The 230,686-nt window shown below is 52.1% G+C and carries 210 protein-coding genes, 2 tRNA genes, 1 other RNA gene and 4 pseudogenes (2 of these 217 running past the window's edge); 96 read left to right on the top strand and 121 right to left on the bottom strand.

The annotated features are described in order from the left end of the window. Window positions 1-2,825, top strand: the 3' portion of a protein-coding gene (gcvP, locus tag SIB74_RS10830; RefSeq protein ID WP_063396628.1) for an aminomethyl-transferring glycine dehydrogenase. Its footprint begins 124 nt before the window's first position; 2,825 of the gene's 2,949 nt are visible here — the last part of the coding sequence; its start codon lies off the left edge, out of view; it ends in the stop codon at window positions 2,823-2,825. Between the two features lie 116 nt (window positions 2,826-2,941). Continuing rightward, window positions 2,942-3,202, top strand: coding sequence for a hypothetical protein (locus tag SIB74_RS10825; protein WP_063396954.1), 261 nt, complete (start codon window positions 2,942-2,944; stop codon window positions 3,200-3,202). Between the two features lie 4 nt (window positions 3,203-3,206). On the opposite strand, the gene SIB74_RS10820 is transcribed toward SIB74_RS10825, so the two are convergent. The 12 genes from SIB74_RS10820 to SIB74_RS10765 all read right to left on the bottom strand — a co-directional run bounded on the left by SIB74_RS10820 (window position 3,207) and on the right by SIB74_RS10765 (window position 17,639). Next, complete coding sequence (locus SIB74_RS10820) at window positions 3,207-3,413, bottom strand: hypothetical protein (protein ID WP_063396955.1); 207 nt, start codon at window positions 3,411-3,413, stop codon at window positions 3,207-3,209. A gap of 331 nt (window positions 3,414-3,744) precedes the next feature. Further along, complete coding sequence (locus SIB74_RS10815) at window positions 3,745-4,272, bottom strand: NADPH-dependent FMN reductase (protein ID WP_063396629.1); 528 nt, start codon at window positions 4,270-4,272, stop codon at window positions 3,745-3,747. A gap of 75 nt (window positions 4,273-4,347) precedes the next feature. Continuing rightward, window positions 4,348-5,055 (bottom strand): rubrerythrin family protein, encoded by a 708-nt coding sequence (locus SIB74_RS10810; protein WP_063396956.1) that lies wholly within the window; start codon window positions 5,053-5,055, stop codon window positions 4,348-4,350. A gap of 96 nt (window positions 5,056-5,151) precedes the next feature. After that, window positions 5,152-6,999, bottom strand: coding sequence for a diflavin flavoprotein (locus SIB74_RS10805; protein WP_063396630.1), 1,848 nt, complete (start codon window positions 6,997-6,999; stop codon window positions 5,152-5,154). Continuing rightward, a complete protein-coding gene (locus tag SIB74_RS10800; RefSeq protein ID WP_063396631.1) occupies window positions 6,999-8,774 on the bottom strand; it encodes a diflavin flavoprotein in 1,776 nt (591 codons plus the stop codon). The genes SIB74_RS10805 and SIB74_RS10800 overlap by 1 nt, the downstream gene beginning before the upstream one ends. A 59-nt stretch (window positions 8,775-8,833) precedes the next feature. Next, window positions 8,834-10,204, bottom strand: coding sequence for a TRAP transporter large permease (locus tag SIB74_RS10795; protein WP_082818514.1), 1,371 nt, complete (start codon window positions 10,202-10,204; stop codon window positions 8,834-8,836). Further along, entirely contained in the window at window positions 10,197-10,766 is a 570-nt protein-coding gene (locus SIB74_RS10790; RefSeq protein WP_063396632.1) for a TRAP transporter small permease subunit, read from the bottom strand. The genes SIB74_RS10795 and SIB74_RS10790 overlap by 8 nt, the downstream gene beginning before the upstream one ends. Continuing rightward, a complete protein-coding gene (locus SIB74_RS10785; protein WP_063396633.1) occupies window positions 10,766-11,890 on the bottom strand; it encodes a TRAP transporter substrate-binding protein in 1,125 nt (374 codons plus the stop codon). The genes SIB74_RS10790 and SIB74_RS10785 overlap by 1 nt, the downstream gene beginning before the upstream one ends. An 811-nt stretch (window positions 11,891-12,701) precedes the next feature. Next, window positions 12,702-13,178 carry an MEKHLA domain-containing protein gene (locus SIB74_RS10780; protein WP_063396635.1) on the bottom strand — a complete coding sequence of 159 codons (477 nt, stop codon included), beginning with the start codon at window positions 13,176-13,178 and terminating at the stop codon, window positions 12,702-12,704. Further along, the gene (locus tag SIB74_RS10775; RefSeq protein WP_063396636.1) at window positions 13,171-14,067 is read right to left on the bottom strand and encodes an SWIM zinc finger family protein; all 897 of its coding nucleotides are present in this window, start codon (window positions 14,065-14,067) and stop codon (window positions 13,171-13,173) included. Before SIB74_RS10775 ends, SIB74_RS10780 begins: the two co-directional genes overlap by 8 nt. 15 nt (window positions 14,068-14,082) lie before the next feature. Further along, window positions 14,083-17,286 (bottom strand): DEAD/DEAH box helicase, encoded by a 3,204-nt coding sequence (locus tag SIB74_RS10770; RefSeq protein WP_063396637.1) that lies wholly within the window; start codon window positions 17,284-17,286, stop codon window positions 14,083-14,085. 191 nt (window positions 17,287-17,477) lie between these two features. Continuing rightward, complete coding sequence (locus tag SIB74_RS10765) at window positions 17,478-17,639, bottom strand: hypothetical protein (protein ID WP_156486159.1); 162 nt, start codon at window positions 17,637-17,639, stop codon at window positions 17,478-17,480. Window positions 17,640-17,674: 35 nt separating this feature from the next. Here SIB74_RS10765 and alaS point away from each other — a divergent pair, with 35 nt between their 5' ends. Beyond that, window positions 17,675-20,353, top strand: a complete 2,679-nt coding sequence (alaS, locus tag SIB74_RS10760; protein ID WP_063396638.1) for an alanine--tRNA ligase — start codon at window positions 17,675-17,677, stop codon at window positions 20,351-20,353. Between the two features lie 316 nt (window positions 20,354-20,669). Here the strand turns inward: alaS and SIB74_RS10755 are convergent, their stop codons facing one another. The 4 genes from SIB74_RS10755 to SIB74_RS10740 form a co-directional block, all read right to left on the bottom strand. Further along, window positions 20,670-20,978: a phosphatase PAP2 family protein gene (locus tag SIB74_RS10755; protein WP_197463318.1), complete on the bottom strand. Its 309-nt coding sequence runs from the start codon at window positions 20,976-20,978 to the stop codon at window positions 20,670-20,672. Between the two features lie 783 nt (window positions 20,979-21,761). Continuing rightward, complete coding sequence (locus tag SIB74_RS10750; RefSeq protein WP_063396639.1) at window positions 21,762-22,328, bottom strand: cyclic nucleotide-binding domain-containing protein; 567 nt, start codon at window positions 22,326-22,328, stop codon at window positions 21,762-21,764. A 334-nt stretch (window positions 22,329-22,662) separates the two neighbouring features. Beyond that, window positions 22,663-24,660, bottom strand: coding sequence for a hypothetical protein (locus SIB74_RS10745; protein ID WP_063396640.1), 1,998 nt, complete (start codon window positions 24,658-24,660; stop codon window positions 22,663-22,665). Between the two features lie 36 nt (window positions 24,661-24,696). Then, on the bottom strand, window positions 24,697-26,595 hold the full coding sequence (locus SIB74_RS10740) for a CHASE2 domain-containing protein (protein WP_063396641.1): 1,899 nt from the start codon (window positions 26,593-26,595) through the stop codon (window positions 24,697-24,699). A 223-nt stretch (window positions 26,596-26,818) separates the two neighbouring features. Between SIB74_RS10740 and SIB74_RS10735 the strand changes: the two genes are divergently transcribed. After that, window positions 26,819-27,514, top strand: a complete 696-nt coding sequence (locus SIB74_RS10735; RefSeq protein ID WP_063396642.1) for a Crp/Fnr family transcriptional regulator — start codon at window positions 26,819-26,821, stop codon at window positions 27,512-27,514. A 177-nt stretch (window positions 27,515-27,691) separates the two neighbouring features. Here the strand turns inward: SIB74_RS10735 and speA are convergent, their stop codons facing one another. After that, entirely contained in the window at window positions 27,692-29,638 is a 1,947-nt protein-coding gene (gene speA, locus SIB74_RS10730) for a biosynthetic arginine decarboxylase (protein WP_063396643.1), read from the bottom strand. A 485-nt stretch (window positions 29,639-30,123) separates the two neighbouring features. Between speA and ndk the strand changes: the two genes are divergently transcribed. Beyond that, complete coding sequence (gene ndk / locus SIB74_RS10725) at window positions 30,124-30,582, top strand: nucleoside-diphosphate kinase (RefSeq protein ID WP_063396644.1); 459 nt, start codon at window positions 30,124-30,126, stop codon at window positions 30,580-30,582. A 66-nt stretch (window positions 30,583-30,648) separates the two neighbouring features. Here ndk and SIB74_RS10720 read toward each other — a convergent pair whose 3' ends face one another. Then, complete coding sequence (locus tag SIB74_RS10720; RefSeq protein WP_063396645.1) at window positions 30,649-31,764, bottom strand: FAD-dependent oxidoreductase; 1,116 nt, start codon at window positions 31,762-31,764, stop codon at window positions 30,649-30,651. Window positions 31,765-31,884: 120 nt separating this feature from the next. On the opposite strand from SIB74_RS10720, the gene gatB reads away from it, so the two are divergent. Continuing rightward, window positions 31,885-33,375, top strand: a complete 1,491-nt coding sequence (gene gatB, locus SIB74_RS10715) for an Asp-tRNA(Asn)/Glu-tRNA(Gln) amidotransferase subunit GatB (protein WP_063396646.1) — start codon at window positions 31,885-31,887, stop codon at window positions 33,373-33,375. A 225-nt stretch (window positions 33,376-33,600) separates the two neighbouring features. Here gatB and SIB74_RS10710 read toward each other — a convergent pair whose 3' ends face one another. Further along, a complete protein-coding gene (locus SIB74_RS10710) occupies window positions 33,601-34,542 on the bottom strand; it encodes a glycosyltransferase family 2 protein (RefSeq protein WP_074159155.1) in 942 nt (313 codons plus the stop codon). A gap of 265 nt (window positions 34,543-34,807) precedes the next feature. Here SIB74_RS10710 and SIB74_RS10705 point away from each other — a divergent pair, with 265 nt between their 5' ends. After that, complete coding sequence (locus tag SIB74_RS10705) at window positions 34,808-36,943, top strand: hypothetical protein (RefSeq protein WP_063396648.1); 2,136 nt, start codon at window positions 34,808-34,810, stop codon at window positions 36,941-36,943. Window positions 36,944-37,737: 794 nt separating this feature from the next. Here SIB74_RS10705 and coaE read toward each other — a convergent pair. Beyond that, complete coding sequence (gene coaE, locus SIB74_RS10700; RefSeq protein WP_197463319.1) at window positions 37,738-38,400, bottom strand: dephospho-CoA kinase; 663 nt, start codon at window positions 38,398-38,400, stop codon at window positions 37,738-37,740. Here coaE and argJ point away from each other — a divergent pair. Continuing rightward, window positions 38,399-39,682: a bifunctional glutamate N-acetyltransferase/amino-acid acetyltransferase ArgJ gene (gene argJ, locus SIB74_RS10695; protein WP_082818515.1), complete on the top strand. Its 1,284-nt coding sequence runs from the start codon at window positions 38,399-38,401 to the stop codon at window positions 39,680-39,682. The genes coaE and argJ overlap by 2 nt on opposite strands. 156 nt (window positions 39,683-39,838) lie before the next feature. On the opposite strand, the gene SIB74_RS10690 is transcribed toward argJ, so the two are convergent. Both SIB74_RS10690 and SIB74_RS10685 read right to left on the bottom strand, forming a co-directional pair. Then, window positions 39,839-40,156 (bottom strand): hypothetical protein, encoded by a 318-nt coding sequence (locus SIB74_RS10690; protein ID WP_011827386.1) that lies wholly within the window; start codon window positions 40,154-40,156, stop codon window positions 39,839-39,841. Between the two features lie 76 nt (window positions 40,157-40,232). Continuing rightward, on the bottom strand, window positions 40,233-40,562 hold the full coding sequence (locus SIB74_RS10685) for a hypothetical protein (protein WP_156486163.1): 330 nt from the start codon (window positions 40,560-40,562) through the stop codon (window positions 40,233-40,235). Window positions 40,563-40,775: 213 nt separating this feature from the next. On the opposite strand from SIB74_RS10685, the gene SIB74_RS10680 reads away from it, so the two are divergent. Together SIB74_RS10680 and SIB74_RS10675 are read left to right on the top strand one after the other, a co-directional pair. After that, the gene (locus SIB74_RS10680) at window positions 40,776-40,955 is read left to right on the top strand and encodes a hypothetical protein (RefSeq protein ID WP_063396650.1); all 180 of its coding nucleotides are present in this window, start codon (window positions 40,776-40,778) and stop codon (window positions 40,953-40,955) included. Window positions 40,956-41,070: 115 nt separating this feature from the next. Then, window positions 41,071-41,214 carry a hypothetical protein gene (locus SIB74_RS10675; RefSeq protein WP_156486164.1) on the top strand — a complete coding sequence of 48 codons (144 nt, stop codon included), beginning with the start codon at window positions 41,071-41,073 and terminating at the stop codon, window positions 41,212-41,214. Between the two features lie 8 nt (window positions 41,215-41,222). Here the strand turns inward: SIB74_RS10675 and SIB74_RS10670 are convergent, their stop codons facing one another. The 3 genes from SIB74_RS10670 to SIB74_RS10660 all read right to left on the bottom strand — a co-directional run bounded on the left by SIB74_RS10670 (window position 41,223) and on the right by SIB74_RS10660 (window position 46,043). Further along, window positions 41,223-42,704, bottom strand: coding sequence for a protein adenylyltransferase SelO (locus SIB74_RS10670; protein WP_063396651.1), 1,482 nt, complete (start codon window positions 42,702-42,704; stop codon window positions 41,223-41,225). 790 nt (window positions 42,705-43,494) lie between these two features. After that, window positions 43,495-43,668 carry a hypothetical protein gene (locus tag SIB74_RS10665; RefSeq protein ID WP_156486165.1) on the bottom strand — a complete coding sequence of 58 codons (174 nt, stop codon included), beginning with the start codon at window positions 43,666-43,668 and terminating at the stop codon, window positions 43,495-43,497. A gap of 44 nt (window positions 43,669-43,712) precedes the next feature. Further along, window positions 43,713-46,043: a RelA/SpoT family protein gene (locus SIB74_RS10660; RefSeq protein WP_063396652.1), complete on the bottom strand. Its 2,331-nt coding sequence runs from the start codon at window positions 46,041-46,043 to the stop codon at window positions 43,713-43,715. Between the two features lie 55 nt (window positions 46,044-46,098). Here SIB74_RS10660 and SIB74_RS10655 point away from each other — a divergent pair, with 55 nt between their 5' ends. Together SIB74_RS10655 and SIB74_RS10650 are read left to right on the top strand one after the other, a co-directional pair. Continuing rightward, a complete protein-coding gene (locus SIB74_RS10655; RefSeq protein WP_063396653.1) occupies window positions 46,099-47,715 on the top strand; it encodes an ABC transporter ATP-binding protein in 1,617 nt (538 codons plus the stop codon). An 800-nt stretch (window positions 47,716-48,515) separates the two neighbouring features. Continuing rightward, window positions 48,516-50,105, top strand: coding sequence for a cellulose binding domain-containing protein (locus SIB74_RS10650; RefSeq protein WP_413681704.1), 1,590 nt, complete (start codon window positions 48,516-48,518; stop codon window positions 50,103-50,105). Window positions 50,106-50,832: 727 nt separating this feature from the next. On the opposite strand, the gene SIB74_RS10645 is transcribed toward SIB74_RS10650, so the two are convergent. Genes SIB74_RS10645 through SIB74_RS10635 form a run of 3 tightly spaced genes read right to left on the bottom strand, consistent with a single transcriptional unit; the run spans window position 50,833 to window position 53,053 of the window. Then, a complete protein-coding gene (locus SIB74_RS10645) occupies window positions 50,833-51,807 on the bottom strand; it encodes an RluA family pseudouridine synthase (RefSeq protein WP_063396655.1) in 975 nt (324 codons plus the stop codon). Next, window positions 51,804-52,673, bottom strand: coding sequence for a ribosome biogenesis GTPase YlqF (ylqF, locus tag SIB74_RS10640; RefSeq protein WP_063396960.1), 870 nt, complete (start codon window positions 52,671-52,673; stop codon window positions 51,804-51,806). Before ylqF ends, SIB74_RS10645 begins: the two co-directional genes overlap by 4 nt. Continuing rightward, a complete protein-coding gene (locus SIB74_RS10635) occupies window positions 52,670-53,053 on the bottom strand; it encodes a universal stress protein (RefSeq protein WP_011827370.1) in 384 nt (127 codons plus the stop codon). The genes ylqF and SIB74_RS10635 overlap by 4 nt, the downstream gene beginning before the upstream one ends. A gap of 134 nt (window positions 53,054-53,187) precedes the next feature. On the opposite strand from SIB74_RS10635, the gene SIB74_RS10630 reads away from it, so the two are divergent. The 4 genes from SIB74_RS10630 (at window position 53,188) to SIB74_RS10615 (ending at window position 57,599) form a co-directional block, all read left to right on the top strand. Continuing rightward, window positions 53,188-54,393, top strand: coding sequence for a phosphoglycerate kinase (locus SIB74_RS10630; protein WP_063396961.1), 1,206 nt, complete (start codon window positions 53,188-53,190; stop codon window positions 54,391-54,393). A gap of 343 nt (window positions 54,394-54,736) precedes the next feature. Beyond that, a complete protein-coding gene (locus SIB74_RS10625) occupies window positions 54,737-55,627 on the top strand; it encodes an NAD(P)-dependent oxidoreductase (RefSeq protein ID WP_063396656.1) in 891 nt (296 codons plus the stop codon). Window positions 55,628-55,956: 329 nt separating this feature from the next. Further along, window positions 55,957-56,958: a DUF952 domain-containing protein gene (locus SIB74_RS10620; protein WP_063396962.1), complete on the top strand. Its 1,002-nt coding sequence runs from the start codon at window positions 55,957-55,959 to the stop codon at window positions 56,956-56,958. Continuing rightward, entirely contained in the window at window positions 56,955-57,599 is a 645-nt protein-coding gene (locus tag SIB74_RS10615) for a DUF938 domain-containing protein (RefSeq protein ID WP_063396657.1), read from the top strand. Before SIB74_RS10620 ends, SIB74_RS10615 begins: the two co-directional genes overlap by 4 nt. Before the next feature lie 72 nt (window positions 57,600-57,671). Here SIB74_RS10615 and SIB74_RS10610 read toward each other — a convergent pair whose 3' ends face one another. Then, on the bottom strand, window positions 57,672-58,355 hold the full coding sequence (locus tag SIB74_RS10610) for a hypothetical protein (RefSeq protein ID WP_063396963.1): 684 nt from the start codon (window positions 58,353-58,355) through the stop codon (window positions 57,672-57,674). 119 nt (window positions 58,356-58,474) lie between these two features. Between SIB74_RS10610 and murG the strand changes: the two genes are divergently transcribed. Next, on the top strand, window positions 58,475-59,560 hold the full coding sequence (gene murG, locus SIB74_RS10605; RefSeq protein ID WP_063396658.1) for an undecaprenyldiphospho-muramoylpentapeptide beta-N-acetylglucosaminyltransferase: 1,086 nt from the start codon (window positions 58,475-58,477) through the stop codon (window positions 59,558-59,560). Here the strand turns inward: murG and SIB74_RS10600 are convergent. Next, entirely contained in the window at window positions 59,541-60,623 is a 1,083-nt protein-coding gene (locus tag SIB74_RS10600) for a pyridoxal phosphate-dependent aminotransferase (RefSeq protein WP_063396964.1), read from the bottom strand. The two genes, murG and SIB74_RS10600, sit on opposite strands and share 20 nt — an antisense overlap. Before the next feature lie 110 nt (window positions 60,624-60,733). Here SIB74_RS10600 and SIB74_RS10595 point away from each other — a divergent pair, with 110 nt between their 5' ends. After that, window positions 60,734-61,543, top strand: coding sequence for a pentapeptide repeat-containing protein (locus tag SIB74_RS10595; RefSeq protein ID WP_063396659.1), 810 nt, complete (start codon window positions 60,734-60,736; stop codon window positions 61,541-61,543). Between the two features lie 34 nt (window positions 61,544-61,577). Here the strand turns inward: SIB74_RS10595 and SIB74_RS10590 are convergent, their stop codons facing one another. The 6 genes from SIB74_RS10590 to rnhA all read right to left on the bottom strand — a co-directional run bounded on the left by SIB74_RS10590 (window position 61,578) and on the right by rnhA (window position 68,428). Continuing rightward, window positions 61,578-63,902 carry a type II secretion system protein GspD gene (locus SIB74_RS10590; RefSeq protein ID WP_063396660.1) on the bottom strand — a complete coding sequence of 775 codons (2,325 nt, stop codon included), beginning with the start codon at window positions 63,900-63,902 and terminating at the stop codon, window positions 61,578-61,580. A 75-nt stretch (window positions 63,903-63,977) separates the two neighbouring features. Beyond that, window positions 63,978-64,733 (bottom strand): hypothetical protein, encoded by a 756-nt coding sequence (locus SIB74_RS10585; protein ID WP_063396661.1) that lies wholly within the window; start codon window positions 64,731-64,733, stop codon window positions 63,978-63,980. Then, on the bottom strand, window positions 64,730-65,428 hold the full coding sequence (locus SIB74_RS10580; RefSeq protein ID WP_063396965.1) for a PilN domain-containing protein: 699 nt from the start codon (window positions 65,426-65,428) through the stop codon (window positions 64,730-64,732). The genes SIB74_RS10585 and SIB74_RS10580 overlap by 4 nt, the downstream gene beginning before the upstream one ends. After that, a complete protein-coding gene (locus SIB74_RS10575; RefSeq protein ID WP_063396966.1) occupies window positions 65,428-66,426 on the bottom strand; it encodes a hypothetical protein in 999 nt (332 codons plus the stop codon). The genes SIB74_RS10580 and SIB74_RS10575 overlap by 1 nt, the downstream gene beginning before the upstream one ends. Window positions 66,427-66,464: 38 nt before the next feature. Further along, entirely contained in the window at window positions 66,465-67,643 is a 1,179-nt protein-coding gene (locus SIB74_RS10570) for a quinone-dependent dihydroorotate dehydrogenase (RefSeq protein ID WP_011827356.1), read from the bottom strand. 11 nt (window positions 67,644-67,654) lie between these two features. Further along, window positions 67,655-68,428 carry a ribonuclease HI gene (gene rnhA / locus SIB74_RS10565; protein ID WP_063396662.1) on the bottom strand — a complete coding sequence of 258 codons (774 nt, stop codon included), beginning with the start codon at window positions 68,426-68,428 and terminating at the stop codon, window positions 67,655-67,657. 61 nt (window positions 68,429-68,489) lie between these two features. On the opposite strand from rnhA, the gene SIB74_RS10560 reads away from it, so the two are divergent. After that, window positions 68,490-69,227 (top strand): DUF3747 domain-containing protein, encoded by a 738-nt coding sequence (locus tag SIB74_RS10560; RefSeq protein ID WP_063396663.1) that lies wholly within the window; start codon window positions 68,490-68,492, stop codon window positions 69,225-69,227. A 278-nt stretch (window positions 69,228-69,505) separates the two neighbouring features. Here the strand turns inward: SIB74_RS10560 and rplL are convergent, their stop codons facing one another. The 8 genes from rplL to gloA form a co-directional block, all read right to left on the bottom strand. After that, window positions 69,506-69,901: a 50S ribosomal protein L7/L12 gene (gene rplL / locus SIB74_RS10555; RefSeq protein ID WP_063396967.1), complete on the bottom strand. Its 396-nt coding sequence runs from the start codon at window positions 69,899-69,901 to the stop codon at window positions 69,506-69,508. Between the two features lie 49 nt (window positions 69,902-69,950). Beyond that, on the bottom strand, window positions 69,951-70,478 hold the full coding sequence (gene rplJ / locus SIB74_RS10550) for a 50S ribosomal protein L10 (protein WP_011131454.1): 528 nt from the start codon (window positions 70,476-70,478) through the stop codon (window positions 69,951-69,953). Between the two features lie 236 nt (window positions 70,479-70,714). Next, a complete protein-coding gene (gene rplA / locus SIB74_RS10545) occupies window positions 70,715-71,422 on the bottom strand; it encodes a 50S ribosomal protein L1 (protein WP_041374969.1) in 708 nt (235 codons plus the stop codon). A gap of 85 nt (window positions 71,423-71,507) precedes the next feature. After that, window positions 71,508-71,933, bottom strand: a complete 426-nt coding sequence (gene rplK / locus SIB74_RS10540) for a 50S ribosomal protein L11 (protein ID WP_011131452.1) — start codon at window positions 71,931-71,933, stop codon at window positions 71,508-71,510. A 109-nt stretch (window positions 71,934-72,042) separates the two neighbouring features. Beyond that, complete coding sequence (nusG, locus tag SIB74_RS10535) at window positions 72,043-72,714, bottom strand: transcription termination/antitermination protein NusG (RefSeq protein WP_011131451.1); 672 nt, start codon at window positions 72,712-72,714, stop codon at window positions 72,043-72,045. Window positions 72,715-72,783: 69 nt separating this feature from the next. After that, window positions 72,784-73,056 (bottom strand): preprotein translocase subunit SecE, encoded by a 273-nt coding sequence (secE, locus tag SIB74_RS10530; protein WP_011131450.1) that lies wholly within the window; start codon window positions 73,054-73,056, stop codon window positions 72,784-72,786. 73 nt (window positions 73,057-73,129) lie between these two features. After that, window positions 73,130-75,910 (bottom strand): ATP-dependent Clp protease ATP-binding subunit, encoded by a 2,781-nt coding sequence (locus SIB74_RS10525; RefSeq protein ID WP_063396664.1) that lies wholly within the window; start codon window positions 75,908-75,910, stop codon window positions 73,130-73,132. Window positions 75,911-75,915: 5 nt separating this feature from the next. Beyond that, window positions 75,916-76,317 (bottom strand): lactoylglutathione lyase, encoded by a 402-nt coding sequence (gene gloA / locus SIB74_RS10520; RefSeq protein WP_063396665.1) that lies wholly within the window; start codon window positions 76,315-76,317, stop codon window positions 75,916-75,918. A gap of 145 nt (window positions 76,318-76,462) precedes the next feature. Here gloA and eno point away from each other — a divergent pair, with 145 nt between their 5' ends. Next, window positions 76,463-77,758 carry a phosphopyruvate hydratase gene (gene eno / locus SIB74_RS10515; RefSeq protein ID WP_063396666.1) on the top strand — a complete coding sequence of 432 codons (1,296 nt, stop codon included), beginning with the start codon at window positions 76,463-76,465 and terminating at the stop codon, window positions 77,756-77,758. Between the two features lie 44 nt (window positions 77,759-77,802). On the opposite strand, the gene SIB74_RS10510 is transcribed toward eno, so the two are convergent. The 4 genes from SIB74_RS10510 to SIB74_RS10495 form a co-directional block, all read right to left on the bottom strand. Next, a complete protein-coding gene (locus SIB74_RS10510; protein ID WP_063396667.1) occupies window positions 77,803-79,482 on the bottom strand; it encodes an ABC1 kinase family protein in 1,680 nt (559 codons plus the stop codon). Further along, the gene (locus SIB74_RS10505) at window positions 79,482-79,796 is read right to left on the bottom strand and encodes a hypothetical protein (protein ID WP_063396668.1); all 315 of its coding nucleotides are present in this window, start codon (window positions 79,794-79,796) and stop codon (window positions 79,482-79,484) included. The genes SIB74_RS10510 and SIB74_RS10505 overlap by 1 nt, the downstream gene beginning before the upstream one ends. Window positions 79,797-79,925: 129 nt before the next feature. Continuing rightward, complete coding sequence (locus SIB74_RS10500) at window positions 79,926-80,603, bottom strand: hypothetical protein (protein ID WP_231906123.1); 678 nt, start codon at window positions 80,601-80,603, stop codon at window positions 79,926-79,928. A gap of 1,076 nt (window positions 80,604-81,679) precedes the next feature. Continuing rightward, on the bottom strand, window positions 81,680-82,027 hold the full coding sequence (locus SIB74_RS10495; RefSeq protein ID WP_231906124.1) for a hypothetical protein: 348 nt from the start codon (window positions 82,025-82,027) through the stop codon (window positions 81,680-81,682). Window positions 82,028-84,107: 2,080 nt separating this feature from the next. Between SIB74_RS10495 and SIB74_RS10490 the strand changes: the two genes are divergently transcribed. Beyond that, a complete protein-coding gene (locus SIB74_RS10490) occupies window positions 84,108-84,269 on the top strand; it encodes a rubredoxin (protein ID WP_011827338.1) in 162 nt (53 codons plus the stop codon). A gap of 1,245 nt (window positions 84,270-85,514) precedes the next feature. On the opposite strand, the gene SIB74_RS10485 is transcribed toward SIB74_RS10490, so the two are convergent. The 3 genes from SIB74_RS10485 to SIB74_RS10475 all read right to left on the bottom strand — a co-directional run bounded on the left by SIB74_RS10485 (window position 85,515) and on the right by SIB74_RS10475 (window position 88,401). After that, window positions 85,515-86,636 (bottom strand): mechanosensitive ion channel family protein, encoded by a 1,122-nt coding sequence (locus SIB74_RS10485; RefSeq protein WP_063396968.1) that lies wholly within the window; start codon window positions 86,634-86,636, stop codon window positions 85,515-85,517. Window positions 86,637-87,911: 1,275 nt separating this feature from the next. Beyond that, complete coding sequence (locus SIB74_RS10480; protein ID WP_155728142.1) at window positions 87,912-88,067, bottom strand: hypothetical protein; 156 nt, start codon at window positions 88,065-88,067, stop codon at window positions 87,912-87,914. Between the two features lie 145 nt (window positions 88,068-88,212). Then, window positions 88,213-88,401, bottom strand: coding sequence for a hypothetical protein (locus tag SIB74_RS10475; protein ID WP_063396673.1), 189 nt, complete (start codon window positions 88,399-88,401; stop codon window positions 88,213-88,215). A gap of 884 nt (window positions 88,402-89,285) precedes the next feature. On the opposite strand from SIB74_RS10475, the gene SIB74_RS10470 reads away from it, so the two are divergent. Continuing rightward, on the top strand, window positions 89,286-89,690 hold the full coding sequence (locus SIB74_RS10470; RefSeq protein WP_231906125.1) for a Paralytic/GBP/PSP peptide: 405 nt from the start codon (window positions 89,286-89,288) through the stop codon (window positions 89,688-89,690). A gap of 404 nt (window positions 89,691-90,094) precedes the next feature. Here the strand turns inward: SIB74_RS10470 and SIB74_RS10465 are convergent, their stop codons facing one another. Together SIB74_RS10465 and SIB74_RS10460 are read right to left on the bottom strand one after the other, a co-directional pair. Further along, on the bottom strand, window positions 90,095-90,286 hold the full coding sequence (locus tag SIB74_RS10465; RefSeq protein ID WP_063396675.1) for a hypothetical protein: 192 nt from the start codon (window positions 90,284-90,286) through the stop codon (window positions 90,095-90,097). Between the two features lie 269 nt (window positions 90,287-90,555). Beyond that, entirely contained in the window at window positions 90,556-91,059 is a 504-nt protein-coding gene (locus SIB74_RS10460; protein ID WP_063396677.1) for a DUF2062 domain-containing protein, read from the bottom strand. 65 nt (window positions 91,060-91,124) lie between these two features. Between SIB74_RS10460 and mnmE the strand changes: the two genes are divergently transcribed. The 3 genes and pseudogenes from mnmE to SIB74_RS10445 all read left to right on the top strand — a co-directional run. Further along, window positions 91,125-92,537, top strand: a complete 1,413-nt coding sequence (mnmE, locus tag SIB74_RS10455; RefSeq protein ID WP_156486167.1) for a tRNA uridine-5-carboxymethylaminomethyl(34) synthesis GTPase MnmE — start codon at window positions 91,125-91,127, stop codon at window positions 92,535-92,537. 97 nt (window positions 92,538-92,634) lie between these two features. Then, window positions 92,635-93,528 (top strand): carboxylating nicotinate-nucleotide diphosphorylase, encoded by an 894-nt coding sequence (nadC, locus tag SIB74_RS10450; protein ID WP_063396679.1) that lies wholly within the window; start codon window positions 92,635-92,637, stop codon window positions 93,526-93,528. Window positions 93,529-93,646: 118 nt separating this feature from the next. Further along, window positions 93,647-94,593, top strand: a pseudogene (locus SIB74_RS10445) (carbamoyl-phosphate synthase); the annotation flags it as partial. 317 nt (window positions 94,594-94,910) lie between these two features. Here the strand turns inward: SIB74_RS10445 and SIB74_RS10440 are convergent. Continuing rightward, complete coding sequence (locus SIB74_RS10440; RefSeq protein WP_063396970.1) at window positions 94,911-95,693, bottom strand: transposase; 783 nt, start codon at window positions 95,691-95,693, stop codon at window positions 94,911-94,913. A gap of 313 nt (window positions 95,694-96,006) precedes the next feature. Between SIB74_RS10440 and argS the strand changes: the two genes are divergently transcribed. Together argS and SIB74_RS10430 are read left to right on the top strand one after the other, a co-directional pair. Then, complete coding sequence (gene argS, locus SIB74_RS10435) at window positions 96,007-97,818, top strand: arginine--tRNA ligase (protein ID WP_063396971.1); 1,812 nt, start codon at window positions 96,007-96,009, stop codon at window positions 97,816-97,818. Next, window positions 97,818-98,957, top strand: a complete 1,140-nt coding sequence (locus SIB74_RS10430) for a pyridoxal phosphate-dependent aminotransferase (protein WP_063396680.1) — start codon at window positions 97,818-97,820, stop codon at window positions 98,955-98,957. The genes argS and SIB74_RS10430 overlap by 1 nt, the downstream gene beginning before the upstream one ends. Before the next feature lie 49 nt (window positions 98,958-99,006). Here SIB74_RS10430 and SIB74_RS10425 read toward each other — a convergent pair whose 3' ends face one another. From SIB74_RS10425 to prfB, 6 genes are all read right to left on the bottom strand, one after another. Beyond that, on the bottom strand, window positions 99,007-99,744 hold the full coding sequence (locus tag SIB74_RS10425; protein WP_063396681.1) for an MBL fold metallo-hydrolase: 738 nt from the start codon (window positions 99,742-99,744) through the stop codon (window positions 99,007-99,009). 26 nt (window positions 99,745-99,770) lie between these two features. After that, window positions 99,771-100,379, bottom strand: coding sequence for an anthranilate synthase component II (locus tag SIB74_RS10420; RefSeq protein ID WP_063396682.1), 609 nt, complete (start codon window positions 100,377-100,379; stop codon window positions 99,771-99,773). A gap of 14 nt (window positions 100,380-100,393) precedes the next feature. Next, window positions 100,394-100,852 (bottom strand): diacylglycerol kinase family protein, encoded by a 459-nt coding sequence (locus SIB74_RS10415; RefSeq protein WP_063396683.1) that lies wholly within the window; start codon window positions 100,850-100,852, stop codon window positions 100,394-100,396. Between the two features lie 24 nt (window positions 100,853-100,876). Then, complete coding sequence (gene ybeY, locus SIB74_RS10410; RefSeq protein ID WP_063396684.1) at window positions 100,877-101,440, bottom strand: rRNA maturation RNase YbeY; 564 nt, start codon at window positions 101,438-101,440, stop codon at window positions 100,877-100,879. A 7-nt stretch (window positions 101,441-101,447) separates the two neighbouring features. After that, window positions 101,448-101,639, bottom strand: a complete 192-nt coding sequence (locus SIB74_RS10405; protein ID WP_063396685.1) for a DUF3285 domain-containing protein — start codon at window positions 101,637-101,639, stop codon at window positions 101,448-101,450. A 12-nt stretch (window positions 101,640-101,651) separates the two neighbouring features. After that, window positions 101,652-102,780, bottom strand: a protein-coding gene (gene prfB, locus SIB74_RS10400; protein ID WP_156486168.1) for a peptide chain release factor 2 whose coding sequence is annotated in 2 segments (ribosomal slippage) — window positions 101,652-102,704 and window positions 102,706-102,780 — 1,128 coding nt in all. Because the reading frame shifts where the segments join, the coding sequence is not laid out codon by codon here. 80 nt (window positions 102,781-102,860) lie between these two features. On the opposite strand from prfB, the gene grxC reads away from it, so the two are divergent. Both grxC and gshB read left to right on the top strand, forming a co-directional pair. Further along, the gene (gene grxC, locus SIB74_RS10395) at window positions 102,861-103,124 is read left to right on the top strand and encodes a glutaredoxin 3 (RefSeq protein WP_063396687.1); all 264 of its coding nucleotides are present in this window, start codon (window positions 102,861-102,863) and stop codon (window positions 103,122-103,124) included. Between the two features lie 4 nt (window positions 103,125-103,128). Further along, window positions 103,129-104,055 (top strand): glutathione synthase, encoded by a 927-nt coding sequence (gshB, locus tag SIB74_RS10390; RefSeq protein WP_197463332.1) that lies wholly within the window; start codon window positions 103,129-103,131, stop codon window positions 104,053-104,055. Here gshB and SIB74_RS10385 read toward each other — a convergent pair. After that, window positions 104,019-105,440 carry an isochorismate synthase MenF gene (locus SIB74_RS10385; RefSeq protein WP_063396689.1) on the bottom strand — a complete coding sequence of 474 codons (1,422 nt, stop codon included), beginning with the start codon at window positions 105,438-105,440 and terminating at the stop codon, window positions 104,019-104,021. The genes gshB and SIB74_RS10385 overlap by 37 nt on opposite strands. 71 nt (window positions 105,441-105,511) lie before the next feature. Between SIB74_RS10385 and menA the strand changes: the two genes are divergently transcribed. Genes menA through SIB74_RS10365 form a run of 4 tightly spaced genes read left to right on the top strand, consistent with a single transcriptional unit; the run spans window position 105,512 to window position 108,972 of the window. Beyond that, a complete protein-coding gene (gene menA, locus SIB74_RS10380; RefSeq protein WP_063396690.1) occupies window positions 105,512-106,486 on the top strand; it encodes a 2-carboxy-1,4-naphthoquinone phytyltransferase in 975 nt (324 codons plus the stop codon). Window positions 106,487-106,490: 4 nt separating this feature from the next. Then, the gene (locus SIB74_RS10375) at window positions 106,491-107,459 is read left to right on the top strand and encodes an o-succinylbenzoate synthase (protein WP_063396972.1); all 969 of its coding nucleotides are present in this window, start codon (window positions 106,491-106,493) and stop codon (window positions 107,457-107,459) included. Then, window positions 107,456-108,691 carry an AMP-binding protein gene (locus SIB74_RS10370; protein ID WP_063396691.1) on the top strand — a complete coding sequence of 412 codons (1,236 nt, stop codon included), beginning with the start codon at window positions 107,456-107,458 and terminating at the stop codon, window positions 108,689-108,691. Before SIB74_RS10375 ends, SIB74_RS10370 begins: the two co-directional genes overlap by 4 nt. 2 nt (window positions 108,692-108,693) lie before the next feature. After that, on the top strand, window positions 108,694-108,972 hold the full coding sequence (locus tag SIB74_RS10365; RefSeq protein WP_063396692.1) for a TM2 domain-containing protein: 279 nt from the start codon (window positions 108,694-108,696) through the stop codon (window positions 108,970-108,972). A 156-nt stretch (window positions 108,973-109,128) separates the two neighbouring features. On the opposite strand, the gene SIB74_RS10360 is transcribed toward SIB74_RS10365, so the two are convergent. Next, entirely contained in the window at window positions 109,129-109,584 is a 456-nt protein-coding gene (locus tag SIB74_RS10360) for an acyl-CoA thioesterase (protein ID WP_063396693.1), read from the bottom strand. Here SIB74_RS10360 and SIB74_RS10355 point away from each other — a divergent pair. Both SIB74_RS10355 and SIB74_RS10350 read left to right on the top strand, forming a co-directional pair. Beyond that, the gene (locus SIB74_RS10355) at window positions 109,583-109,711 is read left to right on the top strand and encodes a hypothetical protein (RefSeq protein WP_413681698.1); all 129 of its coding nucleotides are present in this window, start codon (window positions 109,583-109,585) and stop codon (window positions 109,709-109,711) included. The genes SIB74_RS10360 and SIB74_RS10355 overlap by 2 nt on opposite strands. Before the next feature lie 190 nt (window positions 109,712-109,901). Next, window positions 109,902-111,920: a M10 family metallopeptidase C-terminal domain-containing protein gene (locus SIB74_RS10350; RefSeq protein ID WP_197463320.1), complete on the top strand. Its 2,019-nt coding sequence runs from the start codon at window positions 109,902-109,904 to the stop codon at window positions 111,918-111,920. 339 nt (window positions 111,921-112,259) lie between these two features. On the opposite strand, the gene SIB74_RS10345 is transcribed toward SIB74_RS10350, so the two are convergent. The 3 genes and pseudogenes from SIB74_RS10345 to SIB74_RS10335 all read right to left on the bottom strand — a co-directional run bounded on the left by SIB74_RS10345 (window position 112,260) and on the right by SIB74_RS10335 (window position 113,928). Beyond that, complete coding sequence (locus tag SIB74_RS10345) at window positions 112,260-112,526, bottom strand: hypothetical protein (protein WP_063396695.1); 267 nt, start codon at window positions 112,524-112,526, stop codon at window positions 112,260-112,262. Window positions 112,527-112,546: 20 nt separating this feature from the next. Further along, window positions 112,547-112,600, bottom strand: a pseudogene (locus SIB74_RS10340) (DUF2752 domain-containing protein); the annotation flags it as partial. 143 nt (window positions 112,601-112,743) lie between these two features. After that, window positions 112,744-113,928 (bottom strand): NAD(P)H-quinone oxidoreductase subunit H, encoded by a 1,185-nt coding sequence (locus SIB74_RS10335; protein ID WP_063396696.1) that lies wholly within the window; start codon window positions 113,926-113,928, stop codon window positions 112,744-112,746. Window positions 113,929-113,974: 46 nt separating this feature from the next. Here SIB74_RS10335 and rsmH point away from each other — a divergent pair, with 46 nt between their 5' ends. Further along, on the top strand, window positions 113,975-114,907 hold the full coding sequence (rsmH, locus tag SIB74_RS10330) for a 16S rRNA (cytosine(1402)-N(4))-methyltransferase RsmH (RefSeq protein WP_063396697.1): 933 nt from the start codon (window positions 113,975-113,977) through the stop codon (window positions 114,905-114,907). Continuing rightward, the gene (locus SIB74_RS10325) at window positions 114,897-115,433 is read left to right on the top strand and encodes a DUF456 domain-containing protein (RefSeq protein ID WP_063396698.1); all 537 of its coding nucleotides are present in this window, start codon (window positions 114,897-114,899) and stop codon (window positions 115,431-115,433) included. Before rsmH ends, SIB74_RS10325 begins: the two co-directional genes overlap by 11 nt. Here the strand turns inward: SIB74_RS10325 and SIB74_RS10320 are convergent. Together SIB74_RS10320 and SIB74_RS10315 are read right to left on the bottom strand one after the other, a co-directional pair. After that, a complete protein-coding gene (locus SIB74_RS10320) occupies window positions 115,420-116,205 on the bottom strand; it encodes a hypothetical protein (protein ID WP_063396699.1) in 786 nt (261 codons plus the stop codon). The two genes, SIB74_RS10325 and SIB74_RS10320, sit on opposite strands and share 14 nt — an antisense overlap. Before the next feature lie 94 nt (window positions 116,206-116,299). Beyond that, window positions 116,300-117,508 (bottom strand): cysteine desulfurase family protein, encoded by a 1,209-nt coding sequence (locus tag SIB74_RS10315; RefSeq protein WP_231906126.1) that lies wholly within the window; start codon window positions 117,506-117,508, stop codon window positions 116,300-116,302. Here SIB74_RS10315 and SIB74_RS10310 point away from each other — a divergent pair. The 4 genes from SIB74_RS10310 to SIB74_RS10295 all read left to right on the top strand — a co-directional run bounded on the left by SIB74_RS10310 (window position 117,507) and on the right by SIB74_RS10295 (window position 120,480). Next, window positions 117,507-118,025 (top strand): hypothetical protein, encoded by a 519-nt coding sequence (locus tag SIB74_RS10310; protein ID WP_231906127.1) that lies wholly within the window; start codon window positions 117,507-117,509, stop codon window positions 118,023-118,025. The two genes, SIB74_RS10315 and SIB74_RS10310, sit on opposite strands and share 2 nt — an antisense overlap. Window positions 118,026-118,095: 70 nt before the next feature. After that, the gene (locus tag SIB74_RS10305; RefSeq protein ID WP_063396973.1) at window positions 118,096-118,821 is read left to right on the top strand and encodes a response regulator transcription factor; all 726 of its coding nucleotides are present in this window, start codon (window positions 118,096-118,098) and stop codon (window positions 118,819-118,821) included. Window positions 118,822-118,842: 21 nt separating this feature from the next. Further along, window positions 118,843-119,841, top strand: a complete 999-nt coding sequence (locus SIB74_RS10300) for a pseudouridine synthase (RefSeq protein ID WP_231906128.1) — start codon at window positions 118,843-118,845, stop codon at window positions 119,839-119,841. Window positions 119,842-119,865: 24 nt separating this feature from the next. Then, on the top strand, window positions 119,866-120,480 hold the full coding sequence (locus SIB74_RS10295; protein ID WP_231906129.1) for a dockerin: 615 nt from the start codon (window positions 119,866-119,868) through the stop codon (window positions 120,478-120,480). A gap of 55 nt (window positions 120,481-120,535) precedes the next feature. Here SIB74_RS10295 and bchM read toward each other — a convergent pair whose 3' ends face one another. Together bchM and SIB74_RS10285 are read right to left on the bottom strand one after the other, a co-directional pair. Then, on the bottom strand, window positions 120,536-121,249 hold the full coding sequence (gene bchM, locus SIB74_RS10290) for a magnesium protoporphyrin IX methyltransferase (protein ID WP_063396703.1): 714 nt from the start codon (window positions 121,247-121,249) through the stop codon (window positions 120,536-120,538). A 26-nt stretch (window positions 121,250-121,275) separates the two neighbouring features. After that, a complete protein-coding gene (locus tag SIB74_RS10285; RefSeq protein ID WP_063396975.1) occupies window positions 121,276-122,430 on the bottom strand; it encodes an N-acetylglucosamine-6-phosphate deacetylase in 1,155 nt (384 codons plus the stop codon). Between the two features lie 32 nt (window positions 122,431-122,462). Here SIB74_RS10285 and purE point away from each other — a divergent pair, with 32 nt between their 5' ends. The 3 genes from purE to SIB74_RS10270 all read left to right on the top strand — a co-directional run bounded on the left by purE (window position 122,463) and on the right by SIB74_RS10270 (window position 124,839). Next, complete coding sequence (gene purE, locus SIB74_RS10280; protein ID WP_080502871.1) at window positions 122,463-123,044, top strand: 5-(carboxyamino)imidazole ribonucleotide mutase; 582 nt, start codon at window positions 122,463-122,465, stop codon at window positions 123,042-123,044. 76 nt (window positions 123,045-123,120) lie between these two features. After that, a complete protein-coding gene (locus SIB74_RS10275) occupies window positions 123,121-123,738 on the top strand; it encodes a hypothetical protein (RefSeq protein WP_063396704.1) in 618 nt (205 codons plus the stop codon). A 30-nt stretch (window positions 123,739-123,768) separates the two neighbouring features. Beyond that, window positions 123,769-124,839 (top strand): AI-2E family transporter, encoded by a 1,071-nt coding sequence (locus SIB74_RS10270; protein WP_063396705.1) that lies wholly within the window; start codon window positions 123,769-123,771, stop codon window positions 124,837-124,839. Here the strand turns inward: SIB74_RS10270 and cysC are convergent. After that, a complete protein-coding gene (gene cysC / locus SIB74_RS10265; RefSeq protein ID WP_197463321.1) occupies window positions 124,784-125,434 on the bottom strand; it encodes an adenylyl-sulfate kinase in 651 nt (216 codons plus the stop codon). The two genes, SIB74_RS10270 and cysC, sit on opposite strands and share 56 nt — an antisense overlap. Before the next feature lie 60 nt (window positions 125,435-125,494). Next, window positions 125,495-125,836, bottom strand: a complete 342-nt coding sequence (locus SIB74_RS10260; RefSeq protein WP_063396707.1) for a translation initiation factor — start codon at window positions 125,834-125,836, stop codon at window positions 125,495-125,497. A 68-nt stretch (window positions 125,837-125,904) separates the two neighbouring features. Here SIB74_RS10260 and SIB74_RS10255 point away from each other — a divergent pair, with 68 nt between their 5' ends. From SIB74_RS10255 to SIB74_RS10240, 4 genes and pseudogenes are all read left to right on the top strand, one after another. After that, entirely contained in the window at window positions 125,905-126,036 is a 132-nt protein-coding gene (locus SIB74_RS10255) for a hypothetical protein (protein WP_255359823.1), read from the top strand. A gap of 35 nt (window positions 126,037-126,071) precedes the next feature. Beyond that, window positions 126,072-126,470, top strand: coding sequence for a hypothetical protein (locus SIB74_RS10250; RefSeq protein WP_074159158.1), 399 nt, complete (start codon window positions 126,072-126,074; stop codon window positions 126,468-126,470). Between the two features lie 103 nt (window positions 126,471-126,573). Then, the gene (trpB, locus tag SIB74_RS10245) at window positions 126,574-127,824 is read left to right on the top strand and encodes a tryptophan synthase subunit beta (RefSeq protein ID WP_063396976.1); all 1,251 of its coding nucleotides are present in this window, start codon (window positions 126,574-126,576) and stop codon (window positions 127,822-127,824) included. Between the two features lie 148 nt (window positions 127,825-127,972). Then, window positions 127,973-129,026: pseudogene (locus SIB74_RS10240) on the top strand (carbamoyl-phosphate synthase). A 279-nt stretch (window positions 129,027-129,305) separates the two neighbouring features. On the opposite strand, the pseudogene SIB74_RS10235 reads toward SIB74_RS10240, so the two are convergent. From SIB74_RS10235 to SIB74_RS10225, 3 genes and pseudogenes are all read right to left on the bottom strand, one after another. Continuing rightward, window positions 129,306-129,920: pseudogene (locus SIB74_RS10235) on the bottom strand (transposase); the annotation flags it as partial. Between the two features lie 512 nt (window positions 129,921-130,432). Continuing rightward, entirely contained in the window at window positions 130,433-132,208 is a 1,776-nt protein-coding gene (locus tag SIB74_RS10230; RefSeq protein ID WP_063396711.1) for a carbamoyltransferase, read from the bottom strand. Between the two features lie 154 nt (window positions 132,209-132,362). Continuing rightward, window positions 132,363-133,208 carry an SGNH/GDSL hydrolase family protein gene (locus tag SIB74_RS10225; protein ID WP_156486169.1) on the bottom strand — a complete coding sequence of 282 codons (846 nt, stop codon included), beginning with the start codon at window positions 133,206-133,208 and terminating at the stop codon, window positions 132,363-132,365. 110 nt (window positions 133,209-133,318) lie between these two features. On the opposite strand from SIB74_RS10225, the gene SIB74_RS10220 reads away from it, so the two are divergent. Next, window positions 133,319-134,974 (top strand): tetratricopeptide repeat protein, encoded by a 1,656-nt coding sequence (locus SIB74_RS10220; protein WP_063396713.1) that lies wholly within the window; start codon window positions 133,319-133,321, stop codon window positions 134,972-134,974. Window positions 134,975-135,295: 321 nt separating this feature from the next. Here SIB74_RS10220 and SIB74_RS10215 read toward each other — a convergent pair whose 3' ends face one another. Then, window positions 135,296-135,478 (bottom strand): hypothetical protein, encoded by a 183-nt coding sequence (locus tag SIB74_RS10215; RefSeq protein ID WP_063396714.1) that lies wholly within the window; start codon window positions 135,476-135,478, stop codon window positions 135,296-135,298. A 340-nt stretch (window positions 135,479-135,818) separates the two neighbouring features. Further along, window positions 135,819-137,396 (bottom strand): hypothetical protein, encoded by a 1,578-nt coding sequence (locus tag SIB74_RS10210; RefSeq protein WP_063396715.1) that lies wholly within the window; start codon window positions 137,394-137,396, stop codon window positions 135,819-135,821. A gap of 968 nt (window positions 137,397-138,364) precedes the next feature. Between SIB74_RS10210 and SIB74_RS10205 the strand changes: the two genes are divergently transcribed. Continuing rightward, window positions 138,365-139,252, top strand: a complete 888-nt coding sequence (locus SIB74_RS10205) for a hypothetical protein (protein ID WP_156486170.1) — start codon at window positions 138,365-138,367, stop codon at window positions 139,250-139,252. Between the two features lie 561 nt (window positions 139,253-139,813). Here SIB74_RS10205 and hrcA read toward each other — a convergent pair. Next, entirely contained in the window at window positions 139,814-140,812 is a 999-nt protein-coding gene (gene hrcA / locus SIB74_RS10200) for a heat-inducible transcriptional repressor HrcA (RefSeq protein ID WP_063396717.1), read from the bottom strand. Between the two features lie 342 nt (window positions 140,813-141,154). Here hrcA and SIB74_RS10195 point away from each other — a divergent pair, with 342 nt between their 5' ends. The 9 genes from SIB74_RS10195 to SIB74_RS10155 all read left to right on the top strand — a co-directional run bounded on the left by SIB74_RS10195 (window position 141,155) and on the right by SIB74_RS10155 (window position 148,860). After that, entirely contained in the window at window positions 141,155-142,768 is a 1,614-nt protein-coding gene (locus tag SIB74_RS10195; RefSeq protein ID WP_063396719.1) for a DUF3352 domain-containing protein, read from the top strand. After that, complete coding sequence (locus tag SIB74_RS10190; protein WP_369818050.1) at window positions 142,746-143,246, top strand: SixA phosphatase family protein; 501 nt, start codon at window positions 142,746-142,748, stop codon at window positions 143,244-143,246. The genes SIB74_RS10195 and SIB74_RS10190 overlap by 23 nt, the downstream gene beginning before the upstream one ends. A gap of 25 nt (window positions 143,247-143,271) precedes the next feature. Then, window positions 143,272-144,462, top strand: a complete 1,191-nt coding sequence (locus tag SIB74_RS10185; protein ID WP_063396977.1) for a citrate synthase — start codon at window positions 143,272-143,274, stop codon at window positions 144,460-144,462. A 60-nt stretch (window positions 144,463-144,522) separates the two neighbouring features. Continuing rightward, window positions 144,523-145,641, top strand: a complete 1,119-nt coding sequence (gene nuoH, locus SIB74_RS10180) for an NADH-quinone oxidoreductase subunit NuoH (RefSeq protein ID WP_196757156.1) — start codon at window positions 144,523-144,525, stop codon at window positions 145,639-145,641. A 127-nt stretch (window positions 145,642-145,768) separates the two neighbouring features. Further along, window positions 145,769-146,425 carry an NAD(P)H-quinone oxidoreductase subunit I gene (gene ndhI / locus SIB74_RS10175; protein ID WP_063396721.1) on the top strand — a complete coding sequence of 219 codons (657 nt, stop codon included), beginning with the start codon at window positions 145,769-145,771 and terminating at the stop codon, window positions 146,423-146,425. Then, window positions 146,422-147,024: an NADH-quinone oxidoreductase subunit J gene (locus SIB74_RS10170; protein ID WP_011827261.1), complete on the top strand. Its 603-nt coding sequence runs from the start codon at window positions 146,422-146,424 to the stop codon at window positions 147,022-147,024. Before ndhI ends, SIB74_RS10170 begins: the two co-directional genes overlap by 4 nt. A 40-nt stretch (window positions 147,025-147,064) precedes the next feature. Then, window positions 147,065-147,394, top strand: coding sequence for an NADH-quinone oxidoreductase subunit NuoK (nuoK, locus tag SIB74_RS10165; RefSeq protein WP_011827260.1), 330 nt, complete (start codon window positions 147,065-147,067; stop codon window positions 147,392-147,394). 12 nt (window positions 147,395-147,406) lie between these two features. After that, entirely contained in the window at window positions 147,407-148,354 is a 948-nt protein-coding gene (locus SIB74_RS10160) for an NAD(+) kinase (RefSeq protein WP_063396722.1), read from the top strand. A gap of 5 nt (window positions 148,355-148,359) precedes the next feature. Next, entirely contained in the window at window positions 148,360-148,860 is a 501-nt protein-coding gene (locus SIB74_RS10155; protein WP_011827258.1) for a CYTH domain-containing protein, read from the top strand. Between the two features lie 233 nt (window positions 148,861-149,093). Here SIB74_RS10155 and SIB74_RS10150 read toward each other — a convergent pair whose 3' ends face one another. Further along, the gene (locus SIB74_RS10150; protein ID WP_063396978.1) at window positions 149,094-149,372 is read right to left on the bottom strand and encodes a helix-turn-helix domain-containing protein; all 279 of its coding nucleotides are present in this window, start codon (window positions 149,370-149,372) and stop codon (window positions 149,094-149,096) included. Between the two features lie 90 nt (window positions 149,373-149,462). Here SIB74_RS10150 and SIB74_RS10145 point away from each other — a divergent pair, with 90 nt between their 5' ends. Next, on the top strand, window positions 149,463-150,356 hold the full coding sequence (locus tag SIB74_RS10145) for a methylenetetrahydrofolate reductase (RefSeq protein WP_063396979.1): 894 nt from the start codon (window positions 149,463-149,465) through the stop codon (window positions 150,354-150,356). On the opposite strand, the gene SIB74_RS10140 is transcribed toward SIB74_RS10145, so the two are convergent. The 5 genes from SIB74_RS10140 to SIB74_RS10120 form a co-directional block, all read right to left on the bottom strand. Beyond that, window positions 150,337-151,515 (bottom strand): nucleotidyltransferase family protein, encoded by a 1,179-nt coding sequence (locus SIB74_RS10140; protein WP_011827246.1) that lies wholly within the window; start codon window positions 151,513-151,515, stop codon window positions 150,337-150,339. The genes SIB74_RS10145 and SIB74_RS10140 overlap by 20 nt on opposite strands. Before the next feature lie 45 nt (window positions 151,516-151,560). Further along, the gene (locus SIB74_RS10135) at window positions 151,561-152,463 is read right to left on the bottom strand and encodes a segregation/condensation protein A (protein WP_063396980.1); all 903 of its coding nucleotides are present in this window, start codon (window positions 152,461-152,463) and stop codon (window positions 151,561-151,563) included. Between the two features lie 442 nt (window positions 152,464-152,905). After that, on the bottom strand, window positions 152,906-154,597 hold the full coding sequence (locus SIB74_RS10130) for an NAD(P)H-quinone oxidoreductase subunit 4 (protein ID WP_011827244.1): 1,692 nt from the start codon (window positions 154,595-154,597) through the stop codon (window positions 152,906-152,908). 88 nt (window positions 154,598-154,685) lie between these two features. Then, complete coding sequence (locus SIB74_RS10125; RefSeq protein WP_063396723.1) at window positions 154,686-156,698, bottom strand: NAD(P)H-quinone oxidoreductase subunit 5; 2,013 nt, start codon at window positions 156,696-156,698, stop codon at window positions 154,686-154,688. A 34-nt stretch (window positions 156,699-156,732) separates the two neighbouring features. Next, window positions 156,733-157,434, bottom strand: a complete 702-nt coding sequence (locus tag SIB74_RS10120) for an NnrU family protein (RefSeq protein WP_231906143.1) — start codon at window positions 157,432-157,434, stop codon at window positions 156,733-156,735. 133 nt (window positions 157,435-157,567) lie between these two features. Here SIB74_RS10120 and SIB74_RS10115 point away from each other — a divergent pair, with 133 nt between their 5' ends. Next, complete coding sequence (locus SIB74_RS10115; RefSeq protein ID WP_063396724.1) at window positions 157,568-158,539, top strand: LysR family transcriptional regulator; 972 nt, start codon at window positions 157,568-157,570, stop codon at window positions 158,537-158,539. 8 nt (window positions 158,540-158,547) lie between these two features. Here the strand turns inward: SIB74_RS10115 and SIB74_RS10110 are convergent, their stop codons facing one another. Further along, window positions 158,548-159,201 carry a DUF3172 domain-containing protein gene (locus SIB74_RS10110; protein ID WP_063396725.1) on the bottom strand — a complete coding sequence of 218 codons (654 nt, stop codon included), beginning with the start codon at window positions 159,199-159,201 and terminating at the stop codon, window positions 158,548-158,550. After that, window positions 159,198-159,545: an NAD(P)H-quinone oxidoreductase subunit M gene (locus SIB74_RS10105; protein ID WP_063396726.1), complete on the bottom strand. Its 348-nt coding sequence runs from the start codon at window positions 159,543-159,545 to the stop codon at window positions 159,198-159,200. Before SIB74_RS10105 ends, SIB74_RS10110 begins: the two co-directional genes overlap by 4 nt. 108 nt (window positions 159,546-159,653) lie before the next feature. Between SIB74_RS10105 and pds the strand changes: the two genes are divergently transcribed. Together pds and SIB74_RS10095 are read left to right on the top strand one after the other, a co-directional pair. Then, complete coding sequence (gene pds, locus SIB74_RS10100) at window positions 159,654-161,072, top strand: 15-cis-phytoene desaturase (RefSeq protein WP_063396727.1); 1,419 nt, start codon at window positions 159,654-159,656, stop codon at window positions 161,070-161,072. A gap of 3 nt (window positions 161,073-161,075) precedes the next feature. After that, window positions 161,076-162,017 carry a phytoene synthase gene (locus tag SIB74_RS10095; protein ID WP_063396728.1) on the top strand — a complete coding sequence of 314 codons (942 nt, stop codon included), beginning with the start codon at window positions 161,076-161,078 and terminating at the stop codon, window positions 162,015-162,017. A 41-nt stretch (window positions 162,018-162,058) separates the two neighbouring features. Here SIB74_RS10095 and SIB74_RS10090 read toward each other — a convergent pair whose 3' ends face one another. After that, on the bottom strand, window positions 162,059-162,502 hold the full coding sequence (locus SIB74_RS10090) for an RNA recognition motif domain-containing protein (protein WP_011131367.1): 444 nt from the start codon (window positions 162,500-162,502) through the stop codon (window positions 162,059-162,061). Window positions 162,503-162,572: 70 nt separating this feature from the next. Next, window positions 162,573-163,811, bottom strand: a complete 1,239-nt coding sequence (locus tag SIB74_RS10085; protein WP_063396729.1) for a tRNA nucleotidyltransferase — start codon at window positions 163,809-163,811, stop codon at window positions 162,573-162,575. Between SIB74_RS10085 and SIB74_RS10080 the strand changes: the two genes are divergently transcribed. Genes SIB74_RS10080 through SIB74_RS10070 form a run of 3 tightly spaced genes read left to right on the top strand, consistent with a single transcriptional unit; the run spans window position 163,810 to window position 165,373 of the window. After that, on the top strand, window positions 163,810-164,061 hold the full coding sequence (locus SIB74_RS10080) for a Ycf34 family protein (protein WP_063396730.1): 252 nt from the start codon (window positions 163,810-163,812) through the stop codon (window positions 164,059-164,061). The genes SIB74_RS10085 and SIB74_RS10080 overlap by 2 nt on opposite strands. Then, the gene (tsaB, locus tag SIB74_RS10075; protein ID WP_063396731.1) at window positions 164,058-164,735 is read left to right on the top strand and encodes a tRNA (adenosine(37)-N6)-threonylcarbamoyltransferase complex dimerization subunit type 1 TsaB; all 678 of its coding nucleotides are present in this window, start codon (window positions 164,058-164,060) and stop codon (window positions 164,733-164,735) included. The genes SIB74_RS10080 and tsaB overlap by 4 nt, the downstream gene beginning before the upstream one ends. Then, a complete protein-coding gene (locus tag SIB74_RS10070; RefSeq protein ID WP_063396732.1) occupies window positions 164,732-165,373 on the top strand; it encodes a YdcF family protein in 642 nt (213 codons plus the stop codon). The genes tsaB and SIB74_RS10070 overlap by 4 nt, the downstream gene beginning before the upstream one ends. Here the strand turns inward: SIB74_RS10070 and SIB74_RS10065 are convergent. The 5 genes from SIB74_RS10065 to rpaB are packed head-to-tail and all read right to left on the bottom strand — an operon-like array spanning window position 165,309 to window position 170,090. Further along, a complete protein-coding gene (locus tag SIB74_RS10065) occupies window positions 165,309-165,968 on the bottom strand; it encodes a lysophospholipid acyltransferase family protein (RefSeq protein ID WP_413681693.1) in 660 nt (219 codons plus the stop codon). The two genes, SIB74_RS10070 and SIB74_RS10065, sit on opposite strands and share 65 nt — an antisense overlap. Before the next feature lie 48 nt (window positions 165,969-166,016). Then, window positions 166,017-166,913: an ACP S-malonyltransferase gene (fabD, locus tag SIB74_RS10060; RefSeq protein WP_063396734.1), complete on the bottom strand. Its 897-nt coding sequence runs from the start codon at window positions 166,911-166,913 to the stop codon at window positions 166,017-166,019. Window positions 166,914-166,941: 28 nt separating this feature from the next. Then, window positions 166,942-167,961 carry a beta-ketoacyl-ACP synthase III gene (locus tag SIB74_RS10055; protein WP_063396735.1) on the bottom strand — a complete coding sequence of 340 codons (1,020 nt, stop codon included), beginning with the start codon at window positions 167,959-167,961 and terminating at the stop codon, window positions 166,942-166,944. A gap of 55 nt (window positions 167,962-168,016) precedes the next feature. After that, entirely contained in the window at window positions 168,017-169,363 is a 1,347-nt protein-coding gene (gene plsX, locus SIB74_RS10050; protein ID WP_063396736.1) for a phosphate acyltransferase PlsX, read from the bottom strand. Beyond that, window positions 169,344-170,090: a response regulator transcription factor RpaB gene (gene rpaB, locus SIB74_RS10045; RefSeq protein ID WP_063396737.1), complete on the bottom strand. Its 747-nt coding sequence runs from the start codon at window positions 170,088-170,090 to the stop codon at window positions 169,344-169,346. The genes plsX and rpaB overlap by 20 nt, the downstream gene beginning before the upstream one ends. Before the next feature lie 105 nt (window positions 170,091-170,195). Here rpaB and radA point away from each other — a divergent pair, with 105 nt between their 5' ends. Continuing rightward, the gene (radA, locus tag SIB74_RS10040; protein ID WP_063396738.1) at window positions 170,196-171,590 is read left to right on the top strand and encodes a DNA repair protein RadA; all 1,395 of its coding nucleotides are present in this window, start codon (window positions 170,196-170,198) and stop codon (window positions 171,588-171,590) included. A gap of 14 nt (window positions 171,591-171,604) precedes the next feature. Here the strand turns inward: radA and SIB74_RS10035 are convergent, their stop codons facing one another. Continuing rightward, window positions 171,605-172,126 (bottom strand): photosystem I assembly protein Ycf3, encoded by a 522-nt coding sequence (locus SIB74_RS10035; RefSeq protein ID WP_063396739.1) that lies wholly within the window; start codon window positions 172,124-172,126, stop codon window positions 171,605-171,607. Window positions 172,127-172,270: 144 nt separating this feature from the next. On the opposite strand from SIB74_RS10035, the gene SIB74_RS10030 reads away from it, so the two are divergent. The 3 genes from SIB74_RS10030 to SIB74_RS10020 are packed head-to-tail and all read left to right on the top strand — an operon-like array spanning window position 172,271 to window position 176,219. Further along, on the top strand, window positions 172,271-174,595 hold the full coding sequence (locus tag SIB74_RS10030) for a heavy metal translocating P-type ATPase (protein WP_063396740.1): 2,325 nt from the start codon (window positions 172,271-172,273) through the stop codon (window positions 174,593-174,595). Beyond that, window positions 174,592-175,242 (top strand): dTMP kinase, encoded by a 651-nt coding sequence (tmk, locus tag SIB74_RS10025; protein WP_063396741.1) that lies wholly within the window; start codon window positions 174,592-174,594, stop codon window positions 175,240-175,242. The genes SIB74_RS10030 and tmk overlap by 4 nt, the downstream gene beginning before the upstream one ends. Then, window positions 175,239-176,219, top strand: a complete 981-nt coding sequence (locus SIB74_RS10020) for a DNA polymerase III subunit delta' (protein ID WP_063396742.1) — start codon at window positions 175,239-175,241, stop codon at window positions 176,217-176,219. Before tmk ends, SIB74_RS10020 begins: the two co-directional genes overlap by 4 nt. On the opposite strand, the gene SIB74_RS10015 is transcribed toward SIB74_RS10020, so the two are convergent. The 4 genes from SIB74_RS10015 to SIB74_RS10000 form a co-directional block, all read right to left on the bottom strand. Next, window positions 176,216-177,022, bottom strand: a complete 807-nt coding sequence (locus SIB74_RS10015) for a response regulator transcription factor (RefSeq protein WP_063396743.1) — start codon at window positions 177,020-177,022, stop codon at window positions 176,216-176,218. The genes SIB74_RS10020 and SIB74_RS10015 overlap by 4 nt on opposite strands. Window positions 177,023-177,302: 280 nt before the next feature. Next, a tRNA-Asn gene (locus SIB74_RS10010) sits at window positions 177,303-177,374 on the bottom strand. A gap of 23 nt (window positions 177,375-177,397) precedes the next feature. Then, complete coding sequence (locus SIB74_RS10005) at window positions 177,398-178,075, bottom strand: ABC transporter ATP-binding protein (protein ID WP_063396744.1); 678 nt, start codon at window positions 178,073-178,075, stop codon at window positions 177,398-177,400. Window positions 178,076-178,116: 41 nt separating this feature from the next. After that, window positions 178,117-178,380, bottom strand: a complete 264-nt coding sequence (locus SIB74_RS10000) for a hypothetical protein (RefSeq protein ID WP_011827218.1) — start codon at window positions 178,378-178,380, stop codon at window positions 178,117-178,119. 640 nt (window positions 178,381-179,020) lie between these two features. On the opposite strand from SIB74_RS10000, the gene SIB74_RS09995 reads away from it, so the two are divergent. From SIB74_RS09995 to SIB74_RS09985, 3 genes are all read left to right on the top strand, one after another. Continuing rightward, window positions 179,021-180,016, top strand: coding sequence for a hypothetical protein (locus SIB74_RS09995; protein ID WP_063396745.1), 996 nt, complete (start codon window positions 179,021-179,023; stop codon window positions 180,014-180,016). 231 nt (window positions 180,017-180,247) lie between these two features. Next, complete coding sequence (locus SIB74_RS09990; protein WP_231906130.1) at window positions 180,248-181,876, top strand: DUF2079 domain-containing protein; 1,629 nt, start codon at window positions 180,248-180,250, stop codon at window positions 181,874-181,876. A gap of 17 nt (window positions 181,877-181,893) precedes the next feature. Beyond that, window positions 181,894-182,070 carry a hypothetical protein gene (locus tag SIB74_RS09985; protein ID WP_155724705.1) on the top strand — a complete coding sequence of 59 codons (177 nt, stop codon included), beginning with the start codon at window positions 181,894-181,896 and terminating at the stop codon, window positions 182,068-182,070. A gap of 118 nt (window positions 182,071-182,188) precedes the next feature. On the opposite strand, the gene SIB74_RS09980 is transcribed toward SIB74_RS09985, so the two are convergent. From SIB74_RS09980 to SIB74_RS09965, 4 genes are all read right to left on the bottom strand, one after another. After that, window positions 182,189-183,601, bottom strand: coding sequence for a DUF2079 domain-containing protein (locus SIB74_RS09980; RefSeq protein WP_063396747.1), 1,413 nt, complete (start codon window positions 183,599-183,601; stop codon window positions 182,189-182,191). 79 nt (window positions 183,602-183,680) lie between these two features. Continuing rightward, on the bottom strand, window positions 183,681-185,228 hold the full coding sequence (locus tag SIB74_RS09975; protein ID WP_063396748.1) for an ArnT family glycosyltransferase: 1,548 nt from the start codon (window positions 185,226-185,228) through the stop codon (window positions 183,681-183,683). A 94-nt stretch (window positions 185,229-185,322) separates the two neighbouring features. After that, window positions 185,323-185,538: a hypothetical protein gene (locus SIB74_RS09970; RefSeq protein ID WP_156486171.1), complete on the bottom strand. Its 216-nt coding sequence runs from the start codon at window positions 185,536-185,538 to the stop codon at window positions 185,323-185,325. 157 nt (window positions 185,539-185,695) lie between these two features. Then, window positions 185,696-187,285 carry an ArnT family glycosyltransferase gene (locus SIB74_RS09965; RefSeq protein ID WP_231906131.1) on the bottom strand — a complete coding sequence of 530 codons (1,590 nt, stop codon included), beginning with the start codon at window positions 187,283-187,285 and terminating at the stop codon, window positions 185,696-185,698. A 300-nt stretch (window positions 187,286-187,585) separates the two neighbouring features. On the opposite strand from SIB74_RS09965, the gene SIB74_RS09960 reads away from it, so the two are divergent. The 5 genes from SIB74_RS09960 (at window position 187,586) to SIB74_RS09940 (ending at window position 195,450) form a co-directional block, all read left to right on the top strand. Next, the gene (locus SIB74_RS09960) at window positions 187,586-189,478 is read left to right on the top strand and encodes an iron uptake porin (RefSeq protein ID WP_063396751.1); all 1,893 of its coding nucleotides are present in this window, start codon (window positions 187,586-187,588) and stop codon (window positions 189,476-189,478) included. Window positions 189,479-189,896: 418 nt separating this feature from the next. Then, window positions 189,897-191,528 carry an iron uptake porin gene (locus SIB74_RS09955; RefSeq protein WP_063396752.1) on the top strand — a complete coding sequence of 544 codons (1,632 nt, stop codon included), beginning with the start codon at window positions 189,897-189,899 and terminating at the stop codon, window positions 191,526-191,528. A 141-nt stretch (window positions 191,529-191,669) separates the two neighbouring features. After that, window positions 191,670-192,638, top strand: coding sequence for a cysteine synthase A (cysK, locus tag SIB74_RS09950; RefSeq protein ID WP_063396753.1), 969 nt, complete (start codon window positions 191,670-191,672; stop codon window positions 192,636-192,638). 23 nt (window positions 192,639-192,661) lie between these two features. Continuing rightward, on the top strand, window positions 192,662-193,360 hold the full coding sequence (locus SIB74_RS09945; RefSeq protein ID WP_063396754.1) for a J domain-containing protein: 699 nt from the start codon (window positions 192,662-192,664) through the stop codon (window positions 193,358-193,360). Next, a complete protein-coding gene (locus tag SIB74_RS09940) occupies window positions 193,357-195,450 on the top strand; it encodes a phospholipid carrier-dependent glycosyltransferase (RefSeq protein WP_063396755.1) in 2,094 nt (697 codons plus the stop codon). The genes SIB74_RS09945 and SIB74_RS09940 overlap by 4 nt, the downstream gene beginning before the upstream one ends. On the opposite strand, the gene SIB74_RS09935 is transcribed toward SIB74_RS09940, so the two are convergent. Further along, entirely contained in the window at window positions 195,429-195,674 is a 246-nt protein-coding gene (locus tag SIB74_RS09935; protein WP_011131340.1) for an NAD(P)H-quinone oxidoreductase subunit O, read from the bottom strand. The genes SIB74_RS09940 and SIB74_RS09935 overlap by 22 nt on opposite strands. On the opposite strand from SIB74_RS09935, the gene SIB74_RS09930 reads away from it, so the two are divergent. Next, a complete protein-coding gene (locus SIB74_RS09930) occupies window positions 195,673-196,992 on the top strand; it encodes a cation:proton antiporter (RefSeq protein ID WP_082818519.1) in 1,320 nt (439 codons plus the stop codon). The genes SIB74_RS09935 and SIB74_RS09930 overlap by 2 nt on opposite strands. A gap of 28 nt (window positions 196,993-197,020) precedes the next feature. After that, window positions 197,021-197,962, top strand: a complete 942-nt coding sequence (locus SIB74_RS09925) for a TIGR01777 family oxidoreductase (protein WP_063396756.1) — start codon at window positions 197,021-197,023, stop codon at window positions 197,960-197,962. Here the strand turns inward: SIB74_RS09925 and SIB74_RS09920 are convergent. Genes SIB74_RS09920 through SIB74_RS09905 form a run of 4 tightly spaced genes read right to left on the bottom strand, consistent with a single transcriptional unit; the run spans window position 197,904 to window position 200,254 of the window. Then, window positions 197,904-198,173: a hypothetical protein gene (locus tag SIB74_RS09920; protein ID WP_063407390.1), complete on the bottom strand. Its 270-nt coding sequence runs from the start codon at window positions 198,171-198,173 to the stop codon at window positions 197,904-197,906. The genes SIB74_RS09925 and SIB74_RS09920 overlap by 59 nt on opposite strands. Further along, window positions 198,170-199,381, bottom strand: a complete 1,212-nt coding sequence (locus SIB74_RS09915; RefSeq protein WP_063396757.1) for a lipid-A-disaccharide synthase-related protein — start codon at window positions 199,379-199,381, stop codon at window positions 198,170-198,172. Before SIB74_RS09915 ends, SIB74_RS09920 begins: the two co-directional genes overlap by 4 nt. Window position 199,382: 1 nt before the next feature. Then, window positions 199,383-199,802 (bottom strand): hypothetical protein, encoded by a 420-nt coding sequence (locus SIB74_RS09910; protein WP_063396758.1) that lies wholly within the window; start codon window positions 199,800-199,802, stop codon window positions 199,383-199,385. 59 nt (window positions 199,803-199,861) lie between these two features. Then, window positions 199,862-200,254, bottom strand: coding sequence for a HesB/IscA family protein (locus tag SIB74_RS09905; protein ID WP_011827196.1), 393 nt, complete (start codon window positions 200,252-200,254; stop codon window positions 199,862-199,864). A 117-nt stretch (window positions 200,255-200,371) separates the two neighbouring features. On the opposite strand from SIB74_RS09905, the gene zds reads away from it, so the two are divergent. Genes zds through SIB74_RS09885 form a run of 4 tightly spaced genes read left to right on the top strand, consistent with a single transcriptional unit; the run spans window position 200,372 to window position 202,792 of the window. Further along, on the top strand, window positions 200,372-201,844 hold the full coding sequence (gene zds / locus SIB74_RS09900) for a 9,9'-di-cis-zeta-carotene desaturase (protein ID WP_063396759.1): 1,473 nt from the start codon (window positions 200,372-200,374) through the stop codon (window positions 201,842-201,844). Between the two features lie 2 nt (window positions 201,845-201,846). Next, on the top strand, window positions 201,847-202,296 hold the full coding sequence (locus tag SIB74_RS09895) for an SRPBCC family protein (protein ID WP_011827194.1): 450 nt from the start codon (window positions 201,847-201,849) through the stop codon (window positions 202,294-202,296). After that, window positions 202,297-202,425, top strand: a complete 129-nt coding sequence (locus tag SIB74_RS09890; protein ID WP_413681689.1) for a hypothetical protein — start codon at window positions 202,297-202,299, stop codon at window positions 202,423-202,425. Between the two features lie 16 nt (window positions 202,426-202,441). Next, window positions 202,442-202,792 carry a hypothetical protein gene (locus SIB74_RS09885; RefSeq protein ID WP_063396760.1) on the top strand — a complete coding sequence of 117 codons (351 nt, stop codon included), beginning with the start codon at window positions 202,442-202,444 and terminating at the stop codon, window positions 202,790-202,792. Here the strand turns inward: SIB74_RS09885 and SIB74_RS09880 are convergent. The 5 genes from SIB74_RS09880 to SIB74_RS09860 are packed head-to-tail and all read right to left on the bottom strand — an operon-like array spanning window position 202,743 to window position 207,102. Continuing rightward, entirely contained in the window at window positions 202,743-203,576 is an 834-nt protein-coding gene (locus SIB74_RS09880) for a uroporphyrinogen-III synthase (protein WP_063396761.1), read from the bottom strand. The genes SIB74_RS09885 and SIB74_RS09880 overlap by 50 nt on opposite strands. Then, a complete protein-coding gene (locus SIB74_RS09875) occupies window positions 203,573-204,781 on the bottom strand; it encodes a glycosyltransferase (RefSeq protein WP_197463333.1) in 1,209 nt (402 codons plus the stop codon). Before SIB74_RS09875 ends, SIB74_RS09880 begins: the two co-directional genes overlap by 4 nt. A 37-nt stretch (window positions 204,782-204,818) precedes the next feature. Beyond that, the gene (locus tag SIB74_RS09870) at window positions 204,819-206,468 is read right to left on the bottom strand and encodes a glycoside hydrolase family 3 N-terminal domain-containing protein (RefSeq protein WP_063396763.1); all 1,650 of its coding nucleotides are present in this window, start codon (window positions 206,466-206,468) and stop codon (window positions 204,819-204,821) included. Next, on the bottom strand, window positions 206,465-206,893 hold the full coding sequence (gene rbfA, locus SIB74_RS09865) for a 30S ribosome-binding factor RbfA (protein WP_011827189.1): 429 nt from the start codon (window positions 206,891-206,893) through the stop codon (window positions 206,465-206,467). Before rbfA ends, SIB74_RS09870 begins: the two co-directional genes overlap by 4 nt. 2 nt (window positions 206,894-206,895) lie before the next feature. Then, complete coding sequence (locus tag SIB74_RS09860; protein WP_011827188.1) at window positions 206,896-207,102, bottom strand: DUF751 family protein; 207 nt, start codon at window positions 207,100-207,102, stop codon at window positions 206,896-206,898. A 633-nt stretch (window positions 207,103-207,735) separates the two neighbouring features. Here SIB74_RS09860 and SIB74_RS09855 point away from each other — a divergent pair. Then, entirely contained in the window at window positions 207,736-208,461 is a 726-nt protein-coding gene (locus tag SIB74_RS09855; protein WP_063396983.1) for a glutathione S-transferase family protein, read from the top strand. Window positions 208,462-208,497: 36 nt separating this feature from the next. Further along, window positions 208,498-208,770, top strand: coding sequence for a chlororespiratory reduction protein 7 (locus tag SIB74_RS09850; RefSeq protein ID WP_011827185.1), 273 nt, complete (start codon window positions 208,498-208,500; stop codon window positions 208,768-208,770). A gap of 395 nt (window positions 208,771-209,165) precedes the next feature. Here SIB74_RS09850 and SIB74_RS09845 read toward each other — a convergent pair whose 3' ends face one another. From SIB74_RS09845 to acpP, 5 genes are all read right to left on the bottom strand, one after another. After that, window positions 209,166-210,269, bottom strand: coding sequence for a glycosyltransferase family 2 protein (locus SIB74_RS09845; protein WP_063396764.1), 1,104 nt, complete (start codon window positions 210,267-210,269; stop codon window positions 209,166-209,168). 205 nt (window positions 210,270-210,474) lie between these two features. After that, a complete protein-coding gene (locus SIB74_RS09840) occupies window positions 210,475-211,416 on the bottom strand; it encodes a UDP-glucuronic acid decarboxylase family protein (protein ID WP_063396765.1) in 942 nt (313 codons plus the stop codon). 134 nt (window positions 211,417-211,550) lie between these two features. After that, window positions 211,551-213,560 (bottom strand): transketolase, encoded by a 2,010-nt coding sequence (gene tkt, locus SIB74_RS09835; RefSeq protein ID WP_063396766.1) that lies wholly within the window; start codon window positions 213,558-213,560, stop codon window positions 211,551-211,553. Between the two features lie 52 nt (window positions 213,561-213,612). Continuing rightward, window positions 213,613-214,860 carry a beta-ketoacyl-ACP synthase II gene (gene fabF, locus SIB74_RS09830; protein WP_063396767.1) on the bottom strand — a complete coding sequence of 416 codons (1,248 nt, stop codon included), beginning with the start codon at window positions 214,858-214,860 and terminating at the stop codon, window positions 213,613-213,615. A gap of 8 nt (window positions 214,861-214,868) precedes the next feature. Next, the gene (acpP, locus tag SIB74_RS09825) at window positions 214,869-215,111 is read right to left on the bottom strand and encodes an acyl carrier protein (protein WP_011131320.1); all 243 of its coding nucleotides are present in this window, start codon (window positions 215,109-215,111) and stop codon (window positions 214,869-214,871) included. Window positions 215,112-215,249: 138 nt separating this feature from the next. On the opposite strand from acpP, the gene psaC reads away from it, so the two are divergent. Next, window positions 215,250-215,495, top strand: a complete 246-nt coding sequence (gene psaC, locus SIB74_RS09820; protein WP_011827179.1) for a photosystem I iron-sulfur center protein PsaC — start codon at window positions 215,250-215,252, stop codon at window positions 215,493-215,495. An 85-nt stretch (window positions 215,496-215,580) separates the two neighbouring features. Then, window positions 215,581-217,485: a glutamine--fructose-6-phosphate transaminase (isomerizing) gene (gene glmS, locus SIB74_RS09815; RefSeq protein ID WP_063396768.1), complete on the top strand. Its 1,905-nt coding sequence runs from the start codon at window positions 215,581-215,583 to the stop codon at window positions 217,483-217,485. Between the two features lie 7 nt (window positions 217,486-217,492). Here glmS and SIB74_RS09810 read toward each other — a convergent pair whose 3' ends face one another. Both SIB74_RS09810 and rimM read right to left on the bottom strand, forming a co-directional pair. After that, entirely contained in the window at window positions 217,493-218,947 is a 1,455-nt protein-coding gene (locus SIB74_RS09810; RefSeq protein WP_063396769.1) for a mannose-1-phosphate guanylyltransferase/mannose-6-phosphate isomerase, read from the bottom strand. A gap of 56 nt (window positions 218,948-219,003) precedes the next feature. Then, window positions 219,004-219,549 (bottom strand): ribosome maturation factor RimM, encoded by a 546-nt coding sequence (gene rimM, locus SIB74_RS09805; protein ID WP_063396770.1) that lies wholly within the window; start codon window positions 219,547-219,549, stop codon window positions 219,004-219,006. A 41-nt stretch (window positions 219,550-219,590) separates the two neighbouring features. Here rimM and SIB74_RS09800 point away from each other — a divergent pair, with 41 nt between their 5' ends. Beyond that, window positions 219,591-219,776, top strand: a complete 186-nt coding sequence (locus tag SIB74_RS09800) for an NAD(P)H dehydrogenase subunit NdhS (RefSeq protein WP_063396984.1) — start codon at window positions 219,591-219,593, stop codon at window positions 219,774-219,776. Window positions 219,777-219,876: 100 nt separating this feature from the next. Here the strand turns inward: SIB74_RS09800 and rnc are convergent, their stop codons facing one another. Both rnc and rnpB read right to left on the bottom strand, forming a co-directional pair. Beyond that, window positions 219,877-220,665, bottom strand: coding sequence for a ribonuclease III (gene rnc / locus SIB74_RS09795; protein ID WP_063396985.1), 789 nt, complete (start codon window positions 220,663-220,665; stop codon window positions 219,877-219,879). 59 nt (window positions 220,666-220,724) lie between these two features. After that, an RNA gene (gene rnpB, locus SIB74_RS09790) (RNase P RNA component class A) lies at window positions 220,725-221,126 on the bottom strand. Window positions 221,127-221,164: 38 nt separating this feature from the next. Between rnpB and SIB74_RS09785 the strand changes: the two genes are divergently transcribed. From SIB74_RS09785 to SIB74_RS09775, 3 genes are all read left to right on the top strand, one after another. After that, window positions 221,165-221,238: transfer RNA gene (locus tag SIB74_RS09785), tRNA-Arg, on the top strand. 94 nt (window positions 221,239-221,332) lie between these two features. Then, window positions 221,333-221,662: a hypothetical protein gene (locus SIB74_RS09780; protein ID WP_063396771.1), complete on the top strand. Its 330-nt coding sequence runs from the start codon at window positions 221,333-221,335 to the stop codon at window positions 221,660-221,662. A gap of 37 nt (window positions 221,663-221,699) precedes the next feature. After that, window positions 221,700-222,158, top strand: coding sequence for a hypothetical protein (locus SIB74_RS09775; protein ID WP_011827171.1), 459 nt, complete (start codon window positions 221,700-221,702; stop codon window positions 222,156-222,158). 27 nt (window positions 222,159-222,185) lie between these two features. On the opposite strand, the gene SIB74_RS09770 is transcribed toward SIB74_RS09775, so the two are convergent. Continuing rightward, the gene (locus tag SIB74_RS09770) at window positions 222,186-224,711 is read right to left on the bottom strand and encodes a glycogen/starch/alpha-glucan phosphorylase (RefSeq protein ID WP_063396772.1); all 2,526 of its coding nucleotides are present in this window, start codon (window positions 224,709-224,711) and stop codon (window positions 222,186-222,188) included. A gap of 359 nt (window positions 224,712-225,070) precedes the next feature. On the opposite strand from SIB74_RS09770, the gene SIB74_RS09765 reads away from it, so the two are divergent. The 4 genes from SIB74_RS09765 to SIB74_RS09750 all read left to right on the top strand — a co-directional run. Next, complete coding sequence (locus SIB74_RS09765) at window positions 225,071-226,444, top strand: cation:proton antiporter (RefSeq protein WP_011827168.1); 1,374 nt, start codon at window positions 225,071-225,073, stop codon at window positions 226,442-226,444. A gap of 74 nt (window positions 226,445-226,518) precedes the next feature. Next, window positions 226,519-227,478 carry an alpha/beta fold hydrolase gene (locus tag SIB74_RS09760; protein WP_063396773.1) on the top strand — a complete coding sequence of 320 codons (960 nt, stop codon included), beginning with the start codon at window positions 226,519-226,521 and terminating at the stop codon, window positions 227,476-227,478. A gap of 7 nt (window positions 227,479-227,485) precedes the next feature. After that, window positions 227,486-228,382, top strand: a complete 897-nt coding sequence (locus SIB74_RS09755; RefSeq protein WP_063396986.1) for a galactose mutarotase — start codon at window positions 227,486-227,488, stop codon at window positions 228,380-228,382. A 493-nt stretch (window positions 228,383-228,875) separates the two neighbouring features. Then, window positions 228,876-230,686: the 5' portion of a hypothetical protein gene (locus SIB74_RS09750; protein ID WP_074159164.1), read on the top strand. The gene runs 1,510 nt beyond the window's last position; 1,811 of the gene's 3,321 nt are visible here — the first part of the coding sequence; its start codon is at window positions 228,876-228,878; the stop codon falls past the right edge of the window.

The following is a 230,686-nucleotide window of genomic DNA, read 5'->3' as shown; positions in this document are numbered from 1 at the left end:
ATCTTCAGAGCTTTGTTGCTGCTGTAGTTCCTCCAGACATTCTCGAGACAACGGCACCCACTAGTTCCCTTCCAGAGGGCTGTGGTGAAGTTCAGGCTATGGAGGAACTGCGTCTCATCGCGGCGGCGAATCGGGTGAGGCGTTCTTTAATTGGGCTTGGCTATTACGGCACAGCAACGCCTGCGTTGATTCAGCGACAGGTGCTTGAAAATCCTGCTTGGTATACCGCTTACACCCCTTATCAGGCTGAGATCTCTCAAGGACGGCTTGAGGCTCTGTTCAACTTTCAGACGCTGATCAGTGAGCTCACGGGGTTGCCGATCGCCAATGCTTCTTTGCTTGATGAGGGAACGGCAGCTGCTGAGGCGATGAGCCTCAGCTTTGCGATTTGCAAGCGCCCTCAGGCTCATCGTTTTCTCGTGGATGCGGAGGTTCTTCCCCAGACTCTTGCTGTGTTGAGAACTCGGGCTGAACCTCTGGGCATTCATCTCGAGGTGGCCGAGCCGATGACCTTTCAGTTTGATGCTGAGGTCTTTGGTGTTTTGCTTCAGTTGCCTGGACGTAGCGGCAGGCTCTGGGATCCGACGACCTCCATTCAGGCTGCTCATGAGGTAGGGGCCCTGGCAACTGTTGCCATTGATCCTCTTGCTCAGGTTTTGATTGCTCCAGTGGCTGAATTTGGAGCTGATATTGCTGTTGGCAGTGTTCAACGGTTTGGGGTGCCAATGGCCTTTGGGGGACCTCACGCCGCCTTTTTTGCCACCCTTGAGATCTTCAAGCGTCAGGTCCCCGGACGTCTAGTCGGCCAGTCTGTGGATGCTGAGGGGCAACCGGCTTTGCGATTGGCGTTGCAGACCCGGGAGCAACACATCCGCCGAGACAAGGCCACCAGCAATATCTGCACGGCGCAGGTCTTATTGGCTGTGATGGCGTCGTTCTATGCAGTGCACCATGGACCGGATGGGCTCGCTGCAATCGCTAGACGAGTCCTGCTTTTAAGGGCTCAACTGGAGAGGGGCTTGCACCAGTTGGGCTATCCAGTCCAGTCGATAGCTCGCTTTGACACGATTGAGGTGATCTGTCGCGAAGCTCCTGCTGTTCATCAGGCAGCCGCTTTGGCGGGATTCAACCTGCGGGTGTTGCCTTTGGGTGTTGCTCCAGAGGCAGCCCATGGATTTGGAATTAGTTTTGATGAGCTCAGCACCGATCAGGAGCTGAAGTCGATCCTCCAGATTTTGGCTGAGGCTGCAGGTCAACCTGTGCCAGTTCTCGAAGACCTTGGAAACCCTCACCTTGAGGAGCTTGTTGGCTTGCCGTTGCGCCAGCGACCTTGGTTGCAGCAGCAGGTGTTCCATCGCTATCACAGTGAAACCGAGTTGCTTCGTTACCTCCAGCGATTGGTGGGCCGCGATCTTTCATTGGTGCACGGGATGATCCCCCTGGGCAGTTGCACGATGAAGCTCAATGCTGCAGCTGAGCTGATCCCCATTAGTTGGAGGGAGTTTGCGGCGCTGCATCCTTTTGCTCCTCAGGATCAGTGTCATGGGTATCAGAGATTGGTTCAGGACCTGGAACATTGGTTTGCAGAAATTACTGGCTTTGCCGGGGTGTCTTTGCAGCCGAATGCCGGCTCTCAGGGGGAATTAGCTGGCTTGTTGGTGATTCGCGCTTGGCATCATTCCCGCGGAGAGCAGCAGAGAGATGTTTGCCTGATTCCCACCAGTGCCCATGGCACCAATCCAGCCACGTGCGTGATGGCCGGTTTGCGTGTGGTGCCTGTGGCTTGTGATGCAGAGGGGAATGTGGATCTCAACGATTTGGCTAGCAAGGCCGAGGCCCATGCTCCTCAGCTGGCAGCCCTGATGGTCACCTATCCCTCAACCCATGGTGTCTTTGAACCACAGATTCGTGAAATCTGTGAGCTCGTTCATGGTCACGGTGGCCAGGTGTATCTCGATGGCGCCAATCTCAATGCTCAGATCGGTTTTTGTCGTCCTGGGACTTATGGCGCTGATGTTTGTCATATCAATCTGCACAAGACCTTTTGTATCCCCCATGGCGGTGGCGGACCAGGGGTGGGTCCGATCGCAGTGGCTGCTCATTTGATGCCCTTCCTTCCAGGTCATCCCCTAGCTGTCTGCGGCGGCGAGCAGGGAATCGGCGCAATTTCGGCTGCGCCATGGGGAAGTGCAGGCATCCTGCCGATCAGCTGGATGTACCTGCGCATGATGGGTGCGGAGGGATTGCGGCAGGCCAGTGCTGTTGCACTGTTATCTGCTAATTACCTAGCCCATCGGTTGCATCCTCATTACCCGGTGCTGTTTCGGGGTCAAGCAGGGTTGGTTGCCCATGAATGCATCCTCGACCTGCGCCCCCTTAAGCGAAGTGCAGGCTTGGAGGTGGATGACATTGCAAAGCGGTTGATGGACTACGGCTTTCATGCCCCAACCGTGAGCTGGCCGGTGGCAGGGACTGTGATGGTGGAACCCACTGAGAGCGAGAGCTTGGAGGAGCTCAACCGCTTCTGCGACGCCATGATTGCCATACGGGAAGAAACGGCAGCGATTGAGTCAGGCCAGATTGATCCTCAGAACAACCCGCTGCGACGGGCGCCTCACACCTTGGCGGCCGTAACAGCAGAGGTTTGGGATCGTCCATATTCCCGCGCCGAAGCTGCTTTCCCATTGGCTGAGCAGCGCCAAAGCAAGTTTTGGCCTGCGGTTTCGCGAATTGATAATGCCTATGGCGATCGCAATTTGCTGTGTAGCTGCCCATCGGTTGAGGAGCTTGCTGATAACTCTGTTCTTAAACCTCCCCTGGTGTGAACAGATTAAAGGCAGTAACTTTTCACTGAAAACCGAATTTTTGGTTTTTAATTCAGCACATGTGGCAGTGTTTTGACCATACTGTCCCGCATCTGCACCATCGCTGGGGGGACAGCATGGATAGCGACACTTCATTGAACCAAGGAGATCAGTCCTCTAGGGGGGCTGGGTTAACTCTTCCTACCCTTCCAGATGGATTGGAATCAGCTCTGCTGCATGGACATACCTTGGCCGTTGATGGTACCAATGTGGTGCGTGTTCCTTTTGGTGTCCGTCAGCCACGCCGTCAACGACCTGATCGTCCAGAGCGATGGGCAACATTGGTGCTGCCATTTCAATCTCAAGGACACCCCACACCTCCTCCTCATGCTGCCTAATTGATCAGGCAGCATCAAACAACTTTGTTTGTTGAGAGAGACGCCAATCCAGCATCGACTTGACATCTGTCAAGGAACAGATTGGGGTGCGGAACGGCAACAAAAGCATTGGACTGCGTTCAGGTCTAACCAACCATGTTTGGTTGCTCTGTGGCAGGAGCAGAAAACCGCGGTATCGAACAGCAGCGTTTTGGCCAGGCTGAGATCCCATCGCGCCGAGGGCTGAATGCAATGACTTGTGCATTTCAAGCCACAATATCTAGCGTGCCAATCTTTTTTTAGATTATCTTTATGATTATGATTGCATCTGGCTTTTGTTGCTTCTAGACAGGGCAAGGCTTCTGGCAGGTCAGGCTTTTGCTCTCATTCTTAAGTTAGCAAAACCAGATTTTTTGCGTTTAAAGCTGTAGAGAGTTTCTTTTGTCAGAATCCATATCTAGTGTTCACTAGATTTAGTTCCTTTCGCAGTTCTAGGCCTTCGAACGGTCGTCGAGAAGATCCTTATCGAGGCTGTTGCAACAAAGGTGATTGGTTCGGATGGATCAAAGTTTGAGAGGTTGCATCTGCATCAGCAGGTGCACTAAGTCTCGAATGGATTCGTCTTTGGGGGGTTTGGCGTGGTTACTCATCAGCTGCCGTCCAAGCACTTGAGCGCCGAGGTGGCTGAGTTGATTGCGCAGGCTCATCGACATGCCCATGCCGCCCCCGCCGGAAAAGCTTGCCATTGCGATTGGCCTGCCGTTGAACAAACTGCGGAAGTCATCTCCTTGCACGGAGAGCCAGGCGACGGCACTTGTGAACGCAGGTGGAATCGAGCCGTTGTATTCAGGCGCGCAGATCACCCAGTGCGTGGCCGCGATCAGCTGTTGATGGAGTGGTGCTACACCGTCTGGCATTCCAGCTTCCTTTGCTACAGGGGTAAACAGTGGCAGGCCCAAGCTTGTGAGATCGAGAACCTTAGCTGTGTGGCACTGATGTTCAGCTTGAGCGGCGATGCGACGGGCTAGTTTTAAATTTTCGCCATTGCTAGCGGCGATGACAAGCAGATCGGGGGGGGGTGATAAGGCCATAAACCTGGTCTAACTCAAGAGATGCTGCTCTCACGCAACAAATTTGTACACGGTTTTGCAGCACCTCAGTCAATCTCAGGCCGCTTCTTTGAGTTCGGCTTCTCGGTAAGGCACGAAGTTGGCTTTTCGGGTGCCGCAGATGGGGCAGACCCAATCTTCAGGGATTGCTTCAAATGCGGTTCCTGCGGAGATTCCTGACTCGGGATCACCGATGGCCGGGTCATAGATCATCGAGCACACTTTGCAGATCCATTTACCAGGGACGGGTTGATCCGCTTCGCTTACGACGCCCTTGCCTTCCAGTGCTTTGAGGGCAAGGCCGTAACGCTCAGCATGATGTTGCTCGATTGGCACTAAAAAGCCGAAGTTGCTGGCTGCACGACGAAAAAGGTTCGCGTGTTGCTGAGACTCTTCGATCTGTTCGTTGAATTCTGCTTCTGCAGGGCTGTCTCTGTCCTGGCGGGCCTGAGTAGCGAACTCTGGGTACATGGTGGTGTACTCATAGGTTTCACCTTCAATGGCCAGCTCGAGGCAGCGGGTGAGCATCTTCTGCTTGTCAGCATTGTTGAGTGCGGCAGGATCTTCGATTAATAGCTCAGGATGGAGCAAGCGGAAGTGAGCGAAGGCGTGTTCTGTTTCCTGGGACGCAGTGTCGCGGAAAAGCTTTGCTAATTCATTGTTGCCAAGTTTTTTGGCAACGTCGGCAAAGAAGAGATATTTACGGTTGGCCATGCTCTCGCCGCCAAAGGCCGCTTCAAGATTGGCGTTGGTGGTGAGATTCATGAATGGAGGGATGCGCAATAATTGGCAGCGCAACTCATAATGAGCATGAGTTACATATGGGTCCTTTCTGCGCGAGTTTCTCGCAAGGCTGCTTCTTCAGTAGTTCGCCCCGCTGCGGCGCTGATGCACAGCCGTCGTGCCTTCTCGCTCAAGTAGGGCACCATGGCTGATCTCGGCATATAGCAGCCAGTGGTCTCCACATTCCATGCGTTGCTGTACGCATCCTTCAAGCCATGCCAGAGCATTTTTAAGCAGCGGTTGACCTGCGGGACTGGCGTCAAGGTCTAGCCCTGCGAACCGGTCTGAACCAGCTGGGAATGGTTGCAGGAAATGTTTCATTAGTTCGTGTTGCCTTCCTGCTGCCAACACATTGAGAGCGAAGTGGTCGCCCCGATGCAGCAACGCTTCAACGGCTCGGTCTTTGGCGACGGCCACGCTCAGCCCTGGCGGTGAAAAGCTGGCTTGGCTAACCCAGCTTGCGACCATTGCGCCGCTAAGCGCTGTATTCCCTTCCCCTTTACGAGCCGTCAAGATGCATAGTGAGCCCACTACCCGACCAAGGGCAAGCACGGCTGGATCGCTACGGCTTGCACTCATGCCACTGCTTGCTCGTGGTTGCTGACGCCGCTGTTCTTTGAGCAGGTTTCGCCCAAACAGTGTTCCTGTCTCTTCCAGGGTTTTCACCATGGCAGCATCGGGACTGAACTTCACTTTGATTGGCTCGAATCCAAAGGAGAAACCACCATCACGTAGCTTCTTTTCGAGAAGTTCCAATGCCTCTCCACTCCAGCCATAGCTGCCGAATATGCCTACCTTTTTGTTGCGGTCACCTTCGGCCAGCAAGGTTCCTAGGGCCGATACGATTGGTGTTGGTGCATGCCCTCCAAGGGTTGGCGATCCAATCAAGTAGGCATCGGCTTGTTGGATTGCTTTCACCAATTCATTCGCAGGTGTGAATTCGCAGTTGAGGCTTTCTACTTGAATACCAGTACTGGAGACTCCTTTTGCGAGTGCGTCAGCAATCGCCGCTGTGTTGCCGTAGGCGCTGGCGAAAAGAAGAACGACCTTTAAAGGGGCTTGTTGTTGGCTTTCACCCCAGCGGCGGTAGTCATTCAACAGGCTCCGCCAGCTCGTTTCTATGGCTGGCCCATGGCATGGGGCGATCGTGCGGATGTCTAGCTCTTCAAGCCGCTCTACTAAGGTATCTATCTGGCTGGCCATGGGAGCCATCAGGCAGTCGTAGAAATGCCTACGCTCCTCTTCGGTGCTGATGCGATTGGCTTCTGCCCATTCGCTTGTGCAGAGGTGGGCGGCGAATAGTTTGTCGCTCATCAACAAGCCAAGGCTTTCCTCGAAGGCCAGTAGGCCGCCTGGCCAGCGAGCTGTTGGCGCTGGTAGCAGCCACAATGCGTGTTCGTTGCTGAGGGAGAGCTTCTGTTCTTGTCGAACAATCTCAATGGATGGAAGAGACGGAAGGGATGACTCTTCCTGTTCATTGTTGTTGGGTGTTGCTGGTTTGCGTTGCTCCCAAAGCTCTCTGAGCAATTTGGCGCCGGGATTGGAACTGATTAATTCCAGCTTGGGGTAGGTGCTGGCTAGCTTTTTGAGTAGCGCAACTCGGTTGGGGTTGATGTGCCCAACGACCACCTTCAACGTCGTGGTATCTGAAGGTAGAGCCTTGGCGAGTGCCGGCATGAAAACCTCGGCATAGGCGTCGCCAGGGGGGTGTACCAGGACAGCCGCTTGAGGTTGCCCATATGAGTCGTCACCGGCAGAGAAAAGAAAGCTATTGGCGGTACTGCCTCGCTCCAGGGCATATTCCAGCTCAAAGCGCAGACGTTGTGGACTAAGGCCGCGCAAGCTGATCAGGCCCTTTTCGATTGGGAGTGTGATCACCGTTCGCTGCGCTGCAGCAGCAGGCTCGTGGATGGAGGACATCGACATCAGTAGTGGTTCCCTACTTTGCGGTGATGTACTGCTGTTTTAGCTTCAGCATCCGCCACATTGCCTTGTTCCACCAGGGCGTAGATGATCCAGTGATCGGGGGTTTCTAGTCGCTGTTTGACGAGGCAATCCAAGAAGGCCAGCGCATCCACGAGGACGGGGCCTCCTTTAGCAACTTTGTTGAGTACATTCACTCCTTCGAAACGATCGGCTCCGGGTGGGAAGCGTTTGAGGAATTGCCTTAGTAAGGGTTGATAGTTGTCTTCTCTTAATACGTTGATCACGAAACGATCCCCTACTTGCATCAGGGTTTCTATGGCTCTGTCTTTGGCTACTGCGACGGTTAGTCCTGGCGGTGTGAAACTTGCTTGACTTACCCAACTTGCGATCATGGCGCCACGTCGTTGGCTGGACTCTTCATCTTGGCTGGCGGTGACGACATAAAGGCCGCCACTAAGGGTACCCATGGCCTTGTCAAGTTCAGTATCTAGGCTTTTCATCGCCGCAATATTTTGCTTTTGGTTGAGCAGTTGTCCAAGGTCGGTACCAGCTTCTTCGAAGCGTTGGTAGACATTCCCGTCAGGAGCTTGCCGCACCCTTAAAGGTTCGAAAGCTTCTTTTTGCCCAAGGCTACGCAGCTGCGCTGCTACTGCATCAATTGGCTCATCATTGCCGCCATAGGCATCGTAAACGGCAACCCATTGCTTTTGATTCAAAGCTGCCAATAGGGTGCCAATTGAACTCTGCAGTTCTGCATCTGGTTGGGATGGCCAGGTTGGTACTACTACAGCCTTTGCTTCACCAATTAATGCGCTCAGTTCTTGGGCATCAGTGGCGCGAAGATCGACTAGTTGTACCTCGCCTTTGGCTTTGCCGATGCCGTGGGCAATGGCTTGGCTGAGCCGGTCGCAAAAGCCGTAATAACTGAGATAACAGATGGCTGCATAGCTTTCTCCTTGGCTTCGTTGGCTGCTCCAGTCGCGATAGTCTTCGACCCAAAGCTTGAGATGGTGGCGGAGTAGCGGGCCGTGACCAACGGCAATTGTGGTGATCTCTGGCAGCTGATCCATGCGCTTCAAAGCCTGGACAACACTGCGCGCATTGGGCCCCATCAAGCAGTCGTAATAGAAGCGGAAGTCTGGGGCCAGTGCGGAGGGGTCCTGGTCGAAGAGTTCTTCTGAGCAATAGTGCAGACCAAATGCATCACAGGTGTAAAGAATCCCTGTGGCGTGGTCGAAAGAGAAGATTGTGTCTGGCCAGTGCAGGTTGGGCGCACTCAGAAATTCGAAGCGGTGAGCGATACCGCTTGTTGAGTTAGTGCCTAGATCCAGTTCTTCGCCGCTTTTGACTTCTCGCGAGCGGAAGGGGCGATGCACCTGATCTTCTAGGAACTTGATGGCGACCTTCGAAGCAACGATTTCGATCTCGGGATTGAGATCGATGATCTGGCCCACTAGCCCGGAATGGTCGGGTTCGGTGTGGCTGATGATCAGATAGTCGATCGCTTTTGGATCGATTTGCTGCTTAAGCATCGGTAGCCAGGTGTCCTCAAACTTGAGGTGGTTGGTATCGATCAGTGCTGTCTTGGCACCTCTCACCAGGAAGCTGTTGTAGGTGGTGCCGTTACGGAGGCCGAACTCGATATCAAAGCGGCTGCGGTCCCAATCGAGGGCACGGATTGTGGTGGTGTCGCTAGCGATAGCTGCGCATTGCAGTGACAACCTTGGAGCAGTGCTGGCCGTTGTCACCGTGGTGTCTTTGCTCGCAACGTTCATGGACCCTTTACACCAATGCCAAAACTCTACGGAGGGTGTTCGGAGAACTGTGCTTTCTTTCAGGAGGCGGCAAGGTTGGGCAGCCAATCCACTAGGGGTGGGGCTGCAATGATCAGCACCAAGACAGCGATTTGCAGGCCCACGAAGGGCAGTGCACCCTTATAGATTTCTTGTGTGGTAATGGTTTTAGGGGCTACTCCGCGTAGATAAAAGAGTGCGAAGCCGAAAGGTGGAGTTAGGAAGGAGGTTTGCAAATTGGCGCCGATGACCACACCTAGCCAGATCAAGGCCTCGGGTCCAAGGATTTGGCGAGCTGCGGGCAGTAAGAGCGGAACGGCAATAAAGGCGATTTCAAAGAAGTCGATGAAAAAGCCGAGGCCGAAGATCGTGAGCATGCTCACGGCCATAAAACCAACCTTGCCGCCGGGCAGGTTCAGCAAAAGATCGGCAATGAGTTGATCGCCGCCTACTCCGCGAAAGACAAGGCTAAAAGCTGTTGAGCCCAGTAAAATCGCCATCACCATGGCGGTGGTTCGTAGGGTTTCATCGCATACTTTTGAGAGGCTGCTGCGGCTGAACCCTCCATTGAGCGCTGCTAGGGCCATGGCGCCAGTGGCACCAAGAACGCCAGCTTCGGTGGGTGTTGCGATTCCAAAGAAGATGCTGCCTAGCACCAAGAGGATCAGGCCTAGGGGCGGGATGATCACACGCAGCAGTTGGCCAGGTTGCATGGGGATCAGGTCTGCTGGATTCAGTTGGGGGGCGAGATGAGGTTTGAGGTGGCTGATCACGAGCACATAAGTGGCAAATGCACCAGCCATGAGCACCCCTGGAATCAGTGAGCCGAGGAACAGATCTCCTACTGAGACACCCAACTGGTCGCCGAGAACCACCAAGACAATGCTGGGTGGGATGATCTGGCCAAGGGTGCCTGAGGCAGCAATGACCCCCGTGGCAAGTGAGCGGTCGTAGCCCGCTCTCAGCATGGCCGGTAGAGAGATCAGCCCCATAGTGGTGACTGTCGCTGCTACGACTCCGGTGGTGGCAGCGAGCAGTGAGCCGACTAGCACGACCGCCAGGGCTAGGCCACCGCGCAGTTTGCCGAGTAGACGTCCCATGCTCTCGAGCAGTCGCTCTGCAATACCTGATGTCTCGAGCATGGCGCCCATGAACACAAACGCCGGAATGGCCAACAAGGTGAAGTTGGCCATGATCCCCAGGATTCGCTGCGGCAGAGCGGTAACGAACAGTGGATCGATCACACCAAGAGCCATGCCCAGCAACGCGAAGATCGCGGCAATGCCACCGAGGCAGAAGGCCACTGGATAGCCGCTCAATAGGGCGAAGACCAGGGCTATAAACATCCCAGGCCCAAGTGTGGTGGCGGGATCGAAACTGATCACATGGTCGAGTAGTTCAATCTCAATCAAGGCGATCTCCGCCCTGTTCCGCTTCAGGGTTGAATGGCCTAAATGTTTGGGCTTTTAGCTTTGCCCAGGCTCGAATGGCTTCGGCGACGCCTTGTAGGGCCAAGAGTAGGAAGCCCAATGGGATGAGGGATTTAACCCAGTAGCGCGGCAGGCCGTTGGGGTCGGGTGAGGCTTCGCCGATCCTCCAAGACTGCAGGGCGGGTTCGAGCGAGATCAGCATCACTCCAAGGGCAAATGGCAACAGGAAGACCAGGGTGCCAAGCAGCTCCATACGTGTTTGGTGCTTTTCTCCCCAGCGGCTTTGCAGCACATCAACCCGCACATGCCCATGGCGTTGGAGGGTCCAGCCCAGTCCCAGTAGGAACACCAGATCAAAGAGGTACCACTGCCCTTCGATGAGACCGTTGGAGCTGAGATTGTGGCCGATGGACACACCCAGATAGCGCCCCACAACGTTCCAGAGCCCTAATCCCAACATCATCAACACCGACCAGCGAGCAATGACTGCAAAGGCCTTGTTTAAGGCGTCAATGCGTTCTGCTAGGTCTAGCCAGCGTCTCATCAAGTTCCTTGCAGCTGGTCGTAACTGAAGCGAGCGAATGAGAACTCATTGACGTTGTTCCAGGCGTAAACCTCTTTGCGGAAGCCTTGCCATTGCTGAAGCAGGCTGCGGAAGCTGGCATCTTTCGCGGCGGTATCGCTATAGAGCTGGAAGGCTGCTTCCTGGGCAGCTTTAAGGATGCTTTGGTCATAGGGAACCAGCTCGGTGTTGCCCTTTAAAAGCCTTTGCAGAGCAGCCCCGTTGAGGTTGTCGTATCGGCTGAGCATGGTGAGGTTGGCTTCGTAACAGGCGGTGTTGAACATCGCTTGATATTCGCTCGGCAGCTTGCTCCAGGCTTGTTGGTTGACCAGAGCGGCAAGGGTGGGGCCGGGTTCCCACCAACCTGGGTAGTAGTAGAAGCGTGCGGCTTTGGCTAGGCCAAGCTTTTCGTCATCGTATGGGCCGGTCCATTCAGCGGCGTCGATCGCGCCACGCTCTAGAGCCAGGTAGATCTCTCCACCAGGCAAAACCTGGACGTTCACACCCAGCTGGGCAAGCACCTTGCCGCCCAGGCCAGGGATACGCATTTTGAGTCCCTGTAGAGAACTGAGGCCCTCGAGTTTGCGCTTGAACCATCCGCCCATTTGTGCACCGGTGTTGCCAGCGGGGAAGCTGATCACTCCGAAATCGGCATAGAGGTTGTTGATGGCGTCGTTACCGCCTGCTTCGTAGAGCCAAGCGTTCTGTTGTTGTGCGGTAAGGCCAAACGGTACGGAAGTGCCGAAGGCAAAGCCGGGATTTTTGCCAATGTAGTAGTAACTGGCGGTATGACCGCACTCGACGGAGCCCGCCTGAACCGCATCAAGGACTTCTAGGCCTGGTACGAGCTCGCCGGCCGCATAGGGCTTGATTTGGAAGTTGCCTCCGCTTAGTTCATTCACCCTTCTGCTGATTGTTTCGGCCCCGCCGTAAATCGTGTCTAGTGAGGGGGGCCAGCTGGTGGCCATTCGCCAGCGGATCTTGGGATGGCTGCTGTTACTGCCGCTTTCTTCCTCTCTACGGATTGTGCAGGCACTGAGAATGCCTGCGCCGACGGCTGCTGAGACAGCCGTAGCACCAGACCCGAGTAGTTTTCGACGTTGCATACAGTTCTCTGGGTCGCTGCGATTTTACGGCGCCTCTACAAGTTCAGAGCAACGATGTCAGTTGAAGAATGAAGCTTGGAGTTGCTTTTCGGGCTAGGGCTGGTCTCAAAGAGTACGCCTCCACAACATTGAGCCATGCTTAAAGGGTCTTGTTGGTATCTCACGTCGTTCTTCAGCTGAACCGTGTTGGCGATGTGATGCTTGGTTTTTGGCGACGCTGATCTCGAGAATCGCACTGCGCTAGGCCACTTTTGTCTGTTCGCGCTCTCGCCCTTAGGGCCAGTGGCAGTGATGATGCAAGACCCCATAGCAGAATGTTTTGAGCCGTTCATGGCTCAAAATTTTGACAGCAGGATCAGAGACTCTTTGTTGTTATTGGTCAGCGAAGTGTTTTTATCTTTGTTGCGCCCTTAAGCATTGAATATCAGGGTCAGTTTGGTAGTTTTTTAAACTCATGGCGGCTTGGCCTAAATCCGACCGGTTAACTGAAATTGCGTAACTTTCATTTCTGTTTGCACAATTTCAGTTGTGGTAATGGGCTGGGATGTGTCGAGTGGTTGTTTCAGGCGTTTGAATAACGCAAAGGAAGATTGGTTTTTGATCAGAATTCTTGGATTCTCAAAATAGAAAATATTCAAGGCTTAGTGATTAAGGCAAAGTTGACATGCGTATTTTGCCTAAATTTCATGCATCAAAATTCATGTATCAAAAAAATGGACTATGCCTATCGGCTGATGATCCCCTTAATTTTTTGCATGAACTTGGTTGCAAGGTAGCGTCAATTTTTGATTGTTAATGGGCTGGTGTGCACTCACAACCAATACCAGCTGCCGATCGCAGCAGCTTGGCCGATGCGTAGACCTTCTTGATTCCATAGGGTCCATATACGTGCGTTCTTGATTAGAAACCTTCGCCCTTCATGGTTAATACGGATCCCTTGATAGCCCTTGATTGCATCCTGTTGGAGCGCTTTGTCTAAGGCATTGGCGCGTGCATCTTGTTCGCTGGTTGGTGCTGTCAAGCGGGAAGGCATGCCGACCATCTCTGCCCAGCGCCGTCCCCACAGCTGAAGTGCTGCAGCATTGGCATAGCTGAGATTGGGATCGTGCCCGTCACTATGGGCCAGTACGGGCTGTCTTGAGGCAAACAGTTCCTGGCTGGCAAGACGTTGTGAAGGCTGCCGCCGCTCACATGCCAGAAGTGGGTGATTGAAAGCTTGTTGGTGAGAGATTAAAAGCAGGTTGACTAGCTCCTGCTTCTCCGAAGATAGCCAGGGGGCTTCAGCCACCCGTCGCCATTGCCTGAAGCATGGCTTGCTGGGATAGGGCTTGTCCCTGCTCCCTGAGATGATTCAGAAAAGTCTGACGGGCTTTTGGGAAGCGGGGTTCTTCGGCCAGGGGTAGATCACCTGCTGCATCGAGCCCTGTGTCGCCTTCCATGGCTGGAGTAATCACCACCAGATCGGCATCGAGGCTGGAGTCGTAGCGCCACCATAAGCTCGGGTCCACAACGGCGGGATGGGGTGGTACAGGCAGGTCGTCGCTGCTGGATGGCTCAGCAGGAACCTCATTCTTTGCGGCAGCTGTTTCTGCCAGTTTTGCGAGTGCATCGCGCCGTTGTTCGGCTAGATCCGCAAGCAATTTGTTGCGGGTGCGACCGCGTAGCTGAAACAGTACAAAGGGATCTTCGCTGAAGCGATCCCCCATCAGGAAATAGATGGCGCTGATGTGTTTGCAGGGATTGGCTTTATCTGGGCAGCTGCATTCACTGCGGACTTCCTGCAGCTTGAAGGGAAAAAGACGTCGACCACTGGCTGCAAATGCCCGCTCGATGTCTGCCGGCATGATCCCTGCCAGTAACTGGGCAGACCAGCGCGCTTTCTGTGTAAGGGCTTCCAGTACATAACCCCAGTCTTCGTCGTTGAGGACATCAAGCCAGAGTTTCACCTTGTAGGGGTCTTCACCGGTGCCCTGGACGCGGGCGTGTACTCGGCGACCCTCGAAGCGTATTGAGGTGACATTGCCTTCTCTGGCGTAGGTCCAGGCACGCTCAAGTCGCTTTTTGAAGCGGTAGGAATTAATCAATTCCATCCATTGCTCCACCCACCAAGGCTGTTGCCCTAGCCCCTCTTCCCCTAGGGCGGTTGTGATGCTGGTGTTGTTGGTGCTGCTTGTCATGAGGTCATCTTTGAATCAGCTGTCTTCTAGGGCCACTAGTTCGCGCAATTGACTGACGCCTAAGCCACCTAACCAGTCTTCTCCAGAGCCAATGATGTCTTCGGCAAGTCTAGATTTTTCGCGAATCATGCGATCAATTTTCTCTTCAACTGAGCCGCTGGTGATGAATTTGTGCACCATCACCCGATTGGTTTGCCCGATCCTGTAAGCGCGATCAGTGGCCTGGTTTTCTACGGCAGGATTCCACCAGCGATCAACATGAAACACATGGCTAGCCCGCGTCAGGTTGAGGCCTACACCACCGGCTTTGAGTGACAGCAGGAACAGTTGGGGTCCACGTGGATCCTCCTGGAAGCGATCAACCATGGCCTGACGTTCAGTTTTGCTTGTGCTGCCGTGCAGGAAGGGAACTTCAAAGCGCCAGCGTTGTTGCAGGTAGGCCTTAAGGAGATGACCCCATTCTGCGAATTGGGTGAATAACAGAGCGCGATCTCCTGCCTCGATTACTTCTTCGAGAATTTCTTCTAAACGCAGCAGCTTGGCGGAGCGGTCCATGAAGCCTTTGGCAACGGTTTGTTCTTTGAGGGCTAGGGCGGGATGGTTGCAGATTTGCTTCAGTCGGGTAAGCAATCCGAGCACCTTGCCATGACGTTGACCCCTGGGTGCGCGGGCAATGGCCTCCAGTGTTTCATCCACTGTGTTGCGATAGAGGGCTGCCTGTTCTTTGCTCAGCCCCACCCATTCGCTCAGCTCTACTTTTTCTGGTAGGTCGGAGATGATTGCCTTGTCGGTTTTTAGTCGTCTCAGGATGAAGGGACCAACACGGCCCTTGAGGTCTCGCAGGGAAGACATGTCGCCATAGCGCTCAATTGGCAGCCGGTAGCGCTGGCGGAAGAAGTCTTCTTCACCGAGAACCCTTGGGTTGAGGAAGTCCATCAGTGCCCAAAGTTCACTGACTCGGTTTTCGACGGGTGTGCCGGTAAGAGCAATCCTGAAGCGATTGTTTTTGTCTGGGCGACCCATATCGCGTGCTGCTTGGCTCTGTTTGGCGTTGGGGTTCTTAATGGCTTGGGCTTCATCGATGACCACTCCTTGCCAGTCGACCGTTTCAAGGAGCTCACTATCTCGTTGCAGGAGCCCATAACTGGTGAGAACGAGGTCTAAGCCTTTGAGTGCTTTCTTTAAGGCGGCGGGGGTAGAGGGCCGACGCGGCCCATAGTGTTCGCGGACGTTTAACTCTGGTGTGAAGGCCAATGCCTCTCTCTTCCAGTTGGTGAGTACGGACGTGGGAGCGATAAGCAATACCGGCCGTTTGAGTTCCTGTTCCGCCTTGAGGTGTTGCAGGAATGCCAGTAGCTGGATCGTTTTGCCCAGGCCCATGTCGTCGGCCAGGCATGCCCCTTGATCGAAGCGATGCAGGAAGGCCAGCCAACCCAGACCCCTTTCCTGATAAGGCCTTAGCTGACCGCAGAAGCCTTCGGGAGCAGGGAGGGGGTCTGGTGCTTTTTGCTGGTGGTACTGCTCCAACACCGCCTGGAGTCGTGGACCGGCCTCAAAGCGGTGAACGGGCAGTCTCATCAGCGTGTCGCCATCGGTTGCGGTAAGGCGCAGGGCATCGTCGAGGCTGATGCCTGGATTGACGCTGCAGAAGTGTTCCGCATGTTTGAGATCGTTGGGGCGTAATTCGATCCAGGCGCCCTTGTGGTTGACAAGCGGGCTGCGCTTGCTTGCTAGTCGCTCCAGTTCGCGAAGCGTCAGGGTGACGCCACCGATCATGAGCTCCCAACTCCAGTCGAGGGTTTCGCCCAAAGTGAAACCTCTAGATCTCTCCGATAGCTCCGCCTTGATTGCTAGGCCTAGGCGACTGGCCAGCCCTCCCGAGAGGCTGGCAGGCAATTCCACGCCAACGCCAACATCACGCAGTTGGGATGCTGCAGTGCGCACCAATACAAAGGCTTCAGCAGGGGTGAGCTGCATTGCTTCTGGTGTGGCGCTGTCGAGGCCTCGTTCGATCGGTGCAAACACCGTGAGGGCTCGCCCCATGCCTTCCAGTAGAACCTCGCCCGGATGTTCCACACGGATTTCGCCTAGTTGCAGGACCTTGGGACCAGCTGCCCAGGCTGCTGCGGCCGGTACTTTGATCGTGGGATCAGCCTCAGCCTGTAAGGAGAAGCGCAGCTCCCAGAGGTCTTCCCCTTCGCCGGGAGTGAAGAGTTCTAAGCAGGCTCTGGCTGGTGCGACGTTGCCAGCGACGCCTTCACGCCAATGGTTGCTTGCTGTAGCTAGACGTTCGGCTTCCTCATCGGGGAGGTTGATCACGCCGCTGTCGGACCCCAGTGCTTCCTGCCAGGCTGTGAGCAATGGGTCTAGGCCTTGCTCACTCGCTTCAAATCCGGTGCGCAGTTGGGCATCCAAGAGTTCTTCCAGCAAGCTGGCTACGCGAAGGCGACCGCTGCGGGGTCGGCATGAAGCCACAGGGTTAGCGGCTCGCATCGCCTCTGGTCTTAGGCGGGTCATGCGGTTGCTACGCCTTCCGGTGGGCTCCCGCCAGGGGAGGGCGCAGGTGGCCACTAAGGGAAGCTGAGCGGCAAGGTCTTCGAGGCGCCGGCGATCATCTTCACGGTTGAGTAGCGGTGTCCAGCGTGCTCGGTGGGGATAGCCCTCTCCCTTGCTGAGTTCCACCTGGGGTAGCCAACGTCCGCGAGCAATCATGCTCAGGGCCCAGCGCTGTAGATGGCTCCACCAGCGCAATTCATCGGCCAGATCAGGATGATTTCCTGAAAGAGGCAGTTTCGAAAGCCAGGCCGTTGCGGCAGCAGGTTCCACTGCCAGGCCTTGCACCTGCCAGGGCCACCATTCCGTTTGTTTGGGAATGGGTTCGCCTGCTTGTAAGGGCAGTCCTGTCCAACTTGTTTTGTTGTCTTTGCCTTCGTCGGATTCAGTGGATACGTTCTTGGTTTTGTTGCGCGGTTTAACTGTTCGGCTAGGCAGGGTCAGACATGCTGTGGCGTCGATAATTTCATCAGGCAGTAGATCGCGCTCAATGAGCCAGGCACGTAGATCGTCTGGGCTGAGGGTGAAGGGGTGGAGTGCGGGAGTTGCTGCTGGTCCTGCTGGGGTAGCGACTCGCCAGGTATCTGCCCACACAAGGAGCGCAGGGCGACCGGAGCTGGTCGGAGTACGGATGGCTGGAAGCCAGGTGGCGTGCAGCAGGCTCATGGCCGCGACGCAAAAAGTATGTGTTGGGTTTCTTGGAGCAGGAGTGCACTGCCGATCAACGGCAACCATCCACGCAGGAGTTCCACAACCAATCATGCCAGGGCGCCGGTCCCCTAGCTATGGCCAGCTGCTTTGAGGGGGTGCGGCTGTGGATTGCGCAAGCTACAGCTGCCATAGAGCAAGCCCAAGCCTTAGGAGCGCAAGTCCATTGCCAGTTTGAAGGGCAGGTTTAACAGGGCTGAACGCATGCCTGAAGTTGGCATTGCCCAAGCGAATGCAAATACATCTGGGCCCGAACCATTGGGTTGGTTGCGGTGGCGGGCAACGTCATAGGGAGGTCCAAAGGCGATCATGGCTGGTGGATCCTTGTTCCACGTCCGAATTCTTCATGCCCGTTGCAAGATCATTGCGTTCTGGTGATTCGCGACCTCGCACTGGGTCAGAGATCCGCACTGCTTTTCTGACATTTTTTGCTGAGCGTGCGCATCAGGTGATTCCTAGTGCTTCGTTGGTTCCTGAAGACCCCACGGTGCTACTAACCATTGCTGGCATGCTGCCGTTTAAGCCCGTTTTCATGGGTCAGGCTGAACGCCCTGCGCCGCGGGCCACCAGCAGCCAGAAATGTATTCGCACGAATGACATCGAGAACGTGGGTCGCACAGCGCGGCATCACACGTTTTTTGAGATGCTTGGCAACTTCTCTTTTGGCGATTACTTCAAGCAACAAGCGATTGAGTGGGCCTGGGAGCTCACGACAGAGGTGTTTGGACTTGATCCGAAGAATTTGGTGGTGAGCGTCTTTCGTGAGGACGATGAGGCTGAGACCATCTGGCGAGATGTGGTGGGGGTGAATCCCAAGCGCATCATTCGTATGGATGAGGCTGATAATTTTTGGGCTTCAGGGCCGACTGGCCCCTGTGGACCTTGTTCGGAGATCTATTACGACTTCAAGCCGGATCTGGGCAACGACGACATTGATCTGGAAGACGACGGTCGTTTTGTTGAGTTCTACAACCTGGTTTTTATGCAATACAACCGAGATGGGGAGGGCAATCTCACCCCACTCGCGAACCGCAATATTGATACCGGCATGGGCTTGGAGCGGATGGCTCAGATTTTGCAGGGCGTCCCTAATAACTATGAAACTGACATTATTTACCCATTGATCGAGACGGCTGCTGGGCTGGCGGGTCTCGATTATCAAAAGCTTGATGAGAAGGGGAAGACCAGCTTCAAGGTGATCGGCGATCACTGCCGCGCGATTACGCATTTGATCTGTGATGGGGTTACTGCTAGCAACCTTGGTCGCGGCTACATCATGCGGCGTTTGCTTCGCAGGGTGGTGCGTCATGGGCGACTGGTCGGGATCGAGAAGCCTTTCTTGCAGGCCATGGGGGAAGCGGCGATTGCCTTAATGGTGGAGGCTTACCCCCAGCTTGAGGAGCGCCGAAAGCTGATTCTGGCGGAACTCAATCGCGAGGAGGCCCGCTTCTTGGAAACGTTGGAGCGTGGTGAGAAGGTGCTGGCTGATGTGTTGGTTGCTAATCCCCAGATGATTTCAGGGGGCCAGGCCTTTGAGTTGTACGACACCTATGGCTTTCCTTTGGAACTCACCCAGGAGATTGCTGAAGAGCATGGTTTGACTGTGGATCTCCAAGGATTTGAGCAAGCGATGGATCAGCAACGTCAGCGTGCCAAGGCCGCTGCAGTGAGCATTGATCTCACGCTGCAAGGGGCTATCGAGCAAATGGCAGCTGAGTTGGAGGCCACTCGCTTCAAGGGTTATGAGGTCTTGGAGCAGCCTGGCTGTGTCTTGGCCCTAGTCGTGAATGGGGAGTCGGCCGAACGAGCCAGCGCTGGTGACAGTGTGCAGATCGTGCTCGATACCACGCCCTTCTACGGTGAAAGTGGCGGCCAGGTGGGTGATCACGGTGTGCTTTCGGGTGAAGGCTCCGGCGGCAATGGTGTGATCGTGACTGTTGACGATGTGAGTCGTCATCGCAACGTATTTGTGCATTTTGGTCGTATTGAGCGCGGCACGTTGGCTCTGGGCGACCTGGTTAACGCTCAGGTGGATCGGGCCTGTCGTCGCCGTGCCCAGGCCAATCACACTGCAACTCACCTCTTGCAGGCGGCGCTCAAGCAGGTCGTTGATTCGGGGATCGGTCAGGCAGGTTCTCTGGTGGACTTCGATCGCTTGCGCTTCGACTTCCACTGTTCGCGAGCTGTTACGGCCAAGGAACTCGAGCAGATTGAGGCTTTGATTAACGGTTGGATCATGGAATCTCATGATCTGATTGTTGAGGAGATGTCGATCCAAGAGGCCAAGGCTGCCGGCGCTGTAGCGATGTTCGGAGAGAAGTACGCCGATGTGGTGCGCGTGGTGGATGTGCCAGGTGTGTCGATGGAACTTTGCGGCGGAACCCATGTGGCCAATACAGCTGAGATCGGCTTGTTCAAGATCGTTGCTGAGAGCAGTGTTGCTGCAGGAATTCGGCGGATTGAGGCGGTAGCTGGCCCGGCGGTGCTGGCGTATCTCAATGAGCGCGATGTTGTCGTTAAGGAGTTGGGCGATCGCTTCAAGGCGCAGCCCAGCGAAATCGTCGAACGGGTGACATCGCTGCAGGAGGAGCTGAAGAACACTGGCAAGGCCCTGGTCGCAGCTCGCGCCGAACTGGCGGTGGCAAAATCAGTTGCTTTAGTCTCCAAAGCTGTGGCTGTGGGACCCTTCCAACTGCTGGTGCAACGACTCGATTGCGTTGACGGTACGGGTCTTCAGGGAGCAGCTCAGAGTCTTGTCGACGAGCTTGGCGAGGGTTCGGCAGTAGTGCTTGGCGGACTGCCGAACCCTGCCGACCTGGGCAAGGTGATTCTGGTAGCGGCCTTTGGCAAGCAGGTGATCGCGGGTGGCCAGCAGGCCGGCAAGTTCATCGGTGGCATTGCCAAGCATTGTGGCGGTGGTGGCGGTGGTCGCCCCAATCTGGCCCAGGCTGGGGGGCGCGATGGAGCGGCTCTTGATGGAGCATTGGCAGCGGCAAAGGTTGAGCTGAAGCAAGCCTTGGGCTGAGCTTTTAATTGCAGGGAGACGTCTTGACTAAGAGCTTGATTATTGAGATGGAAAGTAATTATATGACCTTGCATTAGTTTTCTTATTGAGTTCATTCAACGATATTTTCTACGACTTTAGGGCGGGAGTTTTGAAGGACATGTTTCTAGGCGCTGAGTTATTCTCAATGATTTCAGCTAAGATCTATAGTATGTGTAGAAAGATCAGATGATATTTATTGGGGCAATATATTCTAATAGCTTAGGTTGAATCAAAAAAAGAAATTTCACAAGGCCCTGGATTGAAATTGCCGCCTAAGCTTGTTGATACAATCGGCTTAGTAGTTAATTAATGGTAGGCCTGCAGGTGGCGGATTTAGCGCTCTTTTGACCTCCTGCTGCACTGATGATTTAAATTTTGCCCACTGGGGACTGCGGATAATCTGTTGAGCAGCGGCCTTGCCGAGCCGGTGGCCTGCTTCTACGTCGCTGGGGTAGTGCAAGCCGCAAAACGGACGGGCATAGACACCCTGGCGTCCTGTTAGCAAGAGGGGTTCACGCCGTTGCGGGAATAGATCGGCTAGCAGATAACTCGCTGTGGTGTACCAGCTAGCATGGCCACTGGGAAAACTCTTGTTATGTTCCAATGGTAGGCAGGGTGTGATGCTGGACTAGGCGACGAATGGGCGATCACGACTGATTTCTTTCTTGAAAGTGTCTTTCACGTTGTTGACTAGCTTGATGAATTGAGGAAGCTTTTTTTGATCTTCGGAGCCGTTTTGGAGAAATCAGAACCCAAGGCAGGTTCGAAAACTGTCATAACTTTGTCCAGATAGGTCCAAGCATTCCTAACTTCGCTAGGGTTTCTGCTTTTTTGAAGCCAGAAGAGAATATCGAGATCACGCTGTAATGACTTGCTACCTATTTCTGGAGGATCACCGATCACTTTTCGCAGGGCAGGGATATCCAGAACTAATCCCTTTGCTGGATTACTTGATTCGGCATAGACAGATGGTGACAGCAAGCCTGTGAAAGCAAAACTTAGAAGAAGACTGCGGAGCGAAATGTTTTTCATAGAAATTGCTTATAGCTGATTTATGATTGCAAGTAGCAATAAGTCAAGGAATATTGCTTGGATAGGTTTCTTGAGGGCTAGACTGTGATCGATCGGTTAACAGGTAAATATTGACCGATCCGTCTGATGGCGATAGCTTTGCAGGATAGGATTAATGTATTGATAATGGTTCTCTAGTTCGTTGATGAGGATTGTTCTAGTCTAATCTAGAATATCGTTTTCCTGGGTAGTCAAGTTGCTATTTATCAAGATGGGTTCTCTTTGGCTGATTTTGAGTGGACCTGGCTAGGTGCTCTATTAATACTTGAAATCCACGATGAACAAGATATCATTTGCTAATGACTGATTCCTTTGGTTATTCATTCTCCCTATAGCGGTGTTTAAGTTGTTCGGCCGTTTGTGAAATGAACTGGTTCAGACTTTTTAGGTCTTGGAGTGCTTTGTCCAATAAAATATCATCCCCTTTACAGGCTCCGTTAATGCCATCAAGTAGCAATGTGATCACCTTGTTGGTATTGCGGACACGCTCACTCATCAGAGCAAGCAGTTCGATCAGCAGTTCGGAGTCATAGATCAGTGCTTGGAGTAGCTCGTTACCGTTGATTTGGAGGAGTTCCGCAGGTCCATCAACCACCCGGACATCAGCAGAGTGGGTGCCATCGCCGAATAGGCCCATCTCCCCCAATAATGCTTCGGCTTCAATCACTGTCAGCGTGTGAGGAGATTGACCTTGTTGTTGGATCTCAATCGCTACCTTTCCTTGAGTCAGCAGAAGCAGGTGCTTGGCCGCTGCGTCTTGCTTGAGGAGTAGCTCTCCTGGCTTGGCATGCACGGTTGTGGGATGGAGTGCATTGGCGTGGGTCGCCAGCAGTAACTTCAGTCGCTCGCGGACTCGCTGAAGTTGAGGCTCTTGTCCCCACATGGCTGCTGTGGATGGCTTTCATTATCTTGGTATGACTGGCAACATCGTGCAGAACCAAGGCAAGCAGTTGCTTGATGGGTAAAAACTGTTTTAGATAAATGAGTAATGTTGGTGAGTGGGCATCTCTTTTTAAGATAATTGGCCTTTGATCACTCCGTTAGATCAAGGGTTCATTTTTCTTCTCATTAATCTCGTGCATTTTGTAGAATGTTTTTCGTTAAAGCGATGGGAGATTTCAAGTTCGAGTTCATATTTTAGCGAAACGATTAACGTATCAGCCCATTGAAGAGGGCTGATACGTTAATGATTCATTGATGCTTATTGATGGCATAGCTCACCAAGTGCGTGTATTGGTATTGGTATTGGTATTGGTATTGGTATTGGTATTGGTATCCGTGGATGTGCGTGTATTTGTGGCTTGATTGTCTTTATCATCACTCGATGCATTGCTGGAGCTATTGTCTGAGTCATACGTGGAGCTGTTATCTGAGTCATTCGTGGAGCTGTTGCTTGAGTCATTCGTGGAGCTATTGTCTGAGTTATTCGTGGAGCTGTTGCTTGAGTCATTCGTAGAGCTATCTGTTGAAGTCGTGTCTGAATCAGCACTAGAAGTATTTGTAGATGCTTGATCTGAATCTTCGTTTTCGTTATTTTTGCTAGACTGATCCTGATTGGTGCTCTTGTTCTTATTTTTGCTTTCTTTGGACTGATTTAACTCAGTTTGTATTGTGTCGCTGGTTTCAATGAGTTGATTTATGTCACCAAATGGTTGTTCGCCTTTAGAGCTTAAAATACTATTGATAATTGGCATGCCGTTTTTGTTGGTTCCTAAGGTTAAGTAGATGTCTCTATCATATGTTTGCTTTTCAGGGGGAGGGTCAATAGGAGCTGGTGTATTGCTCAGAAGTTCATTAAATGTTTTTGCTATGACAGTGCTTTCTGGAGGGGGGGTTTGCCCTTTGACATGTTTAATGACGAGCTGGCTGTAATACTTAGGAGTCATTTTCATGCAACTTAGGATAGTTCCGTCTGGATCTATTCTCACTTGCTCGCCAGCTTTGATGACATAGGCATCATTAATCAGCGACTTGACTGGCCCTGAGTCGCAAGGAGTTGCGATTTGTCCGATAGATGCAAATCGCAATTTTGTATTTTTAGATTGCTTGCTCTGGGCAACTTCAGTTCTTAAGGCTTCATCATCTTTAGAAATGGCTGGGGCTTCGACAAAGCTTCCGCCAGTGGGGAATCGATAGGATATCTTGCCTCCTATGGTTGTCTCCGAAATGCCATCGTAGGAACCATAGGTAAATAAATTAAGTCTTTGACCGATTGGTATATTCAATCCTACGCGCCCACCAGCATAGTTTTTGCCGATCCCTGCAAGTAGATATGGCGATAAGGATAGGGTGATGGGCTCTTGATAAATTTCAGCAATAGGCATTCCTACCGTCGCACTGGCAAAGGAGAATTGGCTCTCGCAGTTGTCTACGGGAACACCACCAGCAGCTGCAAACTTCCAACGATTTCGTTCTGTCTCTACTCCTAATGAAAGCTGTGAGCGAGAACAACTATCTTTAATTTGACCCTGCCAATGGGTGTATCCCGCCATCACTCCATTGCTTCTTTGGTTATTGGGATCAAACCAGCGATATCCGAATTCTTGGCTGACTCCCCATGCATCGTCGAAGTTAGAGGATGACGATGTAAGGCTATAGAGAACTGAACTCCCGCTGTTTTGACTGAGAGGTTGAAAGTATGCCAAGTCACCTAAAATAAGCCCCTCAATATCACTGTTATTGGCATTATTTCCCCAGATGGTTCCACCAATTCCAATCACTGGATTGAGTCGTGGATAGAGGGTGAGAATGTCCGCGTCTTGCTCGTTGAGCAAGGCTGCTTCAGATTTGCCGCTGATTTGAGCTTCTCCAGTGAGTACAGCGAGGTCATAACTACCTTCTTGGTTGATGCTTAAGACATAGGTCGTACCACGAATTCCAAGAACCTTGCTACCGATGCAGCTACGCTGGGTGCCGTTGATCAGGACAGAACCATTACTTAAACTGAAGCAGTCTTCACCGAGGTTGATCAAGCTGTTTTTGCCGAGATATCCAAGAGCGCGACGATCAAACAGCAATTCAGTTCTGCTGCTGCCTGTGCTTATTTGTTGCCCCTCTTCTGCCGATTGCTTGACGCGTGCTTGGCTTTTATCGATATAAACTTCGTTGCCATCAACAATGCGTTGAATGGTTGCTTGTTTAAGGGATGAGGCGAAAGCAGGGCTAATGAAACATTGTAATAGGATCAGCCAAAAGAAACGCTCCCCTAACTTCATCGGCCAACCCTTTTAGAATTCTCTTTCTATACTTGATTAATTCAGGAATTGAGATTTGTTATGGACGCTTTTAATCGCGTACACGTGCTGTGCTTTTTGGCCTCGTATCTCGTATATTCCTAGATCTTCTAGGGTCCATTGGTCGCCGAGGAGTTGGGCCACTTCCTCGCTCATGACCACTGTTTGATTGCTTTGTTTGGCTATTTTTTCGAGCCGGCTAGCAGTGTTGACAGCATCGCCGATTACCGTGTAATCCATGCGGCTGCGGGAGCCAATGTTGCCGCTGATCACAGTGCCATAACTAAGCACAACCACCTGTTCCCATGGTTCTTCACCTTTATTGCTCCAGTGTTGATTGAGCTTTGCGAGCCGTTTTTCGATATCTAAAGCTGCTTCGATTGCTGCTTCTGCATCCACCTGCCTGTTGCGCTTGATTGGCGCTCCAAAAACAGCCAAGGCGGCATCACCAATGAATTTATCGACCGTGCCTCCCCGTTGATGGATGGCTTCGACAACTTCGGAGAAATAGAGGTTTAGCCTTTCCACCAGGCGGGGTACTTGACCACTTGCTGACATGGATTGGGTGAAGCTGGTGAAGTTGCGAATATCGGTCATCAACACCACGACTTCCGTGAGTCGTCCACCCAGGATGTCATCTGCTTCCTCAGGTTGATTGGCGATCTCCGCGGCTACGGCTGGTGATAAGTAGCGCCCTAGGCTTTGACGTAGGCGTTGTTTTTGCCATTGGAGTTTCAATGTGGCACCAGCACTACTGATGACTCCTGCCGCAAGTGCTCCAGCAGATAGGCTCACTAAACCAACCTCAAGACCAAGTTGGGTGATTAATAGGAGGCTCAGTAGCAGTAGCCCTGAAGCAATCGCCGTCAGTATTCCCAGGCGAGTGAGAGGTCGTTCCCAGCGCTGAGAGGCCAAAGCCATCAGCACCACCATCACTCCTAGCAACAGCGACCATCCAGGCGATTTGTGGGGAAATAACAGGGCGCGGCCTTCTATTCGATTGGCGATTTCCGTCGCGTGGATTTCCACGCCAGGCATGCCTGCACCTCTTGCAAATGCTGTCTGGTGTAAGTCTTGTAGTGATGTAGCCGTTGGACCGATTAGCACGAGTTGATTGCGCAGTTGCCCCGACTCTTTCAATGCCGCATAGCTGTTTGGCTCTAGCAGCTGCCAGATTGAAAGTGTTGGAATCGTGCGCGGTGGGCCGTAGGGGTCCAGGAGTGGCAACCAACCATCCCAGCTCACTTGATGATCAACTGGTAGCGCTCCAGCTTGTAAGAGTGCAACCCCAAGGCTAAGAGGAGTGTTTTTACCTAGACTCTTGCTGACCGTGGTGGCGTAGGTATTCGGGCGTTGGCGGATCACACCATCCTGATCCTGGAATCCGTTGAGTAGTCCGTGTTGGTTTGTTCCCAATGCAGCGCTAAGTGCAGGGGTGGCACGCAGAAGGCTTAGGCCTCCTACAGCGCCACGGCTTTCGAGCACTTGTGCAGCCAATACGACTTTGGGTTGGAAGCGCTTTAAGCTGACGGCTAAGACCTGATCGTCGTTTGGGCCATAGATACTTGGGCTATCGAAGAGCAGGTCAACACCAACAGCCTTCACTCCACAGGCAAAGAGACGATCCAAAACCGTTGCATAGATTTTTCGCGGCCATGGCCAGTGCTGCAAACTACGTAAATCTCTTCTCTCACTAAGATCTGTATTGGATGCTTGTTGCAGGCTGAAGTCGTCAATGGCCACGATCGTGATGCCATCAGGAACCCGACGTGGGCCACGAAGCTCTTGGGCAGCATCGACAAATGCCAGTTCAAGAAGCTCTATTTGGCTGGGATAGAGCAAGCCAATGCCGCCAATCACCACTCCAAGGCTTAAGACAGCAGCTTGGCGCTTGATCCACTTACCTCTTGTCGCCATCCATGCTCAAGACTGTTAATAACCATCGTGATGCCAGTCGTTCTGAACAGCCAGCTCTTGTTGCATTAGGCAGGAACAGCTTTGTCTTGAGATCGACAGTTTTTATCAGGGATAGTGCATGCTTAGTGTGTGAGTGAAGATTGACTAATGTGCTAATAATTGATTCATATTGAAGAGTGATTTGGGGTCTGCATTACTGTTCAATAACTAAAAATAATGAAACATGGCTGTTTTCAGCGTTGAGCAGTTGCAGGCTGTGCAATTTTTTTCGGCTTTAACAACGGATGATTGTGAGCAATTATTGGATCGCCATCTTGAGTCCAGTTATGGTGCTGAACAGGTGTTCGTGATGGAGCAAGACTGGGGTGAGTCGGTTTTTCTGTTGTGCTCAGGCATGGCCAAAGTACGCAGTTATACGGCTGATGGCGATGAAGTTGTGATGTCAGTGTTGGGGGAGGGGGATCTGTTTGGTGAGATGGCTGCTCTTGATGCAGCACCCAGGTCCGCTGATGTTGTGTCCTTAACGCCAGTGAAACTTTTGAAGATGAGAGCATCGCCTTTTGTAGCTTTGCTGCGCAAGGAAGTGGGCTTTGCGATTGCCCTTGCTCAGCTTGAGGCATCTCGCTTGCGAGATCTCAATCAGCGTTTTGCAATCCAGACCAGTGATGCCACGACACGCTTACTCAATGCATTGGCTTACTTGGCTCGCAAGAGTTCTTCTGCTGATGATCCCAAAGCGGCGATTCCGCCCTTAGCTCAAAGGGAGTTGGGTCTCATGGCAGGTTTGTCCAGGGAGACTGCCTCCCGGACATTGAGCAAGCTGCGCAGTCGTGGAACACTGGAGGAGATCGAAGGCTGTCTGCGTTTGGTGGATCTGCAGCCGCTGGTCAAACGAGGTCTGTTGCCGCTTTGCTCTTAGAGCTTTTGAGCACGGTACGGGTTGAATTGACCCGCCAGAATCGTCTTGGATTTAGGAGCCTTTGGAAAGTTTTCAGAAAAACAAGTTGCTGATCTCCAGGGATGCGACTCTTCAGTACTAAATGAGTTGCTGTGATCACAGTTGCTCATGTCTTCGATATGGGAATGATGTCAAGTCCTAGCCTTGAAGGTACGTGGTCTGACGCAGGCTCGCTTCTAGATGGTCCATCAGCCGGCGCACATCCTTGATCTTGAGCTCACCTCGTTGAATCGCAAGTTCACTCGCCAAGCGCAGCCTCTCTAGCAGGATCTCAGGGTTGTGCTCCATTGCTTCGAGCACCTCGGAATTGGTGTTGCCTCGCACAACGTGGTCTATTTGGTAGCCACCACCAGTTGTCAGCCGGATGTGCACGGCATTGGTACTGCCGAACAGGTTGTGCAGATTGCCCATCACTTCCTGGTAAGCACCGGCGAGAAACATGCCAATCATGTAAGCCTCGTTTTGGCGCAGGTTGTGAAGCTCCAGCAGAGTTTTGGTTTGCCCATTCCCGATGAAGCGGTCCAGTTTGCCGTCGGAGTCGCAGGTGAGGTCAGCAAAGTGACCTAGCTGAGTTGGCTCTTCCTTCAATCGATGAATCGGCATGAGCGGGAAGAGTTGTTCGATGGCCCAGGTGTCTGGGGCTGAACGAAATATTGAAAGGTTGGCGTAGTAGGTGTCAGCGAGAACAGCTCTTAAACCTTGTAGGTCGTCGGGAATTGTTTCGTGGCAAGGCAATTGGCCCATAATTGCTTCGGCGCAAGCCCATGTGAGTTGTTCCGCCAGAGCCCGTTCTGGCAGACTGATGTAACCCAGGCGGAAGGCAGCGAGGGCATCGTCTTTGAATTTGATTGCGTCGTTCCATGCTTCCTGTAGGCGCGATATCTCAGAGGCATCATCCTTTTGAGTTGCCATTACTCCTGCGAGTGTCTCCCTAAGGTTGTGAATGGTGAGGGGTTCCTCTCCTGTTTGATTGGGTACAGCTCCTGGGACAGTTCCGGTACCTAGTACATCGAAAACGAGTATTGAGAAATGACTAGCGATCGCGCGTCCGCTTTCGCTCACAAGGATAGGCAAAGTGATGCCATGAGGTTTACAGCATTCGCGCACCGTTGCGACCACATCATTGGCATAGTTCTGTAGGGAGTAGTTGGTCGATGCTGCGCTAGCGCAGCGGCTACCGTCGTAGTCGACACCCAGACCACCCCCAACATCTAAATACCCCATGGGTGCTCCCAGCTTGGTCAGCTCTACGTAAATTTGCCCTGCTTCTTGAATCGCGTCTTTGAGTACGGCGATGTCGTTGATTTGGCTGCCGATGTGGAAGTGCAGTAGGCGCAGATCGCTGAGGAGATCAGCTTGCCTTAAGGCTTCCACTGTGCTTAGCAGGTCCGGCACTGAGAGACCGAACTTGGCTTTCTCGCCTACTGAGCTACTCCAGTGGCCCGTACTGCGTGTCGTTAACTTTGCTCGTACACCGATGAAAGGTGCTGCGCCAAGCTCTTGGCTGGAGCTGATAATCCTTTCCACCTCATCGGGTTGTTCAATCACTACTACAGGTTGGCGACCAAGCCTGCGGGCCAAGATCGCGGTTTCGATGTAGCGCTGATCTTTGTAGCCGTTGCAGATCAGTAGTGCCTCTGGGTCGTTGACGAGTGAAAGAGCAATCAGCAGCTCAGCCTTGCTGCCAGCCTCTAGGCCAAAGTGCCAGTGGCGACCACTTTCCACCAGTTGTTCTACGACGTGGCGTTGTTGGTTGCACTTCACCGGGAATACGCCTTGATAGCGACCGGCGTATCCGTATTTGCTAATGGCTTGTTCGAATGCGCTGTGCAGCTTTTCTAGTCTGTCTTCGAGGATGTCATCAAAGCGGATCAGCAGAGGCAAGTTGAGGTTGCGGCTTTTGAGCTCCGCTACCAGTTCCACCAGATCGAGGCAGCTGCCTTGATCGCCGCGTGGCTTGACCTGTACGTGGCCGTTGGCGTTGGCTGTGAAGTAGGGCTCACCCCAGCGATCGAGGCCATAGAGGGCTGCACTGTCTGCAACGGTCCATGACTTGTTGCCCTGGCTTGGGTCGGCTGCCGACATGACGGACGCAGAAGGATTACTGCAGGGGATGCCAAGGAAATCTAGGTGTGCTTTGACCTTGGCTTCTTCTTGGCATCAGAACATCTTCGGACAAAGGTGCTAGCAGTCTGTGGAGGCTTTCTTTTGGTTGCATGGCAATTCAGCTTTGATGTGATCGCTCATTGCAGCCTCAGTTTTCATAAGTGTGTAGTTGCTTGGATCGTTTTCATGACCCTGTAGCGCGTGCTTCTTCTAGGTTTCGGGCGGTCTTGACTGCATGGGATTGCAAGGGGGTTTGGTGGCATGCCACGAGCCAAAAGTGTTGTTGTAATCAGTTGGCATGTGACGGTTTTAGGTTGAATGTTGATGTCGTTAGGTCTCAAAGAAAGGAGTTTGACTAAGGGCTATTCATTTATGGGGTTGTGATCATTTGCTCCAGCAGGATGGATTGGCTTGCCAAGGGGCAACTCCAACACGGACGATGGCCGGACTAACGACTGATCAACATGGCCGTAGAGCGCACCTTTGTTGCCATCAAGCCCGATGGTGTTCAGCGGGGTCTAGTGGGAGAAATTCTCGGTCGCTTTGAGCGCAAGGGTTTCAAGCTCGTGGGGCTCAAACAGCTCGCCCCTAGCCGCGAGTTGGCTGGTGAGCATTACGGAGTGCACCGTGAGCGTCCTTTCTTTGCTGGGCTTGTTGATTTCATTACTTCCGGTCCAGTGGTTGCCATGGTTTGGGAAGGTGATGGAGTGATTGCTAGCGCTCGTAAGTTGATTGGCGCCACTAAGCCTCTGGAGGCTGAGCCTGGCACTATCCGTGGCGATTTAGCTGTGAACATCGGCCGCAATGTGATTCACGGTTCGGATGGTCCAGACACGGCTCAACTTGAGATCAATCTGTGGTTCTCGCCAGAAGAGCTCAACGCATGGACTCCTTCAGATCAGAGTTGGCGTGTTGAAAGCTAAGGCTGCAAGGTTTGATACGCCTGATTGGGGCAATACGAATCCAGGCCAATAGGTCAGATTTATATCTCAGTCTTGCTCGTGAAACCTGTCCCAGCGGAAGGCGTTCAGTAGCTGCTGTTCTGTTTTGTTGAGTGGCTGATTGCCTAGACACTTGTCAAGGAGTTTGGCTGTGATTGCTGCTAGCAGCACGCCATTGCGGTGATGTCCAGTTGCCAGCCAGAGGCCATCAACTGATGAGCGGCCAAGTAGTGGCCCTCCGTCAGGTGTGCAAGGTCGGAACCCCCACCAACGTTCCATCGGCGGCCATTGGCTTGCTTCTGGCAGGAGAGTGTCAATGCGGGCTTGTAGTTGTTGTTGGCCAAAAGGGGTGAGACCTTCCATGAAACCGGCCTCTGGCTCGTTGGTGGCTCCCACTACGAGTAGGCCATCTTCACGAGGTACGAGGTAAGTGCCCGGACCAAACACAATTCGCTTCAAGCTGTCCCTTGGCCCTTGGAGCGACAGCATCTGACCCTTCACGGGCACGATGGCTAGGGCTGGGAGCAGTTGGGCACTCCAGGCACCGCAACAAAGCACAGCCTTTTGACTGGTCAGCGTGTGCATCTCCCCTTCAGCGTTGCGCATTCTCACCCCTCTGAACGTATGGCCGTCTCGCAGGATCTCCTGTACTTCTACGCCTTCTTGGAAGCGAACGCCCAGGCTCACACAGGCTGTCTCCAGTGCCCTCATCAATCGTCGGCGATTGTCGATTTGTCCGTCTTGGCTGAAGAGCAAGCCGGCCTGCCAGTTAGGTCCAATGCCTGGTACTTCTCGCTCCAGGCCCGAACGATCGAGGGTCTCACCTAAGTAGGCGGTGGGATAGAGATCTCGCTGCGACGCTGTGGCGAAGGGCACGACAATCCCGCATTGGCGCAGACCGCAACAGAGGCCGCTGTCGGTTTCGATTTGGTTCACCCAGGTTGGGATGAGATCCAGGCTTACTTGGCCTAGCCGTAGTTGCTCTCCGCTGAGGCCTTCAGCATGGGGTGCAAGCATGCCGGCCGCAACGAAGCCAGCGGCCTCATTGCGGCGCCTGCTGAGGACTTCTACTGCGCTGCCGCGCCGCGCCAATTTGTGGGCTAAAGCTAGGCCCATCAAGCCGCCTCCCAGGATCAGCACTGATTCAGTACGCATTGCTGCCATGGTCAACTGAATGAACAGTCCAGATCAGTTCAGTGTTTCAGCCTGTTGACCCAACTTCGGCCATGTGAGGGAACCTTTCCATAGGATCAAGGACATATACCCAGTAATTGGAGATCGGCAATGACAGCGGCCACCAGCTCGGCTAACGGCGCATGGGAAGCCGTGATCGGTCTGGAGACACACGTGCAGCTAGGCACCAATAGCAAGATCTTCACATGCGCTTCAACGACCTTTGGCGACGACCCCAACACCCACATCGACCCTGTTGTGTGTGGCCTGCCCGGCACGTTACCGGTGCTCAATCAGATGGTGTTGGAATACGCGGTCAAGGCGGCAATGGCACTCAACCTCAATATTGCCGAGCACAGCAAGTTTGATCGCAAACAGTATTTCTATCCCGATCTACCGAAGAACTATCAGATCTCTCAATTTGATGAGCCGATTGCAGAAGAAGGCTGGATTGAGGTGGAAGTTGCGGAGAAAGGGAAGGACACTTACCTCAAGCGTATTGGCATCGAGCGTCTCCATATGGAGGAGGACGCTGGCAAGCTCGTTCATGCTGGCAGCGATCGACTTGCTGGCTCTACCCACTCCCTGGTGGACTACAACCGGGCCGGCGTGGCGTTAGCTGAGATTGTCAGTAAGCCTGATCTGCGCACTGGGCGTGAGGCGGCGGAATATGCCTCGGAGATTCGCAGAATCATGCGTTATTTAGGGGTGTCTGATGGAAACATGCAGGAAGGCTCTTTGCGTTGTGACGTCAATATCTCCGTGCGCCAGGGGCCTGATGCTCCCTTTGGCACCAAGGTTGAGATCAAAAATATGAACTCGTTTTCGGCCATCCAGAAAGCTTGTGAGTACGAGATTCAGCGCCAGATCAAGGCCTATGAGGCCGGTGAAGCAGTGGTGCAGGAAACCCGCCTTTGGGATGAGGGCAAGCAACTCACCAAGAGCATGCGCTCGAAGGAAGGCAGCAGCGATTACCGCTATTTCCCGGATCCTGATCTGGGTCCGATTGAGGTGATTGCATCTGTACGTGAGGGTTGGCGTACGGAGTTGCCAGAGTTGCCGTCGGCGAAGCGTCATCGCTATGCCGAAGAGTTTGGTTTGTCGGTGTATGACGCCAGGGTGCTTACTGATGAGTATGCGATGGCGGAATACTTCGAGGCGGCCGTGGCGGCAGGTGCCGAGGCCAAGGGAGTGGCGAATTGGATCCAGGGCGATATTGCTGCTTACGTGAATGCCAATCGTCTTTCTTATTCCACGCTGCCATTTCGACCGGAGCAGTTGGCAGAGATGGTGCAACTGATCGACGGCGGCAAGATCAGCGGCAAGATCGCCAAGGAAATCTTGCCTGAGTTGCTGGAGAAGGGCGGCTCAGCGAAGGCGATTGTTGATCAGCGCGGTCTGGGGATGATCAGTGATCCGGCTGCTATCACAACGATTGTGGAGGAACTGTTGGCGGCTCATCCTCAGGAAGTAGAGGCCTTCCGTGGCGGTAAGACCAAGCTGCAGGGTTTCTTTGTTGGGCAGCTCATGAAGAAGACTGGCGGCAAAGCCGATCCCAAGCTCGCCAATCAGATCCTCAGCAAGATGTTGAAGGGTGGATAGTTTTGACTAGCTTTGGCGCCCAGTACCTGTTGAGTGCGGTGATGTAAAAACCTGAGATTTCGATGATTAGTTTTATGATTGCTAGCAGTGCACAAATTAGTTGTTAACTTGCCTATGAAAAGCATTGTTGAAGCCCATTCTAGCCATTGCTGGACAAGCTCTCAATTATTTTGCTGAGATGCGAAATAGAAAGTCTCAAGTCAATCATGAACTGAACTTCTCTCCCTACTCGTAGATCATTGATTGATGAACATGTATCGAAGCAGGTTCCAGGCGGGAAAGCATTTGATTTTGTCGATCCATGATCAACGCAAGAAAACCCAGAATCACTGAACTATTGAGCAGCATTAAAACAATCAGCGTGGCGATCCCGGGCGCCATACTGCTCCAGGCGAGAATTTTGATTGTGATGGCTAGAGGAACGCTAATAAATGAAAATAAGGCTAAAAACAAAGATAGTTTGCCCGCGTATGTAGGGAAGCGGTTGCTATTGCGTACGATCGTTTTTAAGGCTTCACGAATATAGTCATACAAGCTATAAGATGTTGTGCCATGCAGTCTCGCCTGATGTTCATAGGGAATTGCCTTAATCTTTGATGTGCAGATTGGTAATAAAACTCTCAGACTCGGTTCCGTGATATGAACTGTGCGGAATACTTCTAAAAGCTTGCGAGAATACAAGCCAAAGCCGCTATAGCGGATGGGAAGCTTGACAAGGCCAATCTTTTTTAAGAGCCAGTAATAGCCCCCACGCAAGTACCACATGAATTTACTTTCTTGAGTGTTTTCTTTGCAGCCGATTGCAGCCTCGTACCCCAACTCTAATGCATGGATAAAGGGAATGAGCAGATTGGCTGGTTCTTGCAGATCGGCAGCGATCAGGAGAACGGCATCGCCTTTGGCATTGAGCAGGCCGCAAAAAGGTGACCAGATCGGGCCATAATTCTGATCATTCACAAAGATTCGTATATTTGGATCAGACTCTCTTAGGCTTAGGGCCACATCTACGGTGGAGTCATTGCTGCAATTATCAATTACCAAATATTCATATTCATTGTATTGAGAGTATCGTTTGTTCAGCCCTTCAAGTTCATGCATGCATGCTAAATAATGAGCTCGGAGATTGCTTTCTTCACAAAATGTAGGTACTACGATGCTAATTTTCATCAGCTAAACCCCTAAGTTTTCCTGGTTCCATCGAGCTGCTGTCGGACACCTCATCGTAAATGACTTAAGCGGACCAGGCAATACACGCTTGAAAATCAATGCCTGGTTTTGGATCAAGATGGGCGAGGCAAAAATGAAGATTGATATTGTGGCTGTTGATATTGGACTCGTTGATTGGTCAAGTCATACGAGATTTTTGCATTGTATGTCCTCGATTGCCAGCGCAATCTGAAGTGGTTAAATTAATAGTGTAATACAGAGAAAAATGGCAATCGTTTACCAACTCACTTTGTTGCTATCAGTTATCACTGTTGCCTATATCATCGGCTGGTCTCTGACTGGCTATGTCTTTAAGGCCTCGCGGGATTTAAGTAGTAAGCCTTTTCTGGTTATTGCTACAGGCTTGGCTTGGCTTGTGATTGCATCAGCTTGGGCGCTTCTGTTAAGCAGGCTGCTTCCATTTTATATTTATCTGCAGTACACGATTGTCTTCATACCTGTCTTTGTTGCCATTCTATTGAGAAAAAGAATCCAGCTATATTCTACGATTAAACAGCATGTAGCCAGGCTTTTGAAGGTCTCTTGGCTCTTCTTTGTTCCAACTTTGATTCTTGTAGCGTTAGGAATCATTTCTTCTATGCATCATAAAGTGCATTTTGGTGTTGACTCTGCACTTTATATCCAAACAGTTCACCACCTGCTTCGTTCATCAAATGATCCTACAGAGATCTTGGATCTTTACGAGACAGGTAACTTGGCTTGGGCAGCATTTGTTCAAAGTCATCGATGGGGATTGCCACTGCTTGTTCAATTTTTTACCTCAGGTATTTTTAGTGATATTGCAAAGAATTCCTACGCACTGTGCTCAGTATTCATCGTTTTACCGGCTGGATTGATTGTAGAGAATCTTCCCACTGTTGAGGATACCAATAACCGTTTTTTGACATTAAGACGATATGTGCTTTTGCCATGTGTGGGATTGAATTGGTTTCTTTTCTCTCTACTACTGGAAGGGCAATGGCCCAATCTAGTGGCGTTAACATTCTACTTTTTGGCGACCATTTTCATCGTAGACTCTTTATATGACACACTCAGCATAAATTCTAAGAAGTTGATTAGTCTTTGGAAGATCTTACTATCTGCATTGTTCTTTTCGGCAGCCTGCACGATATATGGAGAGTTTTTCTTGCTGCATTGTATGTCAGCCTCCATCTTAATTGCAGTGTGTCTTGGATTAAGCATTCGCTCTGTTTATTCAATCGGATACAAGGGAGGTGTTGACTTACTGCGTTTCCTTTTGGTAATACTTGGCTCTTCCATTTTTCTCTGTCTGCCTTATTTACAGAGTGCATTTTTTCACACGTCGACGATAAAATTGACTACTGTTGGTTACCCTCAGCCACGCCCATTACTGCTCCCAGATCTTCTTGGCATTGATTCTCCTTGGCTTTTGGATGAATGGCGCTCCCAAATGAATTCTTTTACCGAAGCGGGGAAGTCCGTAAATAGCTTAGTTGATTCTAGTGATATCAAATATTATGTACTCCTTGCTTTTGTTGGCCTTTGCGCATTGGCAGCTTTATGCATTAGGTGTGCATTCTCTGAGTTGGATCTCTCGTCTCGTCAAGGTAAGTTATTTTATACTTTCGCGTTGTTCGTGCCGATCTATTCTTTGGTAGCTACTCTTTATACCTTTAAGTCGGCCTCTGGTGCAGGCGTAAATCAAGACTACATATGGTTGAAGCTAAGCAGCTATTTATTTTTATTTGTTCAATATATTGTTCTTTCAGCACTCTCGATTTCTCTTGCTTATAAACAGGATGTGGCTCGTGTGCCGATAGTTCAGGCCTTTTCTGGTCGCTCATTGTCCTATCTATTTGTATCCCTTTATTCTGCAATGGTTGCATTTACTGGCTTCTTTTATCTGAATTCATTCTCGGAGTACTCAGCCCCGGCCCGTATCCTCTCTGAAGAGACGAAGAATGTGTTGGCGAGTGAGTACTCAGATTGCATCATTTTACTACCTCCAAGAGGAGTTTCTAGGAGGGAGAGGCGTTGGTCAGATCGAACAAAGGAATTCATTACAACCTCTACCTCGCCTAATGCCACTTCTTCCTCCCGAGCTTTAAGATTTTTAGGTAGTTGGTCTTTGCAGGTTGCGCACCTTGGTATTGCGCCTCATCCATTATCCATGAAAGGCAATATTTGTCTAATGGTTGATACAAGCCGAGATTCATATGATAGGCGGTTTATTAAAGAGAGTCATCGCTTATCTGATTTGCAACGTACACTCCCAGACGATTGGACTTTGTACGTAACAGATTATACTTTTGGTGACCTTAAAGCGATAGGTAGCGTCAATCTCTACAGTAAATTTTATCGTGGGATGGATAATTGGTAGAGCTTATCATTGGCGCTCTTGCATTTACTTAATCCTGCATATGATGAAATTTTGGCTTGTTACTCTTTCCCCTGTCGCAAAGTCAACTTGTAATCTAGAGCCTATGGACATTACTCTGGTTCAATTGTTAATCTTAAATTATCAGGCTGAGCTTATACCAACCAATTAATGCCCTTTCGTTTCTTCCCTTTTGCTCATGGTTATATTTTTGCGATCTTCGCATCGTTATCTGATATCTGGAGTTGTCTTTACGATATTTGGGCCAACATTATTTTGGCTTCTCTATCCCTTTGGAGCCATGTTGGGCTTGGCTGCATCTATTACTGTTGCCCATACGGCGCGCTACTTTGTCTTTAGGGTATTTGTCTTTACTCGCAATCAAGGCTTTCGAGTTAGTCCGCTTCGCTATTTGATCAGCATCTGCCCTGCCGTGTTGGCAGAATTTCTCGTGACATCACTGGCCTATCGATATTTTTCGCGAACTGTTGTGGTTGCGTTGGCCACAGGGGTTTCGATATGCATTGGTTACTTGTCTAGTAAATATATATTCTCCCGCCCTGACTCTCAATTCATTGTTAAAGGTTTGGGCCTTAGAAAGTGATCAATTCGATATCCATTCAAATCTCTTGCGCCTGCACTTTCCATTGATAGGCAAATGCAATAGCTTGGATGTTTAAACGGTATTCCGAAAACATCGAACTGTGCCAATGAAACTTTGACGTGAGCGGCTGTAGATTCTTTATGACGAGGTGAACCTTTCAAGCCACTTATGGTCTTCTGTAGACGGCATGTTGTTATAAAGCACGCTTTTGTGTGCTGTTGATGTTCTGTTCGACTTGCTGACGACATGATTCAACTGTTCCACTGTTATCGATTACTAAATCCGCGAGAGGCCGTTTCTGCTCCAGGGGCCATTGCGCAGCGATGCGTTGCTCTGCTTCTTGGAGTGTGAGGCCATCACGAGCGATCAGCCTTTGGCATTGTTGGGCTGGGCTGCAGTCCACCAACCACACATCACTGCAAAGACCGGTGAGTTTGGCTTCAAACAACAGTGGAATCATCAGCACCACCATCGGCTCTGCTGACAGATCAGCCAAGGCCACATCAAAGCGCTTTGCAACGATGGGATGAATGAGCTGTTCTAACCAGCGGCGCTCTTCGACGTCGCTAAAAATAATGCTGGCCAGGGCTATGCGATCAATGCTTACCGGATTGCGTTGACCTGCTTCAGCTACAGCGTTTCCATATCGTTGCAGTACGGCCACGGTGGCAGCGCTGCCAGCGACTAGAGCGTCTCGGGCGTAGATATCGGCATCCAGCACAGGCAGGGCATGTTGCTCTGAAAGGTAGAGCCCAACACTGCTTTTACCACTAGCGATGCCGCCGGTAACACCGATGCGTCGTTGCGGCCCATGCCAGCGTGCCTTTGGCACCGTAGTTGGGGGCTCGGTGGTCATGGCGTTGGTGGAGGATGTGTTTAGTTTGTCTCCTAAGGCCGTGAGCTCTGCGCTTGCTTCCCTTTGGCGCCCCATCCAAGGTGGTGTATCGGCCCCATTGGGTTTTCAGGCTGCAGGGATAACGGCTGGATTGAAGGACTCTGTTAAGCCGGACCTGGCTTTGCTGCTAGCTCCAGAAGGTGCTGTTTGTGCAGGGACGTTCACCACGTCATTGGTGCGTGCAGCTTGTGTTGATCTTTGTGAGGATCATTTGCAGGCTTGTGGTGGTAAGGCACGGGCTGTGTTGATTAATTCTGGCCAGGCGAATGCTTGCACCGGGGAACGCGGTTGGCTCGATAGTCTTCGAGCAAGCCAGGCATTAGCCGACCGGCTTGGCTTGCCAGTTGAGCAGGTCTTGCTCTGCTCGACTGGTGTGATCGGCATACCCATCCCGATAGACACTCTGCTTGCAGGCTTGAATCCCCTTGTGGAAGCACTTAACGATGAGGGCGGTGCGGAGGCGGCTAGTGCAATCCTTACGACTGATTTAGTTGAGAAACAAGTCGCTCTCGAGGCTGAGCTTGGTGGGCGCTTAGTTCGTATCGGCGGGATGGCTAAGGGATCAGGAATGATCCATCCTGATATGGCAACGATGCTGGGCTATTTAAGTTGTGATGTCGGTGTTCCAGTAGACGTTTGGCAAGCGATGCTGAAGCGGGTTGTGGATCGCTCCTTTAATGCGATTACTGTGGATGGTGATACGAGCACCAATGACTCTTGTCTGGCTTTTGCTGCTGGTGAACCTCTAGAGCGAGAACATCTGCAGGCTTTAGAGGTTGGCCTTTTAGTGGCTGCCCAGCAGCTCGCCAAGGCCATCGCTCGTGATGGTGAAGGTGCAACCTGTTTGTTGGAGGTTCATGTGGAGGGTGTTGCGAGCGATGTTGAGGCCTGCTGCATCGCACGCACGATTTGTGGCTCTTCTTTGGTAAAAACGGCCGTGCATGGGTGTGATCCCAATTGGGGACGAATCGTTGCAGCTGCCGGTCGTGCTGGTGTGTCTTTTGATCCAGCAGCCGTAGCCCTTTGGTTGGGCCCTCATCAGTTAATGGAATTCGGCGAACCCTTGCCTTTTGATCGGCTAGCTGCATCTCGCTATATGCAAAAGCGGGTTGATGGGAGTTATTTAAGTGATGACACAGTTCAGATTCGTTTGGTTGTGGGTAATGGATCTGGCGATGGCATGGCTTGGGGCTGCGACCTTTCGGATCAATATGTGCGCATCAACGCCGATTACACCACCTAGGCTGAGATTGATTGTGCTGGAAGCTATTTGAGCTGATTGGGTATCGCTGGTAACGCAGTGGTGAAGAAGCATGAAAAAGGGCGCCAATGTCGATCAGCGCCCATGGCAAAAAAACTGCTTTAGGAGTATCGAGCTTCTGGCTTAATCGCTGACTAATTAATCTTCTGCGTTTTCAAATTGTTTTGCCAATTTGAATGCCTTTCTGATGATTAGATAGGCTCCGTATAATCCAGCGATTAAGGGAAGAACAACTAATGGATTAGGACTGTAGTTGGAATAATCCTTGACGCCATCGACGTATTCAATTCCAGAACACTGTAGATAGAAGAAACTTGTAAAAATGATCCCCCATCCAATGATTGAAAGAATTCCTCCTTTTTTATCGCCCTCATAAAACCTATCTAAACCCCATCCCCAGCCAATACCAAGTAAGGCACCTCTTGTGATGGCATTTTTTTCTTGCTTGCGAAGCATTGTTCAATTAATGGTTAATGTTCACACCAAACATAACTGATTCTTTCTGATACTGTGTAAATATGTGAAAATACCCTCAAGGTGTAGGGCGCAAAAGGTCCGTTTGGGTGGTATGGAAATGCTTGAGATTATGCCGAATTTGCTTGCATGAAGAGACGGGCAGTCCTTGCTTAACAGGCACCATTGCACTGCCGGACTCTTTGGAGCGTTGGAGATCAGAGCAGTCACTACCAATCGCTTGACCTAAGCAGCCTGTCTGAGCTAGTACAGGCGTACTGGACGCGAAGGGCCCGATGGCACGGTTCTCAGGCAGGCAACTATCACCCAATCCTTCTTCTGGCCCAGAGGAGTGGCAGTGCATGGATGAGGGCACGCTCAAATCCTCGCGATCAGGAGCAGTGTGCATGACCTGTAATCACTTCCGTTATGCGGTCGGGAAGCAGTGCCAGACCTTATTGACCTGTCCGATCCACCAACGCTTGATTCCTCAAGGAGAGCACCTCAACAGCAAATGCCATCAATGGATCATCAGGAGGGAACTGGAGGTCGGATGGGCACCTGAGGTTGCATAGCCGGAGGGGTTGGTAGAAGATCAGATGCATTCAAGAAAGAAGCAACGATGTCTCTGGTACCTCGCTGGGAAGTCATGACCGATGAGGCAAAGGCAATCACCAAGCGGATTGCTGTTTCTGCCTTGGTGCTCCTTTTTGCCCTTTGGATTGTCAGAGCATTGATTCCGTGGGTGATCGTCGCGATCTGCGGTTACTGGGCATATCGCTGGTTGGCGAAGAGCACTTAAGAAGGTGGGGATGAGATGAGTTGGTTAGTTGTCGTCGATATAGGGATCACGGCATCCAGTCATTACCCAAGGCAGCTTTAAGTCGCTTTCTGCCTGTTGAGGGTGCTTTTGTTGAATGCTTGGCGTCGTAATGGACGTCATGCTCTTGGATGTATTGGCTGAGGTGTCGCAGTTGTTGGGGGCCGTGGCAATGGCGACACCTCGCTCTCAGGCAAGCATGAAACAAGGAGCCACTTTTACAAGAAATTATCCCCTGTGAAATTAGTGTTAATCCACACAGATTGCTTTCAACCAAGCCTGCAAGGGCTGCCAATCATCATGTTGATCGACCGCTTGCCAAAATTCCTCAATTACAGATCGAATTGGTGTTTTGACAAGATTCCAGCGCTGTAATCGCGCATTGATGGCTTGTGCTTCAGCCGGATTAGCAGATACAGCTTCCCGTTGCTGTGTCCACCAACGATCTCTCCAATCCAGCCAGACTTTCCTTGCAGGTTCAGCACCATCTAAGACCACTGGGAACAAGGCTTCTGGCTCTTCTGGCAACCCCTTGGTTGATATTTGAGCAGCAAGGCCTGCAAAGAAGGCGCCATATCCAATAGGCCAAGCGTCGAGGAGTGCAAGAGTTTTACGTACTGCATCATCACCGCCTTCAATATTGCCATTGTGATCAAAACTGCTCGGAAGGCCGAGACGACGCTGCATGCAAGCTCTATAATGAGATTGGTATATTGGAGCAAACGTCTCTAATGACTGCTCCATTGGTTGCCGTGGCAGCAGCATTGCCAATGGCTCTTGAAGCAGGCGCAAGTTGTTATGGCAAGTCCCAGGTTGACGGCCATAGGCATAGAGGCCTGTTTGATCAAAATAAGCAGCAGTAAATCCAGGCTCCCATTGATCCAAAAAGGCGAATGGACCGTAATCGAAACTTTCTCCCAGCAGAGACATGTTGTCGGTATTGAGAACGCCATGGGTAAAACCTGCTGCCATCCACTCCGCCGTTAACCTGGCCACCCGTTCAACGAGTTCTGCGTAGAAAGCCAGCAACTGAGCTTGGATCGCGCTAGCAGCATTGCCTTCTTGAACAGGATAGGCAGCGGCAATCAGCGGATAATAGACATCAACCACATGACGCAACAAACGCTCTAGGTTCTGAGCATCCCGCAAATGCAGCAGTCGCTCACAAGTGCCAAAGCGTAGATGCGTGCGTGCCATACGCATCATCACTGAACTGCGAGTAGGAGAAGGCTCATCACTACGCCAAAGCTTCTCACCGGTTTCCACTAGGCAAAGAGTTCGGCTCGTGGTGACGCCTAAACGGTGCAGCGCCTCACTGGCGATGATCTCCCGCACACCCCCTTTGAGGGTCAGCCGACCATCCCCTCCACGGCTCCAGGGAGTTGTACCAGATCCCTTAGTGCCAAGATCCTGAAGCTGTCCAAATCGATCACGCAGTTGACCATAAAGGAAGCCTCGACCATCCCCAAGCAATGGATTGTATGTACCGAATTGATAGCCGTGATATCGCAGAGCTAATAACGGAGTACGAGCCTCAAAACAACCATAAGCCTGCTCCAGATGATGATCCTCTACGGCGTCAGGCTCAATCCCAAGCTGCCTAAGCAAGGCATCATTACGGAAACGCAATTCAGTGCGCGGAAATCTTGCGGCATCGACCACATCCCAATACTCAGAGCCCAGACTTTCAATCTGCGGCTCAAAGTTCAATGCGAGTAGCAAGTTAGTCAATCCAACATAAAGCTGTCGTTACAGCTTGTTCTCAAATTCATAGACAGCCCTCTTGCATTCATGGCCAACACTTTATTCCCCTGTTTAGCCACATAGCAGCGGTTGAAGGAGCCCCCATCGTTGTATCGCCCAAAATACCTGCCAGAGCAAGGCAGTGTACCCTTGGTAATCTTGATGCTAACTCAAGATTTTTACCTGATAGATTGTAGCGTATGATTCCAAAATATAATTCAAGAGCTCTGCTGATATCGAGGGCACTAGGAAAGTCTTTATTGACGGGGCCAGCGGAAAACTTTGTGTCAATCAATTGATCTTTAATATGATTCCAGCGCTAAAGAATTAGCCAGGAACCCATCAGCTAAAACCTCGCAATTCCCCCGCTCCCAGGGCTTGGTGTTGCTCTAATCGTTGGGCGATGTGGTAATCTTGTGATTATCTTTAATATAGTCAGTGACTAAAATAGTGAACAGCGCAAGGTCGCTTAGTGATCGTAGAGATCTATTCGTTAAGCGTACATATACTCGGTAAGATAATCTTGACATTAGCTATCAGAGTCTGACCCCCTAGCAAGCGCAGGATCAGCGTGAGCGATTGCAAGAAGATCTAAGACTAAGTTGACTGATCAAAAGCATCGCTTATGATTCCATTGCTTTGATCTCATTTAGATATCAGAGGAATCGCCGTAGAGATAACAATCCCCAGGCTTCTCCATGCGCGCTGTATTGACTGCAGTCATGCTTTGGGAAACAGCACGTAGAGACCACCTCTAAGCCATTAGGCAAGGAATAGATCAGCCAAGACGCTTGAGGGCCTGAAACAGCAACGCAGGGGAATGGCTATGTAGAAAGGGCATGGAGCTAGACCCATAAAGGAATGGCACGATACGAAACAGTTGCTCATACAGCAGAGATGCCTCACGGCAGTAGACGTAGAGACCAATTTCAACCAAGAAAGGAACGGCCACTAAGAGACATCCCAGTTGCTTGTGCCTGTTTACATCGCGCTGTCCTAGCTCAAGCCAGTGCGGGCTATATCGAGAACATCGGCCATCGAGCGAATCTGATCCATCATTGAGACCAGCTGAGCAGCACTGTTTAGCTCAACCCGCAAATCAATGCAGGCGGGTTTGCCATACGATGTTTTAACCCTGGCATCGCTCACATTGATGTGATTATCTGAAAGACGCATCAGGATGTCTTTCAGAATTCCCACTCGGTCAATCACTTCAATACGCAACTGCACTGGGAATCTCTCGCCTTCGATGAAGGCACCTTGATTCCAGCGCACCGGCAATCGTCTTTCACTGGGGATCGAGCCAACATTGACGCAATCCTGCCGGTGAATCGTGATGCCGTGATTACCAAGAGCAACCGTGCCAAGGATCGCTTCTCCTGGCAGCGGACTACAACAGCCGCCCAGGCGGTAATCAAGGCCCTCCACGCCAAGGATCGGTACGCCATCAGACGCAGGCAGCCTGGCGGGGCTTGACTCCACTTGAGCCACAAGCCGTTTCGCAACATTGACATTGCTGAGTGGTTGCTCAGGCTCGACAGTCTGAAGACGGATTTCTTCTCGCAAACGATTCAGCACTTGCTGCAAGGTCAAAGCTCCAAAACCAAGCGCCGCAAGCAAATCCTCTGTAACCGGTAAATTGCAGCGTTCTGCCACGCGAGTCATCGCTTCGCTACTGAGTAGCGCATCAAAACCATTGCGACCGAGTTCACGCTCCAACAGGTCTTTCCCCCGTTGGATCGTTTCATCACGATGGCTTCGCTTATACCACTGACGGATGCGATTACGGGCTGTGGGAGTAGCGACAAAGTTCAGCCAATCGAGGCTTGGATGCGCTGTTTTACTGGTGAGAACTTGCACGAAATCACCGTTTTGTAATGAGGTCGATAATGGACAAAGCCGATCATTAATGCGCACACCATGGCAATGGTTGCCAACCTCTGAATGAATCCGATAGGCGAAATCAACAACTGTTGAGTCTTTGCGCAAGCCCACTACATCGCCTTTAGGAGTGAATACAAACACCTCCTCATCAAACAAGTCTTCTTTGATCGAAGCAAGGTAGTCATTGTGGTCATCATTGCCTCCTTCCTGTTGCCACTCGACAAGCTGACGCAGCCAATTAAACCTCTCCTTATTGGCGGCGGCTGGGGAACCACCTTCTTTGTACTCCCAATGAGCCGCAATGCCGAATTCAGACACACGATGCATCCCTGGAGTACGAATCTGCACCTCAATGGGCCGATGCTTGCCGATGACCGCCGTATGTAGCGATTGATAGCCATTGGGCTTGGCTAAACCGATGTAATCCTTGAAGCGTCCGGGAATAGGCCGGAAGGTGTCATGCACGACAGCCAAGGCGCGGTAGCAAGTCTCCACACTGGGAGCGATAATCCGCAAAGCGGCCACATCGAAGATCTCATGGAATGCCTTTTGCTGGCGTTGCATCTTGCTCCAGATGCCATAGAGATGCTTCGGTCGCCCACTGACTTCACAAGCATCAAGACCCGCAGACGACAGTCGTTCCGTTAACAGTTCAACCGTGGTCGCCAGACGGTTTTCCCGTTCACTGCGCTTGGTAGCCACCTCTTGCTGAATCTCTCGGAAAGCCTCAGGTTCAAGAAGCTTGAAGGCCAAATCCTCGAGTTCCCATTTGAAGCGACCAATGCCGAGGCGATTGGCTAGAGGTGCATAAATCTCGCGAGTTTCACGAGCAATGCGCTGCTGCTTATCAACCTGCAATGAGCCAAGCGTGCGCATGTTGTGAAGCCTATCGGCCAATTTCACCAGCACCACGCGGATGTCGCTGGCCATTGCCAGAAACATTTTGCGCAAGTTCTCAGCTTGGGCCTCAGTGTGGTTCGTGAAATTAATCCCCCCCAGTTTGGTGACGCCTTCCACCAGTTGCCGTACCTCAGCGCCGAAATAATCTTCCAGTTGCTCCGGGGTTAAATCGGTGTCTTCCACCACATCGTGAAGGAAACCTGCAGCAATCACGCTGGCGCTAGCGCCGATATCCCGCAACAGATCAGCCACTGCCACGGGGTGAACGATATATGGGTCACCACTGGCTCGAAATTGCCCCTCATGCAGCTGAAAGGCCAAATCAAAAGCTGCTGCAAGCAGGGCTTCTGAATCGATTGGGCAACTCTGCCCAAGCCCAGGAGGAATGTGCTTAATACAGTCTTTCAACCATTCCGGCAAGGCAATGCCGTAGTCATCAACACTGCTGAACGGATGTGTCCTGAGCTCAGGCAAACCACACACCTCTGAACCACAGCCAGCATTGGCCTGTGTTGATTTCGGGGCAGTGGTGACGTTGAGCATCCGACCCAGCGGATCAATCCATGGTATTCAGTCTCAAGACTCCGTGCTACTAACGATGCCCAGCTCTTCAGAGCAGGTACTCGAGCTCAGCCAACTGCGCATGCGCTATCCCCGCAGCGCTGATTGGACACTGGATGGACTCAACCTAAGCATCAAGTCAGGAGAGAGGCTCGCCCTGGTGGGGCCTTCAGGCTGCGGCAAGAGCACCGTGGCCAAGGCCGTATTGCATCTACTTCCCCCTGGCAGCATTTGCCAGGGGGGGTTGCTACTGACCGGCCAAGATCCAAGACCATTGCAACAGAAGCGATTGCGGCAACTGCGTGGTGAAGCGGTAGGTCTGGTTTTTCAGGATCCAATGACCCGCCTCAATCCGTTGATGACGGTGGGAAACCATTTGCTGGACACTCTCAACGCCCACCAACCAGAAGCTACCCCCAGCTGGCGAGAGCAGCGGGCAGAGGAACTCCTGGAGCGAGTGGGAATCGGGGCGAATCGGTTCCGCGCTTATCCCCATGAATTCAGTGGTGGCATGCGTCAGCGGCTGTCCATTGCTCTAGCAATCGCCCTCAATCCCCCTCTGGTCATCGCCGATGAGCCCACCACCAGCCTTGATGTCGCCGTGGCTGGTCAGGTTATGGCCGAACTCAGCAACCTCTGCGAGGAGCTCGGCAGTGCGCTCATGCTGATCAGCCATGACTTGGCGATGGCAGCTCGCTGGTGCGAGCGCATGGCCATTCTCGATGGGGGACGCATGGTGGAAGAGGGACTGAGCGAAGAGCTGCTTTCCCATCCCCGCTCAGCCATCGGCACTCGGCTCGTGGGTGCCGCCAGGGCGCGTGAAGGCGGAAGCACTCCAACTCGCTCGCAAACCGCTGCCGTCGTTCTAGAAGTCAATGCTTTGCGCTGTTGGCATGCTCTGGGAGGCTGGCCCTGGGCACCGACCTGGCTCAAAGCTGTTGATGGAGTGAGCTTCAACATCCGTGCTGGCGAGAGCCTTGGTGTGGTTGGAGCATCTGGCTGCGGCAAAAGCACCCTCTGCCGGGCCCTCATGGGTCTTACGCCGATCCGGGGTGGTCAGGTGCATCTCCAAGGCCACAACCTGCTCAGCTTGCAAGGACAGCCATTAAGGCAAGTTCGTCAGGCCTTGCAGATGGTTTTTCAAGACCCCCTCGCCTGCCTCAATCCAAAAATGACGATCGCAGAAGCCATCGCCGATCCACTGCTCATCCATGGAATGGCAAGCCGAGCTGAAGCAAGGCAAAACGGGCGAAAGTTACTTGAGCAGGTGGGCCTCAGCCCAGCGGAGGACTATCAAAACCGACTGCCTCGCCAGCTCTCTGGTGGCCAGCAACAACGCGTCGCCATTGCCCGAGCCCTGGCCTTAAAACCGAAGGTGCTGATTTGCGATGAGAGCGTCAGCATGCTGGACGCGGAAATCCAAGCTGAGGTGTTGGCTCTATTGCGTCAGCTTCAGAAAGAATTGGGGCTCGCGATGCTGTTCATTACCCACGACCTCTCCGTTGCCAGTGGTTTCTGCCACAGAGTGATCGTGCTCGACCATGGGCAAATCGTTGAGGAAGGACCCGGCGATCAGCTCCTTCAGAAACCCCAAGCAGCGATTACCCGCACACTCGTAGAAGCCTGTCCGAGACTCCCAACACCAATGTCTTAAAGGTAAGCCAAGATAATGACAAGTTCTTAAATAAAGCCTTTTCGAGCTGGAGTATCATCTCCAAAATTAAATACTTAGCATGCAATTAATACGTTCTGGCATGTATTTATTCTCAATTAGTTTCCGTCAAAAGTACAGGAAGTGATAGTAGGAAAACCGATTTTTTTGAGTCAACACTTGAGGTAAGCAGGCAGCGACTATCTGAGCATAAAGATCAATTTATAGTGATCAGAATAGAATAGCTTAAAGATGGGTTTGGTGCTGGTCTGATGAAAGCAGGAAAAGCCTAAATCAAGCTAATAGCCGCTTGTTGCCCTTGACACGAAATCATCAAATAAATTTAAAAAGCTCTTGAGTTTGGAGTAGATGTAATCATTCTAGATGAAAGCCTTGAGCATAGAACTGGTGCCTTAATTTCTGCCCTTGAAGCACTCGCTAAAGACTACTCTTGGCTTGATCTAGTCCTACAGTCTCCCTGCTAGGAACTTGCTGAGATGAACTCAGCAAAGCTTTCGCCTTGTCAAATTGAAGCTTTATATTGAATGGCTGAGGTAGATAGCAGCCTAGGCATTGCTAAACAACGGCAGATTGCCAAAACTACAGACCGTGAGCATGTTCAATCCATTTTGTAACGCCTTTACTTGAAAAGTCGAGTTGCTGCTGAGGCAGAATTAAGACCTGGAATCCTCAGAGAATTCTCAGATAAAAAAGTCTGCTTTATGGAGCAAAAATCCTTCATTTGAAGGGTTGAGTTGTAGTACACATCACGCCTAGACCTGTATAAGCAAATGAATCAGGTCATGACATCACAGTTGAATGTCTCAGTTGGAGGGAGCGTGTGGTGGAAAGGGTTGACAGCCGAACTCAACATCATCAATACGTCAAGCGAAACTCTTTCAGAATGGAGTTACAGCTTCATAACACCCCACAAAATCTCAGGGATGCCATGGGGTGTCAGCACATCGGCCGAGCAGCTCGCCAACGGACAAACGAAATACACACTGACAGGAATCGGTTGGGCGCAAAGCATTCCCGCTGCAGGGTCCGTCACAGTCGGCTTCAATGCGCAACAGGGCAAGGCACTAGGTACAGAAGGAGTGCTGACCGCTGCATTGTTGATGACTAACGCGTCAGAAACTGCAATCACGGCTGCATCATCTCTTGCGGTAAGTGATGCACCAGCAGTTGAAGTGCCAGGGCATCAACAGAGCGAGAAAGACTCTGCAATGGAAGGAATGCATGCACACACAACCTCCGACTCTTCTTTTACCCTGATCACCGAATGGGGTGCATCAAGCGGCAGTGAACACACCACCCACGATGAATTGATGGGAGGACGCACTCCCATTACCACAGAAGCACATGTTGCGTATAACAATCTCCGCACCTTTCTCGGACTGGATCCTGCATCCCTAGAAGACATCGGCACCTGGGCCTTCGCTAATAACCTCACCAACAACTCCCAGGCCTGGGGCAATGAACTCCAAGGTGTTGGTCTCTGGTACTCCATGCAGGGGGCCAAAGTTGGCTGGATCGCCGATGAAAACTATGATCCCCAATGGCTTGCCGATCTACAACGCAGCGCACGTCTTGGTAGCCCCAATGACGTGATGAGCATGGCGAGACAGATCGCTAAACCTGGCTTCATCGATTACCTCGAGGACATCGATGGCGTCGATAACTTCATTAACACTTTGAAGATGGAGCCCCATTTTGGTGGCTGGATGCACGATAGGGCTCATGGATGGCTATCAATCGAAGACGTTGCTATTGCTCATGACATCAACCACCTCACAGTGCTCAGTCATGACCAAACACAACCGTTCATGAATGACACCTTTGATTGGCCGCAATGGCCTGCCTTAGAGGTCTCCGATCAGGTCGTCATCGACTACTTCCAAAGCATGGTGAGCCTGGGGGGTCCACTGGGATCAAACTTGGAGGCTATAGGTACACCGAGAAATGAGGAGGATGAGAAACCTCAACAGGAACCAGTTGTTCTCGTTGAGCAAAGCCAGGTTTCACAGATTGATCCAATCACCGGTAGCGCGGTGGATGTTGAGGTGTCTGGTGATCTTTGGTGGGGTGGCTTCACCGCGGAGATCACCATCACCAATAGCAGTGATCAGCGTCTGGAGAATTGGGCGGTAGGCTTCAACAGTACCCATCACTTTTACGGCGAGTCCTGGGGTGTTGATGTCGTTACCGAAGAGGTCGCTGATGATCTCTACAGTTATAAAATCTATGGAGCTGACTGGGGTCAGTCGATCGGCGCTGGTCAATCGATGACTGTGGGCTTCAACGCGTTAACGGGTATGGAGCTGGAGCGTAGCGGTTCTCTCACCGCCGAGAGCCTATGTGCCGAGGGCAGCGAGCCTGTACTGCTCTAACGGTTGCATAGCCTCAGCCCACGAAACAGCATCACCATTAGCGCAGCGATGGGGGGCTAACGCCAGTGGCCTGCTTTCGAGGCTAGGAGCTGCATTGTCATGAAAAAATCAATGCTTATGTTCCATCCATCCATACTCTCTTATCTAGCCACTGCAAGATGAGCCTCTCAAGCTCACGATTTTGCTTATGGAGAGATGAGGCCTGAGCACGTCTCAAATCAAGTTTGCGCCGACGGCAAAATAGATTTTCTGCTAACTTGATCTTAAGCTATTAGAAAATTTGACTGGTTCAATTGAAATAATCACGCCAAAATGCAAGAGTTTTTACCGGTAAATTTTGCTGCATTGAATTGCATATATAACCCATTACCGATGACTAGAATTCAACCCTAAACCAATAGCCAATGATTCAAGTCCCTGCCTTTTAAGCTAAGCCATTAAATGGTGGAAGCTATGACTTGAATCTAGCTCGTATCATCAAAGTATTGATTTCATGTGGCAGCAAGCAATGACGACTTCAAAAAGTGATCTAGGCGATAGCTGGCCTAACATCATAAAAATCAAGCAATTATTTGAGTGTTATAGGTAGAAAGAAAAGGCTGAATCTCAACCAGAGCTAGTCTCGCTAGGCATGAGAAGTTTCATCTAGAGATTATTTTCATGAAGCATCTTTTTCCTAAATCATGGATGTCCATTTCAGATGCAATCATCTCGCACCATTCAAGACTTAGGTTGTGCCTGTTCGTCGACGCAACACAGCCAAAAGCTTCTCAAATAGATCTGGCAACGGTGCCTCAAAGACCATCCGCTCACCCGTGAGCGGATGGTCTAAACCAAGCTGCACTGCGTGAAGGATCTGGCCAGGTAAATCGATCGGCAACTTGCGGCAGCGGCTGTAAATGGGATCACCAACAATTGGATGACCAATGTGAGCGCAATGAACACGAATCTGATGGGTGCGCCCGGTATCAAGCTGGAAACGCAGCAAAGAATAGTCACCTAATCGTTCAACCAACGTCCAATGGGTGCAAGCATGACGACCTCCGTCTTCAGTTACCACGGCATATTTTTTGCGATCCACCGGATGGCGACCAATCGCTGCCACGATCGTGCCTTGGTCGCCTGTCGGAGCACCATGCACGACAGCCAAATAGTTTCGCGATGCAATGCGTTTCTGAATCTGTTGCTGCAGTTTCACCAATGCCTCCTGACTCTTGGCAATCACGATGCAGCCAGTGGTGTCTTTATCGAGACGATGCACGATGCCTGGTCGCAACTTTCCACTGATGCCAGGCAGATCAGAGCAATGATGCAAAAGACCATTCACTAACGTGCCGTTTCGATTGCCTGGAGCCGGATGCACTGTGAGGCCTGCAGGCTTGTTGATCACGATCAGATGTCTATCCTCAAAGAGCACGTCTAAGTGCATTGCTTCCGGCTGGAGATAGGGCAGGGGTTCCGGTGGTGGCATCCACAACTGCACCTCATCGCCTTGGCGCAAAGGAGTCTTGGCTCTCCCGGTGATGCCGTTTACACGTACAAGACCAGCCTCAATAAACTTTTGAATGTGTGAACGGCTCTGCTCCGACCGTTGGCTCACAAGCCAACGGTCCAGACGCATTGGCAAGGGTTTGGGGTAGTGCAGCTTCAGCAATTCACCCTCACCTTCTCCGAACGCCAATGTCCGTTCGTCCAACGTCATGGCAACGGCAACTCCAGCGCGATTGGCCCCAACAGTGCTCGACGAAAGTCATCCAAAAGCCGTTGGGCCATACGCCCTGTATCACCAGAGGTGTGGCGTTCGGCAACAGTCATCAACCAAGCATGGGCATCAGCTTGCTCACCGGCCAAGTTGATGCCGTAACGCTGCTCAAGGACCCCTGTAACTACCCCAGCCGCCGCCTGCTTCTCCAACACACTCAGCGTCTCCAGCAACGCGAGGGCCACCAACTCAACGTCATAGGCGGCCTGGCCGATGTCATCGCAAAGGGCGAGATGCAAAGCAGCCTGTTGGTCATCGAGGCGGGGTGGCAAAACGCCGGGGGCATCAAGTAAGTCAAGGTCTTGACCCAATCGCACCCAGCGCAGGGTGCGGGTCACGCCAGCGCGACGAGCACTCTCCACCACCTTCTGACGGACCAAACGATTGATCAGGGCGGACTTGCCCACATTGGGAAACCCCAAAGTGAGGGCCCTTACAGGGCGTGGTCGCATACCACGGGAGAGGCGGCGCTGATTGAGCTGATCCCCAGCTCGTATGGCTGCTTGTTGAACCTGCTTAACACCTGTGCCAGCCTTGGCATCACACCACCATGGGGTTTGGGCCTGGTCACGGAACCAACGATCCCAAGATCGTCGAGCCGCAGAGGAAATCATGTCGCGGCGGTTGATCACGAGCAAATGCTGCTTCCCCTTAATCCAGCGCTGCAGCTGCGGATGAGCAGTGGCTATCGGGATGCGAGCATCCCGCACCTCAATGACAAGGTCAATTTTGTCGAGATTCTTGCTGAGTTGTTGTTCCGCCTTAGCGATGTGGCCTGGATACCACTGAATTGTTGGAGTGCTCACGGCACCACCAGCACCGGACAAGGGGCCAACTGGATCACCCGGGCTGCTGTGCTCTCGCTATCGCCATCCAAATTCACACCGCGTGTGCCCATCACGATCACATCCACATTTAATTCATCAGCCACATCGCAAATCACGAAGGCAGGCTTACCTTCTCTCTCCAACACTTCACAAGCAATCCCAGCCTGCTCGACTTGCTCTCGAGCCCGTTTCAATAAAACTGCCACAGCCTCAGGGTCGTGCATTTCAGGCCGCTCAGCCTGGACCACAGACAGGATGATCAAACGGCTGCTATGGCTTCTGGCCAGTTCCAAAGCCTTGCTGGCCGTTTCCATCGCTTCCCGGCTCTGATCAATCGGGAAGAGAACGGTTTCAAACATGCGTTTGAACAAAATGCTTGCTTCAATCTTGTCCTAGCGCCAACCAGATCAGTTCGCCGGCCCATCAACCCAACCAGGCAAGCAAAACACGGGTTAATCTCAGCGGGTTTTTCTTACCGCACGGCACAACCCCCATGGCGAAGCGTTCACTGTCCAGCCTCAGCGCAGCGGACCTACGTAGTAAGCGTGTGCTGGTTCGGGTTGACTTCAACGTGCCTCTCAACGAGAACGGCGCCATTACCGATGACACCCGCATCCGCGCCGCCCTGCCCACCATCAATGACCTCATCGACAAAGGTGCTCGGGTGATCCTCTCGGCCCACTTTGGCCGACCAAAGGGTCAAATCAACGAAGGAATGCGGCTCACACCAGTAGCAAAACGCCTCAGCGAACTGCTGGGTAAAACCGTGACAAAAACCGAAAGCTGCGTCGGTAGCGACGCCGAAGCCAAGGTCAATGCCATGGCCGATGGAGACGTCGTACTGCTCGAGAATGTGCGCTTTTTCTCAGAAGAAGAAAAAAACGACGCCAACTTCGCTCAAAAGCTCGCAGCACTTGCTGACGCCTATGTGAATGATGCTTTCGGTGCCGCACACCGTGCCCACGCCTCTACAGAAGGGGTCACCAAATTCCTCAACCCCAGTGTGGCAGGCCACCTGATGGAGAAGGAACTTCAATACCTGCAAGGTGCCATCGACGACCCCAAGCGACCTCTTGCAGCGATCGTGGGTGGGTCCAAGGTCAGCAGCAAGATCGGCGTGTTGGAAGCCTTGATCGACAAGTGCGACAAGGTGCTGATCGGCGGCGGCATGATCTTCACGTTCTACAAAGCGCGTGGCCTTTCAGTAGGCAAGAGCCTGGTGGAAGAGGACAAGCTGGAACTCGCCAAGGAGCTAGAGGCCAAGGCCAAGGCCAAGGGGGTTCAACTGCTTCTGCCCACTGATGTTGTTCTAGCCGATGACTTCTCCCCTGATGCCAATAGTCAGACCGTATCCATCGACGCCATTCCCGATGGTTGGATGGGACTGGACATTGGCCCAGACTCAATCAATCTCTTCCAAGACGCACTGGCTGACTGCCAAACTGTGATCTGGAACGGCCCCATGGGCGTGTTTGAGTTCGACAAGTTTGCCGCCGGCACCAACGCCATCGCCACGACCTTGGCGGACCTCAGTGGCAAGGGTTGCTGCACAATCATCGGCGGTGGTGACTCCGTGGCCGCTGTCGAGAAGGCCGGCCTCGCCGAGAAGATGTCCCACATCTCTACTGGTGGTGGCGCCAGCCTTGAGCTGTTGGAAGGCAAGGTGTTGCCAGGTGTCGCCGCTCTCGACGACGCCTAAGTAAAGACCTCGCTTGTCTTATCGGGCCATTGCCTTGCATCACTGCAATGGCCCACTATCGATTTGTTTGCAAAGAGTTCGACAGCAAGTCTCTATAGATACGACTGATCTGAAAGCCAACTTTCACTCTTGCAATCGCAGCACGTATGAATAGCGAAGAGTGCTGTAACTGGCTAGACGATTGAGCGCCTTGCAAGCTTTGAGCTATCTGAGTGCACTACTGCAAATTCTTTTAGGTCAAGCTCGTCGATCATCACCAGGCAAGATCCTCAGTTTGCAGGTTTGAAGCAACTGCCAATGTTGAGCTGAAGCAGTAAAAATCGAAGCAGCTCTACTGACAAACATGAGCAAAGCTCAGTTCATCCCAAGGCCTAGCCTTGCCTTTGTTGGCCTCGGCGCATTGGGTTTGCCAATGGCTGCCAATCTGCTGGCTGCGGGTTATGAGCTGAAGGTTCACAGCCGCAGTCGTGCGGCTGAACTGAATTTGGCTTTAAAAGGTAGCCGTCCCTGCAGCTCACCAGCAGAAGCTGCAGCAGACAGCCAGGCTCTACTGATCTGCGTTAGCGATGATGAAGCAGTAGAAGCGGTTCTTTTTGGTTCTCAGGGAGCAGCTTCTATGCTCAGCTCCGGCTCCGTTGTGGTGGATTTTTCGACGATCGCCCCAGCAACGTCGATCACCATGGCTGAGCGACTTGCTCAGCAAGGGGTGGCCTATCTGGATGCACCGGTAACCGGAGGCACTGAAGGGGCCAGAGCAGGAACTCTTACCGTTCTAGTGGGTGGCAACACACAAGTTCTGGCAAGGGTGCAGCCACTGCTGGAAGTGATCGGTGAGAGCATTCATCACTTCGGTTCGGTGGGACGGGGCCAGCAGGTGAAGGCGCTCAACCAAGTGCTGGTGGCCGGTAGCTATGCCGCATTAGCAGAAGCAATTGCGCTAGGGCAGCAGCTGGGTCTACCGATGCAGGAGGTGATCACAGCCTTACAGCATGGTGCCGCAGGCTCATGGGCTCTTCAGCACCGATCAACAGCGATGCTGGAAGATCACTATCCGCTCGGCTTCAAGTTGGCTTTACATCACAAGGATCTCGGCATTGCCCTGGAAACGGCAGAACGCGTGGGACTACAACTGCCAATCACAAGCGAAGTGCAATCGATGGAGGCAAACCTGATTGAACTCGGCCATAGCGATGAAGATGTATCAGTGCTGAGACGGTGGTTTGATCACCAATAGGCAGAATCTCAGCAATCCTGATCGAGCCTTCGATAGGCTGGAAAAATTGCGAAGTCCGCTTCAATTGAAAGGGAGTATTTCATTCAAATAATAGCCAACAGATTCAGCCTGAATGTCCATTTGTGATCTACTACTCCACGAACTCAAGCTGATACTTTTAGAAGTGATTAGCCATGGAATCGGCAAAATTTGATTGATCAGCTAGGCTACACAAATCAATTCAATCCAACGACTCAAGGCACACAAGACGCAGCTGAAAACTCACTGATCACCATGGTCAAAAATGACAGCCTACATCACCAATCAAGTTATCCAGTGCCTTGAGCTTGATGTCGACTCCGTTGTTGTATAGCTTCCGTCGCTGCCCTTATGCAATGAGAGCCCGATGGGCTCTTTTGGTTTCTGGCCTTTTGGTGAACTTACGAGAAGTGGCCCTGAAAAATAAGCCGCAAGAGCTGCTGCAGGCTTCTCAAAAAGGAACCGTGCCAGTGCTGATTACTGCAGATGGGACAGTGATGGATGAAAGCATTGATATCATGCACTGGGCGCTTCAGCAAACTGATCCCTTCGATGGGCTACGCAGCGGAAAAGCCGGAGAACAAAAAGCAATTCAGCAGCTTATCGAACAGAATGATGGCCCATTTAAATATCATTTAGATCGTTTTAAATATGCCTGCAGGTTCAAAGGAGAGGATGCCGAAGAACATCGCAAAATAGCTAGAGATATTCTTGTGGAATGGAATGCGCGGCTGGTACAACAAGAATCAAGGGATCGGCATGGTTGGCTGGTCGGAAAATCTCAAAGCCTTGCAGACTGGGCGCTATGGCCTTTTGTACGTCAATATCGCCTCGCTGATCCATCAAGCTTTGACCATGATCAAGACCTTCAAGCCATCAAAAGATGGTTGCAAGCTTTTCTGCAACATCCACTGTTTACAAGGTTGATGACACCAGTTAAGCCTTGGTTGCCAGAACATCATCCGCAGACTTTCCCTGCTGATTCAAGTTTAGTTAAAACAGATCAACCATTGTTTCATCTGGCTTTGCTTGAAGACTGGCAAGACGCATGCACTCAAGGGGTTTATCAATTCTCTACTCGTGGATTAAAGCTCAAAGAGATTGGATTCATTCATTTGAGCTATCAGCATCAACTTGAGTCTACTTATCATCAATTTTATCGTGATCGAGGCCAAGTGCTTAGCTTGAAATTAAACCCAGAGCAACTGTCAATGCCGCTACGAGCCGAACCCTCATCAGCAGGAGAACTTTTTCCTCATCTTTTTGGAGCCCTGCCTTTGAGGGCTGTAGAACTTGTGGAAACTTATCCATGAATGAACGCGTTGATGTTGATCAAGATCGTCTTCACTTTGCCGCAACAGAGAGGAACCGTGATGCCATTGCTGCTGTTCTGAGCAAGGCGCTGCCGAGCGATGGGAGAGTGTTGGAACTTGCAAGTGGGAGTGGCGAACATGCCGTTGCTTTTCAGAAACTGTTCCCAAAGCTGATTTGGCATACCAGCGACATTGATTCTATGCATCTTCGCAGCATCACGGCTTGGATTCATTCTGAACAGCTTGAACAGATCATGCCGCCCCCCCTCAAGATCGATGTCAACGCGCGCCCCTGGCAACTGCCTGATGGATTAACTGATCATCTTTGCGGGGTTATTTGTATCAATATGATTCATATCTCTCCTTGGAATTGTTGTGAATCTTTGATCCAAGAAGCTGCTCAATTACTGGGCAACTCTGCACCACTAATTCTCTATGGGCCATACAAGCGCAATGGTCTTCATACGAGTGAAAGTAATGCCAGATTTGATGAGTATTTGCGCCAGCAAAATCCAAGTTGGGGAGTGCGTGAGCTGGAAGATGTAGAGCGTCTTGGTGTTAACTCAGGCCTCTTGTTGAATGATGTGATTGAAATGCCTGCCAACAACCTCTCCTTGATCTTCACGCCTAGGCAATCATGACTTGATCACGCGAATCAAGACATCCCATCTCTACTGCTGACGGCAATGAAGAAGATTTACACCAACCAAAACTCAAGGGATCAGTTCGTCTTCATTGCTTACCACCCGCACACGCTTGGTCACTGTGATCACGCCATCAGGATGCACCAACATCGCTGCCCAGGTCTGGCTGCCGGGCGTGAACGGGGCCTGCACTGATTTAAAGATGCCACCACCATGCATCGGTGCCAGCTGGATATCAGGCGTGCTTTGAAGACTGACCTGTGCAGGTGTAAGAGCAATCAAGCCACCGGCAACCATCGCATGGCCCAAGGGCTGATCAAAGATCACATCAACGTCGTAACGACTACCTGTGAGCACAGCATCAGGAATCAATAGGCTGATCGGCAAAGGTTTGCTGGCGCTACGCAGGATCGATTGCTCGCTGATCACTTCTTCACCAGTGATCAGTTTGCCTTCAGTGAGCAATGCCAAGCGTTGGTTGGCCTCAAGGTCATAGCTCAGGCTTTCCGCTTCACGATGACCACGCACTTCAACTTCAAAGGTCGGCTGTCCATCCTTTAAAGGTTTGGCAGGACGAACAGACCAACGGGCATCAGGAAACTTGGCAGAGAAAATGCGAAAACGACTTTCCAGATCAGATGCATATTCGTCTGCGAGCAGACCTCTGAGGGCTTCACTTCCAGGTGTATTGAGAGCCTGTTGTAATCGGGTACTGAGAGGCACAGCATCTGCAGCCCTGCCAATCAATGGCATCAACGCTGAACACAATGCCAGCAGACTGGAGGCCAAAGCGACTGGCTTGAGATGACGCACTGGAGGCTTGAGGGCACTGCCGATAAGTTAGGCGGCACCTTCATGCTCTGCCCATTGCCATGCCCAGGCTTCTGATTGCTGCAAGCGGCACCGGTGGCCATCTTTTCCCAGCACTGGCTGTTGCCGAAGCCTTGCCCGGCGCCTGGAGCGTGTGCTGGCTGGGAGTGCCAGATCGGCTAGAAACCCAACTGGTGCCAGAACGCTATGAGCTGACCACTGTGCGCGCCGGCGGTCTACAAGGTCGCGGCCTGCGCAAGCTGGTGCAGTTGTTGCAATTACTCGCTGCTACGGGCCGGGTCAGAAAGCTACTGCGAAAGCAAGGCATCCAGGCTGTTTTCACCACTGGGGGCTATATCGCTGCGCCAGCAATCTTGGCGGCGCGCTGGTGCGGCATCCCTGTGGTGCTGCACGAATCCAATGCCATCCCCGGACGAGTGACGCGCTTATTGGGCCGCTTCTGCCAGGTCGTGGCTGTAGGTCTCTCTGTTGCTGCCAAGCGCATCCCAGGCAGCAAAGCTGTGGTCACAGGAACACCGGTGCGCTCGGCATTCCTGTCGCCACAGCCCTTGCCGCATTGGGTTCCTGGCGGTGATGGCCCATTGCTGGTGGTGATTGGTGGTAGTCAAGGGGCCGTCGGACTCAACCGCATGGTGCGAGGCGCACTGCCATCGCTGCTGGAGGCCGGTTGTCGCGTGGTGCATCTCACCGGCAACAACGATCCAGATGTAGGAGAACTCGATCACCCCAACCTGGTGGAACAGCCTTTCAGTCATGAGATGCCTGGTTTGCTGCAACATGCCGATCTCGCCATCAGCCGTGCGGGCGCCGGCAGCCTGAGTGAATTGGCCGTCTGTGGCACCCCAACCATCTTGGTGCCCTTCCCTCAAGCGGCAGACCAGCATCAAGAGGCCAACGCAGCCTGTGCCGCTGCGTTTGGGGCTGCCGTGATCGTGCATCAACATGCAGCCGAACATCGGGCTCTTGGTCATGCTCTGGAACAACTCATGGGACCTCGCCTACGTGGCGACGCTGCTGTCAGCAACCCTTTGATTCCCATGAAGCAAGGCATGATGAAGATGGCAATGCGTGAGGCAGACCAGTTGCTGGTGACATTGCTGAAGCAACTCATCGGAGCAGGGCTTTGAACGCCGCAAGGATGCGGCGATTGCCTGACCTCTGCTGCAAACCAATCCGCAACCAGCGCTCCCCAAGTTCTGCAAAGGAGCGGCAGTCACGTAACAGCACGCGCCGATGAGCCATTCTCTCTCGTAATGGCACAAGGGAGACATCGCCACGAATCAACAAGAAGTTGGCGGCAGATGGATAAGACCGGATCCCTGGTAGGCAACGCAGCTGAGTTTGCATCCAAAGACCTTCCTGAGCAACCCATCCCTGGACCCGCGCTATCCACCGCTCGAAGGCAGGACGATCCGCCATCAATGCAATCCCTGCAGCAATCGCCAACCCATTAAGAGGCCATGGATCTCGCCATTGTTGCCAACGTTGTAAACGCTCAGGCGTACCAATGGCATAACCCAAACGCAATCCGGCCACAGCAAACAACTTTGTCAAACTGCGAATCACCACAAGATTGGGGTGGTTGACCACCAGCGAAACAAGAGACTGGCGCTCCCCATCGGGCACCAATGGCAAAAACGCTTCATCACAGATGACCAGCTGATAACGCGCTAGCAACGGTTCAAGCGATGCTCTGCTCCACAACTGACCAGTAGGGTTATGGGGATTGGTAATCCAAAGAACATCGGTATCCGATAGCAGCGTAAAAGGCTGAGGCATTTCACCAGACCAGGAGAGGGGCATTGGCAAAGCTTGCTGGCAGGCTTGCCAGCACCTCAGAGCCCTGCCGTAATCAGCAAAGCCTGGACTAGGCAGGCCACTCACGCCCTCAAACGCCGCATCACGAGCGGCCCAGGTGAACAGTTCCGCCGCGCCATTTCCCGGCAATACCATCAGGGGATCAACCCCATGCCAGTTGCTGATCACGTCTCGCAAGCGCTGATGGCTGCGATCCGGATAATCCCTCAGCGTGTTGTCAGTTAGAGCCCTTCTTAAACACCCTTGTAAAGCTCGCGATGGAGGGAAAGGCACCAAAGAGGCACTGGCATCCAAAAGCTGCTCCGGTCGACAACCCAGCCGTTGCGCCTCATCAATGCGATTGCCACCGTGAAGGGAGGGAGTGGAGCTCAAGTCAATGGCGACCCATAACAACAATCCATCCTGCCGAGTGGGAGGGAGTCGACGTGCTCAAAAAAGCCGATAGAAAGCAATGGCACAGCAAATTTCTAATCGCTCAAACGATGCGCCGTCGTCTGACCGCCTTCATGGTGACCCTGATTGGCAGCACTGCAATCCTTGGCATTGCTCAACGCAGTGGAGCTGAAAACAACTTCAAGCATCTCGTGCAACTGCTGGAGACAGGCACCTGCATGAGTTGCAGTCTTGAGGATGCCGATCTGATGCATGCCGATCTGCGTGCTGCCAACCTTGAAAAGGCCAAGTTGCAGAGAGCCGACCTCGGTCGCGCTCAGCTTGATGGAGCCAACCTAAACGGGGCTGACCTGAGCTTTGCCACCCTTCGCCATGCCTCATTACGTGGGGCCGATCTCAGAGGTGCCACGCTCACAGGAACTGATCTGATCGGAGCCGATCTCAGTGGCGCAAAACTGGACGAAAACGGATTGTCTATTAGTCACTGGAAGGATGCCAAGGGAGTCCAAGCAGTGGCTAGCGACTATGCCTCCCTCCATAACGCTGGTGTGGAGGAAGTTTTGCAAGGTCGCTATCCAGAAGCAGAGGACTACTTCAATAAAGCCCTAATGCGTCGACCTGATGCAGCAATCACATGGGTTGCCCGCGGCATCACTCGAGCCGAACAAGCGAAACGAGAATTGGCCTCAAGAGATTTTGCCTTCGCCGCTGAGCTCTACGACCAACAAGAACAACCTGAGATTGCCAAGCAACTACGAGATGGTGCAGAACAAGTGAAACAAGATCCAGCCCAACGAGGAGGCAATGGAGTTGGTAGCTCGATACTTAACAGTGCAACTGGTTTGTTTCAACAGTTGTTACCAATAGCAGTAAAGTTTTTATCGCCCCTCGCCTTTTAAAAGTCCAAAATGAAAGACTATTGATTGTGTTGAACTACTGGGAATAAATTAAACTGCGTGTTGCTTTAGTAGAAGGTTGATAACCATAGCCGTAAGTCCCCCCTCGCTCGTCATTAATAATACGAGGCGTAACCATGATCACAAGCTCATTCTTCCGCCTCGATCCACGCGAAGACCTGAAGAACTGACCAATTAAAGGTATATCTCCCAAAATCGGCCATTTTGTGACTATCTCCGTATCCGAATCGCTGATCACACCAGTAAGAATTAACGTTTGACCATCACGAACGCGAACGGCACCCGTTTCTAAGCGCCTTGAGTTAACAGTTCGAACGTCCCCACATTGACCTCCAGTGCTGATTGGCTGGCCCACAACAGCTGAAAGATCAGGTTCAATCGTAAATGTAACGAAGCCATTGTCATCAATCTTGCTAACCATGGCACCCAAAGTTAAACCGGCATTATCAAAACCAGCCTCACAATAAGCATTGCCATTGTCGTCTTGGACTATTTTGTATGATGTAATAATTTTATCGCCAATTGTCACCTGGGCCTCATTCGCTTTTGAGCGTCCAATCTCTCCAGAAATAGATTCGGGGCTCTCCGAGAGTATCAATGTTGGCGAGGCCATAACCTTCGTATTCGACGAAATAATTTGAGCCCTTAGGAAGTCATAAAAAGCTTGATCCTGGTAATTAGAAGCTGGATTTGGAGTCTTTGTTCTTGCGGCAGGAGTTGTTGAAGATACCGCTGTACCTACATCATAAATAATTGGCCCTCTGCCTCCATTAGTAGCGATTGAACCATCAGGATTGAACTGCATTCCCTCTGCCTTTACAGCCTTTCCTTCATCATCAGTCTCAATGATTCCTGTAGAAAAACCTTGAGAATCAACAAGATACATTAAGCCATAGTCAATAGCCTGAGTTTTAGTAGTACTAATTCCACTTTCAGTCTCCAATGGTGCAGAGCTAAAGGTCTCTTTATTGGCAGGTATATTACTCCCAAATGCTGCCAATAATTCGCCATTATCGTTGACAATTAAATTATCGCCAAACCGCATCGAAAAGCTATTATCCATTTCGCTATTATTGTCTAAATTAACATCTAAAATCTTCACTGATAACGCCACTTGCCTAGAGCGCAGATCGATCTGCTTGAGATAGCTCTCCGCCACAGCAACCAATTGAGAATCCCCTACCAATGTGATTGTTTGCAGGCGTGAATCAGTTGTACCTGTAAGACCCCTGAGAGGGCCAGCTGATGCTCCGTAGGTTTCAATACTCGTCGTCTTAGAAGAAGTTTGTGAAACCTGATTGCTGAGCTGAGATGTGCCTGCGGATGATGCCTTGCCAGCTGTAATGCTGACGATATTCACCTTACTGATCGCAGCTCCGAGGCTGGCCAAGTAGTCAGCTGCAGAAGCAGCACTTGCTTGATTCAACCGATACACCTTCGAAACCTTAGGCCCAAATGTTTTGCTCGCAACGGCACTGCCAACAAGCAACGTGCGGCCATCAAGCTTGCCCTGTAACCCTGATGCCAACAGCACCCCATTGAGGGCACGGGCATAGCTCTCATTTTGAAACGCCATCGACACCTTCTTATTAACACCATTGACTGGCGCATCTGCTGATGTGCCCACTCCAGTCGTGTTTTCACTTTCTGAATCATCCCCTACAAAAATGAATCCATAGCCTCCCAATCGAGCAAGAGACATCAAGGCATCTTTCGCAGGAGCATTGTTCAAGGTCAGAGTCACTGAAGGACCACTCACCTGCACAAAACTGCGGTTACTCAGCACCATGGTGCCCACGGCCATATCTCCTAGTGGAGGCGCTACAGCACGTTGTCGCAAAGGCGGTACATAAGACGCCTGAGGCACCCGCCCTGGCGTGCGCAGATCCAATCGTCCACTTTGCGTAGCCTGAGCCGTCAATCCAGGAAAGCTAAGGATCAAATTGCGGCCGTCGGCACTAACCAATGGTTCCAGTAACGGCCTGCCGGCCACACCTTCAACATTTAATTGATAGCTCTCGCCTGATCCTGCAAGGCTCACAGATTGCAGCCCCAGTTGCGGCATCGACACTTGCTGTGGACCGCGGCGCAGTCCAGGCTTGCCCTGGGTGGTCAATCGACCTTCCCAGTTCTGACCAGTCTGTCGCTGCTGCACAACGGGCTGCGGGCCCACACCTTCAATGATGATTTCAACGCTGTCCTGAGAGCGTCGCAACTTCAGCTCCATCGTCCCCTGCTTCTGTGCCTTCACCGGAGCTGGCAGCATCAAGCCACCGCTGATAGACGCGCCATACAAACCAAGAGCTGCAAGCAAAGGAACCAGTCGCTGGGAACGAGACATACGGCGACCCAGGGTGGATCTGGCACACAATCTTCACGGATGGTATCGATCGATTTCCTTGCCAGCCAGGGCGCTTCAGGCTTCAGGAGGGAATCCTTCCTCAGAATCAAGAATCCTTCGCTTGCCTTGCTTGGCAGGAACGGATGTTTTGTCATAGAAGGTTAGTTTCAGCTTGAGCTGCGTGAGTGCTGGTCCTGTTACGACGTCATCTTCTGGCCCCTGCTTAGGGTCGAGTGCTGTGAGCTCAAGATCACTGGGTTGGACCACGAGCTGCAAAGCTTCTATTCCTCTAAGAAAGCCCTGCAGGGCGATAAAAGGTCCACGGGCCTGAAGGAGCACGGCTGTTTTCTCGTAACCACGTCCTGCCAGTGGGTTTTCAGGGCTGATCTCCTCGCCATCTGGGTTCGACTTCGTTCCCGGAGGCTCTTGGCTGTTAGCTGCCGATGGTGACGGGGCGACTAACACAGGTTCATAGAGCTCCAGAACCACCCCTGCCGCCATGGCTTCGCGGCTCAACTGAGCCAAAAAGGTTTGAATTTTGTTCTTACCTGCCACCAGATTCAGCAACACATCCTGCTGTTGTTGAACCTTTGCTAACTGTTCAGTGGCTGTCTTCAACTGGCCAGGCAGCAAGGGTAATGAGGCCTCTTGGTTGAGCAGTTGTTCCAGACGTTGCTGCTGGTCTTTCAGGCGAACCAAGCTAGGCGATACAACCGTGAAGACCAACGAGCAAGCCACCATGCCGCCTACCACGAGCGGCACTCCCACCAAGACACGCTCACGTGTGAGTTTGCGTTGCCAGCTCGGCCGCTCTTGGCTGAGATTGGTCATGGTGCGACCCCCTGCTCCTCAAGCAGCCGATAGCGCTCTACCAAGCCGCTTGCACCCAACTCACTCAACTCCTTTAGAGAAGGCTTCGCCTTGGGATCCAAAGTCACATCGATGCTGAATTGCACGAATTCCTCGTCCTCACCAGCCCCCTCCCTCACCACTTTCAAAACCTTCACCCCATCAGGTTTCACCATCGGCAGTGCTGCAAGTTGCAGAACCAATGCATTGATGCGTTCAAAGGGCCCCGGAGAACCACCGCCCAAGGATTGACCGACAATTTTGATCTGCTGAGTTCTTACCGCAACCTCCTTTAGCTGTATGCCTTGAGGCGTCAGCCGACGCAATTGTTCCATCAGTGCAGAGCTGGCTCGAACCGCGACCAACTGTTCAGCGATCTGGGTGTTTTCCTTACGTATGACAGCTGTACGTGCCTTTAGCTGCTGCAGTTGCCTCTGATCCAGCCGCAATTGTTGCTCTAGTGGCTGCAAGCGATCAAGCTCAACCTGTTGCTGACTTTCTTGCCAGGCCAACCAAGCGGCCACTGCCACTACAGCGAGCACCAGCAGACCACCGAGCCCCAGGCCTTTGCCAAGCAAGGATCGCACCTGAGGCACAAGAGCAGGCTGAGCGTTCAGACCCAACTCCTGGCGACGTTCCTGCAGCAGATTCAACTCAGCCCTAGTCAATTGAGCCATCAGCATTGCTCCCAGGCGCCAGCTAGGGCTAAACAAGCCAAAGCTGCGCAGTCACCCTGCCAGAAATCAGGCTCTGGCCCTTCAAGGGCGGGTTGCTCTTCACCAACCACCCAAAGCTTTTGCTTGCTTAGGCACTCACCTTGACCTTGAGACTCCAACGCTAAACAAAGTTGCTGTTGATCAACAGCAGCGGCTGTAACCCACCATGCCAAAGGGGGCGACGCCCCTTCGCTGCGTAAACGCCAAGCCTGCAACACTTCATCAAGTTCCTGCAAAAGATCCTGCTTCAGATCGCCACCATCAAAAGAAGCCGAAAGAGCATGGTCGAGCTCAGGCAAACCGCTGCGTAAGAGCACTAAACGCCAGTGCCCATGATGCTTCAACAACCAAGCCAGATCACCTTCAAAGTGTTGGCTGGCCACACGTACAGCTCGCCAGGCAGCTGTCAGCATCCACTCAAGGCTCACTAGCTGTAGATCCGCCGCCTCGACGACATCAATCCAGGCATGCACCATCAACCGATCAGTCGCAACGGCTAAAGACAGCGGCGTTGGCGGCGACAAAGATCTAGCAAGCTGCACTGATGAAACAGCTAAATAAGACTCCGATAAGGACAATGGCCAATTCAGCTCAGGGTTTAGTTCTCGCAGGGCCTTTATCTGATCCACCTCTGGTTCTCCATCGGGCCAGCAGAGCAAGCGCCATTGACAGGCCTGCATCGGCAACAACATCTCCAGCTGGCCTCCGAGAAGACCGATATCCAGAAGTAGGTCCCCTAACAACTCACCCAAAGCTTGACGCAGGGTCGGCATGCCTGCACGACAAAGGCCCTGAGGCAGGGGTACATGTCGAAGAGTCAATCTCTCCCCCTGTTTCCAGAGCATCACGAGAGCAGACTCATCAACAACAAGCAGCACCCGTTGTTTCAAAAGCCACCGCTCCGCCATGGCCTGCAACTGTTCCAGCTGCGGAAAACGTTCGCGTAGACCAGCCAACACCAAGGAAAGGCAACCCCGCTCTGGACGAAGGGTATCGGCTACTGCCAGGGCACGCCGCTCCCTACAGCCTCAGACACATGCCGGAAGCCATGGCGGTCAAGCTGGCCGATCAGCCCATCCAAAATATTCGGCACCAAATCTGGACCCTTAAAGATCCAACCGGTGTAAAGCTGCACAAGTGAAGCTCCGGCACTGATTCGCTCCCATGCAGCCTCTGGCGAGTCGATGCCTCCCACGCCGATCAATGGCAACGCCGGACCTGCAGTGGCCCGCAGCCGACGCAGCACCTCCAAGGCCCGTTGACGCAGAGGCGCTCCACTGAGCCCACCAGCTTCCTCCGCCAGGCTGCGACCCGTTTTGGGAAGGACCCGCCCGTCGAGGCCGAACCGGTCGAGGCTGGTATTGACAGCAATGACACCTGCTAAACCCTCCTCATAAGCCAAGCGAGCCAGGCCATCAATGGCATCATCCTCGAGATCCGGAGCTATCTTCACCAGTAGTGGCGGGCATCCTTGCAATCGTCGCAATCGCTCCACCAGACGCCTTAACTGGCTGGCATCCTGGAGATCACGCAAGCCGGGTGTATTAGGCGAGCTGACATTGATCACGGCGTAATCCGCCAATGGTGCCAGTAACTCAAGCGATAAGGCGTAGTCGTCTGGGGCCTGCTCCAATGGCGTGATCCTGGATTTGCCCAAGTTGAGACCCAGCACAGCTGGACGCTGGCCAGGTGAAGGCAAAGCCTGTTTCTCCAAAGTGCGACGCATCACCTCAGCACCGTTGTTGTTGAAACCCATCCGGTTCAAAGCGGCCTGCTCAGCAGCAAGGCGAAAGAGTCGGGGCCGAGGGTTACCGGTCTGCCCATGCCAAGTCACAGTGCCGAGTTCGGCGAATCCAAATCCAAAGCGATCCCAGATACTGGCCGCCACTCCGTTTTTGTCAAAGCCAGCTGCCAGTCCAACAGGATTACGAAACCGGCAGCCGAACAACACTTGCTCAAGCCGCAAATCATGGCGTTGCAAATCCAACGCTATAGCTGCCAAGACAGCTGATACGCCTGGCCAATCTCTACGTAGGGACGTCTGGCTAAGGGCACTCAATGCTGCTTGAGTCAACTGTTCCGGATCTAAGCCCTGATCATTCGCGAGTATTGGTCCCAGCCAACGGCGATACAACCCACCGGTGGAGTACACCTTTGCAGGTGATGGCTCAGCCATCCTGGGCCTCCTCAGATCTGATCCGATCCTGCCGCGCAGCGGCGCAACCGCCAGTGGTTTTCCCCCATAGGCTCCAATAGCCAATCGCGCCAACGCCAGGGGGCAGTCTTACTCGCAAGCTGCTCGATTGGTTGCTCCACCAACTGGGCCAACTCAACCAGGCTGAGGCCATAGCCACGCACAGCGAAACGATCAGCCAGCTCCAGTCTTGTGAGCAGCCGCTGCAAATCAGAAGGGGCACAATCTTCGCCATCTCCAGCTTCTTTGATTGGCTCAACAAGACCGAGTGCAATAGAGGCTGACCCCTGTCCAGACATCAACGCTGCAGCACCACCTCCTTTGGAAAAGCTCACTGCGATTTGGTCAACCCTTTCATTGTCTGGGTCACCGCTGTGACCTTTCACATAAGCCAGGGGCACATCATCCAAGCGCGCACGGTCTAGAGCTCGCCAGAGATCCTGATTCAGCACAGGCTTGCCAGCCGCCGTACGCCAACCCTTACGTTTCCATCCCGCCATCCATTTGCTTAAACCATCAATTAAATATTTGCTGTCGGTACGGATCTTTAAATCGGGGTGACAAGGAAGCTCTTTGAGCTGCTCCAGCACATGAAGGGCCGCCTGAAGTTCCATGCGGTTGTTGGTCGTGGCCGGCGCATGGCCTCCGAACTCCTCCACGCTCCCATCCTCAAAGCGCAGCAGTGCCCCCCAGCCCCCAGGGCCAGGATTTCCACTACAAGCCCCATCAGTGGCAGCAGCCACAACCCGTCCACGACCATCAGCCATTTGAGAAGTCTGTTGTTGTTTGGTACAACACGGTTCGCTTGGTCCTTAGTAATTAGACCCTATGTCGCGAACCTCCCCCGAGCTCCTCATGGCATTGAGAAAGCCAGGCAACAGGCTGTTGGTTTTAGGTCTTGGTTTATTCACTTTGCTGACGACCTTGCCAGCAATCTCCAAAACGATTTTCAATAGTCAGCCTCTCAACCAAGAACGCTTGGTCGTGTTGGCTCAGGCAGTGGGAGGAAATCGCTGGAAACTGCTCGTACTCGAACAAATCAAGCCTCTGCCACTTTGCTGGCAAAACCGTCCAGACGGATTGGTCAACCCAACCCTTAATAACTTCAACTTTGCAGGAATCTGCAATCGTTACTTAGACAGCAATGGCTATTCCTTGCGAAGTAGCGGCGAAGACGTGGCTCACAGCTTTCGGCTGCGAATCAAACAAAGCCGAGACTATCTGGAACTAAAAGCCCTCGATCCTGCGCGGTCGGTTCCAATTACCGTTGCCAGCGCAATACTTCCTCAACGCAATCGTGATGCGTTTGTGAAATTAAACTTGGAACCAGGTTGGAAGCTGGAGCGTCGCATATACCAAGGACGCAAACTCAGCCACGTCTACTTTGCTCATCCAGATCCTGTGAACCTCTTAATTGCCAAAGCATCAGCTCATCAAGGACCTTCCGTCTTCAATCAACTAGGAGCTCCAAAGGCCCCACTCCCTCCCCCAATTTCAATAGCTAACAACAGCGTCATGCATGGCAAGGGTCCCATTCGACTCCTTGTGATTCCTTATCGTCCGTGACGCAGGCCACTGCAGAGAGGACAGTTGAATTAGCGCCCCTTAATACTAGTAACTCTATAGATTGCCTTATATCATTAATATTGTGAGGGGTGCGAATCAACAGTTCAGGGTCGAAACAAGGAAAGACTCCTGAATCTGTCCCACCTAAAAATCCCTGCCTTTGGCGGGGATTTTTTTGCATATTGGCTACGCAAAAAAACACCGGCCCCGAAGGACCGGTTAAGAGTTAAAAAAACGGATGCATAGCAACCAAACTGAAGGCCGCTATCCGCTGGCAATCACTTGAGGCTGACCTTACCGCCAACCTCTTCGATGGCCTTTTTGAGAGCCTCAGCATCATTCTTAGCAATGCCTTCCTTGATGGTCTTAGGAGCTGCTTCGACCATGGCTTTAGCGTCGCCCAAGCCGAGGCCGGTGGCTTCACGAACAGCCTTAAGGACCTTGATCTTGGCTGAAGCGTCGAAACTCTCAAGCACAACATCAAATTCGGTTTGCTCTTCGGCAGCTTCAGCAGCGCCACCAGCAGCAGCGCCACCAGCAGCAGCCATCACAACGCCTGCAGAAGGAGCGGCAGAGACGCCAAAAGCATCCTCAATCTGCTTAACCAGCTCAGAAGCCTCAAGCAAAGAAAGGGTTTTTAGTGAGTCAAGAATGTCGTCGGTTTTTTTAGACATGGTTTGGATTAAGCAACAGATCAGGGAGAAACAGTCGAATCGAAGACGTTCAGCTCTCGCCACTCTCGGCGTGTTGATGAAGCGCCCGGGCAAGGCCGGAAGGAACCTCGTTGATACCCACAGCAACCTTGGTAGCCAAGGCATTGAGGGAACCTGCGATCTGCGCCATCAGAACCTCCTTGGTCGGAAGATCACCAATAGCCTTGATCTCACCCTGTGAGAGGAGCTTGCCTTCGAAAAGACCACCCTTCGTCTCGGATTTTTTAGTGTCCTTCTGAAAAGCCTGTACGGCCTTAACAGCACCACCAACATCGCCCTTGATCAGAACGAAGGCGTTGGTACCAGTCAGTAAGGATTCGAGATTCGACCAGGCACCATTCCCATTAATGGCGTGGCGCATCAAGGTGTTTTTGGTCACCTTGCACACCCCGTTGCTGGCCTGCAAACGCGTGCGCAGATCAGACATTTCCTTAATGGAGAGGCCCTGATAATCCAGGACCAGTGCCATTTCGGCCTCGCCGAGAAGCCCCTTGAGCTCTTCGACAATCTGTTGCTTGCTCTCCAGAGTGCGGCCCATAGGAATTGGATCGGATCGGGTGAACAAGCTGGACACGCACTCGCCAAGTGCTCAAAAAAGAGCAGAGGCCGCGTGTCGATCCAATCCCTACAGGGAAAAACCTTCGCATCTACCTCGACAGGACTTAAACAACCTCAAATGATGCATGAAGCATCAGTGCAAGATGGCAACCTGTTGTCTTGGGTCGGGCGCGTGCCCGTTGGCTTTCGCCAAGGTGCAACCCTACAGCAACAAGGTCAAGCGTCCTCTTCGATGTCCTGAAGAGCAGTTACGTCCACTTCCACTGAAGGACCCATGGTGGAGGTGATGTACAGACTCTTCCAATAGCGACCCTTGGCACCACTTGGCTTATTGCGATCGATGGTCTCCTGCAAGGTCTTCAGATTCTCGAGCAGGGCATCTGCGGAAAAACTTGCCTTGCCGAAACGCACATGCACGATGCCAGCACGATCAGCCCTGAATTCCAGCTTGCCGGCCTTGAACTCCTTGATCGCCGCCGCTAAATCCGTGGTTACTGTTCCAGCCTTAGGGTTTGGCATCAGGCCACGGGGACCGAGCACTCTGCCCAGTTTGGCCACCTTGGGCATCATGTCAGGGGTAGCGATCAAAAGATCGAAATCCATCTGGCCTTTGCCGATGCTTTCCACCAAATCATCATCCCCAGCCAACTCAGCCCCAGCTGTCTTTGCCTCAGCTAATTTCTCACCCCTGGTGATCACAGCGATGCGCACGCTCTGACCCGTACCTTGAGGCAGAGCAACAGTGGTTCGCAACTGTTGATCGGTGTATTTGGGATCAATCCCAAGGCGCACGTGGGCTTCGATGGTTTCGTCGAACTTTGCTGTGGCGTTCTCTTTGACGAGCTGAATGGCCTCAATAGGCTGATAAACACGGTCTTCAACTTTGGCGAGAAGACCAGTAATACGTTTAGACAGTTTTGGCATGGTAGATGTGGGGTGCAGGCGACACAACGTGTCTCCCCCGAAAATGGTGAATAGATGAATCTTGAAGATGGACGCTACATCAGTGTCAGTCGCTGATGGAAACGCCCATGTTTCGAGCAGTACCTTCAATGATGCGCATGGCCGACTCAATACTGGTGCAATTGAGATCAGGCAGCTTGGTCTTGGCGATCTCTTCAAGCTGAGAACGGCTTAGGGAGCCGACCTTGCCATGGGCGGACTCACCAGAACCTTTTTCGATCCCGGCAGCCTTCGTGATCAGCACTGATGCTGGGGGAGTCTTGGTAATGAATGTGAAACTACGGTCTTCAAAAACCGAGATCTCTACCGGAATCACTAATCCGGCCTTGTCCTGCGTGCGAGCGTTGTACTCCTTGCAAAACGCCATGATGTTGACTCCATGCTGGCCAAGGGCAGGACCCACAGGCGGAGCAGGATTAGCTTTGCCAGCCTGAAGGGCCAGCTTGATCACAGATACAACTTTCTTGGCCATGGACGAGCGGGATTGAACGATTGCGGATGACCTGGCCCTTGGGACAAGTGCGGCAAGATGGTGACCCACCTCTTTGGCCGCCCTCCGCAGGGAGACGGCCGCCGTTAGCTCAATTCTGTTTATTGATTTGAGAAAACTCGAGTTCCACAGGTGTTTCTCTGCCAAAGATTGAGAGAAGAGCTTTCAGCTTGCTGCGCTCTCCAGAGACTTCGATCACCTCCCCCTGGAAGTCCTTGAAAGGACCCGAGGTCACAAGGATCTGGTCGCCCTCCGCGAGATCGACCTTGACGAGTGTCTTTTTCTCAGCAGCACGTTTGAAGATGCGATCCACCTCCTGACGACTGAGCGGTCGGGGTTTGATGTGACCACGAGCTTTCCCTGTGGCGCGGCGGTCCTCAGCCCCCACGAAGTTGATCACGTTGGGGGTGCTGCGCACCGCCATCATTGTGTCTTCATCAAGAACCATTCGTACCAACACGTACCCCGGAAAGACTTTCTCCTCAGTGGACTGACGACTGCCATCCTTTTTCAATTTCACCGCTGGGGTCTGGGGAATTTCAATCTCCAGAATCCTGTTGCTCACACCAAGGGTGACGGCCCGCTGCTCAAGAGTTGCCTTCACCTTCTTCTCACAGCTCGAGGCCACCTGAATGGCATACCAGCGGGCTACGGTTGTTCTGGCTGCAGGAGTTGGGGCCTTGGTACCCTCCTCTCCATCATTAGGAGCCGGCAGTTCCAGAACCTCAGATGGTTCTTGTGGTGTGAGCTCGAGTTCTGACACTTGCGCTGATAAGAAGCTAATGGTTTGGGAAAGACGGTTGAGGCAAGACAGCAAAACCGCCCTACACAATCAAACGAAAATCTGGGACGACGCCCAGCTATAAAACCGACTCACGGCAGCGATGAATGCAGCCGAGAGACTGACCATCAGGATCACGGCGATGGATTCGCTGAACAGCTGCTGGCGACTGGGCCATACCACCAGGCTCAACTCCTCATATGTTGCTGCAAGAAACCCACTCTGACGGGTCGGTTCTGCCTCAGGAGAATCGCTGGAGTCTGTGGTGTCCTCGGCAGGAGATTCGCTGGAGTCTGTGGTGTCCTCGGAAATAGGGCTGGTCACGGAGCTTAGGCCGGTGGCTATCGCCGGTGCTGAAGCACACGCCGGCAAACAAACACTTTACCGGATACCTGTTTCAATCCTCAGGAAGGAACTGAAATGGTTCGGAGGCCTGAGCACCGGGTATCACGCGCACGGCGCGGGCACCGCTGAAACGCTCTTCCAGCAATTCCGTGGCCAACGGGTTCTCAACCCGACGACGTAGTACACGCCGTAAAGGGCGAGCGCCATATTCCGGCTCATAACCTTGCAAAGCCAAAGCCTCAACAGCGTCTGCCTCCACACGCAATTCAAGACCTTGCTCAGCAAGCAGGCTGGAGAGATCGGCCAATTGCAGCTGCACAATTCGCTGAAGGTCATCAGCCTTGAGCGGCCGAAAACGTATTACCTCATCGATGCGATTCAAAAATTCAGGCCGAAATTGCTTATTGAGGGCCTGATCAACCTTTTGAGCCAGGCTCTGATCAAGACAATCCCCATCTGTCCCCTCCTGCTGCGCCAAGCGAGACGCATCAAGGATGGCGCGACTAGCCAAGTTGCTAGTCATCACAACCACGGTGTGACGGAAGTCCACGGTGCGGCCCTGCGAGTCAGTGAGACGGCCATCGTCCAGAACCTGCAGGAGCACATTGAACACATCAGGATGAGCCTTCTCAATTTCATCAAGAAGTAACACCGCATAAGGACGGCGACACACTGCTTCGGTGAGCTGTCCACCCTCCTCATAGCCGACATAGCCGGGAGGAGCCCCCAAAAGACGCGCCACGGCATTGCGTTCCATGAATTCACTCATATCGAGTCGCACCAGCGCCTCTTCCTCATCGAACAAGGAGGCCGCAAGCGCTTTTGCCAGTTCTGTCTTGCCCACGCCAGTGGGTCCAAGAAACAAAAACGAACCAACAGGACGGCGCGGATCCTTCATGCCCGCTCGAGCCCGACGAATCGCTGCCGCCACCGCCTGAACCGCTTCGGGCTGACCAATCACCCGCTCGCCTAGATGGGCTTCAAGATCTAGCAACTTTTGCCGTTCAGCCGCCAGCAACCGCTGAACAGGAATGCCAGTCCAGCGTGCAACGACATCGGCAATGTCTTCAGCCTCCACTTGCTCGCGTAGGAGCGCCGAACCAGATGCCTGGGCAACAGCCAACGTTTCTTCAAGGTCGGCCCGCCGTTGCTGAACCCTATGCAATTGGTCGTATTGAAGACGTGCAGCCGCCTCTAGATCACCGAGTCGCTCTGCTTCAGCAATGGCATTGCGGAGATCCTCGTCTTGTTGCAACAAATCCCGCAACTCGGCCAGATGATCCCGTTCGATCTGCCAGCGCTCTCGTAAATCTGTGAGCTGAGACGCCGCAGCAATTCGAGCAGCCTGTAACTGCACCCGTTCAACCTCCGGTGCCTGCTCAGCCGCCAGCAAAGCAAGCTCGACACGACGCAGCTCTGCCTCCGCCTCTTCAACCACCTGAGGCTTCGAGGTGACATCCATCTTGAGCTGGGCTGCAGCCTCATCGATGAGATCGATGGCCTTATCAGGTAAGCAGCGGTCACTGATGTAGCGATCAGCCAAGCGATTTGCAGCAGTCACCGCACCATCGGTGATCGTGACGCCGTGGTGAAGTTCGTAGCGCTCTTTCAGGCCTCGCAAGATTTCAACGCTCAATTCAAGACTCGGCTCCTTGATTAAAACCTGCTGAAAACGCCGATTGAGTGCCTGATCCTTCTCCACTGTGCGGCGATAGTTCTCAGGGGTCGTGGCCCCAATACAGCGGAGGTCTCCCCTTGCTAAAGCCGGCTTGAGCAAACTTCCAGCATCCGCACTGGAACGATCGCTGCTCACCACCGTGTGCAGTTCATCGATGAACAACACCACACCTGCATCTGGATCGCTCACCTCTTTCAACACAGACCGAAGCCGTTCCTCAAATTGACCACGAAACTTGGCCCCAGCAATCAGTGCACCAAGATCAAGGGAGATCAAGCGCAAACCCTTCAGGGAATCAGGAACCTCCCCAGCAACAATGCGTTGAGCCAACAGCTCGGCGATGGCCGTTTTACCAACACCAGGAGCTCCAATCAACACCGGATTGTTCTTGCCGCGACGGGATAAAACCTTGATCAAACGGCGAATCTCTGGATCTCTACCGATCACAGGATCTAGCTGTCCTGCCTGAGCTGCAGCGGTAAGGTCACGACCATAGGCCTCAAGAGCCTGAGGTTCTTGCTGGAGTTGCAATGGAGTTGGCTCACCAGCAGCGATGGCAGGCTCTTGGATAATCGGCGGGGTAGGAGAGGAGACAGGTCTCGTTTGTGAGGCCACCGCTGCAGGTGGCGCAGTATCGGGCGCAGGAGGAGAAGGCGGCGTTGATGTACGCAACTGGCGCCTGCCTTTGGGCAAGCGTCTCAACTCCGCTTCCAGGCGTTCACTGGGCAGTCCTACCTCTTCAAATAGCTCGGCTCCAATGCGCGGATCGCGCCCCAATGCAATCAGCAAATGAGACACATCAATCAGCCGAGATCCCCAGCGAACTCTGGAACGGTCTGCTTCTTCAAGGAGGTCTTCAAGGTCATCACCGATGAACAACTCATCACCTCGGGCCATAGGCTGCTCGGCCAAAAAACCTTCCAAGCGATCCAGCAGCGCAGTTGAATCAATGGGCAGAGCCAACACCCAATCGCTGTAACGCCGATCATTGAAAAGCACCTGGATCAAGTGCTCCACATCCAGCTGACCATGTCGCCAACGGCGGGCGACATCCTGACCGACAAGCAACAAATCCCAAGCTTCATCACTGAATCGATCAGGATCACTTGTGAGACTTCCCTGGGCGGAAGCGGCTTGGCTGGTCTCAGGATGCATAGGGTTCAGCTCGCGGCCTCACGAGAGGCCAGTTGAATCAGCTCCACCTTGTAGCCATCGGGATCTTCCACAAAGGCAATCACGGTGCTGCCATGTTGCATAGGCCCGGGTTCTCGCACCACACGACCCCCTCGCTTTGAGATGGCCAAGCAGGTGGATTGAATATCCTCCACGCCCAAGGCGATATGGCCATAGCCCTTTCCCAACTCGTAGTGATCTTGGTCCCAGTTGTGTGTGAGCTCCAGCACAGTGGTGTCACTCTCCTCGCCATAACCGACAAACGCCAAGGTGAAGCGACCTGAGGGGTAGTCCTTTCGCCGCAACAGCTGCATGCCTAGAACCTCGGTGTAGAAGCGCAGAGAACGATCCAAATCCCCCACCCTCAGCATCGTGTGCAACATCCGCATCTCGAGCGATCCTGACCTTTAAGACTCAGTTCATTCTGCGTCGTTCTACGACTGACAACAGCCTCAGCATCAGTAAAAGGGCTAGGCGGTGCACAGTCCGCGGGATGGCAAACCATAGGATCCACGCAACTTCAATTCGTCACAGGTGATCGATTCCCTCGACCTCGTCATTGACACCATCGTGGCCAGAGAGGTTCTGGACTCCCGCGGCAACCCCACAGTTGAAGCAGAAGTGTTGCTCGAAGCAGGTGCCATCGGTCGGGCCATCGTGCCCAGCGGAGCAAGCACCGGTGCCCATGAAGCGCATGAATTAAGAGATGGCGACAGCCGCTACATGGGCAAAGGGGTGACTAAGGCTGTGAACCATATCGAGGATCGGATTGCCCCAGCGCTCTGTGGGATCTCCTCCCTAGATCAGGCCAGTGTTGATGGCACCATGCAAGAGCTTGATGGCAGCGACAACAAATCAAGCCTGGGCGCAAACGCGATCCTGGCCGTGAGCATGGCCACTGCCCGCGCGGCCGCCAATGGCTTGGGTTTGCCCCTCTACCGCTACTTGGGTGGCCCCATGGCCTCATTGCTGCCCGTACCGCTGATGAATGTGATCAACGGTGGTGCGCATGCTGCTAACAATCTCGATTTTCAGGAATTCATGCTGGTGCCCCATGGAGCAAGCACATTCCGAGAATCGCTTCGCATGGGCGCAGAAGTATTCCATACACTCAAGGGCCTGCTCAGTGCTCAGGGGCTCTCAACGGCAGTTGGAGATGAAGGCGGCTTTGCGCCCAACCTGACCAACAATGATGCAGCAGGAGATCTGCTCATTCAAGCAATCGAAAAAGCAGGCTATTCGCCTGGTAAGGATATTTCCTTGGCACTAGATGTAGCCAGCACAGAGTTCTATAAAGACGGCTGCTATGCCTTCGGGGGCGGGAGTTACACCAGCACCGAAATGGTCAATCAGCTCGAAAAACTTGTTGATCGCTACCCAATCATTTCGATCGAAGATGGACTAGCAGAAGATGATTGGCAAGGTTGGGCTCTACTCACAAAAAAATTGGGGAAGCGTATCCAACTGATAGGTGACGATATTTTTGTAACTAGTACTAAGCGCCTACAACAGGGAATTGATCAAAACGTAGCCAATTCCATCTTGATTAAAGTGAATCAGATCGGCTCGCTAACCGAAACGCTTCAGGCCATTGATCTTGCTGGGCGCTCTGGTTACACCAGCGTGATCAGCCACCGCAGCGGCGAAACAGAAGACACCACAATTGCAGACCTTGCCGTTGCTACCCGTGCTGGGCAGATCAAAACGGGCTCCCTAAGTCGCAGTGAACGGGTAGCGAAATACAACCAACTGCTGCGAATCGAAGACGAACTCGGTAGTCAAGCCCTCTATGCCGGTGCCACAGGACAAGGGCCACGGGGCCGAAGCTAAGCACAGGCCTCAAAGGGTTGGACGGGGATCACTTTGGAATCGCTTCAGCGACTCTGACTCGACACATGATCCATGCGCGACTCACGTCCCATCTTGATCTGCAATCTGAACCAACCGAAGCCCACCGGGAGAGCCGCGACCAATGGCAAGACAGCCCAAATCGGCCGACTACTTGCCCCCAAAAGAGCAGCTGCAATGCCTAGAGAGCCCAATAAAACCGATTGACCAAGGGCCTTCTGAACGCTGATCATGCGCCGCAACTGTCGATCGGATTCACCCATCCGGATCTGCAATTGCAGATCTCCTTGTTCAAGTCGTTCAAGGCTTTCGTCCAGACGCCTTGGCAAGGCTGCAGCCCGGCTGCCAATAGCACCGACCTGACGGCCGAGTTCATTGAGCAGATCGTTGGGACCAGAACCGCTTGAAGTCATCAGTGGCAGTAAATATGGCTTGGCTATAGCCATCAAACTAAAGCCTGAGTCGAGGCTTCGCCCCACACCTTCAAAGGTGGAGAGAGCACGCATTACAAAAATCAGCTCAACTGGCAGCCGAAAGGGTTGGCCATAAACCAACTCGTAGAGATCTCCGGAAAGTTTCTCGATCACATTGGCGCTGAAGGGGGGTGTCAAAGCGTCTTGAAACATCACTCGCACCAACCGCCGCACAGGCCCAACGTCGATGCCATAAGCAATCAAACCCGCAGCCTGCAACTCCTCAACCAGGGTTGCCGCATCTCTAGCCGCCGCCGCACGAATCATCGAACCGAGCCGACGCCGCAAAGAATCGGAGAGCAGCCCCATCATGCCGAAGTCGTAGTAAATGAGAGCTCCATCAGGGGCCACGGCAAGGTTGCCTGGATGGGGATCGGCATGAAAAAAACCGAATCGCACGAGCTGCTGCAGATAACTGGCGGCTCCAAGCTCCGCTACGGCCGAGGGATCAATTCCTGCCTTCAATAAAGCCTCACGATCATTCACCTTGATGCCTGGCAAATAATCGAGACAAAGAACACGCCGGGTGCTGAGCTCCCAGACCACTGCAGGCACGCGAATACGAGAATCATCAAGAAACTGTTGACGAAACCGAGCTGCGTACTGAGCCTCCACACGAAAGTCGAGCTCCCTTAACAAGACCCGACGGCATTCCTGAGCAATCGCCACCCAGTCGCGTCCACGTCCCCATTTGGGGTGACGTTGCAGTACAGCAGCGACCTGCTGCATGATTTGCAAATCCAGGCGAAACAATCGCTCCAGGCGGGGCCGTTGAATCTTCAGGACAACTTGCCGACCGCTGCGCAGACTGGCGCGATGAACCTGAGCTAGGGAGGCGGCTGCAAGGGGCTGATCATCAAGATCAATGATCTCTGCACAGCGGTCCCCCAATTCCTGCTCCAGCAGAATTTGAGCTTGCTCAAAACTAAATGCAGGGACCTTGTCCTGAAGATCAGCCAGTTCAGATACCCATTGAACTGGCAAAACATCAGGACGTGCCGAGAGCAACTGGCCAAGCTTGATAAAAGCGGAACCAAGTTGGAGCAATTCTGTAGTGAGCCAACGAGCTCGAATTGTTTGGCGGGCCTGCCGCCGCTCACTGGTACAACCACCTGGATAAGTCCATTGACGGGCATCCCACCAAACAAAGATGATTAACGTCAAAACTGCACGCCAAATACGCAGCGCACGCAGCCCACGCCGAATCGCTACCAGCAGGGACGGACAAGCCATTACTGGTTGATCTCAACCTGACGATTGAGGTCTGCCACCTTTGCCCTAAGACGATCGATCTGATCCTGAACCTGATCTTGATTAGAAACTGGCGATGAGGTGGCCTTTGTCTCACCGACCTCGCCAGATTCCTGCTCCAGACGATCGGCCTCTGCAATCACCTCTTGCTGAAAAAGATCCCATTCCTTGCTAACGCGCTCTGGAGCATCCTGCGCAAGCAATGCCAGGCCAGCAGCAGCGTCAGCAAGCCCATGACCCAATCGTGCTGCTAAGCGGTTCAAGGTCGCTCTGAGTAGGGAATCAGGAGAACTCATGACCACAGCACGGATGTCTGAAACTGTGGCAGATCCAACTCGCAATCAAAGCACTGAAGGATCGTTGGGAGGCCTTGTCAAAGTATGAGATGGGTCGCTTGCAAATGGGGTGATCACTTTCAAGGGCTTTTAGGGATAGTTCCTCCTAAGAAAGTCTGATACTGGCGAGTGCGGCCGTTGAGGGGAGTCTCTCCTGCGAAGGAAATCTGATGCTGGTGTGCTGGAAGGCTTGGGCTTTGGAGCTACTGGCTGAGGCGGCGTTGGCCTGCCAAGAGAGTCTGATGCTGGTGTTCTTGCAGGCTTGGGCTTTGGAGCTACTGGTTGAGCAGGTCTTGTTCCCTGAGGGTTGATTGGTGCAGGCAGTTCTGGAGCAGCCAGAGCGGGGTCAGCCAGACCGGGGTCTGCCGAGTCGGCTTCTGTGGCTTGGCGAATCGCTTGAAGCTCCTGTTCACGGCGAAGAGCAGCGGCAGCAGCCAACTTCTCTGCTTGCTGCTTTGCCTGCTTCTCAGCCTGTTCTTTGGTCTTACGTTTGGCTGTAATTTTGGCTTCCTTGGCAGCGACATCCGCCTGTAGATCTGCATTGCTGCCACCATGCCGACGACGCAGTCCTTCTAGGCGCTCTCCTGGAAATGGCAAAGGAGTCGGTCCAAAAGACTGTTGCTGAGGCTGCTGCGTGTTCCCACGCAGAATCATGATCCTCTGGGTCATGCCATAGCCCAGGGCAAAACACCCACCCACCAACAAAGGTCCAAGCCAAAAGCGTGGGCGCTTGCGGTTCTTCTGCTCAGTTGGTGATGGTTTGGCCACGTGATCAAGCATATCCAGTCGTCTTGATCAGCTTTAAAGTTCAAACAAGGGCAAAACAATCCCTGAGGCCAATCAGTCCTCGCTCGATCAAGACTGATCAATCATCCATACTTAGATGGGTCAAAGTAGATGCAAGCACAAAAGATTGACACTAGAAGCTTTGCAGAATTTATAGACGTAGAGCCAGATGATCTAAGTGTTGTTAAAAGCTTCCAACTGCTGTTTTCCCACTAATTGCGATCTTAGGTTTATAGACAGAAAGGTAAATTAGCGCGCGATCCTAACCATTCATGACATGGCCTTGTCGATAGCCTGAGATAGAAAGTAAACAACTAGAAGCTTGATACGTGTGCAAAAGACGACTGACTAGTTTGGATGGCTGCATCACCATCAGCTTCAGCAAGCACACGCAAATTCGTGGTTCAAAAAAGAAATGAGATATTTCATGGCTGCCAAGTCAATGAACTTGAAAAATCCGTTGCTGCATGGCAAGAGACTATGAGATAGAAATCACTGGAGCATCGGGGAGCTCCAGTGTATTTGAACCAAGCTCAGCATACATTTCCTTTGAAATGGTGATCAATGTCCATTAGTCGTACAAACACTGTTGGCAATATGGCCAATCCATACGCATTGACGAATTGATAAGTAAATGAACTCGTGATGATCATGCATTCTCCTCTCAATCACTCTGAAAATATTGCGCCCGGTGGTATTGACGAAAGCAGGATTCAAGAGAGATTTAAGTTGGCTTTATTGGCATATAATTTCCACTTTATAGGATTGCCTTTGCGTTGATGTATGCACTTATGCAATAACAATATTGCGAAATAAATTGCTTAATTTACTACGCGGCATAATAGAAAAAACTGAAAGCAAGCAATGGGCATCTAGCCATAGTTGCCAATCATTATTGGCGTTATCGTTTTAGCAAGGGTCCATACAGGCAAAATTTTTGATTATAGAAAAGCTTCTAACAATTCAATCCTAAGCAAAAAGTTGACACCTAAGATAAGAACTTGGAAACATGAAACCTGATGGTCTCTTCGATACGCAGACAACAAATAACTACAACACTACTCAATCAGCTCAGGAAGTTTTCCAGACTTGCGCGCAGCTGTACAGGTCACTGAATTGATATTACTATATTCTGGGGGCGCAAGATATCGAGATGTAATAGCACAAAGTTGCCAACCAGTGTAAGGTTTTCGTTGCCCCGTAAGGTCTTCTGAAAAACCATTCGCCTTACACCAAGTTGAAGTAGGGAATTGATAAGCACCAACTTTATCTTCACAGGCAACATTAGCTTGACTGAAAAAGTAAGTATTTCCATTGTCACCATTGATTTTGATGCCGACGTCTTGTTGTGATTGAGCCTGAGCACTACTGGGGCCAGAGAATAGAAATGAAAGTAGAGTGGTCATTAAAATTGGGAGCCTTGATAATGATCTCAATTGCCTTGCGCTTAATTGATTATATAATAACAGTCTCTAACACGAAAAGCTAAGTTTTTAATTTAATTGGCTCTGTTCTTAAATACTATTCTCTTGATGGTCAATTGAATCATCACCTATGAGCTAGCTTGAAAAACAAGTCGATAGACTTTAGGATTATTGATATGATATTTGAAAGTTATCAATCGAGCCAATGAGTACTTTGGAGACCAACTGGCTTCTGCCCTCAAGAAAGAAAGATTAGAGACAGTTTTCTTGATAGAAAATATCGTAAGCTCGCAGATTATTTTCTATAAAAAAATAGGTCGTTATGAATTCAATCAAAGTGGGGGGGGGGATGACTCAATCAATATGTTGTCAATAGCTGCATACTTTGAATCCGAGGTTATGGAAATAATGTCCAAAACTTATAGAAATACAAACAGTAGTGTGGTCATGCTCATCTAAATAAGCTGAAACGCTTGACCTCCAAAAAAAAGGGAGGTATTCCCCCTCAAGCGTAAGGTCCCTTATGACATATTTTGAGGGAGTGCAACAAGTGAGTCACTGAAATGACCTTTGCAGTCAAAGCTAGCTAAGGGAGCTCTATTTTTAATGCCAAATCAATTATGTGGACCACTAGGCGCTTTAACAGCTAGAGATTGGAAAGGACAAAGTCTTGAAATTTATCTCTCAATGAATCAAACTCTTTACGAGTTTGATCATTGATTAGGCCCACATGGCCATTTTCTATGGCAGTGTGGGTTTCATTCAATGCTTTTAGCATGTAATAAATTTCTGATTGGGATTCAAAAGTAAATTTCATGGTAAAAGATATTAATATTGTTAAAGTATCGCCGAGAAATCGTATAGGGCAATCTGTATAAACACTCATAAATTTAAATAGTGCACATGTATATCGAGGGGATTGGCAGGGCGTAAACGTGAAGGGAAAATAAAAATGGTTAGGGAGGTTAAGGGAAACATCAAGAAACTGTCTCGCGCAAAAGATTACAGATGGATCTTTACTGGGCAAGCTGAATTAGTATTAACCTTATTCAAGGTGGCCTTACCTAACAGGTAATATGATTACCAGTTTATAATTGAAATGATCGAAAATAAGCCTCTACCATACTGTTAAGAATCAAGATATAGACTCAGGTCTTGACTTGTCTCTATAATAGTGATGATATGCTTCCAAGCCTATATGGGCCATCCTATTGCATTAATCATTGCTATTGCCCTGTTGTGCACTCTCTGGCGACTGTTATATTTCTCAGATGCTGCCAGAAACTAGAGCTGAGAGAAAGAGATCTAGGTATCATAAAGGCAACCCAAAAAATTAGTCGGTATTTCTAATACTTAGCAGACCAGCCCTGATTTCATTCATTAAAAGAGATTAATATTTTACGAACACCCACTAGATATCTTGAGCCCGCTCAATCGAGTTTCAAATCTTCTTGAAACTAGAGTGTATTCTCCTGCTGAAGTTCTCTGACTATGAAGAAGTACTTTTTATGACTTGCCAGGAGAATGCTAATCTTGCTGGGTCACTTTGGTCACCTAAATAAACAAAGGGATCACTAGCCAAAGAATATCTTAGCGTTGATGCTATCAGTAACTTGTACTGTCTATTGAGTAAACGCTCTGTATGAGATCTTCTAGAGGGATTAATTCTGCAAAGAATAAGCTCTGCAAAAATAGTGCTGTATCAGATTAAGCAGCCAAGAGGGAATCACCCTCAAAGGATATAAAAAGACTATCGTTCCAATACCTAGGATAAGATGCCGAATGAAATGGCATACTGACATGATTTTTATGCGATAGTGATTTTATGGAATTTAGCTATGCTCATTCCCAAATACCTTAAGAGCCCAATAGGTTGAGAAAAGGAACTACTCTTGACTATCCATCGTAAATATGTAGTACAAAAACCATCCCACACCCACTAGCAATATTATGACAGCGCCTATTATGTCCCAAGGAATGGCATCCATAATCTACTTTTCAATCCTCACAGTAATAGCTTAGTAGCAACTATACTAGCTTAAGCACAAGCTTAAATGGAACAATGAAAAAGTACGCCTGCAAGGTTTGCACCTATGTCTATGACCCAAGGGTTGGTGACCCAACAAATGGGATTCCACCAGGTACGAGCTTTGCTGATTTGCCCAGAGATTGGAAATGTCCACAATGTAAAGTAGGAAAAGGAAAATTTAAACCATGTAATTGATTCTGCGATCTCACATTAACCAAGTTTTTACTTCAAAAGTAGATGCTGGGATGAAATCACCAAAGCCTTGAATATGCTAACAACACTCAAATAGATCTTAAAGTAAAAAACTTGGCTATTTTCAATAGCCAAGTAGCCTATAGCTACAGATGATGACTGTTAAGGCTTATTGGCTTGTCGGCATCAACTTGTAGAAGGCATTACTTAGGCCAGAGTTCTCTGCCAGTGCTTGGGAGCAGATCAAAAAAACGGAATTAATTTTGTCGGCAAGCCTTAATGGCAGCTTACCAGATTGCATAATTGAATATGAAATATCAAAGACTTGTTAGGGCGAGATGTGTTGAACAAAGCCTCAATTAGCTGCAGGCCTGTCTTCTTTTAATTCATTGCAATCCTGATCATTGCTGTAGGTAATAAAATCATTACCTTAGAATCTATCAAGCTAAGTATTGACTGAGGTATTGAGAATGCATTTTGTTCAGTATCTATTATGCGTGGCACTGCTCATTCGGCTAGACAGCTTTGGATATAATGATATTAAACGATTAAGTAATTGAGGTGATTGCTGATCGTCTGTATGGATGAGTGCCTACAGATGAAAGCCACACGCTGAGATTAAAACTTGCGAAGCATCTTCTTAATGGCCGTGTATTAAATATGAGGGAGCGCAGGAATAGGTAAGTTTGCTTATTAGTGTTCTCATGGCTTTTTAAACGGAGATTTTGAATCTCTAATTAGGACAACACCTATCAGATGGCTTGATACAGCCAATAAGTCGATAAAGCAAAAACTCGATTGATTTTAATCTCCTCTTGACTAGCCAATATAATGATATTGATAGTCAATGAAGCCCTATGCTTAATCTGTTCAGTGATTCTCCACTTTTAGCCTCATGTCAGGCGTCATTAGTGCTCATTTTTGGAGTTATTATGCTCCTTAATGCACGTCGAAGCCGTCCTAACCTTCAATGGCATCCAGAATATCGTCAGTTATTAACCAAAGCCTATGATAACTCACCCTATGCAAAAGGAAATAAACTATAAAATAAAAGCTTAGCCTCTGTGATTGATAGATATGGATCATGCCATGTTCATTCGATTCCGGCATGCCTTGCTTGCAACATATGAGATTGAGAGGAAAATTCTTCTTTGCCAAGAAATCTAATGGTTTTGCTTTGCTCCAGCCACACATCAATTGCTTGGAGTCGTTTGAATCCTATCTATTGTTGATAGATGCGAGCCTTTTTTACAGCAGAGATCTGTTCGATTTTAGATCTTCACCCAAGCGACTAATTGGATTATCATCATTCAGGTTTGGCGCCGGATAGAGGGTGGTGCAATTGAACGCAAAATCACCACCAGCTTTCTGAACAATGTCTGCAATCTGGAGGAAGACCTCCTGTTGAATATCTAGCCAGTCTTTCCAAACAGTTGTTTTAGTAAAGCAATACACCATCATGTTGATAGAGGAGCTATCCCATTCGTTGAAATTAACTAAGATGCTCTGTTTTTGATCTATGTCTGGATGGTTTAACAGCAGACTACGAACATTATTGGTAATCGCTTCGATACGGGGCAGATCTTCGTAGCGAAGACTAATGCTGGCCTTGATTCTTCTATTATACATTCGTCCAGGATTCTCGATCGGAGTAGTCGCAAAGATCGAATTTGGGATATAGAGTGGTCGACGATCAAAGGTACGAATGCGGGTGTGATACCAGCCAATTTTCTCAACTGTTCCATCATCAAAGCTCGAGACGCTAATCCAGTCACCTTCTGAGAATGGACGAGTAAAAAAGAGCATGAACCCTGCAAGGAAATTCTGAGATATCTGCTGTGTCCCAAAGCCGAGGCCAATGCCTGCTCCACCAAGCAAAGCGCCTACTGCTGCGGTAGACACCCCAAAAGTCACCATCAGGGCCGCGATAGTTAAAACAATGACTCCAATGGTGAAAACTCGATCCAATAAGGTGGTCAACATGGCCTCATCTCTGGGATCTTCTACCTTCAGCCAGAGTTGAATGCGATTCGATTGCAGGAGCAGTGCCCGGCCGAGATTGATCGTGGCCCAGCCCAGAGCGATCACCACCAGAGCAGTTGAGACTGCTGAACTTTTAATAGGCAACAAGGCCTTAGCTTGCAGTTCCAAGAGGTGTAACAGCCAACCCAAGTAAAGAGCTGAACTAAATCCAAGCAATAAGGGCCTTCGGATGGATCTCGCTACCAGAGGGCCAATCCGCCTTCCGTACTTATCCAGAAGAACGAGTATCAACCAAAGAACAGCTAAGAAGACAGTTCCGACCAGGATCCCTTCTTGACTCTGAAAAAAATCGATCTTGTTGAGCAGTTCTTGTTGCGTATCGGGCATGCGGCTTGATCTGGTTTGAGCAAATCTTACTGAGGAAAGTTGAATCAGGGTAGAGATAAAACTGCCTTTATCACAGCAGACACAATTGATCAAGAGCAAGATAAGCCTCTCTCAAGAAAATGGTCTGATCCAGAAGTGGTCTGATCAAGAAGTGGTGTGTCTACCAGTTGATTTACAAGAAATAGATGCATTGTCTCTCAGTGAATCAGACGATGCCATCTTCCAGAACATTGCAAACATGTAGAGGCAGACAAGCTAGATTAATGAGAGCAAGGAGGCTAACAGTCACTGGTGGCAATGCTGATTCAACACTGAAGTTGACCGTGTCGCTGAGGCCCATCTCTTCAGTTGCGCCATAAAATTTATTGATTCTTGCTGATCTGCTGAAGATGATCAGATTGCTGTTGGTTATGGAGTCAGCATTTTTTTAAGCAAGTTTACGATGCTCTTTTGATTAGAGGTGATCGCTTTCCCCACAAATGACTTGATTTAGAGAAGGATCAGTTTCTTGTCTGAGATGATTGAGTGCATCCTTAATCAATCTAAAAAAAAATCATTGGCACCCAGACGATCACCTGTTGATGCAAATGGCTCAATCTTAGTTGGATCACTAGTAACCAAGAATTAGCCAGTAATGTTAAGCCTGAGATTAGTTCTCATCATCGTAAGCCTGCTTAATTTAAGTCAAAGAAGCCTTGTCGGTACAAGCAAGACAAGCAAATCTACTCATGAAGATCTAAGCTATGGATTCGTTAATGCGAAGTCTGCAAACTTCTTGCGTAATGTCTGAAAACCTTTGAGCGACTTCCTGTCCATTTCAAGCAATCCATTCTCAACACACCATTGAGTCTGGTTTAAGGCCTTCAACATGTAATAAATCTCCGTCTGAGATTCAAAGGTGAACTTGACAGCCATAGGAGATTGCTCTTTTGTGGTATCTAGCTTAATAGGAATAAAAGCAAAACGAGCGCGACAAGGATTTTCGCCCGATCCTAAGTAGTGGTGAAGGTGCGATTGGGTTGCTAGTTATAATGAAAACAATCTGATTTTAGTGAGCGTTATTTGAGGCCCACCCTTGAAAACAGGTTGATGGAGATCTGTGAAATAATGTTGTAGCTATCCAGCCTATCCTAATTGCTTGGTGCCTAGATTAATATTTGCCTATTTCACTGCTTAACCTCTATGCAGCCCGAATGAATTTCATCTTCAGTTTACATGTAAACGAGAGTTAGTTTCTATGGGGGTAATATAAATAATTCCCTATGCGATTTGGTTTTAAACCTGCCTCGAGGGATTCTCTTTAAGGAGTTTCATGAGAATCTTTTGCTGCATCTTAGCCGCACGTAGAATATCTCTTTCTTGCTCGGCCAAGGCTAATTCTTTCTGAAGATGATCAATGCGCAGATCAAGCTCTTTCTCACTGCTACTCATGTTGGCTTCCGATCCATTAGGGGCAGACTTAAAGTCTTTGCAGCTCAGATGCTAGCCTTTCTTTAGGCAATTCCCATGAGAAACATTATAAATATCTAAATTCAAGCAAGCCTCATGGATAGAATCGAAATAATCAAAGCTTGAATCACAGTTGAAAGACATTTGTCCTGAATTTGTTGATGATCTTAGGATCAGCACGCCACTCCGGAAAGATTCCGTTGAGTTCATAGGTTTCGCCAGTGCTTGCGTTGTCCACAAAAATGGTGTTGCCCGTGTCAGCGTCTGACATCCACCGGCAAAGTATGCGAATCGTTGGCTGACCTGCAACAGTCATTGAGCAAGCTTGCCGAAAGGAGGAGGATGTGGATTGAGCCTCTGCAGATATGCTCAATAAAATGACAGAGAAGACGGCTGTGAGTATTTGTTTCACTTGACTGTAGAATGCTTTTTTAATATTATGCATATTGCTCGAAACTTCCAGAAAGAACAATATATTGTTGATGCAACATGATGCAGACATCTCCTGCTTTGACCTTGACATTCGATTAAAATAGGCATGTCACTTATACTAAGACGATGCCAGACCTTTCACTCCCTACAATCCTGTTACTTGCAGCACTGGTAGCTCTTATACCTATAGCATGTGGCGGCTTTCTTGCATTGAAGCGTCGTACAATCACGAGCTAAATCATTCGTTTTACCTAGTAGGTATCGTTTTAATATAAAACTCAGAACGCTCTATTGCACTACGATGCCTTCTAGTTTTAACAATCAATTAGACCCTTGATGACCTGCTAAGTAGCCTCTGTGATCCTAGAATCCTCAGCAGTGATTGTGATGACTGATCACTGCTGAGGCGCCAAAGTTGCCAAATCACCTCTAGGCAGTAAAAGGGATTTGATCACTGTCAAAACGAACGTGCTTAAACCAACTGCATTAGTCATTTCCGATCAGCAGTCAATAGAAATGTGTTGTCTGCTAATAAAGAGATGATTAGCCCGGCTAAAAGTTTTGAATTATTGATCCCAGGGTATGGTAGGTCTGCCATATTTTTTGATTTGGGTAACGGTAACCTTCTTCCACAGAAATGGTTTGGCTTATCTTGGTCATTGGAGCCTCTATAGCTAGCCAATACTGCTCTTGCCCCAACACCTGAACACATTTCAAGTCTTGACCCTGGCTATGTTCGGAGCAGTGGTGACGGCCTGCTGTACGGGCTTGACACTTGTTGTAAGGGCTGAAGCTGGTTGTGCAGCATTTGAGGCTATTGGATGGAATGAAAATTTAGCCTCTGGTGCAAAGTCAGGTTTGATAACTGGTGGAAGTTGGAGATGTTCAAATACTTACGCTGCTGGGGCTGGCTTTGTATCTGATGATTATGCAGTTACTGTACATACTTGTTTTGATGAAATATTCTGCAATGATAGAGGCTTTGAAGTAGGAGCAATATACGTTCAGGTCAATAAGGATGGAATAAAAGGAAATTTCAGGGCTAGGGGACAGGTTCTCAAGACAGATCGTAAGAGCATGAAGGTGAAGCAGGTGGATTCGGATGTCGCATATAGCTGGACTGATGGTGAATACAATGAGTTCAATACTGCATCACTGTTGATAGAACGCTAGCCTTAGAGAAGGTAGTGGTTGCTAGGATGAACATCAAGCAACGACTGCAAATAAAATACCTGCAGCTAATAGAAGGCCTAAGTTCTCTGGCCAAATTTATCTCTGACCGACTAATGCAAGTGTTTAAGGGATTGACTCTTTCCCCTTCCAGGCCTATCTCCTGGGGGTTGATTTTTTTTAGTGTCTATATCGTTCTAAGTTGTATTGCCATAATTGCGTTAATTCTCGAATTAGCATCAATGCTGTTGCCTTTTACTGGCCCAGGAGTTGAGGTTGTCATCGAACTGATTTTTTACACTCTTGTAACTTTTGGATTAAAGTCTATATTTTATAAAAAATAAGCTTATCTCAATAGAGATGTTGTAAAGGAAGAGCTTAAATGCGGAAAATTGTAGTTATTTCCCTCAGTCTAGGTCTTCTTCATCAAGGAATCGATTGGCTATTAGGGCATCGACGACTGCGAGTAAGGCGCCGCAACCCCAGATCAAACGCCAGACCTGTTCTTCGGCAAATAAAGAGAGGCTGAGGAAGACCAGCGCCAGCACCACATCGAGAAGAAGTGCACGGCGTATCAGTTGCGGGGGTAGTGGAGGCATAGGCTGTCTTAGCTCCTTCACTTGATATTCAGGATCGTGAAATTCACCCACTCATGGTCGGAGGAGATCGCTCCATCAATCTCTTTGATTGCATTAACTGTAGCTTGAGGTTGTGATTTTATGGCGATAAATTTAAATCTTTTATAATTATTGCTATTGAGATAACTCTCGACAGCCCCATCATCTTTGACATTCAATACAGGCCTTTCGCTTGATTCCTAAGAGGATTGCCATTCAGTAGATCTCAGCCTAGGTAAGCTAATTTTGGGTTAGTCATGTTTACTTTGGCTTCGCCTGCGATAAATCCGTTGTCGCGATTTTGCTTTTGCTGGCCCTTTGAGCAACCCATAGACAGCACAGCTTGTGAAGAGAGCCGCGATTGCTCCTACCAAACTTGATCCAAGTAAAAGGCGAGTACTGAAGACCCAGCCTTGAGTCCAAAGATCTTGCTCATTGAGTTGAGTGAGGTCAAGGTCATTTTGCCCTTGGCCAAGTAGGGAAGAGCCAACTTGATAGTTGAACCAATAGAGCGGCAAATAGGTGATCGGGTTACTGATCCAGGTGCCTATGGCAGCCAGGACATGGTTACCGCGCACCACACTGGCTAAGGCGACACCCAGCAGTGTCTGTAACCCGAAGAAAGGGAAGCAGCCGCTGAACACTCCCGCTGCGACCCCTCGCGCCCGTTGCCCTGGAGTTCCTTCTTGCTGCCAGAGCCAAACAAGCCAGCGGCGCAGTCGCCTGCTCATGCCCTGGAGGGTTTTCTGGATCATGGCCAGACCGAAGCAATGGTGCTGCAGGGTGGCTTTGATCGTAGGAAGGGCTGAAGGTGCCAGTGATGATGTCTTCTCCAATCCCCCATCAACAAACGATTGCCGCAGTGGCAACGGCGGTTGCACCAGGTCAAGGGGGTATTGCTGTGGTGCGGCTTTCTGGGCCAGCGGCTGAGGTCGTTGGGCGGAGTGTGGTGTCGATCCCGGGGCAACAACTTTGGGTTAGTCATCGTGTGTTGTATGGCCATGTGATGGATGAGAGCGGCAAGGAACGGATCGATGAAGTTCTTGTGTTGCTGATGAAGGGGCCACGCAGTTTCACTGGCGAGGATGTTGTGGAGATCCACTGTCATGGTGGATTGATGGCTGTTCAGCGGGTGCTTGAGCGTGTGTTGGCTCAGCCGCATGTGCGTCGGGCACTGCCTGGAGAGTTCAGCCAGCGCGCGGTGCTCAACGGCCGGCTTGACCTCACCCAGGCGGAGGCGATCAGTGAACTTGTGGCGGCGCGTAGTCGTCGAGCAGCCCAGTTGGCGATGACGGGAGTCGATGGAGGCATTCAGCGCCGCATCACCTCCCTGCGGGAAAGGTTGTTGGATCAGCTCAGTGAGCTGGAGGCCAGGGTTGATTTTGAGGAGGATCTTCCCCCTCTCGATGGTGCTGAGTTGTTACTTGAGTTGCAGTGCGTGCGGCGAGAGCTCGAACAGCTTGTTGAAGATGCCAAGCGTGGTGATGTGCTGCGCCAGGGGCTACAGGTGGCTCTGATCGGTCGCCCTAATGTTGGCAAGAGCTCCCTGTTGAATCGCCTCAGCCGCCGGGAGCGGGCGATCGTGACGGATCTTCCTGGTACGACCAGGGATGTCTTGGAGAGCGAGATTGTGCTGGAGGGTGTGCCGATCACCTTGGTAGACACCGCAGGCATTCGCGCCACACAGGATGCGCTGGAGCAACTTGGGATAGACCGTAGTCATCAGGCTCTCGCTGCAGCTGATGTGGCGGTGTTGGTGTTTGATCTCAGTCTGGGATGGACATCCGATGATGCGGCGTTGTTGGCTCAGATCCCAGATGATCTGCCAAGGCTTCTTGTGGGTAATAAAGCTGATCTTCAGCCTGCCTCGATGGCTGCTTCTCTAATGGCTGCTTCGCTGGGCAATGAGGTTGATGGCAAGGCTGTGGATGTGATGTTGAGCGCACTCACGGGGCAAGGAGAAGAGGCCTTGATTGAGGCTGTTTTGAAGACTTGTGGGGCCAGCGAAGCGCAGGGGTTGGTGGTTGCTCTTAATCAACGTCAGCGTGATTTGGCTCTCGCCGCTGTTGGGGCCTTGGGCCGTAGTCAGGAAGCAGCAGAGCACCAGTTGCCCTGGGATTTCTGGACCATTGATCTGCGGCAAGCGATCAGCAGCCTGGGTGAGATCACTGGTGAGGAGATCACAGAAGCTGTGCTTGATCGGATCTTTTCGCGTTTTTGTATTGGCAAGTAGGCGTCAATGGAAACTCACTATTGTTAATTCATAGTGTCAAAATGCTTTTTTCTGCCTAGTTAATCACTCCTCGAAAGCTTGTATTTTTGTTTGCAAGATGTTTTCCATGTCAGTCTCTTCACCTTCGCTGACCCTGACTCCAGAATTGCGAAGCAGGCTTGAGAGCTGGTTGGCAGAAGATCTCGGTCGTGGTGATCTCACCGCTCCTGCTTTGCGTGGTTGTCATGGTCGTGCGTGTTGGCGAGCGAAAGCCGATGGTTTGTTTTGTGGTGGAGTGCTCGTTGAGCCATTGCTGCATGCGCTTGATCCAAAGGCCAGGGTGCAGCTTCTCGTCACTGAAGGGGCTTCAGTTTCAGTTGGCCAAGATTTACTGCGGCTTGAGGGGCAGGCCTCAGCGTTGGTGGCTGTTGAGCGCACAGCACTGAATTTGGCGATGCGATTGTCTGGCGTGGCTACTGCAACTGCCGCACTCGTGGATCAGTTGCGTGGTTCGTCTGTGCGCTTGGCTGACACCCGTAAGACCACTCCTGGGCTACGCGTGTTGGAGAAGTACGCCGTTCGCTGTGGGGGGGGAGTGAATCACCGTTGTGGATTGGATGATGCAGCGATGCTTAAGGAGAACCACTTGGCTTGGGCTGGAGGCATGGCCGTGGCTGTTGCCGCTGTTCGTACAAGCGCACCATGGCCAGCTCAAGTGATTATTGAAGCTGAAACTGCCGAACAGGCTGATGAGGCGATTCGGGCTGGAGCCAATGGGGTGCTGTTGGATGAATTTTCCCCTACTCAGTTGCAAGATTTGGTGCCTCGCTTGCGTCTATTGGCCGAGCAGAGAGCCGAAGGGCCAGTGATATTGGAGGCGTCTGGTGTTGACCCTGCCCAGTTGCATGCCTACGCGGCAACGGGGATTGATTTGATCTCGACGAGTGCTCCGGTGACGCGCAGTTGCTGGCTTGATATCAGCATGCGGTTTGAACCAACGAAGGCTGCTTAATTGTTATTGAGGTTGTTCGGCTTTAAGCCAACCTTCTTTCCAGTCAAGCGACTGCCTGAAGCGCTGCTCTGCACCCCAGTTTTCAAAGCACTATGTGCTGATGACTTAGTCAATCTCAGTGCTGCGTTCCCTTCGCCTTCCTCTATCGCTTGCTGGTGCTGCTGCTCTTGCCTTGACTAGTTTTCCTATACAGCCAGTAGCTTCTCAAGACGAAGGTAGTGCAGCAGATCTGGGGGTGATGGAGATCAACCTCAAAGACGCTGTGCAGTTCAACTGGGGCTTTCAAGGTGCACTGCAAGGAGCAGGCACACCCAATCAAGCCGGTATTGGAGCGTTTCTTCCCATTGCTGTTGGTGAGAACAGCGTTTGGTTTATTGATGCCTTAGCCAATGCCAACTTTGCTGATCGAGATAGAGAAAGCAGCATCGTTAATACCGATGTTGCTGGTACCACGATCAGCACATCAACCAGGCTTGGCTATCGCTGGCTAAACGGAGACCGCAGCTGGATGTATGGCATCAATGCTGGCTATGACAGCCGGCCAATGAATTCTGGTGATGTTGATACCAGCGTCAATATCACAGGCAAGCGTGATGTCTTCTTCTCGCAGGTTGCTGCAGGCTTAGAAGCTGTATCAGACACTTGGAACTTCAATGCCTATGCACTCGTTCCTATTGGTGATGTCGAGAAACGCCTAAATAGCCATTACAAAGGTGGTTCTCTTGATACCTACGGATTAGATGTTGGCTACAGCATCACACCAGATCTCAATGCTTCTGTTGGTTATTACTACCAGCAAGGCGATCTCGATGAGGCTGATGGTTCTGGTGTTAAAGGAAGGCTTGCCTACAACATCAGGACTACAATACTGGTGTTAAAGGAAGGCTTGCCTACAACATCAGCAATGGTTTAACCCTTGGCGCCAATCTTTCTTATGACGAAGCTTTTGATACACGCTTTACAGCAGATATTAAATATCGCTTTGGCAGTAATGGCTATGGAGCACCAAGCAAGAAAGAACCAGAAGTAATTCCTGCAATTCAAGCGTTATCTGCAACACCCAAGGGTGCACGATCGCTTTGGTCCTCCAGCCCCTGCGCCAAGCTTTTGATACACGCTTCTAAGCAGATATGAACACCCCAAAGATGTTCTGAATGACCGAAAGCCTACACACTCAACGACCTTGCATTAGCAGGGGCTTTTTGTTTCTTCAACCACCTCACTATTGGCTTGAAACAACCATCGATACCTGGCACCATTGGCATGCAGAAAGTTGCCTTGATACCTTATTTGGCAGGCACTAATCGGAAATAGTTTTTCGTATTCACAACAAATCTACCCTTGACTTTATCTGCTCTAAAGCTATTTATATTGCCAACTAATTACCACAGCTTGAGAGTTTGATCTCCATCTCTGATTCCATTGGCTTTTCTAAATCTCACAGCAACTTGATACCAATCCTCAGGGATTTGATTGAAGCGAATATCCCAATCCCATGGCAGTCGTTGTTGACCTGGTGAGATCCTCTTCTTCTTGCTTCTAGTTCTTGAATGACTGACTAGTCGTTTAAGCATGCGACTCCCCCAATGGCACTGAGGAGCGCTTTTGCCCTTATCGCGATAGTGCTGGCAGAAACGCTCATAGCGCCTGGCGCAGCCATCAAGCGTTGCCGAGAGCCTTAAAAAGGCTGGATGCCATTCGCTGATGCCATCTGCTTTTAACCGGTTGTAGTGGCCATAGTTGGAATAGGGGTCATAAAAGCCTTTTCTTACCCCAGCCGCTTTGGGGTTGGCATGGATATACCTCAAGGTATTCAGCATTCGCCGGTGATCTTTGGGGTGGATTGGCGTTGAGAAATACCTGGCCTCCCAGAAGTGCCCGCAACGACCGCTCAAGCGGTTCAAGGCCATGGCGGAGTACCAAGCAAACCAATGCATCAACCTGGGCAAATCCTTTGCATCCTCTGGTTTAAGCAGCAAGTGAAGGTGGTTAGCCATCAGGCAGAGCCCATAAACCTTCACGGCAAATTTCTGCTGGGCCTTTTTCAGTACCGCCAACAACACATCTCGCCTAAGGGCTTTAGAAATTAAGAACTGCCTGCTATTGCAGCGCAGCGTGATGTGAAAATTGCATCCATGCGGCAATAGGCGTTTTGCTCGGGCCATGGGCTTGCGGGATCTGCGCAGAATCATCAGCAAGGGAACAACCAAGAGCGGATCACAAGAACGCAATGATTAGTGCATTGGCTCTGCTTATCCAGCTTTTATTGAGCCGCCTATTGAGCCGAGAACCGAGACGGAGAAGGTCGCTCTCAGGTATAGCTAGCCAAGCTATTCCTGACCCTTTCACCGTTTAAAAGATCAGCCCCCATTGTTAATGGTGATCGCTTGAGAACAGAGCTGAAGCAGGCTTGCTGGTTTCCGGCATCGTGGTCAGTGATGATCAGGGTGATTGCAGGCCCATTTCGCTGCGGAGTTCATGCTTAGCCTTGCCCACGCTCTGGAGAGTCAACTGCGTGCGGCGATCGACCGTGCCTTCCCTGAAGCTGCAGCCTCAGCACGTGTGAGTGGCACTGGATTGGACCCACAATTGGCCCCAGCCAGCAAGCCTGAATTTGGTGATTTTCAGGCCAATGCTGCCTTACCCCTCGCTAAGCCGCTCAAGCAGCCTCCGCGTCAAATTGCTGCAGCGATTGTCGATCAGCTGATGGTCGATACGGCATTCAATGCCATTTGCTTGGCGCCAGAAATTGCTGGGCCAGGTTTCATTAATCTCACCGTCCGGCCCGAATGCCTGGCTGCTGAAGTGCAGGCAAGGCTGTCTGATGCTCGTCTGGGCGTGCCGCTGGTGGAGGGCGATAACGATGGGCAGCAGCCCACTCCAGTGGTGGTGGATTTCTCCAGCCCCAACATCGCCAAGGAGATGCATGTGGGTCATTTGCGTTCCACGATCATTGGCGATTCCCTTGCTCGGGTGTTGGAGTTTCGTGGACACCCCGTGCTGCGTTTTAACCATGTGGGCGATTGGGGTACGCAGTTTGGGATGTTGATTACCCACTTGAAGCAAGTGGCACCAGAGGCTCTTGAAACAGCTGATGCTGTGGATCTTGGTGATCTGGTGGTGTTTTATCGCCAGGCCAAGCAACGCTTTGATGACGACGAGGCTTTTCAGACCACCTCCCGTGAGGAGGTGGTGAAATTGCAAGGGGGTGACCCTCTTTCCTTGAAGGCTTGGAGTTTGCTCTGTGATCAGTCGCGCCGTGAATTTCAAAAGATCTACGATCGGCTTGATGTTCGTCTCAACGAGCGCGGTGAATCGTTTTATAACGTCTATCTCGAGAGCGTCGTTGAGGATCTAAATGTCTCCGGTTTGCTCGTTACCGATGACGGTGCTCAGTGTGTCTTCCTTGAGGGTGTTACGGGTAAGGACGGCAAACCTCTGCCTGTGATTGTTCAGAAGAGTGATGGTGGCTTCAATTACGCCACCACCGATCTGGCAGCCATGCGCTATCGCTTTGCTGCTCCTCCCCAAGGTGATGGCGCTCGGCGTGTGATTTACGTGACCGATGCTGGCCAGGCCAATCATTTCGCTGGCGTCTTTCAGGTTGCTCAGCGCGCAGGTTGGATCCCTGATGCTGGTCGTCTCCAGCACGTGCCTTTTGGCTTGGTTCAGGGGGAAGATGGCAAGAAGCTCAAAACGCGTGCTGGTGACACTGTTCGTCTGCGCGAGTTACTCGATGAGGCTGTTGAGCGCGCTGAGTCTGATCTGCGCCGGCGGCTGCAGGAGGAGGGACGTGTGGAGCAGGACTCCTTTGTTGAGCAGGTGGCCACCACGGTGGGGCTGGCAGCAGTGAAGTATGCCGATCTCAGCCAGAACCGAATCACCAACTACCAGTTCAGTTTTGATCGCATGCTTGCTCTACAGGGCAATACAGCTCCTTATCTGCTTTATGCCGTTGTTCGTATCGCCGGCATTGCGCGCAAGGGGGGTGATCTTGATGTCACTACGGCTGAGCTTCAGTTCAGTGAAACGCAGGAATGGGCTTTAGTGCGGGAGTTACTGAAGTTTGATGCAGTGATCGCCGAAGTTGAGGAGGAGTTGTTACCCAATCGTCTCTGCACCTATCTGTTTGAGCTCAGTCAGGTGTTTAATCGCTTTTACGATCAGGTGCCGGTGTTGAAAGCTGAGCAACCCTCTCGTAGCTGTCGCCTAGCGCTCTGCCGGCTCACGGCAGATACCCTAAAACTAGGGCTGTCGTTGTTGGGTATTCCCACGCTGGAGCGGATGTGATGGGGTCTTCACCTTCACGAATGAGTTCTGGTGCCCCCGCTCCTCGGGTGGAAGTGGAGTGTCTGAAGGCCTATAGCGCTCCGCTTGAGGGTCGCCGTGGATTGCTGCGCCTTGATTTTAATGAGAATACGATCGGCCCTAGCCCTCGTGTACTCGAGGCGTTGCGAGCGATTCCTGCTGATCAGATCGCCGTTTATCCGGAGTACGACGGGTTGCGAGAAGCGGTGGTGGCCAATTTGAGCAATTGTGATCAGGGCCGACCAGGGCTGACCCAGCCACTTAGCCCTAGTCAGATTGGCTTATTTAACGGCGTTGATGCAGCGATTCACGCGATCTTTCATGCCTATGGCGATCGTGGTGATCTCTTACTGACAACGAGCCCTACCTTTGGCTACTACACGCCCTGCGCCCAGATGCAGGGGATGGAGATTCTTGCCATTCCCTATGAAGGCAGCGACTTTTGCTTTCCGCTTGATGCGATTCGTAAGCGTGTGCTGGAGCAGAAGCCAAGGCTGTTGTTGCTCTGCAATCCCAACAATCCCACTGGCACTCGCTTGGCGCCAGAGCAAATCCTGGAGCTGGCTGTTGCGGCGCCTGAAAGTTTGGTGGTTGTTGATGAGCTCTATGAGGCGTTCACGGGCGATAGCGTTTTGCCGCAAGCAGATTTCAGTGTTACCCCGAATTTGTTGGTGTTGCGTTCGCTGGCCAAAACCGCAGGTTTGGCGGGTCTTCGCATGGGGTTCGCGATCGGCTCTGCTGATGTCATCGATTGCGTCAGTCGTGTGACTGGGCCTTATGACATCAATAGCTTTGCGATAACAGCAGCTTTCGCGGCTCTTGATGATCAGGCTTACGTGGATGCCTACGTGGCTGATGTGTTGAAGGCGCGTGAGTGGCTCAGAAGCCGCCTTGATGCTTCTGGTGTGTGTTACCACCTCGATGGAGGGAATTACCTATTGATCTGGCCGCAGCAGCTACCAGCAGAGGTGGAAGCAGCCTTACGCAAGCGGGGCATCTTGGTTCGGCTGATGACTGGCAAACCGCTGATTGATGGATCCTTGCGGGTCAGCATTGGCACCACCCGGCAAATGCAGCAATTTTGGCAAGCCTTTGCCACTGTTGAGTCTCTTGCAGCCTGAGTGACCGGCAAGACATCCTGATCGACTCACTCAGGCTGTGGATGCGCTGTTAGCGCATCACCTCAATGACGGGTCCATCACCCAGATCGCTCGGCAGGCTGATGGTCGTTCCTGTCTGCTTCACCGGTGTACCTGCCATCGCATCAAGGAATGGTTGCACTCCAGTTTGATCACAGTCGCTTGGCGCTGCACCACTCACGTATTGCACTGGGATGACTCGGCGTGGATTGAGTGCATTGACGACTTGTGCTGCTTCAGCGCCGTCATAGACCTTGGCGCCACCCCCTACGCCGATGATCAAGACGTCGGGACGTCCAAGCAGAACTTTGTCTTCTCCCGATAAAGAGGCAGCGCTGCCGCCAAGGTGAGCAAATTGCAGGCCGCCTTGTTGCCAGCGCCAGAGGGTGGCTTGGCCGAAACGGCGACCGCCCAGTCGGTCATGGGGAGCCGCAAATCCTTCTAGGTTTAAGCCGCCAATGCGGTATGAACCTGGTTGCACGAGAAAGCGACCACTAGCGACTTGAGCTCCTTCATCAGCGAGCTCAGAGCTGGCAAGGATCACAGTGGCATTCACCCGGGGCTCGCGCAGGCCTGCAGCGCAGCCCACGGCCTTGAATGGGTTGAGCAACACCGATTGCCCACCGCCTTGGATCAGTAGAGCACTGTGGCCGTAACTCGTAATCGTGACTCCGCCGGCAATGGCCGAGGAGGCTGAGGACAGGACTAAACCCACAGCTGAAGCTGCAGAAAGGCTACGAGTGCTCAGAACCTTTAAGAGGGAAGGCATGAGTGGAAGCGGGAGTGTTTTGGAAGTTAGCAGTGCTTTTCGCTGGCTTCAGTCAGACGCAAAAAGTTGGTAAGCAGTTGATGGCCTGCCTCCGTGAGCACACTTTCGGGATGGAACTGCACTCCTTGTAGATGGGGGTGTGTTCGATGACGTAGGCCCATGATTGTGCCGTCCTCTAGCCATGCTGTGACTTCTAGGCAGTCCGGCAGGCTCTCTCGCTCTGCAATCAGGCTGTGATATCTGGTAGCAGTGAGTGGTAGGGGTAAGCCTTTAAACAGCCCTTCGCCGTTGTGCAGCACAGGCGAGGTTTTGCCATGCATCAGTTCATCAGCTTGCACCACCTTGCCTCCGTAGGCTTGAGCTAGTGCTTGATGCCCCAAGCACACCCCGAGGGTGGGGATTGTGGGAGCCAGCTCGGTCAGCACCTCCATGCAAACTCCGGATTGATCAGGATTGCCCGGACCAGGTGAGAGCAGGATGGCGGAGGGGTGTAGCTCCCTGATTTGGCTTAGGCAGAGAGTATCGTTGCGCTCAACCCGTAGATCAGCAGCGACAGGATGCTTTGCGGCCAGTTCCCCTAAATACTGCACCAGGTTGAAGGTGAAGCTGTCGTAGTTGTCGATAATTAGGAGCATGGGGCTGCAGGGCGTCAGAGCCCAAGGCGGATCAGTAGAGGAGGGAGCAGCAGCAGCAGGGCAATCAGTAGAGAGCTAATGGCGGCAACCATGACAGCAGCAGCAGCAGTGTCTTTGGCGATGCGGGCAAGGGGGTGAAAGCGGCGACCGATTGCTAGGTCCACGACAGCTTCGATGGATGTATTGAGCAACTCCAAGACAAGCACTGCCGCCACCGTGAGAATCAATACGGCTAGATCGTTGAGATTCAGTTGCAGCCAGAGCCCCAGACCGAAAACGACGGCGCCGATCACGACATGGATGCGGAAGTTGCGCTGACTGACGATGCCATATGTCAGACCTTGGGCTGCGTAGCGAAAACTGCTTGGTAGGTCTGCGGCAATTCGCCAGGCGCCCCGCCGGGCAGCTTGATGCCCTTGGCTGGATAGTGGGGTGATCTCTTCGGACAACAAATTGTTGGTCTGAGGGAGCATGTAGTGATCTCTTGGATTGCATCACTAGTGGTGATGAACCTTACCGTTGATGCTGAGAAGTTGCTCCTGGTAGCTCAGCATCGTTTTCAGGCTCTGATCTGTTGGGTGGTCCCAGCCCAGTAGATGCAGGAGGCCATGGCTTACCAGCCAGCGGAGTTCTAGGCCAAGTTCATGGCTGTGTTGTTTGGCTTGGCGTTGTGCTGTTTGCACTGAGACGACAATGTCGCCCAGTTCGACGCAAGTGTCTGTTGGTATGACGAGGCTGTTATCTAGTGCTGGGAAGGAGAGGACGTCAGTTGATTCAGATCGTTGACGCCAAGCGTGATTCAGTTCAGTGATGGTGGCGTCATCCGTGAGTTGAAGGCCCAGGCTGAGCATCGGGCTGAGGCGCACAATCTCAGGACAGGTCAGGGTTGGGTCACGACGGACGCTTTCAATCCAGGCTGTGAGGTCTTGCTGCCAGGGACTTGCGTTAGTGAGGCGGCGCTTTGTATTTGCATCAACCAAGCTCGTCAAAGCATCATCGTTGGCGGGATGAAAGGCCAGATCGAGGTCGAGGTTGATCGGAGAGGTTTGCAGTGCGCTCATGCGCGCATCAATGGGGAAGTGTGGGCCTGCCGAGCCAGGCGATCATCAGGATGAACCCCACAACGCCAAAGGCGGTGAGGCCGAAGTGCCACAGGCTCTGTCCACCTTTGCGCACCATGTTGCGCATTGCCAGTTTCACGAAGCTTGGCGGTGGTGTTGCTTTTGATGGAGGCTCCTTGGAGCTTGGATCTGTCGTCATTGCATGTCTGATTTAGTGATCCATATCACTGCCTGGACGATCGACACCCTGACGTAGCAGGGTCTGAATGAATCGGTCTAAATCACCATTCATCACGGCTTGCACGTCTGTGGTTTCTTCTGCTGTGCGCAGGTCTTTCACCATTTGGTAGGGATGGAAGACATAGTTGCGGATCTGATTGCCCCAGGCAGCTTCAACGATATCGCCGCGGATGTCAGCGATCTCTGCAGCACGCTGCTCCTGGGCGATCACCATCAGCTTGGCTTTCAGGAGAGCCAAAGCCTTCTCTTTGTTTTGTAGTTGTGAGCGCTCTTGCGTACAGCGCACGGCTAATCCTGTTGGGATATGCAGAATGCGTACGGCTGTCTCAACCTTGTTGACGTTTTGGCCACCGGCGCCCCCGGAGCGGCTGGTGGTTACTTCTAGATCTTTCTCGGGGATATCGAGCTCTACTTCCTGATCGATTTTTGGCATGATCTCCACGCCTGCAAAGCTTGTTTGGCGCTTGCCATTGGCGTTAAAAGGAGAGATTCTCACCAAGCGGTGGGTGCCCTTTTCATTACGCAGATAGCCGTAGGCATAGCGGCCTTCAATCTCTACCGTGGCGCTTTTAATTCCGGCCTCTTCCCCTTCGGAAAGCTCGTCCACGGTCACTCTCATGTCGTGATCCTCTGCCCAGCGGGTGTACATCCTGAGCAGCATCTGAGCCCAGTCTTGAGCATCTGTGCCACCAGCCCCAGCGTTAATTGAGAGCACGGCGCCTTCCTTGTCGTACTCGCCGCTAAGTAGTCGTTCGAGCTCCCAGCGATCAAGGCCTTGGCGCAGCTGTTTCAGCCCCGATTGGGCTTCACTGAGCATCTCTTCGTCTGGCTCCAGGTCGTAGAGCTCTAAGGTTGCTTGGGCATCATTGACGGCACTACGCCAGAGCGTGATTTGAACCAGCTGGGCTTTAACTTCGTCCAGCTGACGCATCTGCTTCTGGGCGTTTTGCTGGTCGTCCCAGAAATCTGGTTGAGCAGCGAGTTGCTCAAGATCTTGTTGGCGAGCGTTTAGAGCAGGAACGTCAAAGACAGTCCTGGGCTTGGCCCAGGCGGTCGGTGAGCTCAGAAAGATCGCGTTTGAAGTCGGTGAGGTCCAGCAACGTTGGTGCTTGAGTCCAGAGATCTGACGCTATCAGCGGGGCCAGCCTGCATAGGATCTCAGTGACGTGATCACAGTGCCATGGCCAAGGTTGAGATCTATACCTGGCAGTCATGCCCATTCTGCCTGCGTGCCAAGGCTCTCTTGGATCGCAAAGGGGTGAGTTACCAGGAGCACGCCATCGATGGCGACCAGGAAGCCCGCGCAGCGATGGCGAGCCGGGCTGGGGGTCGTAACACGTTGCCCCAGATCTTTATCGATGATCTGAGCATTGGTGGCTGCGATGAGTTGCATGCCCTTGAGGGGGCTCAAAAACTTGATGGTTTGCTCCAAGGCAAGGTCTAACGCCATGCGACAGCTGTTCGTCTTGGATCCCCTGCAGTGCATTCAACCTGCCAAGGATTCCTCAGCTGCGTTGATGCAGGCGGCCCAACGGGCAGCGATTGAGGTTTGGGCTTGTACACCCGCTGATCTTCTGGCTCGGGGAGATCAACTCTCTGCGATTGCCCTCCCTGTGGTGCCTGAGCCTTGGATTAGCACCGGTGAGCCCCGGAGCCTTCCTCTGACTGACTTCACCTGCATCTGGATGCGTAAGGATCCTCCGGTTGATGAGGGCTATCTCTATGCCACCCATTTGCTCGAGCTGGCAGAGCGGGCTGGTGTGTTGGTGATTAATCGGCCAGCGGCGTTGCGTGCCTGGAATGAAAAGATCGGTGCGCTGCGCTTCAACAGCCTGATGGCTCCCACGCTTGTGGCCAGTCGGGTCAGTGAGCTTGCGGCCTTTGCCCGTGAGCAAGGAGAGGTGGTGCTCAAACCTTTAGGGGGTCGAGCTGGTCAGGGGCTGGTGCGAGTCGCTGGTGCGGCTCCCGGACTTGAGGCCTTACTTGAGTTGGTGACGGATCAGGCGCAGCTACCGGTGATGGCTCAGCGTTTTTTGCCGGCTGTCATTGAAGGAGACAAGCGCATTTTGTTGGTGGATGGAGAGCCTCTTGGCGCCGTGAACCGTCGTCCTAAGGCTGGAGATTTTCGCAGCAACCTTGCCATGGGTGGAAGCCCTGAACCCACAGAACTAGACAGTCGTGAATTGCAGATCTGTGCAGAATTGGCACCCGTTTTGAGAGAACAGGGTTTGTTTTTTGTGGGAATTGATGTGATTGATGGCCTGCTGAGTGAAATCAATGTCACCAGTCCTACTGGCATTAGAGAGGTTGAACGCCTCAATGGGGTTCCCCTGGCTGATCAAGTGATTGCGCGTTTGCTGGTCAGTCTTGGTTGATCCTTGGCACGCAGATCGAGTTGGTCGGCCAGTACAGACAGCTTCATGCCAACTTCTTGTAATTCGCGTTCGACCACAGAGCCTCGGACCAAACCAGCTCCAGCGGTGAGATCAAGCACTGAACCTCTGGCGTGGCCACAACGGATGGCCACGCGCAGTTCCGTGTCGCCTTGGCTGTCGATCCAGCCAATCGGTGCCGCATAGCTGCCACGTTCAAAAGGTTCCAATGTGCGCAGCCAGGCCATCGCCTCCCGGCAAGGCAGACCCGCTACAGCCGGTGTTGGATGGAGAATTTTGGCCAGATTGAGGGATGTGTGACCCATGGCATTGGCTGTAATCGGTGTATGCAGATGCACCAGTTGGCCATGACGAGCGAGCTGGGGGTTCCGTGGTCGCCGTGGTGTCAGTCCTTGATTGAACAGTTGACTGGTAATTGAGGCAACGACAAGTTCATGCTCGCGACGGTCCTTTTCCGAGCGGAGTAGGCCCTGTCCATCGTCATTGCGATCAGCAGTGCCGGCCAGAGCGTCGGTGCGTAGCTGATTCCCTTGCAGGCTGAGTAGACGTTCAGGCGAAGCTCCAAAGAAGGCATCCTCGTGGCTTCTTCGCCATAAGAAGCGGCAGCTACCTGATTGTTGTTGACGTAGCTTGGCCAGTACTGGCAGCGGGTTTAAGGGTGCTTGGAGCTGAATGGATTGGCGCACAGCCAGCACCAATTTGTTGAGCTCACCGCTGCTTACTAAATCCAGTCCGCGTTTGAGAGCTGGTCTGTAACACTCCTGCCAGGGCTGGAGTTCCGTGGTGCCGCGGACGCTGCTGGGCCAGAAATCTTTTGAATTGTGATTGGGGTCGAGCAGGTTTTCCGCCATCAGCCAAAGCTGTTCGGCTAGGTCCCGCGCTTCTGCTTGCTGGGTGATCACGCCATTGAGACGCAGCCAACCGTGTCGACCTTGGCGGCTGAGTTGCCAGCGCGGCAGTACCGCTTGAACTGCACTGGTGTGGATCTGGCTGCGTTGTCGTTCTGCGGGATGGTCGAAAAAGGAAAAGGCCAGCAGGATTTTTGCTCGAGCCTGGGCAGGGGCGTTGGGCGTCGCGTCTGTGAGGCGTGCCAGGGTTGTATCGCTGAATCGTTGGGCCAGCTCAAAGCGTCTGGGGCCTGCAAGATCAAGGCTTTGGCACTGACCTGCTGCTGCAAAGCAAAGGCCTGGTGCACTATCCCAGAGAAACTGGAAGGGATGCTCATCGGCTAGTAAGGGCAGGTGGTACAGGGGATCCACCTCGTCGAGAGGCAGGGCCAGGCTGAGGACACCTTCATCGCCCTTGCGCTCGCACCAGCCCCGGGATGCGGCAGTTAAAAGGTTGCTGAAACTACGGTCAGCTGTCATCCGGGATCGGAGTTGAGCGCGGGTGCTGCTCAAATGTATGGGCCTTTCCCTGGTTTCCAGGCTTCTTTCCCATGCCAGACCAGCAGGATGTTGCATCCCTTTACGCCAAGGCCTCCACAAGGCGAGCTCTTTGGAAAGCCGCGATCAAGTGGCCGATGTACTCCGTGGCAGTGATGCCGGCGTTGCTGGCGGCAGGTTGGCGGGTGGGGGCAGGCGAAGCAGTGCGTCTTGATCAACTGCTTGGCTTTTTGGTTGCGGCTGTGCTGCTTTTGCTTTGGGAAAACCTCAGCAACGACCTCTTTGATGCAGATACCGGCGTGGACAGCTTCACCAAGTTGCATTCGGTGGTTGCGCTGCTGGGTCAGCGGAGACCTGTGCGCCGTTTTGCCCACTTAGCGCTCGTGCTGGGCTTGTTGTTGATGTTGGTGTTGGCTTTGCGCAGTAGTGCTGCTGTGCTCTTTTTGGTGCTGGTGAGTTGTGGTTTGGGATACCTCTACCAGGGGCCGCCCTTTCGCTGGGGCTACATAGGCCTCGGTGAGCCGCTGTGTTGGTTGGCTTTTGGCCCTTTCGCTTCTGCCGCTGCCTTGTTGGCGTTAGCACCGCTCAACGGTGATGGATCAGTTATTCCATGGGCAACGGCGTTCACCCTGGGGAGTGGTCCGGCCTTAGCGACAACCTTGGTGCTCTTTTGCTCTCATTTTCATCAAGTCGCTGAGGATGCGGCTTTTGGCAAACGATCGCCGGTGGTGCGCTTGGGCACAGCTCGTGCGGCGGCTTTGGTGCCCTGGATTCTTTCGCTTGTGTTTGCTCTGGAGTGGATCCCTGTGCTGCAGGGAGATTGGCCGCTGACAGCTCTGCTTGGTGGCTTGGGATTGCCTGCAGGAGCAGCGCTGATCCGTTTGCTTCGCCATCACCATGATCAGCCAGAGAAGATTCGTGGCAGCAAGTTTTTGGCATTGCGCTTTCAGGCGCTCAATGGCTTGGGGTTGAGCTTGGGCCTAGCGCTAGCGCCTTGCTTTGGCTTTGCGTTGTCTAGCGCAGGTTGAGTTGATGGCTCTCAAGTTTCAGTGCAAACCGTTTTCATTTCGTTTGAGTCGGGTGTTGCAGACGGCTCAGGGGGTTGTTGAAGAACGGCAGGGTTGGTTGCTGAGATTGGAGGATTCCGCTGGTCGTTGTGGTTGGGGGGAGGTGTCTCCGATGGATGCGGCTGGTTTAAAGGCCTGCGGAAATTGTTTGGTCAAGCTGCGCTTGGCACCAACGCGTTTGGAGTTGGAGGATGGAATGGCGTTTTGGCCTGCGCCTTTGGCTTTTGGCGTGGGTGCAGCTTTGGCGGAATTGGATGGCCTCGTGGGGTCTGTGGCAACAGGCGGTTGGCTTGCGGCGCCTGCCTCGGCTGTGTTGTTGCCGGCGGGGCAGGCTCTTTTGAAGGCTTTGGATTCCATGCTTGAGATGGATCCCTCAGCCGCTGATCCATTCACCGTGAAGTGGAAGGTGGCGGTTGCTCCAGATGCACTGGAGCGGCACCTCTTGTTGCAATTGTTGGAGCGGCTGCCAGACCATGCGCGCTTCAGGCTTGATGGCAATGGCGGTTGGGATCGCAGTGTGGTCAGCTGGTGGGTGGAGCGATGTCTGCAGGATCCGAGGCTGGAATGGTTGGAACAACCTTTGCCTGCTAGTGATCTTGAGGGGTTAAGAGCTTTGGCTCAACAGGTTCCTGTGGCTCTTGATGAGTCGCTTGTGTTTGAGCCATCACTGCGAGAGTCATGGTCTGGTTGGCAGGTGCGGCGTCCGCTCTTAGACGGTGATCCAAGACCTCTGCTGAGGGTGCTGCAGGAGGGTGTGGGCTATCGGATGTTGAGCACGGCCTTTGAAACCGGTATTGGTCGGCGTTGGCTCCACCATCTCGCTGCTTTGCAGCATCAGGGCCCTACACCAGTGGCTCCTGGCCTGGCCCCGGGTTGGTGCCCTGATGGACCTTTATTTAGCGCTGATCCCGAAGTGGTCTGGGCGGCGGCATGAGGGAGTTGGTTGCCCTGCGTTGCAATCCCGCTCAGGCTGAGCACAGGGCCTTGCAGCTCGCTCAGGCCTTGGAGCAAGGCGATTGGGTGCAACTGCTGCCGCCCGTTGGAACTAGCGGTTTGATCCCTAGGGCTCTTTTGCCTGATGGTCCTGGTGTGGTGGTCGCAAGTGGAGGCACCTCCGGCGGACAGCAGCACTGTTTGCAGCCTTGTAGCCATCTCGACTTATCAGCTTTGGCCACAGGTCAATGGCTCCATCAGCAGGGTTACGACCCCCAGCAATGCATGTTGCTTAATCCTTTGCCGTTGCATCACGTTAGTGGCTTGATGTCTTGGTGGCGTAGTCGTTGTTGGCGAGTTGGGCATGCATGGCTACAGCCTGGTTTGATGAGGGATCCAGACGCTTTAGAGCAGTTGTGTGGGTCGTTGCCGGGATGGGGAGAGCAACAGATCTTGATCTCTTTGGTACCAACACAACTGCAGCGGTTGTTGACGCATAACGCTGGTGTACGTGTGTTGAAAGCTTGTGCTGTGATTTGGGTTGGTGGAGCAGTGCTTTCGCCAGTGCTGATGAAAGCGGCACGGGCCGAAGGGTTGCGCTTGGCACCCTGCTATGGAGCGACTGAGACGGCGGCGATGGTGACAGCGCTTGCTCCTGAGGATTTCCTAGCGGGTGCGACGGGCTGTGGATCACCGCTTGAAGATGTGGAGCTGCAGTTGACGCAAGCAGGCGCTTTGCAAGTGCGAACAGCGCGGTTGGCGTTGGCGCGCTGGTTGGGTGAGGGCTTGGAGGATGTTCGAGATCAGCAAGGCTGGTGGACCTCTGGAGATGCTGGTTGTTTGACAACTGAGAGCAACCAGCTTCGGCTCAGCATCGCTGGCCGCTTGGATGGGGCGATTCACTCTGGTGGTGAAACGGTGTTCCCTGAACAGTTGGAGTGCCGTTTACAAGCGGCGGCACTTGGTTTGCCTCTGGAGGCTGTGTTGCTGCTTGCCGTTGAAGACAGGGAATGGGGTCAACGCTTGGTGGCGCTTGTGCGTCCTGCTGCTGGGGCGAATGGAGAGGATTTGATCAAGCAACTACGCGATCTCAGTGCCGATTGGTCTCCTGCCGATCGGCCGATGCATTGGCGGCTTTGCCCAATACTTGCTCCGATGGCGAATGGAAAATGGCAACGGGGCCATTGGCAGCAATGGTTGCGGTTGCTAGAAGCGGAAAGTACAGAGTTTTGACTATGACAAGTCTTTCTGATAATGAGCTCAGCAATAAGAAATTAGCCGCGGGTTTGCTAGGGATCTTTCTTGGAGCTTTAGGTATTCATAAATTCGTCTTAGGTAAGAATAACCCGGCTATTATCATGTTGGTGGTTTCGCTTGCGGGCGGCTCAATTACATGTGGGATTGCATATGCAGTCATGCAGGTTATAGGTTTAATTGAGGGCATTATTTATTTAACACAAACACCAAAAGAATTTAAAGAGATTTATCTTGATGGTGAAAAGGAGTGGTTCTGATGGGTGTTCCTTTGATGCGCACATTGCCACGGCTGATGCTTGCAGGATCTGCTCTGATGAGTTGTAGTATCTTCGCGTCTATGCCACAGGATGCCTTTCATCCTTTTGCATTGATGGCAAGTTTTTTACCGCTGCAGTTGGGGGCGTTGGCGTGGGTCAGATTGAGCCAATCTTCCCCACACCGGAAGCCTCCAGCCAGCGATCAATGCCTTCTGGTAGTGCACAGCGATGACGTGTCTGGGCGTTGATCGCTAGATGGCGGATGAGAGCGTGGGCAGCGATTTGCTCTTCGCAGCGGAATTCGAAGTGAACTTGGAAGCTGTTTGGATTCAGTCGCTCTGGGCGTAGCTCCATAGCCAATGCGTCTCCGGTGTGGATCGGCCTGCGGAAATCTGCTTGACAATGGATGATCGGCAAGGCCACTTCCGGTGTGACTTCAGACTTGCGGCTGCCAGGAAAGATGTCTGCCGGGTTTAGTCCGTAGCTTTCAAGGCTTTCTTCCCATGACTCATGACACCAGCGGAATAGCTGATGGAAATGCATCACGCCGGCGGCATCAGTATCGCCAAAACGCACCACGCGGCGCAGCAATAACCATTTTTCTGGATTCATGACTGTGATTGTGGTTGCTAGGCAAGACCACCACAATGGTTTTGATTTGGATTGTGATGGGGTGTTGGAGACAGATTTTATGGGTAGCGGATCTAACAGTTTGAGTGTTGTTGGTTCCTTCGCGTAGGGAAGCCTCTTTGGTAATGAATTGGTCTTGAATCTGCTAATAAGAACTCGTGCGAATTTAGGTCTTACTTGATCATTCCAAAACTTTTAATCATAGAGGTAGTCCTGAAGAGTATTAATGAATGAGATGTAACAAATACTGCAAAGAAAGGCTCATAAGGCTAAAACCTGCAAAGAACACAATTCTGCAAATGCCGATCTCGACTGATACCACTCAAGCAACAGCAATTTTACCGAAGCTTTCACTGACTAATTTTGGCTTCCCTTGGTATAATGTTGACGAGAAGACCTTTGAAGACTATTGCAATAACCTGCTCAATTTCGTGAACAATAGTAAGATCAAGACCTCGTATTTTCATATCAACGATTATACGGATGACGCAGCTGGTAATGGAACGTATAACTATTTAAACCCAAATCCGCCTTCGGGCATGAGAAAAGATAAAGGGACAGGTGAGATCACTCCTTGGATTGTTACTTATTGGTTGGATAAGCTGCCTAGTGAGGTTGAAGCTGGTGTTGTAACCACTGTGAATCCTACGGATCCCTGGAAAAGCGATCCAAGCAATACAGCTGGCAATGCAAGTATTGGCGATGGAACAGCTGGTCGTCCGAAGGATAATATGCGCCAAAGTTTTGAACTCATCCAAGCAATCAACAATGCTGCCGGTGCAAAGAAGATTACTCATATGGAATTTGATCATGAGGGTGGTGGTGCCTATCAAGATGACACGCCATATGGGGGAGTGAATGGCCAGCCAGTTGGAATTGGCTACACGAAGTGGCTATGGAATCGATATATGCCAGAAAGTGTAAGATTCACTGATCAAGACGCTAGTCAACAAGGATTTACTGGCCATTATAACTATGGCTTTGTTAATTATCGAACCGAAGCTTGGGCTGAGTCGAGCGGTGGGTCTATGGAAGCCTTTGCAGAAAATTACTGGTTTGGTGAGTTGGAATATGAGCCAAATGAGTTTGACTTTGCGATGGATTTTAGCGTCGATAGAGATACTCGCTTGCATCAATTCTTGTCTACAGACACTATGACAGAAGCTCTCGGTGATAGCCCCGGCAAGATCATTCAAGGGCATATTGATAATGATTATCCGAATGGCCGAATCAAGGGTGGAGGAACCAGCTTGAATTGGTTTGCAATTCCTGATCTTGATAATAAGTCAGTGCATGTTTTAGCACCTCATAATGTTGATACACCGTATCGTTATTTTCGCGAGTTCCCAGAGCTGCTGGCTGGGATGTTCTCTGACCACGATTACCCTTCTGGGGGGGCACCTTCAAGGCTTCATCCAGATACGAAGGGTTGGGGCCCTCCACATTTAGACGAGATTTATTATCAACCTTTAGATTTAACAAAAAGAAATGGTGATACTGATACGCCTCAAGGTGGTGTTCCGTTATTCTCTATCGAGAACCTTTCAAGTACCAATCAAGCCAGGGTTGGCACAACTAATCGTCTCCAAGATATCCAAGGTGTCCCTGCTGACAGTTTGATCGCGAAGGCGATTAAAGAGCTTGATCAAAATATTAGTAAGCCGGGTACAACAGTCGATTCGATGAAAGACCTGAATAGCTTTGGAGGCACTTTTGATGGCTTGAGTGCTCTGGACTACAGCAAGTTTATTGACTTCCTTAATGCGGCAGCCAAGGAGATTAATCCTGATGATCCTGAATCTGTCACCCTTTCAATCTATGAAGCACCCTTTTTGCCGATGTCATGGATAGATCAGAAAGTACCCAATAGTTGGGACGCAGAAGTTATTGAAGGATCTAATGATGTGGAAGATACTTTAACGGCAGGGAATGGTAGCCAGACTCTGATGGGCCTCATGTTTGACGATATATTGATTGGCGGTTCGGGAAGTGATTTTTTGGTTGGTGGTGAGGGTGCAGACACCTTTCAGTTTAATAGTGTGGATGATTCTCGACCAGGCGGGAAACGTGATGTGATTACAGACTTCAATGGCGAGGAGGGAGATCGTATTGATCTCTCGAATATTCAGACTGCGATTAAATTTATTGGTTCGGCTGAGTTCAGCGGATCTCCAGGAGAGGTGAGGTTTGATGCAGGTATTTTACAGCTCAATACAGATAAAGATCAACACAGCGATATGGAGATAGAGCTTGCAGGTGTGCAGAGTTTCTCGAGTGATTATTTGCTCTTGGCGCTTCATTGGACCCAATTCATTTAATCATAGCCTTGAGCTGACCAGCACTGCGGCAAAGCAATAGTGCTGGTCAGCTCAGAAAGATTCTTTAAATCATCTCAAGTACAACCTCTTGCATTGGGCTTGCAAGGCTTGATCTCGTTGTTCTATTGATTGCTTGTGATTTCATTTAGTCACTCTGCTAGCTGCTGATGTGATTGACTACATGTTAGCCCTCATATCTGATCATGAGAGTCAATCTCAACGGGGAGAAGAATGCAGCAGGTAATGTCTTCGCGTATATCACCATTGGCCTGGCATTAGGGCTTAATGGATTGGTGATAGCAGCTTGGCTAATTTGGACAAGAATGAACTAGTCAGTATCTATTTCGATCTCAGTAAAAGGCTCCGCATCAGCTCAAAACTTTTCTTGCCTTTTGCTCTTTGTGGATTCCTCAGTACACAGGGAATGCTTGCATTCCTAGGCCAAAGTTCAAGCCAAGTCTCACCAGCCAGTAGCTGATCAACGCAACGGCTGCCGCGATTAAATGCCAAGTGTGGATAGCAAAGGGCATCAATCGGCGCTGCTGGATTGCCAGCACCGACCAGCTGATCAAGATTGCGGCCACCACTGGCCCAAAAGCATGCCATTGCATTGAGCTGCTGAGATCTCCATGCAGTGCTTCAGTCGTGGCCCTAGTAAGGAAGCAGGTTGGGCAGGGAATGCCGCTGAGAGCTCTGAGTGGGCAGGGCCAGCCTGGTAGCGATGGATGCAGACCCTTGATCCACAGGGAGCCAGTGAGGGTTGCAGGCAGTAGATAACCAGCCCGTTGGATCCGTCGCAGAAAACGGTTCAGTGCCTTGTGCCTTAGCGATCCACAGAACCCATGATCACGTCGATGGAGCCAAGGATCGCCATGATGTCTGCGACTTTCGCTCCCTTGAGGATATGGGGAAGGATTTGCAGGTTATTGAGGTCAGCAGCGCGGATTTTGAAACGCCATGGTGTGACGTCATTGTTGCCCTGTAGGAAGACGCCAATTTCTCCCTTGCCTGACTCAAGCCTGGTGTAAAGCTCACCATTAGGGATCTTGAAGGTGGGTGCAACTTTCTTGGCGACGTATTGATAGTCAAATTCCATCAAGGGGCTTGTCTTACCCTCCGCCATCCGCTGAGCTTCGAGGTTTTCTGTTGGTCCGCCTGGGATCATCTCGCAGGCCTGGCGCAGGATCTTCAGCGATTGGCGCATTTCTTCGATCCGAACGCGATAGCGCGCATAGCAATCGCCTTCTTTCTCCCAGGCGACATCCCAATCGAAGTCGTCATAGCACTCGTAGTGATCCACTTTGCGTAGATCCCATGGCACGCCTGAGGCCCGCAACATCGGCCCTGAAAGGCTCCAGTTGATCGCCTCATCTCGTCCAATGGCGCCTAAACCTTCGATGCGGCGACGGAAGATTGGGTTGTTGGTAATTAGTTTTTCGTACTCATCGATCTTGGGACCAAACCAGTCGCAGAAGTCTTGGCATTTCTCCAGCCAACCCCAGGGCAAATCACAGGCAACACCACCGATGCGGAAATAGTTGTTGTTGATCAATCGTTGCCCTGTGGCTGCTTCCCACAGGTCGTAGATCATTTCTCTTTCTCGGAAGATATAGAAAAAGGGTGTTTGGGCACCCACATCTGCGAGGAAGGGGCCAAGCCAGAGCAGGTGGTTGGCAATGCGATTGAGCTCGAGCATCACCACGCGGATGTAGCTGGCTCGCTTCGGCACAGAGATGTTGGCCAAGCGCTCCGGAGCGTTAACGACGATTGCCTCGTAGAACATTCCGGCTGCATAGTCCATGCGGCTCACATAGGGCACGAACATCACACTCGTGCGGTTTTCGGCAATTTTTTCCATGCCCCGATGGAGATAACCGATCACCGGTTCGCAGTCCACGACGTCTTCACCGTCGAGGGTGACCACCAGCCTCAGCACTCCATGCATCGAGGGATGATGGGGGCCGAAGTTGACGACCATTGGCTCCGTACGCGTTTCCAGCTGCGACATGGGGCCTTGAGTTGCAGAGCGTTAGCGGGATCTTAGGAAGGAACCCATGCCCGATTCGTCCATTAACTCGGATTCAGGTTTCAAGCATCTGTCCGTACTGGCAGATGCCGTGTCGCAGCCTGTCGCTGCTTTGCCTGCACAGCTGCTCGATGGCGGGTTGATGATTGATGCCACCCTGGGCGGCGGCGGCCACAGTGCTCTGTTGCTGGAACGTCATCCAGATCTCCGTCTGATTGGTTTGGACCAAGACCCCACGGCTCGTGCGGCGGCGGCTGAGCGACTGGCGCTATTTGGAGATCGCGTCACGATCGTGGCGACTAATTTTGTCGATTTCAGCCCTGCTGAGCCGGCAGTGGTGGTGATGGCTGATTTGGGAGTGAGCAGTCCCCAGCTGGATGTGGCGACAAGGGGTTTTAGCTTTCGCCTCGACGGTCCGCTCGACATGCGCATGAACCCCCAGGTGGGCGAAACGGCGGCTGAGCTGATTGGGCGTCTTGAAGAAACCGAACTGGCAGATCTCATCTATGCCTATGGCGAGGAGCGCTTGTCCCGTCGCATCGCCCGGCGCATTAAGCACGATCTGGCAGAGCAAGGACCCTATGCCGGCACCGCCGCTTTGGCTTATGCGGTGGCTGGTTGCTATCCGCCTAAGGCCCGTCGTGGTCGTATCCATCCAGCCACCCGCACTTTTCAGGCCCTGCGCATTGCTGTGAATGATGAATTGGATGCCTTAGATCGCTTCTTGCAAAAGGCCCCTGACTGGTTAGTACCAGGTGGTTTGCTCGCAGTGATCAGCTTTCATTCCCTTGAAGACCGTCGCGTCAAGACCGCTTTCTTGCGTGATCAGCGCCTGGAGCGGCTAACCCGCAAGCCTTTGGTGGCCAGCGAGATGGAGATCGCTGCCAATCCACGCAGCCGTAGTGCAAAGTGTCGGTTCGCTCGCCGTTTGCCTCAAGCGATGACTGCCGATGCCCTCTGATCCAATCTGGTGGTGGGCTTTTGGAGTGCAACTGTTAGCTCTGCCTGGAGCATTGTTGCCGGTGCTACCGAGTTTGTTGTGGTTGCCACTCGGTGCTGGGTTATGGGTTTGGCATGTGGGCTGGAGTGCAGGTTGGCTCAGCCTTGGTTTGGCCTGCATGGTTTTTTTACTTGGCCTTATCGCTGATCTGTTAGCGGTAGCTCTTGCTTCTGCTCGTTTAAGAGCAAGCCGCTGGGCAGTTTTGGGTGCTGGATTGGGGCTGCTGTTTGGCTTGGTGGGTCTGTTGCCGGCTTTGCCTTTTGGAGGCCCATTGCTAGGGGCTCTCTTTGGACCTTGGCTGGGTGCTGCTTTGGTGGAAACGTTGACGGCGAGTCAACCTCCGTTAGCACTTGGATGGTTGCTTGCAGCTCGTCGTGGTGCTCTGGTAGGGCTTGCAGTGGTTGCTGGCTTATTGGTGAGCCGAGTAGCCCAATTCGTTTTGGCGCTACTCGGCATCGCTGGTTTTTTGCTGCTCAGTTGGGTTTAAGCAGGCCAGTGTTGTCTGTGCTGCCGAACAACTGACGGTAGGCCGCAGTTGAGATGCAAACCATGGCAGGAACCATCACGAAGAGGCCTCCATAGTGGAAGGTGGCGGCGATGGCATGGATCACAGCCTCCACGATCAGCAGCCAGAGCACGATCCACCAGGAAGGGTTGATCACATCGATACCAGAACTCAATGCATTGGCTGAGTTCTTGCTGCCAAGCAGGCTGTTTTGAACGAGGAACTGTTGGGTGACCAGGAACCAGATGGCAAAGATTGCTAGGGCAATGCTTGGAATCACGATTAGGGCTTGATTGATCTGGCCTAGCCCCAGGCCTATCAGGTAGGCAATCACTGAGGCAACAGCGATCACGACGATATAAAGAATCAATGAGCCCAGTAGCCGCCAGCTGGAGCTTTGATCCCAACGTGTAAAGACGGCGAAGTCAGGCTTTTGACCATCGAGTGCTGTCCAAGCGCCTCGGATTAGTCCCACAATTCCCCATAGCACCACAATGATGTAACCGATCAGGCCAACGACCAGCAGTAGATAACCCAGGACTGGATGTAGACCTCCAGTATTTAATCCTGCAACTTCTTTGACAGCGGCGATGCGTGCACCACCAAGTACCGCGATGCCGATGAAGGGGAGCGTGACCACCCCCACCAGGATTTGGAAAAGCAAAAAACTCCAGGGAGCTTTACAGAAGGCGTTCCAGCCGTCCTCGACGGCTTTGAGCACCTGAAGGCTGGAGCCGGTTGGAGTAGTTGCCACCGTCTAATACACAGATGTTGTTAAAAACTAGCCGCAGTAAAAGTTTTGCTCAGGATTTTTTGAAACTGCGACATCGATTGTGAGGCAGTTGTTGCTATCCAGCTCTCAGGTCGGTCACGACAGTGCTAATCGACTCCACAGCCTGGGTGATCTCTTCGGTTGAGGTGTTGCGACCCAAGCTCAGTCGAAGCGAGGCTTCCGCCTCAGCTGATGTGCGACCTAAGGCCATCAGCACATGGGATGGGGCTCCTTGGCTGCAGGCAGAGCCGCTGCTGCAAGCAATGAGCGGTCGCAATTGTTGATGCAGGCTGCTGCCGCGCACTCCTGGAATTGTGATGTTGAGATTGTGAGGCAGCCTGTGCTCTAGCGATCCATTGAGGATGAGATCGGGGAGGCGTCCTCGTAAACCATTCCAGAGTTGATTGCGTAGCGTGCAGAGCTTGTCTTGGCGGCTCTTGATGTCCTCCATGGCTAGCTCTACGGCTTTAGCGAGGCCCACAATTAATGGCACGGGTAGTGTCCCAGGCCTTAGGCCCTGCTCTTGGCCTCCACCCCATTGCAAGGGGTTGATTGGCACTTCAGGACGTACGACGAGTGCGCCGATCCCTTTAGGGCCGTAAAGCTTGTGGCCGCTGATGCTGAGCAGATCGAGCCCGAGAGCATTTGGATCGAGATGGACGTGACCAAAGGCTTGCGCGGCATCGCTATGCAGAACCACATCACGTTTCCGGCAAAGCTCTGACAGCTCTGCTAGGGGTTGGATGACGCCCGTTTCATTGTTGGCGACCATCACGCTCACGAGCAGCGTGTCGTTTTCAAATGCCTCAGCCAGTTGCTCCGGTCGCAGCAGACCATCCGCCCGTGGCTGTAGTTCCGTTAGTCGGAAACCTTCCTTTTGCAGTTGGCGCAGCGGATCGAGTACGGCATGGTGTTCAGTAACCAGCGTGATCAGGTGGCCTGGTGCTCCGCGTTGTTCTGCTCTTGCCCTGGCATGGCCGAGTAGCGCCAGGTTATTCGCTTCTGTGGCACCGCTCGTAAAGATCACGCGTTGCGGTGTGACGCGCAGATGGCAGGCCAGTTGCTCTCGAGCGAGGCTCACTGCGGCTGCGGCCTTCAATCCAGAGCGATGTTGGCGGCTTGAAGCATTTCCCCAGTCCTCGCTCCAGTAGGCGGCCATGGCCTTTACAACCTCGGCAGCACAGGGTGTGGTTGCCTGATAATCCAAGCAAAGGGGGGATTGTTTTAGGGATCCACTGGAAAGGCTTGGCAGCATGGTGGAAAGTTCCGTTGCTCTGTCGCGCATGCGTCGTTCTTTCAGGATCGTTGGTCTGAGCCTCACGGCCTTGTTTTTGTTATGCCTCCGCCCTTCACAGGCTATTGAGCCTCAGGAGGTTATTGAGCAGATGAAGAAGAGTCGGCCTGCCAATTTGGTGGTGTTAATCAAGCGCCCTGATGTTGGTGGCGACTATCTCTTGGGGATGTATGCGCTCAAGACGGACAAGTTTGATCAGGATCTGCGCCGCTTCAAACTTTGGCAGGAGTGGTCATATGACCTCAACGTTCACACGGAGTCAGTGAGCTGCAGCTCCGAAGAGCCTCTACGGATCACCCGAGATAGCAGAGCGGTGTATGTGCGCCGTCTTAATCCAGGGGGGATTGTTAACCCAGCGAATCGGGAGGACCATCTTGTGTGGTGGGCGGCTTGTGTCCCAGAGCTGGGCGGCACAGATCCAACCAATCTGAAAGATAAGGCTCTATCACTCGGTTATTCAACCGTGTTAGTTGAATCCCAAGAAGTATTGGTAGGACCAGTCCGTTGAGGTCCCTATCGCTTCAGGACTGTTGGGGCGATCGCTTCTAGATTTTTGCAGCTTGCAATCCTGTTGGCCCATGAGTGAGACCCTTCCCCAGAATGTGGAGGCTGCCCCGTCTCCGCGGTTACTACTGGTTGATGATGAACCCGGACTGCGCACTGCGGTGCAGGCTTATCTGGAGGATGAAGGATTTGAGGTCACCACTGCTGTCGATGGAGACGATGGCTGGCAGAAGGCTCAAGAGATGCTGCCTGATTTGGTCATCAGCGATGTGATGATGCCGCGTTGTGATGGCTATGGACTGCTTAAGCGCATGCGGGAGGACGAGCGCTTGGGTGGCACTCCTGTGATTTTTCTCACTGCTAAGGGGATGACGGCCGATCGCACCGAGGGGTATCTGGCTGGGGTGGATGACTACATCCCTAAACCCTTTGACCCTGAGGAGTTGGTGGCTCGTGTCCGCAACGTGGTTCGTCGGCAAGATCGTCTTCTTCGGGAAGCAGCTCGTTTCGCGGATACTGATGTGGGTCAGATGGCCCGCCAGATCACAGAGATTCGCTCCATGCTTGCCCATGGTGATGGCAGTTCATCCAAGGAAGTAGCGCTTCACAATTTCACGCCGCGGGAGGCGAGTGTTCTGCAATTGGTGGCTGAGGGGTTGATGAATAAGGAGATCGCTCGGCAGTTGGAGACATCAATTCGCAATGTTGAGAAGTACGTGAGTCGTCTGTTCATCAAAACGGGCACATCAAGTCGCACTGAGTTGGTTCGTTATGCCTTGGAAAACCAGTTGGTGACATGACCATTGGCAGGCTGCAATGGCGTGTCTGATGCGGATTGGCTCTCAGCCAGCTTCAACGATGGCTGGACCTACAGCCAACGCATTGCTGCTGTGGATGCTGGTCGAGGGTTGGTGGAGTTGCTTGCGGTCTATTACATCCACTCGAGTCGCGATGTATGGCAACAGCGTTTGCAGGCTGGGCAGATTCGGCTGAATGGCGAGCTGGTGCGATTGGATCAGCTGCTCGCCTCAGGTGATCAGGTGTGTTGGCAGCGCCCTCCATGGCTGGAAGCTGCTGTTCCGGCGAGCTGGGAGGTGATTTTTGATGATGGCGATCTGCTGGTCGTCAATAAGCCTTCAGGGTTGCCGGTGATCCCAGGTGGGGGGTTCCTTGATCACACGCTGACGGGGCTGCTGCAACGTCGTTGTCAGCTGGATGGGGAGTCTCGGCTGCCAAGGCCGGTGCATCGCCTGGGACGGTTCACATCGGGACTGTTGATCTGCGCTAGGCAAAGGGAGACTCGAGCGAAACTCTCAGCGATGTTTCGTCGTGCCACTGCTGGTGATCAAGGTTGCAAGAAGATTTATCGCGCTTTGGCGCACCGCAATCTGAATGTCCATTGCGATGAGGTTGCCACGATCAGGGTCCCGATTGTGCAGACGGCTCACCCCATGGTGGGCAAGGTTTGGGTTGCTGCTGATTCATCCCGGCAACATGATTCAAAGCAGTCTGAATCTCGTGTTCTTACAGCCTTATCAACTGTGCGATTGCTGGAGCGACGTCAGGATGCAGATTTACTGGAGGTAGCAATTCAAACTGGGCGTCCGCATCAAATCCGAATCCATCTGGCAGCGATTGGTTCGCCTTTGATTGGCGACCCTCTCTACGGCTTTGATGGGCAGATTTCATCAGCAGCAACACCAGGTGATGGTGGTTATTGTCTTCATGCTCACAGGCTTCTGGATGTGCCTTACCGCAACCGTCTGCATGGCTTCACAGCCTGCTCGCCGCGGCGCCTCCAGATGAAGACGGAAAGATGAGCGGCGCCTATTTCACCAGTTAGGGTGATCGTTGAATCCCCAAGAGCTCGTGACTTGTTGATGTTGAAGCGTGGGTTGCTGATTGCATGCTCTTTGATGGGAATTGCCGGTTGCTCTTTGAATTCTGTGCGCCAGCATGAAGTGTTGCAGCCTGGAAGATTGGACCTGCAATTATTAGTCTGCAAAATAAAGTCTACGTTTTTCTCTGATGCAAACCAGGACGGACAAATTTCAGTTGGAGATCATATGACCTATGTTTTTAATGTTTCTGAGGATGCTGCTTGTGCTCAGTCGCAATCAACCTTTTATGCTGTTGAGCAGATTGTGATGAGGCAGGCTTTGGGGCATGATCGGCAGCAGACTTTTGTGACCCATTTTCAGGGAACTTTTAGGTTGAAGAAAGGGAATCTTCAGTTGCGAGGCCTGGGTTCTCTTGGTTTAAGCGCTAGCAAGTGGAAAGCTATTAATCAATCCGGTTCTATTGATCTTGTTCTTGCCAATATCTTTCCTGAGAGCGATAGGCTTTCAGTTATTGGCGAGGGTGGTTCTTATACTGGGCTGGTGGGTACCGCATTTGTCAAGCCTGGAGATGCAGTCGCAGTTGATATTAACTTGTTCAGCCAATTCAAGCTTGATTGAGTTTAGTAGATATTGTCTTTCCTTATTGCTTTTGCGAGGAGATTTGACTGTGATTTCAAATTTTCTTGAACTCAATTAGTCGTGAAAAGTAGAATGGAGCCTGATTGAGTTTGCTGCGGATGGGTTCGAATCCGCAGCCCCTTGCGGCTTTGATGATGCCGTCTTCGCGAAGGGTATACGCGCGAGTTGTTTTGCTAGGTCCTGGGAACAGCTGGCCAATGCGTTTGAGTACCGCTAGTAGAGGGGTGTAAGGGGCAAAGCTCACTAGCAAACTTTCTTGTGTGAGTCCGCATAGGTGACGGACCATCTCTTCAGCTGCCTGTTGGGGGTAGTGGATGAAGACATCCAGGCAGATCACGGTGTGAAAGCAACCCTGCAGGCTTTCGAGGTCGGAGGTGGTGAAGGTTAGTCGGCTTAGATCCAGCTGCGCATCTGCAGCGCGGCGTTTGGTTTCGGCCACCATGGCGGCGGAAATGTCACTTGCGGCAATCGATCCAGCCCCCATTGCGGCCAGAGGAAGGCTGAGGCTTCCTACCCCGCAGCCGGCGTCGCAGAAACTCATGGCACTCAGATCACCGCGTTCCTGAAGCCAGGCGAGCACATCATCCACCGTTTTTTGATGGCCGATGCGGATGTTGCGCTGCACTTTATTGACATCATCACTTTCGCTGTAGATGCGATTCCAGCGATCAAATCCTGTTCCGTTGAAGTAGTTGGCTACTTCAGTTTTTTCGGCCTGTTTGAGCTCTTGGCGCTGTTCCATGGCCATTGAGTTGGGTTCAGACGATCGGGATCTTAAGCAGCATGCTTCCAGATCAGCTCTTCAGTATCCGGTTTCCACTGCCAGCGGAGTAAGTCTGTTAAGGGCTGATTCACAAGTAGCTCATCCAGTGTGCGGCGATTGCCCATCACCTGACGAGGGGCCATGGTGGCAGCCCAGATGGCCGCGGCAGGTTCACCACTCCAAGTGGCTAAACGTCGACTCCCTTCCAGGAGGGGCAGTGTGACTCCTGCCAGAGTGCCATCTCCCAGACGACAGGTTCCTTTTTCGACCAGCAGAACTCTTTCATCCCAGCGATACTTGCCATCTTTGAGGCCGTAGGGAGCGAGACTATCGCTCACAAGTACCAGCTGTTGTGGTGCCAGTCTTTGCAATAGCACCGCCATGGCGGGGTCAACATGAACGCCATCGGCGATCAGTCCCATAGCGATCTCTCCATGCATGCAGGCTTCCCCCACCGGGCCAGCTGCACGATGATGAAGACCGGGCATGGCATTGAAGGAGTGGGTCAGCATTCCCACTCCCTGGGAGAAGGCATCGGCAGAGGCTTCCCCATCTGCGTTCGAGTGCCCTAGGCATACCACGATGTCTAGGGTCCTTAGTCGTTCAATCACTTCAGAGGATCCGGGCAGTTCTGGAGCCAGGGTCATCAGACTGATGTCTTGTTCAAAGCCGCGAATGCGTTCATCCAGTGCCCTTAGGCTCGGAGCACAGAGATGCTCCAGGGGATGGGCGCCGTGGCGTGCCATTGCCAGAAAAGGGCCTTCAAGGTGGGCACCTAGTAGTTCACAGCGTTGCGGGCAGTGTTGTTCTCGGGCTGCATGCAGCACCGTTAAAGATTGACGCAGGGCTGCTACGCCGCAGCTCACAAGCGTGGGGCAGATTGCCTGTACACCGTCTTGCCAGAGTCTGTCGAGCAGCTTCAGGAGCTGGGGAATGTCTTTGGCGGTGAGCTCGGGGAAGGCCAATCCCAGCCCTCCATTGATTTGTAGATCGATGCCCATGGGGCTGATCCAGTCGCCCTGCCAGCTCTCCCCGTCCATGGCAGAGCCATCTGCCATGGGTTGAACACTGAGCACCCGCTCGTGCTCATCTACGGCCATCCACCACAGCTTGGTGTCTATGGCATTTAGAGGTTTGGGCAGGCGGATGTGGGTGATCCGATGCATGGGAGGTGGCCAGGTGGTGCTAGTGCGGGACCATGGCATTGTCGTCATTATTCATCGTGACCTCTGCTTCTCTGCCTGTGCCTTTGGCAGCTGCTGAATCGCCGCCGCAGGTGGCTGTGGTGATGGGTAGTGATTCCGATTTACCAACCCTGCAACCGGCTGTCACCGTCTTAGAGGAGTTCGGTGTGAAGGTGGAGGTGCGTGTGCTTTCCGCGCACCGTACGCCCCTTGAGATGGTGGCCTTTGCAAAGGAGGCTCATCAGAGAGGTTTGAAGGTGATCGTGGCAGGTGCCGGCGGTGCTGCTCATTTGCCGGGCATGGTGGCGTCACTGACCACGCTGCCAGTGATTGGAGTACCTGTGCAGAGCAGGGCTCTTTCCGGGGTGGATTCCCTGCATTCGATTGTGCAGATGCCTGGGGGAATCCCTGTGGCAACAGTGGCGATTGGTGGAGGGCTTAATGCTGGCTTGCTGGCGGCTCAGATCCTGGCGATCTGTGATCCACAGCTTGCAGAGCGGTTGAGGGCCTACCGCCAGGATCTTCACGATGCTGTGGTAGCCAAGGATGCTCGCTTGTTGGAGCTTGGCAGTGAGGCTTATTTGGGGCAGATGTGACGGTCCTGTTGGAACTGATCAACTCCGATGAAGCCATGGGTATGGTCCCGGCTTGATCATTGCGTATTGAGGTTTGATGCTCAGTCATCCAGTGGCCCGCCTTCTGGCTTTTGCCGTTGTTCCGGCTCTGATCGTTTATGTCGTCGTCCTCGCCCTTGCGGTTGCCGCTGGCATTGAGCCCGGCTTGGTTTTGCGTGACCTGATGCAGACCTGTAAGTACCCAATTGGTGTGGGCATGCTTTCCAATTTGGGCATTCTGCTTTGGGCTGCGGCTGCGGCGATTAGTTTTTTTGCTTGTTTCTCGGGATTGGTTGTTCAGCGTGGTTGGCGTCAGCTGCTGCTCGTAGGAGGAATCTTCTCCACCACGCTTTGCCTCGACGATCTCTTCTTGCTGCATGATCGCCACGTTTTAGGGCACGAGGGCTCTTACTACATCCTCTATGCCGTTCTTGCCGTGATTATTTTGTTGCGCTTTCGTCAGCTTGTGCTCCAGGCTGATGGTGTGGCTTTCCTGGCGGCGGCCTTGCTTTTGGGTCTCTCGGTGTTGAGTGATCGTTTCCAGGAGTCTTTACCCATTGACTACGCCACGGTGCAGTTGTTTGAAGAGGGCTTTAAGTTTGTTGGGATTGCCTGCTGGCTTGCCTTCTGGTGGCAGGCTTCTTTACGAGGAGCCAAGCTTTGCGCCAGCGACTGATCTGCTGAGGATCTCAATGAGAGTTCTCTGATGCTTGGGCCATTGGTATTCCCTATCTGGTTGCGGCTCAGTCTGGTTTTACCTCTGTTCGCCCTCAATCTTTGGGTGCTGCGTCAGTTACTACTGCCTTTAGCTCCGTTCCCTGGGCTGTTTGTCACGGCAGCGCTCATTGCATTTTTGCTAGATATTCCCAGTCGCTGGATTAATCAGCGTCTGGGGTTGCCCCGTTGGCTGGCCATCGGTGTGGTGGCAGTTTTGACGGTGGGCTTGTTGGTGTTGGCGGGCGTTGCTTTGGTGCCCCGTCTGATTGATCAGCTTGGCCAGTTGATCAATGAATTACCCGGCTGGCTTGTGGCTGCAGAAGGTTGGGTTACACGGCTGCAGGAATGGGCTTCGGGTCGGGGATTGCCAAGTGAATTCGGAGACTTCAGTAGTGATCTATTGACACGACTGAGCGGCGTGGCGACTCAGTTGAGTCAGCAATTACTCGGCATTCTTGGAGCCACTCTTGGCATCACCATCAACACGTTGTTGGTGCTTGTCTTGGCAGTGTTTCTTTTGCTGGGGGGCGATCCAATTACTGCTGGGCTGGCTCGTTGGCTGCCGGATCAATGGAGGGAGCTTGTGGTCGATACGATCACGGGTACATTCCGTGGTTATTTTGCCGGGCAAGTCTTGCTTGCACTGATTCTCAGCGGCGGCCAAATTGCTGTTTTTACGCTGCTAGATATTCCCTTTGGAGTGTTATTTGCGGTCTTAATTGGTTTTACGACTTTGATCCCTTACGCCAGTGCGCTCACGATTGTTGGTGTTAGTGCACTGCTCGCCTTACAGGACCCCCGCATGGGTCTAGAGATTCTGGCCGCTGCGATCGCTGTTGGTCAGATTGTGGATCAAGTGATCCAACCGCGCCTGATGGGAAGCATCGTTGGCTTGCAGCCTGCTTGGTTGCTCATTGCTCTGCCGATTGGTGCCAGAACAGGAGCATTATTTGGTTTTGGGCAGCTCTTGGGGTTATTGCTGGCCGTTCCCGTGGCGAGTTGTATTAAGACACTGGTTGATGCGTGGCGGGAATTACCTTTCGATCCAGCAGAGTCTTGAGCACGATCTCAACGCAACTGTCCAGACTTTGCTCACCGGTATTGATTTTTAGTTCGGGTGATGCAGGGTCTTCATAGGGGCTGGAAATACCGGTGAAATCTTTGATTTCGCCGGCCCTGGCTTTGGCGTAGAGCCCTTTGGTGTCTCGCTCTTCGCAAATGCTTAGGTCCGCTGCACAGTGGATTTCGATGAAATCATCAACATCCACAAGCTTGCGGGCTTTGTCACGGTCAGCTCGAAAGGGGGAGACGAAAGCGGTGAGCACGATGACACCGGCATCGAGGAAGAGCTTCGCAACTTCGCCGATGCGGCGAATGTTCTCCTCTCGATCTGAGTCGGAGAATCCGAGGTCTTTGCAAAGGCTATGGCGAATGTTGTCGCCATCTAATACATAGGTGGCAAGACCTTGCTCAAACAGTGCCGCATTCACTGCGTTAGCAAGGGTGCTTTTGCCAGAACCGGATAGGCCAGTGAACCAGAGGATTGCACTGCGGTGGCCGCGTTGTTGTGCTCGCGATTGACGGTCTACGGAGGCTTCATGCCAGACAATGTTCGTGCCCTTGGGGTTTGTATCTCCTTGCGGGGCAGAGCTCATGGTCTTGATTTTGATTGGGCTGCCATTCTCCATTCCGCCTAGCTGATCTGTCAGCTCCTTTCAGCCACCAGCTTGTTTGGGACGGAAGCCCTCGCTTTGCAGGAAGTCCATCACCAGGGTCACCTGGTCGCCCTGTAGCTCGAGTAGATCGTCTTTGACTGTTCCGCCTGTGCCAGCGCGGGCCTTAAGGCGCTTGAGCAAAGCCTTGGCTTCTGTAGCGGTGAGTGCCAGCCCAGTGATCTGGGTCACTGTTTTGCCACGCTTGCCTCCGCGTGTGCGTTGCACCCGCACAGCTTGCTGCTCCTTGGGATTTGCTTGGCTGACATCGGGGCGTTTCAGCGCGCTGGATTGCCCTGAAAAACCACCTGGGCCTGTGAATTCCTGCCAGCCACCTCGGGGCATTGTCTGATCGCCAATGTTGTGAATGTACGGGGGTTGGTGTTTTTGCATGCCATCTTCGAGGTGATCAGATGCAACTCCGCGATCCGATGGCTGCTGGTGATGCTCTGCTGGATGGTTGCTGCAACAACGATTGCAGCGCTAACGCGAATGAATTCACCTTGAGTAGAGAGCTGATTCCAATTGCAGCGGTTGCATCCTGATTGCAGATGCCATCAAGCCGGATGCTGTTAATGCGGTGAGCGCTCTCCATAAGCGTGGAATTAACGTTTCCATGCTCACAGGCGATAGCCATCCAGTGGCTGAAATCATTGCCCATCAGCTTGGTTTCGATGGCTTTCGCGCTGATGTAGGCATGGCGATGGGAGCACTCGGCTCTGATGCCGCCATTGAAACCATTGATGTGGTGATCACGACCGATGCCCCTTCTCAGCTCGCCAAGGCGATTGATCTCGGCAAGCACAGCAGGGGGATTTTTTGGCAAAACATCGCTATGGCGCTGAGCGTGAAGGGGCTGTTCATCGCCTTTGCTTCCTTTGGTGCGGCGACTCTTTGGTCGCCTGTCTTTGCTGATGCAGGAGTTGCCTTGCTGGCAATCCTCAATACCTCGTGCGTTTGGCGCCGTTTATTTGGCTAGTAAAAACTCCCTCTAACTTTGCGGCTCTGAACGAAATCAATCACTGCTGCTTGGGGTGATTCTTTCGATTCCTAGGCTGGTGTCGTTCTTGCCTGGCGTACCGGTGACCAGCACTCTGCCCTCTCAGCCCAAAGATGCGGACCTTGCTGTGAGTGCGCGACCTTCTGCCCAGGGGCGTTTCGGCAGATATGGGGGCCAGTACGTGCCCGAAACCTTGATGCCTGCCTTGGCTGAACTGGAGCAAGCAGCTGCGCAGGCATGGAAAGATCCTGCCTTCATCGCTGAGTTGGACCGGTTGCTGCGTCGTTATGTGGGCCGGGCGACGCCGCTCTATGAGGCTGAGCGACTCACGGCTCATTACCGCCGTTCAGACGGAGGCCCCAGGATCTGGCTGAAGCGTGAGGATCTCAATCACACAGGCGCTCACAAGATCAATAACGCTTTGGGTCAGGCTCTGTTGGCGTTACGCATGGGTAAAAAGCGGATCATTGCCGAAACAGGTGCGGGTCAACACGGTGTGGCGACTGCCACGGTGTGCGCTCGTTTTGGCCTTGAGTGTGTCGTCTACATGGGCGCTGAGGACATGCGCCGTCAGGCGTTGAATGTGTTCCGCATGCGTCTGCTTGGAGCCACAGTGCAGCCTGTCACCGCAGGCACGGCCACGCTTAAGGACGCGACTAGTGAGGCGATTCGTGATTGGGTCACCAATGTGGAGAGCACCCATTACATCCTTGGTTCGGTGGCTGGTCCCCATCCCTATCCGATGCTTGTTCGGGACTTTCATGCCGTGATCGGTCAGGAGGCCAGGCAGCAGTGTGCTGAGGCTTTCGGTCGCTTGCCTGATGTCCTTTTGGCATGCGTTGGTGGAGGGTCCAATGCCATGGGTTTGTTTCATCCCTTCGTGCAGGACCGCTCTGTGCGCATGATTGGAGTTGAAGCCGCTGGTGATGGTGTTGAAACTGGTCGTCATGCGGCAACAATCACCGAAGGTCGAGTAGGCGTCTTGCATGGAGCGATGAGTTTGTTGCTTCAGGATGAGGAAGGTCAGGTGCAAGAGGCCCATTCGATTAGTGCCGGCCTCGACTACCCGGGAGTTGGTCCAGAACACAGCTACTTGTGTGAGATTGGTCGAGCGGAGTATGCCGCGGTTACCGATCAGCAGGCTTTGGATGCTCTGCGCCTGGTGAGTGAACTAGAGGGAATTATTCCTGCCCTGGAGACGGCCCATGCCTTTGCTTGGTTAGAGATGCTTTGCCCCACTCTCGCCGCTGGAACAGAAGTGGTGATCAATTGCTCTGGTCGAGGCGATAAGGATGTCAACACCGTGGCAGAGAAACTTGGTCATCAGCTTTGAGTGATGGCCGCTGGCAGTCTTAAGGCACTCGCTGCTGGCTGGTGATGAGCTGCTGCAGATGTTTCGTTGCCCACCCAACGACTGACTCAAGGTCGACTCTGCAACACAGTATTCAAAGCACTATGAGCTGAGCATTTAGTCAATCCAAGTGCAGCGTTCGATTCGCCTCTCCTTATCGCTGACTGGTGCTGCTGCTCTGGCCTTAGCGAGTCCTCCGATTCAGCCAGTTGCTGCTCAAGACGATGGCAGCGCAGCAGATCTGGGGGTGATGGAGATCAACCTCAAAGACGCTGTTCATTTCAACTGGGGCTTTCCAGGTGCACTACAAGGAGCTGGAACTCCTAACCAGGCAGGTATTGGCGCGTTTCTGCCGATTGTTGTTGGTGAGAACAGCGTCTTCTTTATTGATGCCTTAGCCAATGCCAATTTTGGTGATCATTATGGAGAAAGCAGCATCGTTAATACCGATGTCGCTGGCACCACCATCAGCACCTCATCAAGACTTGGTTACCGCTGGCTCAATGGTGATCGCTCTTGGATGGTTGGAGTGAATGCTGGCTATGACAGCCGGCCGATGAATACAGGTAATGCGGATTCAGGTGTCACCCTCTACGACAAGGAAAGTGCTTTCTTTCAGCAGATCGCAGCAGGTTTAGATAGAAGCAGTCTCTGATACCTGGAACTTCAATGCCTATGCCTTAATTCCTGTTGGTGATACAGAGCAGCGTCTCAATGTGCGTTATCTCGGCGGGGCGCTTGATACCTATGGCCTGGATGTTGGTTATTTCATCACCCCTGAACTCAATGCATCTGTTGGTTATTACTACCAGCAAGGTGATCTGGATGATGCTGATGGTTCGGGCGTGCAAGTCGAGCTGGATTATCAGATCGCTGATGGTTTAACGGCTGGCATCAATGTTTCCTATGACGAAGCATTTGAAACGAGAGTTTCAGGCAACATTGAGTATCGGTTTGGTAGCAATAGTACAGCTGCAGAAACGAAGAAAAAAGCATGGCAAAAGCCAACCATTCAAGCGTTATCTGAAAGCGTTAAAAACAGAAATATCCGCGTTCATGATGAAGCAGATACGAAAAAGTGCAAGATATTTGATCCGCGCAATGGCCAAAAAATAGCATCTGTACCCATTTCGTCTTATTTCGCCGTCTTCTTACAAAAAGCATCTGCATCTGGATCCGTGTAGGAACATTGTAACCCTGGCGCGAAACACGCAACTCCTGGCGGCTGGGAACCCCATTGAGCACTGGTCCATCTGGGATTAACGTTCCATCAAAATGCCCATAAAAGCAGCTAATTAACTGTTCAATACCTGGCACCATCTGAGTACAGGACTAGCTAGCTTGATAGAATATCTTTAACGCCTAAGTTGCATTAAAACCTAAGCATACTGAACGCTCCCTTTTCACTTAATTCCTCTGGCAAATATATTTATTTGCTCTATCTATTAGTGCGCGAAAATAATTCATGAAAGCAGCATTCTCGTATCACCATCGCGGATGCCATTCGCTCTTCTAAATTTCACCGCAACTTGCTGCCACTCCTCTGGGATTTGATTGAGTCTGATGTCAAAGGCAAACGGTAATTTCTGCTGTCCTGGTGAGACCAGGTTCTTCTTGCTTTGGCTACCTCGGCCTTTCTCAACCAGTCGTTTCAGCATCCTTGGGCCCCAGTGGCATCTGGGCCCGCTTTTGCTTTTGTGGCGATAGCGCTGACAAAACCATGCATATCGTTTGGAGCAACCTTTAAGGATTGATGCCAGTTGCAGAAAGCTTGGATGCCATTGGCTCATGACGTCCGTTTGCAACCTGCTGTAGTGGCCATAGTTGGAATAGGGGTCATAAAAACCTTTTCTGATTCCTGCAGCCTTTGGATTGGCGTGGATATACCGCAACGTATTCAGTGCTCGCCTGTGATCTTTCGGAGCAAACGCTGTGGCGTAATACCTCGCCTCCCAAAAATGTCCGCAACGACCAGAAAGATGATTAAGTGCCATCGCTGAAGTCCACGCAATCCAATGCATCAATCTCGGCAGCTCACTTGCATCATCAGGACGCAGCAGCAAGTGCAAGTGGTTGGCGTGGTGAGGGGCTGGCTGCCGGTTGGATCCGCCTTCCATCCATAAGGGTCACGCGAACACCCGTTTTGCAGAGTGCCTTAGCCACATCCCAGACGGCCCCGATGTCAACCGCATGGGATTGCTTTTACCTTGAAAACCCTCGGCCATGGAGCTGTTTCACATTGCCCCAAGCTAAAGAGATGAACTATTAGACCATGGGCTTCTTTAGCCACCCTGTCTCTAGATGACAGTCACCACAGAGCAAAATTGAAACAGCTCAAGGCTGAAGCAGCCTCTCCCAGTACCTCCGGACTGTTCATACAGAGCGATATGAACTCTCTCTAAGACGTAAAATAAGACCAAGCTGACAGGAGTTGATCTGCCTCTTATTCAGGACGAGAGCCGATGGTGGTAGTGATTGGAAGTGGCTAAAGCTTTTTGCCTGCTATTGCACCTAAGCGTGATGCCCTATTGCGGTGAACAATAAAGACCATCTAAAGTATTCATTGATGGCTGGTAGATGTTATGTAAGCTTAGTCTAGGGGAAATGATGAATTGCGGGTGTAGGCAGAGATAGTATACTTTGGCTGATCAGATCTTTTAATAATAAAGGAATCTGCACAGATGAAATCTAGATGTGTAGAGCAAAAGCATTCCAGTGCATCTTGAAGTGTATTTACAATGGGCTCACCGCGTTGGTTTAAACTTGTATTAATAAGAGCAGGGATGCCAGTCCTTGAATAAAAATCAGTGATTACTTCATATAAGAAGGTATTCTGCTCTCGTGTAATTACTTGAAGGCGAGCTGTGCCATCAATATGAACTGCCGAAGGAATTAGATTAGATACATCATTAGGTATCTTGATTAGAGTCAACATGTACTGTAAAAGCTGATTTGAAGTTGTTTCCTGAAATAGTTTTTCTTGTATATCTATGGTTGTAATTGGAGCAAGTGGCCGAAAGTCTTCTCTAGATTTTATGTGAGTGTTGATAAAGGATATTGCATGTGGATCCGAAGGGTTGGCAAGAATAGATCGATTGCCAAGCGCTCTAGGTCCAAATTCTGCAGATCCACGGTAAATCGCACCAACTTTGCCTTCTATTAGGAGATCAGAAAAATCATTAGGAGAACAGGGGCTTGTTGATGATGGCTTGAAGCCTATCGTATTAAGGAATTTTCTTGTACAGAGAGCACTATTATTTAGGCCTAGATACGCTGTTTTGTTGGTAACTAGTGAGGCTTGATGATACTCTATTAAATATGCATAGCATGCTCCAACTGCTGAGCCTGCATCACCTGCTGCTGGACAAATTGAGAAGCTATAGTCAGTAAATTCAGTCTCAAGTACTGAGGTTAGCTTACAATTCAGGGCTACACCTCCACCCATGCTTATATTTTTTTCACTTGAGGAAGGCAGTCTATTGATGTAGGCTTTTAATATATTAACTACAAGTTTCTCAAGATATTTTTGAGCAGAGGCCGCTAGATCAAGATATTGTTGCTCAATATTACTTTCTGGCACACGTAATGGGAGTCCAAGTTCGTCTAGAAGGGATTTCGAGACAAGGTTTGTATCGAAAGGGTCAAGAATGGAAGTAGAAAAATCTGTATTTGTTGGCTGACCAAAGATTTCTTTTAACTTCTCATAAAAGTGTGGCTTTCCATAAGGGGCAAGGCCCATAAGCTTGTATTCACCACTTAATATTTTGAACCCACATATTGAGGTTATAGCTGAATAGAAAAGGCCTACTGACTGGCATACTGAAAAAGACTTTAGAATTGAAAGAGTTCCATTATTCTCAAAGGAACCTATAAAGCCGGACTTATCTTGACCAAAGGCGTCAAGGATCAATACTAGGCCTGATTGTTTTGGGCTAAAAGCAAAGGCTGAGGCAGCGTGACTTATATGATGATCTGATATATAGAGCTGCGAAGGCGAAAGGGATAGGGATTCAATAAATGACAGCAGTTGATTAGTTGTATCAATGTAATTCTGAGAGAATTTTAGTATCCGTTTAAGTTTCTCTTTTAGAGTAGAGGAAGATGCTACGGAGTTACGTATAGACCAACTGAGCCTTTTTAGAGGATCTTCATAGTAACATAAGCCGCTAACTTGAATTGAGTTATGTTCAGCGTATTCAATGATATTATTGATAGCGTTTTGCGGCCAGCTTCGGTCACCCTTAGTTCTGGTGAATCGTTCTTCAGAGGAAGCAAAATGAATTCTTCCATCATGTCCTACTAGTGCAGCAGCAGAGTCATGAAACCCATATGAGATACCAAGTAGAGCGCGCTTGATATTACTCATACCATTGGATATTGATATCCATCCTTGAAGACAGACGAATCAGTGTTCACAATACGATTTCTTTTGACTATATTATTCTGATTCCCAAGTCTAAAGAAATGCATTACAAAAAGGATGGCAAGATGCCTTCGGTATGGGAATTGCATTGAAAGCTTCATTGAAGTAGCGGAGTCAAATAGGCAAAGAGAGCATCAGCGATGATCTTATATCCATCATCGCTTGGATGTCTTGCATCGGCCCATAAAAACTCATCATTGGGTAGAAGGTCAGAGATATCTTCAATACATTCTCCCAAAGTTGAACTATGTAGAGATTGATAGAAGTCATGTACTAATTTGGGATAACCTTCTCCAAGTATTGGGGCAGTTGCTGAGATCATCTCCATCAACTTAGGAGACATTGACTCAAGAGGATTATGTGGACTAGCAAGACATGGCTGAAGGAAGCGGCGAAAATACGCGTCATAATGACTGCATAAAATACTCATATGATTCGATTCCTCAATCCATCTTTCCCTTCGATCTCCTTGAAAGATGACATTGTTTAGTCGGCTAAAGAGATCTCCTTGCAAAAGTGGCTCAATGAGTAAACTTACAAAACCATTACTTATCTGTATTGGCAAGATTAAATCGTTGACACCACTTAAGGATATTACATGAGTGGGCCTTATGGTTGATATGTCCCTATTTAACTTTAGGTATTCAGCGTAGCTGCTGTATGTTCCACATCCACCATTGAGGATGGCTATGCTTTCATGTTGAGATGTAAGTCTGTGGTATAGATGATAAGTCCATGTGCTTTCAAGAATAGCCGATGTTGTAGAGCCTCCTAAGGCAATTATGCGGATTTTAGCCTGGCTAGGATGGTCTAGATGTTCTGAAAATAAACAAGCCCAGGGTCCATATATCTTGTACTCTCTGCGAGAAAGTGTTTCAATATAAGGAGGATGAGAGTAATCATGATCATAAAAACTATAGGTATCAAATGACCAATAGTCCATTTGGACCTTCGCGTTGTTATTAAATAATAACACATTCGAGTCATATCAATGCGGATTGAGTCATCAAATATTATTCTGTGTGAAACAGATTTGACTGAACATAGTAAGTTATGAATCAACAAGACATTTTCCATAAGCTTCAAGCCGCTGTAGAAGCCTATCAGTCACGTGAAATAGATATTGCAGAAACATTATTCAATGAAATTTTGGCAATTATTCCTGATGAACCCAATTCTCTCCATCTCCTCGGTTGCATAAATAACGACAGAGGAAATTTACATCAGGCTGTAACTCTAATTGAGGCTTCCATTGAGGCAGACAATTCCAGCTACATTCCCTTTTTGAATCTAGGTAGGATTCTGAATAGACTTGAACAATACAAAAAAGCTGAGTTAGTCATAAAAGAAGCATTGAAGCGGAACCAATCACTTGCGTCAGCCTGGTTTTCTCTAGGTGTGGTAATGAGGAATATGGGTAAATCTGAAGAGGCAATTCAATATTATCGGAATACATTGGCTTTGGATCCCTCTAATGATGAAGCAGCATGCAACCTTGGCGCTCTACTGATTGAAAATAACGAGGAGGAAGAGGCCATGCAAGTTTTGTCGCAAGCCTTGACCATTAATCCCCACAATTTTGATTGCCTCATGAACTATGGCCTTGTTCTTCAAAGTCAGGGACATACAGAAGACGCCATCCAATGTTTTAAAAAGATTGTCCAATTAAAACCTGACTTTAAACAGGCATATATAAGCCTAGGGAAAATATTTAGGAGTAAGGGGGACTATTTATTGGCTATAGATGCGTATAGGAATTTGCTTCAGTTCCCCTTGGAAGACCAATACATCTACTCTCACGGTAGTAAGTCTCTTGTCTTAGACAAAGTTCAAACATCAGCGACTCATGACATTTGGCTGACACTGTTGGACCAGAAACTATCAGGATCCAAGTCAATGCCGAAATATCATGATGTAGTAAAGATTCTCAACGATGATCTCTATCCACCCTTATTTAAGGACGGCAAGGATTTTGCCGAACCTGCTAACAGACTTAATGTAAATGGCTACCAGATTGAGGAGGATCTAATAGATCGTAATACCTGCAATGAACTAATCTCTACTTTTTCTATTTCTGGTAAGCCTTTAACATTGGAGCTTATTCAAGCTATTGTAGAAGCAGGGATTATGCGCAAGGTGCTTGAGTTAATATTAGCGCAAACGAATTTTCCTCATTTGATATGGAATCTTGATTTTACCTCGAAGAAATCAAACGATAAGACCCGCTCTGATATTTGGCACTATGACAACCATTTTAATTCGTGGACCCCAAAATTAATGATCTACTTGAATTCACAGAAAGAAGAAAGAGGTGCTACAAGCTTTGTCAAGGCAGCTCAGTCCCGACAAATCTCGAAGAGAACGGGGTATATGGGTTTTCTTTTTCAGCGTGACAAATTCGAGCAGTATGTTTCACCTTGGGCAAATCTATTTACATTGGATAATGGGACCTATGACCCTCCGCATTACAATTTTTCACCTGATACTCCAGGTCAAGCGGTTTTGTTCTACCCCTCCAGAACATTCCACCGTGGGGTGCCCCCCATACAGGGAGTACGTCATGTACTTACTTTTTCATTTACCCCCCTTCCGGCTGATTGCGATTTGACTATCGATCAATGCGTAGACCGATCAGTACAGCTTTTAAACAATGCCAGCACGTGTGATGATGTACATGATTGTAATCCCTTTTGGATTAGTGCTAATTAAGAATACACAAATTGAACGCCCTGTATTGCTATCTGATTGAGGCGTAGATCCCAAGCTCATGGCAATCGTTTTTGGCCAGGTGAGGTCGTTTGCTGAAGTTGATGTGTGGCGTAGTGTCATCCACCAAAAAGATTCCAGATATTGAGAAACCTTTTAATTGTCTAACCCCAGTGTTCCACTCTGCTCTTCTCTACTTATCGTGAACTGTTATGGCTGCTTTGACTTTACTTAGCGCTCCCATTAAGCCTGTTCCGGCTTAAGAAAAAGCCATACCATCAGATCTCGGGGTGAAGGAGACCAATCTTAAAGACGCTGTTCAGTTCAACTGGTGTTACCAAGCTGCACTCTCAGGAACAGGTACACCAAATCAATCAGGCATTGAGGCCTTATCTTCCCAGTGCCGTGGGAGCGAACAGCATCTTTTTCTTGAATGCCCTGGTATAAGCGAACTTCGCTCAGTAAGACGGCAGCAGCAACAGCATCAATAACCATTGTGTTGTCCATTGTCAGCGCATTAACTCGTTTAGGGTTTGTCTGGCTCAATGGTGATCACTCTTGAATTTATTAAGTGAATGGTGGACATGAGCACCGGCCGATTAATATTAGCCATGTGTATGTAGGTTAAATCACTGTAGAATAAGCCAGAAGTCTTTTGATTATCTGGAATAGAGATCTAACTAATGTTATGTCTTCATTGAAAAGCGCTTGGGTCTTATGCGCAGTTCAACTCTCCGCCATTTTGGAATTAATTTAGCATATATACATAATAGCCGAATGGTCTGATATTCAAGAAGGAGCCTCCCAAATAGGCTCGATAGGCAGAACTTTTTTATGAAAGACTAAACTATTCATCATTATGAATGTAAAGCTGTAACTTCGAATATTTCTGGATGCAATGCCTAAGGCTTTCTTCATTAGATTCAAGATAGGCATTTATCGATGACTCGAGCAATTTGCCATGCTGTTCATATGACTTAGTGAATAGGTCATTGTCAACTTCAATTCCATTATCTGAAGCCCCCCTTTTCTTGAGAAAGCTAATGATATTTAATGTGCTTTGCTTGTAGATATTATGCAGGCTTGAGAGTGATTCATGAGCTTGATTGAAGGGCTCTCTAACATTTTCAATTAAAGTATTCAGCTCATTATAGTTGGAGTATTCTATAGTTGATAGACCTTCTAGTTCTGGTGTTTTTACAATAGCAGGGACGTTTATCCAACTTAGTCCTTCTTTGACCATATCATAGATTGGCCCACTATGGTCAAGGTATGTAAATCCAAAGTTGAGCAATAGAAACAGGTTGTTTTTTTTGGAAAACAAGGTCGCCATCTCTTGCTTATTTAAATGCCCTTTGAAATAACCAGGGCAAACGTTTTCCCAACCCTCATCTCCATATATTTCGACATTTCTCTCGGTACAAATATTATTAACTATGTCATGCTTAAGTGCTTGTGCAGCATAGTAAAATATCAGATGCATGTTTCTAAATTGCTGCGCTTTAATATGTTCTGATGTATCAGAAATCTGTAGAATTCTATGGATAGATAAATACCAGAGGGATAGTTCAGTTAATGGATTTTGCATGGTATTTAGGATATCTGAAATCTGGACTTTAAAAGCTTGTGTAGCTCCCCACCGACTTTGAGATAGAACTATTACTTTGTAATCATCACTAAGCTTTCCCATCTTTCTGTTCCTGTAATCTTGAGGTATGCCTATATATTTCATACGGTTTTTGTATTTTTTGTCCCAATATTCAGACAATACACCCATATTAGTAATGCCAAAATTCTTGTGATTCGCTGCACGTAGCAAATGGCCATGTAACTCTAGGTCGCCAGGATCATTATTGATTACGATTAACTCTAGTCCAAGGAATGGGATCAATAGATATAAATCAATGCCATTTTCTACAGAAAACTTGAACAGGTCATCATTATTCACCGTAACCAATATACCGGCTTGAATTTCTTGCATCTCATCAAGAAGTTCTTCCATAGTGTAACCACGTATAGGCTTGTGATATCTACGGGTTTTCGGATCAAATGAGCTTGGCTGTATAATATATTTTGCACCATTAATTTCATCTTTTAACCAATCAAAAAATGATGTATAGCGATGATTATCAACACCTAAAAATAGAACATTTTGCCAATCCTTACCCATCCCAAGTAGCTGGCTATTCTCCCTGGCATATTTATTAGTGGAGATCATGCAATTGGCAAAAACGTCAACAGAGTTTTTGTAATGGGAATAAAAAATATCACTGACTTGGATGTTTAGATTATTTATGGGCAAATCATTGCAAACTTGACGTGTATTGTATCTAAGCCATTGCAATACGTAATCTTCAGTTCTACAGTCAATCTCATCGATTAGCAACTCATGGAGATATAATTTCTCTGAATACCAGTATTTCATGCATACTGATTTCGCTGATGTGTAAAGTTGTATTTTCACCTTGAATGAGTATATTCATGGTCAATATTATACCTTAATAGTGATAGACTTACAAGCAGTCTGAGCATATCTATCTATATAGGAAATGAGAGTACTATTGCATGGTAAATGGCCCCCAGCCCTCGAGAATGATTTCTACCTGCATTTTTTTGAGAGTGTATTTATCTAATGAATATGTTAGTATTGGATTTTCTAGTTTATCTGTCCAAGTTAAATCTTTGTATATAAACCTTCAATTTTATCATTCCAGATAAGTTGACCTTCGATCCTGAATGTTGCCATGCAATCTCTTTCTATGATACTTGCTTACAAATAAATTCCTCTAGCCTTCTTTTGGTGTAATTGAATAATTTCCCTATTCTCCCAGTAAGATATTAAGGATTGGGAAAATGCCTCAGAAGTGATATAAGGCGAGCATTTAAGAAGTACTTTCGATATTGGTGAGATTTAGCACCGCCGAAGGACTGTAAGAGCATAATTTTCAATAATACTAATTTACACTCCAGCTAAAGTATTAACGTAATCTTAAGAAGAAAACAGAGCTTGTTTCCACTTCCCAATACAACTGAGGTCCAAGTCAGAAGGCAAACAGAGTTGATCCAGAAGGCTGTATTTAATACTCGAACAGCTCGCCCTTTGCTTCCCCCTGTTTGCATTGCATTTACTTAACGAGACTCTTGATATAGCTACCCAATTGATTCTCCGAGATTTGTATTACGTGATTTAGCAAGGTTTTCTTTCTGTCATCGTCGTTCGATATGGGCCAAAATACTCTGCGGTACTATTTTGTTTAATACTTATAGCTTTCTTTTCCCTGTATTCAGAATTATTGCCCCCTTTGCCCTTGTTTCATGATATACATTAAAACACACTAATTTATAGCTTTTGCTATTTGACTCGTATTAAGCTTTCCAATTGTCCTGACTGATTTGGAATCACAAGATAGGCAACACTCTCTTTTCCCAAATATTTTAGATGGCACCATCGTCAATGGAGATATTGACGCCCCAAATAAATGGATCACTGGAATCCAATCCTACTTATCTGTATCTACTTTGTCCGAGGCTAATTCCCTAGATACTTCAGAATACTTTTTGGGACATGAGTGTAGGGTAGAGGATGTGGCGTTTCTATTAGATGATCCACAAGCTGGTATTTTTTCTAACAAAATGGCTAATGGCCAAATAGCTGAGTGGCTAACATTGGCACACAACAATAGATTCTATTGTATTCCGCAATTATTCTTTCATCTCCCTCCTGACCATAATGAAGCGTTTAATTCAACGGCAAATTTCTCACTACTACAAGAAGGAATATATATGCCTTTACCAATATCTCAAAAAGGTTGGTGCTCGTCTGTAGCAATCCAGAATTCTTCAATACAGATTCTTTCACCTCTAGATGTATATGCATTACTTGCCGATAGGGAGATTCATCCTAATCAGTTACATATCCTAGTAGAGTATCAAAGTGGCTCTGATTCAATAGTTAGTATTTTCCCTGCCAGGTACATCAATTACAACAATCATTCGGCAGGCAGCAGTCTGAAGTATATTCAACCTATTTCAGGGCAAACACTTCTTGCCATTGATCAGCAATTAAGGATAGGCTATATAGGTATAGCTATACCTTTAGGCGGCTCTGATCACAAAACAATTATTGAATTCACATCACTAGTATTTCTTGATATTGCAAGCCTTTGCAAAGTAAACTCTTCTTTCTCAAGTCTTGAGGAGCATGCTGGCAAGCACTTCATCCCAACTTATAGTCTAACAAGGAGATTGCAGGCAGATGTGTACTTTTTCTGCTATCAATAGGGGGAAGACTTTCTGCATTATTGATGACCTTCGCTTCGTGTGATTGGCCTAATTTTTTTATGTTTATACCTCTGGTCTTGCAAGGAAGTTGGAATGATTTCTTGTGCTTAATTCATCCAGGGTAAAAGTTGTTGATGCAGGAACGCTCGTGCAAGATTGCTTGTGTGGATTGTATTTGACATAGAACTTTGCTCTGCTTTGTCTTGCACTTGGTGAAATCTTGTGATTCATGCATTGTCCAAAGTCTTTGTCAAATATATTTAGTGTTGCCTTGACATTGTTGCCATATTTTGTTCGTACTTTATCGTAAGCCTTGTTGAATTATTTTGCTTGACATCAATAGTTTTGAGCCCCCCTCCGGTTTGGGATTTAATCTCTGCAGTTTTTTGCTGGAATTAATCAAAATTTCTTTTCTTGGAATTCCTTCTCTGGGGGCTGTTTTGGCTTTGCCCTCACGTCATTAGCCGATGCTTCGCTATGTAGTTCCGATATGTGAATGCTTTGGCTCAGATTTCATATTTGCTTGCATGACGGCCAGTTTTGTTGGATTTGGTGATTGTCTTACGACAACAGTCTGTCGAGGTGGTGAGCAACACGCTGGACGGCTGCCTTTGCGGTGGCATATGCCATGCGCATTGGACCAATCAGTGCTACTTGGCCGATACCTTCTCCGGAACTGCGATAGACGGCTTGCACAACTGAGCAGGCATTGAGTGCGCTCTGTGGATGTTCTGCGCCAATCCAAATTCCGCCTAGTTCTTTGCCTCCTATGGGTACGACTGCCGCTGGTTGTGTATCCATCAGTTCAAGTAAAGGTTGGAGGCTGGCGCTACTGCTGAATTCTGGCTGCGCAAGCAGCCTTGACATCCCGTGGAAGACTGCATCTGATTCAGCCGGTGTCTGGGCTTGGCTGTGGCTGTGAATCGCCTCTCGCAGTAAAGATCCGCTCAGATTGAGCTGCGGTGGCAGGCTCGACCAGTCGAGGCTGCCGTTTCCCGTTGTGGCCAGTTGATCGCGGATCCACTCCTCGATGGCTTCGAGTTCGTTGCTCGCTTCATGGGGCAGCCGCAGATTGAGATGACTGGCTTGGTTGGAGCTTTCCACCAGCATTACCAGCAGCCGGTCGCCACTGCGCACCAGGCGTACGGCTTGAAGCGTTGGCTTAGGCCGTGCTGGCCTGGTAATCAAGCTCATCAGGCCGGTGAAATCGGTGAGGCGACGGGCCAATTGCCACATCAAGTCATCGAGAGCTGCCCAGCGCAGACTGAGGTTTGTCAGTTCCCGTTCCAGGTGCTGCGCCGCCGATCCAGGAGGCGGCAGCAAGCAGTCCACATAGTGGCGATAGCCCTGCGGGCTCGGAACTCTTCCCGCCGAAGTATGAGGTTGGGTGAGCAGGCCACGCTGTTCAAGGGCCCCCATTGCCGAACGAACCGTTGCGGCGCTGGCTTTGAGGCCAAAGCGTTGCACCAGGGTTTTGCTGCCGACGGGCTCAATCGTGTCCACGTAGTGGTGCACCGTTGCTTGAAGCACCTGCTGTTGTCGTGCCGGTAGCGACTCCAAAGCGGTGACGTCGGGATCTTGATGGTACGGGGGGGGGCGCCCTTCTTTTGTGCTCTGTCACGAACTCACTAAGCCGGCCTCAGGGTTGGCGCAGTTTGCTTGCAATCCAGCATCACCAAGTCTCGATGCTTCTTCCCAGATTGCAGCTGTCGTGTTTCTCGTCGTGCAGCTCGACAAGATTTTGTGGCGGAAATTTTGCTGCTGTTCGCGATTCAGTTGGCTTGCGCAAACAGGCCTGTCAATCGACTCATTGATGTTGCCTTTGTGAGCGCTTCATACTGGGCGCAAGACGATCAGATGATTAATGGATAAAGATGATCTAAAGAGTCCCATTGCCGGCCCATGAAGGCCCGCCCGTTTTTGATTGCCGTGCTGGCCACGGTGTTTGTCCTGTTCTCATTGGTGGCGGGGCTTGGATGGGCTATGGCCCGCCAAAACCCTCTGCGTTTGGTTGATCAGCCACTGGAGTTGCCACGTGCTGCAAGGTTTGTGCCTCGAGAGGCTGCTCTTGCCGTTCATTGGTTGATGGATCCCGTGCGTGTGCCGGCCTATGCCCAGGCTGTAGCTCCGGCACGCAACCGTCGTAAGGCTCGCGATGGTGCTCAGCAGATTCGTGATGGTGCTTTCGCACTCGCTGGTTTGGATTTTGAGTCGGAGTTGGTCGACTGGCTTGGTCCGCAAGTGAGCATGGCTCTGTTGGAACCCAACGGGTCAGAAGGATCCATGGGTTGGCTTTTGGTTCTAGAGAGTCGAGATCAGGATGGTGCGAGGCGGTTTTTGCAGCGCTTTTGGCAAGCACGCAGCTTGGCTGGCACAGATCTGCAGATCAGCCGCTATCGGGGGATGGGAGTGATTAGTGGCAAAGGGGCTTTGAGCGGACGCAATCCCCAGCCTTTGGCAACAGCATTGATCGACGATGACCTGCTGTTGCTTGCGTCCGGCCGGGGGGTATTGGAACAGGCTCTTGATGTTTCCCAGTTGTCTGATCAGCATCAACTTGGCGATCAGGAGCTTGTCGAGATTGTGCGCCAGCTGGGGGATGGTGTGGCTCTGATGGTTGCCTCGCCGGCCGCGCTTCACTCTTGGTTAGGCCTGCCTAAGCCGCTCAGCCAGCGTGAGGATCTGTTGGGTTTGGTAGCTGCCTTGAAGCCTGAAGGGTCCGATTTGGCGCTGGAAGGGCTGTTGCGTTTCCAGCAACCCCTGGAAGCTGTTGCAAGTGAGGCTGGATCAACTGATGGACTTGCTCAACTCACTGCCTCGGCTGGTGGTCAGGCGGAGGCACTCGCTTTGCTGAGTTCACCTTCTCGATTACTGGATCCCTCAGATCAGGATCCTCTGGTGCAGTGGTTAGGCCCCTTACTGCGTCAGCAGTTGACGTCAAATGAACTGTCTTCTGCTGCCACGATTGCTGGTTTGGACGATGGACCGTTGTTGTGGCTTCAGCAGCCCGAAGGCTGGGTGGTTGCGACCAAGCAGGACCATCCAGCTGTCTCGGTGGTGGATGATGCGCTGACTGAGCAGGGTTTTATTCGTTCGGATTTGCCGTCTGATGACGAATCTCTGCAGGTGTGGACGCGATTGGCACGTCAACAAAGCTCCACTAAGAACTTGCTTGAGGCTCAGTTGGGCGTCGCTTTGGCCGAGGAGCCAGGCCAGGCCTGGTGGGGGCAGACCCTTGCGGCTCTGCAGCAGCGCAAGCAGGGCAAGGCGTTGCAGCCTCGTCTTCGTCAGCTGAACAATCTCAATCGAGATGATCGTCCGCTTACTCAACAGCTGGTTCTTGGTGCAAGTCCTGGTCGCGTGCAGCTTCAGCATTGGCGTCCCTGGACGTTGATGCAAACGCTTGCTGGTGGCTCATTGCAGCCCAGTGTGCAGGGGTTGGCCATGGCTGTGGGGCCTGATCAAGATGAGCAAAGCTCTTCTCTTCGCATGCGTGCCCGACTCAACCTCGGTTGATCTTTTCTTATTGCGCCATGGCATCGCTGAGCAGCGTTGCCATGGCGTTGATGATTCGCTACGCCCACTTACAGAGCAAGGAATTCTGCGCACGATGGAGGTCGCTCGTCGCTTGCGAAGCCTTGGCTTTGCTGCTGATCGTCTGCTGAGTAGTCCTTATCTGCGTGCTGCTCAGACGGCCGAACTTGCGCAGCAGGCGGGTCTGGCGGGGCGGGTGGAATTCGAGAGTTGCTTGCTTCCTGGCAGGGATCCTTGGCCTTTGCTTGAAGGATTGGTTGGGCGCTGCCTTTTGGTGGGTCATGAACATGATTTGACCCATCTAGCAGCAAGGTTGCTTGGAATCCCTACGGGCTGCTTGGTGTTGAAGAAGGCTGGTTTTGCTCACCTCAGATGGTCGCAGCAGAAACGAAGCCCTGCTGGTAGGGCAACGCTGCAGGTGTTGTTGAGGCCGTCGGTGTTGTTGCCCTGTTCCGCTTAGGTTGCCAAGCAGTTGTCGAGATGCGGTGGGGCAGGAGCAGGTTGGGGAGATTCGCCACGATCGCAGTGGCATCAGCTTTCGTCCGGGGCTGGAGGGAGTGCCAGTAACCCAATCCGCCATCTGTGATATCGATGGACTGCAGGGGCGGCTTGCTTATCGGGGTTATCCAATTGCGGAGCTCTCAGCGCATAGCAGCTTTTTGGAAACCACCTATCTGTTGATCTGGGGCGATCTGCCCAGCCCACAGCAACTTCGTGATTTCGAAGCTGAGGTGCAGATGCACCGTCGCGTGAGTTTCCGGGTACGCGACATGATGAAGTGCTTCCCAGCTTCGGGGCACCCGATGGATGCACTTCAGTCGAGTGCAGCATCCCTGGGGCTGTTCTATTCCCGTCGAGCCATCGATGACCCGAAGTACGTCTATGACGCCGTGGTGAGGCTGATCGCCAAGATTCCCACGATGGTGGCGGCCTTCAAGTTGATACGCAAAGGGCAAGATCCCATTCAGCCTCGTGACGACCTGGCCTACTCAGCCAATTTCCTCTACATGCTTACCGAGCGTGAACCGGACCCTTTGGCGGCAAGGGTTCTTGATCGCTGCTTGATCCTGCATGCGGAACACAGTCTTAATGCCAGTACTTTTAGTGCTCGAGTGACCGCCAGTACGCTCACTGATCCCTATGCAGTGGTGGCCTCCGCAGTGGGCACCCTTGCAGGACCTCTTCATGGTGGAGCCAATGAGGATGTTTTGGCGATGCTCGAAGAGATCGGCAGCCCAGAGCATGCTGATGATTATCTCAATGAAGCCATCACTTCTAAGCGCAAGGTGATGGGCTTTGGTCATCGGGAATATCGGGTCAAGGATCCTCGCGCTGTGATCCTTCAGGGTCTTGCAGAGGAGTTGTTTGCCCGATTCGGCACCGATGAGATGTACGACGTGGCCAAGGCGTTGGAGCAGGCGGCTGCCACCCGTTTAGGCCCTAAAGGGATCTATCCGAATGTGGACTTCTATTCCGGTCTTGTGTATCGCAAGCTTGGAATCCCTCGCGATCTTTTTACTCCTGTGTTTGCCATCTCACGGGTGGCCGGTTGGCTGGCTCATTGGCGAGAGCAACTTGGCGCGAATCGGATTTTCAGGCCTTCGCAGATTTACACCGGTGCTCAGAACAGAACTTGGATCCCTAGTGATGAGCGTGTCTCTTCTACGGGCGCCTAAGTTGCAGCCAGCTCAGCCATCACCATGGTGACCACCTTTGCCACTGCAACCTCAGGCTTGGTGAGTTCTGGCCTTGATCTGGAGTTGAGCTTTAGTCAGTCATTACAAGGGCTGGGACTTTCCCCTCAGATGGCCCATCTCATTTGGCTGCCGCTGCCGATGCTGTTGGTGTTGACCGCGGCGATGGTGGGCGTTTTGGTCACCGTGTGGCTGGAGCGGAAGATTTCGGCGGCAGTTCAGCAGCGGATCGGACCGGAATACGCAGGAGCTCTCGGCGTGTTGCAGCCGATGGCCGATGGCTTGAAGTTGCTGGTGAAGGAAGACGTGATCCCTGTCAGGGCGGATGGCCTGCTGTTCACTCTTGGTCCGGTCCTGGTGCTTGTGCCTGTGATCCTTTCCTGGCTGATCGTGCCTTTTGGTCAAAATCTGCTGATCAGCAATGTGGGGATAGGGATTTTCCTCTGGATCTCCCTCAGCAGCATTCAGCCCATTGGCCTATTGATGAGTGGCTATGCCTCCAATAACAAGTACTCACTCTTGGGTGGGCTGAGGGCTGCAGCTCAATCGATCAGTTACGAAATCCCTCTTGCCTTGGCTGTTCTGGCAGTGGTGATGATGAGCAATTCGCTCAGCACTGTCGACATTGTTGCCCAACAAAATGGTGCTGGCTTGTTGAGCTGGAATGTGTGGCGGCAGCCTGTGGGCTTTTTGATCTTTTGGATCTGTGCGCTGGCCGAGTGCGAACGACTTCCTTTCGATCTCCCTGAAGCGGAGGAAGAGCTGGTGGCGGGTTATCAGACCGAGTACGCAGGGATGAAGTTTGCCCTGTTTTATCTCGGTAGTTACATCAACCTTGTGCTTTCGTCCTTGTTGGTCGCAGTGCTCTACCTAGGGGGATGGGGCTTCCCCATCCCGGTGGAATGGCTGGCTGGTTGGCTTGGTCAGTCGGTTGATGCTCCCTTGGTGCAGGTGATCACTGGCTCCGTTGGCATTGTGATGACAGTGCTGAAGGCTTATCTGCTGGTGTTCTTAGCCATCTTGTTGCGCTGGACTACTCCACGCGTACGCATTGATCAATTGCTTGATTTGGGCTGGAAGTTTCTTTTGCCGATCGCGCTTGGAAATCTGCTGATCACCGCTGCTCTTAAGTTGGCTTTCCCTGTTGCCTTTGGCGGTTGATGCAGCCAAAGCGCTTGAAGGCGCTGGATCTCGTTCTGGGAAGGCTAAGCACTTTTACTTATCCTGGCTAAAAAGCTTGTAGGATTTCTGGAATGCTCCTAGTGGGCCTCTTAGAGGTTCCTTTCGCATGTTCGGGTTCCTCAAAAAAGTTGCTGACTACACCCGCGACGCTGCGGATGCAGCGAACTATCTGATCCAGGGCCTTGCGGTCACATTCGATCACCTGCGCCGGCGTCCGATCACGGTGCAGTATCCATACGAGAAGCTCATCCCCTCAGAGCGTTATCGCGGTCGTATCCACTACGAGTTTGATAAATGCATTGCTTGTGAGGTTTGCGTCAGGGTTTGTCCCATCAACCTGCCTGTTGTGGACTGGGTGATGAATAAGGAGACCAAGAAAAAGGAGCTGCGCAATTATTCCATTGATTTCGGTGTCTGCATCTTCTGTGGCAACTGTGTGGAGTACTGCCCTACCAATTGCCTATCGATGACGGAGGAATATGAGCTGGCTGCGTACGATCGGCATAGCCTCAACTACGACAATGTTGCATTGGGTCGTTTGCCAACCAGTGTGACGACAGATCCATCTGTGCAGCCTTTACGTGAGCTGGCCTATCTGCCTAAAGGGGTGATGGATCCCCATGATGTCCCTGCCAATCAACCTCGTGCCGGACAGCTCCCGGCAGAGGTGCTCAAGAGTCTGAGCTTGCAACAAGATTCTCCTCAAGGGGATGGGGGAGAATCGTTGCAGGATGCTCCTGATCAAGATCAGCCCAGCGGATGACGATTGCTACTTCCACAGAATTAATCTGTTTCCTGGTACTAGGCGCCGTGGTGGTTCTCGGCAGTCTTGGTGTCGTCTTGCTGGGCAATATCGTCTACTCCGCCTTTTTGCTTGGTGGCGTATTTATGGCTGTGGCTGGTCTCTATCTGCTCCTCAATGCCAGTTTTGTTGCAGCAGCACAGGTGCTGGTTTATGTGGGTGCAGTCAACGTGCTGATTCTCTTCGCGATCATGCTGGTCAACAAGCGCGAAGATTTGAAGCCGATCGAGGGATTGCCTATTCGAAGGCTGCTCTCTGGTGGAGTCTGTGCAGGGTTGTTTGTTCTTTTCTTTCGTGTGGTGATCACCACACCTTGGGCAGTGCCAGGCCCCGCAGCGATTGGAGTAGGGGCTACTGAGCGAATTGGTGAACACTTATTTACTGACTACCTTTTGCCTTTTGAGCTGGCGTCTGTGCTTTTACTGATGGCCATGATCGGTGCAATTGTGTTGGCCCGCAGAGATGTTCTGGAGACTGATGTTGGTACAGGTGATGCTGTCAATCAGGGTCTGATCGAGAAGGCTCGAACCCCGTTGCTTGTCGATAAGTCCACGCCCTGATCAGTTCAGGACACTTTGCTTTTTTTCCCTGATTGATCCCATGCTCGAGTCCTCCTCCGGTCTTGTTCCTCTTCAGGCCTATCTCTTGCTTGCTGCGATGCTTTTCTGTATCGGCGTGTGGGGGCTGATCAATAGCCGTAATGCTGTTCGGGTTTTGATGAGCATTGAGCTGATGCTCAATGCGGTGAATATCAATCTGATGGCATTCTCTTCATATATTGATGGTGATCTGATCCGCGGTCAGGTCTTTGCTGTGTTTGTGATTACTGTTGCTGCTGCAGAGGCAGCTGTGGGTCTTGCGATCCTCCTTTCCTTGTATCGCAATCGCGTCACTGTGGATATGGAGCGCTTCAATCTGCTGCGCTGGTAAGGAGACCCAAGCATGCGTCTCGATTTGGTCTGGGTGATCTATCGGGCGGGAAGTCATTCTGCGCATCGTGAAGCCTGTTGTTGTGTTGACGAGCTCCAAGCGCTTGGAGTGAAAGTGGTGATGGCCATGAGTGGAGTGACGGCCAACCCTTTCCCCGATTTATTGGCCTCAGAAGCCGGCCTGCCTGATTTGGCTGTTGTGCTTGGGGGCGATGGCACGGTGCTCGGTGCGGCCCGTCATCTTGCCGTTCATGATGTGCCAATCCTTAGTTTCAACGTCGGAGGGCATCTAGGTTTTCTGACGCATGAACGCTGTCTGCTTGATGGCGGTCAGCTATGGCAGAGATTGTTGCAGGACAACTTTGCTTTGGAGCGCAGGATGATGTTGCAGGCTGCAGTGGACAGCCGCTCCCCTGCTGAACGAACTGCTCGACCTACTGCTTCGCTCCAGGATTTGAATGGGACTAAGCCACCGCACTGGGCCCTGAATGATTTTTATATGCGTCCTTATCGCGATGATGTGTCGCCTACCTGCACCCTAGAACTTGAGATCGATGGTGAGGTGGTGGATCATTACCGTGGCGATGGTTTGATCTTGGCGACACCCACAGGGTCTACCGGCTACTCGATGGCGTCCGGAGGACCGATTCTTCATCCTGGCATTGATGCGATCATCGTGAGTCCAATTTGTCCGATGAGTCTCTCTAGTCGTCCCGTCATCGTGCCTCCAGCTTCACGGCTCGTGATTGGGCTTCTGGGAGAAAACACTCGCCGGGTGAAGCTCTGGAAAGATGGGGCGAGTGGTGCCCTGCTTGAACCAGGCGAGTGTTGTGTTGTTCAGAGGGCTCGGCACCATGCATTGATGGTGGTTCTTGAACAGAGCCCCTCTTATTACAGAACTCTCACGCACAAGCTGCATTGGGCGGGAAGTCTGCTCAACAATCAACCATCTCCCAGCTGAAGCTCATGGGCCTCGAGATCGAACGGAGGTTTTTGGTGGTGGGAGAAGAGTGGCGATCTTTGGCAGGACCGGCCTTGCCTTTGCGTCAGGGTTACTTGGCCGGGTCTCCTCAAGGGTTCACTGTCAGGATGAGAATCATGGCGATGGAGCAGGCTTGGCTCACCCTCAAGGCTCCTGCTGAGGGTATTGCTCGCCATGAGTTCGAATATCGGATCCCTCTAGTCGATGCAGAGGCTCTCTGGGGTTTGGCGCCTGATCGTCTGATCAAGACACGTTATGAACTAAGCCTTAAAGGTGGTGATTGGGTGGTCGATTGCTTTGAAGGAGCGAATGCTCCTCTTGTGCTAGCGGAGGTGGAACTTGTCTCTGCGGAGGATCGGCTAGAGATTCCCGCGTGGTGTTGGCAGGAGGTGACTGGTGCATCTGAGTGGAACAATGCCGCTTTGGCACGCGCCCCTATTCAGCAATGGTCCGATCAGAGGCGCCGAGATTACGGCCTGGCTTGACCAAAGCGCCCCAAGGGCCTTTATAATCTCTTAACAGTTCCGATCGAGTGAGCTGGTTGTACGGGCAGCAGATGCTGCGGGAAGGCAACTTGTGTTTGGTTTGTACGATACCGATGGCATCCTTCGCTTTACATGCCGGGATCGTGAGGCTTGTATGGCCTATGTGGAGTTGTTTGATCTCGAGTCCGACGGATGTTCTTTGATGCCCATTCCAGAGCCCGCTGTGCTTGGGTTTAGGAGTCAGAGTCGGAGTCGTCTGGCAAGGAGCAGCAATTGAAACCATCGCGGCAGATCTTGCCGTGATCCATGGCCCAGTTCAGAAGGGCTACACGATTTTTTGAGCCTGTTTTGGTGAACATGTTGCTGACATGATTGTCGACAGTTCGCTTGCTGATGGTTAGCTGTTCAGCGATTTCTTGGTTGGTTAGCCCGTCGGCGACAAGGTCAATGATTTCCATTTCCCTTGAAGAGAGCGAGATATGAACGGAACTGGGGATTTTGCCTGTGGCCATTTCCTCCCCATTCATGATCTCCGGTCATCTTACGCAGACTTTGGGCAAGCGATCCCTCATAGTTGGTGAGTGAGTGAAGGACATAGTGATTTGAGTTCAGCCTTGCAGCGCTCCATCGAGGCCGGAGCGGTGACGATAACTGCTGAGGTCATGCCTCCTCGTGGTGCAGATCCTGTTCATTCCTTGACGATGGCTCAAGGTTTGAAAGGTTTTGTTCATGCCATCAATGTGACTGATGGCAGCCGTGCAGTGATGCGGATGAGCAGTCTTGCTCTCTGCAGGTTGCTGTTAGATGAGGGTCTTGAACCGATTTTGCAGCTCGCTTGCCGTGATCGCAATCGGATCGCCCTTCAATCCGATTTACTTGGCGCTCATGCCCTGGGTATTCGCAACTTGCTTTGCCTTACAGGTGATCCTGTCCGGGTCGGTGATCAACCTGAGGCGAGACCTGTTCATGACTACGAGTCGGTGAAATTGCTGCATCAGGTCGCTGCCTTCAACCGTGCGGAGGACCCTGTTTCGGGATTACTCCCTGATGGAGCGACTGCTTTGTTTGCTGGGGCCGCTGCTGATCCCAATTGCAAGAGCTTGAGTGGTCTGCGTCGTCGCCTCGAACGAAAGAAGGAGGCCGGCGCTCGCTTTCTTCAGACTCAGATGGTGATGAAACCCGCTGTGCTTGAACACTTTTGCAATGAGGTGGCCAATCCCCTTGGGTTGCCTGTGCTTGCTGGGGTGTTTTTGCTGAAATCAGCTCGTAATGCAAGCTTCATTAATAGGGTTGTGCCTGGAGCATGCATTCCTGAATCACTTGTGGTTCGGCTGGAGCAAGCATCTGATCCAATGGCTGAGGGGATCGCTATTGCTGCTGAGCAGGTCAGGAGTTACTTGTCTCTTACCCAGGGCGTCCATCTGATGGCCGTGAAAGCAGAAGAGCGCATCCCCGAGATTCTTGATCAGGCTGGAATCAGCTTGGTGCCGATGTGAGGTCTGTGCCAAGGAGTTCGGCCATGGCCTTCTGCTGAGGAGATGGTTCCACAAGGTCTTGGCGCCTTGCATCGGTGATCAGCCAATCAAGGGCTGCTTCTTGAAGGTCAAAGTGATCGCCATTTTTGCCAACGCAGTAACGGCCAAACACCAGCTTTTCCACCAGCTGCACACCAGCTCCAATACGGGAATAGTCAAAGATGATCGAGTTGTCCACGGTTGCCCCTTCGCAGATGCAACAGCTAGGGCCGATCATTGATGGCCCAATAATTGTTGCTCCATCTTCGATGCGGGTCATGCCACCCACATAAATTGGCCCTTGCACATTGATCTTGTCCCAGTTCGCGGCAACGTTCAAGCCTGTGTAGATCCCAGGACGGACTTCCTTACCAGGGATGCCTACTTGGCGAACCTCTCCTTGCAGCACGCTGCGAATGGCCCTCCAATAATCAGGAACCTTGCCAATGTCCACCCATTCGAAATCCATTGGTAGGGCGAAGAAAGGTAAGCCCATCTCCACCAGCTTGGGAAATAGGTCAGAGCCGATATCGAAGGGTTGGTCGGAAGGAATGTGCTCGAAAATCTCTGGTTCAAAGAGATAGATGCCTGTGTTGATTGTGTCGCTCAGCGCTGCATCAGTGGAGGGTTTCTCTTGGAATGCCTGAACACAATCATTCTCGTCTGTAACCACAACGCCATAGCTGCTGACTTGATCTTTGGGGACTCGTTTGGTCACCAAGCTCGCCAGAGCCCCTTTGGCACGATGGCGTTTTACGGCTTCTGAGAGGTCGAGATCAATGAGGGCGTCACCACAGAGCACCACAAAGGTGTCATCAAAGAACTGTTGAAAATCCTGGATTTTTTTGAGGCCGCCAGCGGAACCAAGGGCATCACCAATCAGTTCTCCCTCTTCGATGCGTCCCTCGAAGCTGTAGGCGATTTCTACGCCAAAGCGCTGGCCATCTCGGAAGTAGTTTTCAATTTCCTCAGCTAGGTGAGACACATTCACCATCACTTCTTTGAATCCGTGCTCCTTCAGCAGTTCGAGCAGAAACTCCATCACGGGTTTCTGAAGGATGGGAATCATCGGCTTGGGGATCACGTGGGTGATCGGCTGGACGCGCGTCCCTTTGCCGGCCGCCAAAATCATCGCCTTCATTGGCGTTGTTAGGCCTCAGCTCGTTTAAACAACATAGACCTCCATTCAAGCGGCATTCACGACCTCGGCCGGAGTGGCAGCTGGCACGTTAAGGCTGGTAAGCGGGAGCTGAGCAATGGTTCCTGGGGCCAGCAGTCGCTTCAGTCGTAGGGGGGCATAGAGGGATCCTTCCTGTGCCAGCTCCACTTTCCCCTGTGAGCATAGAAATAACAGAGCCCAGAACACGCCCACCCGATCCGTGTCCAGGTCTGCTGTTGAGACCTGTTCCCACTGACCAACCAACTGCTCGAAATCAACCCAGTGCAGGGCCTGCTCCCAATCGTTGAGGAAAACTCCTAAGGCTGCAGTCGTTTCAGGAAGTTTTTCCCGGTGCGCCAGAGCGGTGACTTGGGCAATGGCCTCACGCTCGCTAAAACGTTTATTGCGTTTGCGGCGTCGCTGTTGCAGTTCGTCGGATTCGAGTTGCTCGGCGATGGATTCCAGTTGCTCGATGAGCTCGCCAAGGGTCACTGGCCTGCGGAGGGGTGGTGGTGCTGCCGGACGACGTAAGAGGTGGCGCTCTGGGCGCCTGGGCAGCGCAAAACTTGGATCTAGCCAGCCTTGCTCTCCCAGCTCTGCTTCAAAGCCTTCTTCAAACAGAGGTTCCGGCGGAAAGGTTTGGGCTTCGAGAACCTCTGCTTTAAGACCAACCAGGACTGATGCGGCTAAAAAGGCTTCGCTGCTGTCTGCTAAATCCTGTTCATAACTGCCGCCTTGCCGTTGAACTTGTGCGGCCACTTGCCGGGGCACCTCAATCCGCTGGCGAAGTTGATCGAGGAAACCATCAACCACGGCGATCACATCGACATCCCAGGGATCTAATTCACCTCGCTCTGCGGCATCTTGCAGCAGGCGGATTGCAAGGCGAGCGCCTGAATCAGCCCCCCTGTTCAGTCCATCATCTTGCAAGGTAAAGATCACGCTTGAAATAAGTTATCGATCTTGTTAGGCGCGCGCTAGGGGGAATCCATAGATCATCATGCTTTTAAAGGGTTATATGAATTGTGTTAGCAGGAAGCTGATGAGGTGGTTCCTAGTCAGCTTTTGTCTCAAAGTTTGATCGTCTTGCTTGGTCTTGGCCGGTTGAGTTGGTGCCTTAGAGGCTGAGGTAGGGATTGCTTGGCATGGTTCTAGATCAGCCACTCCCGGCAGAGAAGAAATATCTATTGCTAGCCCTTAGACCTGCAATAACATCCAAAAGGGCTCGATGGCATTGTGAATTGCTTTGTTGAGTTCGAGGCACAAGATCAAGATGAAATTGATCTGGCGAATCCCTTAAAACAGCAACTCGCTAATCATTACTGCTGCAGACTTCAGGGTGGGTTGCTGTGCAAAGAAAGGCTGAAGTCTCTTATTTCCTAGTGAGCTGCTCCGATCGCGTTTGACTGATCGGCAGCCTTGGGGATGAGACCACCGCAGGCGTCATGGTGGTGTTTCGAATCATCAATGCTGAGGGTTTTTTGATGCGTTGCAGGGCTAGCTCATCTCGCTTTACTAATTCTTGGATGGATGCGGTATAGCTATCGGTCATGAGTCGGGGGTAGAGGCCAATGCCGATGATCGGCACGAGTAAGCAGCTAATGATGTAGACCTCTCTTGGTTCCGCATCAACCAGGTTGGTATGGGAGACCAGTTGGTCATTCTCTTTGCCGAAGAAGATTTCTCTCAGCATTGAGAGTAGATAGATGGGGGTAAGGATGACGCCGATTGCCGCAAGCCCCGCAATCACAATCCGGAAAGTCAGCGTGTAGGCCTCATCGGTAGCAAAGCCCACGAACACCATTAATTCAGACACGAAACCACTCATGCCAGGCAGAGCGAGGGAGGCGAGTGCACAGACAGTCCATAGGGCGAACATGATTCGCATCTTTTGACCCACTCCTCCCATCTCATCAAGTTGCAAGGTGTGGGTGCGGTCGTAGGTGGCTCCTACAAGGAAGAACAGACTGGCGCCGATTAGACCATGACTGATCATCTGCAGCATGGCGCCACTCGTTCCTAGGGCGCTGAAGCTGCCAATGCCGATCAGTACAAAGCCCATGTGGCTAATTGAGCTATAGGCGATCTTGCGTTTGAGGTTGCGCTGGGCGAAGGAGGTGAGAGCGGCATAGATGATGTTGACCACCCCAAGCACGATGAGAAGTGGGGCGAACTGGGCATGGGCTTCAGGTAGCAGTTGAGCGTTAAAACGCATCAAGGCATAGCCGCCCATCTTCAGCAGGATTCCTGCAAGCAGCATGTGAACTGGCGCCGTTGCTTCTCCATGGGCGTCTGGTAGCCAGGTGTGTAGAGGCACAATTGGCAGCTTGACGCCGAAGGCAATCAGCAGTCCGGCGTAACAGAGCAACTGGAAACCTGTCCCAAAGCTTTGTTGGGCGAGGTTGGTGTATTCGAAGTTGGGTGTGCCTCCGCCGAAGAACCCCATGGCTAGGGCCACCAGCAGAATGAACAGCGAACTGCCAGCGGTATAAATGATGAATTTTGTGGCTGCATATTGCCTTTTTTTGCCACCCCAGATCGCTAGCAGCAGGTAGACCGGCAACAATTCCAGTTCCCAAGCCAGGAAGAACAGCAGCATGTCTTGAACGGCAAAAACTGCGATCTGGCCGCCATCCATTGCCAGGATCAGGAAAAAGAACAGCTTGGGTTTGAACGTCACTGGCCAGGCTGCCAGCACCGCCAGTGCTGTGATGAAACTGGTGAGCAGAATGAGTGGCATCGAGATGCCATCTGCTCCGACAGCCCAGGTGAGGCCCAGATCAGGTAGCCAGCTCACCCGTTCGGATAGTTGTAAGCCGCTCAGACTGGGGTCATAGCCGTATAGGTAGGCAGCCACGGTGATCACAAAGGTCACCAGGGCGATGCCGAGTGCAAACCAACGAACCTGCTTACCCTCCCCTTCATCAGGGATGAACGGCACCAGAAAGGCCCCCACAATCGGGAACAGAATTGAGAGGCTCAGCCAGGGGAAGTTAGCGCTCACTTGATCGCTCAGCAGCTCGGCACCTGTGTCCAAGGGTGCGCTTATGGCAAACTCCAGCACGGACAGGCCTTTTCAGCACTGGTCGGAGTGTAGAAATGCTTGGCGTTCTGACACTGCTTCGATAGGCGTTAACACACAATTTGGTTTATCAGCTCACAGGACTGCCTAGGACGCCGAATAGAACTACCAAGGCGATGACACCACCGAAAACGATCAGGGCGTAAAACTGAGCGCGGCCTGTTTCAAAGTACTTAAGACCTTCGCCACTTCCAAGCGTGAGTAGGCCGGTGAGATTCACCACGCCGTCAACGACCTTGGCATCCACTTCAAGCACTTCACGAGCCAGTTTGCGGCTGCCGCGTACGAAGATCTTTTCATTGATGTCATCCAAATACCACTTGTTGGCCAGGAAGGTATTGATGACAGGGAAGCGCTTGGCAAATAGTTCTTCGAGATTGAGGCGGTGCAGTGCATAAGCCAAGACAGCCAAGCTGATGCCTGCTGTTGAGATCGCCACTGAAGCTCCTGCCAGTGGCAGGAATTCACTCCAGTTGAATGTTGCGGCCATTTCAAGAGCCTCCTCTGGGTTGAGCAGGCCTGCAAAGCGGCTGTTCCAGGGGGTGCCGATTAGACCAATCAGCATCGAGGGCACTGCCAAGAGTGCTAATGGCAGAGTCATGGACCAGGGCGACTCATGCAGTACACCGCCTTGATGAGGATGCTCGTCTTCACTGGCTTTGCCCGCTGCAGCAAGCAGTTTTGTTTGTAGGTTTTTGTCGTCTCCGCGGAATGGCCCTTCAAATGTGAGGAAGTAGAGGCGGAACATGTAGAAGGCTGTCATCCCTGCTGTCAGAAAACCCACAACCCAGAGCAATGGAAAGGTCGTGAATGCTTGTCCCAGAATTTCGTCTTTGCTCCAGAAGCCTGCTAGAGGGGGAATACCGCTGATGGCAATGCAGCCGATCAGGAAGGTGATGGCGGTGATCGGCATTTTTTGGCGCAGGCCGCCCATCAGTCGCATGTCTTGGGCCAGGATGGGTTCGTGACCAACAACGTCTTCCATGGCGTGGATCACTGAACCTGAGCCAAGGAAAAGCATGGCCTTGAAAAAGGCATGGGTCACCAGGTGGAACATTCCTGCTACGGGAGCGCCGCAGCCCATCGCCAGCATCATGTATCCAAGTTGAGACACTGTGCTGTAAGCCAGTCCCTTCTTGAGGTCCATTTGGGTGAGCGCGATGGACGCTCCCAGAAAACAGGTGATCGTGCCGATCACGGCGATCACCAAACCCACCATGGGGAACTGGCTGTAGAGAGGTTCGAGCCTGGCAACGAGGAAGACACCGGCTGCCACCATGGTTGCCGCATGGATGAGAGCAGAAATTGGTGTGGGCCCTTCCATGGCATCGGGAAGCCAAACATGAAGGGGGAATTGAGCTGACTTGGCCATCGGCCCCATGAACACCAACAGACATAAGGTCAATGCCGCCCAGCCTGGAACGGCTCCGCTCGCGATGGCATCTGACAAGCCATTGGCGATGCCATGGAAATCAAAACTGCCCGTTGCCCAGAAGAGTCCGAGAATGCCCAGGAGCAAGCCAAAATCCCCCACACGGTTGACGACAAAAGCCTTTTGAGCTGCATGGGCGGCACCATCTCGGTCGTACCAGAAGCCCACCAGGAGATAGGAGCACATCCCTACCAGCTCCCAAAACACGTAGATTTCGAGAAGGTTTGGGCTGATGATCAAGCCCAGCATCGAGCTGCTGAATAGGGCTAGATAGGTAAAGAAACGCACGTAGCCCTTGTCGTGGGCCATGTAGCCATGGGAGTAGATCATCACCAGCAGAGCGATGGTGGTGACCAGGGCAAGCATCACGGCTCCAAGGGGATCAATCACATAACCCATTGGCAGAATGAAACTGCCGGCGCTGGCCCAGACGAAGAGATGTTCTACAGGTGCAGCACCGGTCAGCTGCTCGGCGAGGACTGCATAGCTCAAGACGGCGGCAGCACCTAGAGAGGTGAGCAGCAGCACAGCTACCGGCTTACGTAGGCGGTTAATGGTGCGGTTGAAACTGATTAGTCCCAGGCCTGTGGCGATCGCTCCGAGTAGGGGGAACACCGGGATTAACCAGGCGAGGTCGGCGGCCGAGGTCATCCGGTCCAGGCAGGATCATGGGAGTGTAGGCAATTCAGCTCAGCAGGCCTTCCAGCTTGGAGGAGAGGAAGGCCGCGCTGCCGATGGAGATGAAGCGATGGGCATACCAGAACACTCCCACGGCGATAGCGATGCCGAGCTGGGAAGGCTTCAAAGCTTCTTGCCATAGCAATTGTTGTCGTCCATCGAGCACCGCCTTGAAGGGGATTACGGAGGTGTTTTGACGCAGTTCCTCAAAAGCATCGCCGAAGCGGGCTCGTAATCTGCGGTCGCCATGCCATACAGCAAATAAGTGATGGCCGATCAGGCCTAAACAAGTCACCAGCATGAAGCTGCTGCCAATCCAGAGTGCATGGGAGAAACACCAGAGGATTTGGCCAATGGCTTGGGGATGTCTACTGATGCGGATGATCCCCGTGGCATAAAGCCGGACTTTCGGCTTGAGCAAGGCTGGGATTTCCAGCAGGTTGTAGGTGGCTGGGTAGAGGAAGAGGAAACTGATGGCGGTGAGGGCCCAGATCATTGGCACCATGCCTGGCACCCCTTGCAGATTCCAGAGCCGCACCCCGTCGTAGCGATGTGCGAGGAAGTAACCGATCACCACCACAGCGGAGGGAATGCTTGTTGCGGCAAAAATCAATCGCCATGCCCTAGCCCCGATCTTGGTTTCGGCATGGCTACGTAGGGCGGCTCCGCCGCTGTGGATCACAGCGAAGAGAAACAACAGACCAAGCATCACAAGGGTGCTGTGATGGAGCCCAGTGGATGACAATTGTGCCAAGCGGCAGTGGCAATGATTATCGATTCTGGCGTCCAGGCTTTTCCGCTTACAGTTTTTCCGTTGTTGCTGCCGGGTTGGCAGGTCCTCCATGGCCGATCTGCCTTTCACACTCGATCAGTTGCGCATCCTCCACGCAATCGTGAGTGAGGGCAGCTTTAAGAAAGCAGCCGATAGCCTTTACGTCACTCAGCCGGCGGTGAGCCTGCAGATTCAGAACCTGGAGAAGCAGTTAGAGGTCTCCTTGTTTGATCGTGGGGGCCGCAAGGCTCAGCTAACCGAAGCGGGCCGACTTCTGTTGAGCTACTGCGAGCGGATTCTTAGTCAGTGTCAGGAAGCCTGCCGAGCCCTTGATGATCTGCATGACCTCAAAGGTGGATCGTTAGTGATTGGGGCTAGCCAGACGACTGGCACCTATTTGATGCCGCGCATGATTGGCTTCTTTCGCCAAAAGTATCCGGACGTAGCCGTGCAATTGCAAGTGCACAGCACCCGACGCACCGGCTGGAGCATTGCCAATGGTCAAATTGATCTAGCGATCATTGGAGGCGAGCTGCCATCGGAGCTCAACGAACTTCTTCAGGTTGTGCCTTACGCCAGCGATGAACTGGCCCTGGTTCTTCCGGTGAAACATCCTTTGTCGAGGCTTGTTGAACTCACCAAGGAAGATCTCTATCGCTTGGGTTTTATCAGTCTTGATTCCCAGTCCACCACTCGCAAGATGCTGGACCAGCTCCTAGCTCGATCTGGCTTGGATGTGCAGCGCTTGCGGATAGAGATGGAGCTCAATTCTCTTGAGGCGATCAAGAATGCAGTTCAATCTGGTCTTGGGGCAGCCTTTTTGCCTGTGGTATCGATTGAACGTGAACTAACCGCCGGCACAGTGCACAAACCGTTGGTGGTTGATCTGCAGGTGCGTCGTCAGCTGAAGTTGATCAGCCATCCTGCGCGTTACTGTTCACGCGCAGCAGAAGCATTTAGGCGGGATGTGCTGCCAGTGTTTGCTAGTGCCGACAGCCCCATTCGTCAGAACAGGGCCGTTCTTGCAGATGGCAATGGTTAAGAGTCGACTCAGAATTGATCCGCTTCCGGTGTTACCCCCACGGAATCGTCAGCAACTCCTTTAGTAATAAATTTATTCTCTTTGATATCGGTTTGGTAGACGCAGCGGACGATTGGTTTATCGCGGATTGAACCGATGTAGGCAAAGGTGTTCATGCGTTGCTTGCACTCTCTCACCTGGTTATTGGTGACCGCACCTTGTTTTTCCAGCACCGTCCAGTTTTCCCTACGAATGACACAGCCAGGCTGCAGGCTGGGCTGGGTGACGAAACTGCTGGAAGGGTTGAGTGTGGTGTACATCTCAACGTCAATGACGAGGGCACTGGCTCCCCATTGCCGGCAGAATTCAGGATCTGGTACAGCCATATCCAGCTGCTGACCGCTAGCAATATTGCCTTGATCGCCCCCAGTGGTGCTAGTGACAGCACTGCCGATCCCGATCCCAACGATCAGAACCCCTGCGAGTACAGCCAGGCTGGCTGTACTCAAGCGGATTCCATTGCCTCCTGGTGGGGTGGGAGGGCCAGAACGACTTGAAGGGGAACGGTCATAGCTGGAGTCATCCCTTTCATAGCGGTTGCGGCGCGAGTAGCGGTCCCCGCGACCTCCCTCTTGGCCATAGCTCTCAGGAGGTGATTGGCGGTTGTAACGGGAGCGATTCACAACAGCTCAGGGGTACGCGGTAGCCCCATGGAGTAATTCAGCACGCGGCACTCTGGGTTGTAGCTTAATTTTCCAGCCTGAAGCAGCTTGCGGATTGTTCCTTCGAGTTCTGAGCCAATTTTGCGCAGGTTGTAATCGCTAAGTTCGCCTCCGGCATGCGAGGCAACCAACTCTGCGAAGCGTTGCTGGATCTCTTTTGTGACGGATTCTGTCCAAAGAAACTCGTTGTCAGGATCGAGATCAAGCGTGAGCTGGTCGGGGTCTGGAACGAGATCATTGTTTTCAACCCTGGCCGTGAAGATCCTGACGTGACGGGTCGTGCACTTCAATAGGGTCTCGTTCATGGCATGGACCGGTCCCGCAATGGGGCCCGCTAGAGCAAGTGAAGGGACTCTAGGAAGAGAATGGGGCAGGGCTCCTTTTAGGGTTGATGTTTACTTGTCGTGAGAAGCATGCGCGTTGCCATCGCAGGAGCAGGTCTGGCTGGACTCTCATGTGCCAAATATCTAGTTGATGCGGGACATATTCCAGTTGTTTATGAGTCCCGCGATGTGCTTGGGGGCAAAGTTGCGGCTTGGAAGGATGAGGATGGTGACTGGTATGAGACTGGTTTACATATCTTTTTTGGGGCTTATCCAAATATGCTCCAGTTGTTCCACGAATTGGGCATCGAGGAGCGTTTGCAGTGGAAAAGTCACTCGATGATCTTCAACCAGCTTGAGGAGCCTGGAACGTATAGCCGCTTTGACTTTCCTGATCTTCCAGCTCCATTCAATGGAGTGGCTGCCATTTTAGGTAATAACGATCTGCTCAGCTGGCCAGAGAAGGTTGCCTTCGGCTTGGGTCTCGTACCGGCAATGTTGCGAGGTCAGGATTACGTGGAGGAGTGTGATCAATATTCTTGGACTGAATGGCTGAGGATCCACAACATCCCTGAGCGGGTGAATGAGGAGGTTTTCATCGCCATGAGTAAGGCATTGAACTTTATTGACCCTGATGAGATTTCAGCCACTGTCATCCTCACGGCGCTCAATCGATTTCTTCAGGAAAAGAATGGTTCCAAGATGGCCTTCCTTGATGGCGCCCCTCCTGAGCGGCTTTGTCAACCGATGGTGGAGCATATTCAGTCTCATGGTGGCGAGGTTTATCTCAACAGCCCTTTGCGGGAGATCAAGCTCAGTGAAGACAGCAGTGTGGAGAGCTTTTTGATCGGAGGTGAGCCGGGGAGTGAATCTAGGCATGTTCAAGCCGATGCTTATGTCAGTGCTCTTCCTGTGGATCCGCTCAAATTGCTTTTGCCGGACCCTTGGAAGCAGATGGAGGTGTTTCGCAAACTCGACGGATTGCGCGGTGTTCCAGTGATCAACATTCATCTCTGGTTCGACCGCAAGCTCACGGATATCGATCACCTGCTCTTCAGTCGTTCCCCTCTTTTGAGTGTCTACGCCGATATGAGCATTACCTGCAAGGAGTACGCAGATCCAGATCGCTCTATGTTGGAACTGGTCTTTGCTCCAGCCAAAGATTGGATCGGCCGTAGCGATGACGACATCATCGAAGCCACATTGGCTGAGCTCAAGAAGCTTTTCCCGATGCACTTCACAGGCGAAAAACAGGCCAAACTGCGCAAGTACAAGGTCATCAAGACACCCCTTTCGGTTTATAAGACCACCCCTGGGTGTCAGAAGCTTCGCCCGAGCCAGGAGACTCCGATTGCCAACTTTTTTCTCGCTGGTGACTTCACAATGCAGCGATACCTGGCGTCGATGGAGGGTGCGGTGCTCAGTGGCAAGTTGTGTGCAAACGCCGTGGATAGCTGTGGGGAGAAGTTATCCACGCCCCAGTCTGTTAGCAAGCCTCTCCAGGCCTGAAGAATGACTCAGATAGCGCAGGATTCGTCGATTATCAGTACTCAGGCTTGCTTGAGTCTTGATGAGGCTTATGAGGCTTGTCGGAAGGAAACAGCTCAGTGGGCGAAAACCTTCTATCTCGGCACCATGTTGCTTCCTTCGATCAAACGCAGAGCGATTTGGGCCATCTATGTGTGGTGTCGGCGAACTGATGAGCTGATGGATAGCGCAGAGGCTCAGACGCGTCCTGTTTCAGAATTAGCGAATCGGCTGGATCAATGGGAAGAACGCACTCGGGCCATGTTCGCTGGCCAGGTGGTGGATGGCCTGGATGCGGTCATGGCAGACACTCTTGAACGTTTCCCTCAGTCCATACAGCCTTATCTGGACATGATTGAGGGGCAGCGCATGGATCTGAATCAGCATCGATACGCCACCTTTCAGCAGTTAGAGCTCTATTGCTATCGAGTGGCAGGCACTGTGGGTTTGATGACCCAGCACGTCATGGGTCTTGACCCTGCATACACAACAGCCCCTTGGAGTTCTTCTCCAGAGACATCAGATGCTGCTATTGCTCTGGGAATTGCCAATCAACTAACCAACATTCTTCGTGATGTAGGAGAGGACCGTGGCCGTGGCCGTATTTACATTCCCCAGGAAGATCTCGACCGATTTGGTTATTCAGAAGCTGATTTGATGGCTGGACGTTTGAATAGTGCTTGGAAGGATTTGATGGCTTTCCAATTGGAGCGTGCTCGCGAGTGGTTTGCTCGCTCAGAAGCTGGAGTGCGCTGGCTCTCTCAAGATGCTCGTTGGCCAGTATGGGCTTCATTGCGGCTTTATAGAGGGATCCTCGATTCCATCGAACGCTTGGACTATGACGTGTTTAATAATCGGGCTTATGTGAGTCGCTGGATGAAGTTGGTTGATCTTCCTCTTTCATATCTGATGGCTCAAGCACGCTGAGGCTGGATAAACAGATTTTGAAAGAGGATTAAAGCTTCAGTTCAAACAGTTGTCTTTTGATTGGCGAGGAGATCCTTCAGTTTGGAAAGTTCTCCAGCCCAGCGTGGGTCGGGTGCTTCTTCAGCAGGCGCATCACTGTGTACAACTTTGTTGGCCGATTTTCTGGCTGATCCTGGGGCATTGCCGCTTGAATTTGTACCGTTGCGGCGTGAACCACCACCGGATCCTTCGTTTGTATTGCGGCGTTCAGAACGCTCAACCCGCAAGTTGTTTCCGTTGAACTCTCGGCCGTTGAACTGTTCAATTACCGCATTGGCAATTTTCTCATCATTGACATTGGCGAAGCCGAATCCACGACAACCTCCGGTTTCTCGGTCGAGAACTGCCTTGAAGCGAATCCCATCTCCAACGCTGGCCAGCTGCGTTTCCAGCTCTTTGCTTTCAAAAGTTTGCGGCAGGTTGCCGATGTAAAGGCGAACGCTCATGAAAAAGAGAGGGGAATGAGAAAAGGATGTGGATCAGGCCGATCGATGTCCTTATTGCCAGTGCAGTTAATCACAGCAAGGTTTGTTTTTGTTCCCACCAGTAAGTTGCTGCCTTAAAAGCTTGCTTTCGATTCTGTACCCGACCAAAGGCTTTTTCTTTGCAGAGATGGCGAAGCAGCTCACCTAGAGCTTGACCTTTTGGGAGTTTGAGGGTCTTTTGCAGTGCATAGCCGTCCACAGGAGGTGAGGGGTGGAACAGAGGATCATCGGCGGTCCGCCAACGCTCTAGCCACTGCATCTGGCTGATTTGCGGGAGCTGCAGGATGAGGGCTGGAAGGTCTGTTTCTAGATCGAGGTGCAATTGCAGCCGATCCAATTCGCTGAGGCTTGCAAACGCCATACCGTCGTTGCGTTCTTCCCAGTAACGAAGGAGTTGGCAGCGTTGACATTGTCGTCGGCTGAAGCGCAATGCGCTCAGCCCCTCATTGCTGAGCAGATGAGTGAGACGAGCCAAGGGAAGCGCAACGGCTTGCTCTTCAGGTTTGAGGGATTTGGCAACCTTTAAACATGGCGCTGGTCGGCTGATTCTTTCAATGGTGTTTTGCCAACAATCCAGTAGGCCAGTGCGCAGCAGCAGCGGCAGCACGTCATCGGCCCAAGGCGCAGTCACGATCCGTTGTAGTTCTGCCTGAATTCGTTCAGGAGCTGCTTGGGGCAGAAGTCTGTGGTGGCAATTGATCCACGCCAAGGTTTGCTTTTCCAAGCTGAGCTGCAGTTCGGCTATCAGTCGCAGACCGCGCAGCAACCTCAGGGGATCGTCGAGCAGGTTTTGCTCACGTACCGCAACAAGTTTTTTTTGCTCCAGATCACTCAGCCCTCCCGTTGGGTCCACGAGCTGAGGGGTGGCCTCGAGGGTGAGGGCAATGGCGTTGAGACGGAAGTCCCGCCGCCAAAGGTCCTCTTTAAGGTTGGATCCCTCTTGGGTGGCGATGTCGATGGTCCAGCCTTTGATCACCAATCGCGCCATGTCCCTTTCTGCGTCCAGCACCACACATGTGCCTCCCAGCGTCTTGGCCAGACTGCGGGTGATCTCTAGAGCCTTGCTTGGCACAATGAAGTCGAGATCTGGTTGCTTCTGGAGTCGGCCAAGCAGGCCATCACGAACGGCTCCTCCTACTAGGACCGTTCCAGCAGGCAGTTCTTGAATCGATAGTGGCCAGTGATCAGGATGTAATTGTTCCCAAAGGGCCTGGACCCGGATGGTGGGATCACCCTCCAGAATGGGTGCAGAAGAGCGAAGGGAGGGCATGTGTATTTGTGTCGACTGCCGCTGGGTTGATCGTTGCCAGGCCTATCACGCGGTGGAGCGGCAGCACGGGGTTGCCCATCTCAATGCGGCACCGGATCTGGAGCCTCAGAACCCACGCATCCATATCAGTTTGATTGATTTGCCTGAAGGAGTGACAGGCGTGGAATGGGATGTACGGGACTGCGGTAGTTTTCTTTTAGATCATGGGCGCTGGAAGCGATTGTGCCCTGGTCAGGAGCTGCCTCGATGAGCTGTCAGACCGGTTCATCCTTGGATGAAGATCAGGCTTTTTTGCTTTTGGCACTCCACAGTTCTTCAGAAACGCTTGGTGTAGCTGTTCAAGATTGCCGCGATCCCAAGACCAGTCGGCGTACTGCAACTTTCCCACTGGGCCGCGGGCTCTCAAATAGTTTGCTCAATTGTGTAGAGGAGCTTTTGCCAGCAGCCTCTTGGCCTCATTTGGCTCGCTTGGCCGTGGCCATCGGTCCTGGCGGATTTACCGGGACTCGTTTAACCGTCGTGATGGCAAGAACTCTGGCCCAGCAGCTTGGTTGTTCCCTCGATGGGGTGAGCAGTTTTGCTTTGATGGCTCCTCGGTTGGCGGTTGCGTTAAGCGATGAGCAAATGGAGCAGCCATTTTGGATCGTGAAACCCCTGCCCCGGCGAGGAACTGTGGCCGGCCGTTATCAGTTGCAAATGGCTGCAGAAGTTGGCGCTGCAAAGGTTGTTGTGGAGTTGGAACCGCCCCATTTGTTAGCAGAGGATTTCAAGGCCTTCCCTGCCCTTGATGCCCAAGATGATGTGGCTAAGGATGTGGAGCATTTACTTGAGCTCTGCGCCACGGCGCACAGTTTGGGCCAGGAGGTCGCCTGGACTGATGTGCTTCCTATTTATCCCACATCTCCGGTGGTGGTCTCGCCTTGAGGAGTTGGTGTCGTCCTGGGCCGATTGTTGTAGGAGGCCTCTTGTTCTGGTTGATTGCTGCCGGACCTTTGCGTCCTTATCGGCAGGCGCTAACGAATGGAAAGCCTCCTCAGTTGATCTTGGTACTCGGAGGTGATGTTGATCGTGAGCATCTTGGCATCCGATTAGCGAGGGATTTGAATTTGCCTTTGGTTGTTAGTGGTGGTAGCAACCTGGAATATGCCCAGTGGTTGGTTCGTGAGGTGGGGATTCCTCCGAGTCAGGTTCAGCTCGACTACCGCGCTAAGGACACCCTGAGTAACTTCACGTCTCTTGTGGATGAACTGCGGTTAAAGGGCATCCAGCATGTCTTACTGGTGACTAGTGAGGATCATTTGCCCCGTTCCATGGCCGTGGGTCATGTTGTGGCTGGTAGCCGAGGGATCCGCTTGACAGGCATCTCTGTCTCTTGCGCTAATCAATGTCGGGAGGAGGGGGTGCGCAAGCGGATCAGCGATTGGGTAAGGGCTTGGGCTTGGGTGGCTACAGGTCGCGATCTTAAGGATTGGGCACAGCGGCGCTGGCCAGAGGCACTCAGCGCTGGCGGCGAAGACGCTCTTCTGCCGAACTCAAAAGTCCTTGATCCAGCAGCGCATTGATTCTTTTTTGGAGTTCTGCGCTGGTGGCTTCCAAGTCGTGTTTACGACGGCTGGAAGGTGGGGGGATCGGTTCGCCGATCCGCAGTTGTATTGGTATGAGTCGGGGTAATTGTCCACTTTTGCCAAGGGCACGGTGGCTATTGATGATCGCTACTGGAAGTAGGGGCGCATCGCTGCGAGCCGCTAGCAGTGCGGCTCCAGGCATGGGGGCATTGACGCGGCCGTTGGCTTGGCGAGTGCCATCAAGGAAGACCCCTATGGCCCAGCCTTCGTCCAGGCGGGCAGTTGCCATGCGAATGGCTTCCCTGTCACTGGCGCCACGTTTCACCGGGTAAGCACCACAGGCACGGATGATTGCTCCTAAGAGGGGGATCCGGAAAAGTTCTGCTTTGGCCATGAAGGCCACAGGCCGCCCAAGAGCATGGCCAAGAAGGGGCGGGTCGAGGTGAGAACCGTGGTTGGCGACGACCACAACAGCACCTTGACGTGGAACATTTTCGTTGCCAAAGGTGCATCCCCTAAATAGACCCCGGAAGATGGGAAACACCAGTAGATAGCTCACGAGTCGATAGGTGAGACTTGGCTGCGGTGTCATTAGCACCGGCATGCTTGAGCTCAATAGGGGATTGGCTTGGGTCAAAGTTCAATTCCCCAGGTCTGCAGCACAGCTCAGCTGGATGGTTGCAACTCCTGGAAGAGATCGCTTGACGAGACCACTGAGCACATTGCCAGGTCCGATTTCGACCACTGTGTTGACCCCTTGGCTGGCCATGGTATCCATCGTTTCGCGCCAACGGACGCCTGTTGTCATCTGATCTTTTAGCCGTTGCTTCAGCAAGTTGGCATCGCAGGTTGGGATTGGATCGGCATTGCAGAGAACGGGGACACGGGCGTCTTTGAAAGTCACTTGATCCAGTTCAGCTGCAAATTCTGTGGCCGCTGTGGCCATGAAAGGCGAATGGAAGGCTCCCGAGACTGGCAACGGAATCGCTCGCTTGCAGGTCAGCTGGCTGCTGACCTTGCTAACAGCCTCTGGGGTGCCGGATAACACCACCTGGGCAGCACTGTTGTCATTGGCGATCACGACTCCTTCTGTGTCTGCTACCAGAGCTTCTAGCTGTGTGCGGTCAAAGCCCAATATGGCTGTCATGGCCCCACCACCGGCTGAGGCCATCAGTTCTGAGCGGCGTCGCAGCAGCAGCAGGGCGGTGTTTACGTCAAAAACCTCAGCCGCGTAGAGGGCTACAAGTTCACCCAGGCTGTGCCCTGCGATTAGCGATGCCTCACGACCCTGCCTGCGCAGTTCATCCACCAGTAATGATTCAATGACAAAAAGTGCCGGTTGGGTATTGCGGGTGTCATTGAGGTCGGCCGGGTCATGATTGGTTTGGTCGCTACCACGGCAAATCGCAAGGAGATCCCGTCCCATTAGTCGAGAGGCGAGGGCAAAGCGCTCTTCGGCATCGGGCAAGCTGATGATCGGGTCAGCCATGCCCAGCTTTTGTGAGCCCTGACCAGGGAACACCCAAGCAATCGACATCAGAACGCCATAGCGATTTAGCGGGAGCCTAGATGGGCCCTTGCCAGCGGACTAACGCTGCACCCCAACTGAGACCAGCTCCAAAACCGCTGCTTGCGATCAGTTGACCAGGTTTAATTCTCCCGTCTTGTACGGCTTCATCAAGCATGAGTGGGATGGTGGCTGCCGATGTGTTGCCGTACTCAGCCAGGTTGCTGAGCACCTTGGCCTGCGGAATGGCGAAGCGATCCCCTACAGCGTCGAGGATGCGTTGATTGGCTTGATGAAGCAGGAGCCAGTCCAGTGACTCCGGGGCTGTGTTGGTGGCTTTGAGAAGGGTTTGGAGGATGGCAGGTACTTCTCGGACAGCGAATTTGTAGACCTCCTGTCCCTTCATCTGAATTGGCTTAAAACCGCCTTGCTGATGGCTATTGCCCGCTACCAGGGATAGATAGTGTTGAACTTGCGGCAGGTTGAGGCAGTCGCCGCGGCTGCCGTCAGATTTCAACTGAAAGCCCAGCAGCCCGTTCTGAGCAGCACTCGTTGCTTCCAGAGCAACAGCGCCGGCTCCATCGCCAAACAGCACACAACTGCGACGATCGTCCCAGTCGACCCAGCGGCTTAGTTGGTCCGCACCGATCACGAGTGCTCGCCGCATCGCACCAGTGCGAAGGAACTGGGCGGCAGTGATCAGGGCGAATAGAAAACCACTACAAGCGGCTGTGAGATCAAAAGCCACGGCTTGGCGAGCTCCCAAACTGGCTTGCAGTTGCGGGGCTGAACCAAAGAGATCATCAGGGGTTGATGTGGCCAGGATGATCAGATCAACACTTTCGGGTTCCCAGCCAGCCATTGTTAGGGCGTTGGCTGCAGCTTGATGGCTTAGGCCTGTGAGCGTTTCATCCGGTCCAATAACACGTCGGGCACTGATTCCAGTGCGGCTACGGATCCATGCATCGCTGGTGTCAACCCTTTGGCCGAGTTGGTCGTTGCTAATCCGTTGGGATGGTGTGGCACTGCCGCAGCCCACCAGAGCTACTCCGCTACCGATTGTGGACGTTTCAGCCAAGGGGCAAGTGGTCCAAGGTGGCGTCAGTCAATCACAGCGTTTCGGCAAAGCGCCTTTAGGCGCTTTCAACAGGTGCCTTTTGCAGTTCGGCTAAATCGTCCATGACACCATGGCTCGCTGCGGAGTGGGCTAGTCGTAGTGCACTGACCACCGATAGCGCCTTGCTGCTGCCATGGCCGATCACACAGATGCCATTCACACCCAGCAATAGTGCCCCACCATGTTCTGCATGGTCGAGGCGTTTCTTAATTCGCTTGAGGTTGCTGCGTAGGAACGCAGAACCCACCTTGCCGCGTCTGCCTCGGGGCAGTTCGGCTCGCAATACATCAAGCAGCACGCTGCCGACAGACTCCAGGAATTTGAGGAGCACATTGCCTGTGAAGCCATCGCATACCACCACGTCGAAAGCCCCTGAAAGAACATCTCGTCCTTCGCAGTTGCCCGCGAATTGAAGCCGATGCTCTTTGCTGAGTAGCTCATGAGTGCGAATGGCTAGATCGTTGCCCTTGCACTCCTCTTCGCCAATATTCAGAAGCCCGATGCGTGGTCGAGCCACCTGGAGAACATCGCGGGAATAGATATTGCCAAGTAGGGCAAATTGGTGGAGGTAGATGGGCTTGCAATCCATGTTGGCGCCCACATCCAGCACTAGCACTGGTTGTGTTGGATCTTTTGTTGGGAATAGAGCACCTATAGCGGGACGGTCTATCCCTGCTAGACGCCCCAGTCGGAAGATGGCTGAGGCCATCATGGCTCCGGAATTTCCAGCTGAATACATTGCTAGAGCTTCGCCCTTTTTGACCAGGTCCATGGTCAGGTTGATGCTGGCGTCGCGTTTGCGGCGCACCACAGTGGCCTCTTCATCCATGCCCACAGAGGGACCGCTTGCGACAAGCTCCAGATGACCAGCGGCTGTGGCTTGGTTGAAGAGTTCGGTGAGACCCATGGTTTGGACAGCGCCTAGCACTTTTTCGGTCTCTCCGACGAACTTGATGCGTAGGGGAAGTCTTTCAATCGCTTTTAGACAACCATCAAGAATGGGGCCAGGAGCCTGGTCTCCACCCATGCCATCGACGGCAACCCAGAGCCGATCGCTATTTTTGATGTCCTCCGCTTCTGCGTTGTTTTCGCTGCTTTGTAGTCGCCGCAGGGGATCAAAAACGAGTGGCTGAAGCATGCTTCCTGCCATTGATCCAGCATTCGACACGACGGATCCAGCACTGGAAACAACTGTTCCGGCTACGTTTCCAGCGGCGGAAGCTGAGTTCGTGGCACTTCCTACCAGGCTGGTAACGGCTGCATTGCGGCGATACCAGATCACCAGACGCCTAATGGCTCTGGGGCGGGTGGTCTTGCTCCGGGGCCCGGAGGCCGTGGAGGGATCAGAGTCCTTCGGGGGCAAGGGAGTCGATGATGCGCTGGAACAGGTAGCCGGTACCTCGAGCGGTGAGGATCAGCTCGGGATTGGCGGGATCGTCTTCGAGTTTGGAGCGAAGACGTGAAATATGAACATCCACGACCCTGGTATCTACATGTCGTTCAGGTGTATAACCCCATACCTCCTTGAGGATTTCGCCGCGGCTGAAAGGCTCCCCTGAGCGGCTGACCAGTAGCTCAAGCAGGCTGAATTCCATACCGGTAAGGCGAATCCGCTCATCTCCTCGGAACACCTGTCGCTTGTTGGTGTCGACTCTTAGTTCAGCCACTTGAATCACCCCTGAGTTAGGGATGCCGGCAACGTGCTCTTTCTCGACTCGCCGAAGCACGCATCGTATGCGCGCTTCAAGTTCCTTGGGGCTGAAGGGTTTGACGACGTAGTCGTCTGCACCCAGCTCAAGCCCCGTGATTCTGTCAGCGACATCTCCAAGGGCCGTGAGCATCACGATCGGGACATCCGATTCTTTGCGAAGCTCTTGACAAACGCCATAGCCATCAAGCTTTGGCATCATCACGTCGAGCACAACAAGATCAGGCTCACAGTTGTGGAAGATATCGAGAGCTTCGTTGCCGTCACATGCAGTGACTACTTGATAGCCGATCATCGAGAGGCGGGTTTCGAGGATCCGACGAATGCTGGCCTCATCGTCGACCACGAGGATCGTCTCTTTAGATGGGCTGGTGGCCGTCATTGCTTTTCTTTGGCGGCTGCAATCAATGAATCTTAGATAAGAGCTGTTAAGGCTTACCGGCCTTTTGGTTCATTTAAAGCCAACTTTCTTTACCTATCTTAGCAAGTGCGCACTGCTTCCGTCTACGTCTGTCAGAGCTGTGGTGCTAAGACCAGCCAGTTTTTTGGTCGCTGCGCCAGTTGCGGGACTTGGAATTCCTTGGTCGAACAGGTCGCTCATTCAACCGATGGTCGCCGCCCTAGTAACAGTTTTGATCCGGCCGTGGAACCAGCGGCGAGGCGCTCGATGGCGATGGCTTCTCTCGGGGATCAACCCGTTCGCCGTCTTGCCAGTGGCTACGACGAATTGGATCGAGTCCTGGGAGGCGGGCTGGTGCCTGGATCAATGGTGTTGGTTGGAGGTGATCCTGGGATTGGCAAGAGCACGCTGCTGTTGCAGAGCGCCACGGCTATGGCACTGCAACACTCTGTGCTTTACGTGAGTGCTGAGGAGTCTGCCCAGCAGGTGAAGTTGCGTTGGCTGCGCCTTGAGGGGGTTGCGTCGGACCTGCAGCTTTTGGCGGAAACGGACTTGGAATTGGTGCTTCAGGAATTGGAAGCACTGCGGCCTGCGGTGGCGATTATCGACAGCATTCAGGCTTTGCATGATGGGTCCCTTTCCAGTGCGCCTGGCTCTGTCGCTCAGGTGCGCGAGTGTGCAGCAGCTTTACAGCGTTTGGCTAAGCGTCAGGACACAGCCTTGGTTTTGGTGGGCCATGTCACCAAGGAGGGGATGCTGGCGGGCCCCAAGGTGCTTGAGCATTTGGTCGATGCAGTACTCACTTTTGAGGGCGATCGATTTGCCAGTCATCGCCTTCTGAGGGCTGTAAAAAACCGCTTTGGAGCCACCCATGAGCTGGGGGTGTTTGAGATGCAGGGGAAGGGCCTAGCTGAAGTAGGGAACCCCAGCGAACTCTTTCTCAAAGGTGAGTCTGCCTCTGGGGTGGCCACCATCGTGGCCTTTGAAGGGACCCGTTCATTGGTGGTGGATCTGCAGGCTTTGGTGGGTGTAACCAGCTATGCCAGTCCACGCCGGACCGCTACAGGATTAGGCACCAACCGCTTGCACCAAATTCTGGCCGTATTGGAGAAGCACATGGGCTTGCCATTGTCACGCTATGACTGTTATCTGGCTGTTGCTGGCGGATTAGAAGTCGAAGAGCCTGCTGCTGATTTGGGTGTCGCCGCTGCCGTTGTTTCCAGTTATCGGGATCTCATGCTGCCAAAAGGCACAGTTTTGCTTGGGGAGTTGGGCTTAGGGGGGCAATTGCGGCCAGTGGGGCAGCTTGGGCAGCGTCTTAAGGAAGCAGTTCGCTTAGGTTTTCATCGTGCCGTAGTGCCGCAGGGCAGTGGGCTAGGACCTATCGGCGAGGAGCTGGAGTTGGAACTACTTGAGGCTGCGAGTGTTACTGAGGCTTTGGTGATGGCCCTCGGTGTGAATCCAGCTGATGATGGCTGCTGAATGATGTTTTCGCTTTAGAAGTAGACGTCTATGTTGCTTCGGCCTGTTGTCTTCAGCCAGTTCTCAATATCTAGGTAGCCGCCGGGATAGAGCCTTACCGCTTGGCTCCATACGTCTGCAGCTCTGTCGAACAATTGATCAGCTTCGTCTTGCAGACCAGCTTCTTGCGCTGTGCGGCCGCGTTTTTCGTAAATCAAGCCCATGTTCTTTAGGCAGGAGGGCTGATTTGAGTTTTGGTCAAGGGCCCTCTGATAGGTATCAAGAGCGAGGTCCTCGTCCCCATTGCTCATATAGATGATTGCCATGTTCTTGAGGGTTTCACTGCGGTCGAAGGGGCTTTCCTCAAGCTTCAGACTCTCTTCATAGTTTTCCAGTGCCTCTGCATAGTCGCCTGCGTTCTGGGCTGATAGGCCATCGCGGTAATACACATAGGCTCTTTTGGCCTTATCGTTGATTGGCATCATCTTCACGATTAGATCGGCCATCACCGTGAAGGTCTTGTCAATGAAGTTGTCTTTGTTTTGGGTGCGTGGCACGGCTTGAATAAAGGAATCACACCATTATCCTCGCCTTATTCTGAAAAGACTGTTTTGAGTTTCTGGTGAGATCTTTGGGCTGCTGTTATGGGATGGGCTATCCGTAACGATTGTCATTAGCGTGCGGGAACATTTCACCGATCCGTGAGCCGCAACGACCGTCCATTGGCTCATCCATCCGTCGCACTCGATATCGAGGGGATGAAATGCGGCGGCTGCGTTCAATCGGTAGAGCGTATTTTGCTTGAGCAGCCCAGTGTTGCTCGTGCCAGTGTCAACTTGGTAGCCCGCACTGCTTGGCTGGATCTCAACGATCCAGGCCAGTCTCTTGAGCCGATCCTTGCTGCTCTGGCAGCTCGCGGTTTCTCTGCTCAGCCAAGAAATACGGGCTCATTAGAACAGCTGACGCCTTCAACGCGTGATTCCCTCGGGGCTTGGTGGAGTCAGTGGCGTCAGTTAATGGTGGCCTTGGTGCTGCTGCTGCTGTCGGTTCTTGGCCACCTTGCTGCCGGTGGACATCTGGAGCTGGTGATTGTAGGGGCCTTGCCCTTCCATGCCGGATTGGCCACGGTGGCTTTGTTGGGCCCTGGTCGGCCGATTCTTGTTGGCGGAGCGCGGGCGGCTCTTGCCTTAACCCCCACCATGGACACCTTGGTGGGATTGGGCGTTAGCAGTGCCTATCTGGCGAGCCTGGTTGCTCTGCTTTGGCCTCAGGTGGGTTGGCCTTGCTTCTTCAATGAACCCGTGATGTTGCTCGGCTTTGTCTTGCTGGGAAGGTTCCTTGAGGAGCGTGCTCGTTTCCGCACTGGGCGGGCCCTCCAACAGCTGGCTCAATTGCAGCCAGATACTGCCAGGTTGCTGGCAGGTGATGGGACTATCCGTGAGGTAAGAGTCGGTGCTCTCAGGCCTGGGGAGAGGGTTCAGTTGTTGGCAGGGGATCGCATTCCTGTTGATGGCATGGTGCTGGAGGGACATTCCGCTGTCGACGTGTCCAGCATTACTGGTGAGCCATTGCCGTTGGAGGCAGCTCCAGGAATGGAGCTGACTTCAGGCAGCCTCAATCTTGAAGCCACCTTGTTGCTAGAGGTGCGACATGTGGGAGCTGAGACAGCTCTGGCAAGAATCATTAGTTTGGTGGAACAGGCCCAGGCGCGTAAGGCTCCTATTCAAGGCCTGGCTGATCGGGTTGCAGGTCGCTTTTGCTACGGCGTTGTCAGCCTGGCACTGTTGACTTTTCTGTTTTGGTGGCAACTGGGTGCACGTCTTTGGCCACAGGTCTTGCACGCTTCGGGTCAGGGGTTGGTGCATGGATATGGTCACCATGTCCCGCTTGGAGGCGTCGCTGAAACCTCCTTAGGATTGGCTTTACAGCTCGCCATCGCTGTTCTAGTCGTGGCCTGTCCCTGTGCATTGGGATTGGCAACGCCCACAGTGATCACGGTGGCTTCTGGTCAGGCTGCCCGCCGGGGGTGGTTATTTCGCGGTGGGGATGTGATTGAAATGGCAGCCTCGCTGAGGCAGGTTGTCTTCGACAAAACTGGCACTCTTACCCTTGGCCGCCCTTTGGTGGCGGGGATTGTTGGCACAAAAAAACCTGATCAATTGTTGCAGCTAGCTGCAAGTCTTGAGCAGAACAGTCGCCATCCCTTGGCCCATGCTGTTTTGCAAGAGGCTCAACGGTATCGGCTTACGCTATTGCCCACTTTGGCAACCCGTACCTATCCAGGCTCCGGCCTGGCCGGTGAGCTTGAAGGTGTAGAAGCAACGGTGCGAGTCGGCACACCGGAATGGCTTCAGGCTGAAGGGGTTCATTGGACAGCTGAACTTCAGGCTGATGTTGAGCAGTCGTCTCTTCAGGGGCAATCGGTGGTAGCCGTGGCTCTGGGGGAAGAGCCTTTGGGGCTTGTGACCATTGATGATCGGCTTCGACCTGATGTGTCTGTTGCGTTGGATCGATTACGAGAGCAGGGGATGACTCTGGCCATGCTTAGTGGTGATAGACGTCAGGCGGTGGAACGCCTGGGGGAGCAGTTGGGTTTTCAACCCCATCAACTGGGCTGGCAGTTGTTGCCTGATCAGAAGCTGGAGCGCTTGCAACGTCTTCGCAAGGCTGGACTGTTGGCAATGGTTGGCGATGGCATTAATGATGCCCCAGCCCTGGCGGCAGCAGATCTTGGTATCGCTGTGGGTACCGGCACCCAGATTGCTCAGGATTCCGCTGATCTGGTGTTGCTTGGGGATCGCCTGGAGGGTTTGCCGGAAGCCCTGTTGTTGGCTCGCCGCACCATGGCAAAAGTGCGTCAAAACCTGACTTGGGCCTTTGGCTACAACCTCATTGCTTTGCCAATTGCTGCAGGATTGTTGTTGCCGGGCTTTGGGTTGTTGCTCTCCCCACCCATCGCCGCTCTATTGATGGCCCTTAGTTCAATCACCGTGGTCGTTAACGCTTTGGCACTGCGTACTACATGAGTGGTCGCCTTCTTGTTCTGGAGGGTATTGACGGCTGTGGCAAGACCACTCAGCTCCGTCACCTTGCCAACTGGCTGCCACGCAGCGGTTTGATGCCTGAGGGTGCAAGGTTGCATCTCACCCGTGAGCCCGGTGGTACGGCTTTAGGTATGGCCTTGCGCAAGTTGGTTCTTCACCCGCCTGGGGATGCCTCTCCTGAACCCCTTGCGGAACTGTTGCTATATGCGGCTGATCGAGCCCAGCACGTAGCTCAGTTGATCCGACCGGCGCTTGAGCAGGGGCACTGGGTACTCAGTGATCGTTTTAGTGGCTCTACCGTTGCTTATCAGGGTTATGGAAGAGAGTTGGATCTGGATTTGATTCAGCAACTCGAGCAGATCGCCACGGCTGGACTTGTCCCGGACCTAACTTTTTGGTTGGAGTTGTCTGTAGAAGAAAGTCTGGTTCGGCGGGATGCAAGATCTAACGATCGAATCGAAGCGGAAGGAGTTGATTTTTTAACCAGGGTGGCAACTGGATTTGCTGTTTTGGCTAGGGAACGATCTTGGGTGCAGTTGCAGGCGGATCAACAAGTTGAGTCAGTTAGTTCTGCTTTGGAGAGCCAGCTGAAGCACCATTTCGGGCCTTTGCAAGAGAGCATGCGATGAGCCTTGAGATTGAGTCGCGTGGGCTGTTTGAAGATTTGATCGCTCAGCCGTTGGCAGTTGCATTGCTGGAGGCAGCGTTGAGTCAGGGTCGACTGGCTCCCGCATATCTCTTTTCTGGTCCAGATGGAGTGGGTCGCAGTCTGGCGGCATTGCGTTTTCTCGAGGGCGTCATCAGCAGTGGTAAGCCGGCCCTGCGTGAACGCCGTCGTCTAGAGGCGTTCAACCATCCTGATTTGCTTTGGGTCGAACCGACTTATCAGCATCAAGGCCGCCTGGTCCCTAAGTCCCAGGCAGAGGAAGAAGGCGTCAGCCGCCGTTCACCCCCACAGGTGCGCCTCGAACAGATTCGCGGGGTGACAAGATTCCTAGGACGACGACCTGTTGAGGCCCCAAGGGGCATGGTGGTGATTGAAGCGGCGGACTCTATGCCCGAAGCTGCTGCCAATGCTTTGCTTAAAACGCTGGAAGAACCAGGTCATGGCTTGTTGATTCTGCTTTCGGCCGCTTCTGAGCGCTTGCTCACGACAATTCGTTCTCGATGCCAACAGATTCTTTTTGCTCGTCTTGAAGGAGCTGACATGCAGGCTGTTCTGGCCAGGACGAGCACAGCGGAGATGGGGTCGTCCTGGTTGGCATTGGATCAGCCGGAACTGGTTGCGATGGCCGCTGGTTCTCCTGGGGCGCTGTTGCAGCATTTTTGGCTCTGGCAGGCAGTTCCAGAAGAGTTTTGGCTACGCCTTGAAGAGCGTCCCCAAAAGCCAATGGAAGCCTTAGCTCTGGCGAGGGACCTTACTGAGGCTCTTAATGGGGAGCAACAGCTTTGGCTGATTGATTGGTGGCAACAACATTTTTGGATCCAACGGCCTGATCCAAGACCACTGAAACGTTTGGAAAGGCTGCGTTCACACCTGCTGGGGTTTGTGCAACCCAGGCTTGCCTGGGAAGTGGCTTTGCTGGAAATGATTCCTTGCGTTTAAGCGCTGGCGCGCTCTCCTTGCTTGTTTTGTGCTTCTCTGGCTTCCCTCTCTTGACGTGCCTGTATTAGTAGGTCTTGGAACCCTTCGAGTTGTCCTCCTGTAGGCAATTCAAGGCAGTAACCAGCACCGTAGACGGTTTTAATGAAGCGGGGTTTGCGCGGATCGGGTTCCAGCTTGGTGCGCAGGTGGCGAACGTGTACTCGGATGGTTTCGATGTCATCATCAGGTTCATAGCCCCACACCTCCTTGAGGATTAGAGAAGGTGCCACGGTCTGTCCATGGCGCTGAAGTAGGCAGTGGAGCAGCTCAAATTCCAGGTGAGTGAGCCGTACGGGACGCTCAAACCAAATCGCTTCAAATCGCTCAGGCACGAGTGTGAGAGGGCCGTAGCTGAGGATCTCGTGATGAGCGTTGGTGCCCACCGGCGCTCGATCGGTGCGACGGAGTAGGGCTTTCACCCTCACTTGCAATTCTTCAAGATCAAAAGGCTTTGTTAGGTAATCATCTGCGCCTGAATTGAAGCCGGTGACCTTATCTTTTGTGCCTCCCAAGGCGGTGATCATCAAGATCGGAATCCCCGCGGTGCGCTCGTCTCGACGCAACCTCTGGCAGAGAGTTAGCCCATCTACGTTGGGAAGCATCAAATCGAGCAAAATCAGGTCTGGGGTGTACTGAAGGGCAAGAGCCTGACCTTTGATGCCGTCTTCAGCCTTCTGTACGTCAAAACCATTGTGCTCTAAATGGCTGCTTACCAGTTCACGCATGTCCTGGTCGTCTTCGATCAGCAGGATGCAAGGCTTCATTTAGATCGGAGTCCAGGAGGAATTTGAAATCATCGGGGTGCTGTGAAGTCAGCGCTTGTCAGATTCTCTCAAGATTTGCTTTGAGGTGCATCATTGGCATCTCTGTGGGGACATAGAGCCCAATCACTGAAACTCCCATGCAGACTGACCTTTTGACTGGCTGAAGAATGCCTTAAAGGTGTCCTCTTTTTAGGAAGTCTTCCGAATCTGTCCACGCACTGTTGTGGATGCCCTCTAACAGGCAATCAAAAACCACAGCCACCGGCTGTGGATCTGAAAACTCCCCGGGCGGGATTCGAACCTGCGACCAATCGATTAACAGTCGACCGCTCTACCGCTGAGCTACCGAGGATTGCAACCCGAAGAACCTACCCTTCATCCCCGCCGACCTGCAAGGGGTTGGAGCTTTTGTCTTAGCTGATGGCCAGATTGCCAGGCTTCTACTCGGCCGTTTTCCATCCTGGCAGCCCCATCAGCATGGTCGAGTTCTTCTAGGCGATGGGTTACCCATAGGGCGGTCAGGGGTGCGTGGGATCGATGGCAAAGCTGTTGAACTGTTGCCAAAATCCTTTGTTGGCTTGCTGGGTCTAGGAGTGCTGTTGGTTCATCCAGCAGCAGCAGTGTGGCTTCACTGGCCAGGGCGCCGGCAATTGCTAGGCGTTGTTTTTGGCCTCCGCTAAGGGTGTGAATCGGGCGCGATTCCATGGCGGCCAAACCAACCTGCTCTAGGGAATCGCTAATGCGCTGTTGGCGTTGTTTGATTGGGATATCGCTAGGTAAATTCAGCAGCAAGTCGCTGCCGCAACTTGGCAACAGCAGTTGATGGTCAGGGTTTTGAAACACCAGAGCAGGTTTGAGCATGCAAGTCACCTGACCATGCTGTGGCTGTAATAAACCGCTGATTAGCTTGGCAAGGGTGCTTTTGCCGCTGCCATTGCTACCTACGAGCATCCATAGGCCTGGTTCTGGAATTGCAAAACTGCATTGGTCCAAGGCTTTTGTGCCGCAGGGCCAAATGAAGCTCACCTGCTCAAAACTTAGGAGGGGGGCCATCTCTAAAGATGCTTTGATCGGCGTTCTCGTCCACCATGGCCTCAGGTTTCAAAGGAAAAGCCAGGCCGCTTACTGCCTCCAGTTGCTGCTGTTTTCTCATAGAGCTGAACAGCAACTATTTCACTGACCAAAACAGTGACTTTCTTGTCTTCGACTTTTTCGCAACTGAGCTCCAGAAGGTGAGGCTGACCTCTCTCCAGGCACTTGCGCACTTGCTGGTAAACGGCTTCCGCATCTGCCAATGCTTTGCGCTGCACAGATACCGGCAAGGGGCTCAATTTGAGGGCCAGCTCAATGACGTACACGGACAACGTTGACAGGATTGCATCATTCTTGCGAATCACGCCCCACTATTTGCCATGCAGACCAAAGTGGATAAGTATTTACACTTAGCGATGGGCCGTTTGTTCGAGTGGCCGTCATGGATCCTCTCCATGGGGCCGGTGTCCTAATCGCCCTGTTGGAGTGATGTGGACAGTCAAGGTTCTTTTGCTCGTATGGGTGATGTGTGCCGCTTTAGGGTTTGATCTTGTCTTGTCGGCATTGTTTGTTTGGGTGTCGATCTGCAGCAGCTCACCGATTGCGTCTCACAGGAGATCTGCGCCCCTGAGGAGTCAGTGCCTGACAGCTTCTCGATTGAGTATTTATTTTTTAATGCAGTGATTACAGCCTAGAAGCCCTTTGTGGGCAAGTATTTTTAAAATTGTGTTCTCCATTATGATCTACTTGCTGCAGGCAATGCCGTGCAATTTATGGCAACAAGAGCTGAATTTTAATTTTAAATCAATCCCTGCGTAAGCAGTGAATCTATTGATTGAAGTCCTTTGCTATGAGTCGTTTGGCGAGGCCAATGTGCTAGGTGGCTGTGATGGGCTTCTTCTCTTGAATATCACATGGCCAATTAAGATTGTATTAATCTTCCCTTAAGACACAGAGCAGTGCCTAATGAGTACTCCCCTTCCGTCGAATTCCCAAGCTCAGCGAGATGCTGGTGATTATCTTCGCGAGAGCTTGGTTAGACAAAAGCTTGTGCAACGTATTTGCGGCCAGGCTGTTATCTATTTTGGGGCATTTATTGTTGCAGTTTCGCTGTATAAATTTGTCAGCGCTTTCTCGGTAGATGTCTCTCCTTGGCCTGAGCTGCAGCTTGGAGTCGCTGGCCTATTGTTAGCTTCTTTAGGTAATTTTCTGCGACGCTCAACCTTTTTAAAGTCTTTGCTTTCGGAGTTTAGTCCTTCGGCTAGAGCAAGTAGATCTCTATTGATGTTGATCCTTGCATTATTTATTATGGGATCTGTAGTTCTATTCAAGCTGTCCGTTCAGGATGTTTTGCGTTACAAACGGCTGCTTGGAGAAGGAGGAATTCTTGAGTACTTGCAGGCTCTAATTCTGTTCACTTCTGCCTGGGTCTCTTGGCTGATTTCTAGGGACTTATGGAGGCGTCTGTTGATGCGCTTGCATGGAGCCATTTATGGGATTATTGCTTTGGGAATGCTTTTTGTTGGCTTAGAGGAGCTTGCTTGGGGCCAGGTTTTGTTTGGCTGGAGAACACCTGATAATATAGCGGCTCTCAATGCTCAAAATCAGACAACGATTCATAACCTCGAGTTTTTTCAAGATTATCTTGATATTAATCTTTTTCTGGTTTCAGTATTGATTCTAGTTTTGGTGTTATGGCGGCCATCTTTTGGATTGTTTAAAGCAAGATCATCTCGAGAGGATGTAATTCCTGTTGGAACATTTTTTCTGCCCAGGTATTTCTGGCCTCTATTCTTTTGTGCTGCGTTTTTGTCTTATTTTGTTGCTACCAGGTCAGCGACAGCTTTGGTTCTGAATATTGATCAGGAGTGGGCAGAGTTGATGCTTTATCTCTCCTTCGGTCTAGGGTTGCTGCGAACCTATGTCTTGCTAGCCAATCCGTCAGGGCGCCAAAATGGTTGATAGACATCAGCCGGTATTGAGAGAGTTGCTGCCTCAGTTGGTGATGTTATGAGTTGAGGTTATCTTTTGGCATTAAGTATAATTCTTCTCGCCTATTATTCCATTGATGACTGGATTTGGGAAAGTCTCTAACCAGATTGGCTCTGCTCTTTTCTCCTGGTCTTTATTCTTCCTTAGGATGGTATTTGGCGGCTCTCTAGTATTCATTTCGGCAGCTGAGGAATGATGCGAATGTCATCTCTTGTCAGTGGGTTGAGCTCCTATCGCAGAGACAACTTCCCTTGGGTGGTTCTTGGGATGGCTGGCGGCTTTTGGCTGGTCGGACTGCTGATTCAGTTTTGGCGCCTTGAAAGCCTTACTGCTACTTACGACCAAGCTCTTTTTTTGCAGGAGCTTTGGTCTACTGCTAGGGGTCATTTTTTTGAAAGTAGCCTTTCGTCGGAGTTGTCGGCAGCTGTTGCCAATCAAGATGCTTTGCCAAGCATCGACTATCTCCATCTTGGTCAGCACGCCAATGTGCTGACTGTGTTGGCAGCGCCCTTAGTAGCACTCTTTGGTCGCTGGGCCTTGCCTTTGATTCAAGTGGGGCTGTTGGCTCTAGCAGGTTTGGTGTTGTGGCGGATGGCGTCGACCCGATTGTCGAGACCCTTGGCGATTCGCTTGACCGCGTCCTACTACCTCAGTGGAACCGTGATTGGCCCACTGGTTGAAAACTTTCACGACCTTTGTTGGTTGCCATTACTGGGCTTTTTGGTTGTTGATGGTCTCCTCAAGCAGGGTTGGCGCCAGGTGATGGCTTGCAGTTTCCTGATGCTGTTGGTGCGTGAAGATGCGGGACTCACCCTGTTTTCACTTGGATTGTGGGCATCGCTTCGTCGACCTGGTGTACGCGCCATCGGCCTCATGGTCATGGCGATGTCGTTGGTTTATGTGGCAGTGATGACTGGCTGGATTCAGCCCCAGTTTGATTCCTCCCTGTCTGATCGCTTCCTGCAGGAAAAGTTTGGGCATCTTTTGCAAGGCCGCACTGGTGGGACCTTCACCGTTCTATGGACGATGGTTACCCATCCGCTTCGTTTGCTGGCGGCCTTGGTGTCTCCCCCTGGAACCACCTTGGCTTTTCTGCTGGCGCCAGCGTTGCCTTTGGCCTTTATCCCCTTTGTCTCGCTGGATGTGGCCCTGATGGTGGCTGTGCCTTTATTCATCGCCTTGGTGTCCCAGGGCATGAGTGCGTTGTCGGTAACGCTCAGGTATGTGCTTGCTTTGGTTCCAGGGTTATTTATGGGCGCAATGCTTTGGTGGCAGGCCCATTCAGGTTTCTGGTCTCATCTTTGGTTCCGGCGTTTCTGGACGGGATGTCTTGCCCTAGGGCTTGTTTTGACTTTGGCAAGCAATCCCCATCGCACCTTCTCCGCTCTTGTACCGGATAGCTTTAGTCCATTGGTTCATGTCTCGCCGGTCGCCATGCTGCAGCGAGCTGCAACGGCCCGTCATGCCGTTGGGCTTGTGCCAGATAACGCCTCGGTCGCTGCTGATACTCCCTTGTTGCCGCTTCTGGCGGAACGGCAGGTTGCCTTGCGCTTCCCGAAAAATATCGAGTACTACAACCGTCAGGATCAAATTGAATCGGTTCAATGGGTCTTGGCTTTCCCTGGCTATTACCGTTCGTTGATGCCATTGTTTCGCCAGGAAACGTCTCGATGGCGATCCATCAATAAGGCCTTGCAGGAACTCATTGACGAGGGGCGTTACGGGGTGGTGAGCTGCGCGGATGGGTTGGTGGTCTTGCGCAATGGCGTCGAGTCTTCTCCTGATGCAAGACGTTGCCTTGATGCATTGCTAGCACTTGAGCCTGGATGAAATAGAAGGTTGAGAACGTGCCTTCTGCTCGATTCCGGTTACTGTTGATTTGCTTTGGCAATAGCGAAGTGACTTTGCCTGAAATAGGCATTCGTCGCATGCTTCGTGAATTGTCGTTATCCCCAAAGGAGGAGGTGCTCATGAGTTCCAGTTGTTCGATGCAGGGTCTGCTGATCGCGGAGAACGCCGGCTGATTTTTACACCTGTTCCCTGATCAAACGGTTCCGCGCCAGAGTGGACCCGACGAGAGCCCCCGTCATGTGAGCATGGCGGGGGCATCGTTTTGCAGACTTTTAATCGAGTAAGGAGGTCTTAAGGTTGTTTGATCGATTTGTGCTCGGACTGCTGACAAAGTTCCAAGCCGTTGTCCCAACTTTCGCACCACCAGCCAGCTTGCTTGGCTTTGCTCAATAGCTTCTGTTGATGTTTTCGGCTGGATCCCCAACCTGGATCTTTTGGGTTGAGAAGCAGTACATCAAAGTTTTCTAGAGCTAAAGACTTTCCTTTGCTGCGGGGGAAGTCAATGGCAATGCGTTGGCTGAGATGGGGGGCGAGATAGCTCGTGGTGGCAAGTCGGCTACTGCTAGGAATGTTTGCGATGGCTTCATGGGATGGGGTTAATGCATCGAGTCTTTCCAGATAAGGCCCACTGAAAAACCAGGGCTTAGCAAGGGCTACCCAGCAGATGGTGCTCCAGGTCAGTAGTCGCCAAGGAACAGCTTGATGTGGACGTACAGCCAGGCCATCAATGGCAGCCACAACAGCTATGACCGCAATTGGCAGGCTGTAGTGATGGATCAGTGTTCGTTGCGGTGACTCTTCCGATAGCAGATTCACCAGAACTAGCGGTAAACCTCCAATCAGAACGGGTAGGGAGTTTCGGCGCCAGAATGGAGCGACGGCAATGCTGATTAACAGCAGATAGATCAGTCCGCCGATCCAATCCACATGCTCGATTAACAATTGAGGCTTTGTGACCAGATTGAAGAGAACCTCATCGAAACTGTCGCCTAGGTAAGAGAAAAGGGCTCCGGCTGCCTTAGGGCCTCCAGTACTTCCTTTCAGCCAGGGGTAAAGCCAGTGATTGAGCATGGCCAACCAGCCCAAGGCCAATCCAATGGCTGCAAAGGCCCAGATCCAGCGCTTACGCAAGGCCTGCTCTAATCCCAGGCCTACCACCACAAGCACAAGTCCATCACGGCAGCCAAGCAATAAGAGCAGTAAGCCAAACCAGAGCCAGGCTTTTTTGGCTCGACTGGCCCAGTAACAACCTGCTAGGGCCGGCATCACCCATACCTCTGGGTGGAAGTCGAACAGATTGGCGTTGAACACCACTGGTTGCAGCCACCAAAGTGCGCAGATCAGCCAGCACAGTTTTGGAGTAAGGCCTGCTTGGCGGCCCACCCACCAAAGGGGTAGTGCTGTCAGGCTTAGTCCAGCCGCCTGGCTGGCGAGTAGCCATTGAACGCTGGCATGGAAGTGATATGGAAGGGCTGCCAGATAGAGAGCCCAGGCGCCGTGATCAGCTAGCAGATGCACCCCTTCCATCGAGGAATAGGGTGGCAACCCTTGACTGGCCAACCAGATCCACTGGTCGAAAAGGCCAAGATCGTAAGCATTGCTCTGTAGCAGAGCATGACGTGTTGCGGCGGCGGCCCAAAGCAGCAGGAAGATTGCCAGGCAGGTGAGGCTCAGGCGACGGGGTGGGCAGGCCTTGGTGTTCAAGCGGCAATGCTCGAGTTTGTTGAGCTTCCCATAAGCTTTCGCCTCTGGTCAGGTACAGCACGTTGCCGGTGCTGATGATTTATCGGATTAACAGGTTGATGGGAGCTAGATAAGTTTGATGAGATGTTTGGGGGCAGACCTTGGAGTTTGATTGTTCGCACAAAAGCTTATGCAGGCGATTTCTTGCCTTCCCTTTAGTGAGAGGTTTAAAGCTTTCTTCCCAGTTAAGGCTGCCAACGAGATGGGTAGCGCCTTGTTCAGACCAGGCTTGTAGCTGTTTCTGATTAATACTTTTGGCAGTGGTGAGCCAGCCTTGACGCCGTGCAAGGTTCAACAAACTGGGATCATTGCCAGTCACGCTCACGATCCGGGCCTTGCTTGGTATCTCTTCTCGGATGCTTTGGGCTAATGGCATCCAGATTTCTGTTTGTTGGCGCTCGAGAGCCCAATAATCAAAATTGAGTACAGCGAGGCTGATGGCAACAATCATTGCAAGGTTGATGTTGATCAACCATTGGTGATGTAGCCCTTTGGATGCGATTAACTTCGTTAAAGATTGCCAGCCCCGCCCCATTAATGGGCAGAGAAAAATCAATAGGGGTAGTTGGTAGTACTCATGAATGGAGCTTGCTCGTAAGAACACTGCTGTGCAGGCTCCCATGCTGAGTAGGCCTGCTGCCAGAATTTGACCACCTGCATTGCGGCGGCATTCCCACAGGCCAAAGATCACGATCGGTACACCCAGAACAGCTAGGTTGCGTACGCTGATTCTCAAGAATAGGTTTAGCCAGAGATCGATATCCAGCAGCAGGCTCAGGCTGCTGCGATCAGAGTTGTTGCCCCAGAATCCGAAGCTCAAGTCACTGGTTTGGCCAAGTTGATATGCATGGCCATACCAAAGGGCTCCAAACAGTATTGAGCTGCCCGCATAGATCCAAGGACCAGGCGAACGTGCAAGTTTTCCTAAGTTTCGAATGCACGTTGCAAGTGGTAGTGCTGGTCCAAGTGGCTGAGGCTGCATTTGCACGACCAAAAGGGGTATGCCGAGCCAGATCAAGGGCAGCACTTTGATCAAGCAGGCAAGGCAAAATGCCAGCCAGCTGGTGAGCAGAGCCCAGCGAGAGCGCCGCTGTTTCCAGGCAAGCAGACGCTCGATACTCAGTGCGGCCAGTAGCAGTAGAAGCGCTTCTGCCTGCAAAGTGCGGCCGTAATAAACCCCTAGTGGCAGGACAGCGAAGAAGACCCCGCCCCACCAAGCGCTAATCGGATCAAGCAGGCGACGCCCGATGCGGATGATGAGCACGATGGTTAGTGCGCTGCAGAAAACCGAAAGGCCTCGTCCCAACCATTCGTGCAAGCCCGCAAGCTTGTAAAGCTGGCCAAGTAGATAGGGATATAAAGGGAACTCGCATTCCACATACCCAGGACTGGCTCCACTCCAATCAATTTGCGGTAACCAGATCGGTGTGCCTTCCAGAGCAAAATGCCTCGCCATGGCTGCTGTATCCGCCTGACGCCAGCTATGGATGCCGAGGATGGGAGCCTGCAATTGGATCAGGCGCAGGATTACCCCTAAGCCCACGGGAAACCAGATTTGTTGAGCCCAGCGGGCAACAGACTTCGCCATCAGTAACTGTTTTCAATCAAGGGGTATTCCGGATGTAACTGGATTAGGTGACATCGTTCCAGATAAACATCATCAGGATCACTGCTATTTGAGCTCAAAGGGTATTTGCTACAACATTTTTGTAGTCGCAGTTAGCTAGGTCGACGTTGGCGATGATGGCTACCAGGCCAACTGTGGCATTGAGCAGTCTTTCTTTGATTGTCTTCGTTAAGCCTGCGCTGCTGAAACGATGCATGCCTTGCATGCGGTGATCTTGGTGGGTCAGCGCCATGAAGAGTGCTTCGATGCCGTGGTTTGAAACGTCAGCCACCACGGTTCGTTTGAGCTCATAGGGCTTCGCCAGAGCAAGCAGTTCCTTGAGCTGAGTAGTGAGGCTGTTGTGGCTTCGCCGAATCGCCTACAGGCGTTCTGTTTGGTGTGTTCGGCAGAATGCGTGACAGGCCTCGGCTTCCCTAGATCGAGGCAAGTTATTGGGTTTGCGGGCCACAAAAAAGTAGGGCCCAGTCTTCCTTGCTTTGCGCAAGCTTGCACTGCCGCTCCTGAGCCATGCTGCTGATTCGCTGGGGATTGCGCGTCAAGATCCATTCAGCGTCTGGAACAGCATCTAAGGAGCTGATGCGCTGGCCTGCATACCAGTTGAGGCTGGGCCTTTCATCATTTCCCTCGAGCACCACCTTCGCTCCCTTTGCTTGTGCGGCGAGCTGGGCGACAGGTTCAACGGGCCAGTTCTCATTGAGTTCCCAGAGCCAGAGTGAGGAGCTCATTAATAGGTATAGAGCTGCGACGCTTCCAGCAACCATGCTGATGGCGCCCAATTTGCGTTTGGCATGGGTTGGGCGCAGCATCAGCCAGCCGCCGATACTCCAGCCAACCCCAGCAGCGAGTGCAATACCGCTATAGGGATAAAACGTGAGAACTAGCCCTGATGCTCCGATCAGCCCGAATAGAACAAGGGAGACTCCTAGGGCCAGCCAGAGGAACGGAACATGTTTTAAAACTGCTGCACCAGGAGGACTTGTTAGATCCTTCCTGTGAATGAGCCAGGCCAGTGGTGCTCCACAGAGCAGTGCAAATGGGAGCCATAGAGGGTGGCTATACCAGGGGAGTTGGGTCTTAAGTGGCAGGATTGCAATGGCCAAAATGACCTGCGTGCCGAGTGCCCATTTGCCCCAACGGCTGTGTCGTTGACGCCAGGCCCAGGCCATTGCGAAGGGCCATAGCAACAGCCAGGGCCAACCACCCTCGAGCATCTCAATTACCGGGACTTTCCAGCCGAGGTCACTGCCTTCTCCAGCATCAAACAGGACGCGACCTGCACCATCGCCTCCCCAGAGCCACAGCGCCCCAGTGCCTCGATGTAAGCCATGCCAGAGGTGCCAGGCCAGGCCAGGGATCAGCCCCACTCCAAACCAGCCTGCTAGTGGCCATCGCCACCATCGCCTGAATTCGCCACCCCAGAGCACAGGAATCAATGCTGCTGCTGCTGCTGGAAGCAGCAGAGGGGCTTTGAGCAAAAGCATGCCACTGCTGATGAGTCCTGCCCCCAGCGTTCGCCAGCGGTCCATTGTGCTGCGGTCGAGGCTTAAAATGAGTACCCACAACAAGGCCATGGCACTGAGTTGTGGACCATCGAGCATGGCTAGCCGACCATGTCGTACCACTGGCATCAGCGTTAGCAAAATTGCAGCTGTAGCAAGGCAGCTCGTTCGATCATTTGGTCGTAGATGCCACTGCACGAGCCCCCCTAACGGAACAATCAGCGTGGATAGCACTGCAGGGGCCAGTCTCACCAGAGTGTTTGAGGGGAGCCCTGGTAAAGACGTATCGCCGCTGTTGTTGAGTTGGATTGCTGCAGCAATAAGCCAATGCAGGCCTGGTGGTTTGTTGAGGTAGGGCGCATCCCACAGGGTGGGCAGTAGAGCTTCTGTGCCCTGTTTTTGGCTTAACTCAAAGGCCACTCTGGCAACGATGCCTTCATCAAAATCGCGTAGGGGTAGATCTCCTAGCCCCACGATTGCAAGCACGCATGCCACGAACCACAGCAGTAGCAACCCCACCAGAGGTGCTCTGCGAATTGATGGCCTTTGATCAGCTGATGGCAAGAGCAATGGTTAGCGCTGTTAAGCGAACATGGCATGGGGATAGGTGATCAGCGATATCGATCAAATATTCCTATTTAGTGGTAGTGGTCATTCACATCCTTCTTTTGCTTTAGATCACTGGGGATAACTTGGAGCAGTTCAGCCAGCGCTTTCTATACCAGCCGTTGTCACATCTGTCACACCAAGAGGTGTTTAAAGAGAGGCTAAAGAGCATTATCGGAAAGGCGCATTGCGCCTATCTGTGTGAGGAACCAAATGAAACTCTTCCAGCAATTGCTGGTGGCACCTGCTGCTTTGGGCCTGATGGCCCCTATGGCTGCTAATGCCGCAGACCTCGACATCAAAGGTGTGTCCGATTATTCGGCCTCCAGCGAGCAGGTCACCAGCATCTCCCAATTCCAAGATGTTTACCCAACCGATTGGGCTTATCAGGCGCTGAGCAACCTGATTGAGCGCTACGGCTGTGTAGCTGGCTATCCAAGCGGTAGCTACCTGGGCAACAGAGCAATGACCCGCTTTGAAGCGGCTGCTCTATTGAATGCATGCCTCGATCGCATCACTGAAGTCACCGACGAACTGCGTCGTCTGCTCAACGAATTCGAGCAGGAGCTCGCCATCCTCAAGGGCCGTGTTGATGGCCTAGAAGCTCGTGTTGGTGAACTAGAAGCCACTCAGTTCTCGACAACAACCAAGCTTGTTGGTCAGACATCCTTCGTGATTGGCGCCAACAGCTACAGCGGTGATGCTGAGCAAGGTCTCATGGACGGACTTTATCCGACCAATGCATGGGATAGAGACGCAGAACCCAACGCTTGGGCTGGTTCTCTTGGTAAAACTGAGGACATTACTCAGGGGGTTGCTCGGATACTCGGTTGGGGTGACGATTGGGAGGCGAAAAGGGATTTACTTGTCGCCGATAAAAAGACAGATATAGCCACCGATATATTGGGCTACACTGGTAATTATCGATATGGCGGTGCTGACACGAAAAGGTCTGAAGCAGCTGCTGCTGTTAGCGGTGCCACGGTTTTCAACTACGACCTTCGCCTAGAACTCAATACCAGTTTCACTGGCAAGGATCTGTTGAAGACTCGCCTGCGCGCTGGCAACTTTGGTGATTCTCCCTACGGCGGTAATGGCTACGTCGGCCTCGATGCCATGGAAGTGGCCTTTGGCGAATCTGGTAAGTCGGATGAAGTCAAAGTTGATCGCCTCTGGTATCAGTTCCCACTCGGTGAAGAGTTCACCGTAACTGCTGGTGCCATGGTTCGTCAGGACAACATGCTTGCCGTATGGCCAAGCAACTATCCTGCTGAAACCGTCATCGACTTCTTCACCTACGCGGGAGCACCTGGTGCTTATAACCTCGCTAAAGGTGGTGGCGCTGGCATTTGGTGGGATGACAACGACAGCGGTTGGAGCATTAGCGCTAGCTACCTCTCCGCCAATGCTGATGATGGCAACCCCAGCAGTGGTGGAATTGCTACTGATGGCGCTGGTTCCAATGCAACAGCCCAAATCGCTTACGCCGATGAGCGTTGGGGTGCTGCTGCAGCCTATAACTACGCCTCCACGGATAATGGCGTAGGTTTGTATGCTGGAAATGGCACGCCACTTGCCAACCAATATCAAAAATTTGGACCTACTAACTCCTTTGCATTAAGTGCTTGGTGGGCTCCAGAAAATAACGGTTGGTTCCCAAGCATCAGCGCTGGTTGGGGTATTAACACCACAACTCCAAACGACAGAGAAGGCCTTTTTGGTCTTTCAGCTGATGACTTGATTGACAGCGCTCAATCTCAGTCTTGGTATGTAGCTCTTCAATGGGAAGATGCTTTCGTCGAGGGTAATGTCCTAGGTCTTGCTGGTGGCCAGCCCACCTTCGTGACCAATCTCTCACTGGATAATGACTTTGAAGATGCCTATGAGCTAGTCACCGGTGAAAATGCCAGTGACCATGTTGCTGATGGAAATTATGCCTTTGAACTCTGGTATAAGTTCCAGGTCACAGATAACATCAGTGTTACTCCAGCTGTTTATTACCTAAGTCGTCCTTATGGGATGTTGACCGAAGGTAATGGCAGTGGGGACGACGACGACTCCTTCAGCAACTTAGGTGGTCTAGTCAGAACCACCTTCAAGTTCTGATGATTTAGGCCCAACGTCTTGTTGCGCCTCATCAGAACCTCCTCCTCACAATCTCTATAAATTGCAGCCCTCCGGAAACGGGGGGTTTTTTCATGTTCTGATTCTCAGTGATTTATTAATCGGTAACTAGCAATAACTATCCCATTGCTTGTGTCTGATGCTGCGGCTATCAAGATTCACCTCTATGCCTTGATCTGAGATTCAAATCTAAAAGGGCTGCAGAATTCTGAATCAGCTTGCATGGAGCTTTTTGTTAGGTGGTGGAGATTGCTTAATCCACACAGATTCGGTTTTGAAGGGGCTTTTTTGTGTCTGCTGATACCAGCCAGTGGCATATCTGGTACTTGGGCAATCTGTTTTGAAGAGCCTATGCACAAATATCTTGAACTTAACAACCTCTTTTTGTGTGAGGAACCAAATGAAACTCTTCCAGCAATTGCTGGTGGCACCTGCTGCCTTGGGCCTGATGGCCCCTATGGCTGCTAATGCCGCAGACCTAGACATCAAAGGTGTGTCCGATTATTCGGCCTCCAGCGAGCAGGTCACCAGCATCTCCCAATTCCAAGATGTTTACCCAACCGATTGGGCTTATCAGGCGTTGAGCAACCTGATTGAGCGCTACGGCTGTGTAGCTGGCTATCCAAGCGGTAGCTACCTGGGCAACAGAGCAATGACCCGCTTTGAAGCGGCTGCTCTATTGAATGCATGCCTCGATCGCATCACTGAAGTCACCGACGAACTGCGTCGTCTGCTCAACGAATTCGAGCAGGAGCTCGCCATCCTCAAGGGCCGTGTTGATGGCCTAGAAGCTCGTGTTGGTGAACTAGAAGCCACTCAGTTCTCGACAACAACCAAGCTTGTTGGTCAGACATCCTTCGTGATTGGCGCCAACAGCTTTGGCGGTGATGCCAAAGATATTTTCGGCAATGAGCGTGCTGATGAAGCTGCCGCATCAGATGGCGCCACTGTCTTCAACTACGACATGCGCCTTGAGCTCAATACCAGCTTCACTGGCAAAGACTTGCTGAAGACTCGCCTGCGTGCTGGCAACTTTGGTGATTCCCCCTACGGCGGCGGCGGCTACGTCGGCCTCGATGCCATGGAAGTGGCCTTTGGCGAATCTGGCAAAGCTGATCAAGTCAAAGTTGATCGCCTCTGGTATCAGTTCCCAGTGGGCGAAGAGTTCACGGTAACCGCTGGTGCGATGGTCCGTCAGGACAACATGCTTGCCGTATGGCCCAGCAACTATCCGTCCGAAACGATTCTCGACGTCTTCACCTATGCAGGTGCCCCTGGCGCCTACAGCCTCACCAAAGGTGGTGGTGCTGGCATCTGGTGGGATGACAACGATAGCGGCTGGAGCATTAGCGCTAGCTACGTCTCTGGCAATGCTCATGATGGCAACCCCAATGATGGTGGGATTGGCACAGATGGTGCTGCTTCCAATGCAACGGCTCAAATCGCATACGCCGAGGATCAGTGGGGCATTGCAGCTGCTTACTCCTACACCTCTGGAGACAATGGCGCCGGTATCTACGCTGGCAATGCCACACCGTTGGCTGTTGCATTGGCCGGATCAGGTACAACCAATTCCTACGCCGTGAGTGCCTGGTGGGCTCCAGAAGAGACTGGTTGGTTCCCAAGCATCAGCGCTGGGTGGGGTCTCAACTCTGTCAATAACAACGACGATGACACCGATCTGATTGACAATGCGACATCCCAGTCTTGGTATGTCGGACTTCAGTGGGAAGATGCATTTATCGAAGGCAATGTCCTTGGCGTTGCTGGGGGTCAGCCCACCTTCGTCACTGCCGTTGACTATGACAGCGATGTCGATGCCTCCGATTTCGTTGCTGATGGCAACTACGCCTTTGAGCTCTGGTACAAGTTCCAGGTCACCGATAACATCTCTGTGACTCCTGCGGTTTATTACCTCAGTCGTCCTTTGGGTGATCTCACCGATGGCGGTGGCCCTGTGTTCGGTGGTGGTCGTAGCGACGACACCTTCAGCAACTTTGGTGGTTTAGTTAGAACCACATTTAAGTTCTGATCTTTCCGCTCAACGTCTTGTTGGGCCTCAGAACCTACTCCTCACAATCCCTATCAACTGCCGCCCTCCGCAAACGGGGGGCTTTTTTATGGCTGATCCCCATCGCTTTGTTTGGATGGGTCAGTGGCCATGCCATCGCCCATGCCTATCGCTGCTGACATTACGGCCTTAGTTGGGTGCACTCCGTTGGTGCGCCTTAATCGCTTGCCACAGGTCAGTGGTTGCCATGCGGAGGTGCTGGCTAAGTTGGAAAGCTTCAATCCCACTGCCTCGGTTAAAGACCGCATCGCGGGGGCCATGATCCATGCAGCGGAGGAAGCTGGAACCATTGCACCGGGGCGCACCGTGCTGGTGGAACCCACAAGTGGCAACACTGGGATCGCCTTGGCCATGGTGGCTGCCGCCCGAGGCTATCGCCTCATTCTCACCATGCCGGACACGATGAGTACAGAGCGTCGCGCCATGCTTAGGGCCTATGGCGCTGAACTGCAACTCACCCCAGGGAGCGATGGAATGACTGGTTCCATTGAGTTGGCAAAGGAGTTGGTAGCAACCATCCCTGAGGCTTATCTGCTGCAGCAGTTTGATAATCCTGCGAATCCGCAGGTGCATGAGCGCACAACCGCAGAGGAGATCTGGAATGATTGCGAGGGGCAGTTGGATGGTCTGATTACTGGAGTAGGAACGGGGGGCACACTCACAGGTTGTGCGCGTTTGCTCAAGCAACGCAATCCAAGCCTGCGAGTGTTTGCGGTCGAACCAGCGTTAAGCCCTGTATTGGCAGGCGGGAGCCCTGCTCCCCATCGCATTCAGGGGATTGGTGCTGGCTTCATCCCTAGCGTTCTTGATCTCTCTTTGATCGATGAGATCCTGCCGGTTTCTGATGACGACGCGATGGAGATGGGTCGGCGCTTGGCCAGGGAGGAGGGCTTGCTAAGTGGGGTAAGCAGTGGCGCTGCTGTTGCGGCTGCACTGCAAGTGGGTAGTAGGGCTGAGATGGTGGGCAAGCGTCTTGTTGTTGTCTTGGCCAGTTTTGGTGAGCGTTATCTATCAACGCCGATGTTTAGCGCTGCTTCGGCGGTGCCGGCGCAGCGTGATGGATACCTTTGATGTCTTCCAAATGACTGGTTTCTATGGCTGCAGATCCGTATCAGGTTTTGGGAGTATCCTCCACCGCTAGCGCGGCTGAGATCAAGGCTGCTTATCGCCAGTTGGTGAAACGGCATCACCCTGACGCTGGTGGTGATGAGCAGGGGATCCTTGCGCTCAATGCAGCTTGGGAAGTTTTGGGGGATTCAGAGCATCGACGCGCCTATGACCGCACAAGAAAGCATGATGTTTCAGTAGCTGATGAAGCGCATCAGCGAGGCGTTCGCAATGCTCGCGCTAGTGCTGTTGCACGAGCGACCAAAGGCCAGGGGGCAGCAGAAGATGAGGCTCTTGTGCAGTGGATCAAGCAGGTTTATGTGCCGATTGATCGATTGTTGGGGCAAGTGATCAATCCTTTCCCTGCTCAGTTTCGCTCTCTTTCTGCTGACCCTTACGACGATTCGTTGATGGAGGTCTTTTGCACTTACCTGGAACAGAGTGGTAATCGCCTTGAGACGGTTAATAGGCTTTATCGAGCTTTGCCTATCCCTGCGTCTGCACAAGGTTTTGGTTTGAGCCTGTATCACTGCCTTTCCCAAGTAGAAGATGCTTTGGCTGAGCTGGAGCGCTACACGATGGGCTATGTCGATAGTTATCTCCACGATGGTCGAGAGATGTTGCGTGAGGCCAAAAAGCGGCGTTTACGCTTAAAGGAGGAACGCCGTCGGCTGGAGATTTTGTGAAAGCTGCCTGGCGCTTTTGGTCGTTTGTTGCTCTGATCTGGTTGCTGGCTACTGGGATCGATCGGATCTGGTGGCATCACTACGGCGGTATTCCCTCTTGGGATCAGGCCGATTACCTCAATAGCGCTCTCGATCATGGACGCGCACTGGGATTGTTACCAGGAGGCCAATGGCAAGGATGGAACGCGTTGCTAGATCTCTCCCCAAAGATTCCTCCTCTTGCTTCTTTGGTGAATGGCACCGTGATGGCAGTGGCTGGAGATGCACCTAAGCAGGCCGCCTGGAGCCTTAGTTTTTGGCACGGGCTGCTCTTGGTCGCTGTGGCGGCATGGGGGTTGCGTTTGCGTGGGCAGGGGATGGCATTGCTTGCCGTTGTCTTTGTTGCCATGGCTCCAGCCTTGTTGGAGTTGCGCTCGGATTATGTGTTGGAGATGCCGCTCACTGCTGCAGTCACCTTGGCGTTATGGCGGCTGGGGTGCTGGTGGGATCCACAGCGAGGTGGGCGTTGGTTACAGGCCTTGTTCGCTGCGGCTGCTTGTACGGCGGCACTTTTGGTGAAGCAAAGTGCTTTGTTGGTTTTGCTTCCGGCGCTGTTATGGGCCAGTTGGTGTGCCTTATGTCGTACCAATCGCACCCGATTTCAGCTGCTGGCAGGTGTGGGTGTGTTTTTGTTCGGCGTGGGCCCTTGGTTACGTCACAACTGGATCACAACGCTTGGAGGAACGAACAGGGCCGTGATCGAATCGGCGGCTAGGGAAGGGGACCCTTCTCTATGGACCCTTGAAAACTGGCTTTGGTATCCACGTTTGTTGCCGGCGCAGTTAGGTCCTGTTCTGCTCATCGTGGGCCTCAGTGGTTGTTTGCTCTGGTTGTTTATTGATGGCCGCAGCCTTGGATCTTCAACACAGAGAGCAGTGTCTTCTGATGATCCACTGGCTTGGCGTTGGCTGATCGTGACTCTGGTTGCTGGTTGGTTGTTGACCAGCCTCAGTCCGAATAAAGGTGATCGATATATCACTCCACTTCTCCCACCATTGCTCTTGTTGCTCGCTAGGGGTTGGTTGCAATGGGGGTTGTGGGCGAACCGTCGCTGGTTGAAGGGCTCCTGGCTGATTTTGTCTACGACCCTCTTGGCGGGGTTGTTGGCCATCCTTCCTTCAGCTTTGTCGGCTCATATCACTCGTTTGTCAGAGCGCCAAAAGGGGCCTGTGGAGGCCATTGTCCGGGCGGCTGGAGGCGCTGATCCCAATGGCTTGCCCACCACAATCATCGTGGTGCCCAGTACTCCGGATCTCAATCAGCACAATGTCAGTTATTTCGGTCGCAGACGGGGTGGTCGGTTGGTAGGTCGCCAGCTTGGTAGTAGTGCAGGTGATGTGGAGCCGGTGCTGCAGCAGGCTGAGTGGGTTGTGCTTGCAGAGGGAGATCAGGGCTCAGTTCGAGACACTGCGGCACGCCTTGATCAGGCTGTGCGCAGCAGTGGTGTATTTGTTGAGCTGCGCCGTTTTTCACGGCAATCTGGCGGCAGCTATTCCCTTTGGGCACGCAGTTCTGGGGTTCCTAGGGCAGCAAGCTTTGCTGAGCGTTTTCCCTCTCTGGCCCAGGGGTTGGCGCAGGGACCTCAAGGGCTTGAGCCAGTCTTTGCTGCGGTCTCTGTCGAACATATGTTGGATGGCCATTTCAGTTATCGAACTGAAGTGCGAGAAGCCGCAATGCGGCGTTTGCTTGATCATCCTGTTGATACCGATGCCCGCTGGACATTGGCGCTTTTGGCAGTGTTGGCGAATCGCCCTATTGAGGCAGCGACTCAATTCGCCGTCTTGGAGAAACGACTACCAGAGAGTCCTTGGCCCAGTGTTTATCGCAGTGTGGTGATCCTGGCGGGCTTGAATCCCTGGCAGGCATCAGCTGTGGCTGATCGAGCCCAGCGCAAGCATCCCAATGATCTATTGGCCGGTCTTGGTGATCTCAGTGGGGTTTTGGCAGGAGCTTTGTGGCGTTTGCCTGCTGCCTCAGACTCGATCCCTAAGGCTGTGCAACAGGTTGAGGAAGCGCTAAAGCCCTCTGCTCAGGAGAAGGGTTCCAGCTGATCGATCCGTAGCCACACGTCAGGAACAGGCATGCGCCAGCGCACTTGCCCATAGCCCTCTTTGACGGCGAGCAGTTCACCTGGACCTTCGAAAATGTAGTCGGGAGGAGAGGGATCACTGGCCGCGGCTTCAGTGCTGCTGCTAAAGGCGTGCCTATTGACCCGAACAAGGGCTCCTTTCTTGAGGGCTGCCGTGGCCTTTGCTGGTGCAGATGTTTCGGCCATGACGTGGTTTTCTCTAAGACTCAGGCTAGAACCTCCTCAGGCTCACCAACATTCTGATTTGGGTCATTCACTCGCCCTCTATTTTTTGGCCTTCGGAGCTCTGTTGCTTGTAGCCGTGCTTCTCGATGACCTGGCGGCTCGCGTGAGGGTTCCGGGGATCCTGATGGTGCTGATTCTTGGTTTGTTGGTTGATAACCATTTGACTGTGGCTTCGGATGCGGCTGATGCGCTCCCTCCCTTGCTTTCCTTGGTCCACGCAGACCAAATCACGCAGGCAGCACTTGTTTTAGTGCTTTTCTTTGGGGGGCTCACGACGAATTGGGCAGAGATGCGCTCTGTGATCCCATCGGCCCTAAGGCTGGCAACTTTTGGTGCTTTATTCACAGCTCTCCTGATCACCTTGGCGATGCTTGGATTTGGCTCGGCCGAAGGGAGTGTCGGTTGGGTGTTGTTGTTCCCGCAGGCTTTGTTCGTGGGTGCGATGTTGTCCAGTACGGATGCATCTGCGACCTTTGCTCTCTTGCGACCTCTCGCTGGACGATTGCCTAAGCCTGTTTTGGACCTGATTGAGACGGAGTCGGGCTTCAACGACCCTGTTGCTGTGGTTTTGGCAGGGGTGGCAATGGCTTTGGCAGGCGGGGAGGGTGTTGCTCCGGCTGCTTTGGTGACTGTGGTGTTACGTCAGTTTCTTTTGGGCATCTTGCTTGGCTTTCTCGGGGGGAGTCTCACCACTCAGGTGCTCGGTAGTCGTAGGTCTCTGAATACCAATTCCATGTTGCCAGTTGTGAGTCTTGCTTTGTTGATGGTGCTTGCAGGTGGAACCACCTTGATGGGTGGCAGTGCTTTGTTGGCTGCTTATGTGGCGGGGCTTGTGCTCGGCAATGGTTCAAGCACCGATCAGTTGGTGCTTGCGGAGGCCCATTCCAGTTTTGCAAAAATGGCTGAACTGCTTTTGTTTCTTTGTATGGGGCTGGTGGTTTCCCCTGAGGACGTTGTTCGAGCAGCTGGCGCAGCATTCCTACTGTTTCTCTTAATGCAGGTGGTGCGTTGGTTGATTGTTCACTTTCTGCTCTTACGCAGCTCATTTTCGTTAGGGCAGCGGACGTTTGTGTGCTGCGCTGGCCTGCGTGGTGCGGTGCCTATTGCTTTAGCGATTCAGGTCTGGGCTTCGTCGTCGGTGAGTTGGGGAAAAACCATGCCTCCCCTAGCCCTGGCGGTGGTTTTGTTCGGATTGTTGTTCCAGGGGTTTGCTTTAGTGCCTATTGCAAATCGCCTTGGGCTAGCTAGTCCAGTGGAGGCTCCGCTCTCAGCCCCTTAGTCTCGCGGCCAATGCCGTCAGTTCTTTTATGCGCCTTCTACTTGTTGGTTGCACAGGTTTTGTCGGCCGTGAGCTGGTCCCCCAGTTGTTGGCAGCCAAGCATCAGTTGATCTTGGTCAGTCGCAAGGCTGCCTCTGGGTTCGATCAAGAGCGCCAGGCAGGGCAGTTGGAGTGGCTGCAGATCAACCCCGCTGATCCAAACAGTTGGCTCGATGGCCCACTACTGACTGCCTTGGCGCAAGTAGAAGGAGTGGTGAACCTGGCCGGAGAACCGATTGCTGAGCAGCGCTGGACAGCTGCTCATTGCCAGAAGCTGGAGTCGAGTCGTTTGGACACAACCACGGCATTGGTGAAAGCCATGAATCAACTCAAGACACCACCAAGAGTGCTCCTGAATGCCTCTGCGGTGGGCTATTACGGCACCAGTCCAGATGGCTACTTCACTGAAAAGAGTCCTTGTGGACAAGATTTCCTCGCTCACCTTTGTGAGCGCTGGGAGGCTGCAGCTGCTGCTAAACCGTCTGCTACCAGATTGGTAGTGGTGCGTATCGGCATTGTTCTAGGGCCCGACGGAGGGGCTCTAGGCAAGATGCTGCCAGTGTTCAGGCTTGGTATTGGTGGGCCGGTGGGCAGTGGCCTTCAGTGGATGAGCTGGATTCATCGCACTGATCTGTGTCAGTTGATTGAAAAGGCTCTTGAGGAACGGGCTTGGTCCGGTGTGGTGAATGGGGTTGCTCCTGAGCCTGTCCCTATGGCTTCGTTCGCGGCGGTTCTCGGCAAGACTCTTGGTCGTCCAAGCCTCTTACCGGTTCCAGGTCCGCTCCTCAAGATCTTGCTTGGGGATGGAGCTCGTGTCGTCCTTGAGGGTCAACAGGTGGTCTCAGAACGACTTGCAGGGTTGGGTTTCAGGTTTAAGTATCCCGATCTATGCCAGGCCTTATCCGCAGCCACCATGCCCACACCCCATTGATGAGGGCAGCGGTCATTAACAGGCTGATGGCGGGCAAAAATAGGGGCATCCAGAGTTGCTGAAACAGCCCGATTGGTTTCTCCACTCCCTGGCTTGCGGCCAGGATCCCTGTGACAAACCAGAGTGCTCCGGCAATCACTAGGAACACATCGATGATCAGCAGTCGGTCCAACCACTGTTTCCATTGGGGATCGGCAGAAGGAGTTGTCATTGATGTCTTTCAGTGAGCAGGTTTGTCATGGCTTGGGCTAATCGTTGCCCGCCACCTGCCACCCCGAGTCTTTGCAAGCCCTGCTTCTGGCATTGTTGTTGCAGGTCAGGGTCCGTTTGGCTGCGTTCCAAGAGCTCCACAGTCAGTTTGGCAGTGTTCTGCAGGTTGAGCGCTTCGCCAGGCTTCCCACCAGCACAAAAGACAGTGGGCCCGAGTAGTCGGCGCTGAGCTTCTGCGAATGCGGCGGTGAACTGGGGTCCCATCCCTGGAAGTTGTAGCACTGGCTTAGCGAGTCCTACCGCTTGTTCAGTCGCCGTGCCCGCCATGCTGATCAGGAGATCGCTGCTCTGAAGGACCGCAATGAAACAGTCGCGTTGCAAGGTGATGTGTCTTTGACCGAGCACAAGCTTGGTGTGTGTTGCGTTGCCGATACCAGGTTGCATTTGCCAGCCTTGTTGAGCGATTAGTTGAGCCAGGCTGCTGTCGTCTAGGGCTGGGACCAGTGCAAGATCTAGGCTTATTTCATCGCGGGCTAGTAGTTGTTCTGGAAGATATTCCACCATCGCCAACAGCAACAACAGGTTGTGTTCTAGTTCTGGGAGGCGGCTGCCAGGCAGAAGTCCTAGGCGATAACGGCAGCTTGGTAAGCGTGCTTGAGGTGTGAGGACTGGATCCATAAAGGGATTGCCCAGAAAGCTCACTGGGCGTTGAAGTTGAGCCGTGAGGTCTGTTGCGGTGAGCTCGTCGCGGCTGTATACACCCAAAAACCGCTTGCTTTTCAGACAGCTGCCACAAGGCCAAGGCAAGCGCAGGCGACCTTCATAGTGACTGGAGTAAGCCACTAGGTAGATCGCGACGGGACGGCCGCTAAGCCAAGCTGCCATCACAGGGATCACATCGCCAATCACCACCAGCAGGTCGTAGTGGTGTGCCACCTGCAACAAACGTCCCAGGCGCCTTAGGAGATAGAACACTTGGCCTTGTAGCAGTTCAGTCAGCCTGCCTCGAAGACTGGTGTATCCAAGCCCGCCTGTGCTGAATGCTTTGGCCTGTCCAAGGATTTTGATTCCTGCTTCGGTATAGGCATGACCATGACCGACCAAAGGCAGGGCCTCCAGTTGATGGCCCAGGTTGAGCAGGGTCTTGCCTAGGAGGGCCCCGGAAAGGTCTTCTCCGTGTCCATTACTCAACAGCAGCAGCTTCGCCAAATCAGAGCTCCAGCCAAGCCTTTACTTTTTTCAAAGCCTGCCAATTTGGTCTGCGAAGTAACCCATCGGCGATTGAGTCCTTGAGGTCTTTTGCAAACTCCGGTGCAACAGCAAGAATTTTTTGCACCATGTCGATTTGATCTCGTACACCCTTGGAGTTGGTTTCCAGCAGGGCCAGGCTGAGGTTGATACGAGCTTGGGGATCCTGGGCGTTGAGCTTGACCGCAGTGCGCGCGGTGCGCAGGGCCTCATCGGGTTGCGCATTGAGAAGCTGTAGCCAGGCTAGGCATGTCCAGCCAGCCGCTTGATTGGGCGCCGTTGCTGTGATGGTTTTGAAGTCTTCGATCAGCTCACTGGCTTCAGCTCCGGACTGATACCGGGCCATAGCTGTTTCGAAGAGGTTCTCGTTGGTGGACGCCATCGGATGCAGCAGAACTGCTTAGGTCTCTTCAGATTCCCACGGAGCGGTGGCCATTGACTTCAGACAGCGAATGAGCTGCCGCAACCGCAGGTTTGGCTGGCGTTGGGATTGGTGAAATTGAAGCCGCCGCCAATCATTTCAGTGCTGAAATCCAATTGCATCCCATAGATGTACAGCAGGCTCTTGGGATCGCAGATCACACGGAAACTTGCGCCATCGGTTGCGGTGTACTCATAGACCTCATCTCCTTCTTGGATATCGGCTGAGGGTACAAAATCCATGGTGTAGCTCATGCCGCTGCAGCCGCCCGAGCGCACGCCTACTCGCAGCACCTGATCATTCCCCTTCTCTAGGCAGAGCCTGGCCAACTGCTGCATAGCTGTGTTGGTGATTTGGATGCCCTTGCCGTCAGTAGCGGTGTGGTGGGTTGCCGGATTAGTGGTGCTGGTCATTCAGTGCTGGCACAGACCTCAATTCATTTTATGGAGGTATGTCTCTCGTTGCACTATCCAATTCAGTCAACCTATCCGCCATATTTATAGAGTCGGAAGGATTTTTGTAGGAAGCGCGTGCGGGTCGCCATTGTGGGCGCTGGGCTTGCCGGACTGGCTGCAGCTGTTGATCTCGTTGATGCCGGGCATGCCGTGGATCTCTACGAAGCTCGGCCGTTCATTGGTGGCAAGGTTGGTAGTTGGGAAGATCCAGATGGCAACCATGTCGAAATGGGGTTGCATGTTTTCTTTTTCAATTACGCCAATCTTTTTGCGCTGATGCGCAAGGTGGGTGCAATTGACAATCTGCTGCCAAAGGATCACACCCATTTGTTCGTCAATCGTGGTGGTGATCTTCGATCTCTTGATTTTCGTTTTGCCCTAGGGGCTCCTTTTAACGGCCTCAAGGCTTTTTTTACGACTCCTCAGCTGAACTGGATCGATAAATTGCGCAATGCCCTTGCTCTGGGAACGAGTCCCATTGTTAGGGGCCTGGTGGATTACGAGGGGGCCATGAGCACAATTCGTGCTCTCGATGCAGTGAGCTTTCAACAGTGGTTTGTCAGTCATGGCGGCAGCATGCAGAGCATTCAGCGCATGTGGAACCCGGTTGCCTATGCCCTCGGCTTTATCGACTGTGAGGCGATCTCCGCCCGTTGCATGCTCACCATTTTCATGATGTTTGCAGCCCGTACGGAAGCATCCAAGCTGAATTTGCTTAAAGGCTCCCCTCATCGTTGGCTTACTGCGCCGATTCTTGATTACATCCAGGCAAGGGGTGGTCGTCTTCATCTTCGCCATCGTGTTCGTGAGGTGCACTTTCGCGATGACGAAGCTCCGGTGGTTACCGGGCTCAGCCTTGGTACACCAGAAGGGGATGTGATGGTTGAAGCTGATTGCTATTTGGCCGCTTGCGATGTGCCAGGCATTCAGCGCTTGCTCCCTGAGGCATGGCGTAGGTTCCCCCAGTTTGATGACATCTACAAGCTCGAAGCCGTGCCCGTTGCGACCGTGCAGCTGCGCTACGACGGCTGGGTGACTGAGTTGGGGAATGACCCCATTCACGAGGCTGCACGCCGGGATCTCCGGAGTCCTGTTGGCTTGGATAATCTTTTGTATACAGCTGATGCAGATTTCAGCTGCTTTGCGGATCTGGCCTTGGCGAGTCCTGAGGACTATCGCCGGGAAGGTCTGGGTTCTTTACTCCAATGTGTACTCACTCCTGGTGACCCCTGGATTTCTAAATCCGTAGAGACGATCGTTTCGCACACCGATGCTCAAGTGCGTGAATTGTTCCCTTCGTCTCTTTCTCTCAAGCTGGTGTGGAGCAACGTCGTCAAACTTGCTCAATCTCTTTATCGAGAAGCCCCAGGGATGGAGCCTTATAGACCAGAGCAGTCCACGCCTGTCAGCAATTTCTTTTTGGCGGGGAGTTATACCCGCCAGGATTACATCGACTCAATGGAGGGTGCCACGATGAGTGGCCATTTGGCTGCGGCGGCGATCCTTCATCAACCAGCGATGTTGGCCACCAATCAGGCGGTGGCTTAACGATGGGACGCTGGCTTGAACACACAGTAACTAGCGATATCAATGCTCCCGTTGAGCAGGTATGGGCTGTCTGGATGGATCTCGAGGCCATGCCCCGCTGGATGAACTGGATTGAATCTGTCAAAACCCTTGATGATCCAAGCCTCACGGATTGGACCTTGGCTGCTCAGGGCTTTCGTTTCCATTGGCAGGCAAAGATCAGCAAGCAGGTTGAAGGCCAGCAGTTGCAATGGGAATCCATAGGAGGGCTACCTACGAAAGGAGCTGTGCGTTTCTATCCGGAGAGCGAGAACCGTACAGCTGTGAAATTGAGCGTTACCTACGAGTTACCGAGGCCCTTGGCACCCTTGATGGAACCGAGCATCCTGGGAGGGATTGTTACTCGTGAGCTCCAGGCCAATCTTGACAGATTTAGGGATCTTGTGGAAAGCGGTTACTGCGTTTCCTCCTGAGTGCTCCAGGACAGCCGCATGGCGGTTGAGGAGTGCATTGATCCTGCTCACGGTTGCGCTAACTGGATGCAGTACCGATCGCTCTACTACCGAGAAGTTGGCTACAACACCGCGATCGGCTACGGATAGTTCTGAGCAGTTTGTGATGCCGATTGATCTTTCTGATCGGCTCACGCCACTGCCTTCGGCCACAGAGGTTCAAGATCGAGTGCTCGCAGGTCGAAGGGATCCTTTTCAACCGCTTGTTGGCTCAACGACTTCAAATGGATTCATCCTGAAAGGTGTCCTGGTTGTTGGCGGGCAGCAGCGGGCATTGGTTCAAACATCAGATGGATCAGGAGCATTGTGCGTGGGGCCTGGAGGTCGTTGCCCCGGTCAAGTTGAGGCGGACCAGTTGTTACCTCCAAGCTGGTCGCTGCTATCGATCGACGTTCAGCGCGGCTGCATCACCCTGACCCAGGGGGGCAAGTCTCAGCCTCCGATCTGCATGCTTTAACGCAAGCACTGACAAGCCCCTCAAGGTCGTGGGGATCGGCTTCTTGATCGACCCTCCCAAAATGCTGCTCACAGCTGAGGCTTGTTTGGGGGCCGATGGAGATGACTTTGACTGTTTCAAGCTGCTGCACCCAGTCGCTGCCAAAACGATGGCTGAGCAAAGTTGCTGTGTGTGCAGCGGTCTTGCCGCTGCTGAAAGCAATTGCATCCACATTGCTGTTTGCGAGGGCTGTGGCCGTGTCCTCCGGGATTGCTTCTGGGCAACGGGATTCATAAGCCGCTACTTCAATCAAGTGTGCTCCGCTTTCCCGGAAGGCTTCTCCCAGAATGGTGCGGCCACCGCTCTGGACTCTTGGCAGCAGCATCTTCAGTCCAAAGCCTGACACTGGGAAATGATTGATCAGGCTGTCAGCTACAAAGTTGGGTGGAACAAAATCAACAGCAGCTCCTAGGTGTTCAAGATGTTGGGCTGTTTTGCGGCCTACTGCTGCAAGTTTTAGTCCCTTGGGGCGATGGGCAAGAGATTGGCCGATCCGCTGAAGCCGTTCTTCAACGGCCCGTACTCCATTGGCGCTGGAGAAAACCAACCAGTGGAAGGTCTTGATGTCGGCTAAGGCATCATCGAGGGGTTGCCAATCGTCGGGTGGGCCAATCACAAGAGCGGGCAGATCAAGAACGTTCGATCCAAGGGCATGAAGCCGACTCCGAGCCTCACTCTGTTGCTCCTGGGCACGGGTCATGATGATTGTGCGGCCATGAAGGGGAGCTATGGGTTTGCTGCTCATTTCTCTTCCTCATTTAGTTTCACAATGCCCGCTACCTGATGGCGCAGCCCTTCGCTTTCCTTGCTTCGTCCTTGACGCTGCAGCAGCGTAATAGCCTTGCTAAAGCTGTTGCGGGCACCATTGATGTCCCCAGCGACAAGCATCGCGACCGCATGGTTTTGGTGGGTCTCAGCATGCTCAGGATTGAGTTGTTTCGCTTGTTCGTAGGCGTATAAGGCTTCTACAAGATTGCCTCGGCGACGCTGCATTAATCCGAGGTTGTACCACGCCAGAGCGACTTCCGGGGCTTGTTGGGTAGCGGTGGTGGTGAGTGCGATGGCTTCATCCAGTAGCTCTTGTTGCATGAGCAGGGCTGCCAGGTTGAGGCGAGCTCCCAGGCTCACTCTGATGTCCATGGGTAGAGCCACGGCTTCGCGGTAGGCCGTGACGGCTCCTTGGGGATCGTCTTGGGCAAGGGCAATGCCTAGGTGCAGAAGAAGTTCGTAGCGTTCGATCGGATTGACATTCGTGTTTTCGTTCTGCTTTAGGCCTTGCCGCAAGAGCTGGATGCCGCGCTCTTTTTGCCCTTCGTCCACCTCGAGAGCGCCGAGTTTTGCACAGGTATACGGATCGCCTGGATGCTCAGCCAGCCAGGCCTCCATTGCTGTCCTCAACCGTTGGGATTTGTTGCTGCTTTGGAGTAGATCTGGCCGGTAGCCTTCGTGGAGCAAAGCCGGCTCAAGGTAATCGACGATGCGCCAATGGGGTTCTTCGCTAAGCAGATCCCTCACGCTGTCGTCAATCATGGAGTGGTAGGGGCGGCTCCAGTGGATTCGCGGGTGTCGGCGGAACAGACGGCTGACGTTGGAATAAGGGGCCATCGTTGCTCCCTGCTCAAAGCGCAGCAGGTTTATCACCAGAACATCAGGCTGAGCCATCAAGTTTTGTAGGCCTGAGATGGCCTCAGCGCGTAGTTGTTCATCGGCATCAAGAACAAGGACCCAATCCCCCGTGATCAGGTTCAGGGCGGCATTACGAGCTGGGGCAAAGTCCCCTGGCCACGGCAGGTGCTCTATTCGTGCACCGGCGGCTTCAGCTATGGCCACTGTTGCATCCGTGGACCCCGTGTCGACTAGCACGATTTCGTCTACGAACCCTTTCACGGACGCCAGGCATGCTCCCAGGCGACTCTCTTCGTTGCGTACGACCATCGAGAGGCTGAGCATTGGAGCTGGTTCGTAGGTTGGCTCGAGGATATAGACGTCAGTCAGTGAAGTCTTGGAACAGCGGCGTTTGGGCACTTGATTGCACCTGCGCAGGTTGTAGCAGGCAGGTAAGAACCTGGCGCTGCGCTTCAGGCATCTGACCAGGGCTGTAAGCCGCGGGGATGCCGATATTTAACACTTCAATCAGTTCATCCCAGATGTAAGGACTGCCGTAGACAACTAGGCCTGCGAGGCGTTTTTGCTGTTGGAGTTGCTTGACGGTTGCCACCCATGGCTCGTGGCGATCCTGGTCGCCACGGAAGGGGTTCCCGCGTAAGAAAAGTTGCAGCATTATTGGGCCGATGCCCAATCGTTCTAGAGCTAAAGGCTGATTTGGGTCGTCTTGCCAGGGAGAGATCCCTAGGGGGTGACAGAGCAAACTTTGAAATCCAGCTTCAGAGGGCAGTACGAGTGCTGGGGCCGTGGCTGCGAGTACCGAGCAGGGCAAGACTCCATCCACCCGCAGGAGATTGATGCCTGACTCAGTTGGGGTGACCGGTCCTGGATGGTGGATTTTTAGCGATGCAGTCACCAGTTCTCTAGCGAGAGCACGGTCTTCGTCTCGTTCCAGGGGTTTGTCAATGCTTGTGCTGTCTTTGAGGGCCAGCTTTGCAGTGGAGGTACCAACCTTTTGTAAGGCTTCTCGCCGGCGCTCTTGGGAGGCGTGCAAACGTTGCATTGGAATTTGGCCCGACTGGAGGGCCTCGCATAGGGCCTCGATAGCGTCATCTGCGTTCTCGGGCATTAAAATCAGGTCAGCACCGGCGGCAAAGGCCATCACGGCGGCTTCGCCAGCGCTATAGGACCGAGTGATTGCTCGCATGACCAGGGCATCGGTCACGACTAAGCCCTCGAACTTGAGTTGGCGGCGTAAAAGGTCTTGGAGAACAGCTGGAGAGAGGGTCGCCGGACAGGAGGCGTCGAGGTTTCTCATCAATAGATGGGCCGTCATGATGCTGTCGATGCCGGCTTTCATGACGGCCTGGAAAGGCACGAGTTCAAGCTCCATCAGCTGGCGGAGGTTGTCATCCAGTACAGGCAACTGCAGATGGGAATCCATTCCCGTATTGCCATGACCTGGGAAGTGTTTGGCGCATCCCATTACACCTTCTGCTGCAAGGCCTTGTTGGAAAGCACAGGCCAAAGAAGAGACGGTGGCAGTGTCTTCTCCCCATGCCCGCACATTGATGACAGGGTTGGCTGGGTTGTTGTTGACATCGCAGACGGGTGCTAACACCCAGTTGAGTCCGCAGCGTCGAGCTTGGTGTCCTGTGCAGCGGCCGTAGCGCTCGGCCAGATTGACAGCACGACGTTGGTCTTCTTGATAGAGCCGTCCAAGGGCCATGGGCGGTACGAGCCAAGTACCGCCTTCAAAGCGTTGACCGACACCCTCTTCCACATCGGCACATAACAGGAGGGGTGCTTTCGCCCATTGTCTAAGTCTCTTGCAGCGATGGCTTATTTCGGTGCTTGTGCCGCCCAGCAAAATTACACCGCCCACACCTTCAGCGAGCAGACGTTTTAGCTCAGTGTTGCTTAGTTCCCATTTTGGATAACGGCGTTGATCATCGCTTGCATGACCACTTGCTCGCACCACTAGCAACTCAGCGACTTGACGTCGAAGGGGGCTCTGGATCGGCGGGTTCACGTTTTGTTGACAGTTGTTGTCTCGTCAGTCGTTGGTTGATCACTCTCTGATTGCACTTCTCCAAGGGTTTCTCGCTGTTGTTCCAATTGCTCAAGAAGGTTCAGTACCGAAGTTCCCTTCTCGATTCCGCGATCCAAATGAAAGTGCACTTCAGGTGCACGTCGCATCTGCAATCTGCGGCCAAGCTCGCCTCTGAGGAAACCACTGGCGGCCTCTAGACCCTCTAGCACTTCAGAGCGTTGGATCTCTTCGCCGTAAATGCTCACAAAAATCTTGCAGTGCTGTAGATCGCCGGAGACTTCCACATTCGTAATACTCACCATGCCCTGATGTACCCGTTCGTCGCGGATGCCATGGATGAGTAATTCGCTTGTCTCTCGGCGGATTAGGGCAGCGACCCGCTCCACCCGTCGCCCAGGTGCCATATCTATGCCAGTGATGTTGGATACACCATGGCATGCATGATTAAGACAATGCTGATCAATCCACTTATTAGGGCCCCAATGATGGCTATTGCAGTCACGGGATTACTGCGTCGCTTGGCGAGTGGCTCGATGTAGTTGTTGAGCAAACCAAGGCAGAAGGCGATGAGGTATCGCGGATAGCGTGACAAGTTGAGAAATAACTCTCTCATCTTCAGTTATTGCAGAGGGTTTTTGGGAAATGGGTTAGCCCAAAGTGAGGATGAAGCTACTTCTGAAGTCATAGATCACCTGAGAGCGAAGGTTGCCGGTATCGTGCATCCTCAGTGTGACCAGTTATACGACGTTAGTTTAGTGAGGCAGAAGGCACTGCGGCAGTTCCTTTGAGAGACCGCAGAGCAGCGCCTTAGGGATTGCTGTTGCCTCTATTGCTTAGAGCGGCGAGCGGGGGGCTCAGCTCAGTTCGTGTGGCCATTCTGGCGATAGCCGCAGGCAGTGTTGCTCAAGAAAAAGCAATTGGCGAAGCCTTTAAAGGGGAAGAAATCTGGAACACTTCTTTTCGGCGCGTCGTAAATTTCTGTTGATTTATTGCTCAGCATGCACAATTTGCGGTTGCTAAATTGAATTATTTGCCTAGAAGAAACTGTATGATTAGTGTCTTGAAATACAGCCATTTGGCTAACTTTTAAAGCCGATTGTATTGACCTGACTTGATTGAATCTGTATACAACAGCTCTTTTCATTTTCAACTCTCAGCCGAAAGTGAAATGCGATTATTGCCCCCTTTGCCTTAGCGGGCTTTTGAAGCTGTTAGCTACTCTGCCGTTCTTTTGGCAGAGCAAACGATGATGGAACTGCATCAATTCCGCCATTCCGCCTTCTGTCTCAAGGTGCGGATGGTCTTGCAGGCCAAGGGTTTGACTTACCAGGTGGTGGAAGTTACCCCCGGGCTAGGACAGCTCAACGTGTTTCGCTTGTCAGGTCAGCGTCAGGTCCCGGTACTTGTCGATGGCGATGTTGTTTTGGCAGATTCCAGCACCATTGCTCGACATCTCGAGGCTAAGCAGCCGGAACCACCCCTCATTCCGGTTGATCCACAGCAGGCCGCGCAGGTGTACTTGATTGAAGATTGGGCTGATACGACATTGGCGCGGGCAGGCCGGTCAGCTTTGTTGCAGGCTGCAGCCTTGGACTCTGAGTTGCGTTTAGCTCTTCTTCCAGAAGATCTGCCAACTCCCTTGCGTCAGGTCATGGGAGATCTCCCGGGGGGGTTGTTGAACGGTGCCTCTGAGATCATTGGCCAGGCAGAGAGGGTTGAGTTATTAACGAGCCTCGAACAATTGGCTGATTTGATGCAGAAAAGGTCCTGGCTAGTAGGAGATGCGATGAGCTTGGCTGATTTAGCTGTAGCCGCTCAGATTTCTTTAATGCGTTTTCCAGCCTCGGCTGGGGCAGCACTTGCCGGTAGAGGTGTGTTCGGCCTGAGTGATCACCCGCGGCTGCAGCCCTTATTCCACTGGAGGGATCAGCTTGAGTTGTCATTGCTTGAGACGGATGACTCAGCCCGATGAGCCTTGCTTGAACACCGATCCAGAAATGGCTGTCTAATGTCTGATCCCTTGATTCGTGATTCTGATCACTACGTCGTTTTGGAGCCTGGCCAGCCTGAGCGGCTTCTGAGCGCTGATGACACATTGGTTTGGTTGCAGACTTGGCTCCAGAGTTTGGATGTCTTGCCAGAGGATTTGCAGAGTCAGGACTCACTCGTTTCAGCGGCCCAGCGGTTGCTTGATACCGCTTGTGAGCTGGAGGTGGGCCAAGGTCTATGTCTGCAGTGGTTTGCGGTACGCCTGGAACCTCCTGGATCTGTTCAAAGTTGAGTTCATTTGGATAGGTTTAGTGCGCTTTGACAAGACTGTTGCTGAACCCCGATGCAATCGTGCAGGCATTACGTATCGAGAAGACAAACTTAATCCAAGCTCCCTTTAACATCATGAGCCTTTAAATCATCACTTATAATTGTTGCATTTCGCGATTTTTCAAGGGGCGTTACGATGTGAATCTAGAGCTGAATGCATGTCAGCACATTGATCACTTCTCGATCTGCGGACTGAAGGAAGTATTCTATAAATGAAAATTTGTCTAGAGAGTATATATAATGGCTGGAGACTATGTTGAGTCATACGAGATAGATGCGTCAAGTCAATTGCAAGTCTGAAATGGCATTGCCCTAAAACATTTTGTGTGTCACCAATGAAGAGCAGAAGTTATATGGCTATGGAGTATTCCAAACAAATTTGCTGCTTGCCACATAGTTCCAAGTAAAGGCAAAGATGATGCCAAGCAGTTGTGCGATCAGCTCGTTGGAAGAGATGTGCTCGTAATAAGCAGATGCCAACCCAATGTTGGCCACGAATGGTAAAGAGGAAACAAGTAAAAACTTTGTAAGGCCCTTTATTAATTTTAAGCCATTAAGACGTGCAAACCTAAAAGTCAAAATATTGTTCATTAAGTAATTGGATGTTGCTGCTAATATGACAGCAATAGGCAGAGAGGATTGAAAAGAATAAGCCAGTATATTGGTAAGAATGAAAACACTAAATAGCTGTACAAAAACACCACTTAGGCCAACAAGCGCAAAGCTTATTGCGCGACGAGGAATAAGCTTTAAGCTGATTGAATGTAGAAATGATAATAAGAAATCCCATGCGACTGCGATATCCAGTTTAGAGCTTCCATGAAGCCTCTTCTCGAAGATCAGGGGTACCTCGCCAACTAATAAGGCTCCATTGCTTTTGGCTAATAATTCATATAGGAACTTAAAGCCATTGACATCAACAGAGCGAATGATTGGCATGGCCTGCTTCAAGTCGACTGCAAAAAATCCACTCATGTAATCAGTTAAATGGCGATATCTTTTTGAGAGACTTTTTTTGGCAAGAAAGTTTGCAAAAGTAGAAGCACTTTCTCGATCATTGGTGAGACCATTGATTACAGACCCTTGAAGAAACCTGCTGCCAACAACAAGATCTAAGCCTTTGTCTCTTAGATGACTTATTGACTGTTTGATGACTGACGTAGGATGTTGACCATCGCAATCCATGACAAGAGCATATTCATGGCAAGCATTTAAGAGCCCTTCTTTGATTGCACTGGAAAGACCACTTCTGCCTACACGCCTAACTAATCGGACGAATGAATATTGACGAGCCAATTCCAACACCACCTCAGAGGTGCCATCTGGAGAATCATCATCTACAACGATAATCTCTAGCTTATATTGCAAGGATAGATCAATGATTGATTCGATGATGGTGCAAATATTATCCCTTTCATTGAAAGCAGGTAGTATTATTGATAAGCTGGCAGTCTCTGCCATCTCGAAGCATTGGTTGACCACGGTCTAGTTTAACATCTTTAGATGCTCGGTAAGGCTTGGCCTTGCCGAGCATAGAATCAATATTTTCTTTAGTGCTTGTCTGTTAGCAGCTCCGAGTTATCCCTGATGGTTCATTTTGATAGATGGGGTTGTCTAGTTGATGGATAATGTTTGAATTCACCTCGGCCAGGATAGATTCCATTGCTCAATTGTTTCCCAGTTGCTCACGAAACCAGTCGATCGTTCTTGTTAGTCCATCTTCAAGTTGAATCAATGGTTCCCAGTCCAGTTCTTTTTTTGCTAAGTCGATTAATGGCTGGCGTTGTATTGGATCATCTTGCGGTAATGGCTTTGAAATGAGCTCCAGGTTTGGTTGGATGCGATTGCGAATTAATTCTGCCAGGTTCCTGATCGTGAATTCACGTGGATTGCCGATGTTGATGGGTCCGGGGTTTTCACTTCTCATGAGGCGCAACATGCCTTCAATGAGATCATCCACGTAGCAGAACGAACGCGTTTGCAGGCCATCTCCGTAGATGGTTAGTGGTTCACCACGAAGTGCTTGCATGATGAAGTTGCTCACCACCCTGCCGTCATCGGGCAACATTCGAGGGCCATAGGTGTTGAAGATGCGCATTACTCTGATCTCAGTGCCGTGCATTCGCTGATAGTCGAAGCAGAGTGTTTCTGCGATGCGCTTTCCCTCGTCGTAACAGCTGCGAATTCCAATCGTGTTGACGCAACCTTGGTAACTTTCGGGTTGGGGGTGAATTTCTGGGTCGCCGTAAACTTCGCTGGTGCTGGCAAGTAGTAGGCGTGCGCCTACCCTGCGAGCAAGGCCCAGCATGTTGTAAGTGCCAAGAAAACTGGTTTTCGCTGTTTTAATCGGATTGAACTGATAGTGAACTGGTGATGCAGGGCACGCCAGATGCCAGATCTGATCAACTTCGAGCTTGATTGGCTCGGTGACATCGTGTCTGATTAATTCGAAGCGTGGATGCTCGATCCATTGCGCAATATTGACTTTGCGCCCAGTGAAATAGTTATCGAGGCAAATCACTTCCTCACCCGCCTGCATGAGCCTGTCGACTAAATGCGAACCAAGAAAACCAGCGCCTCCGGTGACAAGGTTGCGAGTCGGTTGCAAGGCGTCAGTGTTAGATATTTAGATCTGAGTCTAGGCGGAGATGTCTGCTCATTTGATACCAATAAAAAAGCTCCGCACCAGTAGAGATGCAGAGCAGAAACGAGGATTGCTAGAGCTATTGATTCACTCGCAGATCAATTCAGCAACGCTTTTGACTTCGCTACCACATTCTCTACGGTGAAGCCAAACTTCTCCATGCATGTGCCACCTGGTGCAGAAGCGCCAAAGCTGTTCATGGTCACACTGTCGCCATCAAGGCCGATGTACTTGTGCCAGCCAAATGATTCGGCGGCTTCCACCACGATGCGCTTGCGTACAGCATTTGGCAGCACCTCTTGTTTGTATGCGCTGTTCTGTTCTTCGAAAAGTTCTACGCAAGGCATCGAGACCACGCGAATCTTGTGGCCTGCAGCACTGAGTTGCTTGGCGGCTTGCACGCAAAGGTCAAGCTCCGTGCCTGTACCGATCAGGATCAGATCAGCTGTTCCTTCGCAATCTTCCAGTACGTAGCCGCCGAGAGCGACATTTTCGATGGATGAATTGGCTTGGTTGGCCATGCCCTGACGGCTCAGGCAAAGAGAGCTGGGGCGTTTGCGATTCTGGATGGCTAATTTGTACGCTCCGCTGGTCTCATTACCATCTCCGGGACGGAACACCAGCATGTTTGGCATGGCGCGCAGGGAGGGAATGGTTTCGACCGGTTGGTGGGTCGGGCCGTCTTCTCCCACACCGATTGAGTCATGGGTGAGTACGTAGATCACGCCAAGCTCACTTAAGGCTGAAAGGCGCATTGAGCCGCGCATGTAGTCAGCAAAAACCAGGAAGGTTCCGCCGTAGGGGATTAGGCCACTGTTGTGGTACGCGATGCCATTGAGGATGGCGGCCATGGCGTGCTCACGCACACCAAAGTGCAAATAGCGTTTCTCCGGCGTTTCAGGTTGGAAGGAGCCGGTTTCACCTTTGATATCGGTGTAATTGGAGTGAGTGAGGTCGGCAGAACCGCCAATCAGTTCCGGTAGGTTTGGGCCGAGAGCGCCCAGGCAGATCTGGGAGTGCTTACGCGTTGCGAGGCCGCTGTCTTCAGGGGTATAGGTCGGTAGATCTTTGTCCCACCCCTTGGGAAGCTCACCACGCAACATCCGCTCGAATTCAGCTGCTTCATTTGGGTATTGACTTCTGTAGTTGGCTAGGGCTTGATTCCACTCAGATTCAAGGCGAGCGCCGCGTTCGATGGCCTTGCGGTATTGGTCGTAGGCCTCTTGAGGAATTTCGAACGGGCCATAGTTCCAGCTCAGTTGTTGGCGAGTGAGCTTGGTTTCTTCTTCGCCAAGGGGGGCCCCGTGCACTCCGGCAGTATCGCTTTTGTTAGGGGAGCCGTAACCAATGGTGGTGGTCACCTTGATAATCGAAGGCTTATCGGTCACAGCCTTGGCGGCAGCGATCGCCTTGGCGATGGCATTCACGTCGGTGTCGCCATTGGCGACATGTTGTACATGCCAGCCATAAGCCTCGTAGCGCTTGAGAACGTCTTCGGTGAAGGAAACGTCTGTGCGGCCGTCGATCGTGATGTGGTTGTCGTCGTAGAGGGCGATCAGTTTTCCTAGCTTGAGGTGGCCGGCAAGGGAGCAGGCCTCAGAGGCAATACCTTCTTGGTTGCAGCCATCGCCCATCACCACGTAGGTGTAGTGATCAACGATCTTTGCTTCGGGTTTATTGAATTTGGCCGCAAGGTGAGCTTCAGCGATCGCAAGGCCAACGGCATTAGAGATCCCAGCACCAAGGGGGCCTGCGGTGACTTCGACTCCAGGGGTCTCAAATGTTTCGGGATGTCCAGGAGTGCGGGAGCCCCATTGGCGGAACTGCTTGATGTCCTCGATGCTCACCGAGTCATACCCGGTGAGATGCAACAGCGCGTAAACCAACATGCAGCCGTGACCGGCTGAGAGGACAAAGCGGTCGCGGTTGAACCACTGAGGATTCTTGGGGTTGTGATGCAGAAATTGGTCCCAGAGGGTGTAGCCCATGGGGGCACAGCCCATGGGAAGACCAGGGTGGCCGCTGTTGGCCTTGTTGACCGCATCGACGGCCAGCATGCGAATGCTGTTGATGCAGAGCGTGTCTAGGGAAGCAGTCGCAGCGACCATGGTGTTGAGATGGGATAGCAGGGAGTCTGAAGGATGGAGGCGGCAGAGCCGCTTAGGCCATTTGGCGGAAGGCGAGGCAGACGTTGTGACCGCCGAAGCCGAAGGAATTGGAGAGCACCACGCTTAATCTGTGTTCTCTGGCGATGTTGGGGACATAGTCCAGATCACACTGTGGATCTGGGTTGAGGTAATTAATGGTGGGAGGCACCATGCCGTGCTGAAGGGCAAGCACGCATGCCACAGCTTCAATGCCGCCCGATCCACCAAGAAGGTGACCCGTCATGGATTTTGTGGAACTCACAGGAATCTGATAAGCCCTCTCGCCGAGAGCATTTTTGATGGCTGCTGTTTCGTTGCTGTCATTGGCAGGAGTACTGGTGCCATGGGCATTGATGTAATCCACGCTGGTGGGCTCCAGCTGTCCGTCTTTTAGGGCCAGGCGGATTGCTTCTGCACCACCAACGCCGCCAGGGGTTGGTGAGGTGATGTGGTGGGCATCGCAGGTGATGCCATAGCCCACAATCTCAGCATGGATCGTGGCATCGCGATTTTTGGCGTGCTGAAGGGTTTCAAGGACCAGGACGCCAGAGCCTTCACCGATGACGAATCCATCTCGTTCTGCATCGAACGGACGGCTAGCCGTGGCGGGGTCATCATTGCGGAAGGAGAGGGCCTTGGCACTGGCGAAGCCAGCCACACCTAGTGGTGTGATGCTTGCTTCTGCACCACCACACACCATGACATCCGCTTTGCCGAGTTGCAGCAGCCGGAAAGCATCGCCGATGGCATTGGATCCAGCTGCACAGGCTGTGGCTACTGCTGAGCTGGGTCCTTTGGCCCCCAACGCAATGGCGGCAAGCCCAGTAGCCATGTTGGGGATCATCATCGGCACTGTGAATGGGCTGACCCGACCGGGACCTTTCTCATTCAAAACGTGGGCTTGGGTCTCCATGGTGAGCAGACCACCGACACCTGAACCAATAATCACCCCGATGCGGGAGGAATTTTCCTCTTCGATGCTTAGACCGGCATCAGCAACTGCCTGCTTGGCTGCTACTACACCGAATTTGCTGAATCGATCCCATCTTTTTGATTCCTTAGGTTCGAGGAAACCGGTTGGGTCAAAGTCTTTGACCTCTGCGGCAAAGCGACATGCATGGGCTGACGCGTCAAACAGGCTGATGGCGCCTACGCCATTGTTGGCTGTCTTCAACCCTTCTAAATAGTCCGCGACCGTGTTGCCAATCGGTGTGACCGCTCCGAGACCGGTGATCACAACCCGATGGAGATCCTCCATCATGCCGATCCTCAGGCTTGCTTGTCTTCGATGTACTTGACGGCATCACCGACGGTCGTGATGCCCTCAGCCGCCTCGTCTGGGATCTCGATATCAAAGGCCTCTTCGAGGGCCATCACGAGTTCCACGGTGTCGAGGGAGTCGGCACCAAGGTCGTTCTGAAAACTCGATTCTGGCTTCACTTCGCCGGCTTCAACACTCAGTTGCTCCGTAACGATTGAACGGACTTTCTCAAGGATCGCTTCCTGGGACATAGCCGTGAAGACGGGACGACGCATCCTACGAGCTGGCGGTAGTGGGGTTAACAACGGTGACGGCAACACGTCGAACTTGTCTCACTAGGAGTCTTGCCAGTTACCGTTACTTCAAGCCTTTTGTTCCGGACCAGGCTCATGTCTCACGCTGTCAAGATTTACGACACATGCATTGGTTGCACCCAATGCGTTCGTGCATGCCCTCTCGATGTTCTCGAGATGGTTCCCTGGGATGGCCATAAATCCGGCCAGATCGCTGCATCTCCTCGCACTGAAGATTGTGTGGGATGCAAGCGATGCGAAACAGCCTGCCCCACTGATTTCCTCAGCATTCGGGTTTATTTAGGCGACGAGACCACGCGCAGTATGGGCCTGGCTTACTGATCTGAGTTCAACGTCTCAGTCTCAGTTGGCCCTGTTTTGCCCATCTACCCCATAAGCTCAGCCCGGCAGGTGCCGGGCTTTTTTTATGTGCGGAATCGTTGCGGTTATTGGGTCCCGTGAGGCGGCCCCGTTGCTGTTAGAAGGGCTTAGGCAGCTCGAATACCGCGGTTACGACTCTGCTGGTCTTGCCACTGTTGAGCTGTTAGCCGAGGATGGTTCCAGTCGGCTCACCTGCCAGCGGGCTCAAGGAAAGCTGGTAAACCTCACAGCATGTGTGGAAGAGAAGGGTGCGCCAGGGCATTGCGGCATCGGCCACACCCGTTGGGCCACCCATGGCAAACCTGAAGAGCGCAATGCTCATCCCCATAGGGATGGCTCTGGTCTTGTGGCGGTAGTGCAGAACGGCATTATCGAGAATCACCGTTCTCTCCGCGAGGCACTTGAGGCTGAAGGGGTGAGGTTTGTTTCAGAGACAGATACGGAAGTCATTCCTCATCTCATCTCGCTTGAACTTCGTGCTCTGCAGGTTCAAGGCCGAGTCGTGAATGGAAGGATGTTGTTAGAGGCTGTGCAACGGGTGTTGCCTCAGTTGAAGGGCGCCTATGCCCTGGCAGTGGTTTGGGGGGAAGTACCAGGTGCTCTTGTCGTCGCACGCAAGCATGCACCGCTGTTGATTGGTCTTGGCGAAGGTGAATTCCTCTGCGCAAGTGATACGCCAGCTTTGGCAGGCTTCACGCGCACGATTCTTCCTATGGAAGATGGAGAGGTGGCCTTGCTCACCCCTTTGGGGATTGAGCTTTATGACGCACAAGGCGAACGGCAGCAGCGAAGCCCTTCACTGCTCAGTGGCGGTGATCAAGTGGCAGATAAACGTCACTTCCGTCATTTCATGCTGAAGGAAATCCACGAGCAGCCTGAGACTGCGGAGCTGTGGGTAGCACGTCATTTGCCTCCAGATCTTTCGTCTGATGATCCTGTGGCTTTGCCCTTCGATCATTCCTTTTATGCCGATCTAGAGCGAATTCAGATTTTGGCCTGTGGCACGAGTCGTCATGCGGCACTTGTAGGGGCCTATTTGTTGGAGCAGTTCGCGGGGATTCCCACTTCTGTCTTTTACGCAAGTGAGTTTCGCTATGCACCGCCTCCACTAGCACCCCACACACTCACGATTGGGGTTACACAGTCTGGTGAGACCGCTGATACCCTCGCGGCATTGGCGATGGATGCTCACCGTAGGCAGGCTCATGGGGAGCCTGCATTTGCGCCTCGCCAGTTAGGGGTCACGAATCGGCCAGAAAGCTCCCTGACTCGTCAGGTTCCATACATTCTCGATATCGGTGCAGGGATTGAAGTGGGGGTGGCAGCTACAAAGACCTTCTTGGGGCAGTTGTTGGCTTTCTATGGGCTTGCGTTGGCATTTGCTGCTCGTCGTAGTCACCGTTCAGTGACTGAGATTGCCAACCTAAAAGACGAACTAAGGGCTTTACCGCATCAGCTGCACTCGCTGGTGGAGCTTCATGATCAACGCTGCGAAGTTTTAGCTAACCGCTTCGCTGATACTCAGGATGTGATCTTTTTGGGTCGTGGCATCAACTATCCCATTGCCCTTGAGGGAGCTCTCAAGCTTAAGGAGATCAGCTATATCCATGCAGAGGGCTACCCAGCTGGGGAAATGAAGCATGGACCTATTGCTTTGCTCGACGCGCGTGTGCCGGTCGTCTCGATTGCGATGCCGGGAGTGGTTTTTGAGAAGGTGCTCAGCAATGCACAGGAGGCGAAAGCTCGTGATGCAAAGCTGATCGGTGTGGCGCCGGAGTGTCCGGATACGGCCTTGTTTGATGCTTTACTTCCTGTCCCTGAGGTGAGCGAGTGGATCAGTCCTCTGCTCACGCTTGTTCCGATACAGCTACTGAGCTATCACATTGCAGCTCATAGGGGTCTTGATGTGGATCAGCCTCGCAACCTGGCCAAAAGCGTGACAGTGGAATAGCTCAAGCTCAATTGACGATCACGCTCTCATTACGTCCGTAGCGGTCCTCAAAGCGCACGATGTCATCTTCACAAAGGTATGGACCACTTTGGACCTCAATCAATTCCATGGGCATCCGTCCTGGATTGGTGAGTCTGTGTTTGCAGCCCAAAGGGATGTAGGTGCTCTGGTTTTCTCCTACCAATTGCTTTTCTCCGTCCTTTTCGACCAAGGCAGTTCCCTTGACGACGATCCAGTGCTCAGCACGGTGATGGTGCATTTGTAGTGAGAGGCTTGCACCAGGTTTTAACTCGATACGTTTGACCTGCCAGCGACTGTCTTTCACCACAGAGGTGTAATGCCCCCAGGGTCGATAGATCTTGCGATGAGCTTTTCCTTCCGGGCTTCCATCCGCCTCCAATTGCTTCACAATCGTTTTAACGTCCTGGGCTTGACTACGGTTGGCAATCAGGACTGCGTCGTCCGTTTCAACCACAACAAGGTCTTCTACTCCTAGGCCTACCACCAGGCGATGTTCGCTACGTAGGTAACAATTTCGACTGCTTTCAGCGATGACATGACCTCGTAGAACGTTGCCGTTCAGATCTCGATCAGTGGTGTCCCATAGGGCACTCCAGCTGCCCACGTCACTCCAGCCAGCATCGAGAGGCAGCACCGTGCCCAGCTCAGTTTTTTCCATGACAGCGACATCGATAGCAACGTTTGGACATTTGGCGAAGGCTTCACGTTCCAGCCGCAAGAAATCGAGGTCTGGCACTTCCTGCTCCAGGGCAGCACGGCAACAGCTCACCACCTCGGGAGATAGTCGCTCCAGCTCGCTCAGGATGGCGCTTGCTTTGAACATAAACATGCCACTGTTCCAGGTGAAGCATCCATTGGCGAGGAACTGCTCAGCGGCGATGCGATCAGGTTTTTCCACAAACCTGGCAATGGGTAGGGCTTTGGGTTCACCGTTGCCGAATGATTCTGCTGCTTCGATATATCCGTAACCTGTTTCAGGGGCGGTAGGCACGATGCCGAAGGTCACAAGTCGCCCGGCTTCTGCGGGGATGCGACCGGCTTCGATGACATGACGGAACTGGGTTGCATCGCGTATGACATGGTCTGCAGCTAGGACTAGCAGGAGTGGATCTTCGCCTCGTTCAGTGGCTTGCAGTGCCGCCACTGTTACTGCTGGAGCTGTATTGCGACCCATGGGCTCGAGCAGGATTGCATTGGGCTCCACATCGATTTGGCGCATCTGCTCGGCCACGATGAAGCGATGCTCTTCGTTGCAGATCAGCAGTGGCGCACTAAGCCCTTCGATGCCTTTAAGTCTTTGTTGTGTTTGCTGAAGCAGCGTTTCTTCACTGGAGCCGCTTAGAGCCCAGTACTGCTTGGGGTAGCTCGCGCGCGACAGCGGCCACAGGCGGGTACCTGTTCCCCCACAGAGGATCACTGGAATCAGGGGGGTGGTGGCCACGGTTTGGTACTTCAGTGTTCCCAGAATCGCTTAGATATCTTGCTTCTGTCGATTGCTTAGAGCTCTAGCAGTCCAGGAGGTGGGGTGAGTCGGAGCCAGCCTTGATTGAGTTGTACTTCTGGAACGATGGCTTCTACGAAGGGAACCAGAACCCGCCGTCCTGTCAGTAATTCGATCTCGAGGAGGTCGTTCCCGGCGGTGGTGAGGTCGATGACATGACCGATTGCAGGGCCTTCCGCTTGCAAACGGGCTTCGAGGCCAACCAAATCAAGCAGGTGAAACTCGCCTTCGGCAAGGCTAGGACGATCACTTGAAGGCACCAGTAGGTTTTGGCCTACAAGCGCTTCGGCCGCATTGCGATCGTTCACCCCAGCAAATTTCACGACATAGAGCGACCTGCCAGGTAGCTGACGTCCAGTCAGCAATTCAATAGGTCGTGGCTCACCATTGCGTTCTTTGAGCCAGCGTTGGCCAGGAAGAGTGAAGCGTTCAGGGAATTCACTGCTGGGGTTGATGCGTAGTTCACCTTGCATTCCTTGGGCGGCCACCAGTTTCCCCACGGTGAGCCAGTCTTCGTCGCCGTTCATGGGCGGAGAAAGCATGTCTGCTGATAATGGCGCTAAGACTGCCAAAAGCTGATCTCATGGCCTCTGTAGAAGCACCGATCTTGCCTGGTTCCAATGTGGTTGTGAACGAGATTCGCTCGATCTACAACGGCTATAGCGGATGTGTGCAACGCATCAGTGGAGATCGAGCTGCGGTGTTGTTTGAGGGGGGGAACTGGGACAAGTTGGTCACGATTCCTCTGAAGCATCTTTTGCTGTCTTGAGGTTTTTGGCAGCCCCTTCACTGCTGCTACTGACTTTCTCTAGTCAGCAAGGAGATTGATCTCCATCTTTCAGGAGCATGGTTTTCTGTTCAGTGCGGCTTTAGTTGTCGGTAGCTGATTGGGTGAGTGCCTCAAGTGAGTGGCGGGCTGCCTCTTGTTCGGCATTGCGGCGGGAGCCTCCCCAACCCTCTCCAATTGGCCGATCATCGAGATGAACTTGGCAAACATAACGTTGAGGATCGCCATGTTGCTTGCTTCGTTCTGCACATTCGTAGCGGGGTAGCCCGAGCCCCCGTGCCTGGCTCCATTCCTGCAGCGCGGATTTGCTGTTGAGTCGATGAGGATCGGCTAGAACCGCACTGCTTGCCTCGTGCCAGTGGGGTGTGAGCCAGTGGTGGATTGGCTCAAGGCTTTGCCAGCACTCATAGAGCGCTCCAATCAACGCTTCGGTTGCTTCAGCCTGCAGGGTGGGTTTAGCAGAGGCATCCCCTGCCGCCATGGGTCCGATGATGAGTACTGCTTCGATGCCGATACGTTGACCGACTTCGGCTAGCCAGCGATCACTCACAAGGTGAGCTCTTAATGCCGAGCGCTCGCCTACATCCATGCGCGGGAAGTGGCGATCGATATATTCCGAGGCGGCTAGCCGCAGAACTGCGTCGCCAAGGAATTCCAGGCGCTCGTGGTTGATGATTTCTTGAGCTGATGTGTGCGTTAGTGCTTCATCGAGAATGGCTAGACCTCTCGGTTCTGTTCCAGGGCAGCTTTTTGATCGTGCAGGATCCACCAGCGCGAGTTTCTTCAGCAGGTTTTGCAGTTGCTGGACCCGCTCGTTAGAGAGGTTTTTTGGGGTTGTTCGGGATGTTTTCGTCTTCGATCGATGAGTCATCACGCTAAGGATGGATTGTCTGGCCTTCTCTGCAGATTGATCAACAGCGTTAGGGAAGAGGGTGAAAGCAGGTCGTAAGCCGGGTTCTGTTCACTGCTCAAGAGCAGTGGGTGCTCATCTATCTAGGACCGCCGTTACCGACGGCCTCAAGCGGCGCATTTATGTGGAACGTGGCAGATGGCCAGCCATCGCCCCTTGGCCTTGCTCCCAACCGGGGTTTACCGAGCCAGCACCTCTCGATGCTGCTGGTGCGCTCTTACCGCACCTTTGCACCCTTGCCTGTGCCCGGAGTAGAACCCCATGAGGCCATCGGCGGTGTTTTTCTGTGGCACTCTCCTCACGGTCACCCGCACTGGGCATTACCCAGCAAGTCTGGCCATCGGGGAGCCCGGACTTTCCTCAACCAAGCTCGTCTTGCCAAGGGCAATGACGACTTGATCGCGAACACCTCACCTGCTTTCAGCTTCCATCATGCATTGAGGGCATAATTCCCTGTGATGGGGCTGTAGCTCAGCCGGATAGAGCGACGGTTTCCTAAACCGTAGGTCGTGGGTTCGAGTCCCGCCAGCCCCGTTTTTTGCCAACTGTTCGCTGTAGCCGGTACTACATCTGGTGGGCTAGGCAAATGCCACGCTCTCGCTAGTGTTGATTCGGTGGATCAGGCGTCATGACCCAGCTTCACGAACTGCGGCTACGGCTACTTGTGCAGCAGGAAAGCGAGAGCATTGCAAATTCACAGCCCATGGACCTGGACCTCTCTGTGGTTCAGGCTCGCTGCCTCTGTTGGTTGGCTTTATTGGCTGAGGCTCATGAAGATCAGGCCAGTGATGCTGAACGCCGAGGTGATACTGAGCAGGCGATGGGTTGGTTTGCTGATTCGATGCGACTGCGCGATGTGATCCAGGTGGTCTCCACCATTGAGATTCCCTTGCCGGCTCCAGGTGATACAGATTCGGGTGAGGGCAGTTTTTCAAGTGAGCCTCCTCTTGCGGCTTAGTAGATGGCATGATGGGATGTGAGCTAGACGGAGTGCGGTGCCTGAAGAGCCCTGTCAATGCCCTGACTGTCAAAGGTTTTACCGTGAGCATGATCGGCTGATTCGTGAGTGCCCTACCTTGCGTCATCAGCAGGAGCTCAATTGGGCTGCGTTGCAGTCTTTTCGAACACTTTCTGGTCGTGTTCTTGAAGATCTGCAGAAGCAATATGGTTCCCAAGCCAATGAGGCTGCTAATACTCAGGCCACTCCTGTTGGTGGGGGAGAAGAGCCAGCTGATGCAATCCAGCAATCGATCGCTGATTTGGAGAACATCAATGCGCACCTGTTCTCCATCGAAGCCCTGATGGAACGCATCTTTGATGTGAAGGTGCCAGAAGCTGTTGAGCAGAAATTCCGAGAACTTGCAGGTGAACTAGCTCCAGATCCTCTCAATGCAGATCGGCTTCGCCTCAACCGTCTTCTGCATCAGACCCCTGATTTGCCTGATCGCAGTTAGCTTTCCGACCCATCGTTTATTGATTCTTCAGGGCACATCGCAGGTAATTTCTACGGGGAAGGGCTCAGCTTTCCAGATTGTCTGACAGTAGTCTTGGATTGAGCGGTCTGAGGAGAAGAAGCCAGTCCTTGCGGTGTTTAACAGTGACATCCGGTTCCATTGTTTCCGGTTGGTCCAGGCTTGGTTGACCTCGTCTTGGGCGCGCAGATAATCGGCGAAATCGGCTAATACGAAGAATGGATCGAAGCCAGTGAGGTTGTCGAGCAGGGGGCGGAACAGTTCGCCATCGCCGTTGCTGAAATGGCCAAGGCCGATCAGCCTTAAGGCTTCCGCTAGCTCGGGCAAGGTTTCAACAATTTGCCTGGGTCGATAGCCCTTGGTTTGGAGTTCCATGATTTCCGTCTCGGTTTTGCCAAACAGGAAGAAGTTCTCAGGGCCGACTCGCTCACGGATTTCAACGTTGGCACCATCAAGGGTGCCGATGGTGAGAGCTCCGTTCATCGCGAACTTCATGTTGCCGGTGCCTGAAGCTTCCTTGCCTGCGGTTGAGACCTGCTCGGAGAGGTCTGAGGCGGGATAAATCTGCTCAGCGAGTTTTACGTTGTAGTCAGGTAGGAAAACGACCCGAAGGCGGCCCTCCATATCGGGATCAGCGTTGATCGTTTCGGCAATGCCATTGATGAAGCGGATGATCAGTTTGGCCATGTAGTAGCCAGGTGCTGCCTTGCCTCCAAAGATCACGGTGCGCGGAGCCATTCCCTCGGCCTGGCCGTTTTTGATGCGCAGGTAGTGGGTGATCACCTGTAGGGCATTGAGGTGTTGGCGTTTGTATTCATGGATTCGTTTGACCTGCACATCGAAGAGGCTCGAAGGATCCACCAGAACACCGGTTTGTCGATGGATGTAACCGGCAAGTTTGCGCTTCACCGAAAGTTTGGTTGCTCCCCATTGCTCTAGGAAGGCGGTGTCATGTTGCCGCTCCTCCAGCTTGGTGAGTAATTCCATGTTGGTGATCCATTCAGGACCAACGTGTTCATCGAGTAGTCGTGAGAGGGCTGGGTTGGCAAGGGCTACCCAGCGCCGCGGCGTGACGCCATTCGTGACATTGGTGAATTTCTCTGGCCAGATCTCAGCGAATTCAGGCATCAGCTGTCGCTTCAACAGATCAGAGTGCAACGCCGCAACACCGTTCACATGATGGGCTGCAATGGTGGCCAAGTTCGCCATGCGCACGGCCTTGCCACCATCCTCATCGATGATCGACAATTTTCTCTGGATCGCATCATTGCCTGGGTAACGCAGGCGCACCTGTTGTAGGAAGCGGCGGTTGATCTCATAGATCAGCTCAAGGTGGCGGGGCAGCAGGCTGCCAAAGCGAGTGAGATCCCACTTCTCTAGAGCTTCTGGCAGCAACGTGTGGTTGGTGTATGCGACTGAGCGGGTCGTGATGTCCCAGGCGGTGTCCCAATCCAGATAGTGCTGATCAATGAGCAGTCGCATCAGCTCTGCTACCGCAATCGCCGGGTGGGTGTCGTTGAGCTGAACGGTCCAGTGGTTAGGGAACTCTTCAACAGGAATGCCTCGGTTACCAAGACTGCGCAGCATGTCTTGGAGGGAGCAGCTCACAAAGAAGTGTTGCTGCTTGAGGCGCAGGCGGCGGCCTTCATCGGTGCCGTCATTGGGGTAGAGCACCTTGGAAAGGGTTTCTGAACCAACCTTTTCTTCCACAGCGCCGTAGTAGTCACCGATGTTGAAGGCGTAGAAATCGAAGCTTTCAGTAGCGTCTGCTCGCCAGAGGCGTAGGCGGTTACAGGTGTTGACCCGATAGCCAAGGACCGGCACATCGTGGGGAATGCCGATGGCATGCTCGGAGGGGATCCAGCGTGAGCGGTAGTTGCCCTTGCCGTCGGTGTAGCTCTCGGTGCGACCACCAAAGCCAACGAAGCAGGCCTCCTCGGGTTGGGGGAGTTCCCAGGGCCAACCGCCTTTGAGCCACTTGTCTGTGACCTCTACCTGCCAGCCATCTCGGATTAACTGGTTGAAGATGCCGAATTCGTAGCGGATTCCATAGCCGACAGCTGGCACCTGCAGGCTTGCAAGTGATTCCATGTAGCAGGCGGCAAGACGGCCTAGACCTCCATTGCCGAGACCGGGCTCTTCTTCGACCTCAAGGATCTGATCGAGTGATTCGATCCGGAAGCGGCGTAAAGCTTGCTCTGCGATATCTTTCGAGATGCCAAGGTTGAGCAGGTTGCTGTTGAGCTGCGGACCGATGAGGAATTCAGCAGATAAATAGGCCACCGTCTTGTGGGGTCGGGCTCGAATCGCCTCAAGACTTGCCAGGTAGCGAGTCATCAGCCGATCTCGCACGGCATAACTCAGGGCCATGTAGAGGTCATGGTTACTTGCTGTGGGAGCAAGTTTTCCGAGGGTAAAGAACAGATGTTCTGTCATCCCGTCGAATACAGCATCGGCATCCAGCCCGGCTCGTTCAGGGTCGGCGAAGCACCCCGGAGTGGGCAGGCGTAGATCTAGGGGGTGGGAGCTGCTCATGACGGCGGAGAGAAAATAATGTGGGAGGGCTGGAGGCTCTCCTTGTAAGGGGTATTAAGGGAACGAGTAATCAGGCGTAGCAGGAGTCAGTGGCCGATCGGCAGCTCAAAAGGTGTCAAGGTGATTGATTTGTTCATCCTCGTCACGTGCGTTTGAGGATGCTCATTCTCTTGAGGCGAAGGGTTTAGGCCATCGAGCTCAGCTGGGGAATCTCTGGAAGTTAGCTGCGATGTGCGGCTTGTTTGCCCTAGCAACCGCACATCAACACCTGCAGGTTCTCCTCACGCTTCGTTTTGCGCACACCAAAGCAGGATTTGCCTTTCCTTTAATCTCGCTCACAAAGACTGAAATCCGGCTCCATGGTTTTGCATTCAGTGTTGTCCGTGCTGAGCAGCCACGACGTGGAGGTGGCTGAAACATTGATCGGTGTGCTGAATTTCCTGCTGATTTTTGTGGCAGCACGCACTCTGGCTGAGCTTTTGGTGCGTTTGCATCTACCGACGATCGTCGGCGAACTGCTGGCAGGGGTTCTGATCGGGGCCTCAGGTTTGCATTTGTTGGTTCCGCCGAGTGCGCATGTTCAGTTGAACGAAGGTTTGGTCAGCCTGATCAGCGCCTTAGCCTCGATCCCTCCTGAGGCCGTACCAGACCTCTATTACGAAACTTTTCCCTCTCTGCAAGCGGTTGCCACGCTCGGTTTGTATGCCCTGCTTTTCCTCACTGGATTGGAAAGTGAGTTGGAAGAGTTGGTTGCCGTAGGAGTCCAGGCCTTCACAGTTGCCATGGCTGGCGTGGTGCTGCCTTTTGCTCTAGGCACCTTTGGTTTGATGGCTCTGTTTCAGGTGGAATTGATCCCGGCGATTTTTGCTGGTGCTTCGATGACTGCTACCAGCATCGGCATCACTGCCAGTGTGTTTGGCGAACTCGGTTATCTCAAAACGCGCGAGGGCCAGATCGTGATTGGTGCGGCTGTGCTTGATGACATCCTTGGCATTGTGATCTTGGCCGTTGTTGTTGCCTTGGCAACAGGTGGGAGCCTCGAGATTGCTCCGATTGTGAAACTTGTTGCAGCAGCGACAGTGTTTGTGGTCTTAGCAATCGCGCTTAGTCGTACTGCGGCGCCGGCGTTTGATTGGGTGATCGATCGGCTTAAGGCGCCTGGAGCAGTAGTAGTTGCATCGTTTGTGATCTTGGTGTTCTGTTGCTTTGTCGCTACAGCGATTGGTTTGGAGGCCGCTTTGGGAGCATTCGCTGCTGGATTGATCCTCAGCAGCTCGAAGAACAATCGCGCAATTCAGCAGTCGGTGCTGCCGATTGTGACCCTCTTCGCCACGATTTTCTTTGTCTTGGTTGGCGCTGGCATGGATCTTTCAGTGATCAACCCTTTAGATCCTGCGAGTCGCTCTGCACTCGTTGTAGCTGGCTTCCTTTTGGTGGTAGCGATTGTGGGCAAGATTGCAGCTGGTTGGGCTTTCTGGATCGACAAACCCACCAATCGCTTGGTGGTTGGGCTTGGCATGATGCCTCGCGGCGAAGTCGGTTTGATTTTTCTTGGGCTGGGTACAAGCGCCGGGCTGCTTTCTCCGTCTTTAGAAGCAGCAGTTCTATTGATGGTGATTGGCACCACCTTTCTTGCGCCGTTGCTGCTTCGCTTGGTGCTTCGAGACAAACCGCCTGGAGGCGGCAACGTCATCCCTGATGACGTTGCCGCCAATCCTGTCGGGCTGGTTTAGTGCAGCTTCTTTGCTTGCATAGTCCTGAAAAGTAAAAGAATTGCCTACCATCAACTTTCGCCACCGTCGCCGTTGTGACGTCAGCTCCATCTGCCGTTCTTAATCCTTCCTGGAGCCATCTGGGGCACGATGTTCATTGTCTACATCGCATCCCAGATCAGGATGTTGAGCATGGGGGACGCAAACGGCCGGCATTGTTGTTGGTGCATGGCTTCGGGGCTTCTACCGATCACTGGCGCCACAACATTCCAAAGCTTTCTCTCACCCATGAGGTGCATGCCATAGACCTGCTTGGCTTTGGTCGTAGTGCCAAACCTGGTGGGCTCGATTATGGCGGGGACCTTTGGAAAGACCAGTTGGTTGCATATGTCAATGAGCGCATTGGAAGGCCCACTGTGATTGTTGGCAATTCGCTGGGAGGTTATGCCGCCTTGGCTGCAGCTGCTGCTCTTGAATCGCAATCGGCCGGAGTGGTTTTACTGAATGCTGCTGGTTATTTCAGCGATGAGAAGTTTTCTCCAAAACCAAAAGATATGAGTTCGAGGCTTCGCCAGATGATTGGGCAAGGTCTTTCAAGGGATCTTGTGGTGAAGTGGTTGATATATCCCTTGATACAGAGAATGATCTTTGAGAATCTGCGCAGGCCTGGTGTCATTCGCAGGACTCTCGAGCAGGTTTATATCGATCCTGCCAATGTTGATGATGATCTAATTGAGTCGATTCGTAGGCCTTCTCTGGATCCAGGCGCATTCCAAGTGTTTCGCAATGTTTTTCAGGCACGTGGGCTTAGGGGTAAGGCTATTGATGAATTGTTCAATGATTTGCAAGCTCCTCTGTTATTGCTCTGGGGTGATGGTGATCCTTGGTTGAGGAATGCAAAAGCCAAGCAAGATAAGTTTCGCACATATGCCAAAGAAGCTTCTTTGGAAGTGAAAGAGGTGCTTTTAAATGCTGGACATTGCCCTCATGATGAGGTGCCTGACTTGGTGAATTCTGAATTGCTGGAGTGGCTAAATGGTTTGAGTATTGCTTGATTTAGGAATGATTGACGGCCATAGTTCTCCTCTTCTACGCAAGCAGAGTCCCTATCCTCATTGGCAGTATCTGCACCCAGAAAGTGGTGATCGTTTGCGGATTGTGCCTGAGCGAGGTGGTTTAGTCACTGATTGGTGTTGTAACGGCCATGAGCTGCTCTATTTTGATCAGGAGCGTTTTGCGGATCCAGAGAAAAGTATTCGCGGAGGCATTCCAGTGTTGTTTCCCATCTGCGGAAACCTGCCAGGTGATTTATTACCCTTGCCAAGTGGTGAGTTCATTCTTAAACAGCATGGTTTCGCTAGGGATCAGCCTTGGGAATTACAGTTATTGGAAGATCACAGTGGCGTGAAGCTTAGCCTTGTTGATAGTGAAGAGACGCGTGCTGCTTATCCATTTGCTTTTTTGCTTGAGATGGTGGTGCGCCCGATTCGCAATGCTTTAGAGATCGAGGTAGATGTGCATAACCGTAGTCAAATTGCGATGCCCTTCAGTTTTGGTTTACACCCTTATTTCAAGGTGACTGATTTGAACAAGGTTCGCCTCGAAGGCTTACCAAATTCATGTCTCAATCATTTGCAGATGGCAGAAGCTGAAACTGCTATCCAATTGGTAGCTTTAACTGAGGGGGTGGACTTCCTAACTCGCCCTGCGGGCCCAGTCACCCTTGTGGATGAAGCCTCTGGGAGATCTCTGCAGCTTCAGCATGAGAATCCCATGGATCTCACTGTGGTGTGGACTGATCCGCCGCGGCAGATGCTATGCCTTGAGCCTTGGACTGGGCCGCGGGAGGCATTGATTAGTGGAGATCGCAAGTTGGAGATCGAAGCTGGTGGCCAGCAGAGGCTGAGATGCTCCTTTTCAATAAATCCTGAGAAAACTGTTCGTGAGGTTAGTTGTTAACAACATCTGTGTATTAGATGGTGGCAACGACTCCAAGTGGCTCCAGCCTTCAGGTACTTAAAGCCGTCGAGGACGGCTACGGCTGGAACACCTTCTGTAAAGCTCCATGGAGTTTTTACTTTTCCAAGTTTTGGAGGGGTTGATCAGACATTGGAACGCTGCCGACTTGATCAGCGGAAATGTTGATAACGGGGAATGATCAGGTCATGAGCTTAAAGAGAAAGCCGCCACCAGTGATCACACCCAGAAGCTGCAGAGCAACAACGACGACTGCGATACCGATGCGAACCTAGCCGCGATTAAACAGATTGGCGAATCGGCTGGAATGCTTTACGCCAATACTCAAGATGACTGATCAGAACCAAGCGAAGAAAAAGATAAATGATGAATTAGCAGATCACACAAGCCAAGCAATTGGTCGGAACAGTAAGAATTGTTTCAGAAGCAACCATTCGACTACTAATTGCTAATCTTGAAAATATTTGGCAAGAGCATGAATAATCCGCTGTTGATGTATGAAATGATCACCAATCCATTTAACTTTTTTGGTGATTTCGAAGATCCATCATACCGCGACAACAACATAGAATTCAAAGAAGAATGGATACAATCAGACTTTGATCTAAACGATGGAACCTCGACATGGAATAAATATACCAACAATGACCTGATCAAATTACTAGCAGACATTCAAAGTCTGGGTTCCAATGAATTCACGCCAATAGCCGGCAATTTTGGAATTCAAAAACACCTGATAACTTCAACTTACCAGATATCAGACTCGGACTATGTGTTAGACAAAGACTATCATAAGGGTCCGTATAATCCAGCTGTTTGGGGATACAGAGGGAACCCTGCCGGAATAGCTCAAGAGGGAGTATGGGGAGTGCTATGTGACGATATCTGGAGGCAAATCATTACAACTGCAAATTCACTTGAAACCGAGGAAGGCAAACAAAAGCTGATCAACACCTATGCATTCAATAAAGAAGATGGCGAAGAATACAATGTCATCATTCCTGACTTGCGGAAGGGGGTAACATTCGGAAACAAACATATTATCAGGGATCAATATGTAATTTCAAACCCATTAAGCTTTTCAAACCTACGATCCAATGTAAATGCGTGGGCTAGATCTCTTGATACTGTTACTCATTCCGATCATTTCATAACAAAAAAACCCGAAGTTAATTGGAATACAGGATACCTGGCAGGACATGGCCAACTTGGTTTACCCGGGGTAGACCAAGACGGCAATTTAAGCCAAGGAATAGAATGGAGAAAAGTTATGTTTCGTGGAGCTGGCGACAATATTATCCGAACACGATATTTTTATCCAATAGGCAGCGGATTTGATAGCGACATACATCAAAAAAACAATATAAATACTGGAGGTGGTTCAGATTATGTCATTTACGATAATTCGCAGCACGAGGTAATACTTGGCGATGGGGACGACTTGGCTTTTCCCTCTATCAAGGCTTTCGCTCCTTCCATTAGCTTCGGGCAGCACGCCCAAAATAAGCTGCTGGAAGAACCAGATCCTCCCTCTATAAATAGTGTACGTTATAAAGATGATTGCGATTTGTTGGGGGATTGTACGACTACTCACGTAGGTAAACAGCTCCCTTTTGTCAATGCAAACAACGAAGGGCAGCTAAAATATTCAAGCAATCGCTTATTGCCACAACCAGATCAAAATAAATTGGTGCCAACGGTTATTGAAAACCCTCTGATTAGCAATCCAATAAATAGCGTTAATCATGGTCCGGTTTCCAGTGATGAAGCGTGGTACTACACAAATAAAGCACAGATCCTTGATGGTGTTCAGCCAAGACAGGCGATCGAGATTGGTGGCCAAAAAATTTATGGTGGTAAAGGCAACGACACATTGCACGGCTTTGACCCACTGATATACGCCTCAGAAGGAGCAAAAGAATATAATCACGTGCAACGAAAACGAGACAATCCCTGGAAATATGGAAGGCCAGTGCCGCATGTAATTCAAAATAAACTCAACTTCTTGGGAGACAAAGATATCGATTTCAAGTGGGATCCCATTCTCTTATCCGGAGGAGAAGGATCAGACAGAATTAATCTGGGCGATCTCAAACGAATTAATCTTGGCTTTAATGGTGACATCATCAACAAAAACTTCGCCAACACATTGTATTTGGTTTTTGGTGACAAAGAAAAATCTGATGAATGCACGGTAATCGCGAGAAAGAGTAAGAAGTGGGCTGACAATATGAGTCCTGATGTCTTTTCTCTCGATGCTTCTTATGATTTCAGAGAAGAAATCAT

The organism is Prochlorococcus sp. MIT 1306, assembly GCF_047304515.1.
Classification (GTDB): domain Bacteria; phylum Cyanobacteriota; class Cyanobacteriia; order PCC-6307; family Cyanobiaceae; genus Prochlorococcus; species Prochlorococcus marinus_D.
Note: the sequence above shows the minus strand (reverse complement) of the source record. Positions and strands in the feature narration are given on the sequence as shown.

Coding starts and splice junctions, on each gene's coding strand:
- SIB74_RS09945 (WP_063396754.1), top strand. CDS start 192,662: ATGGCTGCAGATCCGTATCAGGTTTTGGGAGTATCCTCCACCGCTAGC.
- tmk (WP_063396741.1), top strand. CDS start 174,592: ATGAGTGGTCGCCTTCTTGTTCTGGAGGGTATTGACGGCTGTGGCAAG.
- SIB74_RS10015 (WP_063396743.1), bottom strand. CDS start 177,022: ATGAAGCCTTGCATCCTGCTGATCGAAGACGACCAGGACATGCGTGAA.
- SIB74_RS09920 (WP_063407390.1), bottom strand. CDS start 198,173: ATGACAACTCCTTCTGCCGATCCCCAATGGAAACAGTGGTTGGACCGA.
- SIB74_RS10800 (WP_063396631.1), bottom strand. CDS start 8,774: ATGAACGTTGCGAGCAAAGACACCACGGTGACAACGGCCAGCACTGCT.
- rnhA (WP_063396662.1), bottom strand. CDS start 68,428: ATGGCTGATGGTCGTGGACGGGTTGTGGCTGCTGCCACTGATGGGGCT.
- SIB74_RS10675 (WP_156486164.1), top strand. CDS start 41,071: ATGCTTGGCGTCGTAATGGACGTCATGCTCTTGGATGTATTGGCTGAG.
- SIB74_RS10125 (WP_063396723.1), bottom strand. CDS start 156,698: ATGACCTCGGCCGCCGACCTCGCCTGGTTAATCCCGGTGTTCCCCCTA.
- psaC (WP_011827179.1), top strand. CDS start 215,250: ATGTCTCACGCTGTCAAGATTTACGACACATGCATTGGTTGCACCCAA.
- SIB74_RS09930 (WP_082818519.1), top strand. CDS start 195,673: ATGACGTGGTTTTCTCTAAGACTCAGGCTAGAACCTCCTCAGGCTCAC.
- SIB74_RS10230 (WP_063396711.1), bottom strand. CDS start 132,208: ATGAGTAATATCAAGCGCGCTCTACTTGGTATCTCATATGGGTTTCAT.
- SIB74_RS09905 (WP_011827196.1), bottom strand. CDS start 200,254: ATGACCAGCACCACTAATCCGGCAACCCACCACACCGCTACTGACGGC.
- SIB74_RS10370 (WP_063396691.1), top strand. CDS start 107,456: ATGAGGGAGTTGGTTGCCCTGCGTTGCAATCCCGCTCAGGCTGAGCAC.
- SIB74_RS10285 (WP_063396975.1), bottom strand. CDS start 122,430: ATGCATCGGATCACCCACATCCGCCTGCCCAAACCTCTAAATGCCATA.
- SIB74_RS10345 (WP_063396695.1), bottom strand. CDS start 112,526: ATGGCATGCTTTTGGGCCAGTGGTGGCCGCAATCTTGATCAGCTGGTC.
- SIB74_RS10085 (WP_063396729.1), bottom strand. CDS start 163,811: ATGCCCTCCCTTCGCTCTTCTGCACCCATTCTGGAGGGTGATCCCACC.
- pds (WP_063396727.1), top strand. CDS start 159,654: ATGCGCGTTGCCATCGCAGGAGCAGGTCTGGCTGGACTCTCATGTGCC.
- SIB74_RS10745 (WP_063396640.1), bottom strand. CDS start 24,660: ATGAAGTTAGGGGAGCGTTTCTTTTGGCTGATCCTATTACAATGTTTC.
- SIB74_RS10570 (WP_011827356.1), bottom strand. CDS start 67,643: ATGGCTGAGCCATCACCTGCAAAGGTGTACTCCACCGGTGGGTTGTAT.
- SIB74_RS10645 (WP_063396655.1), bottom strand. CDS start 51,807: ATGACGTTGGACGAACGGACATTGGCGTTCGGAGAAGGTGAGGGTGAA.
- SIB74_RS09925 (WP_063396756.1), top strand. CDS start 197,021: ATGCGCCTTCTACTTGTTGGTTGCACAGGTTTTGTCGGCCGTGAGCTG.
- SIB74_RS09845 (WP_063396764.1), bottom strand. CDS start 210,269: ATGGCAGAGACTGCCAGCTTATCAATAATACTACCTGCTTTCAATGAA.
- SIB74_RS10140 (WP_011827246.1), bottom strand. CDS start 151,515: ATGAAGGCGATGATTTTGGCGGCCGGCAAAGGGACGCGCGTCCAGCCG.
- SIB74_RS10485 (WP_063396968.1), bottom strand. CDS start 86,636: ATGCCCGATACGCAACAAGAACTGCTCAACAAGATCGATTTTTTTCAG.
- SIB74_RS10750 (WP_063396639.1), bottom strand. CDS start 22,328: ATGTGGGGACAAGAGCCTCAACTTCAGCGAGTCCGCGAGCGACTGAAG.
- acpP (WP_011131320.1), bottom strand. CDS start 215,111: ATGTCCCAGGAAGCGATCCTTGAGAAAGTCCGTTCAATCGTTACGGAG.
- SIB74_RS10625 (WP_063396656.1), top strand. CDS start 54,737: ATGAGCAAAGCTCAGTTCATCCCAAGGCCTAGCCTTGCCTTTGTTGGC.
- SIB74_RS10420 (WP_063396682.1), bottom strand. CDS start 100,379: ATGCTCCTAATTATCGACAACTACGACAGCTTCACCTTCAACCTGGTG.
- SIB74_RS10115 (WP_063396724.1), top strand. CDS start 157,568: ATGGCCGATCTGCCTTTCACACTCGATCAGTTGCGCATCCTCCACGCA.
- rplK (WP_011131452.1), bottom strand. CDS start 71,933: ATGGCCAAGAAAGTTGTATCTGTGATCAAGCTGGCCCTTCAGGCTGGC.
- SIB74_RS10495 (WP_231906124.1), bottom strand. CDS start 82,027: ATGACCACTCTACTTTCATTTCTATTCTCTGGCCCCAGTAGTGCTCAG.
- SIB74_RS10360 (WP_063396693.1), bottom strand. CDS start 109,584: ATGAATCCAGAAAAATGGTTATTGCTGCGCCGCGTGGTGCGTTTTGGC.
- SIB74_RS09895 (WP_011827194.1), top strand. CDS start 201,847: ATGGGACGCTGGCTTGAACACACAGTAACTAGCGATATCAATGCTCCC.
- fabF (WP_063396767.1), bottom strand. CDS start 214,860: ATGATGGAGGATCTCCATCGGGTTGTGATCACCGGTCTCGGAGCGGTC.
- SIB74_RS10590 (WP_063396660.1), bottom strand. CDS start 63,902: ATGTCTCGTTCCCAGCGACTGGTTCCTTTGCTTGCAGCTCTTGGTTTG.
- gloA (WP_063396665.1), bottom strand. CDS start 76,317: ATGCGGATGTTGCACACGATGCTGAGGGTGGGGGATTTGGATCGTTCT.
- ndhI (WP_063396721.1), top strand. CDS start 145,769: ATGTTCGGGTTCCTCAAAAAAGTTGCTGACTACACCCGCGACGCTGCG.
- SIB74_RS09955 (WP_063396752.1), top strand. CDS start 189,897: ATGAAACTCTTCCAGCAATTGCTGGTGGCACCTGCTGCCTTGGGCCTG.
- SIB74_RS10820 (WP_063396955.1), bottom strand. CDS start 3,413: ATGGGATCTCAGCCTGGCCAAAACGCTGCTGTTCGATACCGCGGTTTT.
- SIB74_RS10510 (WP_063396667.1), bottom strand. CDS start 79,482: ATGGCTTGTCCGTCCCTGCTGGTAGCGATTCGGCGTGGGCTGCGTGCG.
- SIB74_RS10630 (WP_063396961.1), top strand. CDS start 53,188: ATGGCGAAGCGTTCACTGTCCAGCCTCAGCGCAGCGGACCTACGTAGT.
- SIB74_RS09770 (WP_063396772.1), bottom strand. CDS start 224,711: ATGAGCAGCTCCCACCCCCTAGATCTACGCCTGCCCACTCCGGGGTGC.
- SIB74_RS10660 (WP_063396652.1), bottom strand. CDS start 46,043: ATGCTCAACGTCACCACTGCCCCGAAATCAACACAGGCCAATGCTGGC.
- SIB74_RS10225 (WP_156486169.1), bottom strand. CDS start 133,208: ATGGACTATTGGTCATTTGATACCTATAGTTTTTATGATCATGATTAC.
- SIB74_RS09910 (WP_063396758.1), bottom strand. CDS start 199,802: ATGGCGTCCACCAACGAGAACCTCTTCGAAACAGCTATGGCCCGGTAT.
- SIB74_RS10690 (WP_011827386.1), bottom strand. CDS start 40,156: ATGCTTCGCAAGCAAGAAAAAAATGCCATCACAAGAGGTGCCTTACTT.
- SIB74_RS10790 (WP_063396632.1), bottom strand. CDS start 10,766: ATGAGACGCTGGCTAGACCTAGCAGAACGCATTGACGCCTTAAACAAG.
- SIB74_RS10270 (WP_063396705.1), top strand. CDS start 123,769: ATGCTTGGGCCATTGGTATTCCCTATCTGGTTGCGGCTCAGTCTGGTT.
- SIB74_RS10275 (WP_063396704.1), top strand. CDS start 123,121: ATGCTCAGTCATCCAGTGGCCCGCCTTCTGGCTTTTGCCGTTGTTCCG.
- rplA (WP_041374969.1), bottom strand. CDS start 71,422: ATGCCAAAACTGTCTAAACGTATTACTGGTCTTCTCGCCAAAGTTGAA.
- SIB74_RS09755 (WP_063396986.1), top strand. CDS start 227,486: ATGATTGACGGCCATAGTTCTCCTCTTCTACGCAAGCAGAGTCCCTAT.
- SIB74_RS09975 (WP_063396748.1), bottom strand. CDS start 185,228: ATGGCGAAGTCTGTTGCCCGCTGGGCTCAACAAATCTGGTTTCCCGTG.
- SIB74_RS10475 (WP_063396673.1), bottom strand. CDS start 88,401: ATGACTGTTGCAGGTCAGCCAACGATTCGCATACTTTGCCGGTGGATG.
- SIB74_RS10365 (WP_063396692.1), top strand. CDS start 108,694: ATGACAAGTCTTTCTGATAATGAGCTCAGCAATAAGAAATTAGCCGCG.
- rpaB (WP_063396737.1), bottom strand. CDS start 170,090: ATGACGGCCACCAGCCCATCTAAAGAGACGATCCTCGTGGTCGACGAT.
- ybeY (WP_063396684.1), bottom strand. CDS start 101,440: ATGAGCGCACTGCAAACCTCTCCGATCAACCTCGACCTCGATCTGGCC.
- grxC (WP_063396687.1), top strand. CDS start 102,861: ATGGCCAAGGTTGAGATCTATACCTGGCAGTCATGCCCATTCTGCCTG.
- SIB74_RS10065 (WP_413681693.1), bottom strand. CDS start 165,968: ATGACACCGCAGCCAAGTCTCACCTATCGACTCGTGAGCTATCTACTG.
- SIB74_RS10705 (WP_063396648.1), top strand. CDS start 34,808: ATGGCAATCGTTTACCAACTCACTTTGTTGCTATCAGTTATCACTGTT.
- murG (WP_063396658.1), top strand. CDS start 58,475: ATGCCCAGGCTTCTGATTGCTGCAAGCGGCACCGGTGGCCATCTTTTC.
- SIB74_RS09800 (WP_063396984.1), top strand. CDS start 219,591: ATGGCCTCTGTAGAAGCACCGATCTTGCCTGGTTCCAATGTGGTTGTG.
- SIB74_RS10375 (WP_063396972.1), top strand. CDS start 106,491: ATGGCTCTCAAGTTTCAGTGCAAACCGTTTTCATTTCGTTTGAGTCGG.
- SIB74_RS09990 (WP_231906130.1), top strand. CDS start 180,248: ATGTCATCTCTTGTCAGTGGGTTGAGCTCCTATCGCAGAGACAACTTC.
- SIB74_RS10810 (WP_063396956.1), bottom strand. CDS start 5,055: ATGAATCTCACCACCAACGCCAATCTTGAAGCGGCCTTTGGCGGCGAG.
- SIB74_RS09880 (WP_063396761.1), bottom strand. CDS start 203,576: ATGAGCAGCAAACCCATAGCTCCCCTTCATGGCCGCACAATCATCATG.
- SIB74_RS10805 (WP_063396630.1), bottom strand. CDS start 6,999: ATGTCGATGTCCTCCATCCACGAGCCTGCTGCTGCAGCGCAGCGAACG.
- SIB74_RS09855 (WP_063396983.1), top strand. CDS start 207,736: ATGATGGAACTGCATCAATTCCGCCATTCCGCCTTCTGTCTCAAGGTG.
- SIB74_RS09960 (WP_063396751.1), top strand. CDS start 187,586: ATGAAACTCTTCCAGCAATTGCTGGTGGCACCTGCTGCTTTGGGCCTG.
- SIB74_RS09850 (WP_011827185.1), top strand. CDS start 208,498: ATGTCTGATCCCTTGATTCGTGATTCTGATCACTACGTCGTTTTGGAG.
- SIB74_RS10425 (WP_063396681.1), bottom strand. CDS start 99,744: ATGCCTTCCCTCTTAAAGGTTCTGAGCACTCGTAGCCTTTCTGCAGCT.
- SIB74_RS10260 (WP_063396707.1), bottom strand. CDS start 125,836: ATGCCCCGAGGTGGCTGGCAGGAATTCACAGGCCCAGGTGGTTTTTCA.
- SIB74_RS10595 (WP_063396659.1), top strand. CDS start 60,734: ATGCGCCGTCGTCTGACCGCCTTCATGGTGACCCTGATTGGCAGCACT.
- SIB74_RS10465 (WP_063396675.1), bottom strand. CDS start 90,286: ATGCCTCCACTACCCCCGCAACTGATACGCCGTGCACTTCTTCTCGAT.
- SIB74_RS09995 (WP_063396745.1), top strand. CDS start 179,021: ATGAGTACTCCCCTTCCGTCGAATTCCCAAGCTCAGCGAGATGCTGGT.
- tsaB (WP_063396731.1), top strand. CDS start 164,058: ATGAGCTGTCAGACCGGTTCATCCTTGGATGAAGATCAGGCTTTTTTG.
- SIB74_RS09780 (WP_063396771.1), top strand. CDS start 221,333: ATGACCCAGCTTCACGAACTGCGGCTACGGCTACTTGTGCAGCAGGAA.
- SIB74_RS10770 (WP_063396637.1), bottom strand. CDS start 17,286: ATGAGCCTGCTGCACGCCACCTGGCTTCCAGCCATCCGTACTCCGACC.
- SIB74_RS10335 (WP_063396696.1), bottom strand. CDS start 113,928: ATGTCGCAGCTGGAAACGCGTACGGAGCCAATGGTCGTCAACTTCGGC.
- SIB74_RS10430 (WP_063396680.1), top strand. CDS start 97,818: ATGGGGTCTTCACCTTCACGAATGAGTTCTGGTGCCCCCGCTCCTCGG.
- SIB74_RS10765 (WP_156486159.1), bottom strand. CDS start 17,639: ATGATCGCCTTTGGACCTCCCTATGACGTTGCCCGCCACCGCAACCAA.
- SIB74_RS10120 (WP_231906143.1), bottom strand. CDS start 157,434: ATGCTTGGTCTGTTGTTTCTCTTCGCTGTGATCCACAGCGGCGGAGCC.
- SIB74_RS10655 (WP_063396653.1), top strand. CDS start 46,099: ATGCCCAGCTCTTCAGAGCAGGTACTCGAGCTCAGCCAACTGCGCATG.
- argJ (WP_082818515.1), top strand. CDS start 38,399: ATGGCGTTGGTGGAGGATGTGTTTAGTTTGTCTCCTAAGGCCGTGAGC.
- SIB74_RS10325 (WP_063396698.1), top strand. CDS start 114,897: ATGCCCTCTGATCCAATCTGGTGGTGGGCTTTTGGAGTGCAACTGTTA.
- fabD (WP_063396734.1), bottom strand. CDS start 166,913: ATGTCGATTGCTTGGGTGTTCCCTGGTCAGGGCTCACAAAAGCTGGGC.
- bchM (WP_063396703.1), bottom strand. CDS start 121,249: ATGGCCATGGAACAGCGCCAAGAGCTCAAACAGGCCGAAAAAACTGAA.
- SIB74_RS10150 (WP_063396978.1), bottom strand. CDS start 149,372: ATGGCCACAGGCAAAATCCCCAGTTCCGTTCATATCTCGCTCTCTTCA.
- SIB74_RS10525 (WP_063396664.1), bottom strand. CDS start 75,910: ATGCATCCTGAGACCAGCCAAGCCGCTTCCGCCCAGGGAAGTCTCACA.
- SIB74_RS10220 (WP_063396713.1), top strand. CDS start 133,319: ATGAATCAACAAGACATTTTCCATAAGCTTCAAGCCGCTGTAGAAGCC.
- SIB74_RS10350 (WP_197463320.1), top strand. CDS start 109,902: ATGCCGATCTCGACTGATACCACTCAAGCAACAGCAATTTTACCGAAG.
- nadC (WP_063396679.1), top strand. CDS start 92,635: ATGTTTTCCATGTCAGTCTCTTCACCTTCGCTGACCCTGACTCCAGAA.
- SIB74_RS10195 (WP_063396719.1), top strand. CDS start 141,155: ATGAAGGCCCGCCCGTTTTTGATTGCCGTGCTGGCCACGGTGTTTGTC.
- rplL (WP_063396967.1), bottom strand. CDS start 69,901: ATGTCTAAAAAAACCGACGACATTCTTGACTCACTAAAAACCCTTTCT.
- rimM (WP_063396770.1), bottom strand. CDS start 219,549: ATGCTTTCTCCGCCCATGAACGGCGACGAAGACTGGCTCACCGTGGGG.
- SIB74_RS10685 (WP_156486163.1), bottom strand. CDS start 40,562: ATGCACACTGCTCCTGATCGCGAGGATTTGAGCGTGCCCTCATCCATG.
- SIB74_RS10460 (WP_063396677.1), bottom strand. CDS start 91,059: ATGATCCAGAAAACCCTCCAGGGCATGAGCAGGCGACTGCGCCGCTGG.
- SIB74_RS10305 (WP_063396973.1), top strand. CDS start 118,096: ATGAGTGAGACCCTTCCCCAGAATGTGGAGGCTGCCCCGTCTCCGCGG.
- SIB74_RS10005 (WP_063396744.1), bottom strand. CDS start 178,075: ATGGCCCCCCTCCTAAGTTTTGAGCAGGTGAGCTTCATTTGGCCCTGC.
- menA (WP_063396690.1), top strand. CDS start 105,512: ATGCCAGACCAGCAGGATGTTGCATCCCTTTACGCCAAGGCCTCCACA.
- rnc (WP_063396985.1), bottom strand. CDS start 220,665: ATGACTCATCGATCGAAGACGAAAACATCCCGAACAACCCCAAAAAAC.
- SIB74_RS10825 (WP_063396954.1), top strand. CDS start 2,942: ATGGATAGCGACACTTCATTGAACCAAGGAGATCAGTCCTCTAGGGGG.
- SIB74_RS10585 (WP_063396661.1), bottom strand. CDS start 64,733: ATGACCAATCTCAGCCAAGAGCGGCCGAGCTGGCAACGCAAACTCACA.
- SIB74_RS10610 (WP_063396963.1), bottom strand. CDS start 58,355: ATGCCATTGATTGGCAGGGCTGCAGATGCTGTGCCTCTCAGTACCCGA.
- SIB74_RS10090 (WP_011131367.1), bottom strand. CDS start 162,502: ATGAGCGTTCGCCTTTACATCGGCAACCTGCCGCAAACTTTTGAAAGC.
- cysC (WP_197463321.1), bottom strand. CDS start 125,434: ATGAGCTCTGCCCCGCAAGGAGATACAAACCCCAAGGGCACGAACATT.
- nuoK (WP_011827260.1), top strand. CDS start 147,065: ATGCTCGAGTCCTCCTCCGGTCTTGTTCCTCTTCAGGCCTATCTCTTG.
- SIB74_RS10620 (WP_063396962.1), top strand. CDS start 55,957: ATGTCGACTCCGTTGTTGTATAGCTTCCGTCGCTGCCCTTATGCAATG.
- SIB74_RS10355 (WP_413681698.1), top strand. CDS start 109,583: ATGACTGTGATTGTGGTTGCTAGGCAAGACCACCACAATGGTTTTGAT.
- SIB74_RS10710 (WP_074159155.1), bottom strand. CDS start 34,542: ATGAAAATTAGCATCGTAGTACCTACATTTTGTGAAGAAAGCAATCTC.
- SIB74_RS10775 (WP_063396636.1), bottom strand. CDS start 14,067: ATGACAAGCAGCACCAACAACACCAGCATCACAACCGCCCTAGGGGAA.
- SIB74_RS10095 (WP_063396728.1), top strand. CDS start 161,076: ATGACTCAGATAGCGCAGGATTCGTCGATTATCAGTACTCAGGCTTGC.
- SIB74_RS09935 (WP_011131340.1), bottom strand. CDS start 195,674: ATGGCCGAAACATCTGCACCAGCAAAGGCCACGGCAGCCCTCAAGAAA.
- SIB74_RS10210 (WP_063396715.1), bottom strand. CDS start 137,396: ATGAAATACTGGTATTCAGAGAAATTATATCTCCATGAGTTGCTAATC.
- SIB74_RS09885 (WP_063396760.1), top strand. CDS start 202,442: ATGCCGATTGATCTTTCTGATCGGCTCACGCCACTGCCTTCGGCCACA.
- mnmE (WP_156486167.1), top strand. CDS start 91,125: ATGATGTCTTCTCCAATCCCCCATCAACAAACGATTGCCGCAGTGGCA.
- SIB74_RS10720 (WP_063396645.1), bottom strand. CDS start 31,764: ATGGCAGCAATGCGTACTGAATCAGTGCTGATCCTGGGAGGCGGCTTG.
- purE (WP_080502871.1), top strand. CDS start 122,463: ATGGCATTGTCGTCATTATTCATCGTGACCTCTGCTTCTCTGCCTGTG.
- rplJ (WP_011131454.1), bottom strand. CDS start 70,478: ATGGGCCGCACTCTGGAGAGCAAGCAACAGATTGTCGAAGAGCTCAAG.
- SIB74_RS10615 (WP_063396657.1), top strand. CDS start 56,955: ATGAATGAACGCGTTGATGTTGATCAAGATCGTCTTCACTTTGCCGCA.
- coaE (WP_197463319.1), bottom strand. CDS start 38,400: ATGACCACCGAGCCCCCAACTACGGTGCCAAAGGCACGCTGGCATGGG.
- SIB74_RS10740 (WP_063396641.1), bottom strand. CDS start 26,595: ATGGCGACAAGAGGTAAGTGGATCAAGCGCCAAGCTGCTGTCTTAAGC.
- SIB74_RS10650 (WP_413681704.1), top strand. CDS start 48,516: ATGACATCACAGTTGAATGTCTCAGTTGGAGGGAGCGTGTGGTGGAAA.
- SIB74_RS10255 (WP_255359823.1), top strand. CDS start 125,905: ATGCAACTCCGCGATCCGATGGCTGCTGGTGATGCTCTGCTGGATGGT.
- SIB74_RS10680 (WP_063396650.1), top strand. CDS start 40,776: ATGTCTCTGGTACCTCGCTGGGAAGTCATGACCGATGAGGCAAAGGCA.
- SIB74_RS10020 (WP_063396742.1), top strand. CDS start 175,239: ATGAGCCTTGAGATTGAGTCGCGTGGGCTGTTTGAAGATTTGATCGCT.
- alaS (WP_063396638.1), top strand. CDS start 17,675: ATGCCCGTTGCAAGATCATTGCGTTCTGGTGATTCGCGACCTCGCACT.
- SIB74_RS10490 (WP_011827338.1), top strand. CDS start 84,108: ATGAAAAAGTACGCCTGCAAGGTTTGCACCTATGTCTATGACCCAAGG.
- SIB74_RS10480 (WP_155728142.1), bottom strand. CDS start 88,067: ATGAGTAGCAGTGAGAAAGAGCTTGATCTGCGCATTGATCATCTTCAG.
- SIB74_RS10505 (WP_063396668.1), bottom strand. CDS start 79,796: ATGAGTTCTCCTGATTCCCTACTCAGAGCGACCTTGAACCGCTTAGCA.
- SIB74_RS10580 (WP_063396965.1), bottom strand. CDS start 65,428: ATGGCTCAATTGACTAGGGCTGAGTTGAATCTGCTGCAGGAACGTCGC.
- rsmH (WP_063396697.1), top strand. CDS start 113,975: ATGCCCGATTCGTCCATTAACTCGGATTCAGGTTTCAAGCATCTGTCC.
- SIB74_RS10735 (WP_063396642.1), top strand. CDS start 26,819: ATGGCTGTTTTCAGCGTTGAGCAGTTGCAGGCTGTGCAATTTTTTTCG.
- SIB74_RS10155 (WP_011827258.1), top strand. CDS start 148,360: ATGGGCCTCGAGATCGAACGGAGGTTTTTGGTGGTGGGAGAAGAGTGG.
- SIB74_RS10440 (WP_063396970.1), bottom strand. CDS start 95,693: ATGGCCCGAGCAAAACGCCTATTGCCGCATGGATGCAATTTTCACATC.
- SIB74_RS10560 (WP_063396663.1), top strand. CDS start 68,490: ATGTCGCGAACCTCCCCCGAGCTCCTCATGGCATTGAGAAAGCCAGGC.
- SIB74_RS10785 (WP_063396633.1), bottom strand. CDS start 11,890: ATGCAACGTCGAAAACTACTCGGGTCTGGTGCTACGGCTGTCTCAGCA.
- SIB74_RS09765 (WP_011827168.1), top strand. CDS start 225,071: ATGGTTTTGCATTCAGTGTTGTCCGTGCTGAGCAGCCACGACGTGGAG.
- cysK (WP_063396753.1), top strand. CDS start 191,670: ATGCCTATCGCTGCTGACATTACGGCCTTAGTTGGGTGCACTCCGTTG.
- SIB74_RS10310 (WP_231906127.1), top strand. CDS start 117,507: ATGCGTCGTTCTTTCAGGATCGTTGGTCTGAGCCTCACGGCCTTGTTT.
- rbfA (WP_011827189.1), bottom strand. CDS start 206,893: ATGGCACCTGGGCGACGGGTGGAGCGGGTCGCTGCCCTAATCCGCCGA.
- SIB74_RS10160 (WP_063396722.1), top strand. CDS start 147,407: ATGCGTCTCGATTTGGTCTGGGTGATCTATCGGGCGGGAAGTCATTCT.
- SIB74_RS10080 (WP_063396730.1), top strand. CDS start 163,810: ATGTGTATTTGTGTCGACTGCCGCTGGGTTGATCGTTGCCAGGCCTAT.
- glmS (WP_063396768.1), top strand. CDS start 215,581: ATGTGCGGAATCGTTGCGGTTATTGGGTCCCGTGAGGCGGCCCCGTTG.
- SIB74_RS10105 (WP_063396726.1), bottom strand. CDS start 159,545: ATGAACGAGACCCTATTGAAGTGCACGACCCGTCACGTCAGGATCTTC.
- argS (WP_063396971.1), top strand. CDS start 96,007: ATGCTTAGCCTTGCCCACGCTCTGGAGAGTCAACTGCGTGCGGCGATC.
- SIB74_RS10315 (WP_231906126.1), bottom strand. CDS start 117,508: ATGCGCGACAGAGCAACGGAACTTTCCACCATGCTGCCAAGCCTTTCC.
- SIB74_RS10815 (WP_063396629.1), bottom strand. CDS start 4,272: ATGGCCTTATCACCCCCCCCCGATCTGCTTGTCATCGCCGCTAGCAAT.
- SIB74_RS10170 (WP_011827261.1), top strand. CDS start 146,422: ATGACGATTGCTACTTCCACAGAATTAATCTGTTTCCTGGTACTAGGC.
- ndk (WP_063396644.1), top strand. CDS start 30,124: ATGGCCGTAGAGCGCACCTTTGTTGCCATCAAGCCCGATGGTGTTCAG.
- SIB74_RS10405 (WP_063396685.1), bottom strand. CDS start 101,639: ATGACGACAGATCCAAGCTCCAAGGAGCCTCCATCAAAAGCAACACCA.
- SIB74_RS09875 (WP_197463333.1), bottom strand. CDS start 204,781: ATGCTCAGCCTCTCGATGGTCGTACGCAACGAAGAGAGTCGCCTGGGA.
- SIB74_RS09860 (WP_011827188.1), bottom strand. CDS start 207,102: ATGAGAGAGTTATTTCTCAACTTGTCACGCTATCCGCGATACCTCATC.
- tkt (WP_063396766.1), bottom strand. CDS start 213,560: ATGGTCGCTGCGACTGCTTCCCTAGACACGCTCTGCATCAACAGCATT.
- gshB (WP_197463332.1), top strand. CDS start 103,129: ATGCGACAGCTGTTCGTCTTGGATCCCCTGCAGTGCATTCAACCTGCC.
- SIB74_RS10215 (WP_063396714.1), bottom strand. CDS start 135,478: ATGGACAACACAATGGTTATTGATGCTGTTGCTGCTGCCGTCTTACTG.
- gatB (WP_063396646.1), top strand. CDS start 31,885: ATGACAGCGGCCACCAGCTCGGCTAACGGCGCATGGGAAGCCGTGATC.
- speA (WP_063396643.1), bottom strand. CDS start 29,638: ATGTCGGCAGCCGACCCAAGCCAGGGCAACAAGTCATGGACCGTTGCA.
- SIB74_RS10415 (WP_063396683.1), bottom strand. CDS start 100,852: ATGCTCCCTCAGACCAACAATTTGTTGTCCGAAGAGATCACCCCACTA.
- SIB74_RS10385 (WP_063396689.1), bottom strand. CDS start 105,440: ATGACAGCTGACCGTAGTTTCAGCAACCTTTTAACTGCCGCATCCCGG.
- SIB74_RS10635 (WP_011827370.1), bottom strand. CDS start 53,053: ATGTTTGAAACCGTTCTCTTCCCGATTGATCAGAGCCGGGAAGCGATG.